We start from the raw sequence: 206,257 nt of genomic DNA on the forward strand, positions 1-206,257 counted from the left end.
CCGGGCGGCACCACGGCGGCGGCCCTCGCCGTGCTCATGCGCGAGGGCGGCGTGCCGGACCTGATGCGCGAGGCGGTCGCGGCCGCGAAGCGGCGCGCGGGCGAGCTCGCCGGCTGAGCCGCCCCCTAACCGATCCGCCTGCGCAACCTACATGGTAGGGAACAGACACGAGGATCGAACGACCATGGCGAACACCAGAGGTGCGAAGCCCAGGGGCCAGAGCGATGCCGGCGGGACCGACATCGCCGTTGCCGTCGCCCCGCAGCAATCCCCCCGCGAGGCGGCCGTGGAGGCGCTGATGCGTCTCGCCGCCGTGCAGCCCTGGAACGACATCGAGATCGGCGACATCGCCCGCGAGGCCGGGCTCTCGCTCGCCGAGTTCCGCGAGCTGTTCCCCTCGAAGGGGGCCGTGCTCGGCGGCTTGTCGCGGATCATCGACCGCAAGGTGCTGGAAGGCGATTCCTCCGACCTCGCCGAGGAGCCCACCCGCGAGCGCCTGTTCGACGTGCTGATGCGCCGGCTCGACGCCATGACGCCCTACAAGGACGCCCTGCGCCGGATCTCCTACGCGCTTCGCGGCGACCCGCTCTCCCTCGTCGCCCTGAACGGCGTAGCGCTGAACTCGCACCGCTTCATGCTGGCCGCCGCCGGCATCGACACCGAGGGGCCGCTCGGCCGGATCAAGCTGCAGGGCGTGGTCATCGCCTTCGCCCGCACGGTGGAGGTCTGGCTCGACGACGACGATCCGGCCCTGGCGCGGACCATGGCACGCCTCGACAAGGAGATCCGCAACGGCGAGCGCTTCATGGAGCGCGCCGACGACGCCCGCCGCCTCACCGCACCGTTCCGCGCCATAGGCCGCTCGCTCCTCGATCGCGGCGCCCGCCAGCGCCGCGGCAAGCGGCCCGAGGACGAGGTCGACCAGCAGACGGTGTGATGGAACGCTTTCCCTCCCCCCTCTGCGGGGGAGGGTGGATGCCGGTCACGAACGAAAAGGGCCGCCCCATGGGGCGGCCCTTTCCTCGTCGAGATCGGTCGATCAGCCGCCGATGCGGTTGGCGAGGACCGCCGAATGGCCGTGCTGGTTGGCGATGTAGGGGAGCGCCTGGTTGGCGAACTCGCGGCCCTGGGCGTTGTCGCCGTTCCGCGAATACGACTCGTAGAGGCCGAGGGTGCGGGCGTCCGAACGGGCCTGCTGCTGGGCGAAGGTCCGGTCGAAGTCGCGGCCGGTGGGGGCGTTCTTGAGGCGGTCGATGCGGGCCTGGCCCTCGGGGCCGATGGCGACGCGGCGGCCGGGCTCGCCGGGGGTGTTGTCGATGATGCCGACGCCGCCGAGCACGCCGCCGACGATCTTCGAGGCGATGGTGGCCGAGATCGTCACCGGGGCGAGCACGACGCCTACGGGATTGTCGAAGCGGGTCTCGAAGGGCTGGCTGTCGGAGACGACGGTGCCGCCGGCGGTCAGCGAGGTGCCCTCGGGCAGCAGCGCCTTGGTGGTGGCCTCACGCTCGACCAGCACGTGCTTGGCATAGGCGCGGACGTTCGGGTTGCGCGACCGCTCGAGGGCGATGCGGCTCGACTCGATGCTCACGGCATCCGAACGCAGGGCGGCAGCGCGGAAGGAAGAGGTGTCGCGGGCCTCGGGGGCGTTGGCATCGAACTGGGGAGCGACGCGGATGCCGAGGGGCTCCTGGGCGAGGGCCGGGGTCGTGATCGCCGCGACGGTGAAGCCGAGGGCGGCGAGAAGCTTGGTGTTGATCATGGCGGAGGTTGTCCTCACACGCCTTTGCGGCGTTTGGTTGAACGAACGTTTCGTCCGGCATGAACGCTTCGTTAACGGGGCGGTTCCCGCGTGGAGGGCATGGCTGTGGTGCGACGCAGCATGCTTCACCTGATCGTGACTCGGCTATCGTCAGCCTTCCCACCCGACCACCTCACCCTTCGAGGCCTCTGCTACGCTCCGGCACCTCAGGATGAGGTGGTTTGGCGGGACGAGTTCTGATCACTGAGCGGCTTTGCCATTACCGGATTTCCCACACGATCACCTCATCCTGAGGTGCCGCGGAAGCGGCCTCGAAGGAGGACTCCAGAAATCACCGCGGAAGCTGGAGGGCTCCTTCGAGGCCTGCGCTGCGCTCCGGCACCTCAGGATGAGGTGGGTGGGTTGGACGCGTGCTGGGCCGCGGGACGTTTTGCCAAGTGCTTCAACGCGTCCCAATCACTGGCGATGAGAGCTTCCTTCTTGGCGCGCCCCCAGCCTTTCACCCGACGCTCGAAAGCAATGGCGTCGGTGATCCGATCGAACTCCTCGGCGTAGACAAGAACGACGGGACGCCGCTCGCTGGTATAGCCTGGGAATGTTCCGGCGTGATGCTCGCCGAGCCGCCTGTCGAGGGTCTCACCGCGAGCCGATCCGACGTAGTAACTGCCATCGGCACAGAGCAGGATGTAGACGAAGGCGGCCATCCCGAACTCCTACCCAACCACCTCATCCTGAGGTGCCCGCGGTAGCGGGCCTCGAAGGAGGGCTCCAGAACACACTGAGCGAACTGGAGGGCTCCGCCTTAGGATAAGGTGAGAGAGCAGCACGACGTCAATGCGCCTCCTCCCAATTCCCCGCCGCCTGCGCCTCCACCACCAGCGGCACGCGTAAGGTCAGCGCGGGCGCGGGCGCCTCGACCATCACCCGGCGGATGACCGGCAGGGCCTTCTCGACCTCGTCCTCGGGGGCCTCGAACACCAGTTCGTCGTGCACCTGCAGCAGCATGGTCACGTTGAGTTTTTCGGCCCGCAGCGCCTCCTCCATCCGGGTCATGGCCCGGCGGATGATGTCGGCGGCCGAGCCCTGGATCGGGGCGTTGATGGCTTGGCGCTCCACCGAGGCGCGCTCGTTCGGGTTGTTGGAGCGGATCTGCGGATAGTGGCAGACGCGGCCGAACAGAGTGGTCACGTAGCCCATGTCCCGGCAGAGCTTCTTGGTGTCGTCGATATAGGCGCGGATGCCGGGGAAGCGCTCGAAATACTGCTTGATGAAGGCGCTGGCCTCCTCGCGGCCGATGCCGAGGCGGTCGGCGAGGCCGAAGGCCGAGATGCCGTAGATGATGCCGAAATTGATGGTCTTGGCGCGGCGGCGCAGGTCCGACGTCATGTCCTTCAAGGCGACGCCGAACATGGCGCTGGCCGTGGCCGCGTGGATGTCGACGCCGTCCTCGAAAGCCTGGCGCAGCTGCGGAATGTCGGCGATGTGCGCGAGGATGCGCAGCTCGATCTGGCTGTAATCGGCCGAGATGAGCTTCCTGCCCTCCGGCGCCACGAAGGCGCGGCGGATGCGCCGGCCCTCCTCGGTGCGGATCGGGATGTTCTGCAGGTTCGGCTCGGAGGAGGAGAGCCGGCCGGTGGTGGTGGCGGCCAGCGAGAACGAGGTGTGGACCCGGTCGGTCTCGCGGTCGGCATGCTGCTGCAGCGAATCCGTATAGGTGGATTTCAGCTTGGCGAGCTGGCGCCATTCCAGGATCTTCTTCGGCAGTTCGTGGCCGGCCTGGGCGAGTTCTTCGAGCAGGGTCGCGGGCGTGGCCCATTGACCCGATGGGGTCTTCTTGGCGCCGGGCAGGCCCATCTTGCCGAACAGGATGTCGCCGATCTGCTTCGGCGACGAGACCTGGAAACGCTCGCCGGCATCCTCCTGGATCTCTTCCTCGAGCCGCACCAGGATCTGCGAGAAGTCGCCGGAGAGCCGGCTCAGCATGTTGCGGTCGACGCGGATGCCCGCCGCTTCCATCCGGGCGATGACCGGAACGAGGGGACGCTCCAGGGTCTCGTAGACGGTCACCCGCTTCTCGGCGACGAGGCGCGGTTTCATCATCCGCCACAGGCGCAGAGTCACGTCCGCATCCTCGGCGGCATAGGCGGTGGCCTTGTCCAGCGGCACCTTGTCGAAGGTGATCTTGGCCTTGCCGGTGCCGGCGACGTCCGAGAAGCTGATCGGCTGGTGGCCGAGATGACGGCGGGCGAGCTCGTCCATGCCGTGCCCGCCCTTGCCGGCATCGAGCACGTAGGAGATCAGCATTGTGTCGTCGAAGGGCGCGATCTCGATCCCGACATTCTGGCGCCGGAACACCAGCCAATCGTACTTGATGTTCTGGCCGATCTTCAGGACGCCCGGATCCTCCAGCAGCGGCTTCAGGGCTGTCAGGGCGGCATCGATCGGGATCTGGCCCGCGATGGGCGTGAACTGTCCCGTGGCCGCCTTGGCATCGCCGAACAGGTCGCTCGCCTCCGACGCCGCCACCGGCTCCACATGGGTCAGCGGGATGTAGGCCGCCCGCCCCGGCGCCACCGCGAGCGACACGCCCACGAGCCGGGCGTTGTTGGCGTCGAGGGAATCGGTCTCGGTGTCCACCGCGACGATGCCGGCCTCGCGCGCTTGCGTGATCCAGGCCTCCAGCCGGTCGAGATGGGTGATCGTCTCGTAGCCCGTCGTGTCGATCGGGTTCGTCGCCTCCGCCGCACGGATGGCGACGAGGCCGGCGGGGGTCGCCTCGGCGGGGCCGCGCGGCTTCGGGCTGCCCTCCGGCAGGTTGAGATCGGCGAAGGGATCGACCTCGCCGCCCTCCGTCGCCGCCTCGAACGGGGGCGCGTCGGTCGCGTCCGAACCCGGCAGCAGGGCGGGGTCGGGCTTCACCGTCTCCGGGTCCACATGCAGCATCGAGGCGATGCGGCGCGTCAGGGTGTTGAACTCCATCGCCTTGAGGAAGCCGACGAGCTTCTCGGGGTCGGGCGCCGGCAGGCGCAGATCGTCGAGGGCGACGGGGAGCGGCACGTCCTCGACGAGGGCCACCAGCCGGCGCGAGAGCTTCGCCTGGTCGATGCTGGCCAGAAGCGTCTCGCGGCGCTTGGGCTGCTTGATCTCGCCCGCCCGCTCCAGCAGCGCGTCGAGGCTGCCGTATTCCTTGATGAGCGCTGCCGCCGTCTTGAGGCCGATACCGGGCACGCCCGGCACGTTGTCGGAGGTGTCGCCGATGAGCGCCAGGGCATCGCCGATCTGGTTCGGCTGCAGGCCCTCCCACTTGGCGATGATGGCGTCGAGGTCGAGGTTGCGCTCGGGCCGGTGGCCGGGCTTGCCCTTCACGCCGGATTCGAAATCGTAGAATCGCACCAGCGGCCCCACGAGCTGCATGAGGTCCTTGTCGGAGGAGACGATGATGACGCCGGCGCCCCGCGCCTCGGCCTGGCGCGAATAGGTGGCGATGAGATCGTCGGCCTCGTAGCGTTCGAGCTCGATCGGCTGCAGGCCGAAGGCCCGCACCGCCTCGCGCATCAGCGGCATCTGGCGCTTGAGGTCGTCCGGCGCGTCGGGGCGGTGGCCCTTGTAATCGGGGTAGAGCTCCTTGCGGAACGAGCCCTCCGACTTGTCGAACACGATGGCCAGATGCGTCGGCTTGATCCCCGCAGCGCCGTCCTGAACGAACTGGGCGATCTTGGTGCAGAACAGCCGGATCGCCCCCGTGGGCAGTCCGTCCGAGGGCCGGGTGTTGTACTTCTGGTCCTGGTTGATCGACTGGAAATAGGCGCGGAAGATGAAGGACGACCCGTCCACCAGGATGATCTGATCGCCGGGGCCGACGGGGGCGGAAGCGCTGGTCGTCATCGGGCGGCAATGTCTCGCGAAGGGTGATTCAGGGCGGCCGCTCTCACGGGGCCGGCGGCCTGCTCAGTTCGGTGCGGCAGGCCTCGATGATCTCGGTCAGCTGGTCGTGGACGGTCTTCCAGACGTTGTCCAGCGCCAGCCGGTGATAGGCATGTCGATAGAAGTTGCCGGCATCGGCGATGTCGCGCCAGGGTATTTGGGGATGCCGCGCCTTGGTTTCCGCTCCGAGCCGCCTGCTCGCTTCGGAGATGATCTCCAGGCAGCGGACGACGGCATAGTTGGTGCGCTGATCGGCTTCGAAGGCCGCGAAGGTCATCCCGGCAGTGAAGTCGAGGGCGGCCTCGGCGTTCTCGACGATGTCCTCGCAAGCATCGCGCTCGCGCTCAGAAGACAGGGACGGCATCACGCTCCACCCGTGCCCGGACACGCTCCTTCAAGGTTTGGCGGTTCGCCACATCGACCGCCACCGGAAACAGGTCTCCGATGAAGTTGCAGAGACCGACATAGCCGTAGACGTCGAGCCCAAGACCCTCGTCGAGGTCGATGACGATGTCGACATCGCTACCGGGATGGGTATCCCCGCGCGCGACCGAACCGAACAGGGCCGCGTGACGGACGCCGCGCCGCTGCAACTCGCCTTCATGGGCGCGAAGAATGTCGATGGCCGTCCGGGAATCCATATCGCGACGTTAGCGCAAGACCATCGCCTGCTGAAGTGGCCGTGAGCGGCCGCGAGAGAGGATGGTTTCGAGAGGACGGGTGCAAGTGTCGCGCGCCGGAACTGGCGATTCCGGGTGGCGTTTCAGCTTCGTCTCCCACAGCTTCGGATTCCCGCCGCATGATCCCGGTCCGCCCTTCGACCTGCCTTGCCCTGACCCTCGCTTTCTCCGCCGCCCCGCTGCCGGTCCTCGCCCAGGCGCTGCAGAACCCCGGCACCGCGACGATCGAGGCGCATGTGGTCAAGGCCGCGCCGCTGGAGGCGACGCCGGAGCGGATCGCAGGGCTCAAACTGCCCGCGGGCTTCAAGATCGAGGCCTTCGCCCGCGATCTCGGCGCGCCCCGCGTCATCGTCGTGGCCCCGGACGGGGCGCTCTATGTCAGCGACCGCGAGGCCGGCACGGTCACGCGTATCGATGCGGCCGACCCGACCAAGCGGCAGGTCGTCCTGAACAAGCCGGACGTGCACGGCCTCGCCATCCATGACGGCACCCTGTTCTACGTGACGGTGAAGGAGATCTTCTCGGCGCCGATGAAGGCCGACGGCAGCCTCGGATCGGAGACGAAACTGGTCTCCGATCTGCCCGATGCCGGCCAGCACCCCAACCGCACCATCGGCTTCGGGCCGGACGGGTGGCTCTATGCGAGCCTCGGCTCCACCTGCAACGAGTGCGAGGAGCGCAACCCCGAGAACGCCACCATGGTCCGGATGAAGCCGGACGGGTCGGGCCGCGAGATCGTCGCCTCGGGCCTGCGCAACACCATCGGATTCGCCTGGGAGCCCGGCACCAAGGCCCTCTACGGCTGGGACGACGGCGTCGACTGGCTCGGCGACAACGAGACGCCGGAGGAACTCAACCGGATCGAGAAGGGCAAGAAATACGGCTGGCCCTACATCTTCGGTGCCGGGATCAAGAACCTCTACCGCGAAGTCCCGAAGAGCTCCCTGGAGCAGTGGGACAAGGACAGCGAGCGCCCGGTTCTCACCTGGACGGCCCATGCCTCCTCGATGCAGTTCACCTTCTACGACGGGGCGCAATTCCCGGCCGAGTACAAGGGCGACGCCTTCGTCACCATGCACGGTTCGTGGAATCGCAAGCCGCCGAGTGGCTACGAGGTTCTGCGCGTGCATTTCGAGAACGGACAGCCGAAGACCATCATCCCCTTCGTGTCGGGCTTCCTCACCGAGGGCGGCCCGAGCGGCTGGTCGCGCTTCGCCCGGCCCTTCGGACTGGCGGTGGCCAAGGACGGAAGCCTCTATCTCGGCGACGACCAGCACGGCATCGTCTATCGGATCAGCTACAAGGGCTGACCCGCTGTCTAACGATTAAGAAGTACAGGAATGAACTGATTTTTCTGTATTTGCAGATCGACCTCAACGTTTGCTCGTTCCTTTGCCGACGTAACAGGGAAGTAATTTTTATCCGGCGGCAGGGATATTGCTATGATCAGTGTATGAGTATCAGTTCTGCCGCCGTCCAATACCAAATTGAACGTTCCAATTGTTGTGCTTCTTGCTAGAGAGCTAAGAAGGACGGCAGGACTTGCTGAACCATTGAATGTTGTTGTAAATGTTATAGTATCGGCGAATAATACGGTTTTATCCTTTGCGTTCTCGCTTAATAAGAGTGTTTCGTTTAATCCAAAAAATGTATCTAATACTTCTCGTATACCGATATTGCCTGTTATCGGATACGCATAATTCACTTGGTTTGTGGGCTTTGCGCATTCCTCTCCTTTTAAGTATAGCTCTTTGATCGTTTTTACTATTCTGAAGTTTCTGATATTCTTTCTTGTCCTATCGGATGAGCCTTTAAGACTCAATGCATCAGAGTTATTTGCAATGATAGATAAGATCCCTAATTCTGTAGAAATCTTATTTGTTTCTGTCATGTCAAACGTAAAATCTAAAGCTATAGCTGTTCCATCATACTTGTCTAAGAGTTTTGAAAGTTCAGGTTCGATTTTATCGTATGGTAAATTCTTCAACGATGCCGGGTTTTCGTTCAGTATTTTTAGTATTTTGTCCGCATTGCGAAAATTTTTTCGTTTAATAAAATCAATAAGTATGTCATTTACTGCATAAAACGCTTCGCATCGTATCTTATTAGCTATTTCAAGTGTAGTTACGCCGGTAACGTCTTCTGGAACAGGATGAATTGAGCAAGCAGCTGTAGCTGCTGCTAAGAAAACTGAGTACGCAATAGCCAATGAAGATCTATATATGCGCATAATTTTTGAAATCCGAATAAAGGCTTCACAAAACTTATTTACCTCAATGTCGGCGGTGTCAGTTGTAAAAATACAACTTTTAGAAAAATACAACTTTATGTGATATCAAGCTAAGCGCAGTTGCTCAGCTCGCGGCGCCCACCGTGTCGGCCATCCGTGCGTCGCGGGTGCCGAGGGGCTGTTCCCGTCCGATCTTGGTGTCGATCTCGGTCTGGTGCTCCATCTCGGCGTTGATCTCGGCGCCGACGAGGACGATCGTGGTGGAGATCCAGATCCAGGTCATGAAGCCGACGACGGCGCCGAGGGACCCGTAGGTCTCGTTGTACTTGCCGAAATTCGAGACGTACCAGGAGAAGCCGAGAGAGCCGACGAGCCAGAGCACGCCGGCGCTGGCGCTGCCCCAGGTCACCCAGCGCCAGCGCGGCGCATCGCGACTCGGGCCGTAGCGGTAGAGCAGGGCGAGGCCGCCGAGCACCGCGAGCAGCAGGACTGGCCAGCGCAGGAGCGAGATGTACCAGGCCTCCGCGCTGAGCCCGACGACGTTGATCACCGCCGGCACCACGACGATGCCCACCAGCGCGAGCACGATGAAGAGCAGCGCCCCGCCCGTGAAGGCGAGCGAGCGCAGGTTGAGCCAGAAGAAATTGCGGGTCTCGCGCTCCTCGTAGACGATGTTGAGCGCCTGGAAGACCGCCTTCATCCCGCCATTGGCGCTCCAGATCGAGAGGGCGAGGCCGGTGAAGAAGGTGAAGCCCAGAGCCGTGTCGCCCTTGGCGGCAATCCGCTTCACCTGCTCGCCGATGATGTCGAGGGCCCCGGACGGGATCACACCCTGCAGGGTCTGGAGGTGATCGTTGATGGTCGCCACGTCCGCCACCAATCCGTAGCAGGAGACCAGGGCGGCGATGGCCGGGAAGATCGCCAGAAGGACGTAGAAGGTCACGCCCGCGGCGACCGAGACGATGTTGTTCTCGCCGATATCGTGGAAGACGCGCATGCCGATGTCCTTCCAGCCCGAGGCGGGGATCTCGGAGGGGCTTGCGGCCTGTCGTCCACGTTCCGGCTCCGTCCTCGCCACGTGCCTGGCATCCGCGCCTCCGTGGGACGGCGATGGTTCGCTGGTTCGCGGCACCGACGGTTCGGTGCGGGCGGAGCCTTCCGCGCCTTTTCTCGGGAGGACGAGGACGCCGATGAGCGCCGTGACGAGACCGATCGTCCACAGCGTCGAGCCCGCCTGCTCGGGAGACTTCACCGCTGCCGGCTGATGATGTGGCTCGGCCATCGATGATCCGCCCGCGTCGCTAAAAAGTGAATACACTTCACATCGACAACCTTCCGGTCCTTCGAGAGTTTCATGGAGTCGCGAGGGTTTTGGAGCCGCGAAGGTTTTGCCGGCTCACGAGATAGACCTGTCGCGATCGGAATCGCCCGTCGGGCGGCGATCCGGGCGAGGTTTCGGCGCGGGGCGTGCCTTCAGGCACGGACTTTAAACCGATCTGCGGCTATGCGGGGTTCGCAAAAGTGGTCACCGGCGTTGCGTCGGTAACCTGCGACACACCAAGGAGCTAAGCAGCGTGAAGCGTTGGCGTGCCAACGCGAACCTGCTTAGGAGGCGCCATTCGGTGCTTGCCCTCGGCCGCCGTTGCCCTCACCGTTTTTACGAAACACTCCCCGCGAAACACTCCCGCGAAGCACTCTCGAACGAGGATACGACAGCCCCGTGCCGCATGCGACCGAGCTGATTGCCATCATCGCCCTGGGCCTCGTTCTGGCCTTCGCCTGCGGGATGCTCGCCCAGCGCCTGCGGCTGCCGCCCCTCGTCGGCTATCTCCTCGCCGGCGTCCTCGTCGGCCCCTACACGCCCGGCTTCGTCGGCAACAGCGAACTGGCGAGCCAGCTCGCCGAGATCGGCGTGATCCTGCTGATGTTCGGGGTGGGACTGCATTTCTCGATCAAGGACCTGATGGCGGTGCGCACCATCGCCCTGCCGGGCGCCATCGTGCAGATCGTCGCCGCCACCGCCATGGGCGGCCTGCTGGCGCATCTGTGGGGATGGGGCATCGGGGCGGGCCTCGTCTTCGGCCTCGCCCTCTCGGTGGCGAGTACCGTGGTGCTGCTGCGGGCGCTGGAGGAGCGCCAGCTCCTCGACAGCGACAAGGGCCGCATCGCGGTGGGCTGGCTCATCGTCGAGGATCTGGCGATGGTCCTCGCTTTGGTCCTGCTGCCGGCCCTCGCGCCCTCCCTCGGGGGAACCGGCGACGGCGCGGCGCACCATGTCGGCGACGGCAACATCTGGCTCACCCTGGCGCTGACCCTGGCCAAGGTCGCCGTCTTCACCCTGGTCATGCTGGTGGGCGGACGCCGCGTCGTGCCCTGGCTCCTCGATCAGGCGGCCCGGACCGGCTCGCGCGAACTCTTCACCCTGGCGGTGCTCGCCCTGGCGCTCGGCATCGCCTTCGGCTCGGCCGAGCTGTTCGGCGTGTCCTTCGCGCTCGGCGCGTTCTTCGCCGGCATGGTGCTCGCCGAATCCGACCTGAGCCATCAGGCGGCCGCCGATTCCCTGCCGCTGCAGGACGCGTTCGCGGTGCTGTTCTTCGTCTCGGTGGGCATGCTGTTCGATCCCGGCATCGTCCTGCGCGAGCCGCTCTCGGTGCTCGCCGTCCTCGGCATCATCCTGCTCGGCAAGTCGGTGGCCGCCGTGGCGATCGTCCTGGCCTTCAAGCACCCGCTCGGCACCGCCCTCACCATCGCGGCGAGCCTCGCGCAGATCGGCGAATTCTCCTTCATCCTCGTCAGCCTCGGCCTGTCCCTGAAGCTGCTCCCCACCGAGGGGCGCGACCTGATCCTGGGCGGCGCCATCCTCTCCATCACCCTCAACCCGCTCTTCTTCGTCCTGGCGGACCGGGCGACGCGCTACTTCGCCGAGCGGCCGGACCTCGCCGCACGGTTCGAGCGGCGCGGCGCGGCGGAGACGGCCGTCACCGAGGCGCCCAAGCCCCATCGCGGACACGCCATCGTGGTCGGCTACGGCCGGGTCGGCAGCACCATCGCCAAGGCCTTCGCCGCCTGGGACCTTCCCTATCTGGTGGTCGACCGCGACCGCCGCCGCGTCCTCGATCTGCGCAAGGACGGGATCGAGGCGGTGTTCGGGGACGCCACCGCGCCGGGCATCCTCGAAGCCGCCGATATCGGCGAGGCGCGCCTCATCGTCATCGCGTCTCCCGAGGCGCATACCGCGCGGCGCCTCGTCGAACTCGCCCGCGAGGCCAATCCCGGCATCGACACCCTGGTGCGCACCCATAACGACGGCGAGCGCCATTATTTCGAGGAGCAGGGCGTCGGCCTCGTCCTCATGGCCGAGCGCGAACTTGCCTTCGGCATGACGCTCTACGCCCTGCGCAGCCTCGGGCTGAAGGAAGGCGAAGCGCGCATCTTCGTCGACAGCACCCGCGTGGAAAGCCGCTCCGCTCCGGTGGAGGCCGAGATCGACCATGGCGCGCCGGAATTGCGGCCGCACAAGACGGGCGTGGTGGAGAGCTGAGTCACGCCGCCAGTTCCCGTGCGAGCGCGCCGACCCGTTTCAGGTCGTCGACGAAGGCCAGATAGGCCTCCTCCTTCGCCTCGTCGGGCAGGCGCAGGAGATACGAGGGATGCACGGTGATGAAGCCCTCGAAGGCCTTGCCGAACGAGGCCGGGCCGCGCGCCCGCGTGATCGGGATCGCCTTGCCGGTGAGCGACAGGACGGCGGTCGCGCCCAGGGCGACGACGAGCTTCGGCGCCACGAAATCCAGTTCGCGGTCGAGCCACCAGCGATAGTGGCTCACTTCGCCGGCGGTGGGCTTCTGGTGGATGCGGCGCTTGCCGCGCTCCTCGAACTTGAAGTGCTTGACCGCATTCGTGAGGTAGGCCTCGTTCCGCACGATCCCCGCATCGGCCATGGCGCGCGACAGGAGCTGCCCGGCCGGCCCCACGAAGGGGCGGCCCTGCCGGTCCTCCTGATCGCCGGGCTGCTCGCCGACGAAGGCGATCGTCGCACCCGCGGGACCCTCGCCGAGGACGGCCTGCGTTGCCCCCGGAACCAGCGGCTCCGAGCGCCGGATGATGGCGTTGAGTTCGTCGAGGGAGACCGGATCCTGGTCGGTCATCGCCGCGACGGCCTTGGCGGGGTTTCGCTTGATCGGCATCTGCGGCTCCCTCTCGATCATGGCCTCGGTGCGGGCCGCCGCGGCGCGGACGAGACCGGGGATCGCCGCGGTCTCGGGCATGTTGCGCCAGTACTTCTTCGGCATCTCCGCCCGCATGGCGGCGAGGTTGGTGCGGGCCGGGTTGAAGGTGCTCTCGTAATAGTCGCGCCAGCCGGCCTCGAACCCGTCGGCCTCGGGCGCGTCCTCGCGACGTCCGGGCGGGCCGAAGGTGAGGGCGGCGCCGTCCCAATGGGCGGACCCGTCCGGCGTCAGGATCGACCAGTTCAGCGACCGGAACCGCGAGACGAAGAACGTGCTCGCCGCCTGCAGGATGTGATGGTCCGGCTCGAACCAGGCGACGAAGCGCTCGGCCCCCTCCACCTCGGTCCGGCGGAAGCGCAGGAAGGCGTGCATCTTGTGCAGGTCGCGGGCAATGGCCTTGCGCATCCGGTCGAGGCGATGGACCAGCGGATCGCTCCCCACCTCCAGCAATTCGCGCTCGCCGTGGGTGATGCGCCAGATCAGTCGGTAGAGGAGGGCGTAGCGCTCGGGGTCGCGGTGCGGCACCACCATGCGGATCAGGTCGGCCACCGGCCGCGGCAGGCTTAGCGGCGCATCGGAGCCGGATTCCGGCTGGGAGACCTGTCCGAACAGGCCGGGGGCCTGCCCGATGGACCAGACTACTTTATCGGGCGGGACCGATGCCGCTGCGAGCCGGCGCACGGCGGCACGAAAGCCGTCGAGATCGGCGCCTTCGCGGAGGGAGACCGTCTGGAGTGATCCACCCGACCTTTCCCCCTCTGCGGGGGAGGGTGGCCCTCGCGTGAGAGAGGGTCGGGAGAGGGGAGCGCGTTGTCCGGAGAGGTCGTCCCCGCTCCCGCCTGCTCCGCAGGCACCCTCCCCCGCAGAGGGGGAAGGGTGGTGCTCACCATCGCGGTCCATCAGAACAGGCTCAGCTGCCGCGCCGGCTCCGCGAGCTTGGTCCGCAGATCGAGCCGGTCGGTGCCGCCGGGCCCCGGGTGGTAATCGGCGGCGATGAGGAAGGGGCGGGCGCGCTTGAGGCCGGAGGTGAGGCGGGCGACGTCGTCGAGGCGCAGCCGCGTATGCCGGCGTGCCGTCACGATCTTGTCGACGGCACGGGCACCGAGGCCCGGCACCCGCAGCAGCATCTCCCGGTCGGCCGCGTTCACGTCCACGGGAAAGCGGCCCCGGTTCTTGAGCGCCCAGGCGAGCTTCGGATCGATGTCGAGGGAGAACATGCCGTCCTCGGCCGCATCCGCCACGTCGTCGGCGGAGAAGTCGTAGTACCGGATCAGCCAATCGGCCTGATAGAGCCGGTGCTCGCGCTGGAGCGGCGGCGATTTCAGCGGCAGGATGGTGGAGCCGTCGGGGATCGGGCTGAAGGCCGAGTAATAGACCCGCTTGAGGTTGAACGAACCGTAGAGATGGGCGCTCTTGCGGATCAGAGCCTCGTCCGTGGTCGCATCCGCGCCGACGATGACCTGCGTCGACTGGCCGGCGGGCGAGAAGCGGCGCTTCTCGGCCTTGGCCTCGGTGATCCGCGCGCCGATCTGCTTCATCGCGTTCTGGATGACCGGCCCGTTCTTCTCGGGCGCCAGCCGGTGCAGGCTGGCATCGGTGGGGAGTTCGAGATTGATCGAGAGCCGGTCGGCGTAGAGGCCGGCCTCCTCCACGAGCCACGGGCTCGCCTCCGGAATCGACTTGAGGTGGATGTAGCCGCGAAAGCCGTGGTCGCGCCGCAGGCTCTTCGCCACCCGCGTCAGCAGTTCCATCGTGTGGTCGGGCGATTTGATGATGCCGGACGAGAGGAACAGCCCCTCGATGTAGTTGCGCTTGTAGAACTCCACCGTGAGGGTCACGACCTCCTCGACGCTGAACTTGGCGCGCTGGACGTTGGAGGAGCGCCGGTTCACGCAATAGGCGCAGTCGAACAGGCAATAGTTCGTCAGCAGGATCTTCAGGAGCGAGATGCAGCGCCCGTCCGGCGTGTAGGCGTGGCAGATGCCGGCCCCGGTGGTCGAGCCGAGTTCGCCCTTCCCCGCGACGCGTTTCGGCGCCCCCGACGACGAGCAGGAGGCATCGTATTTCGCGGCATCGGCCAGGATGCGCAGCTTCTTGGCGAGGGTCTCGTCCATGACAGGGACATGCGCGTCGTTCGTGTTTCGTTCAAGTTTTTGTCGGGTCCGGTCGGAAATGTCGCAGCGTGCGGTGTCTCCGCTCCCGCACGCGACGAGAGGGGGTCGCACGACTTGCCTCCATCACCGGTCGAGACCGTCCTCCTCGTCCGGATCCGCATCGATCGTCGTCTTCGCCAAGCCATACGAGAATCCGGCCCGCGCCATGGCGGCGATGTCCTTGTCGCGGTGGGCGGCGCGGGTGCCGGGGCGCCGGAACGGGCCGAGCCGGCGGCGCCTGGCATAGGCGCGCGCCGCCGCCTCTTCGGCATCCGTGCCTTCCTCCTCGGCCTTGTCGCGCTCGGTCTCGAGGGTCTCGGCGATCAGCGTCCGGTCGACGCCCTTGGCGGCGAGCTTGGCGGACAGGCCGCGTGCGGAGGTGCCGCGCCGGCGCAGGGTTGCCGCCCGCGCGGCGGTGAAGCGGGCATCGTCCACGAGGCCGGACGAGCGGGCGCGCTCCACGATGGTCGCGATCGTCTCGGCGAAGGCGGCCGGATCCTCGTCCCGAAGCCGGCACCTTTTGGCGACGCGCCGCTCCAGAACCTGGCGCAGCATCGCCACCGAGGCGCTGTAGCGCTCCAGATAGTGCAGGGCGACCCGCTCCAGATAGGTCGCCGTCACCGGCGGCGTGGGCTTTGCTTGGGAAGGCTTCGCTCCCGAGGGGTCGTCCCTGGAGGAGGATGCGGAACGCCGCCCCGCAACGTTTCGAGCGCTCATCGGTTCATCACGCTTCGGACAGGTTTCAGGATCATGAGGCCCCTCGTCTCGACCGAGAACCGGTTGCCTGTCTTACCCCGAGAGGACGCATGCATGTCATGCCGGCATTCCTCCTGAAGCGCGAATGGCTCCTCGTCGTGCTCGGCCTCGGCTTCGCCGTGCTCGCGGCCGCCGTGGTCTACCTGTCGCGTCCGACGGCGCTCACCGTGGCGGTCGGTCCCCGCGACGGGGCCGAGGCGCAACTGCTCGAAACCTATGCCCAGGCCCTGCACCGGGCGCGCGAGGACGTCCGGCTGAACGTCGTGACCTATGACGACGTCCGCGACAGCGCCGCGGCGCTCCAGGCCGGGCGCGCCGATCTCGCCGTGGTCCGGCCCGATGTGTTCCTGCCCGATAACGGCCTGACCCTGGCGCTCCTCCACGAGGAGACCCTGCTGATCGCGACGCCCGAGGCGAGCGGGATCGAGAGCTTTCCCGATCTCGCCAAGAAGCGCCTCGGCATCGTCGAGCGCCACGCGGCCGACCGGCCCTTCGTCACCAATCTCCTGAGCTTCTACGATTTCACCATCGCGCCGCCGCCCGAGGCGGGACAGGTCCCCGCCGCCAGCCACGTCGCCCTCGTCTCCCTCAAGCCCGGCGAGGTCACCGCCGCCCTGCAGGCCGGGACCGTGGACGCCGTCGCCGTCATCGCGGCGCCGACCTCGAAGGCGGCGATCTCCACCGTCCGCGCGGTGGAAATGGCGTCGGCGGAGAAGAAGATCACCATCGTCTCGGTGCCGGACGGCGATGCGATCGTCCAGCGCATGCCCGAACTGCAATCGGCGACGATTCCCGCCGGCACCTTCGGCGGCCGGCCCAAGCGGCCGGACGAGGACGTGAAGACGGTGGGGGCCTCCTACCGGCTGATGGCGCGGGGTGCCGTGAGCCGGTACTCGGTCGCCTCCGTCACGCAGCACCTGTTCGAATGGCGCTCCAAGCTCGCGCCGAGCGCGCCCATCGCCAACCTGATGAAGGCGCCGGATTTCGAGACGACGGTGGCGGCCACCAGCGCCCGCCTGCCCAACCATCCGGGCGCGGTCGACTATTTCGAGCGCGAGCAGCAGACCCTGTTCGAGCGCTACGAGGATTACGTCTACCTGCTCGCCTTCTTCGGCGGCACGATCGGTTCGGGCATCGCCTGGCTCGGCCAGCGCCTCGCCCGTCAGCGCCGCGAGCGCGTGGATGTGGTCCTCGACCGGTTGCTCGACATCCTGAGGGACATCCGCTCGGCGACCACCAGGGAACAGCTCGACGGGCTCGTGCGCGAGACCGACGACCTCGTCACCGACGTCGTGCGCCATGCCCGCGAGCGCAACGTCGACACCCGCGCGATGAACGCGCTGATCCTCGCCATCGACGCCGTGCACGGGGCCATCGGCGACGCCCGCCGCTCCCTCCACACCGGCGCCGAGCCCGAGCGTCGGCCCTTGCGCACGCGCTCCGCACGCCTCCTTCGGCTGGATCGGCCGGCGGCGGAGTAAAGCTAGCGCCTCGCCCTGTCGATCATCGCCTCGACGATGTTGCTGAAATCGTCGCTCCACGGGCGCCGGCTCATGTCCGGCGCGATCCGCGTCCAGTCGCTTCCTGCGGCGAGTGCCCCGAGATCCTTCTCGTTGCGGGCCATCGCGACGACGATGGACGGCTGATGGAACCGCTGCTCGTCGACCGCGTCGAGGCGTCGTCCGTCGCGGACGAATGTGACGAGGCCCTGCTCGGCGGCGGCGCGGGCGAGGATGTGCCGCAATTCCAGGTGCCGGTTCGAGATGTGGACGACGAGGGCGCCATCCGGTGCGAGCTTCGCGGCGTAGAGCGCCAGCGCCTCCCGCGTCATCAGATGGCTCGGAATCGAATCCGACGAGAACGCGTCGACCACGATCAGGCTCTTCCCGCCGGGCTCGTCGGTCAGGGTCAGGCGCGCGTCGCCGAGCACGATCCGGGCATCGGGCGCGCAGGCGCCGAGGAAGCGGAACAGTTCCGGGTTCCGGGCGATGCGCACGACCTCCGGATCGATCTCGAGGAAGGTCCAGTCCTCGGTCGCCTTGGCGTGGCAGGCGAGGCTGCCGGCCCCGAGCCCGACCACCGCCACCGAATCGAGATGCCCGCCCCGGCGTGAGCGGACCGCCTCGATCGCGACGCCCATGCCGCCCTCCTTCGTGTAGTAGGTCACCGGTTCGGGCCGGCCCGTGAACGGCGTGCCGTCGTCGTTGGCGATCCGCATCGCCCCGTGCAGGGTCGTGCCGTGACTGAGGGTCCGGAACCGGCCATCCGCCGAGATTCCGAGCTTGTGCACCCCGAAGAACGAGCGGATCGAGCCGCCGGAGGTCAGCGACCCGCTGACGAAGGCCGTGAGCAGGGCGAGACCCAGCGCCAGGAGCGCCACGTTCCGCGGCTTGCGCCAGAACGCGATCATCGCGCCCATCATGCAGAGGGCGAGGGCGATCAGCCACGAACCCGGCAGGATCGTCAGGCCGAGCAGGAGCCCGAGGACGATCAGGCCCGCCAGCACCGCAAGCGAGCGCCGGGACGCGGAATCCGGTGCGAAGACATCCGGCCGGCACAGCAGGGCCGCCATCAGCAGGATCGGGTATTCGAGGACCGTGGAGAAGATGTGGGGTGCCACGAGCCCGCAGAAGATGCCGCCGAGCACGCCTCCGAGGGACAGGCAGAGATAGAATTCCGTCAGCCGCTCTGCGTCCGGACGGCGCCGGTAGAGCATGCCGTGGCAGATCATGACGTTGACGAAGAACAGCCCGAGATGGAGCGCCAGTCCGATCGCGAGGGGCAATGCCGCCGAGATTGGGAGGAGCGCCAGCGCCGAGCCGACCACCTGGAGGCAGGCGAGCACGGTCTGGGACGGAACCATCCGCTCGCGGAAGGCGAGGACGAAGGTCAGCAGGAACAGGGCGAGCGGCGCCACCCAGAGGAGGGGAGCCGCCGCCACGTCGGTGGAGATATGCGCCGTCACCGAGACGAGCAGGCCCGAGGGCACGAAGGAGAGGGCGATCCAGCCGAGACGCTGGCGCCAGGCCTGCCGGGCCGAGGGGAGGGCCACCGTGGCGCCGGCGATGGTCCGGGTCGCGGGAGCGGCGTTGCGCGCGGCTGCGGCGGCGCAGATCGCGATCATCCCGGCCAGGAAGGCGAAGCCCAGCATCCAGGCGCGGCTCTGGTCGTGCAGGGTGAGCAGCGGCTCGATCGCGAGCGGGTAGGCGATCAGGGCGGCGAAGGAGCCGATGTTCGACGCCCCGTAGAGGAAATACGGATCGCGGGCATGCGGGTGGTTCGAGCGCGAGAACCAGGCCTGGAGGAGCGGGCCGTTGGCCGAGAGCGCGAAGAAGGGCAGGCCCACCGAGGCGAGGAACAGCCCGAGCAGCCAGACCGCCTCGCCATCGGCGGGCGGCTTGCCCCAGCCGGCGGCGAGCTGGATCGGCAGCGCCGCCAGGGCGCAGCCCATGACCGCGAGGTGGAGCGGGGCGGCGATGCGCAGCGGCAGGTAGCGGGCGAGCGCATGGGCGTAGGCGTAACCGGCCAGGAGCAGGGCCTGGAAGAACACCATCGCCACCGACCAGACCGAGGGCGAGCCGCCCAGCACCGGCAGCACCATCTTGGTGAACATCGGCTGGACGCCGAAGAGCAGCAGGGCGGAGAGGAAGATCGTGGCGACGAACAGCGCGAGGAAAGCCGCGGTTCCGGATGACCGGCCGACATTCGCGTGCCGGGCCCCGTCCGCTACAATCGTCATCGGTCGAGCCCGTTTCGTTACCTTCCCTTCACCTTAAGCGGATCGCCGTTAAATCTTGGTTGCGCCTCGCCGGTCCGGTCGCCCTCTCGGGCCGCTTCAGTAATGCGGCGGCGGAGGTTCCGGCGCGCCCGTGCCGGTCCGCGCGCCGGCCTCCTCGACCTGCTCCACCAGCTTGGCAAGGTGCCGGGTGAGGGCATCGATCTGGCGCCATTGCGCGGTGATCGTCGCGTTGAGGTCGTCGATGACCATGTCCTGCTCGGTGAGGCGCATCTCCAGGGCGTCGATGCGCGTGGAAAGCACTTCGGATTCCGTCTGAACCGGTTCGGTCATCTCACGCGCCCCTCATCTCAGCGTCTCCGGGTCGTGGTCCGGCCGCTCGACCAGACCGGGACCGAGGGCGATGCGGTGGTCGAAGACGAAGCAGTCGCCGCGCCAGCGGCTCTCGGCCTCGGGGATGGTCTCGAGATAGCGCAGGATTCCGCCTTCGAGATGGTGGACGGTGGCGAACCCCTTCGCGCGCATGTAGGCGCCGGCCTTCTCGCAGCGGATGCCGCCGGTGCAGAACATCGCCACCGCCGGATGCTCCGCGGGATCGAGGCGATCGACATAGGCCCGGAAATCCGAGAACCGCGACAGGCGCGGGTCGGTGGCGCCCTCGAACGTGCCGAGCGTGACCTCGAACGCGTTGCGGGTGTCGAGGAGGAGCAGGCCCGGCGTGTCGAGGAGGGCGTTCCACGCCTCCGGCGCCACCGGAATGCCGGCTTCTCCCGCATCGGTGGCCCCGTCGTCGAAGGTGACGATCTCGCGCTTCAGCCGCACCTTGAGATGGCCGAACGGCGCCTCGTCCGCCGTCGACAGCTTGACGTCGAGGGCCGTCAGGCGACCGCCGAAGAGGGGGCCGTCCCGCATCTCCGACAGGAGCGCCGCGATGGCGGCCCCGCTGCCAGCGATGGTGCCGTTGATCCCTTCCCGCGCCAGCAGGAGCGTGCCGAGGATGTCGAGTTCGGCGCAGCGGCGCTCCAGGGCGTCGCGGAGTTCGGCGGCGTCGGGCAGGGAGACGAAGCGGTAGAGGGCGGCGACGGTGTGGGGCATCGGCGGCAGGGTCTATCAGGCGTGGCGGTCAGGGGGAACCGGACGCCGGCGCGGCCTCGGTCCGACGCAGGACGAAGGTGGTGCCGACCTCCGGCTCGCGCCGCCAGTGGTTCTCGCCCGCCGGTACCAGGCCCACCACATGCCCCCGCCTCGCGACGAGGGTGAGCCGGCCCGGAGCGCCCTGCCACGAGACCGGATCGAAGGTCGTCAGGCCGCTGTCGCGGCAGCCGTCGAGGATCCGCACGGGGGCGGCCCCGCCCTCCGCCGGCTTCAACTCGATGCGGCAGACATCCTGCTCGCGATAGCGGTCGAGGGCGTAGATGCCGGCCGTCGGCCGCTCGCCGGTGCCGGCGGTCTCGGCGCCGGGCGTGCCGGCCCTGGCCGCATCGTCCCGGCCGAGCTGGTAAGCGGCATCCCGGCCGTCCGGTCCCGGCGGGGGCGGGGGCGACATCGCCGCGATCTGGAGCGGCACGAGGCTGTAGACATCGCCGCCCTCGGTCTGCGCCATGAGGCTGCGCTTGTCGTCGCGGGCCTTGAACAGCAGGATCGGCCGCACGTTCTTGTCCACGAGGCGGACCGCGCCGTCCACGAACAGCCACGCGGCGATCTCGTTGAGGATCGGCAGGGCCCGGCGGCACCCGGCGGGAAACGACAGGCGCCGTCCGCTGTCGGAACTCTGGGCCGCGAGGGTCATGACGCAGCGGCGGGTGCTGCCGTCCCGCGACAGGTCCCAGGTGCCCGGAGCGCCTTCGATGGTCTGGGGCAGGCTCTCGACGAAGGGAGCCGGCGGGCTGACCGCGGCGGGCGTCTCCGACATGCCGGGAACGGGGGGCGTCTCCGGAGCCGGCGGGGCTTCCGGCGCGGCCGGCGCCGCCGGAGAAGGCGCGTCCTGCACCGTCCCTTGAGCCGTTCCCTGCGCATGGACCGGGCCAGCTATCAGCGGAACCAGCATCAGCCCGGCGAGGAGGCGGGATCGGAGCCCGACCCGGCGGCTCATCGGCCGGCCTCGGCGCTGTGTCCGCCGACGGGCGTTTCCGGCACCGGGGTCAGCGGCCCCTGGCCGGAGAACCAGGAGAGCAGGTTGTCCACCACCAGCCGGCCCATGGCCTCGCGGGTATGGACCGAGCCGGAGCCGACATGGGGCAGCAGCACCACGCGGTCGAGGCCGAGGAAGGCCTCCGGCACGCGCGGTTCGGTGGCGAAGACATCGAGCCCCGCCCCGTGGATCGTGCCGGAGCGCAGGGCCTCGATCAGCGCCGGCTCGTCGATCAGGCTGCCCCGGGCGACGTTGACGACGATGCCCTCCGGCCCGAGGGCTTGGAGGATCTCGGCATTCACGATCCCGTTGGTCTCAGGGCCGCCGGGCGCCACGATCATGAGGACGTCCACGGCCTGTGCCATCTCCAGCAAGGTCGGGTGGAAGCCGTAGGCCACGTCCTCCTGCCGGCGGCGGCCGTGATAGGAGAGGGTGACGCCGAAGCCTTCGAGGCGGTGCGCGATGGCCCGCCCGATCCGGCCGAGGCCGAGAATGCCGACATGGCGGCCGCGCAGGGTCGCGGTGAGCGGGTAGGTCCGCGTCGGCCAGTGCCCGGCGCGCAGGTAGCGGTCCGCCTGCGGGATCTCGCGGATCGTCGCGAGCAGCAGCCCGAGGGCGAGGTCGGCCACCTCGTCGGAGAGCACGTCCGGCGTGTTGGTGACGACGACGCCCCGCTCCGCCGCGGCCGTCACGTCGATTGTGTCGTAGCCGACGCCGAAACTCGCCACGATCTCGAGATGGGGCAGGCGCTCGATCAGCGCCCGGTCGACGGGAGCCTGCGCCCCGGTCGCCATGGCGCGGATGCGCGGGCCGATCTCGCGATAGAATGCGTCGAGGTCCGGGGCGGTGTCGGCGCGGTGGAGGGTGAAAGCGGCGGCGAGCGCGTCCATCACGCTTCGCTGCATCGGCTTCAGGAGCAACAGATCGGCAGGCTGCATGTCGCGCTCGGTATCCGTCCTCGGGACTGGCGGTACGGGATACGGCTTTAATCCGCGGTCCGGGCAGGGTCCAGCTTCGGGCGCGGCCCGAGTCGGCATGCGGCGCGAGGGTGCCGGTCATGACCCCGATGCGCCGCGTGCGCCCGCCTACTTCCAACCGGGCCATTCGAACACTACTAAAGAGGGTGAGACCCTCACGTCCGCCCATCGCCCCGTCACTGACGAGAACCGAAACAGCCACGCCATGACTGCCCCGCGCACCCTCTACGACAAGATCTGGGACGACCACGTGGTCGATGTCGAGCCCGACGGCACCAGCCTCCTCTACATCGACCGTCACCTCGTCCACGAGGTGACGAGCCCGCAGGCCTTCGAGGGGCTTCGCGTGGCCGGCCGTCGCGTGCGTCATCCGGAGAAGACGCTGGCGGTGGTGGACCACAACGTCCAGACCTCGGACCGCCGCTTCGGCATCGAGGACCCGGAGAGCCGCATCCAGCTGGAGGCGCTCGCCGAGAACGTCCGCGATTTCGGCATCGAGTTCTACGACGCGCTGGACCGGCGCCAGGGCATCGTCCACGTGATCGGCCCCGAACAGGGCTTCACCCTGCCGGGCCAGACCATCGTCTGCGGCGACAGCCACACCTCGACGCACGGCGCCTTCGGGGCGCTCGCCCACGGCATCGGCACCTCGGAGGTGGAGCACGTCCTCGCCACCCAGACGCTGCTGCAGCGCAAGGCGAAGAACATGCGCATCACCGTGGACGGCACCCTGCCGCCCGGCGTGACGGCCAAGGACATCATCCTCGCCATCATCGGCGAGATCGGCACCGCCGGCGGCACCGGCTACGTCATCGAATATGCCGGCGAGGCGATCCGCGCTCTCTCGATGGAGGGGCGCATGACGATCTGCAACATGTCGATCGAGGGCGGCGCCCGCGCCGGCCTGGTGGCGCCGGACGCCATCACCTACGCCTACGTCAAGGACCGCCCCAAGGCTCCCAAGGGCGAGGCCTTCGAGCGTGCCCGCGCCTATTGGGACAGCCTCGCCACCGACGAGGGCGCCTTCTTCGACCGCGAGGTCCGCCTCGACGCGGCCAGCCTGCCGCCTCTGGTGAGCTGGGGCACGAGCCCGGAGGACGTGGTCTCGATCTCCGGCGCGGTGCCGGACCCGGCCGCCATCGCCGACGAGAACAAGCGCCAGTCGAAGGAGAAGGCCCTGGATTACATGGGCCTCACCCCGGGCACCAAGATCACCGATATCACCCTCGACCGGGTCTTCATCGGCTCCTGCACCAACGGGCGGATCGAGGACCTGCGCGCGGTGGCCAAGATGGTGGAGGGCCGCAAGGTCCACCCGTCGGTCTCGGCCATGGTGGTGCCGGGCTCCGGCGTGGTGAAGGCGCAGGCGGAGGCGGAAGGCATCGACCGCATCCTCAAGGAGGCCGGGTTCGACTGGCGCGAGCCGGGCTGTTCCATGTGCCTCGGCATGAATGCCGATCGCCTCAGCCCCAACGAGCGCTGCGCCTCCACCTCGAACCGCAACTTCGAGGGCCGCCAGGGCCATCGCGGCCGGACCCACCTCGTCTCCCCGGCCATGGCCGCCGCCGCCGCCGTGGCGGGCCGCTTCGTCGACATCCGCGAGTGGCGCGGCGAGGCCTGACGGCCGAGCTCGGCCGGAATCACGAAATGGGCCGGAATCGCGATTGACGCGGCCGGCCCACCCGCCTAAACGAAGCTCCGCGTCGGCACTGAGGTGCCGGCCGGCCCAGGTGGCGGAATTGGTAGACGCGCTGGTTTCAGGTACCAGTCTTGCAAGAGGTGAAGGTTCGAGTCCTTTCCTGGGCACCAATTTTCTGAGAAGCGTCTTTCCCTCAGAAACTTAAGCCAGATGAGGCGGTTGCGACAGGTAGGCCGTGCCACGACGGTGCGCCGTATGCTCTCCCGTCCGATGAAGTGGTCCAAGTCCTTCCTCGCCCAGTTCAAGCAGCGCATTCCAGCCGATGTGCGTGAGGCAGCGATAGGCCGGACGCGCCGGGTTCCGAGGCCGCCCGCAGCACCGCAACGCCGCCATGGGCATGGTCCGGTTCTCCCTGAGGACCCGAGAGCCGCGCGAGGCCGAGGCAGGTCAGGGGAATACGGTGGGGTTCGCTTCGTCATGGCTCCATCCCCTCAAGAGTTGGAGCCTCCGGGAACCCGGCGCGGTTCAGTTTCGAACCGACCCGGTCAAATCGCCGGAACGGTGCGGCGGGGTGCGATCCGCTGGTCGAAGACGACGCGTTTGCCGGTCTTCCTGTAGCGCACGCCCATCGCGCGTCGGCCGACATTGCGTGCCTTGCCGGCCTCCACCAGGGCGCTGAGGGTCTGCGGGACCGTCGCGGCCGCCGTCTCACCCAGGCCACGTCGGCGCCGTCGGGCAGGTCGAGGGGCGGCGGGCGCCCGGTCTCGGCGAAAAGCCGGGCATCGGCCCGATCGTGGAGATGCCATCCGAGATAGCCGACGATGTGCCGCTCGCCGAAGGCGAACAGGGCGTGCCCGCGGCGGATCTGGTCGTCCACGGTCTGGCTGAGATCGCCGAACCGGAAGCCGGAGAAGGGCGCCCGGCGGGCGAGAACGTGGGGGGCGATCCCCAGCGCCGCATGGGAGGCGTCGAGGGTGCGGATGGTCACGGCCATGGGTCGGGCCTCGTTCGGGCGGGGGACGGCGCGGGGCGGGGACCGGTCATGCCCTCCGCATCGTCGGGTCTGGTGCGGAGAAACTCCGCCACCTCCGCCGGATCGGGCAGGTTGTCGAGGACGCCGCGTCCCATCACCATCATCGCGCCGCAGGCGCAGGCCATGCGGCAGCACGCGTCCCACGGCTGGCCGGCGAGGAGACCGGCCGCGAGGCCCGCCGTGAAGGCATCGCCCGCGCCGATCGTATCGACGGCCTCCACCGCATAGCCGGGCCGCGCGACGAGTTCCGACCCGTTCGCCACGATGCGCGCTCCCGCGGCACCCGATGTCACCACCAGGATTTCGACGCCGCGCGTCCGGAGGGCGCCCGCCAGGGACACCACCTCCGCGGGAGATCCCCGCGGCTCCCGCCCCGGGAACAGACCGTCGTGGAGCGAGGCGGCTTCCGTTTCGTTGGCGACGAGGATCGTGGTGGCCGCCAGGACGTCCGGCGGCGGCATCCGGAACGGCGACAGGGTGAGGAGCGTCGGAATTCCGGCCTTCCGGGCGATCGCGAAGGCTTCGGCGATGGCGCTGTCGCCGATCTCGCACTGCGCGAGCACGAGGGACGAGGCGGCGATGGACGCCTCCGCCGCCCGGACGGCATCCGGGGAGAGCATCAGGTTGGCGCCGGGATGGACCGCCAGGCAGTTCTCGCCGTCGGCCCCGACGAAGCCGACGCCGATTCCCGTCGAGCCCGGAAACTGCCGGATCATGCTGGGAGACAGGCCGGCGCGCAGGAGCGCCGGCTCGGCCAGGGCCGCCAGATGGTCGGTCCCGATCGGGATGAGCCCGTCCACCGCGATCCCGAGGCGGCTCAGGCCGGCGGCGAGGTTGAAGCCCTTGCCGCCCGGTTCCCAGGCGAAGGCCGAGGCCAGGAGCGACTCGCCGGGCAGCGGCAGCCGGGCGACCCGGAACGTGCCCGCCGCGACGAAACTTCCAAGAACAAAACTGTGAGCCGCGTGACTAGACTGCTGTAACATCATGTAAGAGTCTGCCATCGTGCCGTTCATTCGCACGCTCATGCTACGTTGACGCGATGCCGGCCGAAACGCCAAGCCTTTTCACGTCCCTTCGAATTCAGAACGATACGGCCCAACCGATGTATCGGCAGCTGGAGCATCAGTTGCGGGCCATGATCGTCGAAGGTGCGCTCGGAGCCGGAGCGGCACTTCCGCCGGAGCGCAAGCTTGCGCTCCACCTCGGCATCAGCCGGAAGACTGTCCAACAATGCTACGATGCCTTGCGGCGGCAGCGATTGATCAGTGCGCATGGCCGCCACGGCTACATCGTCGAGGACGGGTTTCGCCGGATCAAGCCCGGCATGGAGCGCCTCAAGGGCTTCACCGAGGAGATGCAGGAACTGGGGCGCGTGCCCTCGTCCCGCATCCTCGAACGGGTCGTCGGCGAGGACCGCTCCATCGCCTCGATCTTCGGCCTCACCTCCACGGCCCAGTTTCTCCGGCTCGTCCGCGTCCGCCTGGGGGACGACATGCCCCTGTCGGTGGAGAAGGCCTGGTACGATCTCGGGGTGCTGCCGAGCCTCGCGGATGGCGACCTGTCGGGGTCGATCTATGCCCGCCTCGCCGAATCCGGCGCTCCCCTCGTGGATTGCGAGCAGACCATCGAGGCGGCGTGGCCGGACCCGCGGGAATGCGCGATCTTCGGCTTCGCCGAGCCGCTTCCGTGCCTGCTGATCAAGCGCCGCTCCTACGGGGCGGATGCGCGCATGATCGAGTACGTCGAAGGCCTCTTTCGCGGTGACGCCTACGCCTACCGGCTGCGTCTCAGGTCGTAGGGCATCGTTCCGTCCCCGACGGACGGCATCTCCACGCCGCGCCGACGGGGGAATCTTCATCCTCATGCGTCCGGCCCATGCCGCCACCCGTGAGATTCCGTCCGTCAAGTTAGATATCAAGATTGAAAACAAAAACTCAGTTCGACGGTGATCTGATCCGATTTCGTAAAGTGTTTAGTCTCATGATTATAATATACATTTCTTCTCTATGATGACGTCATAAGTCGTCGATCCGACCGATCCGTTGGTGCCGAACGGGAGCCATCGGCGGGCGCTCACGCGGTTCACGGGGAGAGACCGGGCGATGTGCATCCTGTGCAGCGATCGGACGGCCCATGTCTCGCGGCATTGGATGTCCGCGAAATCGATGGCGACGATCTCGGCTGCCGAGCCGAGCGCTCCGCCGAACGGCACCTTCGCCACGGTCATCGACCAGCTCACCACCTCCTGGACCGTCAATCCCGGAGACCCGGCCGAGAACGACGCGCGGAACCGGACCAGGACGGAGCTGACATACGCGATCCTCTCGACATCGCCGCCGAGCGGCAATGCCAGCGAGTCGACGGGCTTCCGCGCAATGACCACCTCGATGATCGACCGGGTTCGGGAAGCGTTCGAGATGTGGGACGACCTGATCGCCATCAGTCTCGTCGAGACGAATTCCGTCACCGTCGTCGTCTCCGAAGCGGGAGACACGGTCTTCGAGCTTGCCGGCCAGGGCACCGACACCGTCCGGGCGGCGGTGAGCTACGTCCTCGCCGCTGGCCAGTCCATCGAGACCCTGCGGACCACGATCGATGCGGGCACGGCCGCCATCGATCTCGCCGGCAACGACCTCGCCAACAAGATCGTCGGGAACGGCGGCATCAACCTGATCATCGGTGGGGACGGCGCCGACATGCTCTACGGCGGGGGCGGGGCCGACACCTTCGTCTACGGCGTGCTCGACGACAGCACGGTGATCCGTACCGGCCGCGACACGCTGGCGGATTTCAGCCTCACCGACGGGGACCGGATCGACCTCCACCTGATCGATACCGTCGCCGGCGGCGTCGTGAATCAGGCCTTCAGGTTCCTGGGCGACGACGCGTTCGGCGGCAGGGCGGGCCAGCTCCGCGCGGTCTTCTCGGGCGCCGATACCCTGCTCCAGCGGCGATGTGGACGGCGATGCCGAGGCCGGTTTCGCCGTGCTCCTGAGCGGGCACATCACCCTCCAGACCGGCGACTTCGTCCTGTAGGGTGACATCCTGCAGGACGAAATCCCTGTAGGGCGAAGCGGCCCCGCTATTCCGCGCGGGGAGCGCCGCCCTCGAGATCGGTGAGGAAGGGCGACGCGGCCTCTTCCGCCGCCCGCTCGATGGCGCGGTACCGGCGGACGAGACCGGCGCCGAATTCCGTGAGCCTCGCGCCGCCGCCGCTCCTGCCGCCGATCTGCGCCTCGACCACCGGCTGCCCGAAGCCGGTGTTCAGCGCCTCGACGAGCGTCCAGGCCCGCCGGTAGGACATGCCGAGGGCCCGGCCCGCCGCGGAGATCGAGCCGTGCGCGGCGACCATTTCGAGGAGCCGGACCTTGCCGGGACCGAGGCGGTTGCCGGGCCCGAGGTCGATCCGGATGCTCAACCGCGCCATCTGCCCGCCTCCCGCACGCCACCCACCCTGGCCATCGTTATGTCTGATGATATATAGCGAAAAGGCGAAGCAATTCACAGGGCGACTCCGCCCCGACCTCCCGTTCACGAGAGCCGAACCCGCATGCGCGCCTCCCTCCGTGCCGTCCTCCTCGCCGGCCTCGTCGTCCTGGCGCCCGCCGCCCGGGCCGCCGAGACCGCCACGGTCTTCGCGGCGGCGAGCCTCAAGAACGCCCTCGACAATGCCGGCAAGGCCTTCACCGCCAGGAGCGGCGTCGCGGTGACGGCGAGCTACGCCGCCTCCTCGGCCCTGGCCCGGCAGATCGAATCCGGCGCGCCGGCCGATCTCTTCGCCTCTGCCGATCTCGAATGGATGGAGTACCTCGCCAAGAAAAACCTCATCCGCCCCGAGACGCGGGTGAACCTGCTCGGCAACCGCATCGTCGTGGTGGCGCCCAGGGATGCCGGGACCGACGAGGTGCCGTTCACCGCCGAAGGGTTCGCCGCCGCCCTCGGACCGGACGGGCGCCTCGCCACCGGCGAGGTCCATTCCGTGCCCATCGGCAAATACGCCAAGGCCGCCTTCGAAAAGCTCGGCCTGTGGAAGGGCCTGCAGCCGCGCCTCGCCCAGGCCGACAACGTGCGCGCCGCCCTGCTGCTGGTCTCGCGCGGCGAGGCGCCGCTCGGCGTCGTCTACGAGAGCGATGCCAGATCCGATCCGGGCGTGAAGGTGGTGGGCGTGTTTCCGGCGGACAGCCATCCCCCGGTGGTGTACCCGTTCGCCGTCACCGCCGAGGCCAGGGGCAACGGGGCCGCGGCCTTCCTCGACTTCCTCAAGAGCGCCGAGGCGAGGCCCTATTTCGAAGCCCAGGGGTTCACGCTCCTGCCCCCCAACGCAGCACAGCCATAGGACACGCCATGAAGATCAGCGCGCGCAACACCCTCAAGGGCAAGGTCGTCTCCGTCGAGAAGGGTGCCACCACCGCCCATGTGAAGATCGAGATCGCCGACGGCACCGTCATCACCTCCTCGATCACCAACGAAGCCGTCGACAGCCTCGGCCTCACCGTCGGCAGCGACGCCTACGCCGTCGTCAAATCCTCGGACGTGATGATCGCCGTCGACTGATTTTTGTCGCGGGACGTGGGTGATGCTTGGAGACTCGTCGCGGATGGTTTGTCCGGGGCGGGGGTTGGCAATAAAGCTCTGACGGTCGGCGATCATGTCGAAGGTCGTTTTTGAGTGGAAAGTCGCCGCCGTGGTTCTTATGGCCAAGGTAGTGAAGCAGACCTCGCGCTCGCACAGCAATGGAAACGTAGCGCTATCACCCTCCGGCGGCCGGGCGCAGCCATCGGCTCGTCAATGAGGACACGCGTTGAAAGGTCGGGGCTTCAGCCAACCAAATCTTGCAGTCTCAACGATCCGAACCGCATGGACTGCTGACGTTCAGGAGCTCTTATCCTTGTCGATCTCCGACTTGGTGACGTAAAAACGACGTCCGTTGTCGCAATCTACAACGATTACCCAATTGTCAGGCTTGGCGCTTCGGCTCTCCGATAGTTCGGACGTTGAAACCCGATTGCAGTCCGCGTGGCGGGCTATCTTCAAGGCGGCATCCTTTCGCAGGAGGTTGATCGCCGGTAGTGCATCTGCGCCCCACTTTGCAGCAATGCGGGGATTGGCTATCGCCGAGTAGGGCGCATACGCAAAAGGATCGACGTCCTTCGACTGCGCTGAAACTGTTTTACATGACAAGAACGAGATCAAGACTCCGAGGGTCAGAACGACGCTACGCCAATGGTCGCGCTTTCTCTTGGTATTCGACGGTACGCCGCATGTGCCGGCAAGGTATGCTTCCATCATCTTCGCCGGCACCACGTCACGTTTGAGGGCGAACACGGGTCGCGGCCTCATACGGTTCGATCGGAGCGGGCGGACGACAGGAGCACGCCGGCCCCTAAGATCATGCAGGACAACGAGCCGAGCAGCACCCCGATCTTGGTCTCGGCCTCCAGCTCTGGTGCGCCTGCGAAGGCCAGAAGGCCAATGAACAAGCTCATGGTGAAACCGATGCCGCACAGCAGAGACACGCCGTAGATCTGAGTCCAGGTGGCCTGAGATGGCCGTTGTGCGAGACCGAGTCTGATTGTCATCACCACAAAGCCGAAGACCCCGATCTGCTTGCCCATGAAGAGGCCCAGGGCCACCCCCAGGGTCACCGGATCGAGCAGCATGTGAGGCGTCATGCCGGCGAACGAGACGCCGGCATTGGCGAACCCGAAGATGGGCAGCACGAGGTAGGCCGACCACGGATGGATGGCGTGCTCCAGCTTGTGCAGCGGCGAAGTCGGATCGTCCGGCTTTCCGATGCTGAGACGCAGGGGAATCGTCAGGGCGAGCAGGACGCCTGCGACAGTCGCGTGGATGCCGGACTTGAGCACCAGAAACCACAGCACCGCGCCGAGGGCCAGATAGGGCGTCAAGCGGCTCACGCCTGCCTTGTTCATCCCGAACAGGACGGCGAGGACGGCCCCCGCAGCCCCGAGCATCGGCAGAGACAGGTCCGTGGTGTAGAACGCGGCGATGATCAGCACCGCGCCGAGGTCGTCGATGATGGCGAGCGCGGTCAGGAAGATCTTGAGCGACACGGGCACGCGTGACCCGAGCAGGGCGAGCACGCCCAGCGCGAAGGCGATGTCGGTGGCAGCTGGGATTGCCCAGCCGCGGAGGGTTTCCGGCGAGTGCCAGTTGATGGTGGCATAGACGACGGCAGGGCCGGCCATACCGCCCAGCGCGGCGACGCCGGGTAGAATGCGGTCGGGCCATGTGCGCAGCCGACCGTCGAGCAGTTCGCGCTTTATCTCCAGGCCTACGAGCAGGAAGAATGCCGCCATAAGACCGTCGTTGATCCAGTGTAGGACGCTCAGCGGCCCGAGGTAGATGCGCAGGGTCGCGAAGTACCCATCCGCCCAAGGGGAATTGGCGACCGCCAACGCCAGCGCAGCGCTTGCCATGAGCAGCAATCCGCCGCTCGCTTCGCTGTGCAGCATGGTTCGCAAGGCTGACAGGCGGCGGACCCGAATGGGTGACTGAACATCCATCCCGTCACCCTGCCATTGCTGGATTTGAATAGAATGGACGCACCGCAAATCGCCGCAAAGACTGATCACTTGCAGAGAAATCGCTCGGCGATCGCATCACGACGCCACCGTAAAGCTCGATGCTGCGAAAAAACCATCGGTTGCACCGACGATATCGCTCAGCAGCGAGAGGCATGAACCGCCAGGAAGGGCTATGAAGCTCACTGCCAGCACGACATCTGATGGACGCCGGTTGCGCGATCCCGGCAGTCTCAGGCGGCGAAGCTTGTTTGGATGCGGCATAGGCACGGGTACCCGCCGCTGGCGGCCCGACCAACGGAAGAGACCTGCAGGCCCCCCGAATAGGGCCGCACACCTTGACGCTCGTATCACATCGATAGATGGCGCGCGCAACGGGCGTGCGCATTCTAAATGCGTTACCCAGCGACCTCCGCCTCCCTGATCGAGCCAATGACAGCTTTGAAAGCCAGACTTCGCCTCTTGTACGAAGGCGATACCGCCGTAGCGCACCGCTTCCACTACGTCCTGCTCGTCTTCGACATCGCCACGATCGCTTTTGTCATCGTGACCTCGTTCCTGCCCCTGTCGCCCTGGATCGTCGTCCTCGACGTGGTGCTTGGCTTGGCTGTGCTGGCCGATTTCACCGCCCGCCTCGTCATCAGCCGGTCTCCCGGTCGCGAGTTCCTACGCCTGAGCACGTGGGCAGACGTGGTGGCGGTAGCATCCTTTCTTGCACCGATGTTCATTCAGGGAGTCGGCTTCCTGCGCATCCTGCGCACGCTCCGGCTCCTGCGCACCTATCAACTGCTCGACCGGCTGCGTCGGGACAGCGAGATGTTCCAGCGCAATGAGGAGGCCATTCTGGCGGCGACCAACCTGGTGGTGTTCGTGTTCGTGATGACGGGGGTCGTCTACGTCACACAGAGCGGGAGCAATCCGGCGATTGGCAGCCCCATCGATGCCCTGTACTTTACGGTGACGTCGCTAACGACAACCGGATACGGCGACATCACTCTCCCTGGTCCATCCGGGCGGCTGATCTCCGTATTCGTGATGATCTGCGGTGTGACGCTGTTCTTCCGTCTCGCGCAGGTGGTCTTTCGACCCTACAAGGTCCGCCATTCCTGCCAAGCCTGCGGCTTACAGCGGCATGAGCCGGATGCCGTGCACTGCAAAGCGTGCGGGATCTTGCTCAACATCCCGGATGAGGGGGGCGATTGAAATACGCTGCGGTCCAGCGCATCGTCTTGTCATCGTGCCTGCGCCTCGATTGGCTCATCTGTTGACGATATGTCTGTCGAATCGAATTTTCGACCGGGACGGAGGCCCATAGTGCCGTCATCTGGCGCGAGCCGAAGATGATGGATGGCGGCCTTCCCTGTCGCGGCGATGGCCGAGATCGGCCGGGGCTCCGGCATCCCGCTCATCGCCGACAACACCGCCGCCCCGCTCCTGGCGCGGCCCTTCGACCATGGCGCGGCCGTCGTGGTCCATTCCATCATCAAATATCTCGGCGGCCGGTTCGACTGGGAGGCGCCCCCCGGCGCCAGCCCGCCCTCACCAATCCGGATGCGAGCGATCACGGCGCCGCCTGGACCGAGGCCCCTCGGCCCCGTCGCCTCTATCCTGCTCGCCCGCGTCCGCCTGCCCCTCGACGCCTTACCTGACCCCGCGGGGGCCGGAGATCGTGGCCCTGCGCATCGAGCGCCACAGCCGCAACGCGCAGGCGGTGGTCGACCACCTCGCTGGGCGGCGCTTCATCGAGGCCCTGTCGCTGTTCGACCACGTGGCCGATCTCGACCAGGACCCGGCCTCGTTCGGCCGCTTCGCGAAAGCCGCCTGATCGGGGCGATCACCACTTTGGCGGGCCGGAATCCGGTACCGACGCCGTCCCGATCCGGTATCGAAGGGCTTCGCGATCCGGTACCGAAGGCCCCCGCGATCCGGCACCGAAGGGCTCTGCGATCCGGTATCGAAGGGCTCCGCAATCCGGAGGCCGGCCGCCGTCACCGCTCCGCCCGCAACGCCTCCGCCATGCGCCGCACCGCCGGGGCGATCGCCCGCTCCGGCACCGCGGCGTAGCCGAGGAGGAGCCCCCGCTCGGCCCGTGATCCGTTGGCGAAATGCGGGGAGAGCGCCGTCGTCGCGATCCCGGCTCGGGCGCAGGCCGCCACGGCACCGGCCTCGTCGAATGCCGCCCCGGCGCCGGCGACGGGCCGCCCCACCAGATGCATCCCGCCGTCGCGCGGGGAAACCTCCAGCACCCCGCCGAGATGGTCCCGCGCCGCGGCGACGAGGGCGGCCTGCCGCTGCCCGTAGAGACGGCGCGTCCGGCGCAGATGCGTGGCGAAATGGCCGTCGTCGATGAAGCGCGCCAGGGCGCCCTGCCCGATGATGGAGGCGAATCCGCCGCTCCCCGTGAGGGCGCGGCGCACCGGTTCCACCAGACTTTCGGGCAGGACGAGGTAGCTCATCTGCAGGGCCGGCAGGAGCACCTTCGAGACGCTGCCGACATAGAGCACCCGGCCGGCGCGATCGAGGGCGTGGAGAGGGGCGAGCGGCCGCCCGGCATAGCGGTATTCGCCGTCGTAATCGTCCTCGACGATCCAGCCGGCATGGGCCTCCGCCCAGGCCAGGAGAGCGAGGCGGTTCTCGAGGCTCATCGTCGTTCCGAGGGGATGGCCCTGTGCCGGCGTGACCACCGCAAGCCGCGCTCCCGGTTGGAGAATTCGCGCCCGCGCGATCGAGAATCCCCCGGCGTCGCATGGCACCGGAACGGTGATCAGGCCCGCCGCGTGCAGGGCATGGGCGAGGCCGGGAAAGCCCGGCTCCTCGAGATAGGCCGCCTCGCCGGGCTCCAGCAGGAGCTCCGCCAGCAGGCGCAGACTCTGGCGGATGCTGCCGGTGACGATCACCGATTCCTCGCCGCACACGACCCCGCGGCCGGCCGACAGGTAGGCGGCGAGAGCCCGGCGCAGGCGCGGGTCGCCGAGGGGATGGATCCGGGCGGGAGGGCCGGCGCGCCACTCGGCCTGGAGCAGTCGGGCCCAGGTCTCGAACGGGAAGGCGTCGAGGGCGGGCCGGCCGAGGGCGAAGGCATCGGGTATCGGCGCCTCTTCGTCCTGGCCTCGCGACGAGGCCAGTGCCGCCCCCCTGCGCGAAAGCGTCGGCTCCGCGAGGGAGGAGGGCGGGCGGTGTCCTGCTTCCCGTGGGACGAGGAGGTCGTCGGGCAGGGTCTCGGCCACACGGGTGCCGGAGCCGGGGCGCGTGGTGATGTAGCCCTCGGCGACGAGCTGCTCGATGGCGAGCAGGACGGTGCCGCGGGCGCAGCCGAGATCCTCGGCGAGGGTGCGGGACGAGGGCAGGCGCTGCCCCGGCGGCAGGCGTCCCGACAGGATCGCGTGGCGCAGGGCCTCCCGCACCCGGCCATGCAGGGTCGCATCCTCGCGGCGGAGCGGGCCGGCCGGCAGCGGATCGAGGTCGAGGCGGAGCGAGGGGGCGGGAGGGCGTCGGTTGGTCGTCGAACTGGTCCAGTCATCTTGAAAGAAGCGGACCTTTCGCATGATCCGCTTTCCGTCGAGAGAGGACCTCGCAACGTCGATCCGTCAAGGACCCTCCGTGTACGAGCCGCCACATTTCAGGACCGACGATATCGAGACACAGGCGGCGCTCATCCGCGCCTGTCCGCTCGGACTCCTGGTCAGCGCCGGGGCTAACGGGTTGATGGCGAACCCGATTCCCTTCCTCCTCGACACGGAGGAGGGCGGCCAGGGCACGCTCCGGGCCCATCTCGCCCGCGCCAATCCGCAATGGCGCGATCTCGACGGGCTTCCCGAATGCCTCGTCGTGTTCCAGGGGCCGGATCGCTACGTCACGCCGTCGTGGTACGCGACGAAGCGGGAGACGGGGAAGGTGGTGCCGACCTGGAACTACGCCACCGTCCAGGTGCGGGGCCGCCCGCGCGTGATCGAGGACGAAGCCTGGCTGCGGCGCCAGATCGACGACCTGACGCGGATGCGGGAGGCGGGGCGGGACGCGCCATGGGCGGTGTCGGACGCACCGCCGGCCTTCACCGCGGCACAGATCCGGGGAATCGTCGGCATCGAGATTCCGATTGCGAAGCTCTCCGGCAAATGGAAGGTCAGCCAGAACCGATCGGAGGCGGACCGTGCCGGTGTCGCCGCCGGATTGCGCCGGGATGCGGGCGGAGCGGATGCGATGGCGGAGCTCGTCGACGGGATGGGAGGGCGGGCATGAGCGACCGGGTGAACCCGTACGGCCAGCCGATCGGTCGGGCCCTCGCGGAGTGGAGCCCACCCCTGCCGCCGCCGCGCGACGCGATGCAGGGCCGTTTCTGCCGGATCGAGCCCCTCGACGCCGAGCGTCATGCGGGCGACCTCTTCGCCGCCCTGGCCCATGATCCGGCGCGCTGGACCTATCTGCCCGCGGAACCGCCGGCGGACGAGGCCGAGTATCGCGCAAGGCTCGCGGCCATCGCTGCGAGCCGCGACCCGATGCACCATGCCATCCTCGACGCCGTGAGCGGGCGGGCGATCGGCCTGGCCGCCTATCTCAGGATCGAACCGACCCATGGCTGTATCGAGGTCGGGCATATCCAGTTCGGCCCCGGCCTCGCCCGCCATCCGGCCGGCACCGAGGCGATGGCCCTGATGATGGGCCGCGCCTTCGCCCTCGGATACCGCCGCTACGAGTGGAAATGCGACAGTCTCAACGCGCCCTCCCGTGCGGCGGCGCTGCGCTACGGCTTCACGTTCGAAGGCATCTTCCGCAACGCCATCGTCACCAAGGGCCGCTCGCGCGACACGGCGTGGTTCTCGGTCACGGACGCGGAATGGCCGCGACTGCGGGCGGCGTTCACGGCCTGGCTCGCACCGGAGAATTTCGACGACGAAGGCCGCCAGCGCCGGTCACTCGCCGACCTGCGCGGTCGATCGCCGGTTTCAGACGTATAGGATCGGCAACGCCGACACTTCAAAGGATCGAGTGGAGCGGGCGATCGGGATCGAACCGACGACATTCAGCTTGGGAAGCTGACGTTCTACCACTGAACTACGCCCGCGAACACCAACGATGGCAATGGCTTGGCGGTCAATAAGATCCGCCCGGTACCGCCATGTGCCGTTCGTGCACCATCGGTATCTAACAGTCGAGCCGCGATGGCGTCAAAGGCATTCTGGGGCCTTCCTTGGAAAGAGATGCCCCTCGGATCGTCGTCTCCGTCAGCTCCGGGCGCCTTCCCGCACCAGCAACTCGCGTTTGCGCTCGACGCCCCAGCGATAGCCAGAGAGCGACCCATCCGAGCGGACCACGCGGTGGCAGGGGATCGCCACCGCGATGTGATTGGCGCCGCAGGCCCGTGCCACGGCACGGGTCGCCGCCGGCGCGCCGATGGCTTGGGCGATGTCCGCATAGGTCGCGGTGGTGCCGACGGGAATCCGGCGCAGGGCCTCCCAGACCCGCTGCTGGAAGGCGGTACCGCCGATGTCCAGCGGCAGGTCGAGGCCGCTTGCGGGCGCCTCGACGAATCCCACCACCTGGGCCATCCAGGCCTCGAACGCGCGCTCGCCGCCGATCAGCTCGGCTTTGGGAAAGCGATCCTGGAGGTCGCGGGCCAGGATGTCGGGATCGTCCCCGAGCAGGATGGCGCAGACGCCCTTGGCGGTGGCCGCCACCAGGATGGCGCCGAGCGCGCATTGGCCGATGGCGAAGCGGATCGTGACGCCCTCGGCCCCTCGGCGATAGGTGTTCGGCGCCATGCCGAGGCGCCCCGCGGCTTCGGCGTAGAACCGGCTCGGTGACGCATAGCCCGCGTCGTAGATCGCCTGCGTGACCGACTTCGCCCGTCTAAGGCCCGAGGCGAGATCCTGCGCACGCCGCGCCGCCGCATAGGCCTTCGGCGTCACGCCGGTGGCCGCCTTGAATACCCGATGGAAGTGGAACGGGCTGAGGCCGGCCGCCTTCGCCAGGACTTCGAGGCCGGGCATCGTCTCGGCTTCGTCGATGAGGCGGCAGGCATGGGCGACCGCCTCGGCCCGGCGCGCAGAGAGGGTCGGTTCGTCGGGCCGGCAGCGCTTGCAGGCCCGGAACCCGGCGGCCTCGGCTTCGGCGCAGCCGGCATGGAAGCTGACGTTCTCGCGCAATGCCGGGCGGGCGGGGCAGCTCGGACGGCAATACACGCCGGTGGTGCGCACCGCGTAGACGAAGCTGCCATCGGCGGCCGCGTCGCGGGCCGCGAGGGCGGCCCATTTCTCCGCATCGCCGGTCTCCGCATCGCCGGTCTCGGGATCGCGGGGATCGCTGCCTGCGGCGGGCATGAGTTTGGCGACGGACATGACGTCGATCTCCTGACCGAAGGACGATGGCGCAGAGGAGGCGCCGTGTCATGTCACCATCCTGGCCTCGAAGACCGGAGATCGCATCCCGGTTCTTGCTCCGGCTTTCGCTTTGGCGCTCAGGCCGTCCTCGGCGCGCTCGATCCCCCCCTGTCGACGATCGCGGGTTTCGTCCGCCTCTGCGTCTTGAACTGCGCCACCTTGTGCGCGCAGAGCGCGAACAATCCGGCGAGGGCGACCATGGCGGCATCGAACCAGAGAAAGCGCGGATCGTGCCGCAGCAAGGCGCTCGGCGACGGTGCCGCGGCGGTGACCAGATCCGCCAGGGCGACGGCCAGGAACAGGAAAGCGGCGGTGATCGCCATCTCGCGCCAGGCGGCCCGGTGGGGCCGGAAGAGCGGAACGACGGTCATCACCGCCCAGGCGCCGAAGAACGCGCGGATCTCCCAATCGGCGCGACCGGCGAGCCCGAGCGGCAGCAGCCTGTTGGCGAGGAAATAGACCGCGATCCCCCCCGGCAGGCCGATGACGGTGCCGATGTTCAGGGCCTGCACCACGCGCAGACCGAGGAACGACGTTTCGCCGGGTTTCGGCAGCCGGGCCACCGACCACAGGACGAGGCCGGTCGCCACCATGGCGCATCCCATCAGGCCGCAGAGGAAGAACAGGATGCGCAGGGCCGGCCCCGCGAAATGCGCCTCGTGCAGGCCGACCATGGTGGTGAAGGTCTTGGCGGCCGGCTTCAGCCCGCCCTGCAGGATCTCCACGACCTCGCCGGTGGTGCCGTCGAAGGCGATCTGCGGATGCTGATGGGCGAGCCCGTGCGGCTCCTCGAAGATCGCGATCACGGTGGCCCTGGCATCGCCCGGATTGACGATGGATACGCGTTCGAGCGGTTCGTGGATCGTCGCCACGGCGCGGGCGACCATCGGCCCGATCGGGGCCAGGGTTCCGGGCTGGCCCACGGGCGGGCGCTGCGTCGTGATCTGGGCGGTCTCGGCGTAGAAGCGCGTCGCATCGCCGTTATACGCGGCGGTGACGCCCCAGGGCATGTACATCATCGCCAGGGTGACGATGCCCGTATAGGTGATCATCAGGTGATACGGCAGGGCGAGCACGCCGGTGACGTTGTGCGCATCGAGCCAGCCGCGCTGGGCGGACTTGTCCCGGCGCAGGGTGAAGAAATCGGCGAAGATGCGCCGGTGGGTGACGATGCCGCTGATGAGCGCCACCAGCATGATCATCGCGCAGATTCCGACGATCCAGCGGCCCCAGATCGGCGGAAGGTGCAGCTCGAAATGGAAGCGATAAAGGAAGTCCCCGCCCTTGGTATCCCTCATGACCGCCGGCTCGCCCGTCCGTGCATCGAGCCGGGCGATGCCGGGTGGCGCGCCCGGCTTCATCCGCCAGAACAGATCGATGACCGGCTTGTCAGGCTGCGGCAGGCCGATGAACCAGGACCGTGCGCCCACGGCATGGGTCTGGAGATGAGCGATCCCGATCTCGGCCGCGCGGGGCAGGTCGAGGGCGGTCTGCGATCCGGCCAGCGCCGCCTCGCGGGTGAGTTCCGGCTGCATCCAGGCCGTGATGTCGGTGCGGTAGTAACTGGCCGTCCCGGTGACGAAGACCGCGAACAGGACCCAGCCCACGACGAGGCCTGACCAGGCGTGCAGCCAGGCCATGGATTGGCGAAAGCCGTTCTTCATGGCGTCATGCCCTCGAGACGTTCTGCGCTACCAGCGATACCTGAGCGTGGCGAACACGGTCCGAGGCGCGCCGTACCAGCACCAGGCCTGGAACGCACAGGATTGCACGTAGGTCTCGTCGAGCAGGTTCTGCGCGTTGATCTGCAATTGCATGCCCTTCAGCGTCGGTGACAGGTAGCTGAAATCGTAGGACGCGACGGCGTCGACCACGAGATTGGCCGGCACCTTGATGCTGTTGGCGGCATCGCCCTGCGAGCCGCCGAGGTAACGGAAGCCGCCGCCGAAGCCGAGGCCGGCGAACATCCCCTGGCGGACCTGATAGTTGCCGAAGAGAGAGATCGTGGTGTCCGGCACCTGGATCGGGCGCAGGCCGAGGAGCGGCACGGTCTGGCGGGTCGTCTCATTGAGCGTCGTGGCGGTGCCCGCGGAGTTGACGGCGTCGATGAGAGAGAACCCGCCGATGACGGTGAGATCCTCGGTGATGTTCGCCCGCGCCTCGAACTCGACGCCCTGAACGCTGACCTCGCCGTTCTGCACCGAGAAGCTTCGGCCGTTCACAAGGTCAGGCGAGAGCGAGTTCTGGCGCTTGATGTCGAAGGCGGCAGCCGTGAGCAGGATATCAGTGCCGGGGGGCTGATACTTCACGCCGGCCTCGAACTGCCGGCTGGTGATCGGGTCGGGAAGGCGGCCGAAGGTCGGGTCGCCGTTGAAGATCTGCCCGGAAAACTGCGGCTCGAAGGCCTCCGAATAGCTGACATAGGGGGCGATGCCGCTGTCGAAGAGGTAGAGCAGGCTCGCCCGCCCGGTGAAGGCTTCGCTCGGCGCGTCCTGATCGCTGACGAGGGCGCCCGCGATCGTCCGGGTCGGCCCGCTCTGTCTCACCCAGTCGTAGCGCCCACCGAGGGTGAGCGTCAGCCGATCGACCTTGAGCTGATCTTGGAAGTAGATGCCGGTTTGGTGAGAGCTGATGTCGGAATAGCCCGAGAAGGCAGGGAAGGGGATGTTGGGCAACCCATAGACCGGGTTGAGGAGGTCGAGGCTTTGCGGAACGGCCGGGAACGGCGTGCTGAACGTCTTTGTGTAGAGCGTCTGGTGGTCGAGCCCGACGAGGATGGTGTGGGCGACCGGGCCGGTCTGGAAGTCGGCCACGATGTTGTTGTCGTTGGTGAAGGCGTCGATCGCCACGTTGGTGCCGCCGGCTGCCCGTCCGAGGAAGCGGCCGCCCCAGGCGAGGTTGTTCGAGGTGGCGTCGTAAAGGCTGCGGTAATCGCCGAGGGTTCGCAGGAAGCGGCCGGCCGAGTGGACGCGGATGCCCTCGTCGAAACGGTGATCGAAGATGTACGTCGCCGAGGCCTGGGTGCGATCGGAGCGCTCGATGTTCGGGTCGCCGTCGTAGAAGTCGCGCGGAAGACGCCTGAGCGGCCCGTTGGCGATGCCGAAATTCGACGGGAACAGCGTGCCCTTGGCGGGCAGGGCGCCGTAATAGCCGGAATACGGATCACGCTGATAGAGGCCGATGAGCGTCAGCGAGGTATCCGATGACGGACGCCATGTCAGGCTGGGATTGATGAAGCTTCGCTCGATGGAGGTGGTCTTGGCCGGACCGTCGGCATCCCATCCCGCGGCGATGATCCTGTAGGCGAACTGGTCAGCGAGCACGCCTCCGCCTTCGATCGGCCCGCCGACATCGATGCCGCCGCGCACGGTACTGTAGCTGCCGCCCTGCACGAAGATCTCGCCATGGCGGACAAAGGACGGGACCTTGCTGACGAGGTTGACGATGCCGCCGGGGCCCGCCTGCCCGTAGAGGACGGAGGCCGGACCCTTGATGATGTCGACGCGCTCGAGCCGGAACGGATCGACGGAAGGGCCTGCGTCACGGTTGCCCGGCAGGCGCATGCCGTCGAGGAAGAGGGGGGCCTGGAAGCCTCGGATCAGGAACTGTTCCAGCCGTGTCGAGCCCGATCCACCACGTTGCTCCGTCGTCACGCTGGGCGTGTAACGCAGGGCCTGATTCACGGTCAGTGCGTTCTGATCCTCGATCTGCTTGCGGGAGACGACAGAAATCGACTGGGCGGTCTCGAGAATAGGCGTGTCCGTCTTGGCGCCGACGACGCTCCGGGTCGCCGTATAGCCTCTGACCGGCCCGACGGGGCCGCCGACATCCGTTCCCGACGCGCTCGGTCGACCCCCGGCACCGTCGACCGACAAGGTATCGAGCGTGACGGCGTGGTCAGCCCCCTGCGCCAAGACTGGTTTCGACAGAATGGCAAACATGGCCACGCTTGAGAGCATGACGAGTATAGCGCGGCTGCGCTTGGCAGATAGCGTTGCCTGATCGCGATGATTTAGCGAAAGCTGATGCACGAGGAGACCCAATTTCTAGATTTTCTTAGATTGGAGGCATTAAAAGAAGCTGCTCTCCAAATCGTGTTCGGAAATCATCTGGCAAATAAGCTAGATTATATGCAACAATTATCTTTTAGAATTGTTTTATGTCTAAATACTAATTTCTTATATTCGGTCGCAGTAGGTCCGTCATCTTGGGATCGCGATCTGCCAGTCCACTTGAGGCCACGGCGTGGCACGCGACGTTAGGTTCAATCGCCACCACTTGTAGGATCGAAGGCCGCAATCAGTGATCGGCCCTGTGGATTTATCTCTTCGCCCCTTCAGCGGCCGGTCGCGTTACCGACGCGGCGATCCAGCAACACTCATCACGTATTGGGCGGCGGTGCCCGTCAGGGCTGCTACACGAACCATATAGAATTTTAATCCGTGGTATATTGTATGCCTTGAATTTTGATGCATGATGGTTGGACCGATTCCACAGATCACCGAGCAAGAATGGATTTAGGGATGGAACGACAGGACCCACCGGCCGCCAAATGGCGGCAGCTCGCTTTCGGCGTCCTCTGCATGGCGATGATCGCCAACCTGCAATATGGGTGGACGCTGTTCGTGGACCCGATCGACGCTAAGTTCCACTGGGGCCGGGCGGCCATCCAGTTCGCGTTCACCATCTTCGTCGCTACCGAGACCTGGCTGGTACCGGTAGAGGCCTGGTTCGTGGACCGCTACGGTCCGCGGATCGTCGTCTGCTTCGGCGGCGTGATGATCGCGCTGGCCTGGCTCATCAATTCCCAGGCCTCGTCGCTGTGGATGCTCTACGGCGCGGCGGCGGTCGGCGGCATCGGGGCGGGGTCGGTCTACGGCACCTGCGTCGGCAACGCTCTCAAATGGTTCCCGCATCGGCGCGGCCTCGCCGCCGGCGCCACGGCGGCCGGGTTCGGTGCGGGCGCTGCGGTAACGGTGGTGCCGATCGCCAAGATGATCGCCAGCAGCGGCTACCAGGACGCCTTCCTGTATTTCGGCCTCGGCCAGGGCGCCATCGTGGTCCTGCTGTCGTTCCTGCTGCGCAAGCCCTCCGTCGCCGTGCCGATGCAGCGCAAGAGCCTGCGCCTGCCGCAGACGAAGGTGGACCGCACACCGCGCGAGGTCGTGCGCACGCCGGTATTCTGGGTGATGTACGTGATCTTCGTCATGGTGGCCTCGGGCGGCCTGATGGCGGCCGCGCAGATCGCGCCCATCGCCCATGACTTCAAGGTCGCCGACGTGCCGGTCAGCCTGTTCGGGCTGCAGATGGCGGCACTGACCTTCGCCATCTCTCTCGACCGCATCTTCGACGGGTTCGGGCGCCCATTCTTCGGCTTCGTCTCCGACACGATCGGGCGCGAGAATACCATGTTCATCGCCTTCTCCACCGCCGCTGCGGCGATCGTCCTGCTCCTCAGCTACGGCACCGACCCGCTGGTCTTCGTCTTCTCCACGGCAATCTATTTCGGGGTTTTCGGCGAGATCTACTCGCTGTTTCCTGCCACCTGCGGCGATACGTTCGGCTCCACCTTCGCCACCACCAATGCCGGTCTGCTCTACACCGCCAAGGGGACAGCCTCGTTCCTCGTGCCGGTGGCGAGCGTCATCTCGGCGGCCTACGGCTGGTCGGCGGTGTTCTCGATCATCATCGGACTGAACGTGGCGGCGGCGGCGCTGGCGATGTTCGTGCTCAGGCCGATGCGGGCACGCTACCTCGCTCAGGGCCCGGTTCCCGCCGGCGCGTCCGAACCGGCGCGCCTGGTAAGGACCATGGTCTGAATCGTACGAGCCGATACGGGAGGCGTTCCGCACTCTGTATCGGCGCTGGCGGTGAGGCTCCAGGCATTCGGTTTGCGTCGGCACTTTTCAGGAACCGGCATTCGCCGTTCGGACCTATGCTCGGAGTTTGCCAAGGAAGGCCGACGATGTTCCGCACGGACCGAGGTCAGTCATGAACGTTGCCGCCGCCCTGGCTCTTCAGACCGTTCCCTTCGCCGGCCTCTTTCTCGCCGGCAGCGAGGACAAGGACCTGTTCACGGTCCTCTATATCGGCGCCCTCGGCCTCATCTTCTCTTTCACCGTCCTGTCGAGCGGCGTCTATGACATCCCCGGGGCGTTCGGAGGCGCTCTCAGATGAGCCTGCGCCCGTTTCCGTCGATCGAAAGGCGACCGGCCAGCGCTCAGAGCGGCTTGTAGGTGTGTTCGTCCGCCGGGAAGCGGCCGGCTCGAACCTCTTCCGCATAGGCCTCGACGGCTCCTTCGATCTGGCCGCGCAGGGAGCCGAAGCGCTTCACGAATTTCGGCACCCGATCGCTCAGGCCGAGCATGTCCTCGAGTACCAGGATCTGACCATCGCAGGCGGTCGACGCGCCGATGCCGATCGTGACCGTGGTGATCGAGGGAGCTGTGGCAATGGCGCGTGCCACGGGCTCGACGATTCCCTCCATGACGATGGCGAACGCTCCCGCATCGCTGATCGCCTGGGCGTCCTGCATCAGCTTGCGTTCACCATCCTCGCTCCGACCCTGCACGCGAAAACCACCCATCGTGTTCACGGATTGGGGCGTGAGACCGATATGGCCCATCACCGGAATGCCACGCTCCACGAGGAAGGCGACGGTTTCGGCGAAGCGCGCGCCGCCCTCCATCTTGATCGCACCGGCGCCGGTCTCCTTGAGGACGCGGGCTGCACTCATGAAGGCCTGTTGCGGGCTCGCCTCGTAGGAGCCGAAGGGCATGTCGACGACGATGAGAGCCTTCGATGTGCCGCGGATCACCGCCTGCGCCTGGACGATCATCATCTCAAGGGTCACCGGCAGGGTGGTCTCCATCCCGTGCATGACCATGCCGAGGGAATCGCCAACCAGGATGAAATCACAATGCGGATCGAGGATGCCGGCGGTGTGAGCGTGGTACGCCGTCAGCGCAATGATCTTGCGACCTTCGGCCCTACGCTTGGCGAGGTCCACAGCGCGGATGCGGCGTGACTGCACGACTTGCGACATCGATCTCAACCCGGTTTGGCAGCCAGCTCAATGGCCGGTGGCTTGCCGGGGATTTCTATACGCATGGACGAGGTAAATCACGCGTCCGAGTGACGGTCCCCGCCACCTGTATGGGAAGAGATGGAGAGGCTGACTTGTGTAATGCTCGCGATCTGGACGATGGCGTCGCCCGTAGTCGCTGCCCTTGTCGGGCGTTTCCTCCCTAGACGTCGGGCCGTCTCCGGTGCCTTTATTCTGCCACAACCACGGCCGTGTCAACGGGCTGCTTCGGTTCGCAAGCTCCTGATGCTGCTTATTTTGTAGGCTTCCTTCCGGCGCCGACTATCAGTTGCCTGGCATACCTTAGAAACGTGTGGTCAAGGCGTTGAGCCAGTCGGGCGACGCCGCTACGAGAGCCGTTTCGAGACGCTTGTCGGACCCCGTCAGAATCACGAGGCCGGTGACGACGAGGAGGATTCCCAACGCGGCCTTGAGCCCTTTGCCCGCCTGCATCATCCGGGTTCGCCACGCCATCAGCACTTGGCGCGACAGCATCCCGAGGATCAGCAAGGGCAAGGCGGCTCCAAGGCCGAAGACCAGCATGGTCAGGGAGACCTGAGCGAGATCCTTGCCCTGCGCGGCAAGCAGCGAGGCGGCACCGAGCGTCGGTCCGACGCAGGGACTCCAGACCGCGCCGAGCAGGAGGCCGACCGCGAACTGGCCGGCAAGGCCTGTCGTGGCAAGTCCGCCGAAGCGCCGCTCCGTCCAGTCGCTTACCGGTCCTCCGGCAGCGGCGAGGCGGAGTTGGAGGTCAGGAAGGATCAGGACGATTCCGACGGCGACGAGCATGATCGCCGCGACCGGTCGAAAGACCTCCCCATCGAGACCGAGCCCAAATCCGATCGTCGCCACGAACAGGCCGAGCGTGACGAAGGAAAAGGCGAGCCCCGCCGCCAGAGCGGCCGGTCCGTATCGGTGTTCGGACGCCGCGGCGCCGAGCACGATCGGAAGGAGTGGCAATACGCAAGGGGAGAGGATGGTGAGCAGGCCGGCGAGGAAGGCGAGGCCGAGCGTGATGATCATGGTATCGAAGGCCGCTTGATCTCAAAATCTGCGCTACAGCGCCTTCTCGACCAGCGACTCGATCCACTCTCCCTGCGTCTCGCCGACGGAGCGGCCCACCTCCTCGCCCCCCTTGAAGACGATGAGCGTGCTCTGCATGCGCGCGCCGAACCGGCGCATCAGGGCCTTCTGAGTATCGAAATCGATCTCGTAGATAGCGAGATTCTTGAAACGCGTCTGTTCGGACAGCGCCTTCAGGATGGGTCGCTGGGTCTTGCAGATCGGGCACCAAGGGGCCGTCACCTCCACGATGATCGGCCGGCCGGCGGCTTGGGCGGCAGCGAAGCCTGCTTCATCGAACGGCTCCGCGGCCGACGCGGTGCTGGGGATGCTGGAGGCGAAGAAGCCCATCAGGAGAAAGAGTGCACGACGGCTGATCATTGCGGTGTCTCGTTCGGTGGGGAGTGCGGGTCGGAGCCGGCTGCGATCCTGCAGGCCGGCTCGCCTCTCCCGTCGCTATCGCTGGGCCTCGCCGGCAGGCTTGGCGGCCCAGGCAGCATCCACCTTGAGAATCGTGGTGTCGTGCCTGTCCTGCCAGCCCTCGACACCGTCGGCAAACCAATGGACACGGGAATAGCCATTCTGCACGAGCCGCTTGGCGGCGTTCCAGCTACCCCAGCATTCGGGGTGGCAGAAGGTCACCACCGGCTTCGATTTGTCGCCGCCGGTGAGATACGCGACGCGGGAGAGAAACTGTGCCTCCCGCGCCGGGTCCATTGGTGCCGCCCCCGCCCCGGGCATCCAGACGCTGCCCGGGATCGAACGATGGGCCGGCAGCCAGGGTCTGTCGGTGGGGAAGCCCGCCGGCTTCTGGTCGGCCAGAGCCACGTCGATCATCACCGGTTTCTCGGCGGCGAGCGAGTCGAGGGCGTCGATGTCGACAACGGTCGCGCCCTTGAGGGTCTTGGGCGTGTAGCCCTTCGGTGCCCCGGTCCAGAACCCCTCTGGCTCCGGCACGTTGACCGGCGAATCGGCAGGGCCCGCCGCGTGGACGGGAGGAACTGAGCCGGACAGGGCGAAGAGAGTGAGGGCCGCGGCTGAGACAATGCGGATCATGGGGGAAATCCCTTCTCAGTTGCTCGGGCTCGGCGTGTTGAAGCTATGTTCCCAATGACCCTGTTGGTTGTCCATGGCGACGACCTTGATCGGGCCCTTAGAATCAGGGGCGAGGCCGAAGTTGATCACCGGGTTCGAGGCGATGGAGATGTCGCCGTTCATCGAGAAGACGAGCTTCCCATTGGCGGAGACGTCGAGCTTGTTGATGTAGCGGGCCGGGGTATAGTCGCGCGTGACTTGGTTCATCTGCATCCCGCTGAAGTTCGGGTGGCGGATCATCAGCGTCGCTTCCATCGGCTTGCCGGCGCCCCCTTCCGCAAACTTCATCTTCATGTCCCCGGCGCCCTTCAGTGCTTCTTCGTCGCTCATGCCCATGGGCGCCGAGCAGCCGCCCGATGCCTTCACGAACTTCACCGCCTCGTAGAGCTTTCCATCCTTGGTCTCGGCCACGGCGTGGACGTTGGTGTAGTTGTTGATCCGCACGCGGAGCTTGACCTCGCTCGGGTCGGCAGCGGGGCCGAAGGTGATGTGGGCCGCGTAAGGCGACGGGTTGTCGTCGATGATGAGATGGATGGCGGCGATCCTGTCCTTCTCCGGCATCGTCAGCGTGATCGGAACGAGAGCGGCGTCGAGAGCGCGCGGCGGAGCGTCGACCTTGATCAGCGCGTCCGTCGGCTCGAGTTTGCGGTCACCGAAGATCGACTTGGAAATCTCCTGCCAGCGTTCGAGCCGCTCGGCATCGGTGTCGCTCGCACCGGCGGCGAAGGCGGGCCACCCCGCCAGCACGGCGGCGGACAGGCACAGCGCAGCGGTGAAGGATCGCTTGGTCGCGGACATTCCGATCGGTGTGAAGGTCGTCATGGCGTTTCTCCTCTTCGTGATGATGTGGCGCGCGCTCATTCCCACTCAAGCTCCTTGTAGGCCTGAGTGACGTTGCGGCCGTTATAGGTGTCGAACAGGACCCATTTCTCTCGCTCGGCCTGACCGATGCTGTCGATCGCCCTGTCGATGGGCTGATCGGCGGCGATCGCCTTGCGGGTCTCGTCGCGCAACGTCGTGAGGTAGCGCGTCAGGTCGGCGAAGGCGGGCGCAGCGTCGACGAGGGTCGGCCCGTGGCCCGGTACGGCCTTCGACGCTCCCGTTCCCTTCAGCGTCTCCACCTCTTTCAGCCAGCCGAGAAGGCTGCCGTCGAGGGACGGGATTCGGGTGACGAAGAGGAGATCGGCCGGAAACAGGATTCCCGTCCGCGCGTCGATCATGGAGAGGTCGCAATTGGTATGGGCAGTCCCGTGCGCGGTGAAGCGCAGGGCGCGCCCGCCGAGATCGACCTCCGCAGTCTCGGCCACGTCCATCGTCGGATAGACCACAGAGCCGGCCCTGTCGGCGCCGAGGATATCGACAAGGCGTGTCCGGTAGAAATCTCCACGCGAATCGAGGGCCGAGCGCAGGGCGTGGTGGCCGATGAAAACCGGCTTGTCCTGCACGAACGCTTCCGCGCCGAAGCAATGGTCGGGATGGACGTGGGTGAGCACCACGTGGCTGATCGGCTTGTCCGTGCGCTTCCTGATCTCCGAGCGGAGCCATAGCCCGTCGGAGAGGCTTCCACCGGTCTCCGTTACGAGCACCGACGTGTCGCCGACGACGAAGCCGATATTGGCGATGGCGTCATCGTTCTCGGGCGTCGCCTCGGCGTCGAGCCCGCGCCGCATGAAGATGCCCGTTCCGACCTCGTCCATGGTGAACAGCCCGGCCGCGCGGCCGAGTGTGGGCAGGCAGCAAAGACAAAGGCCGCCGAAGAGCGCGGACCGGCGCGTGGTCAGGCTCCGCATCGAATACGCCGTCATGGCATATCCTGCAACGGCTGGCCGACGGCGAGAGCCGACATGCAATATCCTCCCATTTTTATGGCTACCATCTAGCAGGTAGATTTTCGCTGGCGTCAACGGTACACAAGACGTGGACCGTCGCGGATGCATCACGCCTTCGTGGCCGCAACCCATTCGGTGAGGCGAAAAGTCGACGGACGATGAGAGATACCAGAGCAGAACTGCTGGCCCAGGCCGAGGTCCTGGTGCGTGGTCGGGGCTATTCCGGTTTCAGCTACGGCGACCTCGCCGAGGCGGTGAACATCCGCAAGGCGAGCATCCACCACCATTTCCGGACGAAGACCGACCTCGCCGTCGCATTGGTGCGGGCCTACGATGCCCGCTACGACGAGGCTCTTGGCTCTATCCTCTCCCTGCAATCCGACGCGGTCGCGCGGGTCGAGGCCTATGGTCGGTATTACCTTGCAGGTGTCGAGGACGGGCTCGGTTGCCTCTGCGCGGTGCTCGCCATCGAGATGGACACCCTGCCGGACGTCCTGCGCGCAGACATCGCGCAGTTTTTCGACAAGCACATCGCGTGGCTGGAGCGTGTCCTCGCCGACGGATGTGCCGACGGGAGCCTGCGCCCCGGTCTCGACCCCGCTGCTACGGCCCGGATGGTGGTGGCGACCTTGGAGGGCGCGCTCCTGCTGGAGCGGCTCCTCGCCGGATCGGCCGGCTTCCGCTCCACCCTCGCGACCCTCTGCGATAGCCTCAAACCCCCTCGGACGGGATCACGGAACGCCCTTTCATCGGGGAGGGATGATACAATATAACAGCCATCACACATCCGACGCGGGGGAACCCCTGCGAACCCGAAGAGCCTTGCATGTCCGACAGCCCGTCCCCCGCCTCCTCGAAGATCCCCGTGACCGTGCTCACCGGCTATCTCGGAGCCGGAAAGACCACGCTCCTCAACCGCATCCTCACCGAGAACCACGGCAAGCGCTACGCCGTCATCGTCAACGAGTTCGGCGAGATCGGCATCGACAACGACCTCGTCATTGGCGCCGACGAGGAAGTGTTCGAGATGAACAACGGCTGCGTCTGCTGCACCGTGCGCGGTGACCTCATCCGCATCATGGACGGCCTCGTGAAGCGGCGCGGCAAGTTCGACGCGATCATCGTCGAGACCACCGGCCTCGCCGACCCGGCGCCAGTGGCCCAGACCTTCTTCATCGACGAGGATGTGGGCAGCGCCGCCCGCCTCGACGCGGTGGTGACGGTGGCCGACGCGAAATGGCTGGCCGACCGCCTGAAGGACGCGCCCGAGGCCAAGAATCAGATCGCCTTTGCCGACGTGATCCTGCTCAACAAGGCGGACCTCGTGGAGCCCGCGGATCTCGACCGCGTCGAGGGCCTGATCCGCTCGATCAACCCCTATGCCAAGGTCCACCGCACTAGCCGCTGCGACGTCCCCCTCGATCAGGTGCTCGACCGCAACGCGTTCGATCTCTCGCGCATCCTCGATATCGAGCCCGACTTTCTTGAAGAGGGCCATCACCATCACCACGACGACGAGATGCAGTCGGTCTCGGCCCGGATCGACGGCCCGGTGGATCCGGAGAAGTTCATGCCCTGGATCTCGACCCTGACTCAGGTCCAGGGACCGGACATCCTGCGCTGCAAGGGCATCGTCGCCTTCCCCGATGAGCCCCAGCGCTTCGTCTTCCAGGGCGTCCACCAGATCCTCGACGGCGATCTCCAGGGGCCGTGGAAGGAGGACGAGAGCCGCGTCTCCCGCGTTGTCTTCATCGGCCGCAAGCTCGATCCGGAGGCGATCCGCGAAGGGTTTTATGATTGCAAGGCGGCCTGACGAGGCCGGGCGGGAGGGCTGGATGCGTCCGGAATCGAACTGATCGGGCGCGCGCGCATTGTCCGCCAGTCCCCCTCTTTCCGAATGTTCCGATGACTCTGCGCTTCGCCACCTTCCTCGCGCTGATGGTCGCCGTTCCCTTGGGAAGCGTCGCGCTCTCCACGCCGGGGGAGGCGAAATACGCGATGGATCGCGAGAAGCGGTTCGGCGGCATGTGCAAGCCGCCTCTCAAATTCGCCGCCGGGGCCTGCGTTCGGCGCTGCCCGGCGGGGTATCGCGACACGGGTCGGGGTTACTGCCGTTTCAAGAACATGAACCGCTGAGACGCGGCCGCCCTATTCCTTAGGCGGCCTTGACCGAATCGACGAGGTCGCGGCGGGATGCGGGGATGTCCCCTCGACTGGAAACCGCCATGATCTCGCGTCTCGCCCTGCTCCTTGCTGCCTGTCTGACCTTCGGTGGAGAGGCGATGGCCGGCCCGGCTCAGGATTACGAGTTCCGGCCGCGGAGCGTCCGCAATGCTTGCCACCCGCCGTTGAAATTCGCGGCCGGCGCCTGCGTCCGCCGCTGCCCCGCCGGCTACCGGGACAACGGCCCCACCTGCGGGTTCAAGTCGATGCGCCGCTGAGCCGGTTTCACGTCCTCAACCCTGCAGTGTTTCTAGCCCTAAGCAGGGCCGGAGGCGGAATGAGGTCAGGCGGCCTTCACCCCGGCCAGGAACGTCGACACTTCGTGGCCGAGGTTTTCAGAGTACCGCGACAACTCCTTTGCCGCGCCGAGCACCTGGGCTGCGGCCGCACCGGTCGAACTTGCGCCCATCCGCACGTTCGTGATGTTGCTCGTCACCTCCTGGGTGCCCTGCGCGGCCTCCTGCACGTTGCGGGCGATCTCGCGGGTGGCCGCACCCTGCTGCTCCATGGCGGCGGCGATGCCGTTGGAATAAGTCGACATGTCGGTGATGGACCTGCCGATGCGGGTGATGTCGGACACGACCTCGCCGGTCGCGCCCTGGATCTCGCTGATCTTGATCCGGATGTCCTCGGTGGCCCGGGCCGTTTGCCCGGCGAGTTCCTTGACCTCCGTGGCCACCACCGCGAAGCCGCGTCCCGCCTCGCCGGCGCGTGCCGCCTCGATGGTTGCGTTCAGGGCGAGGAGGTTGGTCTGGCCGGCGATGGTCGAGATCATGGCGACGACATCGGTGATACTGTCGGCGACCTCCGCCAACCGCTTCACGGTGGCCTCAGTCCGGCGGGTATCCGCCACGGCCTGTTGGGCCATGTCCGAGGATTGGGTCACCTGGGTCACGATCTCCTGGATCGACGTGGACATCTCCTCGCTGGCGGCGGCGACGGTTTGGACGTTAGCGGAGGTTTCTTCCGCCGCGCTCGCCACCGTGGAGGCCTGCTGGATCGACTGGTCGGCGGTCGCCGATAGGGACTGGGCGGTGGCCTCCATCTCTGTGGCGGCGCCCGCCAGCCCCTGGGTCAGAGTCGAGACATTGGTCTCGAACCGAGCGGTCAGGTCGCTGAGGGCGTCGGCCCTCCGCATCTTGGCCTGGTTCTCCGCTTCCTGCTCCATCGCCATCTGACGCGCGTCGATGGCGTTGCGCTTGAACACCTCAAGGGCGCGCGCGAGTAGGCCGATCTCGTCCTTACGGTCGGTGCCCTCGACTGTCACGTCGAGATCACCCGCGGCGAGGCGGCCCATGGATGCCGTCATGCCGTTCACCGGGCGGGAAATCCCCAAGACGACGATGGCGGCGGCGATCGCCATTGCCGACCCGAGACCGATCACGGCGGACACAATCATCAAGACCGAAGTGGACTCGGCGATCCGGTCCGCCTGATCGGCGCTCTCGTTCAGTTCCCTGTCGATCACTGCGATCCGCTCTGAGATCTGCTCGCGCAGCTTCGCACGCAGGGGCGCGGCCTCCTTCTGTGCGATGTCCGTTCCGGTCCCGGAGGTCGTTCTTCAGTCCGGCGGCCGTCGAGCGGGTCAGGACGGCGAAGTAGCCGTCCACGGCCGCTTGAAGGGCCGCGTTCCGCGCTGCCCGTTCTGGCGTATCCGCCAAATTCGCGAGGCTGGCCTGCGCGCCTTGCGCCGCTCTGATGGCCGCATCCTGCCTGACGATGTAGGTCTCTATTTTCTTGGCATCCTGTTCCAGCAGGATATTCCGATTCTGAACCGTCGCTTCGGTGACGCTGATCTGCAGAGTGAGGACATGGTTCTGTCGTGCGGCCTGGACCTTCGCGATCGCCCGCGTCTGATCGGCGATCCGGGTCATGGAATAGCGTGCATAGCCCACGAGTCCCGCAGAAATTGCTGCCGTCAAGACTAGTGGGATGATGATCTTGACCAAAAGACCGAGGTTGTTGAACGACTTCATCGAAGCGATAATCTAAATGGAAATGTATGATTAGATGCCGCCAAGTTGGCGTGATGGAATTTAATGTTGGATTAATAAGTGCAATTATGACCTGAATTTTCTATACTTATCCGATTTTTTACAATTTAGCGTATTTAATTACTTTTTTAGTGTTGAATTTGATCTTCGCAAAGAGATGGATAGCCGTATAAAAGTGTCACGGAGCTGGATTAAAATGTGCCGCCGTCGCGCCATCGACGATCTCTTGGACGCGCCGAGGCATTCGGCCCTCCTGACCTGCCGAATTGTCCCAACAGCGATGGTCGCCGATGGATGGTCCGGTCCTCAATGCGGGTGATCTTGCGAACAACGTGCCGGCACTGCCCCCGGCCGAACGGAGCGAATGCAAGGATTGGTTTACCATTCCCGCACAGGATCGAATCCGAGCCGGTCCGATGCTGCCGGCGGCTGTCGGCTGCTCTTTCCGGGCGCCGTAAGGCTCACGGAGAGCGAAGCCCCATGATGTCCCGCGCGGAACGCACGCCCCTGACCGACTGGTGGTGGACCGTCGATCGCGGCCTCCTCGCCGGGTTGACCGCGCTGATGGTGGCCGGCCTCGTCTTCCTGATGGGCGGCGGGCCGCCGGTGGCCGAGAAGATCGGCTTGCCGACCTTCCACTTCCTCAACCGTCAGGCGATGTATCTCGCCCCGACGATCCTCATCATCGTCGCGGTGTCGTTCCTGTCCCTGCGCCACATCCGCCGCGTGGCCCTCGCCACCTGGATCGTGGGCGTTACCCTCTGCATCCTCGCCGGCAAGTTCGGCCCCGAGATCAAGGGCGCGCATCGCTGGATCCAGTTCGGCCCCTTCGGCCTGCAGCCGTCGGAATTCGTCAAGCCCGCCTTCGTGGTCGTGGCCGCCTGGGCCTTCTCTGAGGGGGCGCAACGCCGCGACATGCCCGGCGGCCTGCTGGCGATCCTGCTCCTGCCCGTCACCATCGTGCCGCTGATCCTCCAGCCGGATTTCGGCCAGACCATGCTGATCACCATCGTCTGGTGCTCGCTGTTCTTCGTGGCCGGCCTGCACTGGTTCTGGGTCGCGGGCCTCGGCGCCGCCGGCCTCGTCGGCGTCGCCTTCGCCTACCAGTTCCTGCATCACGTGCGCGAGCGCATCACCCGCTTCCTCGACAAGGATTCCGGCGACAGCTTCCAGGAATACTGGGCACGTGAATCGTTCAATTCGGGCGGTTGGTTCGGCACCGGCCCGGGGGAGGGCGTCGCCAAGCGTCACCTGCCCGATGCGCACACCGACTTCATCTTTTCGGTGACCGGCGAGGAGTTCGGCGTCGTCGTCTGCCTCTGCCTCGTCTGCCTCTTCGCCTACATTGTCATGCGCGGCCTCAAGCTCGCACGGCGCACCGATGACACCTTCTCCCGCCTCGCCATCACCGGCCTCACCACCCTGTTCGGTCTGCAGGCCTGCATCAACATGGCCGTGAACGTGCGGCTGATGCCGGCGAAGGGCATGACCCTGCCCTTCGTCTCCTATGGCGGCTCGTCGCTGATCTCGCTGGCGCTCGGCATGGGCTTCCTCGTGGCGCTCACCCGCAAGCGGCCCCGCATGACGACGCTCAGCCAGAAGCCGCCCGGCACCGCACCCGCTACCGTCGCGGGAGTGATGCGGTGACGGTGGCCACGGCGACGATCCTGCTCTGCGCCGGCGGCACCGGCGGGCACCTCTTCCCCGCCGAGAGCCTCGCTCACGCTCTGCGGGAGCGAGGCGTCCGCGTGGTGCTCGCCACCGATGCGCGGGTCGATTCGATCGCGGCCGAGTTTCCGGCCTCCGAGATCGTCACCATCGCGTCCGCGACCCCATCCGGCCGCTCCATCGTAAAGCGTGCGGGCGCGCTCCTTACGCTAGGCCGCGGCTTCGGTGTGGCGGCGAAGGAGATCAAGCGGATCAACCCTGCCGCCATCGTCGGCTTCGGCGGCTATCCCACGGTGCCGCCGGTGCTCGCCGGTCAGATTCTGCGCGTGCCGACGATCCTGCACGAGCAGAATGCGGTGATGGGTCGCGCGAATGCCTTCCTCGCACGCGGCGCCCGCGCCATCGCCACCGGCTTTGAGGAAGTGCGCGGCATCCCCGCGAAGGCGACGGCGCAGCGCACCCATACCGGCAACCCTCTGCGCCCAGCCGTGCTCGCCGCGGCGCGGATTCCCTATCCGGGGTTAGGCGAGGTGGACGGCCTTCACCTCCTCGTCTTCGGCGGCAGCCAAGGCGCGGCGGTAATGGGGCAGGTGGTGCCCAAGGCCATCGCCCAATTGCCCGCCGACCTGCGCGCGCGCCTGACGCTGGTGCAGCAGGTGCGGGCCGAAGATCTCACCGCCGTCCAGAACCTCTATCTCTCGCTGGGTCTTGCCGGGCTCGAGACGGCACCGTTCTTCAAGGACCTGCCCGCCCGTATGGCGCGCAGCCATCTCGTCATCGGCCGCTCGGGCGCTTCCACCGTGTCGGAACTCGCCGCCATGGGCCGGCCGTCGATCCTGGTGCCGCTTCCGGGCGCCCTCGACCAGGATCAAGCAGCAAATGCCGCGACGCTTGCCGGCATCGGGGCGGCGCTCGCCATTCAGCAGAGCGTCTTTACGCCGGATCGCCTGACTGCCGAACTCCTCGACCTATTCACCAATCCGTCAAAATTGACCGCGGCGGCCGTAGCCGCCAAAAGCGCGGGCATTCACGACGCCGCCGAGCGGCTGGCCGATGTCGTCCTGGCGACGGCATCGCGCACCTGATTCCGATCGGGACCGCCCTGGCGCGATCCCCGACACGACGAGACTGGGTCACATCATGAAGCTGCCCGACAAGCTCGGTCCCATCCACTTCATCGGCATAGGCGGCATCGGCATGTCCGGCATCGCCGAGGTGATGTCGAACCTCGGCTACACGGTCCAGGGGTCGGACGCGAACGACAACGCCAACGTTCGGCGGCTGGCCGAGAAGGGCATGAAGACCTTCATCGGCCATGCCGCGCAGAACGTGGAGGAGGCCGCCCTCGTGGTGGTCTCCACCGCGATCCGGCGCGACAATCCCGAACTCGTCGCCGCGCGCGAGCGCCGCCTCCCGGTGGTGCGACGCGCCGAGATGCTGGCCGAGTTGATGCGCTTCAAGTCCTGCGTCGCCATCGCCGGCACCCACGGCAAGACAACCACCACCTCCCTCGTGGCGACGCTGCTCGACGCCGGCAACCTCGACCCCACCGTGATCAACGGCGGCATCATCAACGCCTACGGCACCAATGCCCGCATGGGCGAGGGCGAGTGGATGGTGGTGGAGGCCGACGAATCCGACGGCACCTTCCTGAAGCTTCCCGCCGATGTCGCCATCGTCACCAATATCGACCCCGAACACCTCGACCATTTCGGCTCGTTCGAGGCGGTGAAGGACGCGTTCCGGCGCTTCATCGACAACATCCCGTTCTACGGTTTCGCCGTCATGTGCATCGACCATCCGGTGGTGCAGGATCTCGTCGGCCATATCGAGGATCGCCGCATCATCACCTACGGCGAGAACCCCCAGGCCGATGTCCGGCTCATCGACGTGGACCTGCGCGGCGGCCAGAGCCGCTTCCGCGTGATGATCCGCGACCGGCGTCCCGGTTTCCGCATGGAGATGGAAGACCTCGTCCTGCCGATGCCCGGCAAGCACAATGCGCTGAACGCCACCGCCGCCCTGGCCGTCGCCCACGAGCTCGGCGTCGAGCCCGAGGCGATCCGCAAGGCGTTGGCCGGGTTCGGCGGCGTCAAGCGCCGCTTCACCAAGACCGGCGAATGGAACGGCGCGCTGATCTTCGACGATTACGGACACCATCCGGTGGAGATCAAGGCTGTGCTTAAGGCCGCCCGCGCCTCCACCGAAGGGAACGTCGTCGCTATCGTCCAGCCTCACCGCTACACCCGGCTCGCCTCGCTGTTCGACGATTTCTGCACCTGCTTCAACGATGCCGACACGGTTATCGTCGCCCCCGTCTACGCGGCGGGCGAGGCGCCCATCGAGGGCATGGATCGCGACGGTCTCGTCTCGGGTCTGAAATCCCGCGGCCACCGCGACGCTCTCGCCCTGGAGCGTACCGAAGACCTCGCCGGCCTCGTGGCGACGCGGGCAAAGCCGGGCGACTATGTCGTGTGTCTGGGCGCCGGCAACATTACGCAATGGGCCTACGCCCTGCCGGGCGAATTGGCGGCCTTGCAGGGGTGAGGGCGGGATGCGTTCGGCAGACGAGGAGCGCACCGGCTTCAGGCGGCCGCTCCGACACAATCAAACCGACGTCGAGGGGAGATTGTGGACCCGTCTGCGCAACGGGCGCCTCGCTGGCTTCAAGTTCGTCCGCCAGGAGGGGGTCGGCCCCTATGTCGCCGATTTCTGTCGCCGCGACGTCAAAGTGATCGTCGAACTCGACGGAAGCCATCATGCCGAGAGCGCGTATGATGCGGTCAGGGATACGTATCTCACGAGCCTCGGCTACCGCGTCCTGCGCTTTTGGAATTCCGACATCAACGACAACATCGTTGGTGTCCTGGACACCACCATCGCCGCGCTTCCCCCCTCTCCCCGCACGCGGGGAGAGGACGTCGGCCCCCTCGTCGGGGCCGGCGTGAGCCCGAAGGGCGGGGGTGAGGGGGCAATTCTGGAGGCGGCTTCCCAGGAATCGCCCCCTCACCCTCGGCTGCCGCTTCGCTGCGCCGACAACGAGGTTGGCACAGCCCTCTCCCCGCGTGCGTGGAGAGGAGGAGAATCTTCATGACCGCCTTTCCCGACATCATTCCCGCCATCCGTGCCGCCGCTCCCGCATTGCGCGGTCGGCTCATCGCCAATCAGCTGCTCTCAGATCTCACCTGGTTCCGCGTCGGCGGTCCGGCGCAGGTGCTGTTCACGCCGGCCGACGAGGAAGATCTGGCGCATCTCCTCGACGTGCTTGACCCGGACCTTCCGGTCACCGTGATCGGCCTAGGATCGAATTTGATCGTCCGCGACGGCGGCATTCCCGGCGTCACCATCCGGCTCGGCGGCAAGGCCTTCGGCTCCGTGGAAATCGATGGCGAGACCCTGCGGGCGGGGACCGCGGTGCCGGACATGCGCCTTGCCAAGACCGCCGCTGAAGCGTCCCTCGATGGGCTCGCGTTCCTCCGCGGCATACCCGGCTCCATCGGCGGCGCGCTGCGCATGAATGCCGGCGCCCATGGCGGAGAGACCACCGACGTGCTGGTGGAGGCGCGCGGCATTGACCGGTCGGGGACGCTTCGCGTCTTCACCCATGCGAAGATGGGGTTCACCTACCGCCACAGCGAGGCGCCCGAGGACGTGATCTTTACGAGCGCTCTGTTCCGTGGCCGCCCCGGCGACCGCCGCGAGATCGAGGCCGAGATGGACCGCGTCACCGCCGCGCGCGAGGCGGCGCAGCCGATCCGCGAGCGCACCGGCGGCTCGACCTTCAAGAACCCGCCGGGCGGCAAGGCTTGGCAGCTCGTCGACGCCGCCGGCTGCCGGGGTCTCACCCTGGGAGGGGCCCAGGTCTCCGAGATGCACTGCAACTTCCTGATCAATCGCGCCGATGCCAGCGCCTCCGACATCGAGGCGCTCGGCGAAGAGGTCCGCCGACGCGTCCGCGAGACGTCCGGCGTCGAGCTGCATTGGGAGATCAGGCGAATCGGTGTCCCGGCCTCGACGGGCGGCTAGGGGCGGCGCAACTCAGACGACGATTCTCGGGACGACGGCAATCGTCTACCGGGCAGCATCCAGGGCGAGCGCGTCCAGGCCAAGGCCGTCGGCGCGCCATCGGAAGGAACCGGAAATGTCGAAGCACGTCGCCGTCCTCATGGGAGGATGGTCCTCCGAGCGTCAGGTCTCGCTGAATTCCGGCAGCGCCTGTGCCGAGGCCCTCGAAGGGGAGGGGTTCCGCGTCACCCGGGTCGATGTCGGACCCGACATCGCCACGGTCCTCACCGAATTGCGGCCCGACGTAGCCCTCAACGCCCTGCATGGTCCGGCGGGCGAGGACGGCACGATCCAGGGGCTGCTGGAGATCCTGCGCATCCCGTACACCCATTCCGGCGTCCTGGCCTCGGCCCTGGCGATGCACAAGGAACGTGCCAAAACGATCATGAAGGCCGCCGGGGTGAGCGTTCCGGAGGGTTTGGTCGTTAACCGTCATGATGCCGCAAAAGCACACCCGTTAACTCCTCCTTACGTGGTCAAACCGATCGCCGAGGGCTCCTCGATGGGCGTCATCATCGTCCGTGACGGGCGCTCTCATCCGCCCCAGATTCTCGCCTCGAACGAATGGGTCTATGGCGAGCAAGTCCTTGCAGAGACTTACGTTGCGGGCCGCGAGCTCACCTGCGCGGTGATGGGGGACAGGGCCCTCGGAGTGATCGAGATCAAGCCCGCCTCGGGGGAGTGGTACGACTTCGATGCGAAGTACGCCGAGGGGGGGTCGATCCACGTCCTCCCGGCAGAAATTAAACCAAAAATTTACCAGCGTGTCCAAGAGTTGTCGTTAACGGCGCATCAAGCACTTGGATGCCGGGGCATCAGCCGTGCGGACCTTCGTTACGACGACACACCGGGTGGAACCGGTGCCCTCGTCGTCCTGGAGGTCAACACGCAGCCCGGGATGACCAAGACGAGCCTTGTGCCGGAGATCGCAGCCCACGCTGGCTTGAGTTTCGGTGAGCTCGTCCGATGGATGGTGGAGGACGCTACTCTGGGTCGTTGAACGCAGCCGGTCAGGCTGGCGTCGACGGAGCCCCCGCGCCCGGATCGGGTTCGCTCGTCGCCGGAATGGTGGCGCGCCTGCCGCGACTGGCGCGCCCCTTCATGCGCTCGCGCCGTTCGCGGCTCGGGCAACCGATAGAGCGGCGCATCCCGCGCCATGCGGGCACGCTGACCCTCTCGGTGGCCTTCGCCGCCCTGTCGATCACCGGCTTCGTCGCCAGCGGCCGCTACGACCGCTTCGTGCTCGAAAACGGCCGTCCCTCCGACGTCCTGGCGCGGTTGGCCGGTTTCGGCGTCGAGCGCGTCACCATTTCCGGCATCGCCCGCCTTTATGAGCGGGAAGTGCTCCAGGCGGCCGGCATCGACGGCCACTCCTCCGTCGTGTTCCTCGACGTCGCCGAGGCCCGCAAGCGCCTCCTCGACGTGCCGCTGATCGCCAGCGTCTCGGTGCGCAAGGTCTATCCGAACGAGATCGTCATCAATCAGGTCGAGCGCGAGCCTGCCGCCCTGTGGCAGCGCAACGGCGAGATTTCCGTCATCGCCGCTGACGGCACCGTCATCGACGAGATGCGCGACGACCGCTACGCCGCACTCCCCCTCGTGGTGGGCGAGGAGGCCAACGAGCGCCTCAAGGACTACCTCGCCCTCATCGATGCGGCGGGCGAGCTCGGCGAGCGGGTCAAGGCCGGCACCTACGTGTCAGGCCGGCGCTGGACGCTGAAGCTCGACGGTGTCGACATCCGCCTGCCCGAGACCGGCGCCGCCGAGGCCCTGGCTCGTCTGGTCAAGCTCGAGCGCGAAAGCCGCATCCTCGAGAAGGACATCATCGCGGTTGACCTGCGATTGCCCGACAGGGTGGTGGTGCGGCTCACGGAGGAATCGGCCGCGGCGCGTGCCGAATCCCAGAAGAAGAAGCCGAAGGGCAAGGGGACCGAGACATGAGCCGCACGATTCGTCCGGCGCATCCCGCCTCCCGCCAGCCCGCCCTTCCCGCATCCTTCGCCCGGTAAACCGATGCACGCGCAACACGGCCTGACGCCGCGTCTGAAACCACTCTCCGCGCGCCGGAGCACCACCCTCTCGGTGCTCGACATCGGCACGAGCAAGGTGGTCTGCCTCATCGCCGAGCTCCAGCCGGCCGAGGCGCTGACGACCCTGCGCGGACGGACCCATTTCGCGCGCATCATCGGCATCGGGCACCAGCGCTCGCACGGCCTCAAGGGCGGTGCGATCGTCGATCTCGAAGCCGCGGAGGGCGCGATCCGCCAGGCGGTCCACGCCGCCGAGCGGATGGCGAAGGTCGAGGTCCAGTCGGTCATCGTCAATATGTCCGGTGGCCGCCTCGGCTCGCAGCATTTCGAGGCGCAGGTCGGGGTCCGCACCGGCACCGTCATGGGGTCCGATGTCGAGCGCGCCCTGGAGACGGCGAGCGCCCACGGCGTCAGTCCCGGCCGCACCGTGCTCCACGCGCTTCCCACCGGCTACGCCATCGACGGCCAGGGCGCGGTGATCGATCCGTCCGGCATGATCGGCGAGTCTCTCGGCGTCGACCTCCACGTGGTCACCGCCGAGGCCGCCGCCGCCCGCAACCTCATGCTGGCGGTGGAGCATTGCCATCTCGGCGTCGAGGCGGTGATCGCGACACCCTATGCCGCCGGCCTCTCCGCCCTCGTCGACGACGAGGCAGAGATGGGCGTGTGCGTCGTCGACATGGGCGGCGGAACCACCAGCGTCGGCGTGTTCGAGGGCGGGCATCTCGTTCACGTGGATGCCATCGCGGTGGGGGGGCACCACGTCACCATGGACATTGCCCGCGGTCTCTCCACCCGTGTGGTGGCGGCTGAGCGTCTCAAGACCCTTTACGGGTCGGCGATCTCCACCGCCTCCGACGAGCGCGACATGATCGCGGTCCATGGCGTCGGCGAGGACGAGGGCGATGCGCCGACCCATGTGCCGCGCTCGCAGCTCGTACGGATCATCAAACCGCGGGTGGAGGAAGTCGTCGAACTCGTTCGCGACCGCCTCCGCAATGCCGGCTTCGCCGCACAGGCAGGCCGCCGGGTCGTGTTGACGGGCGGCGCGAGCCAGCTCGTCGGCCTGCCGGAAGTCGCCCGCAGAGTGATGCAGGGTCAGGTCCGGATCGGTCGGCCCCTCGGCATCCGGGGCCTTCCGGAAGCCGCGAAAGGCCCGGCCTTCTCCGCGGCAGTCGGCCTGCTGGTTTACCCGCAGGTGGCGCATGCGGAACATTTCGAACCGCGCGGGCACAGCGCCTTCGCGGGCACCGGAACCGACAACTACATCCAGCGGGTCGGCCGCTGGCTGCGGGACAGTTTCTAAGAACGACGGGACTGGTTGCCCGACGCCCCTGAAGGGGGGCGGCGCCGGATCCGGCACAGCACATCGGCGGTCTCACCGAGAGGTCGTCAAATGAAACGTGAAAGGCACGAGAGGCTCGACACCATGGCCATCAGTCTGCAGGCGCCGGATATCCGGGAACTGAAGCCCCGCATCACCGTCTTCGGTGTCGGCGGAGCCGGCGGCAATGCCGTCAACAACATGATCGAGTCGGGCCTCCTCGGCTGCGAGTTCGTCGTGGCCAATACCGATGCCCAGGCACTCACCTCCTCCAAGGCCGAGCGCGTGATCCAGATGGGTCTCGGCGTGACGCAGGGCCTGGGTGCTGGCTCCCACCCCGAAGTCGGCTCCGCCGCCGCCGACGAGGTCATCGACGAGATTCGCGATCAGCTCTCCGGCGCCCATATGTGCTTCATCACCGCTGGAATGGGCGGCGGCACCGGCACTGGTGCGGCTCCGGTCATCGCCCGCGCGGCGCGTGACATGGGCATCCTCACCGTCGGCGTCGTCACGAAGCCGTTCCAGTTCGAGGGCGTGCGCCGCATGCGCACGGCGGAAGCCGGCATCCAGGAACTCCAGGCCGCCGTCGATACTCTCATCGTGATACCGAACCAGAACCTGTTCCGGGTCGCCAACGAGAAGACCACCTTCGCCGATGCCTTCGCCATGGCCGATCAGGTGCTCTATTCGGGCGTTGCCTGCATCACCGACCTGATGGTCAAGGAAGGCCTCATCAACCTCGACTTCGCCGACGTCCGCGCAATCATGCGCGGCATGGGCAAGGCGATGATGGGCACCGGCGAGGCTTCCGGCGAGAAGCGCGCCAACCGCGCCGCCGAAGCGGCCATCGCGAACCCGCTCCTCGACGACGTGTCGATGAAAGGTGCGCGCGGTCTGCTGATCTCGATCACCGGCGGGAACGACCTGACCCTCTACGAACTCGACGAAGCCGCCACCCGCATCCGCGAGGAGGTCGATTCGGACGCCAACATCATCCTCGGCGCCACCTTCGACGAAAGCCTCGACGGCATCATCCGCGTTTCGGTGGTCGCTACCGGCATCGAGCCGGCGCTCATCACTGCGAACTCGCAGAACAATGCCGAGATCGTGCAGACCGAGCAGCGGATCGCGGAAGTGGCCGAGCGCCTGCGTGCGGAAGCGAGGGCCCGGGCGGCACAGCCCGCCCCCACCTTTCGTGCCGGCGGACAAGAGCAGCCGCTGACGTCTCCGGCTCCCGCTTCCCAGTTGCAGATCCAGCCGCAGGCCCCGCGGCCCGTCGCTTCCGAGTCGGTTGCCATGGCTCCCGAGCCCCTGCGGATGGAGGCTCCCGCCGCTCCGATGGCGCGCGACGAGGTCGTTCTGACCCAGACGCAGCCGCGCGCTGCGATGGCCTACGAGCCCGCTCCCGCACCGGTCCAGGCTTCGGCCCCGGTACAGCAGGCTGCCGGTCCGTTCGTCCCGCCGCGTCCGGCAGTGGCGGTCGCCCGCGCTCCGCGCATGCCGCAGATCCAGGACCTGCCGATGCCGGCCCAGGCCCAGATCCGCGCTCAGCGTGGTGAGGAGCCGATCGAGCAGGCTTCGGATTCCAAGAGGATGACGCTCCTGCGCCGCCTCGCCACCGTCGGTTTCGGTGGGCGTCGCGAGGAGGCCGAGGCCGCTCCGCTGCCGCAGATGCGTGCGCCTGCCGCGCCGCAGCCGGCTCCCCAGCCGGAATACGCCAAGCGGGCTCCCGTGGCGGCGCCTCCGGCCTATCGCCCGGCTCATGGCAACCTGGATGCGCAGGGACGCGTGGCGCCCCAGCCCCGTCTGATGGATGACGACCAGCTCGAAATCCCGGCTTTCCTGCGTCGTCAGGCGAACTGAGACGTCGCGCAGACCAGTCGTTGCGATTTTTATGCAACAAGCCCGGGGTCTCAGGACCCCGGGCTTAACCTGCTGTTAAATCATTGTCCCAACACGCTTATCCAGAACGTCGCTCAAAAGCGTGTCTGTAACAGAGCGTAAGAAAGCGTGATTTGGCTAACGCCGAGGCCCCCGCGTATACGATTTTTGGAACGAAAAAGGCGCGGCGGTTTCGCCGTCAGCGCTCGCAGGGGCTTCAAGCAGCGGACGGGTCACAGAGGCGGCGCAATCCCGTAATTCAGGGAGAGCGAGCCTGATCACGGCCGAGGGCTAGGGAATGCGGACGAACCAACAGATCACTCTCAAGGGCCCAGCCGCTCTTCGCGGCATCGGTGTCCACTCCGGAAAGCCAGTGGAGATCACTCTCCATCCCGCGGCGGCCAATCACGGAATCTGCTTCCTCCGGACTGGAATGCCCACCGGCCACGATCGTCTCATCAAGGCCCACCACGCCTGCGTCTCCGCCACCGAATTGTGCACTGTCATCGGTGACGTAGAGAGCGGCGCGGTCGCCACCATCGAACATCTGATGTCCGCCCTCTACGGGCTCGGCATCGACAACGTCCTCGTCGAGATCGACGGGCCGGAAATGCCGATCCTCGACGGCAGCGCCCGTCTCTACGTCGAGGCCATAGACGCCGTCGGCGTCACCACCTGCGGGGCACCCCGTCGCTGGATCAAGGTTCTCCGTACCGTCCGCATCGAAGTCGGGCGCGCTTTCGCCGAACTCCGCCCCATCGACCGCGGCTTCCGCCTCGACGTGGAGATCGACTTCGACAATCCGGTGATCGGCCGCAGCCGCAAGGCGATGGACCTGAACCCCGCCGCCTACCGCCGCGAGATCGCCAACGCCCGCACCTTCGGTATGATGAAGGATGTGGAGCGCTACTGGAAAGCGGGCTTCGCGCTCGGCGCGTCCCTCGAAAACACCGTCGCCGTCGGCGAGAGCGCCGTCGTCAACCCTGAGGGCCTGCGCTACGCCGATGAGTTCGTGAGACACAAGTATCTCGACGCTGTCGGAGACCTGGCTCTCGCCGGCCTGCCGATCCAGGGTGCCTACCGGTCCTATTGCGGCGGCCACCGGATGAATGTCGGCGTCCTCGACGCCCTCTTCTCCGATCGTGCCAATTACACGATCGTCGAAGCACAGGGCACCCGCCGCGAGACCTCCAGGTCCGAGTTCGGCGTAGGTCTCGGCATCGCCGCCTTCGCGGGCGATATGTAACTTCCAAGCCACATCCTCGCTTCGATTGCGTAAGCCGCGCGGCCGCCGCTTTCACGCCCAAATCGGACGCCACTGGTAAATCGTCCGTGACAAGAGGCGAGGTCGCATGTGCCCCATCGAGGTACATGGGCCGAGGCATCGTGCCGTCAGCCGCTCGACCGACAATTGTGATGGCTTGACGATGCGGCCCGGTCGCCGGGCGTATCTGTTGGGGGAACCGGAATGCGTCTCAACGATCGTAACCGCGGGGCGACGGCAGCCGTGCTCCTGACGCTGTGCGGCTTCGGCCTCGGTGGCTGCGATGCCCTCGACTCGATCAATCCCTTCGCCGAGAAGTACAAGCCCGAAGTCATTCCCGACGTTCCGGCCGACAAGCTCTACAGCGAGGGCTTGGCGAAGATGGAAGACAAGGACTACGAGGCCGCCTCGAAGAAATTCGGCGAACTCGACAAGGCCTATGCGTATTCCGATTGGTCGCGCAAAGCGCTACTGATGACGGCCTACTCGAACTACGAGGGCGCGAAGTACGACGACGCTATCAACGCTTCGAAGCGTTACCTTCAGCGTCATCCGGCGAGCAAGGACGCGGCCTACGCCCAGTATCTGATGGCGATGTCGCACTATAAGCAAATTCCTGACGTGACCCGTGATCAGGACCGCTCCGAGAAGGCGCTGGCTGGGCTTCAGGAGCTTGTTCAGAAATACCCGACCTCCGAATACGCAGCTGACGCCAAGGCCAAGATCCAGATCACCCGCGATCAGCTCGCCGGCAAGGAGATGGAAGTCGGCCGATTCTACCTGGAGCGTCGCAACTTCCCCGCCGCGATCAATCGCTTCCGCGACGTGGTGAGCAAGTACCAGACGACCCGCCACGCCGAGGAGGCGCTGGAACGTCTGGTGGAAGCCTATATGGCTCTTGGCATTACCGCCGAGGCTCAGACCGCAGCTGCCGTGCTCGGTCACAACTTCCCCGACAGCCCCTGGTACAAGGACGCGTTCGCACTCCTCCAGAACGGTGGTCTCGAGCCCCGCGAAGAGAAGTCGTCCTGGCTGAGCAAGGTCTATCGCGGCGTCGTCGGTCGCACTGCCGACGCACGCTAGCCCACAGGTCAGGCCCGCGACGAGAAGCGTTCGGCCGTGGATCATTTTTAGAGTGAAGCGGTCGCCGCTTCGCCGTAAGACGTGGCCACCGTATCCAACGAGGCCAAACCCGCGGCATGCTGAGCCAGCTCGCGATCCGCGACATCGTTCTCATCGACAAGCTCGCCCTGAATTTCCGCGAAGGCCTCAGTGTCCTGACCGGGGAGACGGGCGCGGGTAAGTCGATCTTGCTCGACGCCTTCGCACTGGCGCTGGGTGGACGCGGCGATGGCGGTCTGGTCCGCCATGGCGAAGGGCAAGGCGGTGTCACCGCCGTGTTCGACGTGCCCCTCGATCATCTCGCCCGCCGGCTCGCGGCTGAGGCCGACATCGATACCGAAGGCGACTTGATCCTGCGGCGCGTGCAGATGGCCGATGGCCGTACCCGTGCTTTCGTCAACGATCAGCCCGTGGGCGTGCAGGTGCTGCGAGCCATCGGGGCTGCCCTCGTCGAGATCCACGGGCAGCACGACGACCGCGCCCTGGCCGATCCCGGTACTCATCGCGCCATTCTCGATGCCTTTGGTGGCTTGCAGGCGCCTCTCGCGGCGGTTGGCGAGGCGGCCAAGCACGTGCGCGGAGCTCGTGCCGCTCTGTCCGAGCACCGCGCCAAGGTCGAGGGCGCGCGCAAGGAGGTCGATTTCCTGCGCCATGCGGCTTCTGAGCTCGAGACACTCGATCCCCAGTCCGGTGAGGAGACGTCGCTGGCAGAGCGCCGCATGATCATGCAGCAGAGCGAGAAGGTGGCGCGCGAACTCACCGAGGCGATCGACGCGGCGGGCGGCCCCAATTCTGCCGTGTCCCACCTGTCCTCGGCCATGCGCAAGCTGGAGCGGCGGGTGAGCCAGATCCCGGCCCTCGTCGAGCCTTGCATCGCGGCCCTGGACGCCGCCCTCGCTGCTCTCGACGAGGCTCATTCCGTCCTCGATTCGGCTCTGCGCGAATCGGAGTTCGATCCACGCGAACTGGAGCAGGTGGAGGAGCGGTTGTTCGCCCTGCGGGCCGCCTCCCGCAAATATCAGGTACCGGTGGACGATCTCGCCGCCCTGCGCCAGCGCTACGAGTCTGAGGTTGCCGCCATCGATGCAGGCGAAGAAGCCCTCGGTGGGCTCGAAGCGACCCTCGCCCAGGCCGAGGCAGCCTATGCCAAGGCCGCGACGAAGCTCAGTGAGGGACGCCGCAAGGCCGCCAAGTCGCTCGACGTTGCCGTGAAGGCAGAACTTCCACCGTTGAAGCTGGAACGCGCACGTTTCATCACGGAAATCGTCACGGACCCCGAATCACGGGATTCGGCGGGCGCCGATCGGGTGGAATTCTGGGCCCAGACAAATCCCGGAACGCGGCCCGGTCCGATGATGAAGGTGGCTTCGGGTGGCGAACTCTCGCGATTCATGCTCGCCCTCAAGGTCGTACTCGCCGACAAGGGGTCCGCCCCTACCCTGATCTTCGACGAGATCGATACCGGCGTCGGCGGTGCCGTGGCCGATGCCATCGGGGCGCGCCTTGCCCGCCTCGCTGCGGGGGTTCAGGTCGTGGCGGTGACCCATGCTCCGCAGGTCGCCGCGCGCGCCGAGACACATTTCCTCATCGCCAAGGACCCCGTGAGAGGCCGGGACCGTGTCGCGACGCGCGTCTCCGCCTTGGAAGCACCGGAGCGCCGGGAAGAGATCGCACGGATGCTTGCCGGCGCTACGGTCACCGACGAGGCGCGTGCGGCTGCTGCCCGGCTACTCCAATCCGCGGATGCATAAGGCACCGCGTTAACCGTTGGTTAACCATCTTCATCGATGGTTTGACAGTGACGCATGGAGTTCGTCGAAACCGCGTCGGCACATCTGGAAGGAATGCGTGATGGATCTGGGAGGCGGCGAGACCGATCCCCGGCCTGTGGACGAAGCGGACGGGCTGCCGATTCTGACAAGCCCCACCCGCCACCATCTCGGTGGCGCCCTCCGCGCGATCTACGAAGACACGTTCGACACGCAGCCGATTCCCGATGGACAGATCGATCTGCTCCTGCGCCTGCGCCACAAGGAACGCGACCGCCGCCGAGTGGGCTGATCGTTCTTGCAGCTATCTTCATCAATTCTCGAGAGACTCGGACCGTTCCTTCGCGGTTCGATTCCGCATATTTAGTCTCTGACCACTCGACAAGCCTCGACCGCTACCAACGGCGTGCTCCCGGCATGCGCTGGTATTCGGCGGCGCGGATCTGAGTCATCACTGCGTCGAGGTCCGCCAGCAAGGCACGCTCTTCTTCACCAGCTTTCGCCACCTCGCTCGGATCGGTGCCGAACTGTTGACGTTGCTGGGCGAAGGAGAGGTCGCGCTCCAAGTCCTCCCTGCGCGCATGCAAGGCAAGAAAGGCGGCATCGCCGTCACCGCCAGTGCGTGTCACGTTCGATTCGTTCTCCACGTCCGTGACCTTCCAAGACGGCTGCTCAAGACGGGACGCCCCATCATCGCCCTCGTCTTAAGCTACAACGCACGAGGCCGCGAAACCGTGCCGCCACGTTAGCGGGTCGCTTTAAGCGTCGATTTTCCGCGCTCCCTCACAGCCGATGCGGCTTGAGCGCCATCGCTGTCATCCATCTGTCATGGCTCCGTCATAGAGCCGGCATCATCGGGCAGGTAACGGTGCGCTGCAGCAGGGAACGCCCTCGCAGCGCGGCACGTACAGCGCCTCGACAGATTACGGAGAGCCACCGTGAAACCCTTGCATCTCGTCCTTGCCCTCGGGCTCGCGACCGCTCAGTTCGGCGCCTTCGCCCAGGCCGCCGACATCACTGGCGCCGGAGCGACCTTCCCGTTCCCAGTCTATTCCAAATGGGCGGAAGCTTACCGTAAGGAGACCGGCACCGGCCTCAATTACCAGTCGATCGGGTCCGGCGGCGGCATCAAGCAGATCCAAGCCAAGACCGTCGATTTCGGCGCCACTGACGCGCCGCTGAAGGGAGCTGCCCTGGAGAAGGACGGTCTCGTTCAGTTTCCCACCGTCATGGGCGGCGTCGTCACCGTGGTGAACATCGCCGGCGTCGAGCCGGGCAAACTGAAGCTGACCGGCGAACTCGTCGCCGATATCTACGCCAACAAGATCACTAAGTGGAGCGACGCGAAGATCGCCGCCATCAACGAGGGCGTCAAGCTTCCCGATGCACCGATCACCCCAGTCTATCGTTCGGACGCGTCGGGCACGACCAACATCTTCACCAGCTACCTGAGCTCGGCCTCCGAGACCTGGAAGAAGGAATTCGGTGCGGCCACCACCGTCAGCTGGCCCGCCGGCCAGGGCGGCAAGGGCAACGAGGGCGTCACTGCCACCGTCAAGCAGGTTCCGAACTCCATCGGCTATGTGGAATCGGCCTACGCCAAGCAGAACAAGCTGAGCTACGCCCTGATCCAGAACAAGGCCGGCAAGTTCCCGCTTCCCGACGACAAGGCCTTCCAGGCCGCCGCTGCTGCCGCCGATTGGAAAGCCGCTCCGGGCTTCGGCATCTCGCTGGTCAACCAGGCCGGCGACGATGCCTGGCCGATCACGGCCGCGACCTTCATCCTCGTCTACAAGGACCCGGCCGATCCGGCGAAGTCAGCCGAGGTGCTCAAGTTCTTCGACTGGGCCTACAAGAACGGCGACAAGCTCGCCAGCGATCTCGACTACGTGCCCCTACCCGAGAACGTCGTCTCCCTGGTCCACACTGAGTGGAAGGAGATCAAAGGCAAGGACGGCAAGCCCGTCTTCTAAGACACTGCCAGACTCAGCCTCATGACCCGACAGGCTCGGCGAATACGCCGGGCCTGCTCCACAAAATGACCCGGTGTTCCACCTCGCCACTCGCTACCTCGCACTATACGACCCCTCAAGGTGAAGAAGCAGACGTCGGATGGCCGCCTTGACTGAACAGATCGCGCTGGCACGCACGGGTTCCCCCGCTCGCAAGAAGCCGGGCGGGATCGGCGATCAGCTCTTCCGCGCCGCGTCCTACGCGTCGGCGCTGCTGGTACTCCTCTTCCTCGCCGGCATTCTCGCCTCGATCGCCTACGGCGGATGGCCGGCCTTCGCCGAATTCGGCCCCGGCTTCATCACCTCGAGCGCCTGGAACATCGGCCAGGAGCAGTATGGTGCTCTCGTTGCCATCGTCGGCACCCTGGTCTCGGCCGTCCTCGCCCTCGTCATCGGCGTACCGATCTCCATCGGCATCGCGGTCTACCTGACGCAGCTCTGCCCCGGCTGGGCGCGCAAGCCCGTCTCGATGACGATCGAGCTCCTCGCCTCGGTGCCGAGCATCATCTACGGCATGTGGGGCCTCTTCATCTTCGCCCCGCTCTTCGCCCATTACGTGCAGATGCCGGTGTCGAGCCTCGTCGAGGGCCTGCCCATCGTCGGCACGCTGTTCTATGCGCGGGTTCCCTCCGGCGTCGGCATCCTGACGGCCGGCATCATCCTCGCGATCATGATCGTGCCCTTCGTCGCCTCGATCACCCGCGACATGCTCGACCAGATCCCGACCGTCCTGCGCGAGAGCGCCTACGGCATCGGCTGCACCACCTGGGAGGTGGTCCGCCACGTGCTGGTGCCGCAGGCTTCGGTCTCGATCATCGGAGCAGTAATGCTCGGCCTCGGCCGGGCGCTGGGCGAGACCATGGCGGTGACCTTCGTCATCGGCAACGCCAACCGGCTCTCGGCCTCCGTGTTCGATCCGGGTTCCACCATCGCATCGCGCATCGCCAACGAGTTCAACGAGGCCGACGGCCTTCAGCTGAGCTCGCTGATGGCACTGGGCTGCATCCTCTTCGTCATCACCTTCGTCGTCCTGATCATCGCGCGCCTGCTCGTCCGGCGCGTGAAGGTCGCCTAAACCCGGGAGCCCGCATCATGGACGCCGTGAAAACACTCCCCGCCACCGACGTTCCGGTGCGCACCAGCCGCATCCGGTCGAGCCGCCGGGTCGCCGACAAGCTCCTCATCGTCGGCAGCACGATCGCCACGCTGATCGGCATCGTCGTGCTCGGCTCGATCCTGCTCATGCTCATCGTCGAGGGCGTGAAGGGCTTCTCGCCGCTACTCTTCACCGAGCCGACGCCGGGCCCCGGCTCGGAAGGCGGCGGCATCGCCAACGCCATCTTGGGCAGCCTGGTCCTGACCCTCATCGGCATCGTCATCGCGACGCCGGTGGGCGTCATGGCGGGCACCTATCTCGCCGAATACGGCCGCAATTCGAAGCTCGCCGACCTCATCCGCTTCCTCAACGATATCCTGCTCTCCGCCCCTTCGATCCTGATCGGCTTGTTCGTCTACACCCTGATGGTGCGGCCTATGGGGACCTATTCGGGCTGGGCCGGCGGGGTCGCGCTCGCCATCATCGCCACCCCGGTGATCGTGCGCACCACCGAGGACATGCTCCGCCTCGTGCCCTCGACCCTGCGCGAGGCAGGCGCGGCGCTCGGCGCCCCGCCCTCCGTCGTCATCAAGAGCATCACCTGGCGCGGGGCCAGCGCGGGCATCGTCACTGGCATCATCCTGGCCCTGGCCCGCATCGCCGGCGAGACCGCGCCGCTGCTCTTCACCGCGCTCAACAACAACAACTGGTTTTCGCCCAATCTCATGGGAGGCATCCCGAACCTCCCGGTCATGATCTATCAGTTCGCGCTCTCGCCCTACTCGAACTGGCAGCAGCTCGCCTGGGCAGGCGCCCTTCTCATCACCGCCACGATCCTCGCCCTCTCGATCGTGGCCCGCTTCGTCATCAAGAGCGAGCGGGCGCGCTGATCCCGCGCCCCCGTCCCATCCCGCTTTCGACAAGGACACGCATCCGATGAACGCCGCCCCCGCGATCACGCAAGCCCAGCTGACCGGTCGCCACAAGGCCGACGAGCAGGCTCCGATCCGCATCGCCGTGAAGGATCTGAACTTCTATTACGGGTCGTTCCACGGCCTGAAGTCGATCAATCTCAACTTCCACGACCGGCAAGTCACCGCCCTGATCGGACCGTCGGGGTGCGGGAAGTCGACCTTGCTGCGGACCTTCAACCGGATCTACAGCCTGTATCCTGAGCAGCGCGCGGAAGGCGAGATCCTCCTCGACGGGCAGAACGTCCTCGATTCGAAGGTCGACCTGAACGAGCTGCGCTCGCGGATCGGCATGGTGTTCCAGAAGCCGACACCCTTCCCGATGTCGATCTACGACAACGTCGCCTTCGGTCTGCGCCTGTACGAGAAGCTGCCCAAAGCCGATCTCGACGTGCGGGTGGAGGAATCTCTGCGCAAGGCCGCGCTCTGGGACGAGGTGAAGGATAAACTCAAGCAATCCGGCATGGGCCTCTCCGGCGGTCAGCAGCAGCGCCTCTGCATCGCCCGCACCGTGGCCCAGCGCCCGGAAGTGATCCTGTTCGATGAGCCGACCTCGGCCCTCGACCCGATCTCCACCGGACGCATCGAGGAGCTGATCGAGCAGTTGCGCTCCGAGTTCACGATCGTCATCGTGACCCACAACATGCAGCAGGCCGCGCGCATCTCGCAGTTCACGGCCTTCATGTATCTCGGCGAGTTGGTGGAGTTCGGCCCGACGACGCGGATCTTCATGAACCCCGAGAAGCGTCAGACCCAGGACTACATCACCGGCCGCTTCGGCTGAGCCCGTCGGCGCCGCCTCAGGCGTCGGTCCCGATCGAAACGCGAGACAGGCCGTGTCCGGCGGCCCTGATCGAGGAGTGCGAGCATGTCCACCCACATCGTCAGTTCCTACGACACGGAACTGGAAAACCTGCGCCGCTCGATCTCCGAGATGGGCGGCATCGCCGAGAAGATGATGACCGATTCCGGCAATGCCCTGGTACGCCGGGACGTCACGCTGGCCCAGTCGGTCATCGGCGCCGACAAGCGTCTCGATGCGATCCAGCATGAGGTCGAGGAGCGGGCCATCCTGCTCATCGCCAAGCGCCAGCCGCTCGCCATCGACCTGCGCGAGACGATTTCGGCGATCCGCGTCTCGAACGACCTCGAGCGGATCGGCGATCTCTCCAAGAACGTCGCCAAGCGCGTGGTCGCCATCGCCGAGCAGATCCAGCCGCAGAAAATCGTCATCGCCGTCCAGCACATGGGCGATCTGGTGCAGGAGCAGCTGAAGGACGTCCTCGACGCCTATGCGAGCCAGGACATCAAGGCGGCCCTCGACGTCTGGGAGCGCGACGACGCCATCGACGCCCTCTACAATTCGCTTTTCCGCGAGTTGCTGACCTACATGATGGAAGATCCGCGCAACATATCGTTCTGCACGCATCTCTTGTTCTGCGCCAAGAACATCGAGCGGATCGGCGATCACACCACCAACATCGCCGAGACGATCCATTACCTCGTCACTGGCACGAACGAACTCGCTGAGGGGGATCGCCCGAAGAACGATGCCTCGAACTACGCCACCGTGACGATCCCTGCCAGCGCCTGACTGCATCCCGGTCCGGCAGGTTGCGGCAGGACCTTCGTGCAGCCGTGCGTCGCCAGACAGAGACGGCTGCCCTCACCCTGAAAACATCCGCATGAGTACGCGCATCCTGATCGTCGAGGATGAGGAGGCCCTCACCCTCCTCCTTCGCTACAACCTTGAGGCGGAAGGCTTCGTCGTCGATTCCGCATCGCGCGGCGACGAGGCCGATCTGCGCCTGCAGGAGCAGGTCCCAGACCTCGTTCTCCTCGATTGGATGATGCCCGGGCTCTCCGGCATTGAGCTGTGCCGCCGCATTCGCGCCCGGCGCGAGACCGAGCGCCTGCCAGTGATCATGCTGACGGCCCGCGGTGAGGAGGGCGACCGTATTCGCGGTCTCGGCACCGGTGCCGACGACTACATCGTCAAGCCGTTCTCAGTGCCCGAACTGCTCGCCAGAGTGCGTGCACTCCTACGCCGAGCCAAGCCCGCCCACGTGGCGAACCTGCTCATCGCCGGCAATATCGAACTCGACCGCGTGAGCCACCGAATTCGCAGACAGGGCAGAGAAATCCATCTCGGGCCGACTGAGTTCAAGCTGCTCGAATTTCTGATGCAGAGCCCTGGGCGCGTCTTCTCGCGCGAGCAGCTCCTCGACGGTGTCTGGGGCCACGACGTCTATATCGACGAGCGCACGGTGGACGTGCACGTGGGTCGCCTTCGCAAGGCGATCAACCGCCCCCGCCAGAGCGACCCGATCCGTACCGTGCGCGGCTCGGGCTATTCCTTCGACGAGATGTTTTCGACGGACGAGTGAGACCACTTCCGGAGCATCATCGCTCCGTCTGGAACGAGCACCCCAATCGTGACGATGACGGGTCACCGTCGTGCATCTCGCGGGATGCGCGGGTCTCCTCTCCGTCCAGGCAGGGCGATTGCAGATGGCACCAAACCGTCATTCCAGGTCGCCGAAGGCGAGCCCGGACCCGGAGGGCCGCGCCACAGGCGTGTAATCCAGATCCGTTGGCGGTGCACAGTCCTGCAACATCTATGTTTCTGGATTCTCGGTTCCACTGTGCTGCGCTGGGATGACGGGGGGCTACGATTGGGGTGTCGACGAGCAAATCGGCGTCGGCAATCGACCTGCCTTCCAAGAGAGGGAGCGCGTCGGGCATCGTGCCGAACCCTGTTTGATAGAAGGAACAGCCATCGAGCAGATGGGTGAATTCCGTAGCTTGGAAGGAGAAAGAGTTCCGGTGCGCCTCACGCTTACCCGTCGATGACCTTCATGAAAACTGGTCCTGATCGTCGTTAGCCCCTCCAGAAATGTCTGAATACAGTAGCCCCGCTAGGAGTGGATGACAGGCGAGGGCGTAGCCCTACCGTCGATCCCGGCTCAGTGGTCGAAGAGCCGCTTCGATCGACCGCCCCGTTCGGCGTTGCGGCGAGCCGGGTCGTCGGCCCGGTCCCGGTCGCGCTGAACCGTATCTGGATGCTGGGGCGCGTCCGCCCCCGGTCGCGGTGAGCCCGCGCCAGTTGCCGTGTTATGCATCATAATGCGTTTGACGCAGGTCTTGGCAAAACAATGTGCATCTCATGCACTACATGCATAGTTGATATTTGGCATTTGGTATACCAATCGGACTTGGAGGTTGTCATACATGCTGCAACGCAAACGCATCGCTTCGAGGACCATCGATATGACCGCTTTCATTCTCGCCGCCATCGCCGTCGCTGCTGCCGCCAACATCTCTCTGGTGGCCTTCGTGGCCGATCGCCTGACCCCCACGACCAGCACCTCCACCGTCATGGCGGGCGAGCTCGTCCTCGTAAACGACAACGCTCCCGCACTCCTGAAGCTCGCGGCCTGAATCTCAAGCTGTATGGCTCCAAAGGCATCTTCATCAGCCCCGCCATCCATGGCGGGGCTTTTTCGCGTCTCGTACTGCCATAATCCTTGGCGTGGGACGGTCAAAATGGCCTCGCGCGGCGCTTGATTTGCCCGTCTCATTCGACGGGCTTACGGGCCGACGCTTCGCATTCCCGAGCGAGCGAGGCGGCCTGAGTGAAGCGGGCGCGGACGGTGTCGCTCATCCGGCCGAGACCCAGATGCGCGGCCATCCGCGCCTCGATGCCGGGTGCCGGATCGAGGTCGCGGGCGAGGCCGGCGAGTTCCTGGAGCGGGATGTCAGCGGGCGCCCGATTCTCCCCTCCCGCTGGCCGGAACCTCACCGGCCCGACAGGGGCGGTCTCTGGCCAGAGGACGATGCGGTCGCCCTCGCTGGTATGGGGGCAGCGGGGATCGACGGCCCCCAGGGCACGCTGGCGTAAGCGGTTGGTCATGCGAGAAAAACCGTGTGCGCGTAGGATGCGTGCGGCCTGGATGTCGGCAAAAACAGGGCCTTCCCGCGTGACAACTTCGGTCGCCATGGCCGCCAGCGTGGCCTTGTAAGTGGGGTCATGGAACCGGGTGGGATCGGGATCGAAGCGGGACAAGTCGGCGGGCTCATAGAGCCCGGGGGGCTCCGTCTGAGGGATGTCAGGAGAGGCAGGCCCGATCACGACCGGGGCAGGTTTCGCCCTGTCGGCGTCAAGGTCCGCCCGTAGCGCCCTGTCGAGCCGGTCGAGGGCCCCCTCGGCATCGTTCCACCAATCCGTACTCCAGACCCGGTGGATGCGCCAACCAAGGTCGGTGAGCACCCATTCGCGCAGGCGGTCCCTGTCTCGCGCCGTCGCTGCCCGATGGTAGGTCGCCCCATCACATTCGACTCCCGCGAGATACCGTCCCGGAGCGTCGGGATGGACGATGCCGAGGTCGATCCGAAAGACGGAAACGCCGACCTGTGGCACGATTCTCCAGCCACGTGCGGCCAAAGCCGCCATCACCGCGCCCTCGAAGGGCGATTCGATGTCTCCCCCCGTCGGCGCCGCCGCCGTTTCGAGGGCGCGGGCTCCGTGTTCGGCGAAATCGAGGAAGTGCTTGAAGTCGCGCACGCCGCGCGCACTGCCGCGGCCGAGATCCACCTGGTCGGCCCGCATCGACGCGAAAACCACGAGTTCCCGCCGGGCGCGAGTGATCGCCACGTTGAGTCGCCGGTGGCCGCCCTCTCGGTTGAGCGAGCTGATCTGCCCGGTGATCCGGCCCGCCGCGTCGGGGCCGACCGCAACTGAGAACAGGATGATGTCGCGCTCGTCGCCCTGTACGGTCTCGAGGTTCTTGACGAAGACCGGCTCCTTCCATGTCCGCCCGTCGAAGAAGCGTTCGAGCTCCGGCCTCGACCGCCGCTCTGCGTCGAGGAGGTTCTCGATCAGCCGTTGCTGCTCGCCGTTGAAGGTGACGATGCCGAGGGAGCGTTCCTCCGCCGCGAAGGAAGGCGTCGAGACGCGGGCTACCACGTCCGCCACCAGAGCGCGTGCCTCGGGGCGATTCACCCGCGCCCCGCCGCGTTCGTAGAGGCCATCGGCCACGTAGTGCAGCCGCACCGCCCGATCCTCGGTGACGGGGGAGGGGAAGGTGACGAGAGCGCCGCGATAATAGTGGCGGTTCGAGAAGGCGATGAGGCTTTCGTGGCGGCTTCGGTAGTGCCAGGCGAGGCACCGCTGCGGCAGGTTTGCGGCGAGGCACTCATCCAGGATGCTCTCCTGGTCGGCGACGTCGAGACCATCCGAAATCTCGTCGACTCCGCGATCCCCCACATTGGTCGGCGGCAACTGCTCCGGATCGCCGACGACGACCACCTGCCGCCCCCGCGCGATGGCGCCGATAGCGTCCCAGGGGGCGATCTGGGAGGCTTCGTCGAAGATCACGATGTCGAAGGGCTTCGCCTCGGCCGGCCAGTACTGGGCGATGGAGAGCGGGCTCATCATCAGGCAGGGCGTCAGCCGGGTCAGCGCGTTCGGCATCCGCGCGAAGAGCTGGCGCAGGGGCATGTGCCGGGCGCGCTTGGTGATCTCGCGCGCCAGCGTTCCCCATTCGGGATCGGCGCCGAAGGCGGTTGCGAGGGGCACGCCTCCACCGATGCGGACACGCACCGCCGCGCCCGCGATGGCGCAGAGCCGGGCATCGGCCGCACCGAAATCCCGTATCGCCTCCTCGTGGCGCGGCCCCATGAAGTCGCGCAGGCGGCTATCCTCGGTCACGGTATGGTCGATCCACCAGCGGGCATAGGCGCCCTCGAAGGCCGGAACGATCGACTCGTCCGCGAGCGTCCCGGCCTCGATCGCCGCCACGAGGGGGGCGAGCCCCGCCTTCGTTGCCGCGCTCACCGCCGCCTGCCAGCCCGCCCAGGCCTGGGCTTTGGGGAGGGCCTTGCGCCAGCGTTCCGCAACTGCGAGCGTCCCGGCCACCCAATCCGTCCCCGTCTCCACGGGGCGGTCGGGCCTAGGCCTGCCGGTCAGGCGCCCGAGCGCCTCGATCGCTTTCGTGGCCGGGATCCTGTGGGCGACGAACTCTTCCTTCGCCAGCGCAAGGGTGCCGCCGGCTTCGAGGCGGCCATCCTCGGCATCGAGCAACTCTGCGAGCGTCGCCCGAACGATGTCCGGTCCGCCCACGAGGGGAGCCATTGCGGCGATCACCGGTGCTAGCCGCGTGGCCCAAGCCGTCGCTGCCGTGAGCAGGCCGACAGAGGCCGCCTCGTCCGACCAGGGAGGGTGGAGTGGCGCGGCGACACCCGCGAGATGGTCCGCCAGCACCGGCGTCGTGGCGCGCAGAGCCTTAATCTCGGCAAGAATGACGAGGTCCGGCCCGACATCCTCGGGCGCGCCGCCCTGCGCAAAGAAGTCGAGCTGACCGCGCACTCGCCTGAGGCGCCGACCCCGCAGAAGGATGTTCGACGCTTTCGCCACACGCCATTCGGCGAGCAGTCGGTCGAGGTCGCTTCCGAACACCGAGGCTGCGTAGGGGACGGAGAGCCGCGCCATGAGGCGGTCGAGCTCACGCCGATGCGCCTGGCGGGCTTCGGCGGCCTGGCGAAGGATCGCACCGTTCGGCCCCAGGAAGCGCAGTCCCATCCGCGCCTCCGGGCGGAACAGGCCGGTGGCGAGGGAGGAAAGGCCGTGCAGCCCGTCATAGGTCCTGGCGAGCGGCGCAAGCCCAGCCGCCTCGGCGAAACGACGCCCGGATTCGGCGTAGCCCGGCAGCGTGCGAGCGAGATCGGAGATGGTCTGCTCCATCTCGGCTCGCCATAGGGGCGACCATGCAATCGCGCCGATGCCGCGGAGCGGATGGTTCGCGATGTCGCCGACGATGGGGCGAAGGGCGCGCAGCTCGTTGCAGCGGTCGCGCAGGCTCTCCCGATGCCCAGGTGTGGAGGCCGCGTCCCTCGGCCAGGCGAGACTGATCTCCTCGGAGCCGGCCTGCCGGTCTGCGATGACCCGCGCCATTGCCGCATGGGCGCTGAGCCCGTTCGCCTGCTTGGTGTGCAGGCTCTCCACGACGCCGTTCAAGCCTTGTCGACGGTGTTGAAGGTCGGCGGCCGCTTCGTCCCAAGGGACGGATGCAGCGTCCCTGGCGGTCCAGGCCTCGCGCAACTGGGCGATGACGTGGGATTTCTGTGCCTTGGCCGCATGGACCTCGAGGCAGCAGGCGCCCAGCCCCACCGCGTCGAGCCGGCGGCGCACCACGTCCAGAGCGGCGCTCTTCTGCGAGACGAACAGCACTGTTCGCCCCAGGGCCAAGCATTGGGCGATCATGTTGGCGATGGTCTGGCTCTTGCCGGTGCCGGGCGGTCCGAACAGGACGAAATCCTTGCCGGCCGCTGCCGCCAGGATCGCTGAGACCTGGGAGGAGTCGGCGAGCAGCGGCGTGAAGATGCCGGATGGCGGATGCTCCGCGTCGAGGCGTTCCGGCGCCGGGAAGCCGGTGCCGTCGCCATAGGTCTGCTTCGGCGTTTCGAGGAGGTGCCGTACCACCGGGCTACGTTTGAGCAGGTCGGTCCGCTCGCTCAGATCCTTCCACATCAGGAACTTGGTGAAGGAAAAGGCCGAGAGCACGACTTCGGTCGTGACCTCGAAACTCTTGAGGTCGCGGATATGGGTGCGGACGGTCCGCCATATGGCGTCGACGTCGATCCCGTTCTCGTCGTTCGGCAAACCGTCGGCGAAATCCGGCATGTCGAGATCGAAATCCTGGCGCAGCATCTCCAGCAGCGTCGGATTGAGGCGCGCTTCCTCGTCGTGCCGAATCAGCCGGAACCCGGCGCGGACGCTGGGCCGTGTGAGGGCTGCCGGCACCAGCAGAAGGGGCGCACGCACGGCCGCCGTGCCGCCGCCGCGTGTCCAGGTCAGGAAGCCGAAGGCGAGGAACAGGACGTTGGCGCCCCCTTCCTCGAAACTGCCGCGCGCGAGCCGGAACAGGTCGGTGAGGCGCGCCTCCAACTCGTCCGCCCCCAATTCGACGGCGATCTCGTCCCGTTCCAGGTCCGCGGCGCCGGATCCTGTCTCGGTGAGCGAACGAGCCACGATCCGGAAGGCGCGGCCTGCGGCGAGGGCGTCCTCGAACGCGGCCGGGTCCGGGCAATCGAGGGCGAGGGATCCCTTGCCCGGCTTGAAGTTGAGGAGCTTGTTGCGCAGCGTGAGGTCGAGAAGCCGAAGCTTCCAGGCTTCCAGCCTGTCGCGGGGCTCGCGCCGAGGCAGGTCGAGGCTTGGAGCGGGCAGGTCGTCGACGAAGGCCGGTGTGGGACGAAGGGCGTGGGGTAGGGGAGACGCCACCAAGGGACTCCCCAATCGCCCGCCGGGTTCATCCCCATCGAGCGGCCTGATGCCGGAAAGGCGCGCTCGCCGCAGATCGAGGACGATCTCCAGGGGAGCCTCCGCATCCGTAGCGATCAGGCGTGCGCCGGCCAACACCGCATCCGCGAAGAGCCCTGGCGGGTCGGCGGTGAGAAGCGTCGTTTCGACCAGGATCAGTTCCTGGAGGTCGCGGCGCTTCCTCAAGGCCTGGGCGTCGTCGCCCACCCGCTCCGGCAAGGTTTCGTCCACGAGCCACAGCCCGGCAAGAGCGTGGCTGCGGGTGAGGATCAGGAGAGGATTGAGCCCGGCCTGTTCGCAGCAGGCGGCCCAGAGAAGGGTCAGGTCGAGGCAAGTCGCGAGGCGCCGCTCCACGATCGCACTCGGGCAGCGGACTTTCTGTCCCGACCGCTCGAAGCTCGCCGGTGGCAGGACGTAGGTTATGCGCAAGGCCGCTATGGCCGCATGGATCGCCTCGGCCATCTCCCAGGCCCTGGCCCGCCTGCCGCTGCGATAGCCGTCGAAAGCCGTACTCCGCCTCGCCCCGCCGAGGATCGAGGCGGCGGCGCGCAGGATGCCGTCCACCGCCGGATCGTTCGGCCGGACGAAGGCTGCGAGCAGTTCAGGCGCGGAATCGGCACCGCCCCAATGCGTGGGCGGCACGAGCCGCACGTCGAATCTCTCCTCGCCCAGCTCGATTGCCCGGTCGGCCTCGTCCGACGGGCCCGTTACCGACAGCGTCACCGTGCAGAGTCGGCTCTCCTGCAGCCCGGCGAGGATGGCGCCGTCGATCCGCAGATCTGGTGGGTCGATGCGCTGGATGCTTCCCGCCGCGATCCGCTGGATCGGCAGGGTGAGGGGTCGGAACAGCAACGGTACGGCGGAGATGTGGAGGGCAAGATCGACGATATCGTCGTCGCCGGCATTGGTCAGGGTGACGTCTTGGATGAGCGGAATTCCGTTCTGCCAGGATGCGACATTGGCATGGTCGATGATGGTGCACGCGATCCCGCATCGAACGCGGACCCTCCCCGAAGCCTCGAGCGTATCGGCCATCGCGCCCGGATCCCCGTCAGTCACGAGGGTTCTACATTCGTGCCGAGCCTGCTCGCAAGCATCGCCTCGCGGAGCTGAGGAGCCAGGCATTGGCATCGGCTCGTCATCCTGGAATCATTCCATAACATAGAGATTGCCCGGGCAAGATGAGGGTCTGTATAGCGTCCGTGTTGGGCGTTCTGTGGAAGATCCCGATCATCGCGGCTGAGAGGTCATCCATTCGGCCGGCCTTCCGTCGCTGAGCTTTCTTGTCGTTCGCTCCTCGAAAGGGAGTGCCCGCTTCTCGCATTCCGGTGCTGCCCGCCGATGACGGATACGATCAAGCCGAGCGCAGGACCATCGCGGGGGCGCTACCGCGTGATGGTGGCGGCCCGTACCCTTCTGGCGATCTTCGGAGGGTACGGCCTCGCGGCCATCGCCACCGCTTTCTTGTCTCTGACCCTGCCCCTCGATCGCTCCGAGGCCGTCGCCTCGGCGACCCTGGCGAGCTTCGCGATCATGGCAGGAGCTGTGATCTGGGTCTTCTCCGCCCGTAGCCTCGGCCGCGCGGCGATTGGGCTGGCGCTTCCGGCCCTCTGCCTCGGTGCTGGTCTCTGGCTCGCCCTCGGCAGTGCGGGGCAGCCCGCATGAAGCAGGGTTTCCGCCAGTCGATGGCGTGGCTCCACACCTGGGCGGGACTCGTCACCGGCTGGGTGATGTTCGCCGTCTTCGTCACCGGCACCGCCACCTACTACAAGACCGACATCTCGCTCTGGATGAGACCGGAGTTGCGGGCCGAAGCGGAATACGACGTGGTCCGCGCGGCCGAACTCGGTGTCGCGCATCTAAAGGTCCATGCGCCCAAGGCGATGGCCTGGTTCATCGGAATGCCTCAGGCCGACAACCCCCTCATCGGGGCCTATTGGATGGACACGCCGGATGGGGAGATCGGCAAGGCGCTCCTGGATCCGGCCACGGGTGCGCCGACAGTCGCCCGGGCGACCAAGGGCGGCGATTTCTTCTATCGCTTTCACTACGAATTGCAGATGCCGCCGGCCGTGGGTCGCTGGATCGTCGGCCTCTGCGCGATGACCCTGCTGATCGCTCTCATCAGCGGCATCGTCACCCATCGCCGGATCTTCGCCGACTTCTTCACCTTCCGGCGTTCGAAGTCGGCCCAGCGCGGCTGGCTCGACGCGCACAACGTCACCGGCGTGCTCGCGCTGCCATTCCACCTGATGATTACCTATACGGGCATCGTGTCGCTCTCGCTCATGTACATGCCGTGGGGCATGGTGAGCGTCTACAAGGGCGACGAACTGCGCTTCTACGCCGAGTCCGGTCAGATGACGACCTGGCGCGCGGCCGAAGGCAAGCCGGCCGAGCCGGCGCCACTCGGGCCCCTCATCCGCCGCGCCCAGGCCGAGGTGAGCGAGCCCCTCGAGATGGTCTCCATCAACAATCCGGGCGATGCCAACGCCACCGTGGTGGCCGTGTTCGAGGAGCCGCACGGGCTCGCTCATCGCCATCCGCAGATAGCGTTCAACGCAGTGACCGGGGAGATCGTCGAACGGACCGGGCCGCTCAAACCCGCCGCTCATGCCTATACGAGCTTCGTCGGTTTGCACGAGGCGCATTTCGCAGGGCCGGCCCTGCGGATCCTGTTCTTTCTCTCGGGCCTGATGGGCTGCATTGCGATCGCCAGCGGCCTCGTTCTCTGGACCGTGGCGCGGGCACCGAAAGGCATGGTCCGACCGGCCTTCGGCTGGCGCCTCGTCCATGCGCTGAACATCGGCACGATCCTGGGCCTGCCCGTCGGCATGGCGTCGTTCTTCCTGGCGAACCGCCTGATACCCGTGGATTTGGCCGCCCGGGACTCGTGGGAGGGCGCGATCTTCTTCGGAAGCTGGCTCGCCGCCGCCCTGATCCCACTCGCCCGCCCGCATCGCCAAGCGTGGCGCGAGATGGCCTATGCCGCCGCGCTCCTCTTCCTCGCCGTTCCCCTGGTCGGTTGGGCCACGACGGGATGGCGCACCGACTTCCTCGGCTTCGATGCCGCCATGGCGGCGCTCGCACTGGTCTTCGTTCTCGGTGCACGCAAAGTCGGCCGCTATGAGGGGCCGCGGCGAGAAGCGGCCCGCGCCACTGGAGACCTTGCCCGAGCATGACGCCGCTTGCCGTGTCCCTCACCTGTCTCCTGAGCTTCTCCGGCCTCGCCTGCCTGTGCCTGAGTATGGACCGGCATGGCCGGACGCTGTTCCAGGGGCGCCCTTCCCGGCAACGAGACATGGCTTTCCGAGTGGCCGGCTGGCTCGCCATCGCTCTGGCATTCTCGGCGGCGATCGTCACGGCAGACTGGAATTTCGGACCGGTGCAATGGCTCGGTTCGCTCACGGGCGCCGCGCTCGTGGTCGTGGCGCTGATGTCCTATCGCCCGGCCTGGATCCGTCCGGCAGCGATTGCCGCCCTGCCCCTCGCCATGGCCACCGCTTTCTTCGTCTGAGGCCGCGCCGGGTTCCCGAGCGCTCTGGTTCTCCTATGTGGAGGCCTGTTCGACAGGCTCTCACGAGGACGATCCATGGCTCTCGCCCCCGCGCTCTCGGATCGCATCGCCGCCTCCGTCGAGGACGGTTTCGCCGATCAGGTCGCTCATACTCAGGCCCTCGTGCGCTTCGGATCGGTGCGAGGTATGGAGCTTGCGGTTCAGGATTACGTCTTCCATTCCTTGCGGGATCGCGGCTACGCAATGGAACGTGTCCGCATGGACCATGGGGCCATCGCCGCGCATCCCGGCGGAGGGCGGATCGCACCGGACCATTCCGATGCACCCCTCGTCGTCGGCACCCACCGGCCGCGGCGGGAGACGGGCCGCTCGCTCATCCTGCAGGCGCATGTGGACGTGGTGCCGACGGGTCCCCTCGACCTGTGGACCGATCCGCCCTTCGAGCCTGTGATCCGGGGCGACTGGATGTACGGACGCGGCGCGGCCGACATGAAGGCCGGCCACGCCGCCAACCTCTTCGCCCTCGATGCGCTGGCGCGAATCGGCCTCCAGCCGGCGGCGACGGTGACGATTCAGTCCGTGGTCGAGGAGGAATCCACCGGAAACGGCGCGCTCATGGCACATCTGCACGGCTACCGGGCCGATGCCGTGCTGATCCCCGAGCCCGAGGACGAGAAGCTCGTTCGCGCTAATACCGGCGTGCTGTGGTTCACCATCGAGGTGCGGGGAAGGCCGGTCCATGTCCGCGAAATGGGCGCCGGCGCCAATGCCATCGACGCGACCTATCGGGTCATCGGCGCCCTGCGCGAACTCGAGGAAGCGTGGAACGAGCGCAAGGCGGGACGGCGCCATTTCGAGGGCGAGGCGCATCCGATCAACCTCAATATTGGCCGGATCGAGGGGGGCGATTGGGCGTCATCCGTGCCCGCTTGGTGCCGGATTGCGTGCCGTATTGCGTTCTATCCCGGCGTCGAAGCGGCGGATGCGGCACGCGAGATCGAGGCCGCGGTGGCGGACTTCGCGCGGACCGATCCGTTCCTCGAAAAGACGCCGCCCATCGTCGCCTTCGACGGCTTCTTCTCGGAAGGCTACGAGCTCGAGGAGGGGTCGGAGGCCGAGCGGGTGCTGGCGGCCTCGCACCGGGCCGCGACGGGCACGGACCTGCAAAGCTTCATGTCGCCGAGCTATCTCGATACCCGCGTCCATGCCCTCTACGACCGGGTCCCGGCTCTCTGCTACGGACCGATCAGCGAGAACATCCACGGCTTCGACGAGCGCGTCAGCCTCGCCTCGGTGAAGCGGATCACCACCGCGATGGCGCTGTTCGTGGCCGAATGGTGCGGGACCGAACCGCTGGCGCGGGATTGACGGAGACCGCTCCTCGGGCGGGCATGCGGGTTCGCATGTCGCGCACGACGCCCGGATCGCGGTCATGTCCCGCTCGAGCGAAGACCCTCACAGGCGGTGTAGAGCAGCACGCCGGCCAATGCGGCGCTGGCGAGACCATCCCACACGCCGTCGGCGACCAGCGCGAGCAGCAGGCCGATCAGCATCAGGACCGCGAGGATCGAGGGGATCGTCCAGATCCGGGATCGGATGGGCGGACGTGGTCTCATTCGGCGGCTCCGAGGCGAGAGGCGCCGGTTCGACCGCGATCCCCGATCGTCTTCGCGTCGGTCGCTCTCGACCGTCTGCGGGCGATCCAGAGATAGAGGCCGCTGCCGAGGACGACGATGGTGGCGAGGTCGAGGAGCGCCCAGACCACCTTGAGGGGAAGACCGCCGTAATCCCCGAAATGCAGAGGTTGCGAGACCAGAAGGGCCTGGATGTACCAGGGCATCGCCCGCATGTCCGTGAGGTGGCCGGTCTCGGCATCGATGAGGGCGGGCTTGAGCAGCCGCGAGGTCAGCGGCGTGTCGCCGGCCATGAATACGGCGTAGTGGTTGTTGCTGCTCACGACGGTTCCGGGATAGGCGACGAAGCGCGGGGTCATGTTCGGGGCCGCCGCCTTCGCCGTCGCCACCGCCTCGGCGATGGAGGCGAGGCGGGCGGGGCGCGGAGCGTCGCGATAGGGGGCCGTCATCTCGGCGAGCTGGCCGAACTGCCAGACCTTCAGCATGAGGTCGGCCCAGGTGTTCACCACGCCCGTCCCCCCGACGATCAGCGCCCAGCACAGCGTCGCGACGCCGACGAGGTTGTGCCAGTCGAGCCAATGGATCCGCCGCGTCCGGTTGCGGCGGACGGTGCCGAAGTCGAGCTTCCGCATGAACGGGCCGTAGAGGACGATGCCGGAGACGATGGCCATCACGAACAGGAAGCCCATCGCACCGAGGAAGAGCTTGCCGCCGAGGCCGAGGAACATGTCGACATGCAGTTGCAGCAGGAAGCCGACGGGACCTTCGTTCGGCTTGGGTTCCCGCAGTAGCGCGGCGTTGCGCAGATCCATGGACAGGATCGTCATGTCCGACGGCGGCGAGCGGACGTCCCGGGCGAGATTGACGAAAGCGACGTCCGGCTCGTCGTGGTCGAAGACGAGGTACTGGACTACGAGCCCGGGTTTCGATGCCTGGGCCGAGGCGACGATCCGGTCCAGGGACACGTGCGCCGTTCCCGCCGGCATCGTCGGCACCTCGGGCTCGTAGCCGAGGAAGCCGTTGAGCTCATGATGGAAGATCAGCGGCAGGCCGGTGAGGCACAGCATCAGCATGAAGACCATGCTGATCAGGCTCGTCCAGGTATGGACGAACGACCAGAGACGGAAGGCCCGCAGGCGGGGCGCGTCGGGTCCCGTCGCCATCGTCAGAAGTCCAGCTGGGCCGAGACGAGGTAGGTCCGGGGCGCTCCCAGCGTGAGGAAGCCGTTTCCGGTGGACGCCCAGTAATTCTCGCCCGAAACGTTCTCGACGGTGGCCCGCAACGTCACCGGTTTGCCCCACGAGCCGAGGAACGTGTAGCGGAGGCCCGCATCGAACCGGGTCCAGTCCGGGATGCGCTGCAGGTTGTCCTGATCGTAGTATTGGGACGCGGTGTGGATGATGCGTCCGGTCAGCGTCACGCCGCGCGCGAACCATGGCGGCAGGTCGTATTCGCCGTAGAGGCTGACCGTGGTGCCGGGGACGCCGGGCGCGCTCCTGCCATCGAAGGCCCCGCCCTCGGTACGGACCAGGCGACCATCCGTGAAGGCGACGCCACCGATCAGGCGCGCGCCCGGCGCGAGTTCGCCGAACAGGCTGAACTCGATTCCCCGGTTCCGCTGCAGGCCGTTGAGCGCGTAGTTCCGCGTCGCCGGGTCCTGGAAGGCGTTGGGCTGGTTGATCTCGAACAGGGCGGCACTGACGCCGACGCCGCCGAAATCGTATTTCACGCCGATTTCCTTCTGGTCGGCGATGGTCGGCGGAAGCGCCTGGTTCGGGTTGCTCGCCGTCACCGGCGAGGCGCCGCTCGAGAGCAGGCCCTCGATGTAGTTGCCGTAGAGCGAGAGGTGTTCCAGCGGCTTGACGACGAGGCCGATTGCCGGCGTCCAGGCGACCTTGTCGTAGCTCGACGTGGCGTCACCGAAGCTCGGGCTTCCGGGCGAGAAGTCGTAGCCCTTGACCCCGATCTGCTGGAAGCGCCCGCCCACGGTGAGCAGGACCCGCTCGTCCAGGGACGACAGGGTGTCGGCGAAGGCGACGCTGCGGTTGATCTGCATCGACCCGCGGGCATTCCCGATATCGATGTCGGTATAGGCCGGAGCCGCGATCGGGACCGGGCTGTAGAGGTTCGAGAAGCCGCCGGGCAGGAACTGGACCGCCTTCGGGTAGTTCGTCGTGCTCCAGAAGCCGACGGTGGAGAGGGTGGCCCGGTGCGCGATGGGGCCCGTCTGGAACCGGGTGCGCAGGCCGGCCTCGGCCGAGTAGGATTCGGTGACGTATTGCTGCCGGGCGAACGGGCCGGCGACACCCCCCATCGACGTCACCAGGGTCTGGAAGCTGGCGAGCGCGCTTTCCTGGGTCGAGTGTCCACCGAAGCCGGCATAGAGCGTGGTGTCGGCGGTGAGGTCGTACTCGGCCCGGAAGGTGCCGAACTTGGTCTGCGTCCGCTGGAATTCGTAGGGCTGGTTATGGTTGAGGCTGAGATTCGGCGCCCTCGGGATCTGGATGCCGGGCGCCACCGTGAGGAACGACCGGTTCCGCCGGTAATCGTCGACCTGATACCCGAAATCGGCGGAGAGCCGGACGCGCTCGCCGCGATAATCGACGCCGATCGAGCCGAAGCCCACTTCGAGCCGTTCGCGGTCGATGGCGGATTCGCCGTTGCGGTAGACGCCGTTGACGCGCACGCCCCATTCCTTCGCATCTCCGAAGCGCCGGCCGATATCCACGGCCGTGCCGAACTGGCCTTGCGAGATGAAGAACGGCGTGATCCGGGTCAGCGGCTCGTCATAGGCGCGCTTGGGGATCAGGTTGATGCTGCCGCCGATGCCTCCGATCGGGGCGATCCCGTTGACGAGGGCGCTCGGCCCCTTGAGGATCTCGACCCGCTCCACGTTATAGATGGCCGGCCGGCGGCTATCGACCACGCCGTAGAGTCCGTCGAACGCGATGTCGCTGGCATAGACCGGAAAGCCGCGGATGTAGAACTGGTTGCCGGCGGCACCCGTGCTGGACGTGACGGCCCGAACGGACGGATCGTTCGTGGCGACCTCGATGAGGCTCTGGGCCTGCTGATCCCGGACCAGGGTGTCGGTATATCCGGTGATGTTGAACGGCGTATCGAAGACGTTGCTGTTGCCGAGGAATCCGAGCCGCGTCCCGCTGGCCACCTGACCGCCGGCATAAGGGGGCGGCGGCGTGCCGATGATGGTGTTGGGGTTGCGCGAAGCCGCGGCATCGACGCTCAACTGATCGAGGGTGACGGCCTGCGGGTTGTCCTGGGCCGTGGCCGACCGCGCGAAACTTCCCGTGATGAGCGTCCCAAGAACGGCACCCTTCACGACCGAACAGAAGAGCTTTTCGAAATTGTCCCGCATCGCCGTCTCTCGCATTCCCGCCGGCAATGGAGGTCTGCCGCCGCAGCGACCTGATTAGTCACCCCGGGCCGGGACGCGGTATTGAATTCCTGCGAAAAATGCGCCTAGTCTGCCATTCAAGAGCAGAAAGCTGAAATACGCCGCTTCTGTTGCGGTAATACACAGTTCAATTTGAATAATTACAAACTCATCTATTGGACGGAGATTGTCCTTCGTCATCGAGCGATCCACTTTAGGTTGTGACGTTATTGAGCAATCTGCCAGCCGCAGCGAACGTATGACCACCGACCCATCTCCACGGATCATCGAGGCCACACATGAGATCGTCCGGGCCGATCTCAGCCTCGATACGATCATGACCCGTTCGGATTACGAGGATTTCGAGGGCGCCTACGAGAGCACGGACACCCTCTGGATCCATCTCTGCATGAGCGGAGGCGGTCGCCTGCTTCGCAACAGCCGGACCCAGAAACTCGACGGCCTGTTCATGCCGGGACGCGTCGGCCTCGGGGCTCCCTATGACGGCGGCGAAGGCTTCGGGCCGCGCATGAGCCTGTTGGCCCTGGGGATATCCGAGCGGCGCCTGAAGCGGCTGGCCGCCGAATTGCCGGGAGGCAGACTGGACATCGAGGCGTTGGCCTCGACCTACCATGACGATGTCCTGTTGACGGCCACGCTCACCGCCATGTGGGAGGAAGCCGGGCTGCACGGTTTCGCCACGGCGTTCTTCGACCATGCCTTAGCCATCGTGGTGCATCGGCTGGGACATGCCGCGGCCCGGCCCGAACCGGCTTCCGTCCACGGATTGACGACGCGGCAGATGTCCGCGGTGGTCGCCTTCATCGATGCGGGCCTGGGTGGGGACCTGTGCGTCGCCGATCTCGCCCGCGTCGCGGGTTTGAGCCAGCATTACTTCAGCCGCTGCTTCCAGGCTTCGGTGGGTCTGCCGCCCTACGCCTTCATCACCCGCCGCCGCCTGGACCGGGCCGCCGACCTGCTCACCCACTCCACTCTCCCGGTCGCCTCCATCGCGATTTGCGTGGGCTACGGCGATCCGAGCCAGTTCGCGGCGGCGTTCAAGCGCTACAAGGCGATGTCGCCCCTGGCATGGAGGCGAGAGCAGGCAAACGGTTGAGCAGGTTTGATCGGATCTTCATGCGAATGCTCATGCCAGACCAGATCGTCTGCCAACGTCATCATCCCATCAGACTGCCTTAGGATGATGTAAAGCCTTGGAAAAAAGATCAAATAGGCTCTTGTACCGCCCGCGGTGAGGTCGGCTGCGAGCCGCCCGTCGGGCCGGGGCGGACGCCGCCGCGGAAGCGCCCATCCGGCCGACTGCCGGCGCGACTTCGCCCGAGACGGGTCGTGATGTGAGGTGCCGTCGTCACGCGGGAGGCAGACACGCAGTCCACGCCTCTTGCTCCGCGGCGCCACACATTCTATTGCGACGCGATAGCTCGATCCCGTGACCCGGCGCTGCCGGCCGCATTCCTGCGGCCCGTCGCGTGACGGGCTCTACTCGCTTCCGGATACCTTATGAAGCTTCGCAACATCGCCATCATCGCCCACGTCGACCACGGCAAGACGACGCTCGTCGACAAGCTGCTGTCGCAATCCGGCTCGTTCCGCGAGAATCAGCGCGTCGAAGAGCGGGCGATGGATTCGAACGACCTCGAGAAAGAGCGCGGCATCACCATCCTGGCCAAGGCGACCTCGGTCGTCTGGAAGGATACCCGCGTCAACGTCGTCGACACCCCCGGCCACGCCGATTTCGGCGGCGAGGTGGAGCGCATCCTCTCGATGGTGGACGGCGTGATCGTGCTCGTCGACGCCGCCGAGGGCCCAATGCCCCAGACCAAGTTCGTGGTCGGCAAGGCCCTCAAGATCGGCCTGAAGCCGATCGTCGCGATCAACAAGGTCGATCGCCCCGACGCGCGCATCACCGAAGTCGTCAACGAGGTGTTCGACCTCTTCGCGGCCCTCGACGCCACCGACGACCAGCTCGACTTCCCGATCCTCTACGGTTCGGGCCGCGCCGGCTGGATGGCGACCTCGCCGGACGGCTCGCAGGAAGACGGCCTCGCGCCTCTGTTCGACCTCGTGCTCGCGCACGTGCCGCAGGCCAAGGTCGAGGAGGGTCCGTTCCGGATGCTCGGCACCCTGCTCGAGGCCAACCCGTTCCTCGGCCGCATCATCACCGGCCGCATCGCGTCGGGCACCGTGAAGCCGAACCAGGCCATCAAGGTCATGGACCGCACCGGCAAGCTCGTGGAGACCGGCCGCGTCTCGAAGATCCTGGCCTTCCGCGGCCTGGAGCGCGCACCCATCGAGATCGGTGAGGCCGGCGACATCGTCTCCATCGCCGGTCTCGTGAAGGGCACCGTGGCCGACACGTTCTGCGACCCGCAGGTCGAGACCCCGATCCAGGCCCAGCCGATCGATCCGCCCACCGTCACCATGTCCTTCATCGTCAACGATTCGCCGCTCGCCGGCACCGAGGGCGACAAGGTCACGAGCCGTATGATCCGCGACCGCCTGTTCAAGGAGGCCGAGGGCAACGTCACGCTCAAGATCGAGGAGGCCGAGGACAAGGATTCGTTCTACGTCTCGGGCCGCGGCGAGCTGCAGCTCGCCATCCTCATCGAGACCATGCGCCGCGAAGGCTTCGAGATCGCCGTGTCGCGTCCCCGCGTGGTGCTCTCGAAGGACGAGGACGACAACGTCCTCGAGCCGGTCGAGGAGGTCGTGGTCGACGTGGACGAGGAATATTCGGGCGTCGTCGTGCAGAAGATGTCCGAGCGCAAGGCCGAGATGATCGAGATGCGGCCGTCCGGCGGCTCGCGCCTGCGCCTCGTCTTCCATGCGCCCACCCGCGGCCTCATCGGCTACCAGGGCGAGCTCATGACCGACACGCGCGGCACCGCGATCATGAACCGGCTGTTCAAGGCCTACGAGCCCTACAAGGGCGAGATGCCCGGCCGCCGCAACGGCGTGCTGATCTCGAACGACAAGGGCGAGGCCGTGGCCTACGCCATGTGGAACCTGGAAGATCGCGGCCCGATGATGATCGAGCCCGGCGCCAAGGTTTACCAGGGCATGATCATCGGCGAGCACAACCGCGAGAACGACCTCGAGGTGAACGTGCTTAAGGGCAAGAAGCTCACCAACATCCGCACCACCTCGAAGGACGAGGCCGTGCGCCTTACCCCGCCGATCCGCATGACCCTGGAGCGCTCGCTCGCCTGGATCCAGGACGACGAGCTGATGGAGGTCACGCCGAAGTCGATCCGCCTGCGCAAGACCTATCTCGACCCCAACGAGCGCAAGCGCTTCGAGCGCTCGGGCGGCGTCGCGTAAGCGAACCGCCTTCTACGCACCGCTTCGAAAGGCCGGGCCCCAGTGCCCGGCCTTTTTCGTTTGGGCGGCACGCAATGGACTGCCTTGGCGGAACAGGCCCGGTAGCCGCAGGCATGGGTAGAATGACACCTAGGATTTAGATTGATCCAACGTTAGGTTGGATCATGCAGAGTGAATTCTCGATCGATGGCTCCGGACCAGCAGGTCGCCACGGCCTGATAATACGCTGGCCGAACCGTGCCGTCGCCGAGGGCTTGGCCCTCCCGTCCTCGGGCAAGCGACCCCGCCGCCCATCGACCATCTCCCGGTTCGCGGGATGACCGACGTCACGACCCCGACCCATCCAGAACGTCCCGGAATCCGGCCGGCGCCGGCCCGACGATGCGGCCGCGGATTTCCCGCACCGCCTGGTCCTTCGGGACGATCGCCCGAGGGGCGTCGATAGGGCTGCCGAGATCAAGACAGGGCGTTCAGGGGAGCGGAGCGGATGGACCAGCAGCGAGGGCGCGACTTCGACCACTTCCTCGACGTCCTGCGCCGTCTATGTCAGCGCTTCGAGAAATATCGCCCGGAATACCGCAGGGGCCTGGACGAGTATTCGTTGCGGAACGAATATCTCGATCCGTTCTTCGAGGCTCTGGGCTGGGACGTCAGGAACACCAAGGACGACCCGCCCTTCATGCGGGACGTGCGGGTCGAGTACAGGGCCTATGACGGCATCATTAACGGGAAGGCCGATTACGTCTTCCGCATCGGCGGGTTCGACCGGTTCGTCTGCGAAGCGAAGAAGTTTCCCGAGAAGCTGGAGAACCACCGCTTCCAGGTCCAGAACTACGTCTACAATCTGCGTCTCTGGATCGGCCTGACGACGAATTTCGACGAACTGAACCTGTTCGTCGTCGGCGGAAAGCCGAGCCGCGAGAAGCCGTTCAGCGTCGTCCCGGGCTGGCGCCTCTGCTACCAGGATTATCTGGCCGCGGCTCCCAGGATCTGGGGCCTGCTCTCGCGCCAGGCGGTGGCGGCCGGCTCCCTGGAAGCGTTCATCCAAGACCTTCCCAAGGTCACGTCCCGGACCGAACGGCAACTCTGGCTGATCAAGCCGGATCGGAACAGGGCGGTCGACACCGATTTCCTGCACTACCTCGAAGGCGAGCGCGCCCGGCTCGCCAAATCCCTGATCAAGAACAATGCCGCCCTTCACTGGGACGTGGAGTCCATCAACGAGGCCGTCCAGGTCATCCTCGATCGCCTCATCTTCCAGCGGGTCTGCGAGGACCGCGACATCGACACCTTCCAGCCGCTCCGGCAGGCGCTGGCGCTCTGGGAGCGGAACGGCCGCCGGAAGGGCGAGCTATGGACGATGATCGTCGGCAATCAGGCGAACATGCGTGCGGCCTTCAACGGGGGGCTCTACGGACGGGCCGGCTCACCGTCGCATTTCGTCGAGACCTGCGTGGTCGACGACCGGTGGCTCGCCGATTTCATCGATCATCTCGCCGGGGACGAATCCCCGTACCTCTTCAGCACCCTGCCGATCGAAATCCTCGGATCGGTGTACGAGCGCTTCCTCGGCTCGATCATCGATCACAGAGGAAACGTCACCCCGAAGCCCGAGATTCGCAGACAGGGCGGCGTCTTCTACACGCCCGAGCACATCGTCGCCCATATCGTCGACAATGCCCTGGCGCCCCTCCTCGAAGGCCGGACGCCGGAACAGATGCGCCGGATCCGGATCCTCGACCCGGCCTGCGGGTCGGGAACCTTCCTGATCCGGGCGCTGGAGAAGCTGTTCCAAGCGCATATCCACTATTACCATCTCAACCCGGACAAGCGCGACGGGAAGTCTGTCTATACCGATCAGCACGGCGACCTGAAGCTCACGAGCGAACTCAAGAAACGCATCGCGAAGGAGTGCATCTTCGGCGTCGACATCGACCGGCAGGCGGTCGAAGTCTCGGAGATGTCGATCTATCTCAAGATCCTCGAGGGCGAGACGCAGTCCACGCTGGGCCGCCAGAGGGTCCTGTTCCCGAACGAGACGTTCCTGCCCGACCTGTCCGGCAACATCCACGTCGGAAACAGCCTCCTCGGAACGGATGCCTATGCGCTTCTGCCGACCGAGCTGCGGATCGTCGAGGCGCGGCCTTTCTCCTGGGAAGCCGCGTTTCCGGAGGTGCACGCCCGCGGCTGGTTCGATGCGGTCATCGGCAACCCGCCCTACGACGTCATCGAGAAGGAGCGCGGAGCGGCGTCCTGGCCCCACGACGTCTTCCGCGCCTATCTCGCGAAGACGGACCGTCTGGATGCGGCCAAGGGCGGGAAGCTGAACCTGTTCCGGTTCTTCTTGATCCAGAGCCTGCAACTCGTCAGGCACAACGGCTACCTGGGCATGATCGTCCCCCTGGCGCTCCTGGCGGATTTGAGCTGCAAGACGACGCGCCTGTCCGTCCTCGATCAGCTCGACGAACTGAACGCACGCGCTTTCCCGCAGAAGGACATCCGCCAGCACCGCGTCTTCTACGACGCCAAGCTGTCGACGGTGATCGTCGGGGGCCGCAAGCGTCCGTCCTCCAGGCGCAGGCACAACCCGCGCATCGGTCTCCACGTCTATCCCCGGGCGTCTTTCGACGATCCGTCGAAGGAGGTCACGATGCGACGCTCCGAACTGGCGGCCATCGATCCCTTCGGCCTGCCTATCCCGATCACCGACCAGGTCTCATGGGAGCTGGCCAAGAAGCTGCACCAATCGAACTCGGTCGCACGCCTCGACGGCATCCAGGGCATCCGGATCACCCGCGGCGAGATCAACCAGACGACCCGCCGCGCCTTCATCACGGACGACCCCCGGCACAGCAAGCTCCTGAAGGGCGTCGAGGTCTCGGCCTACGCGATCCACAGCACCCTGAGCCAGGGGCGGGTCGAATGGTTCGACCGCGCGCGGTACGAGCAAGCCCACCGCACGCCGGGCGCGGTCGGCCTCCGCCGCATCGCGACACAGAGGATCACCGGCGTTGACGAAAGGCACCGGATCGCCGCGACGCTCTCGGAGCCGGGTTGGTACTTCGCCGATTCGACCAACTCGGTCGTCGTCGCGCCGACCTGCCACCTTTCGCCGGAATACATCCTCGCCTGCCTGAACAGCCGGCTGCTGCAGTGGCGTTTCCAGCTCACCAGTTCCAACAACAACGTCGGGACGAACGAGCTCGCCGCCCTGCCGATCAGGCTCCTCGACCTCGGCGACGACGGCGAGGCGCGGACGCACGCCGCGATCGTCGCGCAGGTCGGGCGGCTGATGCAGCTCGGCGCGCGGATCCATGCCGATCCGAGCGTGAAGATCCGCGCAGAAGCGATCCAGCGCTTTAAGGAAGTCCGGTCCGGCCTCGATCGGTCGATCGAGGCGGTCTACAACCTGACCGCGGCCGAAACGGCTCTGGTCCATCGCAGGTTCGAGGCCCATTAGCGTCGCGCGACGGAATGCGCCCTCGACCGCTCACCCCTCCTTCGCCCGTTCGCGCAGCAGATACTTCTGCACCTTGCCCGTCGAGGTCTTCGGCAGCTCCCCGAACACGATGTGGCGGGGCAGCTTGTAGGGGGCGAGACGCTCGCGGCACCAGGCGATCAGGGCGTCGGCCTCCACGGTGGCGCCGGGCTTCAACTCCACGAAGGCCATCGGGGTCTCGCCCCATTCCGCGTCGGGCCGCGCCACCACGGCTGCGGCCGAGACGGCGGGGTGGCGGAACAGGGCGTCCTCGACCTCGATCGAGGAGATGTTCTCGCCGCCCGAGATGATGATGTCCTTCGAGCGGTCCTTGAGCTGGATATAGCCGTCCGGGTGCTTCACCCCGAGGTCGCCGGAGCGGAACCAGCCGCCCTTGAAGGCGGCCTCGGTGGCCTTCGGGTTCTTCAGGTAGCCGCGCATCACCACGTTGCCGCGGAACATCGCCTCGCCCATGGTCTCTCCATCGGCGGGGACCGATTCACAGGTTTCCGGGTCGCGGATGTCGAAGCCTTCGAGCACGGGGTAGCGCACGCCCTGGCGCGCCATTTTTTCCGCACGCGCATCCGCGTCCAGGGCGTCCCAATCCCGGTGCCAGGCATTCACCACCGCCGGGCCGTAGGTTTCGGTGAGGCCGTAGAGGTGGGTGACGTCGAAGCCCGCGGCGCCCATGGCGCCGAGCACCGCCTGGGGCGGAGGTGCGGCCGCCGTCAGGAAGGCCACCCGGTGGGGGAGGGGGCGGCGCTCCTTTCCCGATGCGTTGAGCAGCAGCTGCATCACGATCGGCGCGCCGCATAGATGGGTGACGCCGTGCTCGGCGATGGCGGCGTAGAGCGCCCCGGCCCGTACCTGCCGCAGGCAGACATGGGTGCCGGCCACCACCGACAGGGTCCAGGGGAAGCACCAGCCGTTGCAGTGGAACATCGGCAGAGTCCAGAGATAGACCGGGTGCTGGCCGAGATTGCCGGTGATCACGTTGCCCAGCGACAGCAACGCCGCGCCGCGATGGTGATAGACGACGCCCTTAGGGTCGCCGGTGGTGCCCGAGGTGTAGTTCAGCGAGATCGCGTCCCACTCGTCCGCCGGCATCGCCCAATCGCGCGTCGGATCCCCTTCGTCGAGCAGCGCCTCGTAGCCGAGGCTGCCGATCGCTGTGCCCTCGCCGGTGAAGACCGGATCGTCGACATCGACGACGAGGGGCTTGTGCCGCGCCTGTTCCAGGGCCGGGCCGACGACCCTGGAGAACTCCCGGTCGGTGATGAGCACCCGGGCCTCCCCGTGATCGAGGCAGAAGGCGAGGCCGGCGGCGTCGAGGCGCGTGTTCAGGGTGTTGAGCACCGCGCCGGTCATCGGCACCCCGTAATGGCACTCGATCATCTCGGGCGTGTTGGCGAGCATCACCGCCACCGTATCGCCTCGGCCGATGCCCCGCGCGACGAGGGACGCCGCAAGACGCCGGCTGCGCTCGTAGAGCTCGGCGTAAGTCCGGCGCAGGTCACCGTGGATCACCGCCACGTGGTCGGGAAACACCCGCGCCGCCCGGTCGAGATAACTCAGCGGCGTCAGCGGCTGATGATTGGCGGGGTTCTTGTCGAGATCACGGTCGTAGATCGTCTCGGCTCTGGCTGCCGGATCAGGGGCATTCATGGCGTCTGTCTCCCTTTGGAAGACAGTACTCGCCCCGCCGATCCGCTCAATGCCCTTGCCTGCCCGCATCGAAAAGGGCGCGCCCCATTCCGAGGACGCGCCCTCTTCCGTCATGACACGAGGCGTCAGCCGCCGCCAGGATCGGTCTCACCGTCCGGCGTCTTGCCGCCCTTCGGCCCTTCTCCCGGCTTGCCGTCGGTCTTCTCGTTCGGGTCCATCACCGCATCGGGCGCCGCGTTGGCCGGCTTTCCGTTGGTCGGCTTTTCCTTGGGCGGTTCACACTCCTTGTCCGCATCGTCCGCCATGGCTGTTTCTCTCCCCTTTTCGAAGTCTTGTCGTTTCAACGTCTTGGCGTCTAAAAACCTTTGCGCGGCATCCGCCGAGATCGCTCACCGTTTGCGATCGGATTGACCGTCCGAGGAGCCGCCCACGGGCGCCGGGTTGCGCCCCTCCTGGCCACTGCCCTCCTTCCAGTTCGCCTTCCGGTCGGCATCGGTGCGGCCTCCCGCATCGATCCCGGTGATGTCCGCCTGCTGCGCGGTCTGGTGTCCGCCTCCTACCGCAGGCTTGCCCGGGGACCCGACCTCGTCGTGCTTGCGCGTCGCCGCATCGGTGGGCTGCTTGTCGAAATCCGACATCTAGCTCTCCTCGTCCTTGCCGACGCTCGCGGTGGCGCGATCGATCGAATCCTTCGTCGCCTCGCTCTGAGGAACGGCCTTCTGCGAGGCATCGCCGATGGCGCGGATATTCTCGGCCGGCACTTCCGCCTCCGTCTGGTCGGTGGCGTCCTCGCTCGGCGTCCCGGAGGCGATGCGGGCGGTCTTGGCCTCTCCCGAGGGATCGCCCTTGAGGCTTGCCTGCGCGCGGGACGGGATGCCGACATCGCGGGCCCCGTCCTGGTCGAGGTTCTGGCCCGGATTCTGGCCGTTGCGGTCCGTATAGGCGTCGAAATCCTTCAGCGAGGGTCGCTGGCGCGGCTTATCCGTCATGATGTCCTCCGATGTTGGAGGTTCAACCACGCCACGGGCTGCGAAGTTGCGTCAGCCCCGACGCCCGACGAGGGCGTGGGCGGCCCGCAGGGCTTCGAGATCGTCGGGCAGGTCGAGGAGCGTCTCCGCCCGCGCGAGCGCATTGTCCGCCTCTCGGCGCGCGGCCGCCTGGAAGTCCGGTCCGCCGATGGCGTGGAGGGCGGCGAGCGCCTTCTGAAGGCGTATCCCGACCTCGACGCAGGCGGCACCGTCGCGGCCGATGGGACGGAACGCGTCGGCGAACAGGTCCGCCGCCTCGATGCCGGGCACGCGCAGATGAGGGCGGGTCTCGGCCCGTGCCGGCGCGGCGCGGCATTCGGCCCAGAGCGTCAGCACCCGCACCTGCGTGCCGATGACGTCGATCGGCGTGCCGGGATCGTTGATCGCCGCGGACAGCCCGCGCGAGGCGACCTCGGTGAGGACGATGATGCCGAAGCGGGGATCGTCGTCGAAGCTGCGCCTGTCGCCGATCACGAAGGCCTTGGCGATGCCGGCCAGGGTCGCCTCGTCCGGATCGCCGTCGATCTCCACCAGGAGACGGCCCCGGTGCACGAAGCCTCCCGGCAGGACCGCCAGATGCAGGACCAAGTCCGACGCCTCGGCGAGCGTCTCCAGCGCCCCGGCATCCACGTGCTGGATGTAGCCCGTGCTCCGCGCCTGCACGGCGATCGCGCCCTCCGGCGCGGGGCACCAGGGCAGGCCGCCGAGATAGGGGGCCTCGGCCCGCCGCCTGATCGCCGCGCAGGTCGCCTCCTCAATGGCGTCCACGGTCTCGCCGACCCGGCCGAGATGGGCCAGGGTGTCGATCCAGCGCACCAGGGTGACGACCACCAGGGCGAGGACGACGAGGGTGAGGCCGAACAGGATGACCCGGCCCTGGTCGCCGTAGAAATGGGTCTTGAGCGCGATCAGCCCGACCACGCTGTAGACGAAGGCGCCGATGAAGCTCGCCACCGCATTCTGCGCGCGGGTATCCTCCATCAGCAGGGTCACGGCGCGGGGCGTCACGTTGCTGGTGGCGCCGCCATAGGCCTGCACCATGATCGAGAGCGAGAAGGTCGCCACCGGCAACATGCTCGTCGCGAGCACGGACAGGATCTGGTCGACGGCGTCGGACCCGATCGATCGGGCGATCTCGATGGGGATCAGCGGCGCGCCGAAGGCCGAGGCCAGGGCCGCGGCCACACCGGCTCCGCAGAAGGCGGCCACCCGCAGCCAGGGGCGGCGGGTGGCGCGGCGAATCCGGTAGAGGGCGGTCGAGGACAAGGGCGGCCTTCAGGCGGAGGCTCGGAAGCCACGGGGAGGAAGCGCCGTCGTCGTGGACAAGGTCGGCCCCGCGATGGGGCCGACCGTCGGGGATCAGATCCCCTCGAAGAGCGCCGACGAAATGTAGCGCTCGGCGAAGGAGCAGGCCACGGTGACGATGCGCTTGCCCTGGAATTCCGGCCGGGCGGCCAGTTTCAGGGCGGCGGCGACGTTGCCGCCGGTGGAGATGCCGCCGGGAATGCCTTCCAGCTTGGCGAGGAGGCGGGCCGTGTCGAAGGCTTCCTGGTTCGAGACGGTGATCACCTCGTCGATCACCTCGCGGTCGAGGTTGCCCGGGATGAAGCCGGCGCCGATGCCCTGGATCTTGTGGGGGCCGGGCTGGCCGCCGGAGATGACGGGCGAATCGGTCGGCTCGACGGCGACGACCTTGAGGTTCGGCAAGCGGGGCTTCAGCACGCTGCCGACGCCCGTGATGGTGCCGCCGGTGCCGACGCCGGCCACGAACGCGTCGAGCTGGCCCTGGGTGTCGTTCCAGATCTCTTCGGCGGTGGTCTTGCGGTGGATCTCGGGATTGGCCGGGTTCGAGAATTGCTGCGGCATGATCGAGCCGGGAATCTCGTTGAGAAGCTCCTCGGCCTTGCTGATCGCGCCCTTCATGCCCTGCGGGCCGGGGGTGAGGGCGAGTTCCGCACCGAGGAAGGCCAGCATCTTGCGGCGCTCCAGCGACATGGTCTCAGGCATGACGAGGATCAGGCGGTAGCCGCGCGCCGCCGCCACGAAGGCCAGGGCGATGCCGGTATTGCCGGAGGTGGGCTCGACCAGGGTGCCGCCCGGCTTCAACTGGCCGGAGGCTTCGAGGGCGTCGATCATGTTGACGCCGATCCGGTCCTTCACGCTGGCGATCGGGTTGAAGAATTCGAGCTTCAGCAGGATCTCGGCATCGACGCCGCGCTCCTTGGTGATCCGGTTGAGCCGGACCAGGGGCGTGTTGCCGATCGTCTCGGTGATCGAGCCGTAGATGTGGCCGTGACCGGGTTTGCGGGACTGCGAGGGGCTGGTGTCGGCCATGGCGAGATCTCCTGATCGGCTCTTGCGCGGTGCGCAGGCCGCGACGGGCCCTGCGCTCGGTGTGCGCCGGGATATCGCGTCAATCTATCGGAGGCAATCGGCAATGGACGCAGCATAAAGACAAATCTTCTCCGTCTTCAACGGACAAAACTGCCAGTAGAAACATTGCTCTGCTTGAGCCCACATAAGGGGAATGTTGTTCTCATCACTCGCTTTAGGTCGGCTGATGCCGAAGCTTCGGCGCCTGCGGCGATGACGAGATCGAATGTCCTTCAGGAGAACAGGACCATTGCCGAGAGCACGAGCAGGGTCGCGCAGAGCGGCGTGGTCAGCGCGATCCGGAACGCTGCCGGATGCAGGCTCGGCGGGCAGATGTAGAGCGAATCCTCGCCGGCGCCGCGCCTGAGGACGCTACCGGTCGCCCATTCCAGTCTCTTGACCATTCGCTTCCCTCGCCTCAGCCGTGATCGGCAGAAGGCGACGGGGGCGTTGAACGAGGGGTAAAGCCGCAGCCGAGACCTCGGATCGTCGTCAACGCGGTGTTAAAGCGAGGCCGACGAATCCCATGTGAGGCACGCTCAGAGCGCGCGGTCGAACTTCAGCTCACCCTTCTGGCTCTTGATCACCAGTTGCGAGCCGACGAGGTCCCATTGGGCGGCCGTGCGCAGGGCGATGAAGAAATCCTGCTCGGTGGCGCCGGTGCCCTTGTCGCAGGGCTTCTTCGTGAGAGCGAGGGGGCCGACCGCGAGATGCTGCTCACGCAGCGGGAAGGCCGTGGCCGCGAAGGTGTTGCAGCCGCCATAGCCGCGGGCGCGGTACTGCTTGTCGATAATGAAGCTCGGGCGGTCGGCGCCGTTGAAGGGCTTCCCGTTCAGGCTCACGGCGGTCCAGGTCGCGTCGAGGGGAAACATCTTTTCCTGAGCCTTGGAGGCCGGAACGTACTGCTTCTTCTCGGGCTTCTCGCGGTTGTCCTTGCCGAAACCCGTGACGTTGTTTCCCTGCGCCATTGCGTCCGTCGCCGGCATCCCTGCCGTCACGGCACAAGCCATCGCGGCGAACAGCATCGCTCTCATCGTCAGGCCCTCCTTCGCCATCACCAATCGGACTCGCATCGTCGCGCCCCGGCTCCGGGACACGGTCGCCGACCGTGCGGCGCGCAAGTCCTCGCCGGACGAGGCTTCGCATCGACGACGAGGAACCGCCCTTCCGATAAGATTCCAGCACAAATATGGTCAAGACTGTCCGGCGTCAGTTTTCGTTGTCATCCCGTCCGAAACGGCGATCCACCCGGGTTAGACGTGAACTATCCCGAGATCAGCCTCGTTAAAGCAGCTTAGGCGTCGGTGCGTTTCGAGCACCGCAGAACGAGTGGAGCTTGCTTTGTCGGGACTGGACGAGAGCGGACGGGGCGTGGCGGGCCTGAATATCATGAGCCCGGCCCAGTCGCGCGCCGCGCGCGGCATGCTGGGCTGGTCGGAGGCCGACCTCGCGGCCAAGGTCGGCTTGGCCGAGCAGGATGTGAGAGCCTTTGAGAGCGGCGCCGGCGACCCGCCATCGGGCCAGATCGAAGCTTTGCGAAGTTCCCTCATGGCCGCCGGCATCGTCTTCCGCGAGGGCAACGAGAACGGGGTCGGCCTGCGCCAGACGGGCGGCGACGAAGGCACCCGGCTCGGATCGCTGACCACCGAGAACGATCACTGAAGGCCAAGCAGGTTTCGCAGAAGTGGTCGCCGGTTCTGCGACAAAAACCTGCGACACATCAATAAGCTAAGCAGGGTGAAGCGTTGGCTTGCCAACGCGAACCTGCTTAGGCCCGACACGGTCGGGCCGCCCGTTCGGGAGGCGTATGTCAGGGGCCGCCGCGTCCCATGGCCAGCGCCTTGAGGTCGAAGGCCGGATCGGCGACCTCCTCCGGTGTCGGCGACAGGCCGCGCGCGATGATCCGGCGGGCGGCCATGTGCTCGGCCGCCGAATCCACGGTCTCGATCCCGGTGACGCTGGTGCCGCGATAGCGGAACACCGCGAAGCCGTTGGCGGTCCGGCGCCGCACCGAGACGTCGCTCGGGATCGGCAGCCCCACCATCTGCAGCTTGTGCCCGCCCTGGTCGCTCCAGAACCACGGGACGGCATCGTAGGGCGTGGCGCGCCCTGCAATGCGGGCGGCGACGCAGCGCCCCTGATCGATGGCGTTCTGCACGGATTCCACCCGCGCTGTGCCATGAGCGGCGAATCGCGTCGGAAACCGGGCGCAATCGCCGACGGCCGAGACGCAGGGATCGTCGGTGGCGAGGACCGAATCGACGACGATGCCGTCCTCGACCCGGAGGCCTGCTTCCGCAGCGATGTCCTGATTGGGGATCACTCCGATGCCGATCAGGACGAGATCGGCCGGGCAGGCGGTGCCGTCCGACAATTGGAGCGCCTCGGCCCGACCGTCCCGGCCTTCGATGGCCTGGACGCCGTTGCCGAACAGGAAGCGGATTCCGGCGCTCTCGTGCGTCTCCCGGAAGAACGCGGCGATCGGCTCGGAGACGGCTCGGGCCATGGGCCGATCCGCGGCCTCGACGACGGTGACGGTGAGGCCGCGCGCGGCGCAGATGCTGGCGAATTCGAGCCCGATGAAGCCCGCGCCGATGATGGCGACGTTGCGCGCTTCGGCCAAAGCCGCCTGGATCCGGTCGGCATCCGCGATCGAACGCAGCTGGTGGACGCCGGCGAGGTCGGTTCCGGGCACCGGCAGGGGCCGGTTCCTCGATCCCGTCGCCAGGATGAGATGATCGTAGGCCAGGTCGCGTCCATCGCTGAGCCGGACATGCTGGGCGGCCCGGTCGATCGATGCGGCCTGGACGGAGGTCTCGCAGGCGATGCGGTGATCCGCGAAGAAGCCCGGAGCGCGCAGGAACAGGCCGGTCGCATCCACCTTGCCGGCGAGATAGGCTTTCGACAGGGGCGGACGCTGATAGGGCAGGCTCGGCTCGTCGCCGATCATCGTCACCGGGCCGGCATGGCCCGCCTCTCGCAGGGAGGCCGCCGCCTGGAACCCGGCCTGACCGGCGCCGACGATGACGATCCCGGTCTCGCTCACGCCTCGAACTCCGCGGTGATCGAGCTGACGGCCGGTTTCAAGGCCAGGCGCGGCAGCCGCCGCCCGCCCTCCTTCACCGTGTAGTCCCAGAACGCCGCCGCCGCCGGCCCCAGCACCTTGTCGGCGCGGCGGACCACGTACCAGTCGCGGCGGATCGGCAAGCCCTGCACGTCGAGCAGGACCATGCGCCCGCTCTCGACCTCGGCCGCCACCGTGTGGCCGGAGATGAGGGCGATGCCGAGCCCGGCCATGACCGCCTGCTTGATCGTCTCGTTGGAGCCGGAATCGATGCCGAGCTTGGCGCGCTGGATCATGATGCCGGACATGAACTCCTCGAACACCGTGCGGGTGCCCGATCCTTCCTCGCGCACGAGGAAGGATTCCTCCGCCAGATCCGCTCGCGTGAGATTGGTGCGCCCGCTGAGGCGATGGCCGGGAGCGGCGATGATCACCAGCGGATGCGCGCCGAACATCTCGGCCTCGATGGCGAAGTCGCGCGGCGGGCGGCCCATGATCGCGAAGTCGATCTCGTAATTGCGGAGCGCCTCGACCATGGCGCCGCGATTGCCGACCACGAGGTTGATCTCCACGGCGGGATAGCGGGCGACGAAGCCGGCGATGATCTGAGGCGTGAAGTACTTGGCTGTGGACACCACGCCCATGGCGACCCGGCCGCCGCTTCCGCCCTTGAGCGTCTGGAGCCGGTCGGCGCAGGTTTCGAGCACCGTGTTGATGCTGTCGATCGCCCACAGCATCTCCCGGCCGGCATCGGTCGGCTTGAGGCCCGTCGGCGTTCGGTCGAACAGCAGCAGCCCCGCCTCCTCCTCCAGCTGGCGGATGCGGGCGTAGAGCGCCGCCGAGGTGACGTTGAGTTCCTGCGCCGCGCGGGTCATCGTCCCGAGACGGGCGACCGCTGCGACGGCCTGGAGTTGCTTGAGCGAAAGGTTGCGCATTCGGCGTTTTTAGTTTTTTTGGAACCGCCCGCAAGTTTTTTCAGAATTCCTTCTTTGCAGGGGGATTGCCCGTCTGGTGCTCTGGTTGATGGCGGCGCTATCGTGCAAATGGCGGCATCCGGGGCCGGACGCCCGGCCGGATGGACGATGAGAAGCCGGATTTGCCGGTGGGTCGATGAAGAGGACGTGAGCGGATGTCGATGGGGTCTCTGGAGATCGGGTCTCGGCTCGATGCATGCCTCGCCCTTGCCGTGGCCGCCGATCCGGCTTTGGCCGATGTGGCCGCCGTCATCGCGGCCTGCGCCGAGGCGGCCGTCGATGTGAGCGAGGTCATCGGTCGCGGCGCCCTCGGAGGCGGCGACCTGGCCGCCCAGGGCGAGCAGAACAGCGACGGCGACGTCCAGAAGGCCCTCGACGTGCTGGCCCACGAGCGCTTCACCGAGGCTTTGCGCGGCGCGCCGGTGGCGGAGGTCGCCTCCGAGGAGGCCGAGGGCGTCATGCTCCTCAATGCGGGCGCCCCCCTGGCCGTCGCCATCGATCCCCTGGACGGCTCGTCCAATATCGGCGTGAACATGGCAGTGGGGTCGATCTTCGGCATCCGCCCCGTGGGATCGACGCCGGAGAACCCGATCGGCTCGTTCACGAGTCCGGGAACGGCGCAGCTCGCCGCCGGCTTCGTCACCTACGGCCCCGCGACCTCCCTCGTCGTCACCCTGGGCTTCGGCACGCAGATCTACACCCTCGACCGGGCCGAGCGCGTGTTCCGCCTCACCAGCCCCGCGATCGAGGTGGTGCCGGCCGCCAAGGAATACGCCATCAACGCCTCCAATGCCCGTCACTGGGACACGCCGGTGAAGGCCTACATCGAGGATTGCCTGGCCGGTTCCGACGGCCCCCTCGACAAGGACTTCAACATGCGCTGGCTCGGCTCCCTCGTGGCCGACGCGCAGCGGGTCCTCATCCGCGGCGGCGTGTTCCTGTATCCGGGCGACAACCGGAAGGGCTACGCCCAGGGGCGCCTGCGCCTTCTCTACGAGGCCGCCCCCATCGCCATGCTGATGGAGCAGGCCGGTGCCGCCGCCACCGACGGCGCCAACCGTATCCTCGACATCGGCGCGACCGGCATCCACGAGCGCGTTCCGCTGGTCTTCGGTTCGACCGAGGACGTGGCCGTCGTCGCCAAGTATTACGGCGGCCGCAATCCCGCCGCCGGCCGCTCGCCGCTCTTCGGCCAGCGCGGCCTGATGCGCGGCTGATCGGATACGGGCTGGAACCGGTCGGGCATCGTTCATGTCGGCGCGTCACCCCATCATCTCGGTCACCGGCTCGTCCGGCGCCGGCACGACCTCCGTGCGCAATACGTTCGAGCAGATCTTCCGCCGCGAGGATGTGAGCGCCGTCTACATCGAGGGCGACGCGTTCCACGCCCTCGATCGCAACGCCATGCGCAAGGCGATGGCGGAGGAGCCGACGCTCAGCCATTTCGCGCCCCGCGCCAATCTCCTGCCCGAACTGGAGGAGGTGTTCCGCTCCTACGGCGAGTCCGGCACGGGGCGGACGCGGCACTACGTCCACGACGCGGCCGATGCGCAGACCTACGGCGCCAAGCCCGGCACCTTCACCCCCTGGGAGGACTTCCCGCCGGGCTCGGACCTGCTGTTCTACGAGGGCCTTCACGGCTGCGTCGTCGACGACAATGTCGACATGGCCCGCTACGCCGATCTCAAGATCGGCGTGGTGCCGGTGATCAACCTCGAATGGATCCAGAAGCTGCACCGGGACCGCTCGTTCCGCGGCTATTCCACCGAGGCCGTCACCGACGTGATCCTGCGGCGCATGCCGGATTACGTGCAGACGATCTGCCCGCAATTCACCTGGACGGACATCAACTTCCAGCGCGTGCCGACGGTGGACACCTCCAACCCCTTCATCGCGCGCTGGATCCCCACCGCCGACGAATCGATGGTGGTGATCCGCTTCAAGGACCCGAAGGGCATCGATTTCTCCTACCTGATCTCGATGATCCAGGGCTCCTTCATGAGCCGGGCCAATTCCATCGTGATCCCGGGGGGCAAGCTCGACCTCGCGATGCAGCTCATCCTCACGCCGATCATCATGCAATTGGTGGAGCGCAAGCGCCGGCTCGCCTGAGAGGTGGACCCATGTCCGGGTGCCGGTGCCGCGCCCGGATCGGCGACTATGTAAGAGACATCTCGGTGACGAGACAGCCTGGAAGACGACACGCATGACCGGCCCCATCATCTCTCCCTCGATCCTCTCCGCCGATTTCGCCAATCTCGGCGAGGAAGTCCGCGCGGTGTCCGAGGCGGGGGCGGACTGGATCCATCTCGACGTCATGGACGGGCATTTCGTGCCCAACATCACCTTCGGCCCCGGCGTGGTGAAGGCTCTCAGGCCGCACAGCGCCAAGGTGTTCGACGTCCACCTGATGATCGCGCCCGCCGACCCCTATCTCGCGGCCTTCGCCGAGGCGGGGGCGGATGCGATCTCGGTCCATGTGGAGGCCGGCCCGCATATCCATCGCTCGCTCCAGACCATCCTCAACCTCGGCAAGCGCGCCGGCATCGCCCTGAACCCCGGCACGCCGGCCAGCGCCATCGAGCCGCTGATCGACATGGTCGATCTCGTCCTGGTGATGACGGTCAATCCGGGCTTCGGCGGCCAGAGCTTCATTCCCTCGACGCTGGAGACGATCGCCCGGATCAAGGCGATGAGTGCGGGCCGCGACATCGACATCGAGGTGGATGGCGGCATCACGCCGGAGAATGTCGGCCTCGCCGCCGCCGCCGGAGCCAACGCGTTCGTGGCCGGCAACGCCGTGTTCAAGGGCGGGCCGGCCGGATATGCCGAGCGCATCGCTGCGATCCGGGCGGGCGCGGGCGGCACCGTCGCATGTTGAAGGCGCTGATCTTCGACGTCGACGGGACCCTGGCCGAGACCGAGGACCTGCACCGGCAGGCCTTCAACCGGGCTTTCTCCGAGATGGGGCTCGACTGGCACTGGTCGCCCGAGCTCTATGCCGACCTCCTCACCGTCATGGGCGGCAAGGAGCGGCTCGCGCATTACGTGCGGACCGAGCATGGCGAGCCGGATGCCGGACGGCTCGCGCAGATGGGCGAGATCCACGACCGCAAGACCGCGCTCTACGGCCACCTCGTCACGCGGGGGGCGCTGGAGCTGCGCCCCGGCATCGCCCGCCTCGTCGGGGAAGCGAAGCGTGCCGGCCTGCGGCTCGCGGTGGCCAGCACCACGAGCCGCCCCAACGTCGATACCCTGGTGGCCGTCAACTTCCCCGAGGGCAGCCCGTTCGATGTCATCGCCTGCGGGGACGAGGCCGAGCGCAAGAAGCCCCATCCCGACGTGTTCGTACTGGCGCTGACGCGGCTGGGCGTGCGGCCCAGCGAGGCGATCGCCTTCGAGGATTCCGCCGCCGGCATCCGCTCGGCGCTGGATGCGGGCCTGCCCGTGGTCGCCACCCGCAGCCGCTATACCGGCGGCCACAGCCTGGAGGGCGCGTTCTCGGCGGTGTCCGACCTCGGCGAGCCGGAGGCGCCCCACCGGCACCTCGCGGGGGTCTCCTGGCCCGGCGGGATCGTCACCCTCGCGGCTTTGGCGGATTGGCACGATCGGGGCGAGGGCTGACGCCCTTCGCCGGGCGCGGGAACAGCGTCGCCCCGGCAACGAGGCCGAGGCAGGCGGTGAGAGCGAGCCGCCACCACGGCCGTCGAGCCTCGCCGTCCGGTGTGCCTGCCATCGTGCTGGACCTCGTCGGGGCCGCGAAAGGCCCCGCCGCACCAACGCCGGGGCGGAGTTCGCGTTGCCTCGGAGGAGTTCGCGTTGCCTCGATGCGCGGACCCGGCCTATAACCCGGCCCGATCCCGCTGCGGCGACGCATGCGCGCACTTCCGCTCCACCTCCGACACGACCCAAGGTCACGCCATGGCCGGCCATTCCCAGTTCAAGAACATCATGCACCGCAAGGGCCGCGTCGACGCGGTCCGCTCCAAGCTCTTCGGCAAGCTCGCCCGCGAGATCACGGTGGCGGCCAAGCTCGGCATGCCCGATCCGGCGATGAATGCCCGCCTGCGCGCCGCCATCATCGCGGCCCGGGCCGAGAACGTGCCCAAGGACAATATCGAGCGCGCCATCAAGAAGGCCTCCGGCGCCGATGCCGAGAACTACGAGGAGGTCCGCTACGAGGGCTACGGCCCCGGCGGCGTCGCCCTCATCGTCGAGGCGCAGACCGACAACCGCAACCGCACCGCCTCCGACGTGCGCTCGGCCTTCACCAAATCCGGCGGCAACCTCGCCGAGACCGGCGCCGTCGCCTTCCTGTTCGACCATGTCGGGATCGTCGCCTTCGACGTCTCCGTGGCCGATGCCGACACGATGCTGGAAGCCGCCATCGAGGCCGGCGCCGACGACGTGCGCTCCTCCGAGGACGGCCACGAGGTCACCTGTGCCCTCGATTCCTACGCCGAGGTCTCGAAGGCCCTGGAGGCCCGGTTCGGCGAGCCGCGCCGCACCGCCCTGGTGTGGAAGGCCCACGACACGATCGATGTCGACGACGAGACCGGCGAGAAGCTTGTCCGCCTCGTGGAGGTCATCGAGGACCAGGACGACGTCCAGAACGTCTACGTCAACTTCGCGCTGTCCGACGCGCTGATGGCCAAGCTCGAAGGCTGAGGCCGCACCGACCATCCCCCCTCTGCGGGGGAGGGTGGTCGCGGAGCGACCGCGAGAGGGGGCGATGCTTCCGGAGATGGCGCTCCCCTCATCCGACTTGGCTGGCGGGCGGCCATCGTCTCCCGCAGAGGCGAGAAGGACACGCGCACCACCGGCTCTCCACATACCTTCACCCCCGCGCGCAGAAAAGCGCCGGGGGCATGGCCCAAGAAACCCGACCCGAGAAACCCGACCCAAGACTCTCGACCCAAGCGAAGCCCCAAGAGGGGGACGCGGGACGCCGCGGAACCCATTGAGCGCTAGAATTGTTTGCCGGTCCCCCGGCGTCCCGTCAGGCTCCGGCGTTCCCGCCGGGGCCTGTTTCGCGTCGCGGTGTCTCCAGCGGTCCTCGCGTTGCGTCGCGCCACAGGTGGTCGTGTGCATCCCGACCCGGCTGACCGAACGGACTTTGCCCCGCACGCCCTCTCGTATTGGAGGGGCCGCAAACCTCATCTCGGCAGCCCAGACGGGGTCAGTGGCGGGGCATTTAACTCCCGACCTACCATGCCCTCATCCGAGCCCCAGACTATCGAGCCGCCGCCCGGGGCGATGGTGACCGACACCACCGACGCGGGCACCGCCCCACCGCCCTTCAAGCCCACCCGGTCGGTCACCGGGCGAGCCCCCTTCGATGGGCGGCAGGTGTGGGGATATAGGCATGGAATAGGAATTTTGTCAAGATTCCTTTGGTGTTGGGAGTTTCAGCGTTGGTCCTTCTTGGCCAGGGGTGTGGCGTCACTTGAGCGGCGGCATGGGGTGGATTTTGTGACCGTCCGTTTCTTGGCTGCCAGCGCATTGGAGCTGACGTTGAAAATCTGTGCCCGGCGGCGGCGCACCGGAAGGCGTCCTATGACGGCCAGGCTGGCGACAGAGAGGCTCGATCAAAGCGCCTTTCACGACCTGAACCCTCACCTTATTTGAACTCGCATTCTGTCAGGCAGGAGATGCTGCGGAACCCGCCAGCAATCCGCCATCGATATTGATCTCAGTCCCCGTCACGTAGGTGGCTTCGTCGGACGCGAGCGTAACTGCAATCGCGGCGACCTCTTCAGGCATGCCGAACCGTCGCAAGGGCGTATCGGCAACGAGCGTCCGCATTTTTGCTTCGCGATCAGGGCCGGTGCCAAGCATCGGCTCCCACATCGGGGTTAGGATCGCTGCGGGATGGATCGAGTTGCACCGGATGCTCCACCCCTGCTGCGCGCAATAGAGGGCAACGGTCTTACTGTGGTTCCGAATAGCCGCCTTCGATGAGGCGTAAGCCGCAGCGCCCGGGATACCGACGAGGCCGGAACGCGACGAAATGTTGATGATGGAGCCACGACCCTGTCGTTTCATCGCGCCGATCGCGTAGCGACAGCCCAGGAATGTGCCGTCGAGATTGACACGATGGACCTCTCGCCAATCGTCGAGGCTGGCGTGTTCGGGGTCGTGGGCGATCATGCCCTTCTCAAATCCGGTTACGCCGGCGTTGTTGACCACGACGTCGATCGCGGGGACGCGAGCAGCGAAGCGGAGCCAATCGGCTTCCTCACGGACATCGAGCCGCTGAAACTGGCATCCAATTTCTGCGGCCGTCGCCTCACCGGCGTCGGCATCAACGTCGGTGATAATGACGACGCCACCTTCGTGATGAAAGCGGGCCGCAATGGCGCGGCCGATGCCGCGTGCAGCGCCCGTAATGACGCACGTCTTTTCGGTCAGTCGTTGCATGTTATTCTCGATATCCAGTTCGCTCAGCGGATCGCGCCGATGGCGATATCAGCGCCGCCATTGGGCGACGCCGAATTTGGCGGCAGCGCGTCAGGCCAGCAGGAACCGTTCAAGCTGTGCCTGGAAAAATTCGGGGACTTCCTCGGCCACGAAATGCCCGCTGTGCTCGGCAATGACCGCCGTCAGGTTAGGGGCTCCTCCGTGCAGGGCGTCGGCGAGCTTGGATCCAACGCCGTATTGCCCTGCAATTGCCAGAACCGGCATCGGCAGGCGGCGGTCCGCGAAGGTCGTGACGAGGGCCGCGTCCGCCGGCAAAGCGCGGTAGTAGTTGAAGCCTGCAGTCATGCCGCCGGGCGACGCGTAATGCCGGGCATGCTCGGAAATCGCGTCTTCGGCGACCGCATCCTTCCGGTACGACCACGCCCGGATCTGTTCCCGAATGTAGGCCCGTTCGCGGCCGGCGGTCAGCATCTCCGGGACGTCCGGAGCCATGTGGAAACCGTAGTGCCATGCACCGCCACGCAAGGCGTCGGTGTTCTCGGTGCCTGGCACGAGACAATCGACCAGGACCAGCCGGGTGACGCTTTTGGGATAGAGGTGGGCGAGGACGAAGGCCGCCTTGCCGCCCATATCATGACCGACCACGGTTGCGCGCCCACCCGCCTCAAGCGCGATCAGGGCGCGGATGTCCTCAGCGATCGTGCGCTTGTCGTACCCCGATTGAGTTCGCTCGGAGAGCCCCAGACCCCTGAGGTCCGGGGCGATGACGGTGAAGCGGTCAGAAAATGCCGCCATGGTTGCCCGCCAAGCCGCCCAGGTCTGAGGCCAACCGTGCAGCAGCACCAGCGGGGGCCCCGATCCCGCGACCACGTAATGCAACCGGATGCCATTGAGCGTCGCGAAGCGACTGCTGGCTCCTGAAGGCAAAGCCGGAGGTGCGTCGGACGATGGCGAACGCGCGTCGTCCGCATTGGTCGCTGACGCCGTGCCGAGGGCGATCATGCTGCCGATGGCGGTCGACAAAAAGGTCCGGCGATCGTTTCGCATGGTGGTCTCCGCATCGGGGATCGGAGCGCACAGGGTTGGCCGGGGTCGACTCTACGTCTATGCGTCAGGTCGCTCTAGCTTCCATAACCAACAGTTATGCATGGACCTCGCCCTCGCCCTGCGCGCCTTCGTTCGGACGGTTGAGCGCGGTTCGATGACGGCCGCCGCTCGCGATCTCGGCGTGTCGCAACCGGCTGTCAGCAAGCTCGTCCGCAACCTCGAGGCGCATGCTCGGACCCGCCTGCTGGAGCGAAGCTCGCGCGCACTTAGCCCGACCACCCCGGGCCTTCGGCTCTACGAAGCGTCGCGTGGAGCCCTCGCCATGATCGACGCGGCGATCGAGGAAGCCCGCAACGAGACGGGCTCGCTCGACGGCCCCCTGCGTCTGCACGGCCCCGTCTGCCTCGGCGAGAGCCGGCTCCACGCCATCGTCGCCGATTTCCAAGGCTTGCATCCCGGAGTGTCGGTGCGCCTGACGCTGGAGAACCGGGCCGCCGACCTGATCCACGAAGGCTTCGACCTTGCGATCCGTATGGGCCGCCCGGTCGAGCAGAACGTGGTGATCCGCAGGATCGGCCTGATCCAACGCATCCTCGTGGCATCGCCAGCTTATGCCACGCGCTGCAAACCTGTCCTCGAACCGGGCGACCTGCTCGATCACGCCCTGTTCGTCAGCGATACCGTGCTGTCCCGCGCGGACGCGCTTCCGCTGTGCCGGGGCGGTAAGACCACGGATGTCACTGTCAAACCTGTCTTGACGACGAACAACGCCCAGGTTCTGATTAACGCGGTGCTGGCGGGGCGGGGCATCGGCACGGCGCAGGCTCAGCTCGTCGCGGCTGAACTGGCGGACGGGCGACTTGTCAGGGTCCTTGCTGACTACGAGATCCAGCCGACCGAATTGTACATCACCTATTCCTCGGCGCGTTTTCTGCGGCCGACCGTTCGATCCTTCGTCGACTTCGCGATTCCGGCCCTCCGACGTATAGACGGCATTCTCTAACACCGGTGACGGAGCCTCTTCTTGGAACCTATTCCAAGCCAAAATTGTCGGAAGACTGGCGAATGGCTGCTCTTGAGAGGCATCAAAGGCAGTCGGAATGCCTGAGTTGGGTCGATAGCAGCTACCGAACCAGCCTGATCGCGGACTGATAGACTACTGAGACCATTCCGCGGTGTCTGACATAGGATTCGCCCAACTCCCTGCATCGTAAATGACGCTCGTTCCGAGAGCGTCGGAGCAAACTGCGCGACGGCCAAGGCGCGTTCCGAGCCTTTGCCGCCGCACATCCCTCCCACAGGGGCATCCCCGGCAACGGCTTTCGCCTATGCTGCCGCATCCCAGCCGTTCACCGCGATCCAGGCCCCATGACCCCCATCCGCATCCTCGGCATCGATCCCGGCCTGCGCCGTACCGGCTGGGGGCTGATCTCCGTCGTCGGGGCGAAGCTCACTTACGTCGATTGCGGGGTGGTGACCTCGGACGGGGACCTGCCGCTGGCCCTGCGCCTGCGGGAACTGCACGAGGGCATCACCCGCGTGGTGGCGGGGTTCTCGCCCGACGAGGTCGCCGTGGAGGAGACCTTCGTCAACAAGGACGCGCAGGCGACGCTGAAGCTGGGACATGCCCGCGCCATCGCCCTGCTGGTGCCGGCTCTGGCGGGGCTTCCGGTCTCGGAATACGCCGCCAACCTCGTGAAGAAGACCGTCTGCGGCTCGGGGCACGCCGAGAAGGTGCAGATCCAGGCGATGGTGAAGTTCCTGATGCCCAAGGCCGAGTTCAAGACGGCGGACGCCGCCGACGCGCTCGCCATCGCCATCACCCATGCCAACCATCGCGGGGCGCATGCCCTGAAGAAGCTCCACGCCCCCGTCGCCGGGGTGAGCGGGCTCGCCGCGGCGCGGATCGCGGCGGCCCTGGCGAAGGGGTGAGCAGGCCCCTCTCCCCGCCCGCGGGGAGCGGCGGGGAGCCGTACCCGCCGCGCAGGCGGGCTACTGCGCCTTGAACTCGCCCTCCAGCCGCAGGCTCACCTCGTCGCCCACCGCGGGGAGGAAGGCGGAGACACCGAAATCCGAGCGCTTGATCACGGTGCGGCCGTCGAAGCCCACGGTGTAGCGCTTGTCGATGGGGTTGATGCCGGCCTGGTTGAAGGTGGCGTCGAAGGCCACGGGCTTGGCCACGCCCTTCAGGGTGAGGGTGCCGGAGATGCGGGCCGTGGTCGGGCTCGTCGGCTCCACCAGGGTGGCGGTGAAGGTGGCGGTGGGGAATGTCGTCGTGTCGAAGAAGTCCGGCCCCTGCAGGTGCCGGTTCAGGGCGTCGTTGAGGCCGTTGATGCTCGCCATGCCGATGGTGACGGACAGGCGGCTTTTCGCCGGGTCCTTCGGATCGAGATCGGCTTTCGCCGCCACGTCGGTGATCTGGCCGTAATAGGTCGAGTAGCCGAGATGGCTCACCGACCAGGTGATCTTGCCGTGGGCCGGATCGAGCACGTAGGCGCCGGCCTTCACCTGGGTCGGGTCGCTCGACGGGCCGGCATCCGCCGGCGTTTCCTGCGCATGGGCGGCGCCGGAGGCCAGAAGCAGGAGGGCGAGGAGGCGCGTGCGCGTCATGCGGTCACTTTCTCTGTGGCTGGTCGGACAGGAGGGCCGGTCCCTGGTAAGACCCTGCCTCTGATGACGAGATGATGCATGATCGGCAAGCTGAAGGGTGTGGTGGATTCCTACGGAGAGGATTTCGTGATCCTCGACGTGCAGGGCGTCGGCTACGTGGTGCATTGTTCCGCCCGCACGCTGCAGCGGATGCCGGGGGTCGGCGAGGCGGCATCCCTCGCCATCGAGACCTATGTCCGCGAGGACATGATCCGGCTCTACGGCTTCCGGTCCGATGCCGAGCGCGAGTGGTTCCGCCTCCTCCAGACCGTGCAGGGGGTCGGCTCCAAGGTGGCGCTCGGCCTGCTCTCGGTGATGGAGCCGGAGGCCCTCGCCACCGCCATCGCCATGGGTGACAAGACCGCCATCGCCCGCGCCCCCGGCGTCGGCCCGCGCCTCGCCGCCCGTCTCACCGCCGAATTGAAGGACAAGGCGCCGGCCTTCGCGCCCATCGACCCCGCCGTGCTCGCCCTGTCCGGCGCGGTACAGGACCGCACGGCGCCCCAGCCCGCCGCCGACGCGATCTCCGCGTTGGTCAATCTCGGCTACGCCCCGGTCCAGGCCTCCGCCGCGATCAGTGCCGCGATGAAGGGCGCGGGGGAAGGGGCGGAGGCCAAGACCCTGATCCGCCTCGGCCTGCGCGAGCTGGCGCGCTGACCACGCGTCGTCCGCGCATCTTGCGCATTCCTCCCATGCCGGTTAAGTTGTTGAGAATGCAGTAGATTTTAAAAGTTCTAAAGAGGCGCGCAAGTCGATGGCCGCAACGGGAAATCTGCCTCGTGCACGATTCTCTCTGGCCCGAGCGAAGCGTCCCGTCCCGTCCAGCGAGCTCACATGATCGTCTGTTCCTGTAATGTGTTGTCCGACGGTGCCGTCCGCGCCTGTCTGAAGGACGGGCCCGATTGCCCGCGGACCCCGGCGCAAGTCCATGCCTGTCTCGGCTGCAGCCCGAAATGCGGCCGCTGCGCCCGGACGATCCGCTCGATCATGCAGGCCGCCCTGCAAGGCGCTCTCGAGGAATCCATGTCGGGGGCCGGCCATGCGTGCGGAACGGGTTGCGCGAGCGGCTGTAGTTTGGTTCAATTCCAAACTGCGGAGGAGGGGATCGCCGCCTGAGGGCCTGTGCGAGGCCCCACGCTCCCCTTCGGGTCACGAATGACCCAATGGGAGTGCGTGTTATGAAGGGTGATGTGAAGGTCGTCGAGTACCTCAACCGAGGTCTCCGCAGCGAGCTGACGGCCGTGAGCCAGTATTGGCTCCATTTCCGCATGCTGAACGATTGGGGCTACATCGACCTCGCGAAGTTCTGGCGCAAGGAATCCATCGAAGAGATGAACCATGCCGACCGGTTCGTCGACCGGATTCTGTTCCTCGACGGGTTCCCCAACCTGCAGGAACTCGATCCGCTGCGCATCGGCCAGAATGTCGAGGAGATCATCGCCTGCGATCTCGCCGCCGAAACCGAGGCGCGCGCGCTCTATCTCGAAGCCGCGCAATATTGCGACTCGATCAACGACCGGGTCTCGAAGATCCTGTTCGAGGAGCTCGCCGCCGACGAGGAAGGCCATATCGACTTCCTCGAGACGCAGCAGAACCTCATCGCCCAGGTCGGCCTGCCGCTCTACGCGCAGAAGCATATCGGCGGCCTCGAAGCGATCGCGCCCGAGAAGGATTGAGTCGAAGGAAGACCCGCGGCGTCGAGGCGCCGCGGGATCCGTCAGGACTCGAATACGCCCCAGTAGGCCTCGCTCAAGGGAAGGGAGGCCTGAATGGCGGGCAGTTCGAGCGTTGAGTCCAGTCCTTCGATGAGACGGAAGCCGTTCCAGGTTCCCTCCAGACGGTCATAGACCTCCATGTGAGGCCGGTCCCGTGCCACGAGGACGTAGTGCTGCAGGGCCGGCAGCTGCTGGTAGATCCGCCATTTCTCGAAGCGGTCCCTTGCTTCGGTACCGGGCGAGAGCACTTCGATCACTACAGTGGGGTTGTCCACCGATGTGGCACCCGATTCGATGCCGCCGCAGACGACGAGGACATCGGGCAGCATAGCTGCGTCGAGGGAACGGCTCTTCATGTAGAACGTCTCGGCGAAGGTCTGGCAAGAGGACCCTTTCGCGCGGAAGCCCTGATGCAAGTGGCTCGCGATGTTCTGCACGATTCGCCCGTGCTCCCAGCGGGCGCCGACCATCATCCGCACGACGCGGCCGCCGATCAGCTCCCAGCGCTCGTTGCGTGGCTTGTCGGCCAGCAGCTCCTCGAAATCGTCGAGAGCCATCGTCTCGAAGAGCTGTGAGGCGTCACCCATCGCGAACCCCTTGCAGCGGCCGAGTGCCGCCGATGGCGCAGTGTAGCGCGCCGGGCGGCGTTGTGCGACATCGGGCCGAACGCCGATCCACCGGAGCAGGCCCCGTGCCGGGCCCCGACCGAGAGCCCGTGTGAGCAAGCTTCCGAAATCCCCGGCCAAGGCGCCGAAATCTGCCACCCTGCACCCGCTGCCGGAATCGCTTCTGACGCCCGAGCGCCTGCCGGACGATGTCGAGCAGTCGATCCGCCCTCTCAGCCTCGCCGAGTTCATCGGTCAGCGGGCGGCGCGCGCCAACATGCAGATCTTCATCGAATCGGCGAAGAAGACCGGCTCGGCCCTCGACCACGTCCTGTTCGTCGGGCCGCCGGGCCTGGGCAAGACCACACTGGCGCAGATCGTGGCGCGCGAGCTCGGGGTGAACTTCCGCTCCACCTCCGGCCCGGTCATCGCCAAGGCCGGGGATCTCGCCGCCCAGCTCACCAACCTGGAAGAGCGCGACGTGCTCTTCATCGACGAGATCCACCGCCTCAACCCGGCGGTGGAGGAAATCCTCTACCCGGCCATGGAGGATTACCAGCTCGATCTCATCATCGGCGAGGGACCGGCGGCGCGCTCGGTGAAGATCGAGCTGCCGAAATTCACCCTGGTCGGCGCCACCACCCGCGCGGGCCTCCTCACCACGCCGCTGCGCGACCGGTTCGGCATCCCGATCCGCCTCGAATTCTACGATGTCGACGAGCTCGAACTCATCGTCACCCGCGGCGCGCGGGTGCTCGGCATCGGCATGTCGGCGGAGGGGGCCAACGAGATCGCCAAGCGGGCGCGCGGCACGCCGCGCATCGCCGGACGCCTGCTGCGCCGGGTGCGCGACTTCGCCATCGTGGCCGATGCCCCCACGGTGACGCGGGCCATCGCCGACCGGGCGCTCCAGCTCCTCGACGTGGACCCGGCCGGCCTCGACGTGATGGACCGCAAGTACCTCACGATGATCGCCGGCTCCTTCAACGGAGGGCCGGTGGGGATCGAGACCATCGCGGCGGCGCTGTCCGAGCCGCGCGACGCCATCGAGGACATCATCGAGCCGTTCCTGATCCAGAAGGGCTTCGTCCAGCGCACCCCGCGCGGCCGCATGCTGACGCCGCACGCCTACAGGCATATGGGATTCGCAGAGCCGAGGCGCGATCCGGGCCCGCAATTCGGGTTGTTCGTGGCGGGCGATCCCGATGAGTGAGGCGGTGGGTGCCGTTCGCGCCCTCCTCTCCATCGTGGGGAGGAATTGGAGGTGGGGGTGGTCGTGCGACCTACGACCCGCGGTGCCAGAGGCCAGGCCCATTCCATGAGCTCCGCCCTCGGATCGTCCCCCGTCAGGATCACCCGCCGCACCGTGGTGCTCGGCCTCGGCGCCGTAGCGCTCGCGGGCAGCGGCTCGGTCGCCTACGGGGTCGGCGTCGAACCGATGCGCCTCGCCGTCACGCGATACCGGATCAGGCCGATGGCCCCCTGGCCCGAGGGCCTGTCCCTGCGGATCGTGGCCGTGTCCGACGTCCATGCCTGCGATCCGTTCATGAAGCCCGAGCATATCCGCCGCATCGTGGATCTGGCGAATGGTCTCGGCGGCGACGTCATCGTCCTGCTCGGCGATTATGTCCGCGGAACGCGCGCCTTCACCACCATCGTGGCACCGGCCGAATGGGCGCCCGTGCTCGGTGCCCTGAAGGCGCCGCTCGGCACCTACGCCATCCTCGGCAATCACGATTGGTGGGCGGATCGCGCGGCCTGCGAGCGCGGGCACGGCCCCACCCTCGCCGGAGAGGCCCTGACCGGCGTCGGAATCCGCGTGCTTCAGAACGAGGCGCTGCCGTTGCGGGTGAGGGGACACGAGGTCTGGCTCGCCGGGCTCGGTGACCAGCTGAGCTTCCAGCGGACATGGTGGCGCTACGGCTTCAAACGGATGGGCAGCGACGACCTGCCCGCGACCCTCGCCGCCATCCCGAAGGGCGCCTCCTCGATCCTCCTCGCCCATGAGCCCGACATCTTCCCGCAGGTGCCGGCCCATGTGGCGCTCACCCTGTCGGGCCATACCCATGGCGGGCAGGTCCGGCTGCTCGGCTATGCGCCCGTCGTTCCCTCCCGCTACGGACGGCGCTACGCCTACGGCCATGTCCGCGAGCAGACCGACCTCGTCGTGTCCGGCGGCCTCGGCATGAGCGGCTTGCCCATCCGCCTCGGCATCACGCCCGAGATCGTCGTCGTGGACCTGTCCTCGGAAGCCATCGCATGACCGCGCATCGCATCGATATCCGCGTCTATTACGAGGACACCGACTTCTCCGGCTTCGTCTACCATGCGAGCTACCTGCGCTTCATGGAGCGGGGGCGGACGGAGCTGTTCCGGACCCTGGCCGGCAACCAGTCGGAGTTGCACCAGGAGGCGGACGGGCTGCACTTCGTGGTGCGCCGGATGGTCATCGATTATGCCAAGCCGGCGCGGATGGACGATCTGCTCGAGATCCGGACCTGGACGGCGCAGATGAAGGGTGCCTCGATGCATCTGGTCCAGGAAGTCCTGCGCGGCGAGGACAGGCTGGTCCATGCCGACGTCGTCATCGCCTGCGTCCGTGACGGGCGGGCGATCCGCCTGCCGGACAGCCTGCGCCAGGCCCTGACGACGACGCGGGCCGACGGGGCATAGAAGGCCAGTCCGACACACCGCAGGCCGGGCCGACCCGGCTCCCGACCCTCAGATTCTGCGGACCTCGCCCAGGAAGATCGTGACGGCCTTCGTCAGTTCCTCGATCTGCTGATCGAGCTCCGAGGTGGCGCCGAGAACGCTCTGCGCCGAACTGGCCGAGCTGTCGGCACTGGCCGCCACCGCCGCGACGCTCTCGTTCACCCGTCCCGTCTGCGACGACGCCGTGTTGATGCTGCGGCTGATCTCGGCCGTGGTCGCCGTCTGTTCCTCGATCGCCGCAGCCACCGTGACGGCGCTCTCGTCGATGCGGGCGATGGTCCCTGCGATCCGTTCGATCATCGTCACCGTCTCGGTGGTCGCCGCCTGGATCTGCGTGATCTGCTGCGAGACTTCGTCGGTCGCCCGCGAGGTCTGATCGGCCAGTGCCTTGACCTCGGTGGCGACGACGGCGAAGCCGCGGCCGGCCACGCCCGCGCGGGCGGCCTCGATCGTCGCGTTCAGCGCCAGCAGATTGGTCTGGCTGGCGATCTTGCCGATCATTCCGACCACCCGCCCGATATGCTGCGAATTCTCCCGCAGGGCCTGGACGCTGGCGACGGCATGCCGGACCTCGTCGACGGCCGTCGCCGTGACCGACCGGGACCGGCTCATCTGCTGGTTGATTTCAGAGTTGGCGGCATTCAGCTCCTCCACGGCGGCGGCGACGGCCTCGACATTGGCGGATGTGCCGCTCGCTCCGGTGGAGGCGATTTCGGCGGCCTGCGAGGTCTCGCTGGTCTTGCCGAGGACATGGTCGGCGGCCCCGCGCACGGTCGTCGTCGCCGCGGCGGCCCTGCCGAGGGAGGTCTGCACCGACTGATCGAAGGACGTGATGGCATCCGCCAGGGGGGTCACATCCGCCCAGGACAGGACGGCAGCGAGGTAGGCTCCATCGGTCGCGTGGACGGCGGAGACGTGGAGATCCAGGGTCTTGGGACCGAGACGGATCTTCGTTCGCCACGGCAGGCGCGAGGGATCGGAGACGATGCCGCGCTGGTGCTTCGGGTTCTTGTGGAAGACGTCCATGGAACTGCCGACCATGCGATTGGGGTCGACCCCATGCGGAAGATGTTCCTTCAGCGAGTGAAGCGTTTCGACGCTGCGCCGGTTCGCGAAGGTGATTTCCGCGCTGACCGGATCCAGCACCAGAACGTTGACGGGAAGTGCATCGAGGACGGCCTCGAAGTCGGTCGCCGGAACTGCCGGTGCAGTCGAGACTGGCTTTCTATTGCGGCGATTGAAAATACTCATCAGATCTATACCATGATTCTGGCGCAGATGACTAATCTGTGCGGAGGTGGCAATCATTTTATTAGTCTATATTGTTTAAACAACGATTAAAGATACAACTGTTGAAATATAGATCATCTCGTCTGCAATCGAGCCCGCGTTCGGTGTTGCGGCTGCGGCAGCGACCGGGATCGCGCGGAGCGGATCGACCGCAAGGGAATGTTAACCTTGCCGGATGCTTAACTGCTGCGGACGAGGTCGGGGGTGCGCTGCACAAAGCAGCCCTTACTTTCGACAGATTCGCGGACCATTGAGCATTGAAATCACTCAAGGTTCCGGTTGGAGCGCGAAGGCCGGATCTCCGCCTCTGCGGTCGCCCAGCACTGGGTTTTTCGAGGATCGTGGTGCCATGAACCCAGCCGATGCCATGCAGGCGCTGCCTCCGCCGGACATGAGCCTGTTCAACCTGTTCTGGCACGCCCATTTCGTGGTGAAGCTGGTGATGGTGGGCCTGCTCGGCTGCTCCGTCTGGTGCTGGGCCATCATCGTCGACAAGACGCTGTTGTTCCGCCGCACCAAGACCGAGATGGATGCGTTCGAGGAGGCGTTCTGGTCCGGCCGCTCGCTCGAGGAACTCTACCGCTCGTTCAACGATCGTCCCGCTACCAATCTCGGCGCCCTGTTCGTGGCCGCCATGCGCGAGTGGAAGCGCTCGTTCGAAGGCTCCGGCCGCCAGATCCAGAGCCTTTCGCAGCGCATCGACAAGGTGCTCGACGTGACGATCCAGCGCGAGGTCGAGCGTCTCGAATCCCGCCTCCTGTTCCTCGCCTCGATCGGCTCGGCCGGCCCCTATGTCGGCCTGTTCGGCACGGTCTGGGGCATCATGACCTCGTTCACCGCCATCGCCGCCTCGAAGAACACCTCGCTCGCGGTGGTGGCGCCCGGCATCGCCGAGGCCCTGTTCGCCACGGCCATCGGCCTGTTCGCGGCGATCCCGGCGGTGCTCGCCTACAACAAGCTCCAGTCGAACGTCTCCAAGGCTCAGTCGCGGCTCGAAGGCTTCGCCGACGAGTTCTCCGCCATCCTCTCGCGTCAGATCGACGAGCGCCTGTCGCTCGCCGCCTGATCCCCGACCTTCAACGCATCGAGGCACGATCATGGGCATGGCCCACGGAGCGGCGCAGGGTGGCAGCAGGCGGCGTCGCGCACGGCGCGGCGGCGCCATCAACGAGATCAACATGACGCCGTTCATCGACGTCGTGCTCGTGCTGCTGATCGTGTTCATGGTGGCCGCCCCGATGATGACGGTGGGCGTCCCCCTCGACCTGCCGCAATCCAAGGCGAGCCCGCTCAACTCCGATTCCACGCCGGTGACCCTGTCGATCCGCCAGAGCGGCCAGGTCTTTCTCGGCGAGGCCGAACTGACCGACGACACCATCGTGCCCAAGCTGATGGACACCTCGAAATCCGGCTTCGAGGAGCGGGTCTTCGTGCGCGGCGACAAGAGGGTCGATTACGGCCGCGTGGCCCAGGTGATGGCGATCGTGACCGGAGGCGGCTTCAAGAAGGTCGCCCTCGTCACCGAGCCGGACCAGAAATAGCGGGCGCCGCCACCGTGAAGCTTCCCGCCAAATTCCGTGAGCCGGGCGTCTGGATCTCCAGCGGCGTTCATGTCGCGGTACTCACCGTGGCACTGATGTCCGTCGCGGCGCCCGCCCTGCCCGACGCCCAGGAGGGCGTGCCGGTCGAGGTGATGACCGAGCAGCAATTCTCCGAACTGACCAAGGGCGAGAAGAACGCCGAGAAGCCCCTGCCCGACGCCAAGCCCCGGGCGGACAAGGTCTCCGAGAAGTTCGAGGAGCGCGAGCCCGAGAATTCCAAGGTCGATGCCCCCGCGCCGCCCAAGCGCCCGGCCGACATGAAGGTCGCCAGCGCCGAGGAAATGCCCCTGCGCATGGCCGAACCCGACATCGAGAAGGAAGCCGCCGCCGCCGCGGCCGCAGCGGCCAAGGCCGAGGCGGCGAAGGAAGCCAAGGAGGCCGCGAAGGCCGAAGCCGCCAAGGCCGAGGCGAAGGTTGCCGCCAAGGCTGAAGCGGCGAAGGCGGAAGCCAAGGCCGAGGCGGTGAAGGCCGCCAAGGTCGAGGCCGAGAAACGCGAGAAGCTCGCCGAACTCATCGAGCGCCAGGAGGCCGAGGCCATCGCCAAGGCGGACGCCGCCAAGGCCGAGAAGGCCAAGGCTCTGGCGGAAGCCAAGGCTCAGGCCGAGGCCAAGGCGAAGGCCGACGCGAAGGCCAAGGCCGAAGCGCTCGCCAAGGCGGAGAAGGCCGAGGCGGAAGCGGAAGCCAGGGCCGAAGCGAAGGCGAAGGCGGAGGCCGAGCGTCAGGAGGCGATCGCCGAAGCCAAGGCCGCCGCGGATGCCAAGGCCCAAGCCCAGGCCCAGGCTGAGGCGAAGGCCAAGGCGGATGCCGCCGCGAAGGCCAAAGCCAAGGCGATGGCGGATGCGCGCGCCAAGGCCGATGCGGAGGCCAAGGCCAGGAAACAGGCCGAGCTCGCCGACAAGTTCAGCTCCGGCGACATCAAGCAGCTGCTCGCCTCGAAGGCGCCTTCGCAATCCACCGGCGCCACCGGCCACGACATCCAGCGCACGGCGTCCCTGGGAGCCGCCAGCGGCACCTCGCAGCGCCTGTCGCCCTCCATGCGCGATTCGCTGATCGGGATGCTGACCCAGCAGATCGAGCGCTGCTACTCGGCGCCCCCGGGCGCGTCGCAGGGCGTGGTGCTGCCGATGCTCGACATCCGCCTCTCGGCCAACGGCGCGCTGAGCACCGAGCCGCGGATCATGCGCGGCGGCGCCAATGCCGTGGATCGCTCCCTCGCCGAGGCCGCCCTGCGGGCGGTGAAGCGCTGCGCGCCCTACAAGATCCCGCCCCAGTTCGCGCCGTATTATGACGACTGGAAGGCGATCAACGCGGAATTCGAGTTCTCGCGGGTGTGATACAGGTCGGTGATCCTTCCTTCGGCTTCGTCCAATCCCTCTTCCTCATCCTGAGGTGCCGAAGCGTGAGCGAAGGCCTCGAAGGAGGCTTCCAGGGCTCTCGTGCTGTCTGGAAGCCTCCTTCGAGGCCCGCTGACGCGGGCACCTCAGGATGAGGGCGAGGATTGGACGGGCCGACGTACCCAGAATCCCTGCTCAAGGTTTTCGGAATCTCTTCATGACCGACAGTCTCACCCGGCGGCTCGCCTCGCCCCTGGCGTCCCTCCTCGCGATTCTCGCCCTCGTGCTCGCCTTCGCGGCACCCGCCCAGGCTCAGCTGAACCTGCGGATCGGCGGCGGCTCGTTCCAGCCGATGCCGATCGCCGTGGCCGATTTCTCCGGCGATCCGAGCCTCGGCCTGCTGGTGTCGAGCGTGGTGACGAACAACCTGCGCCGGTCGGGCTATTTCGTGCCGCTGGAGAAGGGGAAGTTTCCGGAGAATCCGGGCTTCGATTCGGTGCCCGGCTTCGACAAGTGGCGCACCGCCGGCGCGCAGGCGCTCATCACCGGCCGGGTGAGCCGCGACCCGTCCGGCAAGCTCAAGGTCGAGTTCCGGCTCTGGGACGTCACCTCCGGCCAGCAGCTCGCCGGCCAGCAATACGGCGCCGACCTCGCCAATGCCCGCCGCACCGGGCACCTGATCTCGGACGTGGTCTACACCAAGATCACCGGGCTCGGCGGCTGGTTCGACAGCCGCATCGCCTTCGTCGATGAATCCGGCTCCAAGGAGAACCGCCGCAAGCGCCTGATGGTGATGGATCAGGACGGCGCCAATGTCCGCGCCCTCACGGGCGGCGAATCCGCCGTGGTGGCGCCGCGCTACTCGCCGGCCACGCAGGACATCGCGTTCATGACCCAGGCCACCGGCCAGCAGCCGCGCATCCAGGTGATCAACCTCGAGACCGGCGCGCGGCAGGCGGTGGGCCGGATGGATTCGATGAGCACCAGCCCGCGCTTCTCGCCCGATGGCCACCATCTCGTGATGAGCGTGCAGCAGGGCGGCAACGCCGATATCGTGAAGATGGATCTCGGCTCGAAGGCGCAGACGCCGATCACCAACGGCAACGCCATCGACACCTCGCCGACCTACTCGCCGGACGGCAGCAAGATCGTCTTCGAATCCGATCGCGGCGGCTCGCAGCAGGTCTACGTCATGGGCGCCGACGGCTCGAACCCGACCCGCATCTCCTTCGGCGAGGGCTCGGCCTCGCAGCCGGCCTGGTCGCCCAAGGGCGATCTCATCGCCTTCACCCGCCAGCGCAAGGGGGGCTTCGCCATCTGCGTGATGAAGCCGGACGGCTCGGGCGAGCGCGTGCTCACGGAAGGCTTCCACAACGAGGGGCCGACCTTCGCGCCCAACGGCCAGTACGTGCTGTTCTTCCGCGATCCCGGCGGCCAGGGCGGCGGCAAGCTCTACATGGTCGATATCACCGGCAAGGTGGAACAGCCGGTGCCGACCCCGTCCTACGCGTCCGACCCGACCTGGTCGCCGCTGCTGGCGGGGAAGTAGGGGCTACCAGTCGGGCTCGAGGCGAGCCGGACCGGATGCCGCGTCCCGTCTCGCCTCGGTCAGAGATGCCGCCTGCTCGCGCAGGGCGCGCGGCAGCGCGGCCAGAGCCGGATCGTCGAAGCGCAGATGTGGCAGGCGGTTCGTCACGAGGGAGGCGACGAGCCCGGCTTGAGCCCGGTCGCGTTCGCGCTTGAGCGGGTCACGGTCCTGGCGTCCTGCGAGCCAGAGTTTGTGCAGGGCGAAGGCGCGCGGATCTGGGACGACCATGGCGAGGGGATATCCGCGAGCATCGATGATGGTGGCCGTCGCCTTGGGGCTGTTCACGAGCCAGGCCAGCCCCTCGATCTCGACGGCTTCCAGATCCTTCGCTTCCGCGCCGATCCGGCTCCGTCCCCGCTTGGCCATGCGGTCCTTCGCGGCTGGCGTGATCAGGTCGACCATGTAGCCGTCACGGTTGATGGCGCGGAAACCGCCCTGTCCCATGACTTCGAAGGAATGGTCGACTTTGCGCAGGAGCCCCGCCACGCCCGTGAGCGACACCTCCGGGGCCATCAACCGGAGGGAGCGGCGTGCGTCGAACAGCAGGTCGACATCGGCGGTGGCGAGGTGGGCTCCGGCGATCTGGACGCCGGCAAGCCGCTCGTAGACGAACAGGGCGTTCGTCCCCACCACCTCGATGCCCGAGCCGATCAGGTTAGCCCGCCCCAAGGCACGCAGGATGCGCGCTGCGATGAGGGGCAGACGCCCGAGGTTGAGGGCGCGGTTGACCGGGGCCATGGTGTCGAGGCGCGTGGCAAGACCGGCCATCCTCTCCTGGAGCCTCGTACGGCCCGCGTGAAACTGGAGGGCGATCGCCTCCGTCTCCGCTCCGCGTGGCCCCAGGGATTTCCATGCGTCGCGCCGCTTGCGGTAGAGATAGTCCCGACCGCCCACCGTCTTCCACGACATCGAGCCCGAGAATCGCCGGTCCAGCTCGCCCTGCGCCATGGCGTAGCCGGAAAAGACTTGCTCGGCATCGATCGTCTGTCGTGCTTGATCCCCACTTAAATCGCTGAAGAGCATGAGATTATCCCTCAAGCGCCCGATTTCGATCATCGGAGGGATAATGCGCCGATGGCACCGGAGAAGCCATTGGTTCGACTGCATTTATCCATTCTGCGACGAGGATTCGCACGGAAAGGGATAATCGCTCTCGGTCCGTGTCATGTCGTCTTGGCCTCACTCGGCCGGCAGCAGCCGGTCTCGCGCCTTGAGCGCCGGGAACAGCCGGCCCCACAGCAACGCGACGAGGATGGTGGCGAGGCCGCCGGCCACGACGGCGGGCACCGCGCCGACGAGGGCGGCGAGCGTGCCGGATTCGAACTCGCCGAGCTCGTTGGAGGCGCCGATGAAGACCGTGTTCACCGCCGAGACCCGCCCGCGCATGGCATCCGGCGTCTCGCCCTGCACGAAGGTCTGGCGCACGTAGACGCTGATCATGTCCGCCGCCCCGGTGACGAAGAGGCAGGCCATGGACAACGTCAGCGAGGTGGAGAGACCGAACACCGTGATCGCGAGGCCGAAGACGGCCACCGCCTGGAGCATCCGGGCACCGGCATGGCGTTCGAGCGGCCGGTAGGCGAGGGCGATGGCGGTGATGACCGCCCCGGCCGCGGGCATGCTCCTCAGCGCCCCGAGCCCGAACGGGCCGACATGGAGGATCTCGGCGGCGAAGATCGGCAGCAGGGCGGTGGCGCCCCCCAGCAGCACGGCCACGAGATCGAGACTGATGGCGCCGAGCACCACCGGCTGCGAGCGGATGTAGGACAGGCCGGCCGAGAGGGTGGCCCAGGTGACGGGAGGCCGCTCGGTCACGGGGTCGGGTCGGAAGCGGATCGCGGCGACGAGGGCGCTCGCCAGGGCGAAGCTCGCCGCGGCCGCCCCGAACACCACGGCAGGGCCCAGCACGTAGAGGAGGCCGCCCGCCGCCGGCCCGATGATCGAGGCGGTCTGCCAGAGCGAGGCGTTCCAGGCGATGGCCGATCCGAACAGGTCGCGCGGGACCAGGGTCGGGAGCAGTGCCTGCAGGGCGGGATTGGCGAAGGCGCGCGACGTGCCGATGACCACCACGAGGGCGTAGATCGGCCAGATCGCTCCGGTGCCGAACAGGGCGAAGCCGAGGAGGCCGAGATCGGCGGCGGCCAGGATCGCGTAGGCGATCGCGGTGACGAGGCGCCGGTCGTAGGTGTCGGCCACGTGCCCCGTGATCAAGGCCGAGAGCATCGCCGGCAGGAAGCTCGCGAGACCGACGAGGCCGAGCGCCAGCGCGGAGCGGGTCAGGTCGTAGACGAACCACCCCACCGCCACGGCCTGCATCTGGTAGGCGAGGCCGGTGAGAAAGCGCGCGCCGCCGTAGAGACGGAAATCGCCGTTGCGGAAGACCGACCAGCGCGGCGCGGTGGGTGCTGTCATGATGACTTGGCCGAAGACGTCGAGGGAGAGCTGCTCCGCATCGTCTCTACGAGGCCGAGGGAGGTGACGGCGATGCCCCAGCTATGCCGCATGCGAAGTGCTGCCTTGTCGAAGTGCCGCCTTGTCGAATTGCTAATCTCTCGGCCGAATGAGTATGGTTCTAGACCAAGCGCCAGCGGATCGTGCCAGCATGAACCAAACTGTCCTGGAGCAGAACCCGGCAGACCAAGCTCAACTTCCCGCTGACAATCAAGATCTCGCTGCTTCGTCTTCGCGCGGCTCGATCCGGGCCTTCGAGAGGAGCGACATTCCGCAAGTCTGCCGCCTGTTCTCGCAGACCTTTCGCCTGGGCAGGAGTTATCAGGCGGGCAAGCTCGCCGCCTGCCTGGAGGCGACGTATTTCGATTCGCCGGCCTATACCGAAGGTACGGGTTCCATCGTCCACCTGGACCGGAATGGGGCGTTGGACGGGTTCATGGGCGTCATCGCCATGACCATGGTCGTCGGGGAGCGGACTCTGCGCGCCGGCATCCTCAGTGCGTACATGGCCGCCGATCCCGACAACAACCCCGGCATCGGCGTCAGCCTCGTCCGGGGCGTCACCGCCCGCGATTTCGACCTCCTCTTCACCGACACCGCCAACCGGACGTCCCTCGATATCGCCCGCGCCACCCGCTTCGCGACCCTGCCGATGCAGAGTCTCGAATGGGTGAAGATCGTCCGTCCGGCGGGAACGGGCGCCTACTTCCTCGCCAAGCGTGTCCCGCGCCTCGCCGCACCTCTCGTCCCGATCTGCCGTGCCGTGGATGCTCTCTATCGCCGCGTTGCCAGACCGGACGTGCCGCTTGGGAAGACGCTCGACGGCGTCCGGTCGCGGCCCCTGTCCGCGCGCGAATTCGCCGAGGCGGCCAAGCCGTTCCTCGAACCCTATGATGTGAAACCCGCCTGGGCCGATCTCGCCTGGTTCGTGGAGCAGGCGGAACTGCAGACGAAGTACGGACCCTTGCGGATCTGCGAAGTGGTGGATCGCGTGAACCGCCGCATCGGTCTCTACCTGCTCTACGCGCGCCCCGACGGGGTCGCCTTCGCACTCCAGATCCTGGCCTTGCCGAACCGCGAGGAAATCGTCGTCGGCAAGCTGATCGCCCATGCCGCAGAACTCGGTGCCGTGGCCGTGCGCGGGGGAACGTCGGCGGATATCACCAAAGGTCTCATCCGCCAGAAGGGAATCTTCTATCATCACGTGATGGGGACGATCGTCTGGGCTCGCGATCCTCGCATCCTCTCCGCCATCCGCGGCGGCAATGTGCTGCTCGGCGGCCTCGCAGGCGAGACCTGGGCGCGGATCGTCACCGAGGATTTCTCCTGAACCGGCTTCGGCCGGCAGGTCGTCTTACGAAGAATACTTCACCGTGCAGCCATAGGGCCGCGAGGTCCTGACGCTCACCGGCTTGCCGGCGGCGATCTCGGTGAGGGCCGCGTCGACGTAGTTCTTCGCGGTCTTGAGGTCGTCGAGATTGGCGGACGGCTTGTCGTCGATGCCGCCCTGATAGAGCAGGGTGCCCTCCGCCGAGACGATGAACATGTGCGGCGTGGTCTTGGCGTCGTAGGCGCGGCCGATCGTACCGGCCGGATCGAGGATCACGGCGGTGGGGGCGGCACCCCTGGTCTGGGTCAGGCGGTTGGCGGCCTGCCCGTCCACCGCGCCCTGTTCGCCGGGGGCGGAGGAGACGATCGAGAGCCAGACGATGCCGGCCTCCGTCCATTTCTTCTGCAGGGCCTGCATCGCCTGACCACCGTAATGCTTCATCACGAAGGGGCAATCGTGGTTGGTCCATTCGAGGACGACGATCCGGCCCTTGTAATCCTCCAGCCGGACGCTGCGTCCGTCGGCATCCGTGCCGGTGAAGAGCGGAGCGGGCTTGCCGACCTGGGGACCCGCCGCCATCGCTTCTCGCGAGAAGAGACCGGGCAGCCATCCGATGAGACCGGTGGCGATCGCGCTTCCCAGGAATATCCGGCGGGTCATGGCCATGGCTCTCACCTCTTCGTCGTCTCGAGGGCGGCACGCCGGTCGATGCCGGTGGACGGGATCCGGGCGAGTTCGTCGAGGACGATGCCGGATGTCAGGATCTGCGGCAGCACCACCGGCTCGCCGGTCCCTGTATAAAGCAGGTAGAGCGGTACGCCGCTGCGGCCGTGCCGTTCCAGCAGGGCGGTGATCTCCGGGTTCTGGTTGGTCCAGTCGCCCTTGAGGTAGGTCACGTCATGGGCCTTGAACGCCGCTTCCACTGCCTGGGTGCGAAGGGCCGTGCGCTCGTTGACCTGGCAGGTGATGCACCAGGCCGCCGTCATGTTGACGAAGACGAGCTTGCCCTGGCCGACCAGGGCGTCGAGGCGGGCCTGGGTGAAGGGGGTGATCCCCTCCGCGCCCGCCGTCTTGCCCTCCGCGGAAGCCCTGTCCTGATCGAGGCCGACGATCAGCGCGACGGTCGCCGCCAGCGCCGCGACGGCAGCCAGGCGCGCGATGCCGGCGCCGAAGCCGCTGGCATGGCGGGCCCGCTCCCAGGCCCAGGCGGCGAGGCCGACGAGGACGAGGCCGATCAGGGCGGCGAGGAGACCGGCTGAGCCGACCTGCTGCGACAGGACCCAGACGAGCCAGGCCACGGTGGCGTAGATCGGGAAGGCGAGCGCCCCTTTCAGCGTCTCCATCCAGGCGCCCGGACGCGGCAGGCGCCGCAACGCCGCCGGCCATGTGGTGAGAACGAGGAAGGGCAGGGCGAGGCCGAGGCCGAGGCTCGCGAAGACCGCGAGGCTCACCAGGGGCGCCTGCGTCAGGGCGAACCCCACCGCCGAGCCCATGAACGGGGCGGTGCAGGGGGTGGCGACCACGGTGGCGAGGATGCCGGTGAAGAACGAGCCTTCGAGCCCGGCCCGTCGGGTCAGGCCGTCACCGAGCCCGGCGATCCCCCCGCCGACATGGACCACGCCGGAAAGGCTGAGGCCCATGGCGAAGAGCAGGTAGGCGAGACCCGCCACCACCAGGGGTGATTGCAGCTGGAAGCCCCAGCCGATGCCGGCCCCCGCGCTCTTGAGGGCGATCAGCAGGCCGGCCAGGGACAGGAAGGCGGCGAGCACGCCGGCGGTATAGGCGAGGCCGTGCAGGCGCACGCGGGATGCGGGCTCGCCCGAATGCTTCACCAGGCTCAGCACCTTGATCGACAGGACCGGAAAGACGCAGGGCATCAGGTTGAGGAGGAGGCCGCCGAGGAAGGCGAGGCCGGCGGCACTCCACAGGGTCAGCGTCTCCTCCGCCGGGATTGTTCGCGACGCGGATTCCGGCCCCGCCGGGATCGCACCGGTGGCCGCGGCCGGCGGCGCGTCGCCGATGGCGTAGGAGCGCTGGACCGGACCGTCGGCGGTCTGCTCCTCGAAGGTGAGGACACCGGGAAGCTCCGTGGGAGCCGGTTCGCCGGGTGTCGCCCGCGCGAGGCTCAGGGTGAAGCCCTTGTCGTCGAGACTGAGTGTCTGCGGGGCGGCATTCTCGATCGCCGTCTCCGAATAGGGAAAGAAGGCGGGGTCGCGGATCGCGTCGGGTTTCAGGCCGGGCGCCGCGAAGCCGAGCACGAGCCTTTCACCCTCGCTCGCGAGCGTCACTTTCCAGGGGGAGGGGACGGGGAGGGCGGCGCGGGCATCCTCGAACAGCAGGACGTTCGCGGGCGAGCTTCCGACGCTGGTGCCGGGCGCGGCCACGGGCAGGTTCAGCTTCAGATCGGCCGAGCCGGGGATGCATTCGCGTTCGCAGACCAGGTAAGTGAGCTTGGCCGCCAGCGTCACGGACTTGCCGGCGGGCAGGACCGCCGGAGGGGTGATCTGCACCAGCAGCACCGTCTCGCCCTCGAAGCCGAAATTGACGAGATGCGCCACGGGGATGCGGCTCGGCGTCGGCCATTGGATGGGCCCCGCCGAGAAGCCCTGCGGCAGCGACCAGGCTACTTCCGGGGACAGGCCGGAATCACCCGGATTGCGCCAGTAGACGTGCCAGAGCGGGCGCATCACCATGCGGATGCCGACGGTGAAGGGCTCGCCGGCCCGGATCGCCCCAGGCTCCGCCGCGAGGTTCGCCTTGACGAGATCGGCCGGCGGCTTGAGCCCCTGCGCCGAGGCGCCCGTGGCACCGATCAGCGCGAGAAGCAGGAGGGCGAAGAGCCGGGTCATCGGAGCCTTGGGAGCGGAGGACAGTACAGCCTGGGCCCAAGATATGGCGGTTTGGTGCCCCGACAAAACCGATGGCCCGGAATCTTCCGCGACGGAATCACCGCACCATCTCTTCGAGGGAGGTAGGGAGCCCCGTCCGCCTCACAGGAAGCGCCGGGGATCGAACGGCCCGAGGGGAATTTCCGGCGTTTCACCGCTCACGAGCTGGGCGACGAGGCGCCCCGTCCTCGCCGACCCGACGAGGCCGACATGGCCATGGCCGAAGGCGTAGACCACGTCCGGGGTCCTGCGCGCAGGGCCGATGCAGGGTCGGCCGTCCGGCATGCTCGGGCGATGGCCGAGCCAGACCTTCAGGCGGTCGGCCGGCAGAGGGTCCGGCAATCCCGGGAACATCGAGATCAGGTGGTCGCGCAGGATCTCTGCGCGCTTCCAGTTGGGTGCGGCCGCCAGCCCCGCGAACTCGACCTGACCGGCCGCGCGCAGACCCCCGTTCATGACGTTGACGATCATCTTGGCATCGGAAGCCATGACCGGCGTGCGCGGGCCCGCCTCGGCGCCCGTCACCATCACGTGGTAGCCGCGCTCGCTCTCCAGGGGGAGCGGGTCGCCGAGGGAGGCGGCGAGGGGCTTCGAACGGGCACCGGCCGCGACCACGGCGCGGTCGCAAGCGATCTCGCCCTCCTCCGTGGTGACGGCGGCGAGGCGTCCGCCTTCGAGGCGGAACCCCGTCGCGCGGGTGGCGACATAGGTGGCACCGCGCTCCTCGGCGAGTCCGGACAGGGCGGCGACATAGCTCCCGGGATCGCGGCAATGGCCGGCCTCCTCGACCACGAGGCCGAACGTGTAGCGGGGATGCAGGGAGGGTTCCCGCTGCCGCAATTCCTCCGACGAGAGTTCGAGCCATTCGACGCCGACCTTGCGCCTGATCTCCCAGGACCGCGCTTCGCTCTCGAAGGCCGCGCGATCGGGATAGACGTGCAGCACCCCGCGCCGCTCCACCAGATGGGCGACACCGGCCTCCGCGGCGAGGCCGGCATGGAGCTTCGGCGCATCGACCAGCAGCGTTCGCATGGCTCGGGCGGTACGCTCGATCCGCGGCGTGGTCCGGGCCGCCAGGAGGAAGCGCACAAGCCAGGGCATGACCTTGGGCAGATAGGCCCAGCGGATCGAGAGCGGCCCGAGGGGATCGAGGAGGAAGAACGGCACCCGCTTCCACATGCCGGGCTCGGCCGGCGGGATGACCGAGTGGGACGAGAGCCAGCCGGCATTGCCGTAGCTCGACGCCTGCTCGCCGCCGGGCCGGCCAGGATCGACCACCGTGACGCGATGGCCCGCGCGCAGGCATTCGATGGCGCTCACCGTTCCGACCGCGCCGGAGCCGATGACGACGACGTGGAGACCCGTCTTCACGGTCATCCGTTATGTCCTTGTGTGGGTATGGCGCCCGGTCTCTTTCAGACCGAGTTTCCGATCGATCTCAACGGCCGCGTCGCCGCGTCGAGCCAAGCGCGTGTCTGCTCGTCGAGATCGGCACCGAGGGCGTCCCGCACCCGCGCGTGATAGACGTCGATCCAGGCGATCTCCGCCTCGTCGAGCAGCGACAGGTCGATGAGGCTGGAATCGTAGGGCGCCAGGGTCAGGGTTTCGAAGCCGAGCATCGGCCTCTCGCCGCCGGAAATCGCTCGCTCCTCCACGAGGACGAGGTTCTCGATGCGGATGCCGTAGGCGCCGGTGCGGTAATAGCCCGGCTCGTTGGACAGGATCATGCCGGGCAACAGGGCCGTGGTGCCGGTCTTGGCGATGCGCTGCGGGCCTTCATGGACCGAGAGGAAGGCGCCGACGCCGTGGCCGGTGCCGTGATCGAAATCGAGCCCCGCCTGCCAGAGCGACGCGCGGGCGAAGGAATCGATCTGCGCGCCGATCGTGCCCTTCGGGAACACGGCCCGCGCGATGGCGACATGCCCCTTCAGCACACGGGTGAAGCGATCGCGCATCTCGCCCGTCGGAATTCCCATGGCGACGGTGCGGGTGATGTCGGTGGTGCCGTCCGCATATTGCGCGCCGGAATCGACGAGGAACAGCTCGCCCTGGCCGACCCGCCGGTCGGTGTCGCGGGTGACGCGGTAATGCACGATGGCGCCGTTCGGGCCGCTGCCCGAGATCGTCGGGAACGACACGTCCCGCAGGAGACCGCCCTCGCGCCTGAAATCCTCCAGCGCCTCGACGGCGGCGATCTCGGTGAGGGTGCCGCCCGATGCCTGCCGGGACAGCCAGGCGAGGAAGCGCGTGACCGCGATCCCGTCGCGGTGATGGGCCGCGCGCGATCCGGCGATCTCGGCCTCGTTCTTCACCGCCTTCATCAGCGTGATCGGGTCGGGACCGGGATCGACCCTGCCCCCGGCCCGTTCCACCAGCGTCTTCAACGCCGCCGCGCCGGTGGCGGAATCGAGCCTGACACGGGCGCCCCTGGCGCAGAGAGCCGACAGGGCATCGGCGAAGCTGTCTCGCCCGGCGATCTCCGTCGAGGACGACAAGGCCTCCCGCAAGGCGGAGTCGATGGCGGTGGAGGTCAGGTACAGGGAGGCGCGTTCCGCCTGGGGCACGATCGCGTAGCCCAGCGCCAGGGGCGTATGGGCGATGTCGGAGCCGCGCAGATTGAAGGCCCAGGCGAGGTTGTGCGGATCGGAAATCACGAGGGCGTCGCAGCCGCCGCGCCCGAGCGCCTCGCGGATGCGCCGGAGCTTCACCTCGACGGGATCACCGGCGAGTTCGATGGGATGCACCACCACCGGCCCTGTGGGGGAGGCCGGCCGGCCGGCCCAGATCGCATCGACGGGGTTCTCCGAGACCGGCTCGATCCGGCCGCCGGCCTTCTCCGCCGCCTTCTCAAGCTTGGCGACGCCCTCCGCCGTATGGAGCCAGGGATCGTAGCCGAGCACGGCGCCGGCCTTGAGGTTCTCGCCGATCCAGGCCTCGACATTGGTCTCGGCGAGCTGCACCGGGGTGATGACGCGCGTGTCCACCTGTTCCGGTGCCTGGAGCGTGTAGCGCCCGTCGACCACCAGCGCCGCCTCGTCGGCGAGGATCACGGCGGTGCCGGCCGAGCCTGTGAAGCCGGTGAGCCAGGCGAGGCGCTCGGCATCGGGAGGCACGTATTCCGACTGGTGCTCGTCGGCGCGGGGCACCACGAACCCGTCGAGGCCTGCCCGGCTCATCGCCTCCCTGAGGGCGGCGATCCGCGTCGCGCCCTCCCGGTGGCTCGGGTCGTCGAAGGTCTGGAAGCGGGCGCGGGTCATGGGGGAGAATTACGCGGCGCCGGACAAGGCGGCAACCGATCTCACAGACGCCGCGGTGCCGCTCCGCCGCGCTTCAGCACCAGTGTCGCCCAGCCCTCGATCAGGCCGTGGCGGGCGAGGTGGAAGCCGCGATGGCGGTAGGTCGAGAGCACGCCGGGCACGTCGCGCTCGATCAGCCCGGACAGGATGAGGACGCCGCGATCGGCCACCGTGGCGGTGAGCGAGGGGGCGAGACGTTTCAGCGGGCGGGCCAGGATGTTGGCGAAGACCACGTCGAAGCGCCGGGTGCGGTTCGCGCTCGCATGGCGCACGCCGGGGCCGACATAGAGCCGGACGAGGCCGCCGAGCCCGTTGAGCCGGGCATTGCCCTTGGCGGTCGAGACGGCCTCGGGATCGAGGTCGCCGGCATGGACCGGCTGGTGCAAGGCCTTGGCCGCCGCGAAGGCGAGGATGCCGGTGCCGGTGCCGACATCGAGCACATGCGCGGGACGGCCCTGCTTCAGGATGCCGGCCAGCGCCTTGAGGCAGCCCAGCGTCGTGCCGTGGTGGCCGGTGCCGAAGGCGAGGGCCGCCTCGATCTCGATGGCCAGATCGTTGGGCCGCACATTGTGGCGGTCGTGCGCGCCGTGGACGAGGAAACGCCCCGCGCGGACCGGGTTCAACCCTTCGAGGGAGGCGCGGACCCAATCCTGCTGGTCGATGGTCTCGAAGATCGCCGCATCCGCCTGCTCGCCCACCAGAGGGCGGATCAGGTCGCGCACCATCTCCTCGTCCGGCGCATCGGCGAAATAAGCCTCCAGCCGCCAGGTTCTGCCGTCTTCCGCCTCGAAGGCGGCGACCGCCGTCTCCGTCGGGTCGAACATCTCGCCGAGGATGTCGGTCATGGCGCGCGCCGACCTCTCGTCGGTGAGGAGGCGCAGCACATGGGTCGGGCGGTTGGGGTGAAGGCCTTCGAGCATGGAGCGGGCTCTAGCATCCGCGATGAGCCATCGCCACCGCCGTGAAACCGAACGCAGGGAACCGTGCGCGAAGGTTCGCGTTTCCCTGCGCTTCTCCTGTCGTTCCCACGGCATTCGAGGGTGCGTTGTTGAGTACGAACCAGAAGAAAAACATACGCCGGGCCCCCGTGGCCATCGTCGGCAGGAAGACCGCCAGGCGCCTTCGCGCGACCGGCAGTCTCGGGCTGCTCGATTCCGAGCCGAATTTCGAGCCGGTTCCGGGCTCGATGCTCGTTCTCCTGAGCCGGCTGCATCGCGCCGAGCGTCGCGTCGGTGGCGAGGACGAGGGCTCCAGCTCCTGATCGCTGGCCGAAATCCGTGCTATCGACGTGTCCGTCACGCCGATCGGTGGTCTTTCGGCAGGGGAATGCGCGAGCCCATGATGCGGCACAGAACGACGTGGTCGGCCGCGAGCCGGACCTGACCGGCCGCCCGTGCTCGACCTCACACCCGACGAGTGGACGGCGATCGGCCTCAGCCTGAAGGTCGCCGCCGTGGCGACCCTGGCGAGTATCGTCCCCGGCCTCGGCATCGCCATGCTGCTGGCGCGCGGGCGCTTTCCCGGCCGTGCCCTCCTCGACGGGCTGGTCCATCTGCCCCTGATCCTGCCTCCGGTGGTGACGGGCTACCTGCTGCTGCTCTCCTTCGGCCGGCGCGGAACCTTCGGGGCGGCGCTGGCCGAGATCGGGATCGTGTTCTCGTTCCGCTGGACCGGCGCGGCCCTGGCCTGCGCGATCATGGGATTCCCCCTGATGGTCAGGGCCATGCGCCTGTCGATCGAGGCGGTGGACCGGCGCCTCGAACAGGCCGCCGCCACGTTGGGCGCCCGCCCGAGCGCGGTCTTCCTCACCGTCACCCTGCCTCTCGCCATGCCCGGCATCCTCGCCGGCGCGGTCCTGGCCTTCGCCAAGGCGATGGGCGAGTTCGGTGCCACCATCACCTTCGTCTCGAACATTCCCGGCGAGACTCAGACGCTGCCCTCCGCGATCTACACCCTCACCCAGGTGCCGGGCGGGGAGGGGGCCGCCCTGCGCCTCACCCTGATCTCGGTGGCCCTGTCGATGACGGCCCTTCTCGTGTCCGAAGTGCTGGCGCGCCGTCTCGGGCGCCGGCTCGGCGCAGGGTGACGGCCCCCTTGCCCGTATCCCCCACCCTCGACATCGACGTCTCGCTGGCGCGCGGCGCCTTCGGCCTCGACGTCGCCTTCACCGCCGGCGCGGGCCTCACTGCCCTGTTCGGCCGCTCGGGCTCGGGCAAGACCACGGTGATCGATCTCATCGCCGGGCTGGTGCGGCCCGATCGCGGCCGTATCGTCGTCTCGGGCGAGACCCTCCTCGACACGGCGCGCGGCATCGCCGTCCCGGCCCATCGCCGACGCATCGGCGTCGTGTTCCAGCAGGCGCGGCTGATGCCGCATCTCTCGGTGCGGCGGAACCTCGCCTACGGCCGCGCCTTCGCCCGCGGCCGCAGCGACGGGATCGGCTTCGACGGGGTCGTCGACCTGCTGGGCATCGGCCATCTCCTCGAACGGCGGCCGGCGGGTCTCTCGGGCGGCGAGGCGCAGCGGGTGGCGATCGGCCGGGCCCTGCTCAGCCGGCCCCGCCTCCTGCTCATGGACGAGCCGCTGGCCGCCCTCGACGAGGCGCGCAAAGCCGAGATCCTTCCCTATATCGAGCGCCTGCGCGACGAGGCGGGCCTGCCCATCGTCTATGTGAGCCACGCGGTCTCGGAGGTGGCGCGCCTCGCCCATACCATCGTCGTTCTGGAGGCCGGGCGCGTCGCCGCGACCGGTCCGGCCGACACCGTACTGCGCCGGGCCGACCTCCTCACGGCGCAGGAGGCCGAGGCCGGCGCGATCCTCGACATGGTGGTGGAGGAGACCGATGCCGAGACCGGCCTGACGCGGCTGAGTGGCCGGGCCGGCCGCCTCTCCGTGCCCCGCCTGACGCGGCGCGTCGGCACGGCCGTGCGCGTCCGCGTGCCGGCACGCGATGTCCTCCTCGCGACGCAGCCGCCGGTGGGCCTGAGCGCGCGCAACCTGCTCGAAGGCCGCGTCGTCTCGATCCATCCCCTCGGCGAGGCGGCCGCCATGGTGGAGATCGACTGCAACGGCGCGGTGCTGGCGGCGCGTCTCACCCGCGCCTCGGTGCGGGATCTCGCTCTCGCGCCCGGCCGCGCCATCTATGCCGTGGTGAAAAGCGTCGCCTTCGATCCCGAGGGTGTCGGCACGACCCGCCCGGAAGCGTTGGAGATCTGACCGCCCGCCGGTCCAATCGTTAAAATTCGACTCCTTGCCGTAGCGATGTCTTCAGCATCCTCGTGGGCAATGGTGGGGAACGGGGACATCTTAAGAACCGATTCACCGACCACGTCGTTTCTGGTTGCATGCCACGACCAGATGAGGAGCGGCGTGAAATGGCGATCTCACCACTCGGCGCTCTCCCACCGGCGCGTCCGTCGCCGCCGGTCCAGAGCGCGGTCCAGCCGATCCAACCCGTCACCGCGCCGGCACCCCTGGCTCCTGCGGTGAAGGTCGACATCCGATCGAACGACAAGCCCCCCGCCGAGCGCCCCGCCCCCGAACCGGCCGAATCCAAGGCGGTGGAGCAGAACACCCAGCGCATCCGCATCGACCAGGACACCAAGACGATCGTCTATCAGGTCGTCGATCCGAGTTCGGGAGACGTGGTGGTGCAATTGCCCGATGCGACGGTGCTGAAGGCCCGCGCCTATGCGGATGCCGCCGCCGCGAAGGCCGAGAAACCGGAACAGCCATTTGAGAAGACCGCCTGAAGCCAGGTCGGACGGGCTGGGCACGAACGCAAAGAGGGCCGAAGCGGTGAGCTTCGGCCCTTTTTCCCATGTCTGCCGGACGGCTTGCCTCAGCGGAGGAGCTGCAGCACGCCCTGCTGTGCCTGGTTGGCGAGCGAGAGAGCCGAGATGCCGAGCGACTGGCGGGTGGTGAGCGCCTGGGAATTCGCGGCCTCTTCGTTGAGGTCGGCATCGGTGAGGTTCGCCGAGCCGGTATCCAGCACGTTGATGATGTTCTTCGTGAAGTCCTGGCGGTTCTGCACCACCGAGAGATTCGAGCCGAAGGTCGAGGCCATCGAGCGCAGGTTGTCGGTGGCCGCGCTCAGCTCCTTCGCGGTTCCCTTGATGTCGGCGTCGAGGAGGAAGTTGCCGCGATTGCTGTTGTTGGTCGTTGCGGCCGAGGCCGAGCTGCCGTTCAGCGAGGTCAGGTCGAGGCCGACCGAGGTCGCATCCACGCCCTGGACGCTGAGGTTGGACGTGTCCTTCTCGTTGAACTGGATGTTCAGCTTGTTCGATTCGTCTGCGCTGCTGAGCAGGTTGACGCCGTTGAAGCTGGCGTCCCGGGCGAGCTGATCGATCTGTGTGAGCAGGGCATTGTATTGCTCACCCAGAGCCTTGCGGCTCGAGACACCGGTCACGACGAGATCGGAACTCTGCTTGACGTTCTTGTCGAGGTTGGCTCCGTAATAGTCCGTGCCGGCGGTATCGGCCGCGCCGGCCGAGAAGCCCAGTACCGTCTGATCGGTAGAGGCCTCGAATTCGACGTCCGAGGCCGCGTTGAGCACCAGTTTGGTGCCGGTGGTGTCCTTCGAGAAGATCGACGAGCCCGCGGCGGCGTTCAAGCTCGCGATGGCGGTGTCGATCGATGCGCTCGAAGCGATGCTGGCGGTCGTCGCCTCGCCGTTGATGTAGAAGCTCACCGTCGTCGCCGAGCTCGTCGTGGCATAGGCCGTCGACGCGGTGCCGCTGGTGTTGAGCTGGGTCGCCAGCGCCTGGGAGGTGAGCGACTTGGCCTGATCCACGAGCTTCTGGATCGAGGTGATGCCCTTGTTGGCGGCCTGGATCGTCTGGATGCCGTTCGAGATGCCGTCCAGCAGTCCGCCGAGATCGCCGGACCGGGAATTCAGGGCCTGTGCGGTGAAGAAGTTGACCGGATTGTCCAGCGCCGAAGAGACCTTCTTGCCGGTGGCGAGGCGGTTCTGCGTGATGGCGGTGAGGGCCGACGTGTCCTGCAGCGAGAGCAGGTTCTGGCGTGTGGCTGCGGAAAGGGTGACGTCGGTTGCCATGGATCAAATCCATCTAATGGACGGTGAGCGTTAACGTTAATCCATCACATCCCGGTTTCGTCTTGGTTAACGGAAGCACAAATAAAGACGGCCGGGCTCTCGCCCGGCCGTCTCTTCGAAGTATGTCTCGATTTCGCCGGAGCGAAGCCGATCAGCGGAGGAGCTGGAGCACGCCCTGCTGCGCCTGGTTGGCGAGGGAGAGAGCCGAGATGCCGAGCGACTGACGGGTGGTCAGGGCCTGGGAATTCGCGGCTTCCTCGTTGAGATCGGCGTCCGTGAGGTTCGCGGCGCCGGTATCGAGCACGTTGATCAGGTTCTTCGAGAAGTCCTGACGGTTCTGCACCACCGAGAGGTTCGAGCCGAAGGTCGAAGCCTTCGAACGAAGCGTATCGGTCGCGGCACCGAGATCCTTCGCGGTCGCCTTGATATCGGCGTCGAGGAGGAAGCTGCCGCGGTTGGCCTTGTTGCCCGCAGCGGCCGATTCCGAGGTGCCGGTCAGCGCAGAGAGACCGAGACCGGTAGAGGTCACGTCCACGCCCTGCACATCGAGGCTCGAAGTCCCCTTCTCGTTGAACTGGATGTTCAGCTTGTTGGTGTCTTCGTCGCTGCTGAGCAGGTTGACACCGTTGAAGCTGGCATCCCGAGCGAGCTGGTCGATCTGGGTCAGCAGGGCATTGTACTGCTCGGAGAGGGCCTTGCGGCTCTCTACGCCGGTCACGACGAGGTCGGCGCTCTGCTTCACGCCCTTGTCGAGGCCCGCTCCGTAATAGTCCGTACCGGCGGAATCCGCGGCACCGGCCGAGAATCCCAGAGCGGTCTGGTCGGTGCTGGCTTCGAACTCGATGTCAGACGATGCGTTGAGCACCAGCTTCGTGCCGGTGGTGTCCTTCGAGAAGATCGAGGAACCCGCAGCGGTGTTCAGGGCGGCGATCGCGGTGTCGATCGTGTCGGTCGACGCGATGCTGGCGGAGGTCGCCGCGCCGTTGACGAAGAAGCTCACCGTCTGAGCAGCGGTCGGGGCTGCGAAGGCCGTCGAGGCGGTGCCAGTCGTGGTGATCTGCGTGGCGAGCGCCTGGGAGGTGATGGACTTCGCCTGATCCGCCAGCTTCTGGATCGAGGTGAGGCCGGTATTGGCCGCCTGGATGGTCTGGATGCCGTTGGAGATGCCGTCGAGAAGACCGCCGAGATCGCCGGAGCGCGCCGACAGAGCCTTCGAGGTGAAGAAGTTGACCGGATTGTCCAGAGCCGAAGAGACCTTCTTGCCGGTGGCGAGACGGTTCTGCGTCAAGGAAGTCAGCGCCGAGGTGTCCTGCAGGGAGAGCAGGTTCTGGCGGGTAGCGGCGGAAAGGGTAACAGAAGACGACATGATGCCTGATCCATTCTGATCGTTGCGCCTCCTTTCTGGAGACGAGCCCAGTAGCGCCGCAGCGCCTTTCCAAGGCCTTAAATCGATCTCTCGGATTCGATCTTGCCGCGTCTGAGCGCCGACATGGTAAAGACTTCGTTTCCTGTGGCGAGATGCCTGGATGGGGCACCTGGAGCCGGCTCCCACAAAGCTAAGCGTTCGTTAAGCGCTGCCGACTCAATCCTCGCGAACGACGAGCGGCCCGGTCCCGCAGGCCCCTGTCCCGCATCTCTCCCTTCCGATAAGTGCTTCGTGGCTTATCGGGGCGATGCTCCAAGGTGAAGGTGACGAGCCATGCCCCTCAAGATCGAGCTGAAACCGGGCGAGCGGCTGATCATCGGCAACGCCGCCATCCGCAACGGCCCGCGCCGGGCGAGCTTCATCATCGAGACGAACACGAAGTTCCTGCGCGAGACCGAGATCATCACGCAGAGCGAGGCGGATACGCCTTGCAAGCAACTCTACTTCGCGCTGACCGTGATCTATCTGGCCGACGATCCGCGACAGGCCGAGGAGGCTTTCGTGGCGCAGGCCGGCGAGCTCATGAATGCGGTGCCGAGCACGATCCCGTTCATCCGGGACATCCACGCCTTCATCGAGACCGGCGAGCACTACAAGGCGCTCAAGCGCGGCCGCGACCTCGTTCAGTACGAACAGGCCCTGGCGGAGAGATTGAAGAACGTCGAAACGCCCGGCTGAGCCATCTCTGGCCTCGGCCGGTTTCGACGAAGGACGTGCGGTCTTCGGAACGCGTCCAGCCCGGAATTCCGAGATTCAGGTCCGCAGGCCGGCGGCGAGCTGGTGGTTGATGTTGATCAGCGCCGAGAGCTTCTCGGCTTTCGGCTCGATCATCGTGTCGATGATGCGCTTGAAGACGAAGGCCGAGAGTTGGGCGATGCTCGTCTTGATCGAATCGGGGAGCGGGCTCTCCGGGGCGGTCGCGGCGCCGGCGATGAGCGTCCAGACTTTCTGGTTGAAGTTGAGGGCTTCGTTCAGCGACGGGCTCTGATTCGTCCAATCGGCCTGGATCAACTGAAGCCGGCCCGCCGCCTTGATGAGGACGGCCGCTTCGGCCTCCCGGGGCGTCAGCGCGGTCTGCGAGACCCGCGCATAGGCATTGGCTCCGTATGACATGGCCGATCCTTCTCGAGGCGCGACCATTCCGAATCGGGTCGCCGGGAGCGGACCGTAGGCGGGCCAATGTTAAAACAACGTAAGGGCCCGGTTCGCCGCAATCATGCCGATAAGCTGGCGGAGGACGTGATGCGAGGCGGTCCGCTCGCCTCGTCCGACGGAATCGGCAGGCGGCGGTGATGCGCGTGATGGGGAGGGGAAAGCCATGTCCGTCCCGTGCAACGCATCCGTCAGGTTTTGCCGTCACGCTGCGTCTGGACGGCTTCACGCCGCAGACGGGTTCGATTCTTCGCTGAGATGATGAATTTTCTGCTTGGTACGCTCGCCGGAGGGCTCATCGCCGGGGTCGTGACCATCGTCGCTGTCCGCCAGCCCGAGGTCCAGGCACGACTCGGCCTGTATCCGGTATCGTCTGCCCTGCTGATGCCGGCGGCCCCGCCGCGGATCGAGGCGCCCTGCAGCCTCGTCCCCACCCGTCCCCACGACGAACCGAATGTCGGCAACCCCGACATGCTCTTCTCGAAGCGCCGCTTCTGGTTCGTCGCCCCCTGACGGGACGCGATCCTTCTCCGAAACCCGGCCTCAGAGGCTGCTGAGCAGGAACATCAGCATCGTCGTCGCCACCGTCGTTGCGACGAACCCGCAGAGGGCGGCCGCGAAGGACGGGCCGGTCGCGGGTAAGTCAGCGGCCTGGGACGAGAGCAGTGCGAGGTCGCTGTGCTGGGCGGACGCGTTCATGGACATGGTCTCCCGACGGCCAATCAGCGCGTCGTCATGTGATGGTGTGACGTGTGATCGAGAGTGCGGCTGTGCGTCGCCGCACGGGGCCATTGCATAGGGCCGATCTCGCGATCCGGCCCTATGCTCGATGTCGTTGGTCGAGGGAGGCGTTCAGAGAAAGATCGTGCGGCTTCTGAGCCGTTCTGTTGTCAGTCGCAGCGATTGACCGCCTTCGCGGCGCGCAGGGCGCGGGTCTCGCTCCGCAGATCGATGGCGACGATGCCGGCGCCGCAATCCTCGAAGGCATCCTTTGCCTCGTCGTAGCGGTCGCCCACTTCGTCGAGGGTGTCACAGACCCGGTCATGGTTGCCGAGCCTCGCTTCTTCACGAGCCTGGAACCGCAGCGCTGCGGCCTCCTCGACCTTGCGCTCTGCCTTGAGGCAGGAGGGGGCCGCCGAAGCGGTTGCGACCGTGCACAGCGCGAAGCCTATGGCGGCGATGGGCGTTGCAAGAGCGAGACGCATGGCAAATCCAATTCGGCGTGCCGTTTCGGGCGGTCCGTTCGTCTTTCAGGACTGGCGCTGCACAAGTTCAGCGCCGGTCATCGTCAGTCATCGTCCGGTTCGCGTTTGAAACGGCGAACTCACGGCGAAGGTTCCGCACGTTTGTTGCGCCTGCGAGAGACGAGAATCTCGGCGAGGCACACCGGGGCGCAGGCATGGACGTCGACCCCGACATCGTACTGGCGCGGAATCGGCGCGAGCTTGCCATGCGAATGGCCGTGCAGGTCGAGCGCCCCGCGGCCCATGCCGTTCCAGGTCCGGAAGGCGTAGTGGCACAGGACGAGACGCCGGCCCTCGACCTCGATCTCGACATAATGCCCCACCGAGGCCCAGTCCCGCAGGGCCAGCGTGCCCGGCCCGTCGTTGTTGCCGACGATGAGATGTTTGACGCCGTTGAGGGTGCCGACGATCTCCGCGATGCGCGCGTCGGAGGGGCCGAGCGCCACGTCTCCGAGATGCCAGACCGTATCGTCCGGCGCGACTCTGGCGTTCCAGTTGGCGATCAGGCCGGCATCGTGGGCCGCCAGATCCGGATACGGGCGCCGGTCGATGTTGAGCGCGCGCCTGTCGCCGAAATGCGTATCGCTGGTGAACCAGACCGGCATGGCTCAGCCGCGCCGACCGCCGCCCGTGCCGGCCCGGCTCAGGAGCCGGGCCGGAAGCGCATGGGCACCGTGACGGCGAGGCTGCTCACGGTGACGCCGGGAGGTGCGGCCGGCAGCGAACCCCGCACCGCGGCGAGCGCCGCGCTGTCGATCACGCCGATGCCGCTGCTGCTGGCGAGCCCGGCGCTCATCACCTGTCCGGAGCGCGAGACGGTGAAGCGCACGACCGCCGTGCCGCCCGCGGTGCCGGCTGCGGCGTTGCGGTTCATGCGGCCGTTGATGGCCGAGGCGAGCGCCCCCTGCCATTGCCGCAGGGCGCTCGGATCGTTGCCGGCCGAGGCCGAACCGGCGCTGCTCTGACGCGAGGCGGAGGCCGAGTTCTGCTGCGCGCGGCCGGCGCCTTCCTGGGCCTTGCGCTTGCTCGCTTCGCGCGCCGCCTTGAGCTTGGCCTCACGCTTCGCTTCCTCGACGGCCTCGCGCCTGGCCTCCAGCAGCTCCTGCCGCCGGGCCTCGATCCTCGGATCGGGCTTCGGCTTGGGTTCCGGCTTCGGCTTGGCGACTTCGACGGGCTTCACCGGCTCCGGCGGTTTGGCCACGACGGGCGGCGGCGGGGCGAGCGGCTCCGCGATCTCGGCGGTGGAGGTGACGACCTGATCCTCCGGCGGCACCTCGGTGACGGTGTCGGGGGTCACGATCGGCTGTGTCTCTTCGGGGGGGATCTCCGCTGTCTCGGGGGGCTTCACCTCCACCACCTCCGGCGGCTTCACCTCTTCCACGGTCTCCGCCGTCTCGGTCGGCGTCACCTCGGACGGGGGCGGCACGGCGGCGGCCATCTCTGCCGGCGCCTGGGCCTCCGCTTCCGTCGATTGGGGCGCCAGATCGATGGTGATCGTGTTCTCGCCGGGAGGCGCCTTCGGCGTCTGGCCGAACAGCATCATGCCCGCCAGAACCGTGAGGTGCAGGACGAAGGCGACGAGGAAGGCGGCAGCGAGGCCGGAGGGCCCGTCCCGTCCGGGCCGACCTGTAGAGACGAGGGCGTTCATCGGGTCTACCGCGCCGCTCCGCCCGCTGCCGGCGCGGGAGCCGCCGGAAGCGCTCCCCCCGGGGATTGCGCGATGAGGGACACCTTGGTGAACCCGGCCTGTCCGACGAGACCCATCACCTCCATGATCTTGCCGTAGGGGACGTCCTTGTCGCCACGCACCAGCATCACCTGGGTCGGGTCCTCGGCCGCCAGCGCCTTCAGGCGCGGCATGATCGTCTCGGGCGTGAGTTCGTCCTTCGCGAGAAATGGCTTGCCTTCCTTGTCGATGGAGATCTCGAGGGGCTTCTTCGCCTGCGCGACCTTGGCGGCGGTGGTCTTGGGCAATTGCACCGGAACGCCGGTCGTCATCAGCGGCGCAGCGACCATGAAGATGATCAGCAGCACCAGCATCACGTCCACCATCGGGGTGACGTTGATCTCGGACATCGGTGCGGAATCGAGGTCGTCCTCGTCGTCGCCACCGCTGGCGCGGATCGAACCCATTGCCATCGCTCGCCCTCCGGGGCTTCGGCGGCCTGCTCGGCGGCAGACCGCGTGTCGTCATGGTGCCGTCGCGCGCCGCGCCGGCCATCGGATGTTTCGTGGAGTTGGACGGGTCGCGCTACTCGGCGGCGGCGGCGTGCGGCACGCCCTTGCGGTCCCGCGCGAGCCGGTTGCCGAGGATGCCGATGCCGGCGACGAAGGCGGATTGCACCCGGCCGAGGTCATTGGTCAGCTTGTTGTAGGCCATCACCGCCGGGATCGCGACGATGAGGCCGATGGCGGTGGCGAAGAGGGCCTCGGCGATGCCGGGCGCCACCACCGCGAGCGACGTGTCCTGGCTCTGGGCGATGGACGAGAACGAGTTCATGATGCCCCAGACCGTGCCGAAGAGGCCGATGAACGGAGCGGTGGAACCGGAGGTCGCCAGGAGCGGCAATCCGCCCTGAAGGCGCTTCACCCGAAGCGTGAGGGCCGCCCGCATGGCGCGCTCGATCCGGTCGCGCCGTTCGGCGCGGGTCTCGGTCGCATCCTGGTCGCGCCAGGCTTCGAGACCGGCCTGCACGATGCCGGCATCGATGCCGGAGCCGGTGGCTTCCAGCGATCCGCCCGAACGGACCAGCGTATCGAAGGCCTTGGCCTGACGCTTGGCGGCGGCGAAACGGACGAGCTTCTCGAACACCACCGTCCAACAGGCGATCGAGGCGATCACGAGCAGGATCATCACGCTTTTGACGATCGGGTCGGCCTGGAGGAACAGGCCGATGAAGGAAAAATCGTGGGCAGCGGCGACGGCGGCCGGCGCGGAAGTCGGATCCATGGCGGGCTCCTCGGGAGTTCTTCGGGCGGTGGCGGCCGCCCAAGGAGGCGACCGGATCGGCGTCTATCGAAGAGACGGGCTGTACCGTCTCGGATCAGCGCGTGCACGGATCAGCGCGTGCACGGATCAGCGCGTGAAGGTCGCGCTCGTCTTGCTCTCGGTCTCGATCCGGTCGAGGCAGCTCTCGCGGCTGGCTTCCCCGCCTTCGCAGGCGAGGACGTCGTTGAGGAGCACGCGGCCGATCTTCGGGCAGGCGAGGGCGGGGAAATCGAACAGCCGCACCATCGTCTTGCGGTCCTGGACGGGGCCGAGTTCGACGGCGAGGCGCTTCTGCGCGACGCCCTCCGTGTCGAAGGCGAAGAGGTCGACCTTGAGGGATTTCAGCGCGGGGCCGCGGCTGTTGTCCACGAGAAGATAGGTGCGGCAGGATTCGCCGGCCGGCTCGAGGCGGTTGAGTTCGAGCTTGAGGATGGGCGGTTTGGCATCCTGCGCGAGGGCGGAACCGGTCGATCCCGCGGCGAGGGAAGCGGCGGCGAACAGCGCGGCACGGACGGCCCGAGCGGCCGTGAAGCGAGCAGTCTTGGCGCCAGCAGTCTTGGGGCCAGCGGTCTTGGGGCCAGCGGTCCTGGGGCCAACGGTCTTGGAGAATGGGAAGTCGATCACGCGGTGCGCCTCGTTCATAACGGTCCGGTTCTCCTCGGTGACGGCGGTTCCTGGTCGCGTGCGTCGAGACGCCGTCGCAAGCCGGAATCGCCGAGACCGCTGGCGGGGCTCGTCCTCGAGCGGTTCCTCGGGCTTAGATCGCGACGCTCGCGTTTCGGTGCCGCTTTGCCTGACGCCTGACGTACGGCACTCGCACCGCCGCATCATTCGACGTGCCGCGGAGTATCCGAGTTGCCCATTGGAGATCAAGCTTTGTGCTGAAAATCAGAGCAGTTCCAAACTGTTACTGCGACGCTCGGCTCTGCTTTCCTGGCTTCCTAATGCTCCCGGCTTTCATTGCCGAATGATCCCAAACCCGCATCCGGCTACGCTGGCGGGGCTCACGCGAGACCCGGCCGAACCGATCGGGCACGCCGCGTGAGTACAGCGTCCGCCCGCTCGTCGGCCCATGACGCGATGAGGCCGGGCCGATCGGCGCGCCGCCGACAGGCTCTGGATGACCCGGGCCCTTGATGACGCTTTTCCACATCTCCATATCGCATTCACCGGCAGGCGATCGCCGGGAGGGGTGCTGCTTCAGCGGGCTCCGACAGATCGAAGTGCCTCATCTTACGCGTCCCCGGGCTTCGCTAAGGACAAAATCACGTGACGACACGGCCTTCTCCGTTCGGACATCCGTTTCTTCTCGGCTTCGACGAGATCGAGCAGGCCCTCGACCGCGTGTCGAAGGCGGCCAATGACGGATATCCGCCCTACAATATCGAGCGCGTGGCCCGCTCGGACGACGAGCCGGAGCGGCTCCGGATCACCCTCGCGGTGGCCGGCTTCACCCGGGACCAGCTCGACGTGATGCTGGAAGAGAACCAGCTCGTGGTGCGGGGGCGGCAGGTCGACGACAAGGCGCGCCAGTTCCTGCACCGGGGCATCGCCGCGCGCCAATTCCAGCGCGCCTTCCTCCTCGCCGACGGCATGGAGGTGATGGGGGCGGATCTGTCCAACGGACTTCTCTCCATCGATCTGACCCGGCCGGAGCCGGAACGGATCGTCCGAAAGATCGCCATCGCCTCCCGCGACGACGTCTGAACACACGCGACGCCGTCAGCCGGATCACGTTCACGTCTCGACACGCTCTGCCTCGAAAGGAGGGCATCATGACCGACTTCAACTCGAACCCGATCACCAAGGCCGACCTCGACCCCGCCGATTTCAACGCCGCCGATCTCGCGGCTTTGGGCGAAGGCCATATCGCCTATGTCCGGCCGATCCGCTCCGACGAGGTCAAGCGACTGTTCCCCCAGGCCCCGGACCTGACTCCCGGCATGGACCTGTTCGCCTTGCTCTCGGCCAGTGGCAGCCCGATCCTCCTCGCCGATTCGCGGGACGTGATCGTCGCCAATGCGATGGCCAACGACCTTTTCGCCGTCAGCCTGCACTGACGCGACCCCGCGCTCAGCCGATCTCTGCCACCGCCGCCAGCAGTCGCGCGAGATCCTGCGGTCGCGACAGCCGGTGTTCGCCATCGGCGATGAGGGTGAGGACGGTGCCGGCGGCCGGTAGCCGTGCCACCGTCGCGAGGGCATGGTCATGGGGCACATCCGGGTCCTGCATGCCCTGCAGGATGTGAACCGGGCAGCCCGGATTGATCGGGCCGCCGAGGAGAAGATGCCGCCGCCCGTCCTCGATCAGCGCCATGGTGATGGGGACCGGCTCGGGTCCGTAGTCGGCGGGCATCGGCCACACGCCGTCCCGTTCCAGCGTCTCGCGGATCTCCGGCGGGAAGCGTTCCCACATCAGGCCCTGCGTGAAGTCGAGGGCGGGTGCGATCAGCACCATTCCGGCGAGCGGAGCATCGCCGCGTCCGGCCCGTGCCCTGGCGACGAGGCAGGCGATCCAGCCTCCCATCGACGAACCGATGAGGATCGCCGGGCCCTTCACCGCCGCGTCGAGAACGGCCATGGCGTCTTCCAGCCAGGTCGAGATCGTGGCCTCGGCGAACACGCCGTCCGATTCGCCGTGCCCGGTATAATCGAACCGGACGAGGGCGCGGCCGTGGTCCCGCGCCCAGGCATCGAGGGCCATTGCCTTGGTGGCGCCCATATCGGAGCAGAATCCCCCGAGCCAGACCAGGGAAGGCCCCTGTCCGGCGCGAATCCGCACTGCGATGCGACGCGCGGATTGTCCCTCTCCCACCGTGATGAAGGTAGGGCCTTGGTTCATCGCTGAGTCCATTCGTGATCCTCGATCCGGCGAAACCGACACTTGAATGCGATGCAGTCGCATTTCGTTTACCGAGACGTAAAGCGTGCCGCCGATGCTGGAGACCATGAACGAGACACGCGACGGATACCGTCCCCCCCCTGAACGCCACGGACCCTCGACCCGCCGCTGTCGGAGAGGACCGGCGAGATGAGCGGCGGCGAGCGATTCGGCGCCAGTTTCCCGAACGACACGCAACCTCTGGCGGGCGCGACGATCCTTCAGATCATCCCCGCCCTCGATGCGGGCGGTGCCGAGCGGACCACGGTGGACGTAGCGGCCGCCCTCGCTTCCGTGGGCGCACGGGCCCTCGTGGCGACGGAGGGGGGGCGTCTCGTCGGCGAGATGCAGGCCAAGGGCGGGACCTGGCTGCCGTTCCCGGCCGCCTCCAAGAACCCCCTCGCCATGGCGCTGAATATCGGACGACTCGCCGGTCTGTGCCGGCGGGAAGGGGTCCAGATCATCCATGCGCGCTCACGGGCGCCCGCCTGGGTGGCGCTCGGTGCTGCGCGCCGGCTGAAGATCCCGTTCGTCACGACCTATCACGGCAGCTATTCCGGCCGGACCGGGGTGAAGGTGCTCTACAATTCGGTGATGGCACGCGGTGACGTGGTCATCGCCAATTCGCACTACACCGCCGACCTCATCCGCATGCTGCACCCCGAACAGGCCGGCGACCGGGTGCGGGTGGTCCATCGCGGCACCGACCTCGCTCAGTTCTCCCCCGGTGCCGTGGCGCCGGCCCGGGTCGAGGCCCTGCGCCGGTCCTGGGGAGTCGCCCCGCATCAGCGTGTTGTCCTCCTCGCCGCCCGGCTCACCGCCTGGAAGGGCCAGCGCGTGCTGATCGAGGCCGCCGCCATCCTGCGGGACCGCGGCGTCGCCGACGTCGCCTTCGTCCTGGCCGGCGATCCGCAGGGCCGCTCGGCCTATGAGCGCGAACTCGATGCGTTGATCGAGGCGCGCGGACTTCGCGCGGTCGTTTTGCGGGTGGGCCATTGCACCGACATGCCCGCCGCCTTCCGCGCGGCCTCCGTCGTCGCCGTCCCTTCCGTCGAGCCCGAGGCTTTCGGGCGCTCGGCGGTGGAGGCTCAGGCGCTGGGCACGCCGGTGGTGGTGTCGGATCTCGGTGCCGTGCCGGAGACGGTGCTCGCACCGCCCGAAGTGTCGGCGGCGCAGCGCACCGGCTGGCGCGTGCCCCCCGGCGACGGGCCGGCCCTGGCCGATGCCCTCCTCGAAGCCCTCACCCTCGGGGCGAGCGCACGGGATGCCATGACCCGGCGCGGGCGCGCCCATGTGGAGGCGCATTTCTCCCTCGACGGCATGGTGGGCGCCACCCTGGACGTCTATGCCGACCTCCTCGCCGGCCGTACCCGCTGAGGTCGGAGAGGCCGCTTCGGCAACCAAAGCCGCTCGCGGCTGTTGACACGGCTCGCAGTTCGGACATGGTGTCCGCAACCGGATTGCCGGAGCGATTGGTGGCCAGGTCTAGCCCTCAGGGTGACGTCCGTAGGCTGCCGTTTCGTCGTTTCACTAGGAGATTGAAGCCATTCGTAGACCAATGAGAGCCATGCCGGCCCCGCAGAAGGACGGGCCGCGCGCCAACCGGGACATCCGCGGAGTCCGCGAAGTGCAGCTCATCGATGATACCGGGCAGAACCGCGGTGTCGTCGCCTTCTTCGACGCGCTCACCCTTGCCGAAGAGGCAGGCCTCGATCTCGTGGAGATCGCGCCGAACTCCGTTCCTCCCGTCTGTAAGCTTCTCGATTACGGCCGCTTCCGCTTCAACGAACAGAAGAAGCAGAACGAGGCGCGCAAGAAGCAGAAGACGGTCGAGGTCAAGGAGATCAAGCTCCGCCCCGGCATCGACAAGCACGATTACGACACCAAGATGAAGGCCGTGGTCCGCTTCTTCGAGGAGGGCGACAAGGTGAAGGTCACCCTTCGCTTCCGCGGTCGCGAGATGGCCCACCAGGATATCGGCCTGCGCCTGCTCGAGCGGGTGAAGAACGAGACCCAGGAGATCGCCAAGGTGGAGAGCGAGCCGATGCTCGAAGGCCGCCAGATGATCATGATCCTGGCGCCGCGCTGAGCCTTGCCGCCGACCTGTTCAAGCGCCGCTTCCCCTGGGAGGCGGCGTTTTTTGTTGGGCTTGTCCCTTCCTCCAGATGCGACCCCTTTCCCGGACGCCCGGAGCGTCAGCGGAGGGTGATCCGGGACCCAGCGGAAGATGCACCGCGTCAGCGGCTCATGGTCGAGCGCTTCGCGACGTTCTGCGCTGGGCTCCGGGTCGGACTCCGCTGTCGCTCCACCCGCCCGGAGAAGGGGGCGAGCTGAACTGAGGGTGTTTCTTCGGCGCCGTTTCGGGTGAGGCCAGCACTCGTCCGCCCGCGGCCCCTTTCCCGGACGCCCGGAGCGTGAGCGGAGGGTGATCCGGGACCCGGCAGAAGATGCGCCGCGTCAGCGGCTCATGGTCGAGTGCTTCCCGACGTTCTCGGCTGGGTTCCGCTGTCGCTCCACCCGGCTTGGGAAGGGGCGGTGTGTTCACCGCCCCTGGAACTGAGCCTTTCGTCCGTCCTACTTGACCACCGAGACCTGAGCGTCGCCGACCCGCCGCAGGACATTGACGGTGACGTCGCTGCCGTAGCGTTGGACCCGCAGGTCGATCCGCGACGTGCCGAGCTTCAGGTTGAAGATCGAGACGCCTTCGAGGAAGTCCGGCAGGGTGGGGTTGCGCAGGCGGATGCGGTTGCGATCGTGCTGGATCTCGAGGCCGATACAGGCCGAGAGGAAGGCGAAGGGTGCCGCCGCAGCCCAGGCCTGGGGCGAGCAGGCCACCGGATAGGAGACGGGCCCGCGCTGGTTGCGGCGCATGAAGCCGCAGAACAGCTCCGGCAGCCGCTTCTGATCCTGGTAGAGCGCGGTGTCGAACATGCCCTGGAAGATGCGGGACGCTTCCGGCTTGAGGTCGTAGCGGGCGAGGCCCATCGCGACCATGGCGTTGTCGTGCGGCCAGATCGAGCCGTTATGATACGACATCGGGTTGTAGCGGGCCTCGCCGCGCGCGATCGTCCGCACGCCCCAGCCGTTGAACCCGTCCTTCGACAGGAGATTGGCCGCGACGCTGGCGGCGCGTTCCGGCAGGGCGATGCCCGTAAAGAGCGCATGCCCGGCATTGGACGAGCGCACGGCACATTGCTTCTTCGCCCCATCGAGGGCCAGCGCGTAGGTGCCGATCTCCTCGCACCAGAACGCCTTGTCGAAGTTTTCGCGAAGCGCCAGCGCCTCCTCGCCGAGCCGACTGGCGAACGCGTCGTGGCCCAGCAGGGTGGCGAGCTTGGCCATGCCGTTCTTGGCGGCATAGACGTAGCCCTGGACCTCGCACAGGGCGATCGGACCCTTGGCGAGATGGCCGTCGGTGTGGAAGATCGAATCGTGGCTGTCCTTCCAGCCCTGATTCTCCAGGCCCTTGTCGGTGTCGCGGGCATATTCGACGAAGCCGTCGCCATCGCGGTCGCCGTACCTGTTCATCCATTCGACGGCGAGTTCGAGGGCCGGCCAGATCCGCTTGACCGTCTCGATGTCGCCGGTGACGGCGTAGTATTCATAGGCCAGCATCACGAAGAGCGGCGTCCCGTCGATCGTTCCGTAATAGTGACGGAACGGCACCTCGCCGAGCATCGCCATCTCGCCGCGCCGGGTCTCGTGCAGCACCTTGCCCGGCTGCGCATCGGCGGCCGGGTCGACCGCCTTGGCCTGGGTCGAGGCGAGGTAGCGCAGGACGCCCTTGGCGAAGTTCGGGTCGATCCAGAGCGCCATCATCGCGGTGATGATCCCGTCGCGCCCGAACACCGTCGAGTACCAGGGGATGCCGGCGAAGGGATAGATTCCCTCGGGCGTGCGGCTCGCCAGCATGTAGAGGTCGGCGGTGGCGCGGCAGGCCGCCTCGTTGAACTGGTCGTTCGACGAGATGATCGTGGTGATGCCGGCGGTGAGCTGGCGCAGGTCCCGTCGCGCATCGCGATAGGCGCGGGCGAAGATCACGCCTTCGCCCAGGCCCTTCGGATGGCGCGCGACCGCAGCGCTGCCGGCCGCCTGCGACAGGCCGGCGGCGGCATCCTCGCCCACCTTCTCGGCGGCCGGAGCGCTGGTGAAGGCACGGTGCGATTCGCAGACGACGCGGATGAACAGCGAGGTCCGGCCGCCCGGCGGAAGCGAGACCTCGAACTCGGCCCGGCCCGGCTCGATATGTTTCGGCTTCGGACCGAAATGCAGGCTCGTGGTGCGCACCACCTCGTCGAGGCCGACATAGCGGAACTGGACTTCCGATTCGCTCGCCACCTGGACGCTGCGCTTGCCGCGGACCGGCCGGTCCATACCGCGTACTTCGAACAGGTCGCGGTAATCGGCGTCGAAGGTCACGCCGATCTTGAGCTTCCAATGACGCGAATCGTAGTTGCGCAGGCCGATCCGATCGTAGCACGCGCCCTTGAACAGGAACTTGGTGCGCTCGATGGCGATCAGCTCGCGCGGGATCGTGGTCTCGTCATGAGCGTCGATGCGGATGTCCGGCGTCGTCATGTCGACGCTGAGCGCTCCATTATCGTCCTGCATCACCGAGGAGAGCAGCAGCGGCCGCTGATCCTCGATGGTGAAGCCGAGGCGGGAGAGGTAGCGCGTGTCCTGGAAGTACAGGCCCTCGGGGCCGGGAAGCACGCCGATATCGCCGTAGCTGTCGAGGACGGCGAAAGCCTCGCCGTATTTCAGCGAGCGCAGGGGGCGCTCGACCAGAGAGGTCTGTGCCTCGATATGATATTGCGGCAGCACCGCGTCGGCATCCTGGAAGCCCTGTCCCAAGCCGTTGCCGGTGGGACTGTCCTGTGTCGTAGCCGTGGAAGTGTTCGCCGCCATGCCTGAACGTCTCCGGGAAATGGGCTGCCGGATCTACGGTATCGCAACGGGGAGGAGCCCCGCGCGATGCCGCACATCCTCGTCGTCGCATCGAGCGTCTCGGAAAAGCAGGGTCGCTCTCCGGTCTGGGGTGCTCGACCGTGGATTGGGAATCAAAAAGCCGCCGATCGCGACCAGGCGACTCAGCGGCCTTCGGAAACCGGGACCGGTGGACCTCGCATGGAGCGCCGCCGACTCGGAAAGAGGTTAGCAAGGCTGATGCCCGATGGCACCAGCCTTTCTGAAACGTTTTTTTTTAAGCCGGCATCGCCGCTGCGGAGAGCGATGGGCGGGCCGAGCCGTTCAAGTCGCCGTAATGCGGCGTGAACGCTCCCGCATGAGGCATCTTGATCACGTTCTGCTCACCCGCGAGCAACTGCTCGTAGACCGCGACGTACTTCTTCACCATGCACTCGGCGGTGAATTGCGTCTCGAAGTGGCGACGGACGCCGGCGCGGCTCATGGTCTTCACCTTGTGCACCGCTGCGACCGCATCGTCCATCGTCTCGCACAGGACGCCGCTGATGCCGTCGGCGATCACTTCGGGGACCGAGCCGTTGCGGAAGGCGATCACCGGGGTGCCGGCCGACATCGCCTCGATCATCACGAGGCCGAAGGGCTCCGGCCAATCGATCGGGAAGGCCAGGGCCAGGGCGTTGCCGAGGAAATCCTTCTTCTGCTCCTCGTTGATCTCGCCGATGAACTCGACGAGGGGATGATGGATCATCGGCTCGATGACCTCGTCCCAGTAATCCTGGTCGGCCTTGTCGACCTTGGCGGCGATCTTGAGCTTCACGCCGGACTGGATCGCCATCTGGATGGCGCGGTCGGGACGCTTCTCGGGCGAGATACGGCCGAGGAAGGCGAGGTAGCCGCCCTTGGCTTCCGGATAGAACGGGCAGTTCTCGGCCGGCAGGCCGTGATGGATCGTGGACTGCCAGTTCGAGTTCGACGGCATCGGCTCGCGCTGGTTGTCGGAGATCGATACCAGGGGCATGCCCGTGAAGGTACGGTAGACCGGCATGAAATCCGGCACGTCGAGGCGACCGTGCATGGTGGTCACGCACTTGTGGTAGAGATCTTCGAACATCGGATACTGCAGAAGATCGATGTGGAAGTGCAGCACGTCGAATTCATGCGCACGCTTGTGGACGTTGTGCAGCATCGCGAGGTGGCTCGCGGTGTGGTCGCGATAGCCGAGCAGGCGGAGACCTTCCGGCGTGCAGGCGGCGAGCTTGGCGGACGTCTCGGAATCGCCGCTCGCGAACAGCGTCACGTCGTGCCCCTGGCGGACGAGTTCTTCCGTGATCCACGATACGACGCGCTCGGTACCGCCATAGAACTTGGGAGGCACGGCCTCCGAGAGCGGAGCAATCTGGGCAATGCGCACGAAACGTCTCCTGTAAGGTCGAATGTTGCGACGACCTAACGCCAACCGGCCTGAGTGGGACATGAACGGAACTCACGGCCAAGGTTATGGTTCCGAGTGGTCAGAGAGCGCCATTCCCTTCCGCCGGCGTTGCTCGGATGTCCCCGGTATCCTTGTTTCCAGACCCCCCGGAATCGCCGCCGGGCCGGGCTCTGCGCCATGCAGGAAGGCGGCCAGGCGAGGTGTCGGGACCGAACACGGGGAGGCCCTGTGCGGATCGGTCGTGTTGTCGGGTGAGACAAGCGGCCTACCTCTGTCGCATGGCGGGATTTGTGCGACGCACGATGCCCTTGTTTCACTCAAGGGGGTCGTCTAAGCCTCGCGCCTGCGCAGACTGGGATTGGAGCAATTCCATACCATCCGAGCGCTCGCGAGGCGTGCCGCCCGCCACGAACCCGAGAGGTGTCGCATGACAGGCCTGTTGGCAGATTATCTGCCCCTCATCGTCTTCATCGGCGTGTCCCTCTTCATCGCCGTGGCCCTGCTCGTGGCGCCGTTCCTGGTGGCCTACAACAGCCCCGATCCCGAAAAGCTCTCCGCCTACGAGTGCGGCTTCAACGCTTTCGACGACGCCCGCATGAAGTTCGACGTGCGGTTCTACCTCGTCGCCATCCTGTTCATCATCTTCGACCTCGAAGTGGCTTTCCTGTTTCCCTGGGCGATCACCTTCGGGGAACTCGGCTGGTTCGGCATGTGGTCGATGATGGCCTTCCTCGGCGTGCTCACGGTCGGGTTCGTCTACGAGTGGCGCAAGGGCGCCCTCGAGTGGGACTAGCGTCCCGCCTGCCAGACCTCGCATTGCCCGAAGCCTGATCCCGAGAAACCGATGGCCTTCAGCCCCGACATATCCCGCGTCCCCGAGGTCGCACCGGCTCCCAAGGGGATCATCGATCCCAATACCGGCCGACCCGTCGGCGCCAACGATCCGACCTTCCTGTCGATCAACAGCGAGCTCGCCGACCGCGGATTCCTGCTGACCTCGACGGACGACCTCATCAACTGGGCCCGCACCGGCTCGCTGATGTGGATGACGTTCGGTCTCGCCTGCTGCGCCGTCGAGATGATGCAGATGTCGATGCCGCGCTACGATTGCGAGCGCTTCGGCTTCGCCCCGCGCGGTTCGCCGCGCCAGTCTGACGTGATGATCGTCGCCGGCACGCTCACCAACAAGATGGCCCCGGCCCTGCGCAAGGTCTACGACCAGATGCCGGAGCCGCGCTACGTCATCTCCATGGGCTCCTGTGCCAATGGCGGCGGCTACTACCATTACTCCTACTCGGTGGTGCGCGGCTGCGACCGGGTGGTGCCGGTGGACATCTACGTGCCGGGCTGCCCACCGACCGCGGAGGCGCTGCTCTACGGCGTGCTCCTCCTGCAGAAGAAGATCCGCCGCACCGGCACGATCGAGCGCTGAGGGTCTGCGATGAGCAACGGCATCTCGATCCTCGCCCATACCTCGGCTCCGGCCGACGGCTCGCTCCAGGCCCTCGGCGACCAGATCGGCGCGGCCCTCGGCCCGGCCATCGTCTCGCGCGTCATCGCCTTCGGCGAACTCACCCTGAACGTGCAGGCGAGCGACATCGTCTACGCGCTGACCTACCTGCGCGACGACCCGGCCTGCGCCTTCCGCTGCTTCATCGACATCTGCGGAGCGGATTATCCCAACCGCGAGAAGCGCTTCGACGTCGTCTACCATCTGCTCTCGCTGCGCCATAACAGCCGCATCCGGGTGAAGGTCCAGACCGACGACCAGACGCCCGTGCCGAGCGTCATCGACGTGTTCCCGGCCGCGAACTGGTTCGAGCGCGAGACCTACGATCTCTACGGCATCCTGTTCTCGGGCCACCCGGATCTGCGCCGGCTGCTCACCGATTACGGTTTCGAGGGGCACCCGCTCCGCAAGGACTTCCCGCTCACTGGCTTCGTCGAGGTCCGTTACGATCAGGACGAGGCCCGGGTCGTCTACGAGCCGGTGAAGCTCACCCAGGAATTCCGGAACTTCGACTTCCTCTCGCCGTGGGAGGGCACCGACTACGTGCTCCCGGGCGACGAGAAGAAGTCGGCTTGAGCGGCGCAGCCGGAGACGCCCGATGACCGAGCACAACATCCGCAACTTCGCGATCAATTTCGGGCCGCAGCACCCGGCGGCGCACGGCGTGCTGAGGCTCGTGCTGGAACTCGACGGAGAGATCGTCGAGCGGGTCGATCCGCATATCGGCCTGCTCCATCGCGGCACCGAGAAGCTGATCGAGCACAAGACCTACCTGCAGGCCACGCCCTATTTCGACAGGCTCGACTACGTGTCGCCGATGAACCAGGAGCATGCCTTCTGCCTCGGCATCGAGAAGCTGCTCGGGCTCACGGTGCCGCGCCGCGCCCAGCTGATCCGCACCTTGTTCTGCGAGATCGGCCGCATCCTCTCCCACCTCCTCAACGTCACCACGCAGGCCATGGATGTCGGCGCGCTGACGCCGCCGCTCTGGGGGTTCGAGGAGCGCGAGAAGCTCATGATCTTCTACGAGCGCGCGTCGGGCGCTCGGCTTCACGCCAATTATTTCCGGCCCGGCGGCGTCCACCAGGATCTGCCGTCCGCGCTGATCGACGATATCGAGGCCTTCATCGATCCGTTCCTGCAGGTGGTCGACGATCTCGACGACCTCGTCATGTCGAACCGCATCTTCAAGCAGCGCAACGTCGATATCGGCATCGTCACCGTGGACGAGGCCATGGCCTGGGGCTTCTCCGGCGTGATGGTGCGCGGCTCCGGCATCCCGTGGGACCTGCGCAAGTCGCAGCCCTACGAGTGCTACGAGGAGATGGAGTTCGACATCCCCGTGGGGAAGAACGGCGACACCTACGATCGCCAGGTTATCCGCATGGAAGAGATGCGCGAATCGGCCAAGATCATGCGTCAATGCTGCGTGAAGCTGCGAGAGCCCGCCGGGCTGGGGCCGATCGCGGCCACCGACGGCAAGTTCGCGCCGCCCCCGCGCCGCGAGATGAAGCGCTCGATGGAAGCGCTGATCCACCATTTCAAGCTCTACACCGAGGGCTTCCACGTGCCGGGCGGCGAAGTCTACGCGGCGGTCGAGGCACCCAAGGGCGAGTTCGGCGTCTATCTCGTCGCCGATGGCACCAACAAGCCCTACCGCTGCAAGATCCGCGCTCCGGGTTTCGCCCACCTCCAGGCGATGGACTGGATGTGCCGCGGCCACATGCTGGCCGACGTGTCCTGCGTGCTCGGCACGCTCGACATCGTGTTCGGCGAGGTGGACCGGTGACGGCATTCGAGGTTTCGAACTGATGGCCAATCGCAGACTCGCGCCCGCCTCCGAACAGCCGGCCAGCTTCGCGTTCTCGTCCGAGAATGCCGAATGGGCCAAAGGGCAGATCGAGAAATACCCGGAGGGGCGTCAGGCCTCCGCCGTGATCCCGCTGCTGTGGAAGGCGCAGGAGCAGAATGGTGGCTGGCTTCCGCAGAAGGCGATCGAGGCGGTGGCGGCCGAACTCGGCATGCCGCATATCCGCGTGCTCGAAGTCGCGACCTTCTACACGATGTTCGCCCTCGAGCCGGTGGGCCGGTTCTGGATCCAGCTCTGCGGCACGGTGCCATGCGATTCCTGCGGCGCGCGTGAGCTGAAGGGCTATCTTCAGGACCGTCTCGGACCGCCCGGCCATGTGAGTGCCGACGGCAATTTCTCCTGGCTCGAAGTCGAGTGTCTCGGCGCCTGCTGCAACGCGCCGATGGCGCAGATCAACCAGGATTACTACGAGGACCTGACGCCGGATCTCCTCGGCAAGCTGATGGACGATCTCGCCGCCGGCCGTCCGGTGACGATCGGCTCGCAAGTGGGCCGCACCTCCTCCGAACCGAAGGGCGGAGCCGATACCCTGACCGACGAAACGCTGTTCGACGGCTCCCGCGTCGGGGCGTGGCGCAAGCGCTTCGAGGATCAGGCCGCGAAATCCGACGATGCCGATGGCAAGGCCGAGGCCGCGTCCTCCGAGCAGCGTGCGGCGAACGACCCGAAGCCGGCCAAGCCCGATTCCGGCCGGGCGGCCGAGAAGCCTCCCGCCGATGCCCCCGCCCAGCGGGCCGCGTCCGGTGAGATTCCGGTGAAATCCGGCGACGCGGCCGATGCGGCCGATCCGAAGGAATCGACGGCACAGCCGAACAAGCCGGCCCCGTCCGCTCCTGAGATCATCGCGAAGGCGGAGGCTGCGGGAGCGGAGGCCGGAACGCAGTCCGATCTGCCGCGGAACGAGCCGCCGCCGCAACCGGCCGTGTCCGGCGCCAGCCCCGATGCGGCCGCGCCCAAGCCGAAGAAGCCGTCAGTCGCGAAGACGCCGGCCGCCCCGAAGACCGAGGAGAACTGACATGCTCTCCGATCAGGATCGCATCTTCACCAATCTCTACGGCCTGCATTCACCGACCCTGGAAGAAGCCAGGAAGCGCGGCGCGTGGGACGGCACCAAGTTCCTGCTGGAAATGGGCCGCGACTGGATCATCGACGAGATGAAGGCCTCGGGCCTGCGTGGCCGCGGCGGCGCCGGCTTTCCGACCGGCCTGAAATGGTCGTTCATGCCCAAGAAGTCCGACGGGCGCCCGCATTACCTCGTCGTCAATGCCGACGAATCCGAGCCGGGCACCTGCAAGGACCGGGAGATCATGCGGCACGATCCGCATCTCCTGATCGAGGGCTGCATGCTGGCCTCGTTCTCGATGGCGGCGCATGCCTGCTACATCTACATTCGCGGCGAGTACGTGGCCGAGAAGCACGCCCTGCAGAAGGCCGTGGACGAGGCCTATGCTGCCCGGCTCGTGGGCAAGGACAACGTCCACGGCTATCCGTTCGACATCTACGTCCATCACGGCGCGGGCGCCTACATCTGCGGCGAGGAGACGGCACTCCTCGAAAGCCTCGAAGGCAAGAAGGGAATGCCGCGGCTCAAGCCGCCATTCCCCGCCAATATGGGTCTCTACGGCTGCCCCACTACGGTGAACAACGTCGAGTCGATCGCCGTCGCCGGAACCATCCTGCGCCGGGGCGGCGCGTGGTTCGCCGGGCTCGGCGGAAAGAACAATACCGGCACGAAGCTGTTCTGCGTCTCCGGCCACGTCAACAAGCCCTGCAATGTCGAGGAAGAACTCGGGATCACCTTCCGAGAGCTGATCGACAAGCATTGCGGCGGCATGCGCGGCGGCTGGGACAACCTGCTCTGCTCGATCCCGGGCGGCTCATCGGTGCCGCTGGTGCCGGCCGAGCAGATCATCGACGCCAAGATGGATTTCGACACGCTGAAGAATCTCGGCTCCGGCCTCGGCACGGCGGCGGTCATCGTGCTCGACAGGTCCACGGACATCGTCTCGGCGATCGCCCGCATTGCCTATTTCTACAAGCACGAGTCTTGCGGCCAGTGCACGCCGTGCCGTGAGGGTACCGGCTGGATGTGGCGCGTGATGCTGCGCATGGCCGAAGGCCGGGCCCAGCGGCGTGAGATCGACATGCTCCTCGACGTGACGAAGCAGATCGAGGGCCACACGATCTGCGCACTCGGCGATGCCGCCGCGTGGCCGATCCAGGGCCTCATCCGCCACTTCCGACCCGAGATCGAGAAGCGCATCGACCGCTACAGCGCCAATCCGCACAGCGACCCTGTGCCGATGGCGGCGGAATAGCGCCGATGTCGTCATTCCACACTCGACCTCATCCTGAGGCGCCGCGAAGCGGCCTCGAAGGAGATCTCCAGAAAGCGCAGAGTCTCATTGAGGGCTCCTTCGAGGCTCGGCTTCGCCTCGCACCTCAGGATGAAGTCGCGGATGGGACGTCAAACCCGGATTTTGTGCCGAACTCCGAGATGATCGCATGACAAAACTCATCGTCGACGGCACCGAGGTCGATGTTCCGGCCGAGTACACCCTGCTCCAGGCTTGCGAAGTCGCGGGCGCGGAGATCCCGCGCTTCTGCTTCCACGAGCGGCTGTCCATCGCCGGCAATTGCCGCATGTGCTTGGTCGAGCTGAAGGGCGCGCCGAAACCCGTCGCCTCCTGCGCCTACGCGGTGAAGGATTGCCGGCCCGGCCCCAATGGTGAGCCGCCGGAGATCCTGACGCGCTCGGGAACCACGAAGAAGGCTCGCGAGGGGGTGATGGAGTTTCTCCTCATCAATCACCCGCTCGATTGCCCGATCTGTGACCAGGGCGGGCATTGCGACCTGCAGGATCAGGCCATGGCCTACGGCGTCGATTCGACCCGCTACGGCGAGAACAAGCGCGCGGTCGAGGAAAAGTATATCGGCCCGCTGGTGCGGACCGCCATGAACCGCTGCATCCATTGCACCCGCTGTGTCCGCTTCCTCGCGGAGGTCGCCGGTGTGCCGGATCTCGGCGCCATCGGGCGCGGCGAGGACATGGAGATCACGAGCTACCTCGAATCGGCCATGGGCTCGGAGCTTCAGGGCAACGTCGCCGATCTCTGCCCCGTGGGCGCCCTCGTCCACAAGCCGCAGAGCTACGAGGTGCGGCCCTGGGAATTGTCCAAGACCGAATCGATCGACGTGATGGATGCGGTGGGCTGCGCCATCCGCGTCGATGCCCGTGGCCGCGAGGTCATGCAGATCGAGCCGCGGGTGAACGAGGACATCAACGAGGAGTGGATCTCCGACAAGACCCGCCACGCGGTGGACGGCCTGCGCGCCCAGCGCCTCGACCGGCCCTATCTGCGCGAGAACGGCCGCCTGCGTCCGGCCTCCTGGGGTGAGGCCTTCGCGGCCATCGCCGCGAAGACGAAAGCCGCCGATCCGAAGCGCGTCGGTGCCATCGTCGGCGATCTCGCCGCCGTCGAGGAGATCTATGCCCTGAAGACCCTCATGGGGTCGCTCGGCGTGACCAATCTCGACTGCCGTCAGGCGGGCGAGGCGATTGACCCGGCCTGGGGTCGCGCCGCCTACACCTTCAACCCCACCATCCCCGGCATCGAGGAGGCGGACGCGATCCTCCTCGTCGGGACCAACCCGCGCCTGGAAGCCTCGCTTCTCAACGTCCGCATCCGCAAGCGCTGGCGCATGGCGCCGCTGGCGGTCGGTCTTATCGGCGAGGCCGTGGACCTCACCTATCCCCACACCTATCTCGGTGCCGGTCCGGAGACCCTTGCCGACATCGCTGCCGGCAAGCACAGCTTCGCCGAGGTGCTGAGGGCGGCGAGCCGGCCACTGGTCATCGTCGGGACCGGTGCGCTGGCCCGTCCGGACGGTGCCGCCATCCTCTCGGCGGCAGCCAAGCTGGCCGGGGAGATCGGTGCGGTCACCGCTGAGTGGAACGGCTTTGCCGTGCTCCAGACCGCTGCCGCCCGCGTGGGCGCTCTCGATCTCGGCTTCGTGCCGGGGGAGGGTGCTTTGACGCTCGCACAGATGGCCGAGCCAGGCGCCCTCGACGTGATGTTCAACCTCGGTGCCGACGAGGTCGAGATCGGTGCCGGCGCCTTCGTGGTCTACCAGGGCACGCATGGCGACCGCGGGGCCACCCGCGCCGACGTGATCCTTCCGGGCGCGGCTTATACCGAGAAGAACGCCACCTTCGTCAATCTCGAAGGCCGGGTGCAGACCACCAACCGCGCCGGCTTCCCGCCGGGCGACGCCCGCGAGGATTGGGCGATCCTGCGCGCCCTCTCCGACGTGCTCGGCAAGCGCCTCGCATTCGATTCGCTCGGTGCCCTGCGGCGCGCGCTCTATGCCGAGTATCCGCATTTCGCCGCCCTCGACGCGGTGGCGGCCAGCGATGTGGCCGCTACGGTCGAGACGCTGGCGGGCTTGGGCGGCGAGCCGAGCCGTTCGGCCTTTGCTCCGGCGGTTCCGGATTTCTACCTCACCAATGCCGTCGCCCGCGCCTCGCGGGTACTGGCCGAATGCTCGAGCCTCGCGCGGACGCGCGGCCTCGAAGCGGCGGAATAGGGGCTGCCGACCATGCTGGAAATCGTGGGCACCGTCCTGCTGCTGATCCTCAAGAGCTTCGTGCTCCTGGCGCTGCTTCTCGTCTTCATCGCCTACGCGTTGCTGGCCGATCGCAAGATTTGGGCGGCGGTGCAGCTGCGCCGCGGCCCCAACGTCGTCGGGCCCTGGGGCCTGTTCCAGTCCTTCGCCGATCTTCTGAAATTCGTGCTGAAGGAGCCGGTGATTCCGGCCGGCGCCAACAAAGCGCTGTTCCTGCTGGCGCCTCTGGTCTTCGCCACCCTGGCGCTCGCGGCCTGGGCAGTGATCCCGCTGGCAGAGGGTTGGGCCATCGCCGACCTCAATGTCGGCATCACCTACATCTTCGCGATCTCGTCGCTCGGCGTCTACGGCGTGTTGATGGGCGGCTGGGCCTCGAACTCGAAATACGCCTTCCTCGGCGCTCTGCGCTCCGCCGCGCAGATGATCTCCTACGAAGTCAGCTTGGGCTTCGTGATCATCTGCGTGCTGCTCTGCGCCGGCTCGCTCAACCTCTCGCGCATCGTCATGGCGCAGGACACCTCCCTCGGCATCCTCGGCTGGTATTGGCTGTGGCTGTTCCCAATGTTCGTGGTGTTCTTCGTCTCCGCGCTCGCGGAGACCAACCGCCCTCCCTTCGACCTGCCGGAGGCCGAATCGGAGTTGGTCGCCGGCTACATGGTCGAGTATTCCTCGACGCCCTACCTGCTGTTCATGCTCGGCGAGTACGTGGCGATCATGACCATGTGCGCCTTGGGAACCGTGCTGTTCCTCGGCGGATGGCTCTCGCCGATCCCGTTCGCGCCCTTCACCTGGGTGCCCGGGCTGATCTGGTTCGCCCTGAAGGCGAGCTTCCTGTTCTTCATGATCGCCATGGTGAAGGCCATGGTGCCCCGCTACCGCTACGACCAGCTCATGCGCCTCGGCTGGAAGGTGTTCCTTCCGCTCTCGCTCGTCTCGGTCGTCGTCGTCGCCTTTGTCCTCAAGCTCACTGGCCTCGCGCCGGGTGTTTGACAACCCCTCACGGAGATCCGAGCCATGAAGCTCGATCAGGTCGCTAAGGGTCTGCTGCTGAAGGAGTTCGTGTCGGGGTTCGCCCTCGCCATGCGCTATTTCTTCAAGCCGAAGGCCACGATCAACTACCCCTTCGAGATGGGGCATCGCGGGCCGCGCTTTCGCGGCGAGCATGCGCTCCGCCGCTATCCCAACGGTGAGGAGCGCTGCATCGCCTGCAAGCTGTGCGAGGCGATCTGCCCGGCGCAGGCCATCACCATCGAGGCCGGCCCGCGCCGCAACGACGGCACGCGGCGCACCACGCGCTACGACATCGACATGGTGAAGTGCATCTATTGCGGCATGTGCCAGGAGGCCTGCCCGGTGGATGCCATCGTCGAGGGCCCGAATCTCGAGTTCTCGGTGGAGACTCGCGAGGAGCTTCTCTACGACAAGGACAAGCTCCTCCTGAATGGCGACCGCTGGGAACGCGAGATCGCGCGGAACCTCGCGGTGGACGCGCCATACCGGTGATCAGGGGGGCTCCGGCGGTTGTGCACCGCAGGGGTGGGTTCTATAGACGGGCGGCCTGCACGGGCCGGTTTGACTTTCGGCAGAAGGGGCCGTCCTCGGGACGGCTGATCTCCATAATCGCATGAGTGCAGCCGCAGCCTTCTTCTACCTGTTCGCCGGCATCGCGATCGCGTCCGCGTTCATGGTCATCACCTCGCGCAACCCGGTCGCGTCGGTGCTCTTTCTCATCCTGGCCTTCGTCAACGCGGCCGGCCTGTTCGTCCTGATGGGCGCCGAGTTCCTGGCGATGATCCTCGTCGTCGTCTATGTCGGCGCCGTCGCCGTGCTGTTCCTCTTCGTCGTGATGATGCTCGACGTGGATTTCGCGCAGCTGCGGCAGGGCTTCCAGCAATACCTGCCGGTCGGTGCCCTGATCGGGGCGATCTTCCTGATCGAACTGCTGCTGGTCGTCGGTTCCTGGACCATCGATCCCGGCCTGATGCAGGCGCCGCTCGGCCCGCTCGCCAATGTCGAGGGCGTCACCAACACCCAGATGCTCGGGCGCGTGCTCTACACCGACTACGTCTTCTTCTTCCAACTGGCCGGACTGATCCTGCTGGTGGCGATGATCGGCGCGATCGTGCTCACCCTGCGTGACCGGCCGGGCGTGAAGCGCCAGAACATTTCCGTTCAGAACGCCCGGACGCAGGAGATGGCGGTCGAGACCCGCAAGGTGCCCTCGCGCCAGGGTGTCGAGGTCTGATGTCGGCTCCAGAGAAGGATCAGCGCTCATGATCGGCTTGAGCCATTACCTCACGGTGGCGGCGATCCTGTTCACGCTCGGCGTGCTCGGCATCTTCGTGAACCGCAAGAACATCATCGTCATCCTGATGTCGGTGGAGCTGATCCTGCTCGCCGTGAACATCAACCTCGTGGCGTTCTCCACCCACCTCAACGACATCACCGGCCAGGTCTTCGCCCTCTTCGTGCTCACGGTGGCGGCGGCAGAAGCGGCCATCGGGCTCGCCATCCTCGTCGTGTTCTTCCGAAACCGCGGCTCCATCGCGGTGGAGGACGTGAACATGATGAAGGGCTGATCATCCACATGCCGAGCCGCGCGGCGCGCCGCGCGATCCCCTAGACGAACATGGAGCGAGGCCGGTCATCCGGCACGCTTCCGGAGGCCGGGCCAGCCAGCGATGTATCACGCGATCGTCTTCTTCCCGCTCATCGGAGCCCTGCTCGCCGGCCTGTTCGGGCGCCAGCTGGGTCCTCGCGTGTGCGAGTACATCACCACCGGCTTCCTCGCCTTCTCCGCCCTCCTGTCCTGGGGCGCCTTCTTCGAGGTCCCGGGCTCGGATCACGCCACCCGCGTGCAGGTGGCGACCTGGTTCACGGCCGGCGACCTCGTGGTCGACTGGGCCTTCCGCATCGACACGCTCACCGTTGTGATGCTGGTGGTGGTGACCACGGTCTCGACCCTCGTCCATCTCTACTCCGTGGGCTACATGGAGGAGGATCCGCACCGGCCGCGCTTCTTCGCCTACCTGTCGCTGTTCACCTTCGCCATGCTGATGCTGGTGACGTCCGACAACCTCGTGCAGATGTTCTTCGGCTGGGAGGGCGTCGGCCTCGCCTCCTATCTGCTGATCGGATTCTGGTACGAGAAGCCTTCCGCCAACGCGGCCGCGATGAAGGCCTTCATCGTCAACCGCGTCGGCGATTTCGGCTTCTCGCTGGGCATCTTCCTCGTCTTCGTCCTGTTCGGGTCGGTGGCCTTCGACGGCATCCTGCCGCGCGCCAATGAGCTCAAGGACGCGACCTTCCACTTCCTCGGCTACGACTGGAACGCCATGACGCTGGCGTGCCTGCTCCTGTTCATGGGCGCCATGGGCAAGTCGGCGCAGTTCCTGCTCCACACCTGGCTGCCCGACGCGATGGAGGGACCGACCCCGGTCTCCGCCCTGATCCACGCCGCGACCATGGTCACCGCCGGCGTGTTCATGGTGGCGCGCCTGTCGCCGCTGTTCGAGGTGGCCCCCAACGCGCTCATCGTCGTAACGGTCATCGGCGGCATCACCGCGTTCTTCGCGGCCACGATCGGCATGGTGCAGAACGACATCAAGCGCGTCATCGCCTACTCGACCTGCTCGCAGCTCGGCTACATGTTCGTGGCCCTCGGCGTCGGCGCCTATTCGGCCGCCGTGTTCCACCTCTTCACCCATGCCTTCTTCAAGGCGCTGCTGTTCCTCGGCGCCGGTTCGGTCATCCACGCGATGCATCACGAGCAGGACATGCGGAACATGGGGGCGCTGCGCCGCTACATCCCCTTCACCTCCGCCATGATGACCATCGGTACCCTGGCGCTGATCGGTTTCCCCTTCACCGCCGGCTACTATTCGAAGGACGCGATCATTGAGGCGGCCTATGCCTCGACGCGACCGGGCCACACGCTGGCCTTCCTCGCGACCGTCATCGCCGCCTTGATGACCTCGTTCTATTCCTGGCGCCTGTTCTTCATGACCTTCGAGGGTCCGGCCCGCTGGGCGGGACACGGCGCCGCTCATCACGACGGCCACCACGCGACGCCGGCCGTTGCGCACGCGTCTTCGGCGGTTCAGGCCGACGGCGCGCCGGGTCACCACGAGGGCGTAGCCCATGACGACAAGGGCCACGACGTCGAGCCGGCCTCGCATAGCGCGATCGAACATCACGACCATGCGCACACGCCGCATGAGAGCCCGCTGGTGATGACGATCCCTCTCGCGATCCTCGCCTTCGGCGCGCTGTTCGCCGGCCTGATCTTCAAGAACCGCTTCATCGGCGACGGCATGGAGACGTTCTGGGGCCATGCGCTCGGCCACGGCCCCGACAACCACATCATGCACGACATCCATTCGGTGCCGGCTCTGGTGACCTACTCGCCCTTCATCATGCTGATGACCGGCTTCGTCCTGGCTTTCTGGATGTATATCCGCCGCCCGGAACTGCCCGGCCAGCTCGCTGCCCAGCAGCCGAGCCTGTACCGCTTCCTGCTCAACAAGTGGTATTTCGACGAGCTCTACGACCGGATCTTCGTCCGTCCGGCCAAGGGTTTCGGGAAGTTCCTCTGGAAGGAGGGCGATGGCCGCGTCATCGACGGGCTCGGTCCCGACGGCATCGCCACGCGCGTGCTCGACGTCACCCGCGGCGTGGTCCGGCTCCAGACCGGTTACGTCTACCACTATGCTTTCGTCATGCTCATCGGCGTCGCCGGCCTCATCAGCTGGTACATGCTCACCGGCATGCCCAAGGTGACGCATTGATGGCTCGCGCAGTGACGGCCGCCACCACGTATCGGAGTGCCCGCTAGATGTTCGGCCTCGGCATTCTCTCAGGCCTGCTGATCGTGCCGCTCTGCGGTGCGGCCTTCATCCTGACCCTCGGCAACGAATCCGAGAGCGTGAAGCGTAACGCCCGCTGGGCGGCGCTCGCGACCACCATCGTGACCTTCCTCCTCAGCCTCGTCGCCTGGGGCCGGTTCGACCCCTCGACCTCGAGCTTCCAGCTCATCGAGACCCATGGTTGGCTCGCCGAGACGATCAAGTTCAAGCTGGGCGTGGACGGCTTCTCGATGCCGCTGATCCTGCTCACCACGTTCCTGATGCCGTTCTGCATCGGCGCCTCGTGGCTCTCGGTGAACACCCGGGTGAAGGAGTATTTCGTCGCCTTCCTCGTCCTCGAGACGACGATGATCGGCGTGTTCTGCTCCCTCGACCTGGTGCTGTTCTACCTGTTCTTCGAGGCCGGCCTGATCCCGATGTTTCTCATCATCGGCATCTGGGGCGGAAAGCGGCGCATCTACGCCAGCTTCAAGTTCTTCCTCTACACACTGCTCGGCTCGGTGCTCATGCTGCTCGCCATCATGGCGATGTACTGGCACGCCGGCACCACCGACATCCCGACCCTGCTGCACACCCGCTTCCCCGTCGGCATGCAATACTGGCTGTGGCTCGCCTTCTTCGCCTCCTTCGCGGTGAAGATGCCGATGTGGCCGGTCCATACCTGGCTGCCGGATGCGCATGTGGAGGCACCCACCGCCGGTTCGGTGATCCTCGCCGGCATCCTGCTCAAGATGGGCGGCTACGGCTTCATCCGGATCTCGCTGCCGATGTTCCCGGACGCTTCGGCCTATTTCGCGCCGTTCGTCTTCGCGCTCTCGGTCACCGCGATCATCTTCACCTCGCTGATCGCGCTGATGCAGACCGACATCAAGAAGCTGATCGCCTATTCGTCGGTGGCCCATATGGGCTTCGTCACGCTCGGCCTGTTCACCCTCAACGAGCAGGGCATCCAGGGCGCCCTGTTCCTGATGATCTCCCACGGAATCGTCTCCGGCGCGCTCTTCCTCTGTGTCGGCGTGGTCTACGACCGGATGCACACTCGCGAGATCGCAGCCTATGGCGGCCTCGTGAAGCGGATGCCGCTCTATGCGGCCGCTATGATGGTGTTCACCATGGCCAATGTCGGCCTGCCGGGCACGTCGGGCTTCGTCGGCGAGTTCCTCGCCATGATGGGTGCCTTCAAGGCCAACCCCACCGTGGCGTTCTTCTCGGTCTTCGGCATCATCCTCTCGGCGGGCTACGCCCTCTGGCTCTATGCGAGGGTGATCTACGGCAAGCTCGAGAAGCCCAACCTGCAGGGCATCCTCGACCTCGATCTCCGTGAGAAGATCATCATCGCGCCGCTCGTGGCCCTGACGATCTACTACGGCGTGCATCCCGCGCCCATCCTCGACACCTTCGCCCCCTCGACGGAGGCGCTGATGCAGAGCATGAGGACCGCGCTCTCGAACACGCAGACCGCGGCGGTCGTCCCGCCCGTGGCGCGCTGAAGGTCGTATCGTCGATGACCGCTATCCAGGCCGTCCTGCCCTCGCTCTCGCCGGTGATGCCGGAGCTGATCCTCGCCATCGGTGTTCTGGCGCTGATCCTCTACGGCGCCTTCCGCGGCGAACGCTCGGTGGAGAGCGTCAATGTCGGCGCGCTCGTGCTGCTGATCCTGGCCTTCTTCGTGGTCGTGTCGCAATCGGGTGCCAAGGTCACCACCCTCAACGGCTCGTTCATCATCGACAATTTCTCGAAGGTGATGAAGGCGCTGATCCTACTCGGCTCGGCCGCCACGATCCTGCTCTCGCGCGACTACTTTCAGCGTGAGCGCATCGACCGGTTCGAGTTCCCGATCCTGATTGTGCTCTGCACCATCGGCATGATGGTGATGGCGTCCGCCAACGACCTGATCGCCCTCTATCTCGGCCTCGAACTGCAGTCGCTCGCGGCCTACGTCATCGCCGCCTTCCATCGCGACAACCTGAAATCGACGGAAGCCGGGCTGAAGTACTTCGTCCTCGGCGCGCTGTCCTCGGGCATGCTGCTCTACGGCTCGTCGCTGGTCTACGGCTTCACCGGGACCGTCTCCTTCCCCGGCATCGTCTCGGCACTCAACGACAATGCCGGTCTCGGCATCGTCCTCGGCATCGTCTTCGTGGCCGCCGGCGTCGCCTTCAAGATGTCGGCTGTGCCGTTCCACATGTGGACGCCTGACGTCTACGAGGGCTCGCCGACGCCGGTGACGGCCTTCTTCGCCTCGGCGCCGAAGATGGCCGCGGTGGCGATGACGGTGCGCATCTTCATCGGCGCCTTCCCGGACGTCACCGCCATCTGGCAACAGATCATCGTCTTCGTCGCCATCGCCTCCATGGCGCTCGGCTCCTTCGCTGCCATCGGCCAGCGCTCGATCAAGCGCCTGATGGCCTATTCCTCCATCGGCAATATCGGCTACGCCCTGATCGGGCTGGCTGCCGCTTCGGAGGAAGGCATCCGTGGCGTGGTGATCTACATGATCATCTACCTCGCCATGACGCTCGGTGCCTTCGCGGTGATCCTCTCCCTGCGCCGCGGCGGCCAGATGTACGAGACGGTGGACGACCTCTCGGGCCTGTCGCGGACCCATCCGGTCCTGGCCTTCTGCCTCGCCGCAATGATGTTCTCGCTGGCCGGCATCCCGCCGCTCGCGGGATTCTTCGGCAAGTTCTACGTCTTCGCTGCGGCCATCAAGGCGGATCTCGTCGGCCTCGCGGTCGTCGGCGTCGTCACCAGCGTGGTCGGCGCGTTCTACTACCTGCGCCTGGTCAAGGTGATGTATTTCGACGAACCGACCGCCCCCTACGAGGCGATGCCGCCGGGTCTTCGCATCGTGCTCGGCTTGTCGAGCGCGGTCGTGGTGCTGTTCTTCCTCGTGCCGTCTCCCCTCGTCAGCGCGGCGGGTGCCGCGGCCAAGTCGCTGTTCTAGGATTTTGGCGGATCATCGGCCGGACTATCGGCTCGGCGCGGCGGCGAAAGCTGCCGGCCATCGGCTTCATGTTCACGAAAGCCTCGGCTCGACCAACACCCAGGCGATGGAACTCGCGCGCCAAGGCGAGCGAGGGCCGCTCTGGGTCGTCGCTCACAGGCAGGAGGCCGGGCGCGGCCGCAGGGGGAGCGCATGGGCATCCCTGCCCGGCAACCTGACCGCGAGCCTGCTCTGGCCGGTCTCAGATGTCGATCCGGTGCATGTCCCGAGCCTCGGCTTCGTGGCAGGAGTAGCGTTGATCGCCGCACTGAAGAGAGCGATCCAACCCCCTCAGGATGAGGTTGGCGGTGGGAAGATTGGTGGCGGGTGCCCGTTCCGCCTGAAATGGCCCAACGACGTCCTGGCCTCCGGTGCCAAGCTCGCGGGGCTTCTCCTGGAGGCGGAATCCCATCCCGGCGGGCGCCGTTCGGCCGTGATGGGATTCGGCGTCAACGTCGCCGCGTCACCGCAGGACTTGCCTTATCCCGCTACAAGCCTCAGTCAGATACCGTACGAGACGCGCGCCGAAGATCTGTTCGACCACTTGTCGGACGAGATCGTCGCTGCTGCGCGATTATGGAACCGGGGCCGTGGATTCTCATCGATCCGCGAGCGCTGGCTCGACAACGCCGCCGGGATCGGCGCACCGGTCTCGGTGCGGGTCGGGGGCGACTTCGTGCAAGGAATTTTCGAGACGATCGACGAGGCGGGGCGGCTCGTCGTCCGATCGGATGATGGGACGCGACGGACCGTGACGGCGGGCGAGGTGCATTTGGGTTCGGCCGCGACGGCGGCTTGAGGTTTTACAGTGATGACGACAGGGCAAGACGAACTCGTCTTCGTGCCGCTCGGCGGCGTGGGCGAGATCGGCATGAATGCGGCACTCTACGGCTTTGGGCCGGTGAAGAACCGCAAATGGATCATGGTCGATTGTGGAATGGGGTTCGCAGGGGAAGAGGGTTTCCCGGGCATCGACCTGATGTTCCCGGATCTCAGCTTCATCGAGGAGCGCAGGGACGATCTTCTGGCGATCTTCATCACCCATGCGCACGAGGACCATATCGGCGCCATCGGTGAATTGTGGCCCAAGCTGAAGGCGCCGGTCTACGCGACCCGCTTCGCCAAGAACCTGCTCGAAGCCCGCAAGCTCAGCGAGCCGGGCGCACCCAAGGTGACCCTGCGCGAGATCGCCGCCCACAAGCCCGTCCGGGTCGGGCCGTTCGAGATCGAGTACATCCCGGTCTCGCACTCGATCCCCGAATCGAACGCTGTCGCGATCCGCACCGCGCACGGCCTCGTGCTGCATACGGGTGACTGGAAGCTCGACGCCACGCCGATCCTCGGCGACGTCACCTCCGAGGCCTCGTTCCGCAAGCTCGGCGACGAGGGCATCCTCGCCATGATCAGCGATTCGACCAACGTCGTACGCGAGGGGCGTTCCCCGAGCGAGGCCGAGGTCGCCGCAACCCTGCGCGAGCTGATCGCCGAGGCGCCGCACCGCGTCGCCGTCACCACCTTCGCCTCCAACGTCGCCCGCATGCGGGCGGTGGCCGAAGCCGCCCGCGATTGCGGTCGCGAGGTCATCGCGGTGGGCCGTGCCATGGACCGGGTCATCGGCGTCGCCCGCGAATGCGGCTTCCTCGACGGCCTGCCCGATTTCCGCTCGGCCGACAGCTACGGCTACCTGCCCCGCGACAAGGTGGTCTGCCTGCTCACCGGCTCTCAGGGCGAAGAGCGCGCGGCCCTGGCCCGCGTCTCCCGTGACGACCATCCCGACGTCACCCTCGCCTCGGGCGACCGCGTGATCTTCTCCTCGCGTGCCATTCCCGGCAACGAGCGGGCGGTGGGCGCGATCATCAACGACCTGATCAATGCCGGTATCGAGGTGGTGACGGACCGGACGAAGCTCGTCCACGTTTCCGGACACCCCCGCCGCGACGAGATGGCCGAGATGTACGCCTGGACCCGGCCGAAGACGGCGATCCCCGTCCATGGCGAGGCGCTCCATCTCGACGAGCATGCCCGCTTCGCCCTGGCGCAGGGTGTCGGCAACGTCGTCAAGGCTCGCAACGGCAGCGTCGTGCGCCTCGCTCCCGGCACTCCGGAGATCGTCGATCACGTGAAGGCCGGGCGCCTGTTCAAGGACGGCAACGTCCTGATCGACGCCAAGGACCGGGCGATCCCCGAGCGCCGCAAGCTCTCGCAGGCCGGCGTCGTGTCGGTCGCCATCGCCATCGACGTCCAGGGCGAGGTGCTGGGCGAGCCGGCCATCGACATCATGGGCCTGCCCAATCGCGGCAAGAACGGCCAGCCGATGCTGGACGTGGCCGTCGAGGCGGTCTCGCGGACCCTGAGCGGCCTGTCGAAGCAGAAGCGCAAGGATGCCGAGGCGGTGGAGAAGGCCGTCGATCGGGCGATCCGCTCCGCCGTGAACGAGGCCTGGGGCAAGAAGCCCGCCTGCCACGTGCAGGTGGTGGAGGTTTGAGACAGTAAGGGTGGAACGGCGCATGAACTCGCCGTTCCACCTCGCGATCTCATCCTGAGGCGTCCAGAGCGCAGCGAAGGCCTCGAAGGAGCCCTCCAGTGCGCGTCACGATCACTGGAGGGCTCCTTCGAGGCCGCTGACGCGGCACCTCAGGATGAGGGGGATGAGTAGGATCAACAGAACGAAAAGAGGGAGCAAACCAATGATCGGACGCCTGAACCACGTGGCCATCGCCGTGCGTGACCTCGACGCGGCCTGTGCCATCTATCGCGACACCCTCGGTGCCACGATCACCGAGCCGCTGCCCCAGCCCGAGCACGGCGTGACGGTGGTGTTCGTGAACCTGCCCAACAGCAAGGTCGAGCTCATGTCGCCCCTCGGCGAGGGCTCGCCGATCGAGAGCTTCGTCGAGCGCAATCCCAATGGCGGCGTTCATCACGTCTGCTACGAGGTCGACGACATCATCGTCGCCCGCGACAAGCTGAAGGCCCAGGGCGCCCGCGTCCTCGGGACCGGCGAGCCGAAGATCGGCGCGCACGGAAAGCCGGTCCTGTTCCTCCACCCCAAGGACTTCCTCGGCACCCTGGTCGAGCTGGAGCAGGTGTGAGCGGCGTGAACGCCCTGATCCGGGCCGTCTCGGCCACGACCTGGCGGACGCTCGCCGCCATGCTCGTGGTCATCTCGGCCGTGGCGGCTCTCGCCGTGATCCTGTTCAAGCTCACGGTGTTCGGGGCCTTCGCCCTGTATTTCGTGGTCTGGTGGACCCTGCTCTTCGTCATCCTGCCCCTGCGCAACCAGGTCGAGACCGACCCGGCGCTGATCGTGCCGGGCCAGGATCCGGGGGCTCCGGCCGCCCCGCGCCTGCGCGAGAAGGCGATCTGGACGACGCTCCTCGCCAGCGCCGTCTTCCTGGCGGCGATCCCGATCTTCGAACTGTCGGGACTGTAGATCCGCGAAACGGCGACGAAGCGGATCGTTCTGCGTCCGTATTCGAGCGACCGCGTCGACAATAAAAAAAGCAAGGCTCGCGCCTTGCTTTTGAGAACATAGATGACGTGTCAGCCTATTTTGTCTCACGCATTTCTGACGGCGTGGCGGCTGGAATTTCCTCCCGAGACTCGGACCTCGCGCTGCCTCTCCGGGCGTCGCGACCATCACGGGGCGCTTATAGGAACTGGACTGCGCATTGTCACGCCTCCGGAGATGATTCCTCACGTTTTTTTGCAAGAGTCGACGGATTCCGTCCCTGAGCGAGCCTGTGACGCGCTTCCGTGACGATTCCGAGCTTTCCCTGACTCCGCACGGCGCTTGTATTTTCTCGATGCAATGTGTTGTGTGCCCCGCAACGATGCGCGGCCCGACCGCGTCCCAAGGATTCAAGGCCCGCGATGCGTCTCTCCCGCTATTTCCTGCCGACCTTGCGCGAGACGCCCAAGGAAGCGGAGATCATCTCTCATCGCCTGATGCTGCGGGCGGGCCTGGTCCGCCAGGAAGCGGCCGGAATCTATGCCTGGCTGCCGCTGGGCCTGCGCGTGCTCAACAAGGTCTGCGCGGTGATCCGCGAGGAGCAGGACCGTTCGGGCGCCATCGAGCTCTTGATGCCGTCGATCCAGTCGGCCGATCTGTGGAAGGAATCCGGGCGCTACGAGGCCTATGGCAAGGAGATGCTGCGCATTTCCGACCGCCACGACCGCGAGATGCTGTTCGGCCCCACCGCCGAGGAAGTGATCACCGAGATCTTCCGCGGCAGCGTGCGCTCCTACAAGGACCTGCCGAAGAACCTCTACCAGATCTCCTGGAAGTTCCGCGACGAGGTGCGGCCGCGCTTCGGGACCATGCGCTCGCGTGAATTCCTGATGAAGGACGCTTATTCGTTCGACATCGACCAGGCGACGGCCCGGCACGCCTACAATAAGATGTTCGTCGCCTATCTGCGGACCTTCGCCGGCCTCGGCCTCAAGGCGATCCCGATGCGCGCCGATACCGGCCCGATCGGCGGCGACCTCAGCCACGAATTCATCATCCTGGCCCAGACCGGTGAGAGCGAGGTGTTCTGCGACAGGCAGTATCTCGATTTCGACGTTCCGCCGGTGACCACCGATTTCGACGACGTCGCCGGCCTGCAAGGCACGGTCGACCGCTGGACCTCGCTCTACGCCGCCACCTCCGAGATGCACGAGCCGGCCGCCTTCGCCGAAGTCGGCGAGGACAAGCAGATGGCCGCGCGCGGCATCGAGGTCGGGCACATCTTCTATTTCGGCACGAAGTATTCCGAGGCCATGGGTGCCAAGGTCACCGGGCCGGACGGCGTCGACCGCGCCGTCCATATGGGCTCCTACGGCATCGGCCCGAGCCGGCTGGTGGCCGCGATCATCGAGGCATCGCACGACGAGGCCGGCATCATCTGGCCGGATTCCGTGGCGCCGTTCGACGTCGCGCTGATCAACCTCAAGACCGGCGACGCCGCCACCGATGCCGCCTGCACCGAGATCCAGGCCAATCTCGAGGCCAATGGGCTCACCGTCCTCTACGACGACCGCGACGAGCGGCCGGGCGCGAAGTTCGCCACCGCCGACCTCATCGGCCTGCCCTGGCAGGTCGTCGTCGGTCCTCGTGGGCTGGCCGAGGGCAAGGTCGAGATCAAGCGTCGCGCCGGCGGCGAGCGTGAGAGCGTGGCTCCCATCGACCTGATCTCGCGCCTGAAGCGGAGCTGAGGCCGGCATGGCTCTCGCAGAGACGGTGAAGGAACGGCTGGCGGGACTGTCCGGCCTGTTCAAGCGCGGCAGCACGCCGCCCTTCGCGGCCTTCGAGTGGATCATCGCCGGACGCTACCTTCGGGCCCGGCGGCGGGGCGGCGGCGTCTCCGTCGTCGCCTTCTTCTCGGTCCTCGGCATCTCGCTCGGGGTCGCCACCCTCATCATCGTGCTGTCGGTGATGAACGGATTCCGCACCGAACTCCTGTCCAAGATCGTCGGCATCAACGGCCACGTCTTCGTCACCCCCATCGACAAGCTCTTCACCGACTATGTCGATCTTGCCGACCGTCTCTCGAAAGTGGCCGGCGTGCGCTCGGCGATCCCGCTTGTGGAAGGCCAGGCCTTCGCCTCTTCGCCCTATGGCGGCAGCGGCGTGCTGGTGCGCGGCATCCGCGGCGAGGACATCGATTCCATCGGCTCCATCGCCAAGACCATCCGCGGCGGCACGCTGGACGGGTTCGACGACGGGACCGGCGTCGCCATCGGGCGGCGGCTCGCCGAATCCCTCGGCCTCCAGGCCGGCGACCAGATCACCCTGTCCACGCCGAAAGGCGCCACGACCCCGTTCGGCACGGCGCCGCGCACCAAGGCCTATACGGTCAAGGCGATCTTCGAGATCGGCATGACCGAGTTCGACGCCACCTTCGTGTTCATGCCGCTGGCCGAATCCCAGGCCTTCTTCAACCGCGACGCCGATGTCAGCCTGATCGAGGTCTATCTCGACAATGCCGACGCCGTAGCGCAGTTGCGGCCCGATCTCGAAATGGCGGCCGAGCGGCCCGTCCTCCTCACCGACTGGCGCCAGCGCAACCGGACCTTCTTCGGGGCGCTGGAGGTGGAGCGGAACGTGATGTTTCTCATCCTCAGCCTCATCGTGGTGGTGGCGACCCTCAACATCGTTTCCGGCCTGATCCTGCTGGTGCGCGACAAGTCCAGCGACATCGCGATCCTGCGCACGATGGGAGCGACGCCGGGCACGGTGATGCGGGTGTTCCTCATCAACGGAGCCCTCATCGGCGTGGTCGGGACGCTGAGCGGGCTGGCGCTCGGAACGCTCATCACCCTCAACATCAAGCCGATCCAGCGGGTGCTGTTTCCCTCCGCCTGGGACCCCACCGTGCGGTTCCTGGCCGAGATCCCCGCCGAGATGAATTCCGGCGAGATCACGGTGGTGGTCCTTACCTCCATCGCCCTGTCGCTCGTGGCGACGCTCTATCCCTCCTGGCGCGCGGCCCGGCTCGATCCGGTGCAGGCCCTGCGTTACGGCTGAGGGGAGACAGGACATCATGACAACCCAAGCCGAGGCGGCCGGCGCGCAGCCGGTCCCGGCCCTGTTCTTCGCCAAGGTGGAACGCCGCTACGCGCAAGGGACCGGAGCCCTCGACATCCTGCGCGGTGCCGATCTCGCGATCTGGCCGGGCGAACTCGTAGCCCTGGTGGCGCCGTCGGGCGCGGGCAAATCCACCCTTCTCCACCTCGCGGGCCTGCTGGAGCGGCCCGATGGGGGAGAGGTCTATATCGGCGGCCAACCCACCGCCGCGATGCCCGATGCCGAGCGCACGCGCTTTCGCCGGGAGGAGATGGGCTTCGTCTACCAGTTCCACCATCTCCTGCCCGAGTTCTCCGCCCTGGAGAACGTGGTCATGCCCCAGCTCATCCGCGGCCTCGGAGCCAGGGAAGCAAAGGCGCGCGCCACCGAGCTCCTCAGCTTTCTCGGCCTCAAGGAGCGCCTGGTCCATCGCCCGGCCGAGCTGTCGGGCGGCGAGCAGCAGCGCGTCGCCATCGCCCGTGCGGTCGCGAACGGGCCGCGCCTGCTGCTCGCCGACGAGCCGACCGGCAATCTCGACCCGCACACGGCGGCGCATGTGTTCGGGATCCTGGTCTCGCTGGTCCGCGCCTCGGGCCTCGCGGCGCTCGTCGCCACCCACAACATGGAGCTCGCCGCACGCATGGACCGGAGGGTGACCATCCGCGACGGGTTGATCGAGCAACTGGCGTAGGGTTCGATCGAGGACGAAGGGATCAGAGCAGGCTGAGTCGGCAGAGGGCGATTGATCGGGCGACCCTGCGTCGTGTCAACGAATTCATCCGCGACGCCATGCGACCCCACTGGCACCGGCAAACCGCGGCCTGCCAGGGTGCATCTCAAAGTCTGCTGGTCTCCGCAGGTTCACCGGTGAGCATTGCCTCGTCGACAAGTTCTACCGATGCCGACCGAGCCGGCGAAATTTTGCCGTGCCGGCGATAGGGCGAATGATGTGATGTCGCCACCTTAACTGCATCGGGCCGCCGATAACTGCTTCTTCACCATGCTCACGCTTGCTTCCAATCCCCGCTTTACACAGAACAAAACAAGAACAAAGATCGACGCGTCAAAGAGAGGCGATCGCGATGTTCAAGCGGATGATCCTGACCGGAGCGGTGGAGTTCATGGCCTTCGGCCTGCTTTCGGGAGCGTTCGTGGTCTGGGCGGTGGCGCTTGCGCCGCTGCGCTGAGGGAAGCGCATCAGCGTTCCGTGAGCTTCAGTTCGATGCGGCGGTTGCGGGCGTAGACATCCTCGGTGGTCCCGGCCTCGAGGGGCTGGAACTCGCCGAAGGCGGCAGCGAGCAGGCGCTGGGGCGGAATGCCCTTGCCCGCCATGAATTGCACGACGGCGATGGCACGCGCCGCCGAAAGGGACCAGTTCGAAGGAAATTGCGAGCTGGCGATGGGGCGGGCATCGGTATGGCCGTCGACGCGCAGGACCCAGGGAATATCCGCCGGGATCTGCTTGGCGAGATCGAGGATCGCGGTGGCGATCCGGTCGAGCTCGGGCGCTGCCTCGGGTTTCAGGCTCGCAGAGCCCACCGGAAACAACACCTCCGATTGCAGGACGAAACGGTCGCCGACGACGCGGATGTCGCTACGATTGCCGAGAATCTGGCGTAGGCGCCCGAAGAAGTCCGAGCGGTAGCGCGCGAGTTCCTGGACCTTCTGGGCGAGCGCCACGTTGAGGCGACTGCCGAGATCGGCGATGCGGGCCTGGCTCTCGCGGTCGCGGCTCTCGCTCGCCGCCAGCGCGTCTTCTAGGGCGGCGAGCTGGCGGCGCATGGCGCCGATCTGCTCGTTGAGGAGGTCGATCTGCGAAGCGGCGCGCGCATTGGTGGCGCGCTCGGCCACCAACTGCTTGTCGAGCTCGCTCTGGCGGCCCTCGCTGCCCGCCGCACTTCCGGCCTGCTCCTTCAGCTTGTCGCGCTCGGCTTCCGTGCCGAGCAGCGTCGTGCGCAGGTTCGAGGCCTTCTCCTCCTGCGCCCGGCGGTTCGAACGTTCGAGGGCGAGGAGGTCGGTGAGGTCGGCGATCTGGCGGTTCAACCGGTTCAGGACCGAATCGCGCCCGGTGATCTCCTGCGACAGGAAGAACTGCCCCACCACGAAGATCGTGAGCAGGAAGACCACCGCGAGAAGCAGCGTCGCCAGGGCATCGACGTAACCGGGCCAGACGTTGAGGCTGCGGTCTCGACGCGTGCGCAGGGAGGCCATCAGGCCTTCTCGCGGCCGAGCCGGTCGAGCACCTGCTTCAACTCGCGTTCCCGCGTCGCCTGCGCCTCGACCCAGTCGCGGATCATCTGCTGCTCGGCACGCATGTGCTGGACGAGGCCCTGGATGCCTTCCGCGAGGTTGGTCATCGCCTGGGTCGCGACGCGGCCGTTGGCGCCTTCCGAGACGATGGCCGAGAGCCGGTCCACGGCCTCGGTCAGTTCGCGGGCCGAGGCCGGCTCCTGCGCCGTGATCGGCCGCGCGACCGCCGCCTGCTCCTCGCCCGAGACCAGCCAATCCTCCAGTTCGTTGTGGAAGCGGGCATGGGCCTGGCCGGCCTGGAGATCGAGGAAGCCGGTGATGAGCGAGCTCGACAAACCGAACAGCGACGCGGAGAAGGCGAGGCCGATGCCGGAAAGCGGCTTGGCGAGGCCGTTCTTCAATTCGTCGAACATCGCGCTCGCCTCGCCGCCGCCGCGCATGCTCTGGATCACCGATCCCACCGCGCTCAGCGTATCGATGAGGCCCCAGAACGTGCCGAGCAGGCCGAGCAGGATGAGGAGGCCGGCGACGTAGCGCAGGATCTCGCGGCCTTCGTCGAGGCGCGCGGCCACCGTATCGAGATAGGAGCGGATGCCGGCCTGGGTCGCGCCCTCGCGGCGCGCCAGGATCGCCGGGGCGAGGGGCGCCAGCAGCGACGGCGCCTTGGCCGACCCCTCGCCGGCAGCGACCGCATTGACGTAGGCCACCTCCCGGAAGAGCCGGATCACCTGACCGAAGGCGAGAAGGATCGCGATCAGCAGGATGCCGAGGATCAGCCCGTTCAGGCCGGCATTGGCGAGGAAGGCCGGCGTGATCTGCCGGAACAGGACGAAGGCCAGGAAGCCGACGAGGATCAGGAAGACCAGCATCCGGATCAGGTAGATGCCCGGGCGGCTCAAGGGGGCAGTCGCGGAGCGGGTCGCCATGGGCTGTCGGGGACTCTGAAGACGCTGATTTTGGATCAGGCGCTTAACTGCGAAAAACGAAAAGCACCGTGCATGCGCTCAAGCTGACATGCACGTACATTCGCCGCATCCTTGCCTGCGATCAAGCGGCAGTGCTCCTCGAAATCCGTCGAACGCCGGCTGTACACGGAATTGAGTGGGCGCCGGGGTAGCAGCGCCCCTGGCCGTACGCGTCGAGCCGACAAGCGTCGAGTGCAACCTGATCGTCGCCGCTAAACGCATCTGATCGGCACTTCGATGATGCGGCGGGGAGCCGAATCCCAGGGGCGCTTCTGGATGAGGCGAACGGTTGTGTCGCCGGAACGCTCCAAACGAACGCGAAAGACCTTAGAGCGGGCAGACCCTACGCCTTCGACCGGTGGCCCCAAGGCCTCACTCACGATCGTCGCCGCCTGACGCGGGACCTCGGCATGCCAGAGAAATCCGCCAATTCCCTCGCCAGGAGCGGAAACCTCGATTGTTTCGCCTGAATACGCCTTGATGGGACCGCGCCGTTCGAGCTCCATTGAGGTCCACTCCAGTGCGATTCCTTATCGCGTACCGGCTCATCCGCAGACAAGTCCCCCGTTCAAGCTGGAGAAATCGTCGCCCGACCTCAGGCCGTCGCCTTTTTGCGGCTGCGGAGCGGCTTCGTGGCAGCGACGTTGGACTTCAGGAGAGAGATTTCCGGATCGTAGAAAAGGACGTCGGAATCGATACCGCATTCGCCGAAACCGATTCTGAAGAACCCCGTCTCGCCCCAACCGGTCCCCCAACTGTTCTTGGCGATCCAGCATTGGTCGTTGTCGTCATATCCGATGATGCAGACGGCATGCCATCCAAGAAAATCGCCGGTCACGTGTGTGTAGATGCCGCTCCGGTAGGTGTAGAAATCCTGGAAGACACGAAAGCCTCCGATGACCGGCCCTTTTTGAAGCGCTTGTTTGCGAGCGATCTGAGATGCTGCCGTCTGGTAACGCGGCACGGTGACGACGGGTTTGATGTTCCTGCACGGCTGATTGCCCGGAACGTAAGGGAAATCGGCTTCCAGACCGATGCCGGGCTTCTTCGCGTAGGCGAGCGCCTTCGTGTAAAACCAGCCCGACTCACAGGCGTTCACCGCGCCGCAATAGAACAGGTGCGCCTCGGAAAGATCGATGGATCCACCGGGATTGCCTGTACCGATGAGAATTCGGCTTTCGATGGCTGCACAGGTTGCGAACGCAACGCAGGAGCCGCAATTCGACTGGTCCTTGATGGACGTGACGTAGTCGCCTCCATTGACGCCTCGCCAATCGAGATGTGGCGGCGGAGGCGCCACGACTTTGAACAAGGCGGATTCGGCATTGCGCGTTGCGACGACATCTCGCTTGGCGCGCTCTGGGTCGAACGACAAACCGAACCGTTCAGTCGCTGACGCGCCGGCATCGTAGAACTCGCTGACAATGGTCGGGCCCGAGTCCCATTTCGCACCTGCGCGCATGATCGCCGCGTTGATGCGATCGAAGTCGGGTTCGGCCATCTAGACAACCTCAGAGCTATTTATATACTAATAATCCCCTATAAGTTGTATTGAGTGGCGCTATCGCGGTCAAGTTGAAATCGGCAATCTCAGATTGAAATCAGCCTGACCGCATGGCAAAGCAGCCATCCACTCGGGCCTAATCCCAGGCCAGTGGCCAGGTTTCCTCGAGATGCGGACCGAGGCGTACCGCCGCCACCATAGTGGCGAGCCCCGTGGCATTGTCGGTCTCGACCGCGATTCCGCACAGGGTGCCTTTCCCTTGCGCCGATTCCAGGCGCGCACCGGGGGTCTTCTGCAGGAAGCGACGAAGGGGCTCGTCCTTCTGCATGCCGAGAATCGAGTCGTAATCGCCGCACATGCCGGCATCCGACAGGTAGGCGGTGCCGCCGGGAAGGATGCGATGGTCGGCGGTGGGCGTGTGGGTATGCGTGCCGACGACGAGGCTGGCGCGGCCGTCGAGGAAGGACCCGAAGGCCTGCTTCTCGCTCGTCGCCTCGGCATGGACGTCGACGACGATCGCGTCGGCGACCTCGCCGAGAGGGCAGGCCGAGATCTCGCGTTCGGCCGAGGCGAACGGATCGTCCAGGGCATCCATGTAGATGCGTCCCATGACGTTGAGGACAAGGACGCGCGCGCCGTCCCGCGTCTCCACCATCGTGGCGCCGCGCCCCGGCGTGCCGGACGGGTAGTTCGCCGGGCGAACGAGGCGGGACTGGCGCTGGATGAAGACGAGGGCCTCGCGCTGGTCGAACGAGTGGTTGCCGAGCGTCACCGCATCGGCACCCGCCTGGAGGAGCTCGTCGCAGATCGCCTCGGTGATGCCGAAGCCGCCGGCCGCGTTCTCACCGTTGACGACCACGCAATCGAGGCGCCAGCGCTCGCGCAGCTTCGGCAGCCGGTCCATCACCACGTTGCGACCGGGGCGGCCCACCACGTCGCCGAGGAAGAGAAGTCGCATGCGTCGATGTCAGTCCCGGACGAGCGGGACCTGGCCCGCTTCGGTGATGAGGTGGTCGAGGGGCTGGTCGTGCGCCTCGGAAGGTACGCGCTCCACCTCCTGCACGGAAAAAGCGATTCCGATGGTCAGGACCGGGCCGTTGCGGGACAGCCGGTCTATGGCCTGGTCATAATAGCCGCGTCCGTAGCCGATCCGGTGACCGCGCCGGTCGAAGGCGGCGAGCGGCACGATGAGGGCCCTGGGATCGAGGGGGGGCAGGTCGTCGCGCGGTTCGCTGAGGCCGAAGGAGCCCGGCACCAGCGCCTCTCCGGCGCGCCATTCGCGGAAGACGAGGCCGTCCGGCGTCACCTTCGGCAAGGCCACGCGCTGGCCGCGCGCGAACAGCATCTCGATCAGGGGCAGGGGATCGACTTCGCTACGGATCGCCCAGAAGGCGCCGACGATGGCGGCCTCAGCCAGTTGCTCGATCTGCATCACGCCCTGCGCGATGCGCAGGCCTCCGGCCCGGCGGGTCTCGTGGTCGAGACCGTCGCGACGGGCGAGGGCCTGCTTGCGGAGATTGGCTTTCAGAGCAGGGAAATCAGAGTGCGGAGCCACGTGAGCCGTTGGAGTTGCGATCCCGGGAAACCTACAGTGTAGGTGGGCGCCGTGTTGGCCAAGTCCAGGGACAAGGCCAGGGACAGCTCCCTGGGGAGTCGATAAGGCCCCGAGGAAAAATACTCCTGACGAACCCGGCAGCACCGCTCTACCCATGTAGCGTCGGCTCACGATCCGCGCCAGGGGGTGGGATGGCCAATCGTGCGCGAAGCCCTCATCCCGCAGCCAGCGCGTGCGCCAGTCGCTCGATCCGGTCCGCCGCCCGGCCGAGTCCCTCGGCGATGCGGGCCTCCTCCTCGGTGCGGAGCGAATCGGCGGTGTCGACCCGCTTGCGGAGCGCGGCCGCTTCCTCCTCCAGATCGGCCAGGCGCCGCTTCAGTTCCACCAGTTCGTCCGCCTGCATCAGCGCGGCCATGACGTGCAGGCGCATGTCGCCGATCTCGCCGAAGGATTGGCGCATGCCGGTGACGCGGGTGTCGAGATCCGCGGCCAAGGCCGAGAGATGCGCCTCCTCGCCCTCGGCACAGGCCATCCGGTAGCTCTTGCCGTCGATGGTGACGCTGATCTGGGGCATGTCCGGAGGAGTTGGTGTGAAAGACGGAGATTAGCGCGAGGCCCGGGGATGGGCCAGCACGCCCTCCACCGCTTCGATCGCCCGCCCGAGGCGGTGACCGACATCGGTCGTGGTGGCCTCCACCGTGGCGAGCCGCGCGCTGGCGGCATCGAGTTCCGCGGCGAGGCGTGCGCGGTCCTCGGCCATGATGGCGAGTTCCGTCTCCAGGTCGCCGGGCTCGCGCTCGGCTTCCAGGCGATGCGCCACCGAGGCCTCGAGGCGGGTCAGCGCCGTGTCGAGCCGAGCGAGCGCCTGGTCCACATCGTGCCGCTCGGGGGACTGATTCATCCTCTTGCCCTCCGAAGGATCATGGGGTGCCCGGCCCATCGTGTTTCGAGAAGGCAGGTTTGTAGCCAAACAACGATCGTTTCGCGCGCGAAATCGGCGGTTCGACATCATATGCGGGGGAGGAAACGAATCGACCGGGCAAAACCTTTGCCAGCGGTTCCCCCCATGTTAGAGACCGCGCGCCCCTCGAACCGACCGCCAGATTGGGAATTCGAGCCCGTGACCCGTTCAGCCACCGATCCTGCATCGTTCCGTTCGAGGACGTGTGCGGATCTGTGCGTGGGCGATGTGGTTCATCTGACGTTCAACGATGCCCATGACACAGCGACGCCGAATGGCGGCCCCGCCCCTCCGGTCCGCTGTCCCGCTCTCGCTGCTTACGGGCCCCGCCAGGTCGGCGCCCGGTTCATAGAAGGATTGACGCCGTGTCGGTGAAGGTTGCCATCAACGGGTTCGGACGCATCGGCCGCAACGTCCTGCGCGCCATCCACGAGGCCGGCCGCAAGGATATCGAAGTCGTCGCGATCAACGATCTCGGCCCCGTAGAGACCAATGCCCACCTGCTGCGCTTCGACTCCATCCACGGCCGGTTCAATGCCAAGGTCGAGGTGGACGGCGAGTTCATCGTGGTCGACGGGCAGCGGATCAAGGTCACCGCCGTGCGCAACCCGGCCGAGCTGCCGCACCGCGAGCTCGGCGTCGACATCGCGCTGGAATGCACCGGCATCTTCACGTCGAAGGACAAGGCCAAGGCCCATCTCGATGCCGGCGCCAAGCGCGTGATCGTCTCGGCCCCCGCCGACGGCGCCGACCTGACCGTGGTCTACGGCGTCAATCACGACCAGCTGACCGCCGATCATCTCGTGATCTCGAATGCCTCGTGCACCACCAACTGTCTCGTGCCGGTGGCCAAGGTGCTCAACGACCTCGTCGGGATCGAGCGCGGCTTCATGACCACGATCCACTCCTACACCAACGACCAGCCCTCGCTGGACCAGATGCACAAGGACCTCTACCGGGCCCGTGCCGCCGCCCTGTCGATGATCCCCACCTCCACGGGCGCCGCCAAGGCCGTCGGCCTCGTCCTGCCGGAGCTGAAGGGCAAGCTCGACGGGACCTCGATCCGCGTGCCGACCCCCAACGTCTCGGCCGTCGACCTCGTGTTCACAGCCAAGCGCCAGACCACGGTCGAGGAGATCAACAACGCGATCCGCGCCGCCGCGGACGGTCCCCTGAAGGACGTGCTCGCTTATACCGACCAGCCCAACGTCTCGATCGACTTCAACCACGATCCCCACTCGTCGACCTTCCACCTCGACCAGACCAAGGTCATGGACGGTACCTTCGTGCGAATCCTGTCCTGGTACGACAACGAGTGGGGCTTCTCGAACCGCATGGCCGACACGGCCGTGGCGATGGGCAAGCTGCTCTGAGCGACCGCGCTTCCGGGCGGCCATCGGGCCGCCCGTGAAACCTGCTGCACGACACCCCGTGATCGACCATCAATGGTGCGTCTGACATGACCGAGACTTCGCCGACTCCGTCGACCGGAACGGGCTTCATTCCAGGTGCGAAGGCGCCCGAGAGCAAGGCGCCAGAGACGAGGGCATCCTCGACCGCCGGAGCGCCTGCGCCCGTGCCCGAGACGCAGGCGATCGCCAACCAGCAGGCGGTGCCGCATCCCGTCGTCGGCAAGGCCGAGACGCTGCCTCAATCCTTGCCCGGCGGCGACCAGCTGGCCCGGATCGAGGACAAGTGCGCGCGGATCGAGGACAAGTACGCCCGCTCCGAGGCCCTGCTCTCCCGCGTGGAGGAGAAGATCGAGGGTGCGACGACCCGCATGAGCGAGGCCGCGCGCCAATCCGACCTCGCCGCCCTGCGCAGCGAGGTCCGCGCCGTCGCCGACCGGACGCGCCGCCTGCCGGGCTCCGGAGCGCTGGTGCTGACGGCCATCATCACCGCCGTGCTGACCGTCGTGCTGACCATAGCCGCACAGCGCTTCCATCTCGACGGGCTCCTGCCCCCGCGCTGACCTCTCACCTGTGATATTGAAGGCCAGGATGACCGCTTTCCGCACCCTCGACAATGCCGGCTCCCTCCAGGGCAAGCGCGTGCTCCTCCGCGTCGACCTGAACGTGCCGATGGAGGGCGAACGCGTCACCGACGCGACCCGCATCGAGAGGATCGTTCCGACGATCCGCGAGATCGCCGATGGCGGCGGCCGCGTGGTGCTGCTGGCGCATTTCGGCCGCCCCAAGGGCAAGCCGGTGGAGCGTGATTCGCTCAGGCAGGTCATTCCCGTCCTGTCCGAGCATCTCGGTCGCCCGGTCGCCTTCGCCGAGGATTGCATCGGCGAGACGGCCACGGCCGCCATCTCGGCGTTGAAGGACGGCGACGTGCTCCTCCTGGAGAACACCCGCTTCCATGCGGGCGAGGAGAAGAACGAGTCCGACTTCGTCAAGGCGCTAGCGGCCAATGGCGATGTCTTCGTCAACGAAGCCTTCTCGGCGGCCCACCGTGCCCATGCCTCGACGGAGGGCCTCGCCCACGTCCTGCCGGCCTATGCCGGGCGCCTGATGCAGGCGGAGCTCGACGCGCTCACCAAGGGGCTGGAAGCGCCGAGCCGGCCGGTGATCGCCCTCGTCGGCGGCGCCAAGGTCTCCTCGAAGATCGATCTCCTGCAGAACCTCGTCGCCAAGGTCGACATGCTCGTCATCGGCGGCGGCATGGCCAACACCTTCCTGCATGCGCAAGGCAAGGGCGTCGGCAAGTCGCTCTGCGAGAAGGATCTGGCGGACACGGCCCTGCGCATCATCGAGGCTGCGAAGGCCGCGAACTGTCGGATCATCCTGCCGGTCGATGCGGTGGTGGCCTCCGAATTCAAGGCGAATGCCGCCAACGAGACCGTCGGTGTCGATTCCGTCTCCGAGGGTGTCATGATCCTCGATGCCGGCCCCGCCACCGTCGCCGAAATCTCCGCCGCCATCGACATTGCGGCCACCCTGGTCTGGAATGGCCCGCTCGGTGCGTTCGAACTGACCCCGTTCGACGCCGCGACAGTGGCGGCGGCGCGCCATGCGGCCGAACGCACCAAGGCGGGCAAGCTGGTCTCCGTGGCCGGCGGCGGCGACACCGTAGCGGCCCTCAACCATGCCGGCGTCGCCGACGATTTCTCCTACGTCTCCACGGCGGGCGGCGCGTTCCTCGAGTGGCTGGAAGGCAAGGTCCTCCCCGGCGTCGAGGCTCTGCGCGTCAAGGGGTGACCGGTTCCATCGTCCATCCCATCACCTCATCCTGAGACGCCCGCGTCAGCTGGCCTCGAAGGAGGCCTTCGCTTCGTGCCGGGACCTCAGGATGAGGTAGCAGACGGGAAATGGTAAGGGACCACGAGCGGGCCCTGCCGTTTCGAGTTGCGACGGGCCGGGTAAGGTCCGAAAAGGCAGAAGAATTTCAGCGGACGGCGACCTGTCGGGGTCGGCCCCATCGTTTAGGAGACACCAATGGCACGCATCACCCTGAGGCAGCTCCTGGATCATGCCGCCGAGTACGAGTACGGCGTGCCGGCCTTCAACTTGAACAACATGGAGCAGGGGCTCGCCATCATGGCGGCGGCCGATGCCACCGATTCGCCCGTCATCCTGCAGGCGAGCAAGGGTGCCCGCGCCTATGCCAACGACGTGGTGCTGGCCAAGCTCATCGACGGTCTCGTGGAGATCTACCCCCACATTCCCGTCTGCATGCATCTCGACCACGGCAACAACGAAGCCACCTGCGCCACCGCGATCCAGTACGGCTTCACCTCGGTGATGATGGACGGCTCGCTGAAGGCCGACGGCAAGACCCCGGCCGATTACGCCTACAATGTCGAGATCACCGGCAACGTGACGAAGATGGCCCATTGGGCCGGCGTCTCGGTGGAGGGCGAACTGGGCGTGCTCGGCTCTCTGGAGAGCGGACAGGGTGAGGCCGAGGACGGCCACGGTGCCGAGGGCGTGCTCAGCCACGACCAGCTCCTCACAGACCCGGAGGAGGCGGTGAAGTTCGTCTCCGCCACCAAGGTCGACGCGCTCGCCGTCGCCATGGGCACCAGCCACGGCGCCTACAAGTTCACCCGTCAGCCCGACGGCGACGTGCTCGCCATGAATGTGATCGAAGAGATCCACCGCCGGCTGCCGACGACCCATCTCGTCATGCACGGCTCTTCCTCGGTGCCGCAGGACCTGCAGGACATCATCAATTCCTACGGCGGCCAGATGAAGCCGACCTGGGGCGTGCCGGTGGAAGAGATTCAGCGCGGCATCAAGCACGGCGTGCGCAAGATCAACATCGATACCGACAACCGCATGGCGATGACCGGACAGATCCGGAAGATCCTCACGGAAAATCCGGCCGAGTTCGATCCTCGCAAGTATCTGAAGCCCGCCATGGACGCGATGACGAAGCTCTGTCGCCAGCGTTTCGAGGAGTTCGGCACCGCCGGTCAAGGTTCGAAGATCCGTCCGATTTCGGTCTCCGAGATGGCCAAGCGCTACGCGAATGGCTCGCTCGATCCTAAGATCGGCGCGGCGTAAGGCGCCGGGACGAAACGCATGGCCGATCCCCGCACCCGCCTCGCTCTGTTGTCCCCGCACAGGGTGGAGGCCCATCAGGCCGACGCCCTCGCCGAGGCGATCACCGCCGCCTGCGAGGCGGGGGACGTGGCGGCGGTGATCCTGCGCCTCGCGCCGGCCGACGAGCGCAGCCTCGTGAACCTGGTCAAGCGTTTGGCTCCGGCTGCCCAGGCGACGGGTGCCGCCATGGTCGTCTCGATCGCCGACTTTGCCGGCGACGTCGTCAGCATCTCGGCGCGGGGGGGCGCGGACGGGGTCCATCTCGACAAGGCGCGCGACGGCGCCCTGCGCGAATTGCGCGGTCGCCTCGGCGACGGACGCATCCTCGGGGCCGGTGGCCACGAGCAGAAGCATGCCGCGATGGAAGCCGGCGAGGCCGGTGTCGATTACGTGATGTTCGGCGGCCTCTACGCCGACGGGATGGCGCCCGATGCCGAGACCGTGCAGGAGCGGGCGCAATGGTGGGTCGAGATCTTCGAGACCCCCTGCATCGCGGTGGCACATGACCGGGCCCAGTTGGCGGGCCTGATCGCCACCGGCGCCGAGTTTCTCGGGCTGGAGAGCGCGCTCTGGATGGGCGAGGGCGCAGATGTCTCCGTTGTCCAGGCTATGATCGCCGCATCGGAGGCCGATACGTGAGCCTCGTGCGCCGGATCGTCCTCGGGTTTGCTCTGGCGGAGGCCTGGGCGTTCGCAGCCCTGGCCGAGGCGCCGAAGGTGATGCCGACCGATCCGGCGGCCCCTCAATCCTTCACGCCGCGTGCGAAGGAGACCCTGAAGGGGCCGGTCAAGGAATTGCCGACGCCCTATTCCATCGGCGCGATCGGTGCCGTGCCGCCCCGCTCGACGACCGAGCCCGACATCGCTTTCGGCGCCTACCAGCGCGGCCAGTACACCACCGCTTTCCGCGAAGCGACGAAACGCATCGGCGCCGACAGCAAGGACGCCGCGGCGATGACGCTGCTCGGCGAACTCTACAACCAGGGTCTCGGGGTGAAGCAGGACCCGGTGAAGGCGGCCGAGTGGTACCGCCTCGCCGCCAACCAGGGCGACACCCACGCGATGGCCTCGCTCGGCCTGATGTCCATCGACGGACGCGGCGGCGCGAGGGATCCGAAAGCGGGCCGCCGCTGGCTCGAACAGGCATCCGACAAGGGCGATACGACTGCCGCCTACAATCTCGCCCTGATCCTGATCGGCACAGGCGCGAGCCAGGACGAAGTCAAGGCCGCTGAGCTGTTCCGCAAGGCGGCCGAGGGTGAGATCGGCCCGGCACAGCACGATCTCGGCGTGCTCTACCTCCAGGGGAGGGGCGTGCAGAAAGATCCGAAACAGGCGGCCGAATGGTTCCGCCGGGCCGCCGATAACGGCGACCTCGCCGGCGAGGTCGAGTTCGCGATCCTGCTGTTCAACGGCATCGGCGTCGAGAAGGACGAGGCCCGCGCCGGTCGCTACTTCCTGCACGCGGCCTCGCGCGGCAACGCCATCGCGCAGAACCGCGTGGCCATCCTCTACGCCCTGGGACGGGGAATGCCGAAGAACCCGGTCGAAGCCGCGGCCTGGAACCTCGCCGCCGCCGCCCAGGGACGCTCGGACCCGAAGCTCGACCAGACCCTGTCCGGCCTCACCGCCGACGAGCGGGCACGCGCCGAGCGTCTGGCCGCGGACCGCGCCAAGGTCGAGTAGGCCGCGATTCCCGTCTTCGCGCTGGCCGGAGCGTGCGCGTCCTTCGTCTCTGCCCCGCATCCGCGAGGGGTGAGGCGGGCGGCAAACGTGCTATGGCCGCGCGATATCGTTCTTTGAATCGACCCGGACCTTTGCATCGATGATCAGCTCACCCCTCATGACCGTCATGGTCGACGCCGTCCGCAAGGCCGCGAAAGGCCTCAAGCGCGACTATGGCGAGATCGAGAACCTTCAGGTCTCGCGCAAAGGGCCCGGCAACTTCGTCTCCGCCGCCGACCGCAAGGCCGAGGAAGTCCTGCGCGACGCGCTGATGAAGGCGCGCCCCGGCTACGGCCTGATCCTGGAGGAATCCGGAAACATCGAGGGGCAGGACAAGAGCCATACCTGGCACGTCGATCCCCTCGACGGCACCACCAACTTCCTGCACGGAATTCCGCATTTCGCGATCTCCGTGGGCCTCGAGCGTGACGGTCAGATCGTCGCCGGCGTCATCTACGACCCGGCCAAGGACGAACTGTTCGTCGCCGAGCGCGGCAAGGGCGCCTATCTCAACAATCGCCGCCTGCGCGTCTCGGGCCGGACCGACATGGCCGACGCGCTGGTCGCCTATGGCTCGCCCTATCTCGGGCGCGGCGACCATCCGAAGCTGTTGCGCGAAGTCGCCGCCGTAATGGCGGTGACCGGAGGTGCCCGCCGCTTCGGCTCGGCCGCCCTGGACCTCGCCTACGTCGCCTGCGGCCGCTCGGACCTCTACTGGGAGCGCGACCTGCAGACCTGGGACATCGCGGCCGGCATCATCCTGGTGCGGGAGGCCGGCGGCTTCGTCACCAGCGCCGATGGCGGAGCGGAGCCCCTCGCCGCCCGCTCGGTGGCCTGCGGCAACGAAAACCTGCACGGCGAGCTGGTGAAGCTCCTGCGCCGCGCCAACGCCTGAGGGCCCGGTGCGCCGGCTTTCCAGCCGGCGCACCGTCTGCTCTAACCCGCCCATCCCTTGCCGACCCTGACGAGAGCCGCCCGAATGGAAGCCCGCCGCCACTCCGCGCTGAAGGATTCGATCCGCTCGATCCCGGATTATCCGAAGCCCGGGATCATCTTCCGCGACATCACCACGTTGCTGAGCGACCCGCGCGCCTTCCGCCGGGCGGTGGATTCCCTGGTCCATCCCTTCGCGGGTGGGCGGATCGACCAGGTGGCGGGGATCGAAGCACGCGGCTTCATCCTGGGTGGCGCGGTGGCGCATCAGCTCTCATCGGGCTTCGTGCCGATCCGCAAGAAGGGCAAGCTGCCCCACACAACCGTCTCCATCGCCTATGCGCTCGAATACGGCACCGACGAAATGGAAATCCACGTGGATGCCATCAAGCCGGGCGACAAGGTCCTGCTGGTTGACGACCTCATCGCCACGGGCGGCACCGCCTGCGCTGCGGTGAACCTGCTGCGCCAGATCGGCGCCGAGGTGGTGGCGGCCTGCTTCGTCATCGACCTGCCGGAGATCGGCGGAGCACAGAAGCTGCGCGACCTCGACGTGCCCGTGCGGACGCTGATGGAATTCGACGGGCATTGAGCGCGTCGCTTCCTTCTCCTCTCTGCGGGAGAAGGTGGCCCGCGAGCCAAGTCGGATGAGGGGAGCGGCATATCCGGAGAAGTCGCCCCTCTCCCGGTCGCTCCGCGACTACCCTCTCCCGCAAAGGGGAGAGGGTAGTCGCGCACTACGCCGCCAAGCTTTCGAACAGCCCGCGCCCATCCGTTCCGCCGACGAGGCCTTCGACGAAGTTCTCAGGGTGGGGCATCATCCCGAGCACGTTGAGCTTCTCGGAATAGATGCCGGCGATGGAGTTCAGCGATCCGTTCCGGTTGGCATCCACGGTGAGATTGCCGTCGGCATCGGAATAGCGGAAGGCCACGCGACCTTCGCCTTCGAGGCGCGCGATCGTGTCGGCATCGGCGAAGTAGTTGCCCTCGCCATGCGCCACGCAGACGTCGATGACCTGCCCCTTGGCATAGGCCGAGGTGAAGCGGGTGTCGGCGCGCTCGACACGCAGCATCTGCCGATGGCAGATGAAGCGCCGGTCGACGTTGCGCATCAGCACGCCGGGGAGCAGACCCGATTCGCACAGGATCTGGAAACCGTTGCAGATGCCGATCACCAAGCCGCCGCGCGCGGCATGGGCACGGACCGCATCCATGGCGCCCGCCCGTCCGGCGATGGCGCCGCAGCGCAGATAGTCGCCGTAGGAGAAGCCGCCGGGCAGGACAGCGAGATCGGTGCCGTCTGGCAGCGACGTCTCGGTATGCCAGACCTTGACGACCTCCGCTCCGGCCAGGCGCAGGGCACGGGCGACATCGCCGTCGCGGTTGGAGCCGGGGAAGACGACGATCGCGGCACGCATCAGACGATCTCGATCTCGTAATTCTCGACGACTGTGTTCGCGAGGAGCTTTTCGCAGGCGCTCTTCAGCGTGGTTTCGGCGCTCGCCGCATCCGTGTCGGCGATCTCGACGTCGAAGACCTTGCCCTGGCGCACGCCTTCCACGCCGGAAATGCCGAACGAAGAGAGCGCGGCTTCGATCGCCTTGCCCTGAGGGTCGAGCACGCCGGTCTTCAGGGTGACGATGATGCGGGCTTTCATGGGGCTCGGACTCGGTGCTGTGGCTCGGCCCGTCAGGCGATAGTCGGGAAATGCCGCCCTTGCAACGCGAGCGCACTCCCGAGCCCGCGATGTCAGAGCTTTTCGCCGCGCATCGCCACAACCGATCCAGGCCGACGATGAGGCGGTCGCACGCCTAGCGGCGGGCCGACGGCGCGGTGTTGCGGATCGGCTCGATGCTGGTGGCCCTGCGCCAGAGCTGGAGCATGATCCAGGCGGCGGTCAGGCTGAACAAAGCCATCAGGACGTGGCCGACGGTATCGCCGAGCTCGAACAGGCCGGCGAGCGCCCAACCGGCCGCGATGGCGGCGGCGAAGACTTCGACGCCGACCAGCACCATCATGCTGAGGATCGTGATCAGGTTGCGGGTATTCACGGTCATGCGTCTCCGTCGATCCCGATGCAGCGTCGGGAAGCCGGAGCTTTACAGCGCCGGCTCCGTCTCGCGCAACATCACCCCCGGCCGTGGCCGGGAGGCGGCTCAGCGCGGTGCGCGCTTTGCGAGGATACGCTGCAACGTGCGCCGATGCATGTTGAGGCGACGTGCCGTCTCCGACACGTTGCGGCTGCACAATTCGTATACCCGCTGGATATGCTCCCAGCGCACACGGTCCGCCGACATCGGGTTCTCCGGCGGGTCGGCCCGTTCGCCCGGCTGCGCCATCAGCGTGCCGTGGATCTCGTCGGCATCGGCGGGCTTGGCGAGATAGTCGAACGCACCGAGTTTCACCGCGGTCACGGCGGTGGCGATGTTGCCGTACCCCGTGAGGATCACGCCCCGCGCCTCGGGACGCTTCTCCTTCAGCCGTGCGATCACGTCGAGGCCATTGCCGTCGCCGAGGCGCATGTCGATCACCGCGAAGGCAGGAGCGCGGGCATCGACCATCGAGACGCCTTCGGCCACGCTCTCGGCCACCTGAACCTCGTAGCCGCGCATCTCCATCGCCCGCGCGAGGCGTGTCGAGAACGGCCGATCGTCATCCACGATCAGCAGCGAGCGATCGGCATAGGCCGCCAGCGGGTCGGATTCCGAGCTCTGCAAGATATCGGTGACAGGGGCCGGACTTCCACTCTGCGTCAGCATCTGACGCTCCTCCGTTTTCGAGATTGAATTGTTAGCAACTTATATAGGCGCCGGACTGCGTTCCGTCAGGGGCTGCTGAGTACTGAATTCGGCGCCGCGCCGAAGCAGGGCGTCCCGCTCGAAGATGTGCCGCGCCCAGGACACGCGCACGACGGCTCCAGTCGTCTGGTGGCCCGATACGTTGGAGAGCGTGAGCAGGGCGCCGGAGCGTTCGATCAGGGTCTTTGCGATGAAAAGGCCGAGGCCGAGCCCGGCACCGACGCTGTTTCCCCCGCGCGACTTGTCGGGGCTGCGGGTGGTGACGTAGGGCTCGCCCGCCCGCAGGAGAATTTCGCTGGAGAACCCCGGTCCGTCGTCGCTGATCTCGAGGGAGACCCGTTCGGCGGTCCAGCGTGCCTCGATGACGACGCGGCTCGTGGCGAAGTCGACGGCGTTGTCGACGATGTTGGCGAGCCCGAACAGCACGCCGGGATTGCGCCGACAGGCCGGCTCGATGCCGTCGCCGCGGCTCGAGACGTCGAGCTCGATGCCCATGGCGCGCTGGGGCGCCACCAGCTCTTCCACGAGGTGGCTCAACGTCACCGTCTGGAGGATGCCCGCCTCGTCCCCGTCGAGGGAGGTCAGCTTCGAAAGGATGCCGCGACAGCGGTCGACCTGATCGCGCAGGAGGTTCAGGTCCTCCTTCACGGCCGGGGAGGCGGTGGGTGCGAGCTGGCGCGTGAGCTCCTTGGTGACGAGCATGATCGTGCCGAGCGGCGTTCCGAGTTCATGCGCCGCCGCCGCCGCCAGCCCGTCGAGCTGCGACAGGTGCTGTTCGCGCGCCAGAACGAGTTCCGTCGCCGCGAGCGCCTGCGCGAGCTGGCGGGTCTCCTCGGCCACTTTCCAGGCATAGACCCCGGTGAAGGCGGTGCCGAGAAGGATCGCCGTCCACACCCCCGAGACGTAGAGGAACGGCAGTTCGAGCCGTCCGTCGGCGAACCACGGCAACGGTCTGTGGATCAGCGCCAGCATGGTCGCGAGCCCGATGGCGAGGAGGCCCAAAGCCAGTGTCCGTTCCGGGGGGAGGGCGGTGGCCGAGATCAGCACGGGGGCGAGGAAGAGCAGGGCGAACGGGTTCTGCAGGCCGCCGGTGAGGAACAGGAGCGCGGCGAGCTGAATGATGTCGAAGGCGAGCAACAGCGCCGCCGAATCGTCACTCAGGCGATAGCTGGCCGGAAACCGGATCCGCAGGGCGAGGTTGAGCCAGGACGAGGCGGCGATGACGAGGAAGCACCAGCCGAACGGGAGCGGCAGACCGAGCCCGAATTGCGCGCCCACAACCGCGGCGCTCTGTCCGGTGATCGCGAGCCAGCGCAGGCGAACGAAAGTGTCCAGCCGCAGGTGTCTGGCGTCACGCACGAAGCCGTTGGTGCTCATGTCGATCATCTGTGCTGGAACGATAGCGCTCCCACTCCCGGAATCCATGCCCCTCGCATCGATTGTTCGGTCCGCCGCGCCGCGCGAGGCGAACGTTCGGCCGGTTCCGACGTTCTCCAGGCCACCGGCCGGGGCCCGCGAAAATTTTTCAGTGATCCAGAGTGTTGCACTCGCGGGGCGTTTCTTGGAAAAACCGCGTCGATGTTTCCTCGTCATGCTTTGACATGAAAGTGCCAGGGAGAGCGGCAGATATGAGCTTGGCCTATACTTGGTACGAGTTCGGGCGCCTGATGACGGCGCCGGCGCGCCTCACGGCGGATGCGATCAAGCACAGCCTGCAGAACCCGGCGAACCCGTTCGCTTATTCCCCCTATGCCAAATCCATGGCGGCAGCCTGCGAGATGTTCGAGCGCGGCACCCGCCGCTACGCCAAGCCGACCTTCGGCTTCACCGGTACCTGGGTCGATGGAGCGAGCGTTCCCGTGAGCGAGCGGGTGGTCTGGGAGAAGCCGTTCTGCCGGGTCGTCACCTTCGATCGTGGTCTGGTGAGCGGTCCCGTTGAGCCGCAACCCAAGCTGCTGATCGTTGCGCCGATGTCGGGGCATTACGCCACGCTCCTGCGCGGCACCGTCGAGGCGATGCTCCCGAATCATCAGGTCTTCATCACCGACTGGGCCGACGCGCGCCTTGTGCCGATCACTGCCGGGCGGTTCGATCTCGACACCTACATCGACTACCTCAAGGAAATCTTCCTCGCCCTCGGTCCAGACCTTCACGTCATGGCCGTGTGCCAACCGGCCGTGCCGGTCCTGGCCGCGATCGCCCTGATGGAGGCGCAGGGCGCCGAGTCCGTACCGCGCAGCATGACCCTGATGGGCGGCCCCATCGACACTCGTCGTTCGCCGACCGCCGTGAACTGCCTGGCGCAGGAGCGAGGCACGGAATGGTTCGAGCGCAACTGCATCACCACCGTTCCGCTGATGTATCCGGGGGCCCTTCGCAGCGTCTATCCCGGCTTCTTCCAGCTCGGCGGTTTCATGGCGATGAACCTCGACCGCCACGTCAACGCCCATACCGAGATGTTCGACCACCTCGTCACCGGGGATGGCGATTCCGCCGAGAAGCACCGTGAATTCTACGACGAGTACCTCGCGGTCATGGACCTGACGGCGGAATTCTACCTGCAGACCGTCAAGACCGTCTTCGTCGATCATGCCTTGCCGAAGGGGGAGATGCTTCATCGCGGCGAGCGGGTGGATCTCACTGCCATCCGCACCTGCGCGATCCTCGCCATCGAGGGCGAGAACGACGATATCTCCGGTGTCGGCCAGACCAAGGCGTCCCTCGACCTGACGCCGAACCTTCCTTCCGAGCGCAAGGCCTATCACCTGCAGGAACGGGTCGGCCATTACGGCGTCTTCAACGGTTCGCGCTACCGCACGGTCATCGCGCCGAGGATCGCGGCCTTCATCCGGGAGATGCAGGCCCTCCCGGCGATCGAGGTGCGCCCCGCCGCGTGATGCGCTGGACGAGGGCTGTGAAAGTTATGGACCCAGGCGGCGGGAGAATGGCGGCGAGCGAAGGCTGCCGCTAAGCTCCCGCCATGAGAGTCGCTGCGCTGCGCGGGTCCGATCCCGACCATATCGACATCCTCCACGAAGGGGCGAAGCTCCGCGTCGCGTTGCGACGCCGCCCCACCGCGCGACGGCTGACCCTGCGTGTGTCGAGCGCCACCGGCGAGGTGGTGATGACGTTGCCCGCGTGCACGTCCCTCGCGGTCGCCCGCACGTTCGCGGCGAGCCATGGCGGCTGGATCGCCATGCGGCTCGCCAAGGTTCCTGGCCGTGTTGCCTTCGAATCGGGGGCCGAACTGCCCCTGCGCGGCGTCAATCATCGCATCGTTCACCGCAGCGAGCGCAGCGGCGTGACGCAGGTGGCGGATGATGGAGGTGTGCCCGTGCTCTCGGTGGCGTGCGAGGCGCCGCACGTGCCGCGCCGGGTCAGAGACTTCCTGGAACGGGAGGCGCGCAGGGACCTGGCACATGCGGTGACGATCTACACCGAGAAGCTGGGACAGGGTCCGAAACGGATGACGATCCGCGATACCCGTTCACGGTGGGGATCCTGCACGGCCCGCGGCGAACTGAACTTTTCCTGGCGGCTCATCCTGGCGCCACCGCTGGTGCTCGACTACCTCGTGGCGCACGAAATGGCGCATCTGCGGGAGATGAACCATTCCTCCCAGTTCTGGGCCCTGTTGGGATCGCTGTGCCCGCATGTCGAGGATGCCGAACGCTGGCTCAAGCGCAACGGGGCGAGCCTCCATCGCTACGGCTAGAGGGAATCGTACCCGGAAGCGGGCTGCAGCACGGAAGGACTCCTGTCTCCATCCCGCTGCGGAACCGGGGACGAAGGTGCAGGAATTGGACAGGAAGACGTCGGACGCTTGCGCCTAACCGCGCACCCGCAGGACACGGTCGCGGGCCATCCGCTCCGCCGGCCAGGTCGGGCGCGCGTCGACGTCACCCGGGCGCATGGTCCTGGGAGCCACGCTGTCGCAGACCTCGCGCTGGCGCAGGATCGTCGGGTTCCCGAACTCGTCCAGCCGGCGGACATATCCGCCATCCCGGCAGAAGCCCGCGATCTCGGCGGAGTTGGTGTTGACGCGCCCACCCGGCATGCGCCGGATCGGCCGGTGCTCGATCACGAGCGGACCATCGCGGTTGAGCGAGCGCTCGACATAGGTGGTCTCGTCCACAGGCAGGGGCTGGGCCGAGGCGGGAACGATCCCTGCAAGGATCAGGAATGCGGCGGTGGCGCTAAATCGCATGGGCTCGATCCGTTGGCGTCTGGAGCTTTCTCCAGGGAACTAGGGCGTCTTTTCGTGAAACGATAGTCCGCGATCGTAAACTAGTGGTCACGCTTGACACAGAATAGCCGCGCATGGTCGGAACACCGCGGGTTTCATCCGGTGCCCCCTGGCCATGAGGTTGGCCACGAGGGGTGAGGCGAGAGGAATCGGCGCGTGGGGTTTCGAGGAATGTTGAGGCGCCCGAGACCGGTCGTCGATGGTCGGACGACCGGTCTCGGGCGCCTCGCGCGGGTCGGCCTCGCTGGCCTGGCCGGAGCGATCGCCAGCGGAGGCGACCGTGCCGAGGCGCAGGGCATGGTCCGCAACACCTTCGGTGACTGGCAGCTCCGCTGCGAGACGCCGGCCGGAGCCAAGGCCGAACAATGCGCCATGGTCCAGTATCTCGCCGCCGAGGACCGGCCCAACCTCACCCTGGTCGTCATCGTCCTCAAGACCGCCGACAATCGCGGATACCTGCTGCGCGTGGTGGCGCCGCTCGGCGTGCTGCTGCCTTCGGGCCTCGGTCTGAAGATCGACAAGACCGATGTCGGCAGGGCAGGGTTCGTGCGCTGCCTGACTACGGGATGTGTCGCCGAGGTGGTGATGGACGACAATCTCATCAAGCAGTTCAGCGCCGGGGCCCAGGCCACGTTCATCGTGTTCCAGACCCCGGAAGAGGGGGTTGGCATCCCCCTCTCGATGAAGGGCTTTGGCGATGGGTTCGCCAGCCTGAAATAGGCCTGTCCCGGCTCATCACGCCGGCGTTTCAGCGGGATCGGACGATGAGGACACGCACGAAGACGGTCGGGCTGGCCCTGGTCGCGGTCTGTCTGCCCTGGGCAGCCATGATGCCCCGGGCGGCCTTGGCTGAGGACGGCAACTGGTTCAGCAACATGCTGAAGTACGGCGGGACCACGGTGCCGCCGTCGCAGCCGCAGGATCTCGGAGAGGTCTATTGCCCGACCGTGGATGTCGGTGAGAACGGCGCCGCCCTGCGCAGCTATGGGGGCCGCGCGGATGACAATGCCAGCCTGCGCAGTCAGATCACCCTGGGTCGTCTCGCCCGCGAATGCGTGCGCCTGGGAGACGGCTCGGTCAGCGTGAAGGTCGGCGTCGAGGGGCAGGTCCTGCTCGGGCCGCAGGGCCGGCCGGGACGGTTCGAGGCCCCGGTCTATTTCACCATCAAGGCCGGCGACCAGATCATCGTGTCGCGGGCGCGGAAGGTGCCGGTCTCGATCGCGTCCGGCGAAGCGCAGGGACTGTTCTCGGTCATCGAGGAGAATTTCGTCATCCCGCGCCCCTTGAGCGAGAGCTACGAGATCGGCGTCTCGCTTCACGGAGCGCCCGGAAAGGCCGCGACGACGCGCCGGCGCAAGACCGCCCCTGCCGCCTCCGCGGCGCCGGCGGAGTCGGCCCCCGAGGCGTCTCAGTAAGGCGAGCATCATCGTCCAGACACGAAGAAGGGGCCTCCGCTCGGCGTGGGGCCCCTTCTTCGTTTCGTCTTCTTCGCTGCAGCGTCTACTGTACCAAGCGCGGACCGCCGGACTGGACCTTCTCGTTCTCGGACATGATGCCGAGACGCTTGGCCACCTCCGTATAGGCCTCGATCAGGCCACCGAGATCCTTGCGGAAGCGGTCCTTGTCGAGCTTGTCCTGGCTCTTGATGTCCCACAGCCGGCACGAATCCGGGGAGATCTCGTCGGCCACGACGATGCGCATCAGGTCGCCTTCCCAGAGGCGGCCGGTCTCGATCTTGAAATCGACCAGACGGATGCCGACGCCGAGGAAGAGGCCCGACAGGAAATCGTTGACGCGGATGGCGAGCGCCATGATGTCGTCGATCTCCTGGGGCGTCGCCCAGCCGAAAGCGGTGATGTGCTCCTCCGACACCATCGGGTCGTTGAGCGCATCGTTCTTATAGTAGAACTCGATGATCGAGCGCGGCAGCTGCGTGCCTTCCTCGAGGCCGAGGCGGGTGGCGAGAGAGCCGGCGGCGACGTTGCGCACCACCACTTCGAGTGGGATGATCTCGACTTCGCGGATCAACTGCTCGCGCATGTTGAGGCGGCGGATGAAGTGGGTCGGCACGCCGATATCGTTGAGGTGCTGGAAGACGAACTCGGAGATCCGGTTGTTCAGCACACCCTTGCCGTCGATGACCTCGTGCTTCTGCGCGTTGAAGGCGGTGGCATCATCCTTGAAGTGCTGGATGAGCGTCCCCGGCTCGGGTCCCTCGTACAGGACCTTCGCCTTGCCCTCGTAGATGCGACGGCGGCGGTTCATAGGCGTATACCGTGGTTTGAGGAAGTCCATGGGCCGTGACTCCTTCGGACAGTCGATGTGCGGAATCCGCGGCGTGGCGGCCTCGATGAGACCGGGCCGCGAGAACACATCGTTTGTCGAAAGCCTCGACGACCGTGGCGCAAACTACCCGAAGCGGGTTTGCAGTACAACGCATCCGCCCGCAGCCCGGCCTTGCAGGGCGACGCGGATGTGCATGGCCGGACAGGAATGGCGGGAGTGAATGCAGGAATGGCGGGAGTGAATGATTGTCCGCCGGGCTCCCGGCACTCCGTCGCCGGAAAGCCTGTCAGGCCGCGACGGTCTTGCTCGGATAGCGGCAGAGATCGGCGATGCGACAGGTGGGACATTCCGGCCGCCGCGCCTTGCAGACGTAGCGGCCGAACAGGATCAGCCAATGATGGGCGTTGAGGCGGAGAGGCTCGGGCACGATCGCCTCCAGCCCCGCCTGGACCTTGTCGGTGGTCGGCGCCACCACGAGCGGGATGCGGTTCGAGACCCGGAAGATGTGGGTGTCGACGGCGATGGTCGGGACACCGAAGGCGACGTTCATCACCACGCTCGCGGTCTTGGTTCCGACGCCGGGCAGGATCTCGAGATGCTCCCGCGAGGCCGGGACCTGGCCGCCATGCTCCTCGACGAGGATGCGCGACAGGGCGATGACGTTCTTCGCTTTGGTGTTGAACAGGCCGATGGTGCGGATGAAATCGCGCACCCGTTCCTCCCCGAGAGCCAGCATCGCCGCCGGCGTGTCGGCGATGGCGAAGAGGGGGGCTGTGGCGAGGTTCACGCTCCGGTCGGTCGCCTGGGCCGACAGCACCACGGCGACGAGGAGCGTGAACGGGTTGAGATAGGCGAGTTCCGTCCACGGATCCGGGTCGGCGGCACTCAGCCGCGAGAAGATCTCGGCCACCGTCGCGGCATCGACGGGGGAGGGCACCGTCTCCACCCGCGCGATGATCGGCGTCGTCAGAGCCGCGTTCGCCTTCGTGATTTTGGCGGTCTTCGGTGTCCGGGATGTCGTCGACGTCGCGGACTTCTTTGGAGGGTTCGACTGTCGGCTCTTCATGGGTAGGTTATATGTGTCCCATGGAGAGCGGCAACATGGTGAGCGACACGATACAGTCCCATCCCGACGGGCTCGACCCCAACAGCATCGATGTCCCGGTCTTTCAGGCCACCATCCGTCCGCATCAATCCCTGAGCCATGACGGCTTCCGGAACGTGATGATCGGATGCGGCGCGGTCTCGCTGGTGACCTCCGTCGCCTGCGTGCAGGCCGGGTTCTGGCCGGTGGCCGGGTTCTTCGGCCTCGATATGATCGCGCTCTATGTGGCGCTGAAGACGAGTCTCAAGCGCGGACGTTCCTTCGAGGAGGTGATGATCTCGCCGATCGAGGTGATGCTGGCGCGCGTGACCCATCGGGGCGAGCGCCGCGAATGGCGCTTCAATCCGCTCTGGACGAAACTCACCAGGGTGGAGGACGAGGAATACGGTCTCCAGACCCTGACCCTGGTGTCGCGCCGGGAATACGTGGTGGTGGCGCGCGACGCGTCTCCCCCCGTTCGCGAGCGGATCGCCGACGGTCTGACCCGCGCCCTGGCGGATGTGAAGAGGGGGTACTGAGCCGTGCGTGCACGGAGCCTGCTGCTGACCCTCGGTCTGTTTGCTTTTGCCGGCTCCGCGATGGCGGCCCCCGTCGGATCGGTCGAGGTGCGCTTCATCGAGCCCGACCGTTACAGCGATGCCAACAACCGCTTCGAGTCCGGCATCGGTCCGAAGGCGACGCTGGCCGAGCTTCGCCGCCTGATCGATCAGGCGGCCTCACCCCTGCTCGCTCCGGACGAGCGTCTCGTCGTCGACGTGCTGGATGTGGATCTCGCGGGCTTCCCCAATCCGGGTGCGAATTTCCCCTACGGCCTGCGTGTGGTCACGGATGCAACGCCGCCGTCCTTCCGCTTCCGTTACACGCTGACGACGAGCCGAGGACAGCGCGTCGCCGCAGGCGAGGAGCGACTGACCGATGTCAATTTCCTGCTCGGCGCACGGTCCGCCCAGTCCAGCAGCTTTCCCTATGAGCGCGAACTTCTCCGGGATTGGGCCCGGCGCCGGTTCGCGGGTCGCCGCTGAGCGAGGGCGGTCCGACAGCTGACGAGCCGGCTCGGAAATTTGGCCTGCTCTGTGATTTTCCGATTGACGCTTGGTCTGGTTATCCCTAGAAGCCTGTTCATCGGCGGCGGCCAGCGGGGACTTCGGTTCGGCGGGCGTTGTTTGTGTCTCTGGATACTTTTCGGATGGATTGTCCGGCCTCAAGCTGGATGATTGTCTGTTTTTGTGTCCTGGGTTTTGACCGGGCATTATTGCTTTGGTTGTTGTTCTTTGACAAGTGTATCTGAGAAAGAGAAGCGTGGGCGGCGTTGTCCTTGCGGATCTGCGAGAGCAGATCATGTGAGACGATTGCTGACACGTTTCGAGAGCTCACACGTATTGTGGTGGAAACGCCCAGTACGTTTGTGTGCTTCCGTTATGATGTGATCAGCTAGATCAACTCTTCAACTTGAGAGTTTGATCCTGGCTCAGAGCGAACGCTGGCGGCAGGCTTAACA

General features: G+C 66.8%; 197 protein-coding genes, 2 tRNA genes, 1 other RNA gene and 2 pseudogenes. 112 read left to right on the forward strand and 90 right to left on the reverse strand.

Going from position 1 to position 206,257, the window contains the following annotated elements; all coding sequences use genetic code 11:
* Positions 1 to 117, forward strand: a 117-nt coding sequence (locus ACFQ4G_RS03965) for a pyrroline-5-carboxylate reductase dimerization domain-containing protein (protein ID WP_379039807.1), incomplete at its 5' end; no start/stop codon positions are given.
* A gap of 67 nt (positions 118 to 184) precedes the next feature.
* Positions 185 to 937, forward strand: a complete 753-nt coding sequence (locus ACFQ4G_RS03970; protein ID WP_238204168.1) for a TetR/AcrR family transcriptional regulator — start codon at positions 185 to 187, stop codon at positions 935 to 937.
* A gap of 102 nt (positions 938 to 1,039) precedes the next feature.
* Here the strand turns inward: ACFQ4G_RS03970 and ACFQ4G_RS03975 are convergent, their stop codons facing one another.
* From ACFQ4G_RS03975 to ACFQ4G_RS03995, 5 genes are all read right to left on the reverse strand, one after another.
* Positions 1,040 to 1,762: a DUF4142 domain-containing protein gene (locus tag ACFQ4G_RS03975; protein ID WP_238204166.1), complete on the reverse strand. Its 723-nt coding sequence runs from the start codon at positions 1,760 to 1,762 to the stop codon at positions 1,040 to 1,042.
* A gap of 383 nt (positions 1,763 to 2,145) precedes the next feature.
* A complete protein-coding gene (locus ACFQ4G_RS03980; protein WP_238204164.1) occupies positions 2,146 to 2,466 on the reverse strand; it encodes a GIY-YIG nuclease family protein in 321 nt (106 codons plus the stop codon).
* 127 nt (positions 2,467 to 2,593) lie between these two features.
* A complete protein-coding gene (gene polA, locus ACFQ4G_RS03985) occupies positions 2,594 to 5,647 on the reverse strand; it encodes a DNA polymerase I (RefSeq protein ID WP_238204162.1) in 3,054 nt (1,017 codons plus the stop codon).
* Between the two features lie 43 nt (positions 5,648 to 5,690).
* Entirely contained in the window at positions 5,691 to 6,050 is a 360-nt protein-coding gene (locus ACFQ4G_RS03990; RefSeq protein WP_238204160.1) for a HepT-like ribonuclease domain-containing protein, read from the reverse strand.
* Positions 6,031 to 6,327: a nucleotidyltransferase family protein gene (locus ACFQ4G_RS03995; RefSeq protein WP_238204158.1), complete on the reverse strand. Its 297-nt coding sequence runs from the start codon at positions 6,325 to 6,327 to the stop codon at positions 6,031 to 6,033. Before ACFQ4G_RS03995 ends, ACFQ4G_RS03990 begins: the two co-directional genes overlap by 20 nt.
* A 158-nt stretch (positions 6,328 to 6,485) precedes the next feature.
* Between ACFQ4G_RS03995 and ACFQ4G_RS04000 the strand changes: the two genes are divergently transcribed.
* A complete protein-coding gene (locus ACFQ4G_RS04000; protein ID WP_238204155.1) occupies positions 6,486 to 7,676 on the forward strand; it encodes a PQQ-dependent sugar dehydrogenase in 1,191 nt (396 codons plus the stop codon).
* Between the two features lie 8 nt (positions 7,677 to 7,684).
* Here ACFQ4G_RS04000 and ACFQ4G_RS04005 read toward each other — a convergent pair whose 3' ends face one another.
* Together ACFQ4G_RS04005 and ACFQ4G_RS04010 are read right to left on the reverse strand one after the other, a co-directional pair.
* The gene (locus ACFQ4G_RS04005; protein ID WP_238204153.1) at positions 7,685 to 8,689 is read right to left on the reverse strand and encodes a hypothetical protein; all 1,005 of its coding nucleotides are present in this window, start codon (positions 8,687 to 8,689) and stop codon (positions 7,685 to 7,687) included.
* Between the two features lie 31 nt (positions 8,690 to 8,720).
* Positions 8,721 to 9,878, reverse strand: coding sequence for a YihY/virulence factor BrkB family protein (locus ACFQ4G_RS04010; RefSeq protein ID WP_238204151.1), 1,158 nt, complete (start codon positions 9,876 to 9,878; stop codon positions 8,721 to 8,723).
* Between the two features lie 438 nt (positions 9,879 to 10,316).
* Between ACFQ4G_RS04010 and ybaL the strand changes: the two genes are divergently transcribed.
* On the forward strand, positions 10,317 to 12,137 hold the full coding sequence (gene ybaL, locus ACFQ4G_RS04015; RefSeq protein WP_238204149.1) for a YbaL family putative K(+) efflux transporter: 1,821 nt from the start codon (positions 10,317 to 10,319) through the stop codon (positions 12,135 to 12,137).
* 1 nt (position 12,138) lies between these two features.
* On the opposite strand, the pseudogene ACFQ4G_RS04020 reads toward ybaL, so the two are convergent.
* The 3 genes and pseudogenes from ACFQ4G_RS04020 to ACFQ4G_RS04030 all read right to left on the reverse strand — a co-directional run.
* Positions 12,139 to 13,593: pseudogene (locus ACFQ4G_RS04020) on the reverse strand (UdgX family uracil-DNA binding protein); the annotation flags it as partial.
* 128 nt (positions 13,594 to 13,721) lie between these two features.
* The gene (locus tag ACFQ4G_RS04025; RefSeq protein ID WP_238204145.1) at positions 13,722 to 14,936 is read right to left on the reverse strand and encodes a putative DNA modification/repair radical SAM protein; all 1,215 of its coding nucleotides are present in this window, start codon (positions 14,934 to 14,936) and stop codon (positions 13,722 to 13,724) included.
* A gap of 123 nt (positions 14,937 to 15,059) precedes the next feature.
* Complete coding sequence (locus ACFQ4G_RS04030) at positions 15,060 to 15,596, reverse strand: RecX family transcriptional regulator (RefSeq protein ID WP_238204143.1); 537 nt, start codon at positions 15,594 to 15,596, stop codon at positions 15,060 to 15,062.
* Between the two features lie 185 nt (positions 15,597 to 15,781).
* On the opposite strand from ACFQ4G_RS04030, the gene ACFQ4G_RS04035 reads away from it, so the two are divergent.
* Positions 15,782 to 17,212: a TAXI family TRAP transporter solute-binding subunit gene (locus tag ACFQ4G_RS04035; RefSeq protein ID WP_238204141.1), complete on the forward strand. Its 1,431-nt coding sequence runs from the start codon at positions 15,782 to 15,784 to the stop codon at positions 17,210 to 17,212.
* A gap of 2 nt (positions 17,213 to 17,214) precedes the next feature.
* Here the strand turns inward: ACFQ4G_RS04035 and ACFQ4G_RS04040 are convergent, their stop codons facing one another.
* The 5 genes from ACFQ4G_RS04040 to ACFQ4G_RS04060 all read right to left on the reverse strand — a co-directional run bounded on the left by ACFQ4G_RS04040 (position 17,215) and on the right by ACFQ4G_RS04060 (position 22,536).
* A complete protein-coding gene (locus tag ACFQ4G_RS04040) occupies positions 17,215 to 19,470 on the reverse strand; it encodes a spermidine synthase (RefSeq protein WP_238204139.1) in 2,256 nt (751 codons plus the stop codon).
* A 96-nt stretch (positions 19,471 to 19,566) separates the two neighbouring features.
* A complete protein-coding gene (locus tag ACFQ4G_RS04045) occupies positions 19,567 to 19,800 on the reverse strand; it encodes a SlyX family protein (RefSeq protein WP_238204137.1) in 234 nt (77 codons plus the stop codon).
* A 12-nt stretch (positions 19,801 to 19,812) separates the two neighbouring features.
* Positions 19,813 to 20,562: an oxygen-dependent tRNA uridine(34) hydroxylase TrhO gene (trhO, locus tag ACFQ4G_RS04050; RefSeq protein ID WP_238204135.1), complete on the reverse strand. Its 750-nt coding sequence runs from the start codon at positions 20,560 to 20,562 to the stop codon at positions 19,813 to 19,815.
* Between the two features lie 28 nt (positions 20,563 to 20,590).
* Positions 20,591 to 21,559, reverse strand: a complete 969-nt coding sequence (locus ACFQ4G_RS04055) for an AprI/Inh family metalloprotease inhibitor (RefSeq protein ID WP_238204133.1) — start codon at positions 21,557 to 21,559, stop codon at positions 20,591 to 20,593.
* The gene (locus tag ACFQ4G_RS04060) at positions 21,556 to 22,536 is read right to left on the reverse strand and encodes a 2-hydroxyacid dehydrogenase (RefSeq protein WP_238204131.1); all 981 of its coding nucleotides are present in this window, start codon (positions 22,534 to 22,536) and stop codon (positions 21,556 to 21,558) included. Before ACFQ4G_RS04060 ends, ACFQ4G_RS04055 begins: the two co-directional genes overlap by 4 nt.
* A gap of 244 nt (positions 22,537 to 22,780) precedes the next feature.
* Between ACFQ4G_RS04060 and leuC the strand changes: the two genes are divergently transcribed.
* Positions 22,781 to 24,196 (forward strand): 3-isopropylmalate dehydratase large subunit, encoded by a 1,416-nt coding sequence (gene leuC / locus ACFQ4G_RS04065; RefSeq protein WP_238204129.1) that lies wholly within the window; start codon positions 22,781 to 22,783, stop codon positions 24,194 to 24,196.
* Positions 24,197 to 24,299: 103 nt separating this feature from the next.
* Positions 24,300 to 24,384: transfer RNA gene (locus ACFQ4G_RS04070), tRNA-Leu, on the forward strand.
* Between the two features lie 305 nt (positions 24,385 to 24,689).
* On the opposite strand, the gene ACFQ4G_RS04075 is transcribed toward ACFQ4G_RS04070, so the two are convergent.
* The gene (locus tag ACFQ4G_RS04075; RefSeq protein WP_238204127.1) at positions 24,690 to 25,208 is read right to left on the reverse strand and encodes a hypothetical protein; all 519 of its coding nucleotides are present in this window, start codon (positions 25,206 to 25,208) and stop codon (positions 24,690 to 24,692) included.
* Positions 25,199 to 26,248, reverse strand: a complete 1,050-nt coding sequence (locus ACFQ4G_RS04080; protein WP_238204125.1) for a PfkB family carbohydrate kinase — start codon at positions 26,246 to 26,248, stop codon at positions 25,199 to 25,201. Before ACFQ4G_RS04080 ends, ACFQ4G_RS04075 begins: the two co-directional genes overlap by 10 nt.
* Before the next feature lie 101 nt (positions 26,249 to 26,349).
* On the opposite strand from ACFQ4G_RS04080, the gene ACFQ4G_RS04085 reads away from it, so the two are divergent.
* Complete coding sequence (locus tag ACFQ4G_RS04085) at positions 26,350 to 27,045, forward strand: GntR family transcriptional regulator (protein WP_238204118.1); 696 nt, start codon at positions 26,350 to 26,352, stop codon at positions 27,043 to 27,045.
* Between the two features lie 367 nt (positions 27,046 to 27,412).
* The gene (locus ACFQ4G_RS04090; protein ID WP_238204116.1) at positions 27,413 to 28,288 is read left to right on the forward strand and encodes a calcium-binding protein; all 876 of its coding nucleotides are present in this window, start codon (positions 27,413 to 27,415) and stop codon (positions 28,286 to 28,288) included.
* A gap of 41 nt (positions 28,289 to 28,329) precedes the next feature.
* On the opposite strand, the gene ACFQ4G_RS04095 is transcribed toward ACFQ4G_RS04090, so the two are convergent.
* Positions 28,330 to 28,674 (reverse strand): winged helix-turn-helix domain-containing protein, encoded by a 345-nt coding sequence (locus ACFQ4G_RS04095; protein WP_238204114.1) that lies wholly within the window; start codon positions 28,672 to 28,674, stop codon positions 28,330 to 28,332.
* A 123-nt stretch (positions 28,675 to 28,797) separates the two neighbouring features.
* On the opposite strand from ACFQ4G_RS04095, the gene modA reads away from it, so the two are divergent.
* Positions 28,798 to 29,583: a molybdate ABC transporter substrate-binding protein gene (gene modA / locus ACFQ4G_RS04100; protein ID WP_238204112.1), complete on the forward strand. Its 786-nt coding sequence runs from the start codon at positions 28,798 to 28,800 to the stop codon at positions 29,581 to 29,583.
* Between the two features lie 8 nt (positions 29,584 to 29,591).
* Positions 29,592 to 29,801, forward strand: a complete 210-nt coding sequence (locus ACFQ4G_RS04105; RefSeq protein ID WP_238204110.1) for a TOBE domain-containing protein — start codon at positions 29,592 to 29,594, stop codon at positions 29,799 to 29,801.
* 318 nt (positions 29,802 to 30,119) lie between these two features.
* Here the strand turns inward: ACFQ4G_RS04105 and ACFQ4G_RS04110 are convergent, their stop codons facing one another.
* Positions 30,120 to 30,572, reverse strand: coding sequence for a hypothetical protein (locus tag ACFQ4G_RS04110; protein ID WP_238204109.1), 453 nt, complete (start codon positions 30,570 to 30,572; stop codon positions 30,120 to 30,122).
* 11 nt (positions 30,573 to 30,583) lie between these two features.
* Entirely contained in the window at positions 30,584 to 31,774 is a 1,191-nt protein-coding gene (nhaA, locus tag ACFQ4G_RS04115) for a Na+/H+ antiporter NhaA (RefSeq protein ID WP_238204184.1), read from the reverse strand.
* Positions 31,775 to 32,224: 450 nt separating this feature from the next.
* Between nhaA and ACFQ4G_RS04120 the strand changes: the two genes are divergently transcribed.
* Together ACFQ4G_RS04120 and ACFQ4G_RS04125 are read left to right on the forward strand one after the other, a co-directional pair.
* Entirely contained in the window at positions 32,225 to 32,995 is a 771-nt protein-coding gene (locus ACFQ4G_RS04120; RefSeq protein ID WP_238204108.1) for a potassium channel family protein, read from the forward strand.
* A gap of 144 nt (positions 32,996 to 33,139) precedes the next feature.
* A pseudogene (locus ACFQ4G_RS04125) lies at positions 33,140 to 33,572 on the forward strand (PLP-dependent transferase); the annotation flags it as partial.
* A 208-nt stretch (positions 33,573 to 33,780) separates the two neighbouring features.
* Here ACFQ4G_RS04125 and pdxR read toward each other — a convergent pair.
* Positions 33,781 to 35,337 carry a MocR-like pyridoxine biosynthesis transcription factor PdxR gene (gene pdxR / locus ACFQ4G_RS04130; RefSeq protein WP_238204107.1) on the reverse strand — a complete coding sequence of 519 codons (1,557 nt, stop codon included), beginning with the start codon at positions 35,335 to 35,337 and terminating at the stop codon, positions 33,781 to 33,783.
* Positions 35,338 to 35,392: 55 nt separating this feature from the next.
* Here pdxR and ACFQ4G_RS04135 point away from each other — a divergent pair, with 55 nt between their 5' ends.
* Both ACFQ4G_RS04135 and ACFQ4G_RS04140 read left to right on the forward strand, forming a co-directional pair.
* Complete coding sequence (locus ACFQ4G_RS04135; protein ID WP_238204106.1) at positions 35,393 to 36,031, forward strand: FMN-binding negative transcriptional regulator; 639 nt, start codon at positions 35,393 to 35,395, stop codon at positions 36,029 to 36,031.
* Positions 36,028 to 36,747: a GNAT family N-acetyltransferase gene (locus tag ACFQ4G_RS04140; RefSeq protein ID WP_238204105.1), complete on the forward strand. Its 720-nt coding sequence runs from the start codon at positions 36,028 to 36,030 to the stop codon at positions 36,745 to 36,747. The genes ACFQ4G_RS04135 and ACFQ4G_RS04140 overlap by 4 nt, the downstream gene beginning before the upstream one ends.
* A gap of 32 nt (positions 36,748 to 36,779) precedes the next feature.
* Here ACFQ4G_RS04140 and ACFQ4G_RS04145 read toward each other — a convergent pair.
* The 4 genes from ACFQ4G_RS04145 to ACFQ4G_RS04160 all read right to left on the reverse strand — a co-directional run bounded on the left by ACFQ4G_RS04145 (position 36,780) and on the right by ACFQ4G_RS04160 (position 42,128).
* Positions 36,780 to 36,854: transfer RNA gene (locus tag ACFQ4G_RS04145), tRNA-Gly, on the reverse strand.
* A gap of 160 nt (positions 36,855 to 37,014) precedes the next feature.
* A complete protein-coding gene (gene ada, locus ACFQ4G_RS04150) occupies positions 37,015 to 38,109 on the reverse strand; it encodes a bifunctional DNA-binding transcriptional regulator/O6-methylguanine-DNA methyltransferase Ada (protein WP_238204182.1) in 1,095 nt (364 codons plus the stop codon).
* A 137-nt stretch (positions 38,110 to 38,246) separates the two neighbouring features.
* Positions 38,247 to 39,833 carry a PepSY-associated TM helix domain-containing protein gene (locus ACFQ4G_RS04155; protein WP_238204104.1) on the reverse strand — a complete coding sequence of 529 codons (1,587 nt, stop codon included), beginning with the start codon at positions 39,831 to 39,833 and terminating at the stop codon, positions 38,247 to 38,249.
* A gap of 27 nt (positions 39,834 to 39,860) precedes the next feature.
* Positions 39,861 to 42,128 (reverse strand): TonB-dependent siderophore receptor, encoded by a 2,268-nt coding sequence (locus ACFQ4G_RS04160; protein ID WP_238204102.1) that lies wholly within the window; start codon positions 42,126 to 42,128, stop codon positions 39,861 to 39,863.
* A 564-nt stretch (positions 42,129 to 42,692) separates the two neighbouring features.
* Here ACFQ4G_RS04160 and oxlT point away from each other — a divergent pair.
* Complete coding sequence (gene oxlT, locus ACFQ4G_RS04165) at positions 42,693 to 43,988, forward strand: oxalate/formate MFS antiporter (RefSeq protein WP_238204100.1); 1,296 nt, start codon at positions 42,693 to 42,695, stop codon at positions 43,986 to 43,988.
* 172 nt (positions 43,989 to 44,160) lie between these two features.
* Positions 44,161 to 44,346 carry a hypothetical protein gene (locus ACFQ4G_RS04170; protein ID WP_238204098.1) on the forward strand — a complete coding sequence of 62 codons (186 nt, stop codon included), beginning with the start codon at positions 44,161 to 44,163 and terminating at the stop codon, positions 44,344 to 44,346.
* Positions 44,347 to 44,389: 43 nt separating this feature from the next.
* Here the strand turns inward: ACFQ4G_RS04170 and panB are convergent, their stop codons facing one another.
* From panB to ACFQ4G_RS04200, 6 genes are all read right to left on the reverse strand, one after another.
* Positions 44,390 to 45,214, reverse strand: coding sequence for a 3-methyl-2-oxobutanoate hydroxymethyltransferase (panB, locus tag ACFQ4G_RS04175; RefSeq protein WP_238204097.1), 825 nt, complete (start codon positions 45,212 to 45,214; stop codon positions 44,390 to 44,392).
* 342 nt (positions 45,215 to 45,556) lie between these two features.
* Complete coding sequence (locus tag ACFQ4G_RS04180) at positions 45,557 to 46,276, reverse strand: cytochrome c biogenesis CcdA family protein (RefSeq protein ID WP_238204096.1); 720 nt, start codon at positions 46,274 to 46,276, stop codon at positions 45,557 to 45,559.
* 33 nt (positions 46,277 to 46,309) lie between these two features.
* On the reverse strand, positions 46,310 to 46,696 hold the full coding sequence (locus ACFQ4G_RS04185) for a thioredoxin family protein (protein WP_238204094.1): 387 nt from the start codon (positions 46,694 to 46,696) through the stop codon (positions 46,310 to 46,312).
* Positions 46,697 to 46,771: 75 nt separating this feature from the next.
* Complete coding sequence (locus tag ACFQ4G_RS04190) at positions 46,772 to 47,368, reverse strand: rhodanese-like domain-containing protein (protein ID WP_238204180.1); 597 nt, start codon at positions 47,366 to 47,368, stop codon at positions 46,772 to 46,774.
* A gap of 18 nt (positions 47,369 to 47,386) precedes the next feature.
* On the reverse strand, positions 47,387 to 48,232 hold the full coding sequence (locus ACFQ4G_RS04195; RefSeq protein WP_238204092.1) for a quinoprotein dehydrogenase-associated SoxYZ-like carrier: 846 nt from the start codon (positions 48,230 to 48,232) through the stop codon (positions 47,387 to 47,389).
* 35 nt (positions 48,233 to 48,267) lie between these two features.
* Positions 48,268 to 49,200 carry a quinoprotein relay system zinc metallohydrolase 2 gene (locus tag ACFQ4G_RS04200; protein WP_238204178.1) on the reverse strand — a complete coding sequence of 311 codons (933 nt, stop codon included), beginning with the start codon at positions 49,198 to 49,200 and terminating at the stop codon, positions 48,268 to 48,270.
* A gap of 197 nt (positions 49,201 to 49,397) precedes the next feature.
* Between ACFQ4G_RS04200 and ACFQ4G_RS04205 the strand changes: the two genes are divergently transcribed.
* The 4 genes from ACFQ4G_RS04205 to ACFQ4G_RS04220 all read left to right on the forward strand — a co-directional run bounded on the left by ACFQ4G_RS04205 (position 49,398) and on the right by ACFQ4G_RS04220 (position 51,680).
* On the forward strand, positions 49,398 to 50,012 hold the full coding sequence (locus tag ACFQ4G_RS04205) for a TetR/AcrR family transcriptional regulator (protein WP_238204090.1): 615 nt from the start codon (positions 49,398 to 49,400) through the stop codon (positions 50,010 to 50,012).
* 53 nt (positions 50,013 to 50,065) lie between these two features.
* On the forward strand, positions 50,066 to 51,052 hold the full coding sequence (locus ACFQ4G_RS04210) for a CobW family GTP-binding protein (protein WP_238204088.1): 987 nt from the start codon (positions 50,066 to 50,068) through the stop codon (positions 51,050 to 51,052).
* A 92-nt stretch (positions 51,053 to 51,144) separates the two neighbouring features.
* A complete protein-coding gene (locus tag ACFQ4G_RS04215) occupies positions 51,145 to 51,375 on the forward strand; it encodes a hypothetical protein (protein WP_238204086.1) in 231 nt (76 codons plus the stop codon).
* Between the two features lie 89 nt (positions 51,376 to 51,464).
* The gene (locus ACFQ4G_RS04220; RefSeq protein WP_238204084.1) at positions 51,465 to 51,680 is read left to right on the forward strand and encodes a hypothetical protein; all 216 of its coding nucleotides are present in this window, start codon (positions 51,465 to 51,467) and stop codon (positions 51,678 to 51,680) included.
* Between the two features lie 65 nt (positions 51,681 to 51,745).
* On the opposite strand, the gene ACFQ4G_RS04225 is transcribed toward ACFQ4G_RS04220, so the two are convergent.
* Both ACFQ4G_RS04225 and ACFQ4G_RS04230 read right to left on the reverse strand, forming a co-directional pair.
* Entirely contained in the window at positions 51,746 to 52,771 is a 1,026-nt protein-coding gene (locus ACFQ4G_RS04225; protein ID WP_238204082.1) for a methyl-accepting chemotaxis protein, read from the reverse strand.
* Positions 52,737 to 53,438: a hypothetical protein gene (locus ACFQ4G_RS04230; RefSeq protein WP_238204079.1), complete on the reverse strand. Its 702-nt coding sequence runs from the start codon at positions 53,436 to 53,438 to the stop codon at positions 52,737 to 52,739. The genes ACFQ4G_RS04225 and ACFQ4G_RS04230 overlap by 35 nt, the downstream gene beginning before the upstream one ends.
* Before the next feature lie 498 nt (positions 53,439 to 53,936).
* Here ACFQ4G_RS04230 and ACFQ4G_RS04235 point away from each other — a divergent pair, with 498 nt between their 5' ends.
* The 13 genes from ACFQ4G_RS04235 to ACFQ4G_RS04295 all read left to right on the forward strand — a co-directional run bounded on the left by ACFQ4G_RS04235 (position 53,937) and on the right by ACFQ4G_RS04295 (position 68,871).
* The gene (locus ACFQ4G_RS04235; RefSeq protein ID WP_238204077.1) at positions 53,937 to 55,103 is read left to right on the forward strand and encodes an FtsW/RodA/SpoVE family cell cycle protein; all 1,167 of its coding nucleotides are present in this window, start codon (positions 53,937 to 53,939) and stop codon (positions 55,101 to 55,103) included.
* Positions 55,100 to 56,209 carry a UDP-N-acetylglucosamine--N-acetylmuramyl-(pentapeptide) pyrophosphoryl-undecaprenol N-acetylglucosamine transferase gene (locus tag ACFQ4G_RS04240; RefSeq protein WP_238204075.1) on the forward strand — a complete coding sequence of 370 codons (1,110 nt, stop codon included), beginning with the start codon at positions 55,100 to 55,102 and terminating at the stop codon, positions 56,207 to 56,209. Before ACFQ4G_RS04235 ends, ACFQ4G_RS04240 begins: the two co-directional genes overlap by 4 nt.
* 55 nt (positions 56,210 to 56,264) lie before the next feature.
* Positions 56,265 to 57,671: a UDP-N-acetylmuramate--L-alanine ligase gene (gene murC, locus ACFQ4G_RS04245; protein WP_238204073.1), complete on the forward strand. Its 1,407-nt coding sequence runs from the start codon at positions 56,265 to 56,267 to the stop codon at positions 57,669 to 57,671.
* Between the two features lie 82 nt (positions 57,672 to 57,753).
* Positions 57,754 to 58,218: an endonuclease domain-containing protein gene (locus ACFQ4G_RS04250; RefSeq protein ID WP_238204071.1), complete on the forward strand. Its 465-nt coding sequence runs from the start codon at positions 57,754 to 57,756 to the stop codon at positions 58,216 to 58,218.
* On the forward strand, positions 58,215 to 59,150 hold the full coding sequence (gene murB, locus ACFQ4G_RS04255; RefSeq protein WP_238204069.1) for a UDP-N-acetylmuramate dehydrogenase: 936 nt from the start codon (positions 58,215 to 58,217) through the stop codon (positions 59,148 to 59,150). The genes ACFQ4G_RS04250 and murB overlap by 4 nt, the downstream gene beginning before the upstream one ends.
* Before the next feature lie 115 nt (positions 59,151 to 59,265).
* Complete coding sequence (locus tag ACFQ4G_RS04260) at positions 59,266 to 60,189, forward strand: D-alanine--D-alanine ligase (protein ID WP_238204067.1); 924 nt, start codon at positions 59,266 to 59,268, stop codon at positions 60,187 to 60,189.
* Positions 60,156 to 61,130 (forward strand): cell division protein FtsQ/DivIB, encoded by a 975-nt coding sequence (locus tag ACFQ4G_RS04265; RefSeq protein ID WP_238204066.1) that lies wholly within the window; start codon positions 60,156 to 60,158, stop codon positions 61,128 to 61,130. The genes ACFQ4G_RS04260 and ACFQ4G_RS04265 overlap by 34 nt, the downstream gene beginning before the upstream one ends.
* Before the next feature lie 72 nt (positions 61,131 to 61,202).
* A complete protein-coding gene (gene ftsA, locus ACFQ4G_RS04270; protein WP_238204064.1) occupies positions 61,203 to 62,525 on the forward strand; it encodes a cell division protein FtsA in 1,323 nt (440 codons plus the stop codon).
* Positions 62,526 to 62,648: 123 nt separating this feature from the next.
* Positions 62,649 to 64,406, forward strand: coding sequence for a cell division protein FtsZ (ftsZ, locus tag ACFQ4G_RS04275; protein WP_238204062.1), 1,758 nt, complete (start codon positions 62,649 to 62,651; stop codon positions 64,404 to 64,406).
* 316 nt (positions 64,407 to 64,722) lie between these two features.
* Positions 64,723 to 65,670 (forward strand): UDP-3-O-acyl-N-acetylglucosamine deacetylase, encoded by a 948-nt coding sequence (gene lpxC / locus ACFQ4G_RS04280; RefSeq protein WP_238204060.1) that lies wholly within the window; start codon positions 64,723 to 64,725, stop codon positions 65,668 to 65,670.
* Positions 65,671 to 65,892: 222 nt separating this feature from the next.
* On the forward strand, positions 65,893 to 66,771 hold the full coding sequence (locus ACFQ4G_RS04285) for an outer membrane protein assembly factor BamD (protein ID WP_238204058.1): 879 nt from the start codon (positions 65,893 to 65,895) through the stop codon (positions 66,769 to 66,771).
* 116 nt (positions 66,772 to 66,887) lie between these two features.
* The gene (recN, locus tag ACFQ4G_RS04290; RefSeq protein ID WP_238204056.1) at positions 66,888 to 68,561 is read left to right on the forward strand and encodes a DNA repair protein RecN; all 1,674 of its coding nucleotides are present in this window, start codon (positions 66,888 to 66,890) and stop codon (positions 68,559 to 68,561) included.
* 100 nt (positions 68,562 to 68,661) lie between these two features.
* Positions 68,662 to 68,871 (forward strand): hypothetical protein, encoded by a 210-nt coding sequence (locus ACFQ4G_RS04295; RefSeq protein WP_238204054.1) that lies wholly within the window; start codon positions 68,662 to 68,664, stop codon positions 68,869 to 68,871.
* A 103-nt stretch (positions 68,872 to 68,974) separates the two neighbouring features.
* Here the strand turns inward: ACFQ4G_RS04295 and ACFQ4G_RS04300 are convergent, their stop codons facing one another.
* Positions 68,975 to 69,226, reverse strand: a complete 252-nt coding sequence (locus tag ACFQ4G_RS04300; RefSeq protein ID WP_238204052.1) for a hypothetical protein — start codon at positions 69,224 to 69,226, stop codon at positions 68,975 to 68,977.
* Between the two features lie 291 nt (positions 69,227 to 69,517).
* On the opposite strand from ACFQ4G_RS04300, the gene pstS reads away from it, so the two are divergent.
* From pstS to ACFQ4G_RS04335, 7 genes are all read left to right on the forward strand, one after another.
* Positions 69,518 to 70,552, forward strand: a complete 1,035-nt coding sequence (gene pstS / locus ACFQ4G_RS04305; RefSeq protein WP_379039761.1) for a phosphate ABC transporter substrate-binding protein PstS — start codon at positions 69,518 to 69,520, stop codon at positions 70,550 to 70,552.
* 139 nt (positions 70,553 to 70,691) lie between these two features.
* On the forward strand, positions 70,692 to 71,666 hold the full coding sequence (pstC, locus tag ACFQ4G_RS04310) for a phosphate ABC transporter permease subunit PstC (protein ID WP_238204050.1): 975 nt from the start codon (positions 70,692 to 70,694) through the stop codon (positions 71,664 to 71,666).
* A 17-nt stretch (positions 71,667 to 71,683) separates the two neighbouring features.
* Positions 71,684 to 72,577 (forward strand): phosphate ABC transporter permease PstA, encoded by an 894-nt coding sequence (pstA, locus tag ACFQ4G_RS04315; RefSeq protein ID WP_238204048.1) that lies wholly within the window; start codon positions 71,684 to 71,686, stop codon positions 72,575 to 72,577.
* Positions 72,578 to 72,623: 46 nt separating this feature from the next.
* On the forward strand, positions 72,624 to 73,442 hold the full coding sequence (pstB, locus tag ACFQ4G_RS04320; protein WP_238204040.1) for a phosphate ABC transporter ATP-binding protein PstB: 819 nt from the start codon (positions 72,624 to 72,626) through the stop codon (positions 73,440 to 73,442).
* Between the two features lie 84 nt (positions 73,443 to 73,526).
* Positions 73,527 to 74,252, forward strand: coding sequence for a phosphate signaling complex protein PhoU (phoU, locus tag ACFQ4G_RS04325; RefSeq protein WP_238204038.1), 726 nt, complete (start codon positions 73,527 to 73,529; stop codon positions 74,250 to 74,252).
* Positions 74,253 to 74,343: 91 nt separating this feature from the next.
* Complete coding sequence (phoB, locus tag ACFQ4G_RS04330; RefSeq protein ID WP_238204036.1) at positions 74,344 to 75,045, forward strand: phosphate regulon transcriptional regulator PhoB; 702 nt, start codon at positions 74,344 to 74,346, stop codon at positions 75,043 to 75,045.
* A gap of 883 nt (positions 75,046 to 75,928) precedes the next feature.
* Positions 75,929 to 76,099, forward strand: a complete 171-nt coding sequence (locus ACFQ4G_RS04335) for a hypothetical protein (RefSeq protein ID WP_238204034.1) — start codon at positions 75,929 to 75,931, stop codon at positions 76,097 to 76,099.
* 136 nt (positions 76,100 to 76,235) lie between these two features.
* Here the strand turns inward: ACFQ4G_RS04335 and ACFQ4G_RS04340 are convergent, their stop codons facing one another.
* Entirely contained in the window at positions 76,236 to 82,010 is a 5,775-nt protein-coding gene (locus ACFQ4G_RS04340; protein WP_238204032.1) for a DUF3320 domain-containing protein, read from the reverse strand.
* Between the two features lie 306 nt (positions 82,011 to 82,316).
* On the opposite strand from ACFQ4G_RS04340, the gene ACFQ4G_RS04345 reads away from it, so the two are divergent.
* The 4 genes from ACFQ4G_RS04345 to ACFQ4G_RS04360 all read left to right on the forward strand — a co-directional run bounded on the left by ACFQ4G_RS04345 (position 82,317) and on the right by ACFQ4G_RS04360 (position 85,860).
* The gene (locus ACFQ4G_RS04345; protein ID WP_238204030.1) at positions 82,317 to 82,640 is read left to right on the forward strand and encodes an iron transporter; all 324 of its coding nucleotides are present in this window, start codon (positions 82,317 to 82,319) and stop codon (positions 82,638 to 82,640) included.
* Entirely contained in the window at positions 82,637 to 84,157 is a 1,521-nt protein-coding gene (locus ACFQ4G_RS04350) for a PepSY-associated TM helix domain-containing protein (protein ID WP_238204029.1), read from the forward strand. The genes ACFQ4G_RS04345 and ACFQ4G_RS04350 overlap by 4 nt, the downstream gene beginning before the upstream one ends.
* On the forward strand, positions 84,154 to 84,492 hold the full coding sequence (locus ACFQ4G_RS04355) for a DUF3325 domain-containing protein (RefSeq protein ID WP_238204028.1): 339 nt from the start codon (positions 84,154 to 84,156) through the stop codon (positions 84,490 to 84,492). Before ACFQ4G_RS04350 ends, ACFQ4G_RS04355 begins: the two co-directional genes overlap by 4 nt.
* Before the next feature lie 75 nt (positions 84,493 to 84,567).
* Entirely contained in the window at positions 84,568 to 85,860 is a 1,293-nt protein-coding gene (locus ACFQ4G_RS04360; RefSeq protein WP_238204027.1) for an ArgE/DapE family deacylase, read from the forward strand.
* Between the two features lie 62 nt (positions 85,861 to 85,922).
* Here ACFQ4G_RS04360 and ACFQ4G_RS04365 read toward each other — a convergent pair whose 3' ends face one another.
* From ACFQ4G_RS04365 to ACFQ4G_RS04375, 3 genes are read right to left on the reverse strand one after another with little or no spacing between them, the layout of a single operon-like run.
* Complete coding sequence (locus tag ACFQ4G_RS04365) at positions 85,923 to 86,108, reverse strand: hypothetical protein (RefSeq protein ID WP_238204025.1); 186 nt, start codon at positions 86,106 to 86,108, stop codon at positions 85,923 to 85,925.
* Positions 86,105 to 87,289 (reverse strand): PepSY-associated TM helix domain-containing protein, encoded by a 1,185-nt coding sequence (locus ACFQ4G_RS04370; RefSeq protein ID WP_238204023.1) that lies wholly within the window; start codon positions 87,287 to 87,289, stop codon positions 86,105 to 86,107. The genes ACFQ4G_RS04365 and ACFQ4G_RS04370 overlap by 4 nt, the downstream gene beginning before the upstream one ends.
* Positions 87,290 to 87,291: 2 nt before the next feature.
* Entirely contained in the window at positions 87,292 to 89,502 is a 2,211-nt protein-coding gene (locus tag ACFQ4G_RS04375; protein WP_238204021.1) for a TonB-dependent receptor, read from the reverse strand.
* Between the two features lie 277 nt (positions 89,503 to 89,779).
* Between ACFQ4G_RS04375 and ACFQ4G_RS04380 the strand changes: the two genes are divergently transcribed.
* The 3 genes from ACFQ4G_RS04380 (at position 89,780) to ACFQ4G_RS04390 (ending at position 96,322) form a co-directional block, all read left to right on the forward strand.
* The gene (locus ACFQ4G_RS04380; protein WP_238204017.1) at positions 89,780 to 90,637 is read left to right on the forward strand and encodes a helix-turn-helix transcriptional regulator; all 858 of its coding nucleotides are present in this window, start codon (positions 89,780 to 89,782) and stop codon (positions 90,635 to 90,637) included.
* Between the two features lie 404 nt (positions 90,638 to 91,041).
* Positions 91,042 to 92,862: a translational GTPase TypA gene (gene typA / locus ACFQ4G_RS04385; protein ID WP_238204016.1), complete on the forward strand. Its 1,821-nt coding sequence runs from the start codon at positions 91,042 to 91,044 to the stop codon at positions 92,860 to 92,862.
* 487 nt (positions 92,863 to 93,349) lie between these two features.
* Entirely contained in the window at positions 93,350 to 96,322 is a 2,973-nt protein-coding gene (locus ACFQ4G_RS04390; RefSeq protein ID WP_238204015.1) for an Eco57I restriction-modification methylase domain-containing protein, read from the forward strand.
* 30 nt (positions 96,323 to 96,352) lie between these two features.
* Here the strand turns inward: ACFQ4G_RS04390 and ACFQ4G_RS04395 are convergent, their stop codons facing one another.
* From ACFQ4G_RS04395 to ACFQ4G_RS04430, 8 genes are all read right to left on the reverse strand, one after another.
* Entirely contained in the window at positions 96,353 to 98,005 is a 1,653-nt protein-coding gene (locus ACFQ4G_RS04395) for an acyl-CoA synthetase (protein WP_238204011.1), read from the reverse strand.
* A 125-nt stretch (positions 98,006 to 98,130) separates the two neighbouring features.
* On the reverse strand, positions 98,131 to 98,310 hold the full coding sequence (locus ACFQ4G_RS04400; RefSeq protein WP_238204002.1) for a hypothetical protein: 180 nt from the start codon (positions 98,308 to 98,310) through the stop codon (positions 98,131 to 98,133).
* An 84-nt stretch (positions 98,311 to 98,394) separates the two neighbouring features.
* Positions 98,395 to 98,643 carry a hypothetical protein gene (locus ACFQ4G_RS04405; protein WP_238204000.1) on the reverse strand — a complete coding sequence of 83 codons (249 nt, stop codon included), beginning with the start codon at positions 98,641 to 98,643 and terminating at the stop codon, positions 98,395 to 98,397.
* A complete protein-coding gene (locus ACFQ4G_RS04410) occupies positions 98,644 to 98,994 on the reverse strand; it encodes a hypothetical protein (RefSeq protein ID WP_238203999.1) in 351 nt (116 codons plus the stop codon).
* A gap of 51 nt (positions 98,995 to 99,045) precedes the next feature.
* Positions 99,046 to 100,299, reverse strand: a complete 1,254-nt coding sequence (locus tag ACFQ4G_RS04415; protein ID WP_238203997.1) for a DUF2254 domain-containing protein — start codon at positions 100,297 to 100,299, stop codon at positions 99,046 to 99,048.
* A 93-nt stretch (positions 100,300 to 100,392) separates the two neighbouring features.
* Positions 100,393 to 101,367, reverse strand: a complete 975-nt coding sequence (cysK, locus tag ACFQ4G_RS04420) for a cysteine synthase A (RefSeq protein WP_238203996.1) — start codon at positions 101,365 to 101,367, stop codon at positions 100,393 to 100,395.
* A gap of 272 nt (positions 101,368 to 101,639) precedes the next feature.
* Positions 101,640 to 101,810 carry a hypothetical protein gene (locus ACFQ4G_RS04425; RefSeq protein WP_238203993.1) on the reverse strand — a complete coding sequence of 57 codons (171 nt, stop codon included), beginning with the start codon at positions 101,808 to 101,810 and terminating at the stop codon, positions 101,640 to 101,642.
* A 135-nt stretch (positions 101,811 to 101,945) separates the two neighbouring features.
* Positions 101,946 to 102,440, reverse strand: coding sequence for an META domain-containing protein (locus tag ACFQ4G_RS04430; protein WP_238203991.1), 495 nt, complete (start codon positions 102,438 to 102,440; stop codon positions 101,946 to 101,948).
* Between the two features lie 337 nt (positions 102,441 to 102,777).
* On the opposite strand from ACFQ4G_RS04430, the gene ACFQ4G_RS04435 reads away from it, so the two are divergent.
* Positions 102,778 to 103,068, forward strand: coding sequence for a helix-turn-helix domain-containing protein (locus ACFQ4G_RS04435; RefSeq protein ID WP_238203989.1), 291 nt, complete (start codon positions 102,778 to 102,780; stop codon positions 103,066 to 103,068).
* A 148-nt stretch (positions 103,069 to 103,216) separates the two neighbouring features.
* Here the strand turns inward: ACFQ4G_RS04435 and ACFQ4G_RS04440 are convergent, their stop codons facing one another.
* On the reverse strand, positions 103,217 to 104,452 hold the full coding sequence (locus tag ACFQ4G_RS04440) for an NAD(P)/FAD-dependent oxidoreductase (protein WP_238203987.1): 1,236 nt from the start codon (positions 104,450 to 104,452) through the stop codon (positions 103,217 to 103,219).
* On the reverse strand, positions 104,449 to 105,405 hold the full coding sequence (locus ACFQ4G_RS04445) for a LysR family transcriptional regulator (RefSeq protein WP_238203985.1): 957 nt from the start codon (positions 105,403 to 105,405) through the stop codon (positions 104,449 to 104,451). The genes ACFQ4G_RS04440 and ACFQ4G_RS04445 overlap by 4 nt, the downstream gene beginning before the upstream one ends.
* Positions 105,406 to 105,599: 194 nt before the next feature.
* On the opposite strand from ACFQ4G_RS04445, the gene ACFQ4G_RS04450 reads away from it, so the two are divergent.
* The 5 genes from ACFQ4G_RS04450 to ACFQ4G_RS04470 all read left to right on the forward strand — a co-directional run bounded on the left by ACFQ4G_RS04450 (position 105,600) and on the right by ACFQ4G_RS04470 (position 110,112).
* Positions 105,600 to 106,661 (forward strand): class 1 fructose-bisphosphatase, encoded by a 1,062-nt coding sequence (locus tag ACFQ4G_RS04450; protein WP_238203983.1) that lies wholly within the window; start codon positions 105,600 to 105,602, stop codon positions 106,659 to 106,661.
* 34 nt (positions 106,662 to 106,695) lie between these two features.
* Positions 106,696 to 107,556: a phosphoribulokinase gene (locus ACFQ4G_RS04455; RefSeq protein WP_238203981.1), complete on the forward strand. Its 861-nt coding sequence runs from the start codon at positions 106,696 to 106,698 to the stop codon at positions 107,554 to 107,556.
* Positions 107,557 to 107,650: 94 nt separating this feature from the next.
* Positions 107,651 to 108,325: a ribulose-phosphate 3-epimerase gene (gene rpe, locus ACFQ4G_RS04460; RefSeq protein WP_238203973.1), complete on the forward strand. Its 675-nt coding sequence runs from the start codon at positions 107,651 to 107,653 to the stop codon at positions 108,323 to 108,325.
* Positions 108,319 to 109,068 carry an HAD-IA family hydrolase gene (locus tag ACFQ4G_RS04465; protein ID WP_238203970.1) on the forward strand — a complete coding sequence of 250 codons (750 nt, stop codon included), beginning with the start codon at positions 108,319 to 108,321 and terminating at the stop codon, positions 109,066 to 109,068. The genes rpe and ACFQ4G_RS04465 overlap by 7 nt, the downstream gene beginning before the upstream one ends.
* A gap of 297 nt (positions 109,069 to 109,365) precedes the next feature.
* Complete coding sequence (locus ACFQ4G_RS04470) at positions 109,366 to 110,112, forward strand: YebC/PmpR family DNA-binding transcriptional regulator (RefSeq protein ID WP_238203968.1); 747 nt, start codon at positions 109,366 to 109,368, stop codon at positions 110,110 to 110,112.
* Between the two features lie 972 nt (positions 110,113 to 111,084).
* Here ACFQ4G_RS04470 and ACFQ4G_RS04475 read toward each other — a convergent pair.
* Both ACFQ4G_RS04475 and ACFQ4G_RS04480 read right to left on the reverse strand, forming a co-directional pair.
* Positions 111,085 to 111,864, reverse strand: a complete 780-nt coding sequence (locus tag ACFQ4G_RS04475) for an SDR family oxidoreductase (RefSeq protein ID WP_238204345.1) — start codon at positions 111,862 to 111,864, stop codon at positions 111,085 to 111,087.
* 90 nt (positions 111,865 to 111,954) lie between these two features.
* Positions 111,955 to 112,911, reverse strand: coding sequence for an alpha/beta fold hydrolase (locus ACFQ4G_RS04480; protein WP_238204343.1), 957 nt, complete (start codon positions 112,909 to 112,911; stop codon positions 111,955 to 111,957).
* Positions 112,912 to 113,011: 100 nt separating this feature from the next.
* On the opposite strand from ACFQ4G_RS04480, the gene ACFQ4G_RS04485 reads away from it, so the two are divergent.
* Positions 113,012 to 113,914 carry a LysR family transcriptional regulator gene (locus ACFQ4G_RS04485; RefSeq protein WP_238204342.1) on the forward strand — a complete coding sequence of 301 codons (903 nt, stop codon included), beginning with the start codon at positions 113,012 to 113,014 and terminating at the stop codon, positions 113,912 to 113,914.
* A gap of 365 nt (positions 113,915 to 114,279) precedes the next feature.
* Positions 114,280 to 114,843, forward strand: a complete 564-nt coding sequence (gene ruvC / locus ACFQ4G_RS04490; RefSeq protein ID WP_238204340.1) for a crossover junction endodeoxyribonuclease RuvC — start codon at positions 114,280 to 114,282, stop codon at positions 114,841 to 114,843.
* A gap of 60 nt (positions 114,844 to 114,903) precedes the next feature.
* On the opposite strand, the gene ACFQ4G_RS04495 is transcribed toward ruvC, so the two are convergent.
* A complete protein-coding gene (locus ACFQ4G_RS04495; protein ID WP_238204338.1) occupies positions 114,904 to 115,521 on the reverse strand; it encodes a YceI family protein in 618 nt (205 codons plus the stop codon).
* A gap of 78 nt (positions 115,522 to 115,599) precedes the next feature.
* On the opposite strand from ACFQ4G_RS04495, the gene ruvA reads away from it, so the two are divergent.
* From ruvA to bfr, 3 genes are all read left to right on the forward strand, one after another.
* Entirely contained in the window at positions 115,600 to 116,217 is a 618-nt protein-coding gene (gene ruvA, locus ACFQ4G_RS04500) for a Holliday junction branch migration protein RuvA (protein WP_238204336.1), read from the forward strand.
* 177 nt (positions 116,218 to 116,394) lie between these two features.
* Positions 116,395 to 116,676 (forward strand): (2Fe-2S)-binding protein, encoded by a 282-nt coding sequence (locus ACFQ4G_RS04505; protein WP_238204334.1) that lies wholly within the window; start codon positions 116,395 to 116,397, stop codon positions 116,674 to 116,676.
* A gap of 62 nt (positions 116,677 to 116,738) precedes the next feature.
* The gene (gene bfr / locus ACFQ4G_RS04510; RefSeq protein ID WP_019906792.1) at positions 116,739 to 117,236 is read left to right on the forward strand and encodes a bacterioferritin; all 498 of its coding nucleotides are present in this window, start codon (positions 116,739 to 116,741) and stop codon (positions 117,234 to 117,236) included.
* A 41-nt stretch (positions 117,237 to 117,277) separates the two neighbouring features.
* On the opposite strand, the gene ACFQ4G_RS04515 is transcribed toward bfr, so the two are convergent.
* Positions 117,278 to 117,862: a Uma2 family endonuclease gene (locus tag ACFQ4G_RS04515; RefSeq protein ID WP_238204333.1), complete on the reverse strand. Its 585-nt coding sequence runs from the start codon at positions 117,860 to 117,862 to the stop codon at positions 117,278 to 117,280.
* 178 nt (positions 117,863 to 118,040) lie between these two features.
* Between ACFQ4G_RS04515 and ruvB the strand changes: the two genes are divergently transcribed.
* The 3 genes from ruvB to ybgC all read left to right on the forward strand — a co-directional run bounded on the left by ruvB (position 118,041) and on the right by ybgC (position 120,553).
* A complete protein-coding gene (gene ruvB, locus ACFQ4G_RS04520) occupies positions 118,041 to 119,093 on the forward strand; it encodes a Holliday junction branch migration DNA helicase RuvB (protein ID WP_379039810.1) in 1,053 nt (350 codons plus the stop codon).
* A 105-nt stretch (positions 119,094 to 119,198) separates the two neighbouring features.
* A complete protein-coding gene (locus tag ACFQ4G_RS04525; protein ID WP_238204325.1) occupies positions 119,199 to 120,143 on the forward strand; it encodes a metallophosphoesterase in 945 nt (314 codons plus the stop codon).
* Complete coding sequence (ybgC, locus tag ACFQ4G_RS04530; RefSeq protein ID WP_238204323.1) at positions 120,140 to 120,553, forward strand: tol-pal system-associated acyl-CoA thioesterase; 414 nt, start codon at positions 120,140 to 120,142, stop codon at positions 120,551 to 120,553. Before ACFQ4G_RS04525 ends, ybgC begins: the two co-directional genes overlap by 4 nt.
* Before the next feature lie 48 nt (positions 120,554 to 120,601).
* Here ybgC and ACFQ4G_RS04535 read toward each other — a convergent pair whose 3' ends face one another.
* A complete protein-coding gene (locus tag ACFQ4G_RS04535; RefSeq protein WP_238204321.1) occupies positions 120,602 to 121,843 on the reverse strand; it encodes a methyl-accepting chemotaxis protein in 1,242 nt (413 codons plus the stop codon).
* A gap of 388 nt (positions 121,844 to 122,231) precedes the next feature.
* Between ACFQ4G_RS04535 and tolQ the strand changes: the two genes are divergently transcribed.
* From tolQ to tolB, 4 genes are all read left to right on the forward strand, one after another.
* Positions 122,232 to 122,948, forward strand: a complete 717-nt coding sequence (gene tolQ, locus ACFQ4G_RS04540) for a protein TolQ (RefSeq protein WP_018041984.1) — start codon at positions 122,232 to 122,234, stop codon at positions 122,946 to 122,948.
* A 31-nt stretch (positions 122,949 to 122,979) separates the two neighbouring features.
* The gene (locus ACFQ4G_RS04545; protein WP_238204319.1) at positions 122,980 to 123,423 is read left to right on the forward strand and encodes an ExbD/TolR family protein; all 444 of its coding nucleotides are present in this window, start codon (positions 122,980 to 122,982) and stop codon (positions 123,421 to 123,423) included.
* A gap of 14 nt (positions 123,424 to 123,437) precedes the next feature.
* Complete coding sequence (gene tolA / locus ACFQ4G_RS04550) at positions 123,438 to 124,817, forward strand: cell envelope integrity protein TolA (RefSeq protein ID WP_238204317.1); 1,380 nt, start codon at positions 123,438 to 123,440, stop codon at positions 124,815 to 124,817.
* Positions 124,818 to 125,034: 217 nt separating this feature from the next.
* Positions 125,035 to 126,366, forward strand: coding sequence for a Tol-Pal system beta propeller repeat protein TolB (gene tolB, locus ACFQ4G_RS04555; RefSeq protein ID WP_238204315.1), 1,332 nt, complete (start codon positions 125,035 to 125,037; stop codon positions 126,364 to 126,366).
* A gap of 3 nt (positions 126,367 to 126,369) precedes the next feature.
* On the opposite strand, the gene ACFQ4G_RS04560 is transcribed toward tolB, so the two are convergent.
* Positions 126,370 to 127,428 carry a GSU2403 family nucleotidyltransferase fold protein gene (locus ACFQ4G_RS04560; protein WP_238204313.1) on the reverse strand — a complete coding sequence of 353 codons (1,059 nt, stop codon included), beginning with the start codon at positions 127,426 to 127,428 and terminating at the stop codon, positions 126,370 to 126,372.
* 156 nt (positions 127,429 to 127,584) lie between these two features.
* Positions 127,585 to 128,817 carry an MFS transporter gene (locus ACFQ4G_RS04565; protein ID WP_238204311.1) on the reverse strand — a complete coding sequence of 411 codons (1,233 nt, stop codon included), beginning with the start codon at positions 128,815 to 128,817 and terminating at the stop codon, positions 127,585 to 127,587.
* Between the two features lie 190 nt (positions 128,818 to 129,007).
* Between ACFQ4G_RS04565 and ACFQ4G_RS04570 the strand changes: the two genes are divergently transcribed.
* A complete protein-coding gene (locus ACFQ4G_RS04570; protein WP_238204310.1) occupies positions 129,008 to 130,186 on the forward strand; it encodes a hypothetical protein in 1,179 nt (392 codons plus the stop codon).
* 24 nt (positions 130,187 to 130,210) lie between these two features.
* Here ACFQ4G_RS04570 and ACFQ4G_RS04575 read toward each other — a convergent pair whose 3' ends face one another.
* The 5 genes from ACFQ4G_RS04575 to ACFQ4G_RS04595 form a co-directional block, all read right to left on the reverse strand.
* Complete coding sequence (locus tag ACFQ4G_RS04575) at positions 130,211 to 130,852, reverse strand: redoxin domain-containing protein (protein WP_238204309.1); 642 nt, start codon at positions 130,850 to 130,852, stop codon at positions 130,211 to 130,213.
* 5 nt (positions 130,853 to 130,857) lie between these two features.
* Positions 130,858 to 133,035: a protein-disulfide reductase DsbD family protein gene (locus tag ACFQ4G_RS04580; protein ID WP_238204308.1), complete on the reverse strand. Its 2,178-nt coding sequence runs from the start codon at positions 133,033 to 133,035 to the stop codon at positions 130,858 to 130,860.
* A gap of 141 nt (positions 133,036 to 133,176) precedes the next feature.
* Entirely contained in the window at positions 133,177 to 134,451 is a 1,275-nt protein-coding gene (locus ACFQ4G_RS04585; RefSeq protein WP_238204307.1) for an NAD(P)/FAD-dependent oxidoreductase, read from the reverse strand.
* 38 nt (positions 134,452 to 134,489) lie between these two features.
* Complete coding sequence (locus ACFQ4G_RS04590; RefSeq protein ID WP_238204306.1) at positions 134,490 to 136,331, reverse strand: aminopeptidase P family protein; 1,842 nt, start codon at positions 136,329 to 136,331, stop codon at positions 134,490 to 134,492.
* 41 nt (positions 136,332 to 136,372) lie between these two features.
* Positions 136,373 to 137,290 (reverse strand): 50S ribosomal protein L11 methyltransferase, encoded by a 918-nt coding sequence (locus tag ACFQ4G_RS04595; protein ID WP_238204305.1) that lies wholly within the window; start codon positions 137,288 to 137,290, stop codon positions 136,373 to 136,375.
* Positions 137,291 to 137,418: 128 nt separating this feature from the next.
* Between ACFQ4G_RS04595 and ACFQ4G_RS04600 the strand changes: the two genes are divergently transcribed.
* The 4 genes from ACFQ4G_RS04600 to ACFQ4G_RS04615 all read left to right on the forward strand — a co-directional run bounded on the left by ACFQ4G_RS04600 (position 137,419) and on the right by ACFQ4G_RS04615 (position 140,122).
* A complete protein-coding gene (locus ACFQ4G_RS04600; RefSeq protein ID WP_379039780.1) occupies positions 137,419 to 137,631 on the forward strand; it encodes a hypothetical protein in 213 nt (70 codons plus the stop codon).
* Positions 137,632 to 137,763: 132 nt separating this feature from the next.
* The gene (gene modB, locus ACFQ4G_RS04605; protein ID WP_238204303.1) at positions 137,764 to 138,456 is read left to right on the forward strand and encodes a molybdate ABC transporter permease subunit; all 693 of its coding nucleotides are present in this window, start codon (positions 137,764 to 137,766) and stop codon (positions 138,454 to 138,456) included.
* A gap of 8 nt (positions 138,457 to 138,464) precedes the next feature.
* Complete coding sequence (modC, locus tag ACFQ4G_RS04610; RefSeq protein ID WP_238204301.1) at positions 138,465 to 139,586, forward strand: molybdenum ABC transporter ATP-binding protein; 1,122 nt, start codon at positions 138,465 to 138,467, stop codon at positions 139,584 to 139,586.
* 158 nt (positions 139,587 to 139,744) lie between these two features.
* Entirely contained in the window at positions 139,745 to 140,122 is a 378-nt protein-coding gene (locus ACFQ4G_RS04615; protein ID WP_238204300.1) for a hypothetical protein, read from the forward strand.
* 89 nt (positions 140,123 to 140,211) lie between these two features.
* On the opposite strand, the gene ACFQ4G_RS04620 is transcribed toward ACFQ4G_RS04615, so the two are convergent.
* Positions 140,212 to 141,426: a flagellin N-terminal helical domain-containing protein gene (locus ACFQ4G_RS04620; RefSeq protein WP_238204298.1), complete on the reverse strand. Its 1,215-nt coding sequence runs from the start codon at positions 141,424 to 141,426 to the stop codon at positions 140,212 to 140,214.
* 151 nt (positions 141,427 to 141,577) lie between these two features.
* Complete coding sequence (locus ACFQ4G_RS04625) at positions 141,578 to 142,792, reverse strand: flagellin N-terminal helical domain-containing protein (protein ID WP_238204296.1); 1,215 nt, start codon at positions 142,790 to 142,792, stop codon at positions 141,578 to 141,580.
* 333 nt (positions 142,793 to 143,125) lie between these two features.
* Here ACFQ4G_RS04625 and ACFQ4G_RS04630 point away from each other — a divergent pair, with 333 nt between their 5' ends.
* Positions 143,126 to 143,530 (forward strand): flagellar biosynthesis repressor FlbT, encoded by a 405-nt coding sequence (locus ACFQ4G_RS04630; RefSeq protein ID WP_238204293.1) that lies wholly within the window; start codon positions 143,126 to 143,128, stop codon positions 143,528 to 143,530.
* 75 nt (positions 143,531 to 143,605) lie between these two features.
* Here the strand turns inward: ACFQ4G_RS04630 and flaF are convergent, their stop codons facing one another.
* Positions 143,606 to 143,965 (reverse strand): flagellar biosynthesis regulator FlaF, encoded by a 360-nt coding sequence (gene flaF / locus ACFQ4G_RS04635; RefSeq protein ID WP_238204291.1) that lies wholly within the window; start codon positions 143,963 to 143,965, stop codon positions 143,606 to 143,608.
* A gap of 297 nt (positions 143,966 to 144,262) precedes the next feature.
* Here flaF and ACFQ4G_RS04640 point away from each other — a divergent pair, with 297 nt between their 5' ends.
* Positions 144,263 to 144,517, forward strand: a complete 255-nt coding sequence (locus ACFQ4G_RS04640) for a hypothetical protein (protein ID WP_238204289.1) — start codon at positions 144,263 to 144,265, stop codon at positions 144,515 to 144,517.
* A gap of 30 nt (positions 144,518 to 144,547) precedes the next feature.
* Here the strand turns inward: ACFQ4G_RS04640 and ACFQ4G_RS04645 are convergent, their stop codons facing one another.
* The 7 genes from ACFQ4G_RS04645 to ACFQ4G_RS04675 all read right to left on the reverse strand — a co-directional run bounded on the left by ACFQ4G_RS04645 (position 144,548) and on the right by ACFQ4G_RS04675 (position 148,879).
* Complete coding sequence (locus ACFQ4G_RS04645; protein ID WP_238204287.1) at positions 144,548 to 144,703, reverse strand: hypothetical protein; 156 nt, start codon at positions 144,701 to 144,703, stop codon at positions 144,548 to 144,550.
* A gap of 191 nt (positions 144,704 to 144,894) precedes the next feature.
* On the reverse strand, positions 144,895 to 145,209 hold the full coding sequence (locus ACFQ4G_RS04650) for a hypothetical protein (RefSeq protein WP_238204285.1): 315 nt from the start codon (positions 145,207 to 145,209) through the stop codon (positions 144,895 to 144,897).
* A 119-nt stretch (positions 145,210 to 145,328) separates the two neighbouring features.
* Complete coding sequence (locus tag ACFQ4G_RS04655) at positions 145,329 to 145,853, reverse strand: metallophosphoesterase (RefSeq protein ID WP_238204284.1); 525 nt, start codon at positions 145,851 to 145,853, stop codon at positions 145,329 to 145,331.
* A gap of 38 nt (positions 145,854 to 145,891) precedes the next feature.
* A complete protein-coding gene (locus ACFQ4G_RS04660; RefSeq protein WP_238204282.1) occupies positions 145,892 to 146,896 on the reverse strand; it encodes a cell envelope integrity protein TolA in 1,005 nt (334 codons plus the stop codon).
* Positions 146,897 to 146,901: 5 nt separating this feature from the next.
* Positions 146,902 to 147,387 (reverse strand): protein TolR, encoded by a 486-nt coding sequence (gene tolR, locus ACFQ4G_RS04665; protein WP_238204280.1) that lies wholly within the window; start codon positions 147,385 to 147,387, stop codon positions 146,902 to 146,904.
* Positions 147,388 to 147,499: 112 nt separating this feature from the next.
* The gene (locus ACFQ4G_RS04670) at positions 147,500 to 148,198 is read right to left on the reverse strand and encodes a MotA/TolQ/ExbB proton channel family protein (protein ID WP_238204278.1); all 699 of its coding nucleotides are present in this window, start codon (positions 148,196 to 148,198) and stop codon (positions 147,500 to 147,502) included.
* A gap of 126 nt (positions 148,199 to 148,324) precedes the next feature.
* On the reverse strand, positions 148,325 to 148,879 hold the full coding sequence (locus ACFQ4G_RS04675; protein ID WP_238204276.1) for a Tat pathway signal protein: 555 nt from the start codon (positions 148,877 to 148,879) through the stop codon (positions 148,325 to 148,327).
* Between the two features lie 627 nt (positions 148,880 to 149,506).
* On the opposite strand from ACFQ4G_RS04675, the gene ACFQ4G_RS04680 reads away from it, so the two are divergent.
* Complete coding sequence (locus tag ACFQ4G_RS04680; protein ID WP_238204274.1) at positions 149,507 to 149,944, forward strand: Hsp20 family protein; 438 nt, start codon at positions 149,507 to 149,509, stop codon at positions 149,942 to 149,944.
* Positions 149,945 to 150,012: 68 nt separating this feature from the next.
* The gene (locus tag ACFQ4G_RS04685) at positions 150,013 to 150,297 is read left to right on the forward strand and encodes a BQ00720 family protein (RefSeq protein WP_238204272.1); all 285 of its coding nucleotides are present in this window, start codon (positions 150,013 to 150,015) and stop codon (positions 150,295 to 150,297) included.
* A 13-nt stretch (positions 150,298 to 150,310) separates the two neighbouring features.
* On the opposite strand, the gene ACFQ4G_RS04690 is transcribed toward ACFQ4G_RS04685, so the two are convergent.
* Entirely contained in the window at positions 150,311 to 151,090 is a 780-nt protein-coding gene (locus tag ACFQ4G_RS04690) for an alpha/beta hydrolase (protein WP_238204270.1), read from the reverse strand.
* Positions 151,091 to 151,267: 177 nt separating this feature from the next.
* On the opposite strand from ACFQ4G_RS04690, the gene ACFQ4G_RS04695 reads away from it, so the two are divergent.
* The gene (locus tag ACFQ4G_RS04695) at positions 151,268 to 152,494 is read left to right on the forward strand and encodes a glycosyltransferase family 4 protein (protein ID WP_238204268.1); all 1,227 of its coding nucleotides are present in this window, start codon (positions 151,268 to 151,270) and stop codon (positions 152,492 to 152,494) included.
* A gap of 190 nt (positions 152,495 to 152,684) precedes the next feature.
* Entirely contained in the window at positions 152,685 to 153,206 is a 522-nt protein-coding gene (gene infC / locus ACFQ4G_RS04700; protein WP_238204267.1) for a translation initiation factor IF-3, read from the forward strand.
* Between the two features lie 485 nt (positions 153,207 to 153,691).
* Here the strand turns inward: infC and ACFQ4G_RS04705 are convergent, their stop codons facing one another.
* Both ACFQ4G_RS04705 and ACFQ4G_RS04710 read right to left on the reverse strand, forming a co-directional pair.
* Positions 153,692 to 156,025, reverse strand: a complete 2,334-nt coding sequence (locus tag ACFQ4G_RS04705) for an amylo-alpha-1,6-glucosidase (RefSeq protein ID WP_238204265.1) — start codon at positions 156,023 to 156,025, stop codon at positions 153,692 to 153,694.
* 295 nt (positions 156,026 to 156,320) lie between these two features.
* A complete protein-coding gene (locus ACFQ4G_RS04710; RefSeq protein ID WP_238204263.1) occupies positions 156,321 to 157,454 on the reverse strand; it encodes a glycosyltransferase family 4 protein in 1,134 nt (377 codons plus the stop codon).
* 448 nt (positions 157,455 to 157,902) lie between these two features.
* Here ACFQ4G_RS04710 and ACFQ4G_RS04715 point away from each other — a divergent pair, with 448 nt between their 5' ends.
* The 21 genes from ACFQ4G_RS04715 to ACFQ4G_RS04815 all read left to right on the forward strand — a co-directional run bounded on the left by ACFQ4G_RS04715 (position 157,903) and on the right by ACFQ4G_RS04815 (position 180,573).
* Entirely contained in the window at positions 157,903 to 158,268 is a 366-nt protein-coding gene (locus tag ACFQ4G_RS04715) for an NADH-quinone oxidoreductase subunit A (RefSeq protein WP_056434386.1), read from the forward strand.
* A gap of 51 nt (positions 158,269 to 158,319) precedes the next feature.
* The gene (locus tag ACFQ4G_RS04720; RefSeq protein ID WP_238204261.1) at positions 158,320 to 158,907 is read left to right on the forward strand and encodes a NuoB/complex I 20 kDa subunit family protein; all 588 of its coding nucleotides are present in this window, start codon (positions 158,320 to 158,322) and stop codon (positions 158,905 to 158,907) included.
* 9 nt (positions 158,908 to 158,916) lie between these two features.
* Positions 158,917 to 159,561, forward strand: coding sequence for an NADH-quinone oxidoreductase subunit C (locus tag ACFQ4G_RS04725; protein WP_238204258.1), 645 nt, complete (start codon positions 158,917 to 158,919; stop codon positions 159,559 to 159,561).
* A gap of 22 nt (positions 159,562 to 159,583) precedes the next feature.
* The gene (locus ACFQ4G_RS04730; protein ID WP_238204256.1) at positions 159,584 to 160,774 is read left to right on the forward strand and encodes an NADH-quinone oxidoreductase subunit D; all 1,191 of its coding nucleotides are present in this window, start codon (positions 159,584 to 159,586) and stop codon (positions 160,772 to 160,774) included.
* 22 nt (positions 160,775 to 160,796) lie between these two features.
* Positions 160,797 to 161,870, forward strand: coding sequence for an NADH-quinone oxidoreductase subunit NuoE (gene nuoE, locus ACFQ4G_RS04735; protein WP_238204254.1), 1,074 nt, complete (start codon positions 160,797 to 160,799; stop codon positions 161,868 to 161,870).
* A gap of 1 nt (position 161,871) precedes the next feature.
* Positions 161,872 to 163,173 (forward strand): NADH-quinone oxidoreductase subunit NuoF, encoded by a 1,302-nt coding sequence (nuoF, locus tag ACFQ4G_RS04740; RefSeq protein WP_238204253.1) that lies wholly within the window; start codon positions 161,872 to 161,874, stop codon positions 163,171 to 163,173.
* Positions 163,174 to 163,360: 187 nt separating this feature from the next.
* Positions 163,361 to 165,442, forward strand: a complete 2,082-nt coding sequence (gene nuoG / locus ACFQ4G_RS04745; RefSeq protein ID WP_238204250.1) for an NADH-quinone oxidoreductase subunit NuoG — start codon at positions 163,361 to 163,363, stop codon at positions 165,440 to 165,442.
* A gap of 12 nt (positions 165,443 to 165,454) precedes the next feature.
* Positions 165,455 to 166,471 (forward strand): NADH-quinone oxidoreductase subunit NuoH, encoded by a 1,017-nt coding sequence (nuoH, locus tag ACFQ4G_RS04750; protein ID WP_238204248.1) that lies wholly within the window; start codon positions 165,455 to 165,457, stop codon positions 166,469 to 166,471.
* A 24-nt stretch (positions 166,472 to 166,495) separates the two neighbouring features.
* Positions 166,496 to 166,984, forward strand: a complete 489-nt coding sequence (gene nuoI, locus ACFQ4G_RS04755; RefSeq protein ID WP_019906843.1) for an NADH-quinone oxidoreductase subunit NuoI — start codon at positions 166,496 to 166,498, stop codon at positions 166,982 to 166,984.
* A gap of 121 nt (positions 166,985 to 167,105) precedes the next feature.
* The gene (locus ACFQ4G_RS04760; protein ID WP_238204247.1) at positions 167,106 to 167,726 is read left to right on the forward strand and encodes an NADH-quinone oxidoreductase subunit J; all 621 of its coding nucleotides are present in this window, start codon (positions 167,106 to 167,108) and stop codon (positions 167,724 to 167,726) included.
* Positions 167,727 to 167,754: 28 nt separating this feature from the next.
* Entirely contained in the window at positions 167,755 to 168,060 is a 306-nt protein-coding gene (gene nuoK, locus ACFQ4G_RS04765; protein WP_018042026.1) for an NADH-quinone oxidoreductase subunit NuoK, read from the forward strand.
* Positions 168,061 to 168,162: 102 nt separating this feature from the next.
* Positions 168,163 to 170,268, forward strand: coding sequence for an NADH-quinone oxidoreductase subunit L (nuoL, locus tag ACFQ4G_RS04770; protein WP_238204244.1), 2,106 nt, complete (start codon positions 168,163 to 168,165; stop codon positions 170,266 to 170,268).
* 47 nt (positions 170,269 to 170,315) lie between these two features.
* Entirely contained in the window at positions 170,316 to 171,836 is a 1,521-nt protein-coding gene (locus ACFQ4G_RS04775; RefSeq protein WP_238204242.1) for an NADH-quinone oxidoreductase subunit M, read from the forward strand.
* Between the two features lie 14 nt (positions 171,837 to 171,850).
* Complete coding sequence (gene nuoN / locus ACFQ4G_RS04780) at positions 171,851 to 173,293, forward strand: NADH-quinone oxidoreductase subunit NuoN (RefSeq protein ID WP_238204241.1); 1,443 nt, start codon at positions 171,851 to 171,853, stop codon at positions 173,291 to 173,293.
* A gap of 4 nt (positions 173,294 to 173,297) precedes the next feature.
* The gene (locus tag ACFQ4G_RS04785) at positions 173,298 to 174,131 is read left to right on the forward strand and encodes a biotin--[acetyl-CoA-carboxylase] ligase (RefSeq protein ID WP_379039790.1); all 834 of its coding nucleotides are present in this window, start codon (positions 173,298 to 173,300) and stop codon (positions 174,129 to 174,131) included.
* Positions 174,132 to 174,143: 12 nt separating this feature from the next.
* On the forward strand, positions 174,144 to 175,817 hold the full coding sequence (locus ACFQ4G_RS04790) for a ribonuclease J (protein ID WP_238204239.1): 1,674 nt from the start codon (positions 174,144 to 174,146) through the stop codon (positions 175,815 to 175,817).
* A gap of 202 nt (positions 175,818 to 176,019) precedes the next feature.
* The gene (gene mce / locus ACFQ4G_RS04795; RefSeq protein ID WP_238204236.1) at positions 176,020 to 176,424 is read left to right on the forward strand and encodes a methylmalonyl-CoA epimerase; all 405 of its coding nucleotides are present in this window, start codon (positions 176,020 to 176,022) and stop codon (positions 176,422 to 176,424) included.
* The gene (locus tag ACFQ4G_RS04800; protein WP_238204234.1) at positions 176,421 to 176,765 is read left to right on the forward strand and encodes a DUF1467 family protein; all 345 of its coding nucleotides are present in this window, start codon (positions 176,421 to 176,423) and stop codon (positions 176,763 to 176,765) included. Before mce ends, ACFQ4G_RS04800 begins: the two co-directional genes overlap by 4 nt.
* Positions 176,766 to 177,205: 440 nt before the next feature.
* Positions 177,206 to 178,531 carry a proline--tRNA ligase gene (gene proS / locus ACFQ4G_RS04805; protein ID WP_238204232.1) on the forward strand — a complete coding sequence of 442 codons (1,326 nt, stop codon included), beginning with the start codon at positions 177,206 to 177,208 and terminating at the stop codon, positions 178,529 to 178,531.
* Between the two features lie 7 nt (positions 178,532 to 178,538).
* Complete coding sequence (locus tag ACFQ4G_RS04810; RefSeq protein WP_238204225.1) at positions 178,539 to 179,843, forward strand: lipoprotein-releasing ABC transporter permease subunit; 1,305 nt, start codon at positions 178,539 to 178,541, stop codon at positions 179,841 to 179,843.
* 16 nt (positions 179,844 to 179,859) lie between these two features.
* Positions 179,860 to 180,573: an ABC transporter ATP-binding protein gene (locus ACFQ4G_RS04815; RefSeq protein WP_238204223.1), complete on the forward strand. Its 714-nt coding sequence runs from the start codon at positions 179,860 to 179,862 to the stop codon at positions 180,571 to 180,573.
* 506 nt (positions 180,574 to 181,079) lie between these two features.
* Here the strand turns inward: ACFQ4G_RS04815 and ACFQ4G_RS04820 are convergent.
* The 9 genes from ACFQ4G_RS04820 to ACFQ4G_RS04860 form a co-directional block, all read right to left on the reverse strand.
* The gene (locus tag ACFQ4G_RS04820; protein WP_238204222.1) at positions 181,080 to 182,093 is read right to left on the reverse strand and encodes a peptidoglycan -binding protein; all 1,014 of its coding nucleotides are present in this window, start codon (positions 182,091 to 182,093) and stop codon (positions 181,080 to 181,082) included.
* The gene (locus ACFQ4G_RS04825; RefSeq protein WP_238204220.1) at positions 182,093 to 183,058 is read right to left on the reverse strand and encodes a MotA/TolQ/ExbB proton channel family protein; all 966 of its coding nucleotides are present in this window, start codon (positions 183,056 to 183,058) and stop codon (positions 182,093 to 182,095) included. The genes ACFQ4G_RS04820 and ACFQ4G_RS04825 overlap by 1 nt, the downstream gene beginning before the upstream one ends.
* Positions 183,059 to 183,309: 251 nt before the next feature.
* A complete protein-coding gene (locus ACFQ4G_RS04830; protein ID WP_379039795.1) occupies positions 183,310 to 183,603 on the reverse strand; it encodes a protease inhibitor I42 family protein in 294 nt (97 codons plus the stop codon).
* Between the two features lie 89 nt (positions 183,604 to 183,692).
* Positions 183,693 to 184,598, reverse strand: coding sequence for a C1 family peptidase (locus ACFQ4G_RS04835; RefSeq protein WP_238204218.1), 906 nt, complete (start codon positions 184,596 to 184,598; stop codon positions 183,693 to 183,695).
* A gap of 139 nt (positions 184,599 to 184,737) precedes the next feature.
* A complete protein-coding gene (locus ACFQ4G_RS04840; RefSeq protein WP_238204216.1) occupies positions 184,738 to 185,559 on the reverse strand; it encodes a TIGR00282 family metallophosphoesterase in 822 nt (273 codons plus the stop codon).
* 9 nt (positions 185,560 to 185,568) lie between these two features.
* Positions 185,569 to 186,156: a 5-formyltetrahydrofolate cyclo-ligase gene (locus ACFQ4G_RS04845; protein WP_238204215.1), complete on the reverse strand. Its 588-nt coding sequence runs from the start codon at positions 186,154 to 186,156 to the stop codon at positions 185,569 to 185,571.
* Positions 186,146 to 186,303: non-coding RNA, 6S RNA (gene ssrS, locus ACFQ4G_RS04850), on the reverse strand. The genes ACFQ4G_RS04845 and ssrS overlap by 11 nt, the downstream gene beginning before the upstream one ends.
* Before the next feature lie 67 nt (positions 186,304 to 186,370).
* Entirely contained in the window at positions 186,371 to 186,730 is a 360-nt protein-coding gene (locus ACFQ4G_RS04855; RefSeq protein WP_238204214.1) for a cell division protein ZapA, read from the reverse strand.
* A gap of 30 nt (positions 186,731 to 186,760) precedes the next feature.
* The gene (locus ACFQ4G_RS04860) at positions 186,761 to 187,057 is read right to left on the reverse strand and encodes a DUF4164 domain-containing protein (protein WP_238204212.1); all 297 of its coding nucleotides are present in this window, start codon (positions 187,055 to 187,057) and stop codon (positions 186,761 to 186,763) included.
* Positions 187,058 to 187,482: 425 nt separating this feature from the next.
* Here ACFQ4G_RS04860 and gap point away from each other — a divergent pair, with 425 nt between their 5' ends.
* The 8 genes from gap to ACFQ4G_RS04900 all read left to right on the forward strand — a co-directional run bounded on the left by gap (position 187,483) and on the right by ACFQ4G_RS04900 (position 194,916).
* Positions 187,483 to 188,490, forward strand: coding sequence for a type I glyceraldehyde-3-phosphate dehydrogenase (gap, locus tag ACFQ4G_RS04865; protein WP_238204210.1), 1,008 nt, complete (start codon positions 187,483 to 187,485; stop codon positions 188,488 to 188,490).
* 86 nt (positions 188,491 to 188,576) lie between these two features.
* Positions 188,577 to 189,089, forward strand: coding sequence for a hypothetical protein (locus ACFQ4G_RS04870; protein ID WP_238204208.1), 513 nt, complete (start codon positions 188,577 to 188,579; stop codon positions 189,087 to 189,089).
* A 28-nt stretch (positions 189,090 to 189,117) separates the two neighbouring features.
* Positions 189,118 to 190,320 carry a phosphoglycerate kinase gene (locus tag ACFQ4G_RS04875; RefSeq protein WP_238204206.1) on the forward strand — a complete coding sequence of 401 codons (1,203 nt, stop codon included), beginning with the start codon at positions 189,118 to 189,120 and terminating at the stop codon, positions 190,318 to 190,320.
* 237 nt (positions 190,321 to 190,557) lie between these two features.
* A complete protein-coding gene (gene fba, locus ACFQ4G_RS04880; protein WP_238204204.1) occupies positions 190,558 to 191,628 on the forward strand; it encodes a class II fructose-bisphosphate aldolase in 1,071 nt (356 codons plus the stop codon).
* Between the two features lie 18 nt (positions 191,629 to 191,646).
* The gene (locus ACFQ4G_RS04885; RefSeq protein ID WP_238204202.1) at positions 191,647 to 192,306 is read left to right on the forward strand and encodes a thiamine phosphate synthase; all 660 of its coding nucleotides are present in this window, start codon (positions 191,647 to 191,649) and stop codon (positions 192,304 to 192,306) included.
* The gene (locus tag ACFQ4G_RS04890) at positions 192,303 to 193,352 is read left to right on the forward strand and encodes a tetratricopeptide repeat protein (RefSeq protein WP_379039799.1); all 1,050 of its coding nucleotides are present in this window, start codon (positions 192,303 to 192,305) and stop codon (positions 193,350 to 193,352) included. The genes ACFQ4G_RS04885 and ACFQ4G_RS04890 overlap by 4 nt, the downstream gene beginning before the upstream one ends.
* Positions 193,353 to 193,491: 139 nt before the next feature.
* Positions 193,492 to 194,286, forward strand: a complete 795-nt coding sequence (locus ACFQ4G_RS04895; protein WP_238204200.1) for an inositol monophosphatase family protein — start codon at positions 193,492 to 193,494, stop codon at positions 194,284 to 194,286.
* A gap of 84 nt (positions 194,287 to 194,370) precedes the next feature.
* Positions 194,371 to 194,916, forward strand: a complete 546-nt coding sequence (locus ACFQ4G_RS04900) for an adenine phosphoribosyltransferase (RefSeq protein ID WP_238204198.1) — start codon at positions 194,371 to 194,373, stop codon at positions 194,914 to 194,916.
* Positions 194,917 to 195,061: 145 nt separating this feature from the next.
* Here the strand turns inward: ACFQ4G_RS04900 and purQ are convergent, their stop codons facing one another.
* The 5 genes from purQ to ACFQ4G_RS04925 all read right to left on the reverse strand — a co-directional run bounded on the left by purQ (position 195,062) and on the right by ACFQ4G_RS04925 (position 198,508).
* Entirely contained in the window at positions 195,062 to 195,742 is a 681-nt protein-coding gene (gene purQ / locus ACFQ4G_RS04905; protein WP_238204197.1) for a phosphoribosylformylglycinamidine synthase subunit PurQ, read from the reverse strand.
* Positions 195,742 to 195,981, reverse strand: a complete 240-nt coding sequence (purS, locus tag ACFQ4G_RS04910) for a phosphoribosylformylglycinamidine synthase subunit PurS (protein ID WP_238204196.1) — start codon at positions 195,979 to 195,981, stop codon at positions 195,742 to 195,744. Before purS ends, purQ begins: the two co-directional genes overlap by 1 nt.
* Positions 195,982 to 196,135: 154 nt before the next feature.
* Positions 196,136 to 196,381 carry a hypothetical protein gene (locus tag ACFQ4G_RS04915; RefSeq protein WP_238204195.1) on the reverse strand — a complete coding sequence of 82 codons (246 nt, stop codon included), beginning with the start codon at positions 196,379 to 196,381 and terminating at the stop codon, positions 196,136 to 196,138.
* A 99-nt stretch (positions 196,382 to 196,480) separates the two neighbouring features.
* Positions 196,481 to 197,083 carry an ActR/PrrA/RegA family redox response regulator transcription factor gene (locus tag ACFQ4G_RS04920; RefSeq protein WP_238204194.1) on the reverse strand — a complete coding sequence of 201 codons (603 nt, stop codon included), beginning with the start codon at positions 197,081 to 197,083 and terminating at the stop codon, positions 196,481 to 196,483.
* A 39-nt stretch (positions 197,084 to 197,122) separates the two neighbouring features.
* Positions 197,123 to 198,508 (reverse strand): ActS/PrrB/RegB family redox-sensitive histidine kinase, encoded by a 1,386-nt coding sequence (locus ACFQ4G_RS04925; RefSeq protein ID WP_238204193.1) that lies wholly within the window; start codon positions 198,506 to 198,508, stop codon positions 197,123 to 197,125.
* Positions 198,509 to 198,750: 242 nt separating this feature from the next.
* On the opposite strand from ACFQ4G_RS04925, the gene ACFQ4G_RS04930 reads away from it, so the two are divergent.
* Both ACFQ4G_RS04930 and ACFQ4G_RS04935 read left to right on the forward strand, forming a co-directional pair.
* Positions 198,751 to 200,019, forward strand: a complete 1,269-nt coding sequence (locus ACFQ4G_RS04930) for a polyhydroxyalkanoate depolymerase (protein ID WP_238204192.1) — start codon at positions 198,751 to 198,753, stop codon at positions 200,017 to 200,019.
* A gap of 83 nt (positions 200,020 to 200,102) precedes the next feature.
* Entirely contained in the window at positions 200,103 to 200,837 is a 735-nt protein-coding gene (locus ACFQ4G_RS04935) for a M48 family metallopeptidase (protein WP_238204191.1), read from the forward strand.
* A gap of 114 nt (positions 200,838 to 200,951) precedes the next feature.
* Here the strand turns inward: ACFQ4G_RS04935 and ACFQ4G_RS04940 are convergent, their stop codons facing one another.
* Positions 200,952 to 201,329, reverse strand: coding sequence for a hypothetical protein (locus ACFQ4G_RS04940; RefSeq protein ID WP_238204189.1), 378 nt, complete (start codon positions 201,327 to 201,329; stop codon positions 200,952 to 200,954).
* A gap of 210 nt (positions 201,330 to 201,539) precedes the next feature.
* Here ACFQ4G_RS04940 and ACFQ4G_RS04945 point away from each other — a divergent pair, with 210 nt between their 5' ends.
* A complete protein-coding gene (locus ACFQ4G_RS04945; RefSeq protein ID WP_379039804.1) occupies positions 201,540 to 202,088 on the forward strand; it encodes an invasion associated locus B family protein in 549 nt (182 codons plus the stop codon).
* A gap of 44 nt (positions 202,089 to 202,132) precedes the next feature.
* On the forward strand, positions 202,133 to 202,783 hold the full coding sequence (locus tag ACFQ4G_RS04950; protein ID WP_238209286.1) for a hypothetical protein: 651 nt from the start codon (positions 202,133 to 202,135) through the stop codon (positions 202,781 to 202,783).
* 85 nt (positions 202,784 to 202,868) lie between these two features.
* Here ACFQ4G_RS04950 and purC read toward each other — a convergent pair whose 3' ends face one another.
* Together purC and nth are read right to left on the reverse strand one after the other, a co-directional pair.
* Entirely contained in the window at positions 202,869 to 203,663 is a 795-nt protein-coding gene (gene purC / locus ACFQ4G_RS04955) for a phosphoribosylaminoimidazolesuccinocarboxamide synthase (RefSeq protein ID WP_026175628.1), read from the reverse strand.
* 277 nt (positions 203,664 to 203,940) lie between these two features.
* Positions 203,941 to 204,720: an endonuclease III gene (gene nth / locus ACFQ4G_RS04960; protein ID WP_238209285.1), complete on the reverse strand. Its 780-nt coding sequence runs from the start codon at positions 204,718 to 204,720 to the stop codon at positions 203,941 to 203,943.
* Between the two features lie 35 nt (positions 204,721 to 204,755).
* Here nth and ACFQ4G_RS04965 point away from each other — a divergent pair, with 35 nt between their 5' ends.
* Together ACFQ4G_RS04965 and ACFQ4G_RS04970 are read left to right on the forward strand one after the other, a co-directional pair.
* A complete protein-coding gene (locus ACFQ4G_RS04965; protein WP_238209284.1) occupies positions 204,756 to 205,277 on the forward strand; it encodes a DUF2244 domain-containing protein in 522 nt (173 codons plus the stop codon).
* A gap of 3 nt (positions 205,278 to 205,280) precedes the next feature.
* On the forward strand, positions 205,281 to 205,781 hold the full coding sequence (locus tag ACFQ4G_RS04970) for a DUF3016 domain-containing protein (RefSeq protein WP_238209283.1): 501 nt from the start codon (positions 205,281 to 205,283) through the stop codon (positions 205,779 to 205,781).
* Positions 205,782 to 206,257 lie beyond the last annotated feature (476 nt).

It is taken from the genome of Methylobacterium marchantiae (assembly GCF_042679825.1).
GTDB classification, from domain to species: domain Bacteria; phylum Pseudomonadota; class Alphaproteobacteria; order Rhizobiales; family Beijerinckiaceae; genus Methylobacterium; species Methylobacterium marchantiae.

Coding starts and splice junctions, on each gene's coding strand:
- ACFQ4G_RS04875 (WP_238204206.1), top strand. CDS start 189,118: ATGACCGCTTTCCGCACCCTCGACAATGCCGGCTCCCTCCAGGGCAAG.
- ACFQ4G_RS04455 (WP_238203981.1), top strand. CDS start 106,696: ATGTCGGCGCGTCACCCCATCATCTCGGTCACCGGCTCGTCCGGCGCC.
- ACFQ4G_RS04915 (WP_238204195.1), bottom strand. CDS start 196,381: ATGACCGTGAATACCCGCAACCTGATCACGATCCTCAGCATGATGGTG.
- ACFQ4G_RS04390 (WP_238204015.1), top strand. CDS start 93,350: ATGGACCAGCAGCGAGGGCGCGACTTCGACCACTTCCTCGACGTCCTG.
- ACFQ4G_RS04760 (WP_238204247.1), top strand. CDS start 167,106: ATGAGTGCAGCCGCAGCCTTCTTCTACCTGTTCGCCGGCATCGCGATC.
- ACFQ4G_RS04140 (WP_238204105.1), top strand. CDS start 36,028: ATGAGCGACCGGGTGAACCCGTACGGCCAGCCGATCGGTCGGGCCCTC.
- oxlT (WP_238204100.1), top strand. CDS start 42,693: ATGGAACGACAGGACCCACCGGCCGCCAAATGGCGGCAGCTCGCTTTC.
- ACFQ4G_RS04590 (WP_238204306.1), bottom strand. CDS start 136,331: ATGACCCGCGCCCGCTTCCAGACCTTCGACGACCCGAGCCACCGGGAG.
- ACFQ4G_RS04375 (WP_238204021.1), bottom strand. CDS start 89,502: ATGCGGGACAATTTCGAAAAGCTCTTCTGTTCGGTCGTGAAGGGTGCC.
- ACFQ4G_RS04660 (WP_238204282.1), bottom strand. CDS start 146,896: ATGAACGCCCTCGTCTCTACAGGTCGGCCCGGACGGGACGGGCCCTCC.
- ACFQ4G_RS04505 (WP_238204334.1), top strand. CDS start 116,395: ATGATCGTCTGTTCCTGTAATGTGTTGTCCGACGGTGCCGTCCGCGCC.
- ACFQ4G_RS04570 (WP_238204310.1), top strand. CDS start 129,008: ATGAACCAAACTGTCCTGGAGCAGAACCCGGCAGACCAAGCTCAACTT.
- ACFQ4G_RS04010 (WP_238204151.1), bottom strand. CDS start 9,878: ATGGCCGAGCCACATCATCAGCCGGCAGCGGTGAAGTCTCCCGAGCAG.
- ruvA (WP_238204336.1), top strand. CDS start 115,600: ATGATCGGCAAGCTGAAGGGTGTGGTGGATTCCTACGGAGAGGATTTC.
- ACFQ4G_RS04040 (WP_238204139.1), bottom strand. CDS start 19,470: ATGACGATTGTAGCGGACGGGGCCCGGCACGCGAATGTCGGCCGGTCA.
- nuoH (WP_238204248.1), top strand. CDS start 165,455: ATGCTGGAAATCGTGGGCACCGTCCTGCTGCTGATCCTCAAGAGCTTC.
- ACFQ4G_RS04045 (WP_238204137.1), bottom strand. CDS start 19,800: ATGACCGAACCGGTTCAGACGGAATCCGAAGTGCTTTCCACGCGCATC.
- ACFQ4G_RS04485 (WP_238204342.1), top strand. CDS start 113,012: ATGGACCTCGCCCTCGCCCTGCGCGCCTTCGTTCGGACGGTTGAGCGC.
- proS (WP_238204232.1), top strand. CDS start 177,206: ATGCGTCTCTCCCGCTATTTCCTGCCGACCTTGCGCGAGACGCCCAAG.
- ACFQ4G_RS04360 (WP_238204027.1), top strand. CDS start 84,568: ATGGCTCTCGCCCCCGCGCTCTCGGATCGCATCGCCGCCTCCGTCGAG.
- ACFQ4G_RS04630 (WP_238204293.1), top strand. CDS start 143,126: ATGCCCCTCAAGATCGAGCTGAAACCGGGCGAGCGGCTGATCATCGGC.
- ACFQ4G_RS03975 (WP_238204166.1), bottom strand. CDS start 1,762: ATGATCAACACCAAGCTTCTCGCCGCCCTCGGCTTCACCGTCGCGGCG.
- ACFQ4G_RS04470 (WP_238203968.1), top strand. CDS start 109,366: ATGGCCGGCCATTCCCAGTTCAAGAACATCATGCACCGCAAGGGCCGC.
- pstA (WP_238204048.1), top strand. CDS start 71,684: ATGGACGCCGTGAAAACACTCCCCGCCACCGACGTTCCGGTGCGCACC.
- ACFQ4G_RS04560 (WP_238204313.1), bottom strand. CDS start 127,428: ATGCTCTTCAGCGATTTAAGTGGGGATCAAGCACGACAGACGATCGAT.
- ACFQ4G_RS04395 (WP_238204011.1), bottom strand. CDS start 98,005: ATGAATGCCCCTGATCCGGCAGCCAGAGCCGAGACGATCTACGACCGT.
- ACFQ4G_RS04655 (WP_238204284.1), bottom strand. CDS start 145,853: ATGCCGGTCTGGTTCACCAGCGATACGCATTTCGGCGACAGGCGCGCG.
- ACFQ4G_RS04495 (WP_238204338.1), bottom strand. CDS start 115,521: ATGACGCGCACGCGCCTCCTCGCCCTCCTGCTTCTGGCCTCCGGCGCC.
- ACFQ4G_RS04370 (WP_238204023.1), bottom strand. CDS start 87,289: ATGGCGACGGGACCCGACGCGCCCCGCCTGCGGGCCTTCCGTCTCTGG.
- ACFQ4G_RS04920 (WP_238204194.1), bottom strand. CDS start 197,083: ATGCTGACGCAGAGTGGAAGTCCGGCCCCTGTCACCGATATCTTGCAG.
- ACFQ4G_RS04945 (WP_379039804.1), top strand. CDS start 201,540: ATGTTGAGGCGCCCGAGACCGGTCGTCGATGGTCGGACGACCGGTCTC.
- nuoG (WP_238204250.1), top strand. CDS start 163,361: ATGACAAAACTCATCGTCGACGGCACCGAGGTCGATGTTCCGGCCGAG.
- ACFQ4G_RS04185 (WP_238204094.1), bottom strand. CDS start 46,696: ATGATCAGCCGTCGTGCACTCTTTCTCCTGATGGGCTTCTTCGCCTCC.
- ACFQ4G_RS04480 (WP_238204343.1), bottom strand. CDS start 112,911: ATGCGAAACGATCGCCGGACCTTTTTGTCGACCGCCATCGGCAGCATG.
- nuoF (WP_238204253.1), top strand. CDS start 161,872: ATGCTCTCCGATCAGGATCGCATCTTCACCAATCTCTACGGCCTGCAT.
- ACFQ4G_RS04465 (WP_238203970.1), top strand. CDS start 108,319: ATGTTGAAGGCGCTGATCTTCGACGTCGACGGGACCCTGGCCGAGACC.
- leuC (WP_238204129.1), top strand. CDS start 22,781: ATGACTGCCCCGCGCACCCTCTACGACAAGATCTGGGACGACCACGTG.
- ACFQ4G_RS04925 (WP_238204193.1), bottom strand. CDS start 198,508: ATGATCGACATGAGCACCAACGGCTTCGTGCGTGACGCCAGACACCTG.
- bfr (WP_019906792.1), top strand. CDS start 116,739: ATGAAGGGTGATGTGAAGGTCGTCGAGTACCTCAACCGAGGTCTCCGC.
- ACFQ4G_RS04705 (WP_238204265.1), bottom strand. CDS start 156,025: ATGGCGGCGAACACTTCCACGGCTACGACACAGGACAGTCCCACCGGC.
- ACFQ4G_RS04515 (WP_238204333.1), bottom strand. CDS start 117,862: ATGGGTGACGCCTCACAGCTCTTCGAGACGATGGCTCTCGACGATTTC.
- ACFQ4G_RS04425 (WP_238203993.1), bottom strand. CDS start 101,810: ATGGTCAAGAGACTGGAATGGGCGACCGGTAGCGTCCTCAGGCGCGGC.
- ACFQ4G_RS04870 (WP_238204208.1), top strand. CDS start 188,577: ATGACCGAGACTTCGCCGACTCCGTCGACCGGAACGGGCTTCATTCCA.
- ACFQ4G_RS04260 (WP_238204067.1), top strand. CDS start 59,266: ATGTCGAAGCACGTCGCCGTCCTCATGGGAGGATGGTCCTCCGAGCGT.
- nhaA (WP_238204184.1), bottom strand. CDS start 31,774: ATGGATGTTCAGTCACCCATTCGGGTCCGCCGCCTGTCAGCCTTGCGA.
- ACFQ4G_RS04445 (WP_238203985.1), bottom strand. CDS start 105,405: ATGCGCAACCTTTCGCTCAAGCAACTCCAGGCCGTCGCAGCGGTCGCC.
- ACFQ4G_RS04180 (WP_238204096.1), bottom strand. CDS start 46,276: ATGATCATCACGCTCGGCCTCGCCTTCCTCGCCGGCCTGCTCACCATC.
- ACFQ4G_RS04775 (WP_238204242.1), top strand. CDS start 170,316: ATGTTCGGCCTCGGCATTCTCTCAGGCCTGCTGATCGTGCCGCTCTGC.
- ACFQ4G_RS04195 (WP_238204092.1), bottom strand. CDS start 48,232: ATGACGACCTTCACACCGATCGGAATGTCCGCGACCAAGCGATCCTTC.
- ACFQ4G_RS04055 (WP_238204133.1), bottom strand. CDS start 21,559: ATGAGCCGCCGGGTCGGGCTCCGATCCCGCCTCCTCGCCGGGCTGATG.
- ACFQ4G_RS04860 (WP_238204212.1), bottom strand. CDS start 187,057: ATGAATCAGTCCCCCGAGCGGCACGATGTGGACCAGGCGCTCGCTCGG.
- purS (WP_238204196.1), bottom strand. CDS start 195,981: ATGAAAGCCCGCATCATCGTCACCCTGAAGACCGGCGTGCTCGACCCT.
- tolB (WP_238204315.1), top strand. CDS start 125,035: ATGACCGACAGTCTCACCCGGCGGCTCGCCTCGCCCCTGGCGTCCCTC.
- ACFQ4G_RS04365 (WP_238204025.1), bottom strand. CDS start 86,108: ATGAGACCACGTCCGCCCATCCGATCCCGGATCTGGACGATCCCCTCG.
- ACFQ4G_RS03970 (WP_238204168.1), top strand. CDS start 185: ATGGCGAACACCAGAGGTGCGAAGCCCAGGGGCCAGAGCGATGCCGGC.
- cysK (WP_238203996.1), bottom strand. CDS start 101,367: ATGGCCGACACCAGCCCCTCGCAGTCCCGCAAACCCGGTCACGGCCAC.
- ACFQ4G_RS04350 (WP_238204029.1), top strand. CDS start 82,637: ATGAAGCAGGGTTTCCGCCAGTCGATGGCGTGGCTCCACACCTGGGCG.
- ACFQ4G_RS04620 (WP_238204298.1), bottom strand. CDS start 141,426: ATGGCAACCGACGTCACCCTTTCCGCAGCCACACGCCAGAACCTGCTC.
- ACFQ4G_RS04095 (WP_238204114.1), bottom strand. CDS start 28,674: ATGGCGCGGTTGAGCATCCGGATCGACCTCGGGCCCGGCAACCGCCTC.
- lpxC (WP_238204060.1), top strand. CDS start 64,723: ATGCGGACGAACCAACAGATCACTCTCAAGGGCCCAGCCGCTCTTCGC.
- ACFQ4G_RS04285 (WP_238204058.1), top strand. CDS start 65,893: ATGCGTCTCAACGATCGTAACCGCGGGGCGACGGCAGCCGTGCTCCTG.
- ACFQ4G_RS04335 (WP_238204034.1), top strand. CDS start 75,929: ATGACCGCTTTCATTCTCGCCGCCATCGCCGTCGCTGCTGCCGCCAAC.
- ACFQ4G_RS03980 (WP_238204164.1), bottom strand. CDS start 2,466: ATGGCCGCCTTCGTCTACATCCTGCTCTGTGCCGATGGCAGTTACTAC.
- pstC (WP_238204050.1), top strand. CDS start 70,692: ATGGCCGCCTTGACTGAACAGATCGCGCTGGCACGCACGGGTTCCCCC.
- ACFQ4G_RS04035 (WP_238204141.1), top strand. CDS start 15,782: ATGCATGTCATGCCGGCATTCCTCCTGAAGCGCGAATGGCTCCTCGTC.
- recN (WP_238204056.1), top strand. CDS start 66,888: ATGCTGAGCCAGCTCGCGATCCGCGACATCGTTCTCATCGACAAGCTC.
- ACFQ4G_RS04105 (WP_238204110.1), top strand. CDS start 29,592: ATGAAGATCAGCGCGCGCAACACCCTCAAGGGCAAGGTCGTCTCCGTC.
- ACFQ4G_RS04615 (WP_238204300.1), top strand. CDS start 139,745: ATGGCGATCTCACCACTCGGCGCTCTCCCACCGGCGCGTCCGTCGCCG.
- ACFQ4G_RS04690 (WP_238204270.1), bottom strand. CDS start 151,090: ATGGACTCAGCGATGAACCAAGGCCCTACCTTCATCACGGTGGGAGAG.
- ACFQ4G_RS04170 (WP_238204098.1), top strand. CDS start 44,161: ATGAACGTTGCCGCCGCCCTGGCTCTTCAGACCGTTCCCTTCGCCGGC.
- ACFQ4G_RS04900 (WP_238204198.1), top strand. CDS start 194,371: ATGGAAGCCCGCCGCCACTCCGCGCTGAAGGATTCGATCCGCTCGATC.
- ACFQ4G_RS04885 (WP_238204202.1), top strand. CDS start 191,647: ATGGCCGATCCCCGCACCCGCCTCGCTCTGTTGTCCCCGCACAGGGTG.
- ACFQ4G_RS04950 (WP_238209286.1), top strand. CDS start 202,133: ATGAGGACACGCACGAAGACGGTCGGGCTGGCCCTGGTCGCGGTCTGT.
- ybgC (WP_238204323.1), top strand. CDS start 120,140: ATGACCGCGCATCGCATCGATATCCGCGTCTATTACGAGGACACCGAC.
- ACFQ4G_RS04155 (WP_238204104.1), bottom strand. CDS start 39,833: ATGAAGAACGGCTTTCGCCAATCCATGGCCTGGCTGCACGCCTGGTCA.
- rpe (WP_238203973.1), top strand. CDS start 107,651: ATGACCGGCCCCATCATCTCTCCCTCGATCCTCTCCGCCGATTTCGCC.
- ACFQ4G_RS04715 (WP_056434386.1), top strand. CDS start 157,903: ATGACAGGCCTGTTGGCAGATTATCTGCCCCTCATCGTCTTCATCGGC.
- ACFQ4G_RS04545 (WP_238204319.1), top strand. CDS start 122,980: ATGGGCATGGCCCACGGAGCGGCGCAGGGTGGCAGCAGGCGGCGTCGC.
- ACFQ4G_RS04090 (WP_238204116.1), top strand. CDS start 27,413: ATGGCGACGATCTCGGCTGCCGAGCCGAGCGCTCCGCCGAACGGCACC.
- ACFQ4G_RS04830 (WP_379039795.1), bottom strand. CDS start 183,603: ATGGAGCTCGAACGGCGCGGTCCCATCAAGGCGTATTCAGGCGAAACA.
- mce (WP_238204236.1), top strand. CDS start 176,020: ATGATCGGACGCCTGAACCACGTGGCCATCGCCGTGCGTGACCTCGAC.
- ACFQ4G_RS04215 (WP_238204086.1), top strand. CDS start 51,145: ATGACTCTGCGCTTCGCCACCTTCCTCGCGCTGATGGTCGCCGTTCCC.
- flaF (WP_238204291.1), bottom strand. CDS start 143,965: ATGTCATACGGAGCCAATGCCTATGCGCGGGTCTCGCAGACCGCGCTG.
- ACFQ4G_RS04835 (WP_238204218.1), bottom strand. CDS start 184,598: ATGGCCGAACCCGACTTCGATCGCATCAACGCGGCGATCATGCGCGCA.
- phoU (WP_238204038.1), top strand. CDS start 73,527: ATGTCCACCCACATCGTCAGTTCCTACGACACGGAACTGGAAAACCTG.
- ACFQ4G_RS04720 (WP_238204261.1), top strand. CDS start 158,320: ATGGCCTTCAGCCCCGACATATCCCGCGTCCCCGAGGTCGCACCGGCT.
- ACFQ4G_RS04640 (WP_238204289.1), top strand. CDS start 144,263: ATGATGAATTTTCTGCTTGGTACGCTCGCCGGAGGGCTCATCGCCGGG.
- panB (WP_238204097.1), bottom strand. CDS start 45,214: ATGTCGCAAGTCGTGCAGTCACGCCGCATCCGCGCTGTGGACCTCGCC.
- ruvC (WP_238204340.1), top strand. CDS start 114,280: ATGACCCCCATCCGCATCCTCGGCATCGATCCCGGCCTGCGCCGTACC.
- ACFQ4G_RS04840 (WP_238204216.1), bottom strand. CDS start 185,559: ATGCGACTTCTCTTCCTCGGCGACGTGGTGGGCCGCCCCGGTCGCAAC.
- nuoI (WP_019906843.1), top strand. CDS start 166,496: ATGAAGCTCGATCAGGTCGCTAAGGGTCTGCTGCTGAAGGAGTTCGTG.
- ACFQ4G_RS04410 (WP_238203999.1), bottom strand. CDS start 98,994: ATGACGGATAAGCCGCGCCAGCGACCCTCGCTGAAGGATTTCGACGCC.
- ACFQ4G_RS04645 (WP_238204287.1), bottom strand. CDS start 144,703: ATGAACGCGTCCGCCCAGCACAGCGACCTCGCACTGCTCTCGTCCCAG.
- nth (WP_238209285.1), bottom strand. CDS start 204,720: ATGAAGAGCCGACAGTCGAACCCTCCAAAGAAGTCCGCGACGTCGACG.
- tolQ (WP_018041984.1), top strand. CDS start 122,232: ATGAACCCAGCCGATGCCATGCAGGCGCTGCCTCCGCCGGACATGAGC.
- ACFQ4G_RS04430 (WP_238203991.1), bottom strand. CDS start 102,440: ATGAGAGCGATGCTGTTCGCCGCGATGGCTTGTGCCGTGACGGCAGGG.
- murC (WP_238204073.1), top strand. CDS start 56,265: ATGAAGCTGCCCGACAAGCTCGGTCCCATCCACTTCATCGGCATAGGC.
- ACFQ4G_RS04685 (WP_238204272.1), top strand. CDS start 150,013: ATGACCGACTTCAACTCGAACCCGATCACCAAGGCCGACCTCGACCCC.
- ACFQ4G_RS04855 (WP_238204214.1), bottom strand. CDS start 186,730: ATGCCCCAGATCAGCGTCACCATCGACGGCAAGAGCTACCGGATGGCC.
- ACFQ4G_RS04225 (WP_238204082.1), bottom strand. CDS start 52,771: ATGACGGCATCCATGGGCCGCCTCGCCGCGGGTGATCTCGACGTGACA.
- polA (WP_238204162.1), bottom strand. CDS start 5,647: ATGACGACCAGCGCTTCCGCCCCCGTCGGCCCCGGCGATCAGATCATC.
- ACFQ4G_RS04235 (WP_238204077.1), top strand. CDS start 53,937: ATGATGTCCCGCGCGGAACGCACGCCCCTGACCGACTGGTGGTGGACC.
- infC (WP_238204267.1), top strand. CDS start 152,685: ATGCCGGCCCCGCAGAAGGACGGGCCGCGCGCCAACCGGGACATCCGC.
- ACFQ4G_RS04230 (WP_238204079.1), bottom strand. CDS start 53,438: ATGAAGTCGTTCAACAACCTCGGTCTTTTGGTCAAGATCATCATCCCA.
- ACFQ4G_RS04535 (WP_238204321.1), bottom strand. CDS start 121,843: ATGAGTATTTTCAATCGCCGCAATAGAAAGCCAGTCTCGACTGCACCG.
- ACFQ4G_RS04675 (WP_238204276.1), bottom strand. CDS start 148,879: ATGAACGAGGCGCACCGCGTGATCGACTTCCCATTCTCCAAGACCGTT.
- ACFQ4G_RS04825 (WP_238204220.1), bottom strand. CDS start 183,058: ATGGCGACCCGCTCCGCGACTGCCCCCTTGAGCCGCCCGGGCATCTAC.
- ACFQ4G_RS04380 (WP_238204017.1), top strand. CDS start 89,780: ATGACCACCGACCCATCTCCACGGATCATCGAGGCCACACATGAGATC.
- ACFQ4G_RS04730 (WP_238204256.1), top strand. CDS start 159,584: ATGACCGAGCACAACATCCGCAACTTCGCGATCAATTTCGGGCCGCAG.
- nuoN (WP_238204241.1), top strand. CDS start 171,851: ATGACCGCTATCCAGGCCGTCCTGCCCTCGCTCTCGCCGGTGATGCCG.
- ACFQ4G_RS04295 (WP_238204054.1), top strand. CDS start 68,662: ATGGATCTGGGAGGCGGCGAGACCGATCCCCGGCCTGTGGACGAAGCG.
- ACFQ4G_RS04060 (WP_238204131.1), bottom strand. CDS start 22,536: ATGCAGCCTGCCGATCTGTTGCTCCTGAAGCCGATGCAGCGAAGCGTG.
- ACFQ4G_RS04815 (WP_238204223.1), top strand. CDS start 179,860: ATGACAACCCAAGCCGAGGCGGCCGGCGCGCAGCCGGTCCCGGCCCTG.
- ACFQ4G_RS04895 (WP_238204200.1), top strand. CDS start 193,492: ATGATCAGCTCACCCCTCATGACCGTCATGGTCGACGCCGTCCGCAAG.
- ACFQ4G_RS04565 (WP_238204311.1), bottom strand. CDS start 128,817: ATGACAGCACCCACCGCGCCGCGCTGGTCGGTCTTCCGCAACGGCGAT.
- fba (WP_238204204.1), top strand. CDS start 190,558: ATGGCACGCATCACCCTGAGGCAGCTCCTGGATCATGCCGCCGAGTAC.
- typA (WP_238204016.1), top strand. CDS start 91,042: ATGAAGCTTCGCAACATCGCCATCATCGCCCACGTCGACCACGGCAAG.
- ACFQ4G_RS04650 (WP_238204285.1), bottom strand. CDS start 145,209: ATGCGTCTCGCTCTTGCAACGCCCATCGCCGCCATAGGCTTCGCGCTG.
- ACFQ4G_RS04400 (WP_238204002.1), bottom strand. CDS start 98,310: ATGGCGGACGATGCGGACAAGGAGTGTGAACCGCCCAAGGAAAAGCCG.
- ACFQ4G_RS04965 (WP_238209284.1), top strand. CDS start 204,756: ATGGTGAGCGACACGATACAGTCCCATCCCGACGGGCTCGACCCCAAC.
- ada (WP_238204182.1), bottom strand. CDS start 38,109: ATGCCCGCCGCAGGCAGCGATCCCCGCGATCCCGAGACCGGCGATGCG.
- modA (WP_238204112.1), top strand. CDS start 28,798: ATGCGCGCCTCCCTCCGTGCCGTCCTCCTCGCCGGCCTCGTCGTCCTG.
- ACFQ4G_RS04355 (WP_238204028.1), top strand. CDS start 84,154: ATGACGCCGCTTGCCGTGTCCCTCACCTGTCTCCTGAGCTTCTCCGGC.
- ACFQ4G_RS04000 (WP_238204155.1), top strand. CDS start 6,486: ATGATCCCGGTCCGCCCTTCGACCTGCCTTGCCCTGACCCTCGCTTTC.
- ACFQ4G_RS04475 (WP_238204345.1), bottom strand. CDS start 111,864: ATGCAACGACTGACCGAAAAGACGTGCGTCATTACGGGCGCTGCACGC.
- ACFQ4G_RS04525 (WP_238204325.1), top strand. CDS start 119,199: ATGAGCTCCGCCCTCGGATCGTCCCCCGTCAGGATCACCCGCCGCACC.
- ACFQ4G_RS04820 (WP_238204222.1), bottom strand. CDS start 182,093: ATGGCCTCCCTGCGCACGCGTCGAGACCGCAGCCTCAACGTCTGGCCC.
- pstB (WP_238204040.1), top strand. CDS start 72,624: ATGAACGCCGCCCCCGCGATCACGCAAGCCCAGCTGACCGGTCGCCAC.
- ACFQ4G_RS04935 (WP_238204191.1), top strand. CDS start 200,103: ATGAGAGTCGCTGCGCTGCGCGGGTCCGATCCCGACCATATCGACATC.
- ACFQ4G_RS04580 (WP_238204308.1), bottom strand. CDS start 133,035: ATGACCCGGCTCTTCGCCCTCCTGCTTCTCGCGCTGATCGGTGCCACG.
- purC (WP_026175628.1), bottom strand. CDS start 203,663: ATGGACTTCCTCAAACCACGGTATACGCCTATGAACCGCCGCCGTCGC.
- ACFQ4G_RS04080 (WP_238204125.1), bottom strand. CDS start 26,248: ATGGCAGACTCTTACATGATGTTACAGCAGTCTAGTCACGCGGCTCAC.
- ACFQ4G_RS04625 (WP_238204296.1), bottom strand. CDS start 142,792: ATGTCGTCTTCTGTTACCCTTTCCGCCGCTACCCGCCAGAACCTGCTC.
- ACFQ4G_RS04025 (WP_238204145.1), bottom strand. CDS start 14,936: ATGGACGAGACCCTCGCCAAGAAGCTGCGCATCCTGGCCGATGCCGCG.
- ftsA (WP_238204064.1), top strand. CDS start 61,203: ATGCACGCGCAACACGGCCTGACGCCGCGTCTGAAACCACTCTCCGCG.
- ACFQ4G_RS04160 (WP_238204102.1), bottom strand. CDS start 42,128: ATGCTCTCAAGCGTGGCCATGTTTGCCATTCTGTCGAAACCAGTCTTG.
- ACFQ4G_RS04085 (WP_238204118.1), top strand. CDS start 26,350: ATGTATCGGCAGCTGGAGCATCAGTTGCGGGCCATGATCGTCGAAGGT.
- ACFQ4G_RS04340 (WP_238204032.1), bottom strand. CDS start 82,010: ATGGCCGATACGCTCGAGGCTTCGGGGAGGGTCCGCGTTCGATGCGGG.
- purQ (WP_238204197.1), bottom strand. CDS start 195,742: ATGCGTGCCGCGATCGTCGTCTTCCCCGGCTCCAACCGCGACGGCGAT.
- nuoK (WP_018042026.1), top strand. CDS start 167,755: ATGATCGGCTTGAGCCATTACCTCACGGTGGCGGCGATCCTGTTCACG.
- ACFQ4G_RS04585 (WP_238204307.1), bottom strand. CDS start 134,451: ATGACCGTGAAGACGGGTCTCCACGTCGTCGTCATCGGCTCCGGCGCG.
- phoB (WP_238204036.1), top strand. CDS start 74,344: ATGAGTACGCGCATCCTGATCGTCGAGGATGAGGAGGCCCTCACCCTC.
- ACFQ4G_RS04940 (WP_238204189.1), bottom strand. CDS start 201,329: ATGCGATTTAGCGCCACCGCCGCATTCCTGATCCTTGCAGGGATCGTT.
- ACFQ4G_RS04930 (WP_238204192.1), top strand. CDS start 198,751: ATGAGCTTGGCCTATACTTGGTACGAGTTCGGGCGCCTGATGACGGCG.
- ACFQ4G_RS04575 (WP_238204309.1), bottom strand. CDS start 130,852: ATGGCCATGACCCGCCGGATATTCCTGGGAAGCGCGATCGCCACCGGT.
- ACFQ4G_RS04205 (WP_238204090.1), top strand. CDS start 49,398: ATGAGAGATACCAGAGCAGAACTGCTGGCCCAGGCCGAGGTCCTGGTG.
- ACFQ4G_RS04725 (WP_238204258.1), top strand. CDS start 158,917: ATGAGCAACGGCATCTCGATCCTCGCCCATACCTCGGCTCCGGCCGAC.
- ACFQ4G_RS04790 (WP_238204239.1), top strand. CDS start 174,144: ATGACGACAGGGCAAGACGAACTCGTCTTCGTGCCGCTCGGCGGCGTG.
- ACFQ4G_RS04265 (WP_238204066.1), top strand. CDS start 60,156: ATGGATGGTGGAGGACGCTACTCTGGGTCGTTGAACGCAGCCGGTCAG.
- ACFQ4G_RS04595 (WP_238204305.1), bottom strand. CDS start 137,290: ATGCTCGAAGGCCTTCACCCCAACCGCCCGACCCATGTGCTGCGCCTC.
- nuoE (WP_238204254.1), top strand. CDS start 160,797: ATGGCCAATCGCAGACTCGCGCCCGCCTCCGAACAGCCGGCCAGCTTC.
- ACFQ4G_RS04670 (WP_238204278.1), bottom strand. CDS start 148,198: ATGGATCCGACTTCCGCGCCGGCCGCCGTCGCCGCTGCCCACGATTTT.
- murB (WP_238204069.1), top strand. CDS start 58,215: ATGACCGCCTTTCCCGACATCATTCCCGCCATCCGTGCCGCCGCTCCC.
- ACFQ4G_RS03990 (WP_238204160.1), bottom strand. CDS start 6,050: ATGCCGTCCCTGTCTTCTGAGCGCGAGCGCGATGCTTGCGAGGACATC.
- nuoL (WP_238204244.1), top strand. CDS start 168,163: ATGTATCACGCGATCGTCTTCTTCCCGCTCATCGGAGCCCTGCTCGCC.
- trhO (WP_238204135.1), bottom strand. CDS start 20,562: ATGCCCCACACCGTCGCCGCCCTCTACCGCTTCGTCTCCCTGCCCGAC.
- ACFQ4G_RS03995 (WP_238204158.1), bottom strand. CDS start 6,327: ATGGATTCCCGGACGGCCATCGACATTCTTCGCGCCCATGAAGGCGAG.
- ftsZ (WP_238204062.1), top strand. CDS start 62,649: ATGGCCATCAGTCTGCAGGCGCCGGATATCCGGGAACTGAAGCCCCGC.
- ACFQ4G_RS04220 (WP_238204084.1), top strand. CDS start 51,465: ATGATCTCGCGTCTCGCCCTGCTCCTTGCTGCCTGTCTGACCTTCGGT.
- ACFQ4G_RS04075 (WP_238204127.1), bottom strand. CDS start 25,208: ATGGCCGTGACCATCCGCACCCTCGACGCCTCCCATGCGGCGCTGGGG.
- ACFQ4G_RS04695 (WP_238204268.1), top strand. CDS start 151,268: ATGAGCGGCGGCGAGCGATTCGGCGCCAGTTTCCCGAACGACACGCAA.
- tolR (WP_238204280.1), bottom strand. CDS start 147,387: ATGGCAATGGGTTCGATCCGCGCCAGCGGTGGCGACGACGAGGACGAC.
- ACFQ4G_RS04120 (WP_238204108.1), top strand. CDS start 32,225: ATGACAGCTTTGAAAGCCAGACTTCGCCTCTTGTACGAAGGCGATACC.
- pdxR (WP_238204107.1), bottom strand. CDS start 35,337: ATGCGAAAGGTCCGCTTCTTTCAAGATGACTGGACCAGTTCGACGACC.
- ACFQ4G_RS04450 (WP_238203983.1), top strand. CDS start 105,600: ATGTCGATGGGGTCTCTGGAGATCGGGTCTCGGCTCGATGCATGCCTC.
- ACFQ4G_RS04345 (WP_238204030.1), top strand. CDS start 82,317: ATGACGGATACGATCAAGCCGAGCGCAGGACCATCGCGGGGGCGCTAC.
- ACFQ4G_RS04810 (WP_238204225.1), top strand. CDS start 178,539: ATGGCTCTCGCAGAGACGGTGAAGGAACGGCTGGCGGGACTGTCCGGC.
- ACFQ4G_RS04200 (WP_238204178.1), bottom strand. CDS start 49,200: ATGCGGAGCCTGACCACGCGCCGGTCCGCGCTCTTCGGCGGCCTTTGT.
- ACFQ4G_RS04405 (WP_238204000.1), bottom strand. CDS start 98,643: ATGTCGGATTTCGACAAGCAGCCCACCGATGCGGCGACGCGCAAGCAC.
- ACFQ4G_RS04210 (WP_238204088.1), top strand. CDS start 50,066: ATGTCCGACAGCCCGTCCCCCGCCTCCTCGAAGATCCCCGTGACCGTG.